The sequence below is a fragment of the Kribbella voronezhensis genome (assembly GCF_004365175.1).
GTDB lineage: Bacteria > Actinomycetota > Actinomycetes > Propionibacteriales > Kribbellaceae > Kribbella > Kribbella voronezhensis.
The window spans coordinates 3,547,045-3,775,013 of sequence record NZ_SOCE01000001.1; the positions used below are offsets into that span (position 1 = coordinate 3,547,045).

211 protein-coding genes, 3 tRNA genes and 2 pseudogenes (2 of these 216 only partly in view) are annotated in these 227,969 nt (G+C 68.3%); 98 read left to right on the top strand and 118 right to left on the bottom strand.

Annotated features, from left to right (window positions below):
- The 8 genes in view from EV138_RS16320 to EV138_RS16355 are tightly spaced (at most 45 nt apart) and all read left to right on the top strand, a layout consistent with a single transcriptional unit that may run on beyond the window.
- A protein-coding gene (locus tag EV138_RS16320) for a TIGR03084 family metal-binding protein (protein ID WP_133979777.1) crosses the window boundary here: on the top strand, positions 1 to 345 show its final stretch. The gene continues 444 nt to the left of window position 1, outside the view; 345 of the gene's 789 nt are visible here — the last part of the coding sequence; the start codon falls outside the window, past its left edge; its stop codon occupies positions 343 to 345.
- The gene (locus EV138_RS16325) at positions 342 to 2,075 is read left to right on the top strand and encodes an acyclic terpene utilization AtuA family protein (RefSeq protein WP_133979778.1); all 1,734 of its coding nucleotides are present in this window, start codon (positions 342 to 344) and stop codon (positions 2,073 to 2,075) included. The genes EV138_RS16320 and EV138_RS16325 overlap by 4 nt, the downstream gene beginning before the upstream one ends.
- On the top strand, positions 2,072 to 3,205 hold the full coding sequence (locus EV138_RS16330; protein WP_255513698.1) for an acyl-CoA dehydrogenase family protein: 1,134 nt from the start codon (positions 2,072 to 2,074) through the stop codon (positions 3,203 to 3,205). The genes EV138_RS16325 and EV138_RS16330 overlap by 4 nt, the downstream gene beginning before the upstream one ends.
- A complete protein-coding gene (locus EV138_RS16335) occupies positions 3,202 to 4,776 on the top strand; it encodes an acyl-CoA carboxylase subunit beta (protein ID WP_133979780.1) in 1,575 nt (524 codons plus the stop codon). The genes EV138_RS16330 and EV138_RS16335 overlap by 4 nt, the downstream gene beginning before the upstream one ends.
- Before the next feature lie 5 nt (positions 4,777 to 4,781).
- Positions 4,782 to 6,983: an ATP-binding protein gene (locus tag EV138_RS16340; protein WP_133979781.1), complete on the top strand. Its 2,202-nt coding sequence runs from the start codon at positions 4,782 to 4,784 to the stop codon at positions 6,981 to 6,983.
- Entirely contained in the window at positions 6,980 to 8,137 is a 1,158-nt protein-coding gene (locus EV138_RS16345) for an acyl-CoA dehydrogenase family protein (protein WP_133979782.1), read from the top strand. Before EV138_RS16340 ends, EV138_RS16345 begins: the two co-directional genes overlap by 4 nt.
- 45 nt (positions 8,138 to 8,182) lie before the next feature.
- The gene (locus tag EV138_RS16350) at positions 8,183 to 9,748 is read left to right on the top strand and encodes an AMP-binding protein (protein ID WP_133979783.1); all 1,566 of its coding nucleotides are present in this window, start codon (positions 8,183 to 8,185) and stop codon (positions 9,746 to 9,748) included.
- A gap of 24 nt (positions 9,749 to 9,772) precedes the next feature.
- Positions 9,773 to 10,384 (top strand): TetR family transcriptional regulator, encoded by a 612-nt coding sequence (locus EV138_RS16355; RefSeq protein WP_202866736.1) that lies wholly within the window; start codon positions 9,773 to 9,775, stop codon positions 10,382 to 10,384.
- Here the strand turns inward: EV138_RS16355 and EV138_RS16360 are convergent.
- Positions 10,364 to 12,649 (bottom strand): NACHT domain-containing protein, encoded by a 2,286-nt coding sequence (locus tag EV138_RS16360; protein ID WP_238158171.1) that lies wholly within the window; start codon positions 12,647 to 12,649, stop codon positions 10,364 to 10,366. The genes EV138_RS16355 and EV138_RS16360 overlap by 21 nt on opposite strands.
- Before the next feature lie 166 nt (positions 12,650 to 12,815).
- Between EV138_RS16360 and EV138_RS16365 the strand changes: the two genes are divergently transcribed.
- Positions 12,816 to 14,267, top strand: coding sequence for an MDR family MFS transporter (locus EV138_RS16365; protein WP_133979784.1), 1,452 nt, complete (start codon positions 12,816 to 12,818; stop codon positions 14,265 to 14,267).
- On the opposite strand, the gene EV138_RS16370 is transcribed toward EV138_RS16365, so the two are convergent.
- Complete coding sequence (locus EV138_RS16370) at positions 14,264 to 15,139, bottom strand: proline dehydrogenase family protein (RefSeq protein ID WP_133979785.1); 876 nt, start codon at positions 15,137 to 15,139, stop codon at positions 14,264 to 14,266. The two genes, EV138_RS16365 and EV138_RS16370, sit on opposite strands and share 4 nt — an antisense overlap.
- A gap of 39 nt (positions 15,140 to 15,178) precedes the next feature.
- Between EV138_RS16370 and EV138_RS16375 the strand changes: the two genes are divergently transcribed.
- Positions 15,179 to 16,195, top strand: coding sequence for a GNAT family N-acetyltransferase (locus tag EV138_RS16375; RefSeq protein WP_133979786.1), 1,017 nt, complete (start codon positions 15,179 to 15,181; stop codon positions 16,193 to 16,195).
- Here EV138_RS16375 and EV138_RS16380 read toward each other — a convergent pair.
- Positions 16,182 to 16,613: a MarR family winged helix-turn-helix transcriptional regulator gene (locus EV138_RS16380; protein WP_133979787.1), complete on the bottom strand. Its 432-nt coding sequence runs from the start codon at positions 16,611 to 16,613 to the stop codon at positions 16,182 to 16,184. The two genes, EV138_RS16375 and EV138_RS16380, sit on opposite strands and share 14 nt — an antisense overlap.
- A 28-nt stretch (positions 16,614 to 16,641) precedes the next feature.
- Here EV138_RS16380 and EV138_RS16385 point away from each other — a divergent pair, with 28 nt between their 5' ends.
- Positions 16,642 to 17,052 (top strand): MarR family winged helix-turn-helix transcriptional regulator, encoded by a 411-nt coding sequence (locus tag EV138_RS16385; RefSeq protein ID WP_202866737.1) that lies wholly within the window; start codon positions 16,642 to 16,644, stop codon positions 17,050 to 17,052.
- 318 nt (positions 17,053 to 17,370) lie between these two features.
- Here the strand turns inward: EV138_RS16385 and EV138_RS16390 are convergent, their stop codons facing one another.
- On the bottom strand, positions 17,371 to 17,562 hold the full coding sequence (locus tag EV138_RS16390) for a hypothetical protein (protein ID WP_112244838.1): 192 nt from the start codon (positions 17,560 to 17,562) through the stop codon (positions 17,371 to 17,373).
- A gap of 214 nt (positions 17,563 to 17,776) precedes the next feature.
- Here EV138_RS16390 and EV138_RS16395 point away from each other — a divergent pair, with 214 nt between their 5' ends.
- The 6 genes from EV138_RS16395 to EV138_RS16420 all read left to right on the top strand — a co-directional run bounded on the left by EV138_RS16395 (position 17,777) and on the right by EV138_RS16420 (position 24,454).
- Positions 17,777 to 19,075: an NsdA family TPR-like regulatory protein gene (locus EV138_RS16395; RefSeq protein WP_112244840.1), complete on the top strand. Its 1,299-nt coding sequence runs from the start codon at positions 17,777 to 17,779 to the stop codon at positions 19,073 to 19,075.
- Between the two features lie 25 nt (positions 19,076 to 19,100).
- A complete protein-coding gene (locus EV138_RS16400; RefSeq protein ID WP_133979788.1) occupies positions 19,101 to 19,646 on the top strand; it encodes a GNAT family N-acetyltransferase in 546 nt (181 codons plus the stop codon).
- A gap of 95 nt (positions 19,647 to 19,741) precedes the next feature.
- Positions 19,742 to 21,406, top strand: coding sequence for a PHP domain-containing protein (locus EV138_RS16405; RefSeq protein ID WP_133979789.1), 1,665 nt, complete (start codon positions 19,742 to 19,744; stop codon positions 21,404 to 21,406).
- A 39-nt stretch (positions 21,407 to 21,445) separates the two neighbouring features.
- Positions 21,446 to 22,348 (top strand): oxygenase MpaB family protein, encoded by a 903-nt coding sequence (locus EV138_RS16410; protein ID WP_133979790.1) that lies wholly within the window; start codon positions 21,446 to 21,448, stop codon positions 22,346 to 22,348.
- 9 nt (positions 22,349 to 22,357) lie between these two features.
- Positions 22,358 to 23,569 carry an ROK family transcriptional regulator gene (locus EV138_RS16415; RefSeq protein WP_133979791.1) on the top strand — a complete coding sequence of 404 codons (1,212 nt, stop codon included), beginning with the start codon at positions 22,358 to 22,360 and terminating at the stop codon, positions 23,567 to 23,569.
- 72 nt (positions 23,570 to 23,641) lie between these two features.
- Entirely contained in the window at positions 23,642 to 24,454 is an 813-nt protein-coding gene (locus EV138_RS16420; RefSeq protein WP_238158172.1) for an SAM-dependent methyltransferase, read from the top strand.
- Between the two features lie 71 nt (positions 24,455 to 24,525).
- On the opposite strand, the gene EV138_RS16425 is transcribed toward EV138_RS16420, so the two are convergent.
- The 6 genes from EV138_RS16425 to EV138_RS16450 form a co-directional block, all read right to left on the bottom strand.
- Positions 24,526 to 25,122, bottom strand: a complete 597-nt coding sequence (locus EV138_RS16425; protein WP_133979792.1) for a ParA family protein — start codon at positions 25,120 to 25,122, stop codon at positions 24,526 to 24,528.
- Between the two features lie 88 nt (positions 25,123 to 25,210).
- Positions 25,211 to 26,173, bottom strand: a complete 963-nt coding sequence (locus EV138_RS16430) for an ABC transporter substrate-binding protein (protein WP_202866738.1) — start codon at positions 26,171 to 26,173, stop codon at positions 25,211 to 25,213.
- A gap of 23 nt (positions 26,174 to 26,196) precedes the next feature.
- On the bottom strand, positions 26,197 to 28,131 hold the full coding sequence (locus EV138_RS16435; RefSeq protein WP_133979794.1) for an ABC transporter permease: 1,935 nt from the start codon (positions 28,129 to 28,131) through the stop codon (positions 26,197 to 26,199).
- Position 28,132: 1 nt separating this feature from the next.
- Positions 28,133 to 29,218 (bottom strand): quaternary amine ABC transporter ATP-binding protein, encoded by a 1,086-nt coding sequence (locus EV138_RS16440; protein ID WP_133979795.1) that lies wholly within the window; start codon positions 29,216 to 29,218, stop codon positions 28,133 to 28,135.
- Positions 29,219 to 29,351: 133 nt separating this feature from the next.
- Positions 29,352 to 29,813 carry a group II truncated hemoglobin gene (locus tag EV138_RS16445; RefSeq protein WP_133979796.1) on the bottom strand — a complete coding sequence of 154 codons (462 nt, stop codon included), beginning with the start codon at positions 29,811 to 29,813 and terminating at the stop codon, positions 29,352 to 29,354.
- 36 nt (positions 29,814 to 29,849) lie between these two features.
- The gene (locus EV138_RS16450; protein ID WP_439649015.1) at positions 29,850 to 30,755 is read right to left on the bottom strand and encodes an aminoglycoside phosphotransferase family protein; all 906 of its coding nucleotides are present in this window, start codon (positions 30,753 to 30,755) and stop codon (positions 29,850 to 29,852) included.
- Between the two features lie 71 nt (positions 30,756 to 30,826).
- Between EV138_RS16450 and EV138_RS38045 the strand changes: the two genes are divergently transcribed.
- Positions 30,827 to 31,600, top strand: coding sequence for a cytochrome d ubiquinol oxidase subunit II (locus EV138_RS38045; protein ID WP_166678453.1), 774 nt, complete (start codon positions 30,827 to 30,829; stop codon positions 31,598 to 31,600).
- A 200-nt stretch (positions 31,601 to 31,800) separates the two neighbouring features.
- Here the strand turns inward: EV138_RS38045 and EV138_RS38595 are convergent.
- The 8 genes and pseudogenes from EV138_RS38595 to EV138_RS16495 all read right to left on the bottom strand — a co-directional run.
- Positions 31,801 to 32,052: pseudogene (locus tag EV138_RS38595) on the bottom strand (methyltransferase domain-containing protein); the annotation flags it as partial.
- 75 nt (positions 32,053 to 32,127) lie between these two features.
- Positions 32,128 to 32,949, bottom strand: coding sequence for a siderophore-interacting protein (locus EV138_RS16465; protein WP_133979799.1), 822 nt, complete (start codon positions 32,947 to 32,949; stop codon positions 32,128 to 32,130).
- A 108-nt stretch (positions 32,950 to 33,057) separates the two neighbouring features.
- Positions 33,058 to 33,774 carry a cation efflux transmembrane domain-containing protein gene (locus EV138_RS16470; RefSeq protein ID WP_166678614.1) on the bottom strand — a complete coding sequence of 239 codons (717 nt, stop codon included), beginning with the start codon at positions 33,772 to 33,774 and terminating at the stop codon, positions 33,058 to 33,060.
- Positions 33,771 to 34,103: an ArsR/SmtB family transcription factor gene (locus tag EV138_RS16475; protein ID WP_133979800.1), complete on the bottom strand. Its 333-nt coding sequence runs from the start codon at positions 34,101 to 34,103 to the stop codon at positions 33,771 to 33,773. Before EV138_RS16475 ends, EV138_RS16470 begins: the two co-directional genes overlap by 4 nt.
- A gap of 42 nt (positions 34,104 to 34,145) precedes the next feature.
- Positions 34,146 to 35,384, bottom strand: a complete 1,239-nt coding sequence (locus tag EV138_RS16480) for an MFS transporter (protein WP_238158174.1) — start codon at positions 35,382 to 35,384, stop codon at positions 34,146 to 34,148.
- Positions 35,385 to 35,531: 147 nt separating this feature from the next.
- Positions 35,532 to 35,963, bottom strand: coding sequence for a VOC family protein (locus EV138_RS16485; protein WP_133979802.1), 432 nt, complete (start codon positions 35,961 to 35,963; stop codon positions 35,532 to 35,534).
- Positions 35,964 to 36,044: 81 nt separating this feature from the next.
- Positions 36,045 to 37,166 carry an endonuclease gene (locus EV138_RS16490; RefSeq protein ID WP_133979803.1) on the bottom strand — a complete coding sequence of 374 codons (1,122 nt, stop codon included), beginning with the start codon at positions 37,164 to 37,166 and terminating at the stop codon, positions 36,045 to 36,047.
- A gap of 404 nt (positions 37,167 to 37,570) precedes the next feature.
- Positions 37,571 to 38,512 carry a glycoside hydrolase family 16 protein gene (locus EV138_RS16495; protein WP_133979804.1) on the bottom strand — a complete coding sequence of 314 codons (942 nt, stop codon included), beginning with the start codon at positions 38,510 to 38,512 and terminating at the stop codon, positions 37,571 to 37,573.
- A 160-nt stretch (positions 38,513 to 38,672) separates the two neighbouring features.
- Between EV138_RS16495 and EV138_RS16500 the strand changes: the two genes are divergently transcribed.
- On the top strand, positions 38,673 to 39,380 hold the full coding sequence (locus tag EV138_RS16500; protein ID WP_133979805.1) for a GntR family transcriptional regulator: 708 nt from the start codon (positions 38,673 to 38,675) through the stop codon (positions 39,378 to 39,380).
- Here the strand turns inward: EV138_RS16500 and EV138_RS16505 are convergent.
- The 4 genes from EV138_RS16505 to EV138_RS16520 form a co-directional block, all read right to left on the bottom strand.
- Entirely contained in the window at positions 39,377 to 40,210 is an 834-nt protein-coding gene (locus EV138_RS16505) for a carbohydrate ABC transporter permease (protein WP_133979806.1), read from the bottom strand. The genes EV138_RS16500 and EV138_RS16505 overlap by 4 nt on opposite strands.
- Positions 40,207 to 41,172, bottom strand: coding sequence for a carbohydrate ABC transporter permease (locus EV138_RS16510; protein ID WP_439648989.1), 966 nt, complete (start codon positions 41,170 to 41,172; stop codon positions 40,207 to 40,209). The genes EV138_RS16505 and EV138_RS16510 overlap by 4 nt, the downstream gene beginning before the upstream one ends.
- 10 nt (positions 41,173 to 41,182) lie before the next feature.
- On the bottom strand, positions 41,183 to 42,451 hold the full coding sequence (locus EV138_RS16515; protein WP_133979807.1) for an extracellular solute-binding protein: 1,269 nt from the start codon (positions 42,449 to 42,451) through the stop codon (positions 41,183 to 41,185).
- A gap of 270 nt (positions 42,452 to 42,721) precedes the next feature.
- Positions 42,722 to 43,504, bottom strand: a complete 783-nt coding sequence (locus EV138_RS16520; RefSeq protein ID WP_133979808.1) for a PrsW family intramembrane metalloprotease — start codon at positions 43,502 to 43,504, stop codon at positions 42,722 to 42,724.
- A 119-nt stretch (positions 43,505 to 43,623) separates the two neighbouring features.
- On the opposite strand from EV138_RS16520, the gene EV138_RS38050 reads away from it, so the two are divergent.
- Together EV138_RS38050 and EV138_RS16530 are read left to right on the top strand one after the other, a co-directional pair.
- Complete coding sequence (locus EV138_RS38050) at positions 43,624 to 44,004, top strand: hypothetical protein (RefSeq protein ID WP_238158176.1); 381 nt, start codon at positions 43,624 to 43,626, stop codon at positions 44,002 to 44,004.
- 122 nt (positions 44,005 to 44,126) lie between these two features.
- A complete protein-coding gene (locus EV138_RS16530) occupies positions 44,127 to 47,804 on the top strand; it encodes a S8 family serine peptidase (RefSeq protein ID WP_133979809.1) in 3,678 nt (1,225 codons plus the stop codon).
- Between the two features lie 43 nt (positions 47,805 to 47,847).
- Here EV138_RS16530 and EV138_RS16535 read toward each other — a convergent pair whose 3' ends face one another.
- Positions 47,848 to 48,900 (bottom strand): helix-turn-helix domain-containing protein, encoded by a 1,053-nt coding sequence (locus EV138_RS16535; RefSeq protein WP_238158177.1) that lies wholly within the window; start codon positions 48,898 to 48,900, stop codon positions 47,848 to 47,850.
- A gap of 139 nt (positions 48,901 to 49,039) precedes the next feature.
- Here EV138_RS16535 and EV138_RS16540 point away from each other — a divergent pair, with 139 nt between their 5' ends.
- Positions 49,040 to 49,240 carry a hypothetical protein gene (locus tag EV138_RS16540; protein WP_133979810.1) on the top strand — a complete coding sequence of 67 codons (201 nt, stop codon included), beginning with the start codon at positions 49,040 to 49,042 and terminating at the stop codon, positions 49,238 to 49,240.
- Here EV138_RS16540 and EV138_RS16545 read toward each other — a convergent pair.
- From EV138_RS16545 to EV138_RS16555, 3 genes are read right to left on the bottom strand one after another with little or no spacing between them, the layout of a single operon-like run.
- On the bottom strand, positions 49,184 to 51,061 hold the full coding sequence (locus tag EV138_RS16545) for a hypothetical protein (RefSeq protein WP_133979811.1): 1,878 nt from the start codon (positions 51,059 to 51,061) through the stop codon (positions 49,184 to 49,186). The two genes, EV138_RS16540 and EV138_RS16545, sit on opposite strands and share 57 nt — an antisense overlap.
- Positions 51,046 to 51,798 (bottom strand): ABC transporter ATP-binding protein, encoded by a 753-nt coding sequence (locus EV138_RS16550; RefSeq protein ID WP_133979812.1) that lies wholly within the window; start codon positions 51,796 to 51,798, stop codon positions 51,046 to 51,048. The genes EV138_RS16545 and EV138_RS16550 overlap by 16 nt, the downstream gene beginning before the upstream one ends.
- Positions 51,798 to 52,388, bottom strand: a complete 591-nt coding sequence (locus EV138_RS16555; RefSeq protein WP_133979813.1) for a TetR/AcrR family transcriptional regulator — start codon at positions 52,386 to 52,388, stop codon at positions 51,798 to 51,800. Before EV138_RS16555 ends, EV138_RS16550 begins: the two co-directional genes overlap by 1 nt.
- Positions 52,389 to 52,470: 82 nt before the next feature.
- On the opposite strand from EV138_RS16555, the gene EV138_RS16560 reads away from it, so the two are divergent.
- Positions 52,471 to 53,073, top strand: coding sequence for a GNAT family N-acetyltransferase (locus tag EV138_RS16560; RefSeq protein ID WP_133979814.1), 603 nt, complete (start codon positions 52,471 to 52,473; stop codon positions 53,071 to 53,073).
- Here EV138_RS16560 and EV138_RS16565 read toward each other — a convergent pair.
- Positions 53,070 to 53,897, bottom strand: a complete 828-nt coding sequence (locus tag EV138_RS16565) for a carbon-nitrogen hydrolase family protein (RefSeq protein ID WP_133979815.1) — start codon at positions 53,895 to 53,897, stop codon at positions 53,070 to 53,072. The genes EV138_RS16560 and EV138_RS16565 overlap by 4 nt on opposite strands.
- Positions 53,898 to 54,007: 110 nt before the next feature.
- Positions 54,008 to 54,091, bottom strand: a tRNA-Leu gene (locus EV138_RS16570).
- Between the two features lie 234 nt (positions 54,092 to 54,325).
- Here EV138_RS16570 and EV138_RS16575 point away from each other — a divergent pair.
- The 6 genes from EV138_RS16575 to pknB all read left to right on the top strand — a co-directional run bounded on the left by EV138_RS16575 (position 54,326) and on the right by pknB (position 61,876).
- Complete coding sequence (locus EV138_RS16575; RefSeq protein WP_133979816.1) at positions 54,326 to 55,144, top strand: FHA domain-containing protein; 819 nt, start codon at positions 54,326 to 54,328, stop codon at positions 55,142 to 55,144.
- A 10-nt stretch (positions 55,145 to 55,154) separates the two neighbouring features.
- Positions 55,155 to 55,637 (top strand): FHA domain-containing protein FhaB/FipA, encoded by a 483-nt coding sequence (locus EV138_RS16580; protein ID WP_133979817.1) that lies wholly within the window; start codon positions 55,155 to 55,157, stop codon positions 55,635 to 55,637.
- A 9-nt stretch (positions 55,638 to 55,646) separates the two neighbouring features.
- Positions 55,647 to 57,038 (top strand): protein phosphatase 2C domain-containing protein, encoded by a 1,392-nt coding sequence (locus EV138_RS16585; RefSeq protein ID WP_133979818.1) that lies wholly within the window; start codon positions 55,647 to 55,649, stop codon positions 57,036 to 57,038.
- Complete coding sequence (locus EV138_RS16590; RefSeq protein WP_133979819.1) at positions 57,035 to 58,432, top strand: FtsW/RodA/SpoVE family cell cycle protein; 1,398 nt, start codon at positions 57,035 to 57,037, stop codon at positions 58,430 to 58,432. Before EV138_RS16585 ends, EV138_RS16590 begins: the two co-directional genes overlap by 4 nt.
- Entirely contained in the window at positions 58,429 to 59,886 is a 1,458-nt protein-coding gene (locus tag EV138_RS16595; protein WP_133979820.1) for a peptidoglycan D,D-transpeptidase FtsI family protein, read from the top strand. Before EV138_RS16590 ends, EV138_RS16595 begins: the two co-directional genes overlap by 4 nt.
- 127 nt (positions 59,887 to 60,013) lie before the next feature.
- Positions 60,014 to 61,876: a Stk1 family PASTA domain-containing Ser/Thr kinase gene (gene pknB / locus EV138_RS16600; RefSeq protein ID WP_133979821.1), complete on the top strand. Its 1,863-nt coding sequence runs from the start codon at positions 60,014 to 60,016 to the stop codon at positions 61,874 to 61,876.
- A 98-nt stretch (positions 61,877 to 61,974) separates the two neighbouring features.
- On the opposite strand, the gene EV138_RS16605 is transcribed toward pknB, so the two are convergent.
- Positions 61,975 to 62,592, bottom strand: a complete 618-nt coding sequence (locus EV138_RS16605) for an aminodeoxychorismate/anthranilate synthase component II (RefSeq protein ID WP_133979822.1) — start codon at positions 62,590 to 62,592, stop codon at positions 61,975 to 61,977.
- 43 nt (positions 62,593 to 62,635) lie between these two features.
- Complete coding sequence (locus EV138_RS16610; protein ID WP_238158178.1) at positions 62,636 to 63,268, bottom strand: DUF881 domain-containing protein; 633 nt, start codon at positions 63,266 to 63,268, stop codon at positions 62,636 to 62,638.
- A gap of 270 nt (positions 63,269 to 63,538) precedes the next feature.
- Here EV138_RS16610 and EV138_RS16615 point away from each other — a divergent pair, with 270 nt between their 5' ends.
- On the top strand, positions 63,539 to 63,805 hold the full coding sequence (locus EV138_RS16615) for a cell division protein CrgA (protein ID WP_112244926.1): 267 nt from the start codon (positions 63,539 to 63,541) through the stop codon (positions 63,803 to 63,805).
- A gap of 257 nt (positions 63,806 to 64,062) precedes the next feature.
- Here the strand turns inward: EV138_RS16615 and EV138_RS16620 are convergent, their stop codons facing one another.
- Entirely contained in the window at positions 64,063 to 64,965 is a 903-nt protein-coding gene (locus EV138_RS16620; protein WP_133979824.1) for an alpha/beta hydrolase, read from the bottom strand.
- A gap of 94 nt (positions 64,966 to 65,059) precedes the next feature.
- Between EV138_RS16620 and EV138_RS16625 the strand changes: the two genes are divergently transcribed.
- The 3 genes from EV138_RS16625 to EV138_RS16635 all read left to right on the top strand — a co-directional run bounded on the left by EV138_RS16625 (position 65,060) and on the right by EV138_RS16635 (position 67,492).
- Positions 65,060 to 65,593, top strand: coding sequence for an EXLDI protein (locus EV138_RS16625; protein WP_133979825.1), 534 nt, complete (start codon positions 65,060 to 65,062; stop codon positions 65,591 to 65,593).
- A gap of 148 nt (positions 65,594 to 65,741) precedes the next feature.
- Complete coding sequence (locus EV138_RS16630) at positions 65,742 to 66,704, top strand: ATP-binding cassette domain-containing protein (protein WP_133979826.1); 963 nt, start codon at positions 65,742 to 65,744, stop codon at positions 66,702 to 66,704.
- The gene (locus EV138_RS16635) at positions 66,701 to 67,492 is read left to right on the top strand and encodes an ABC transporter permease (protein WP_133979827.1); all 792 of its coding nucleotides are present in this window, start codon (positions 66,701 to 66,703) and stop codon (positions 67,490 to 67,492) included. The genes EV138_RS16630 and EV138_RS16635 overlap by 4 nt, the downstream gene beginning before the upstream one ends.
- Here EV138_RS16635 and EV138_RS16640 read toward each other — a convergent pair whose 3' ends face one another.
- Entirely contained in the window at positions 67,493 to 68,176 is a 684-nt protein-coding gene (locus EV138_RS16640) for a pyridoxamine 5'-phosphate oxidase family protein (protein ID WP_166678615.1), read from the bottom strand.
- A gap of 67 nt (positions 68,177 to 68,243) precedes the next feature.
- Between EV138_RS16640 and pdxR the strand changes: the two genes are divergently transcribed.
- Positions 68,244 to 69,608, top strand: a complete 1,365-nt coding sequence (gene pdxR, locus EV138_RS16645) for a MocR-like pyridoxine biosynthesis transcription factor PdxR (protein WP_133979828.1) — start codon at positions 68,244 to 68,246, stop codon at positions 69,606 to 69,608.
- Between the two features lie 87 nt (positions 69,609 to 69,695).
- Positions 69,696 to 70,700 carry a hypothetical protein gene (locus EV138_RS16650; protein WP_133979829.1) on the top strand — a complete coding sequence of 335 codons (1,005 nt, stop codon included), beginning with the start codon at positions 69,696 to 69,698 and terminating at the stop codon, positions 70,698 to 70,700.
- A 9-nt stretch (positions 70,701 to 70,709) separates the two neighbouring features.
- Here the strand turns inward: EV138_RS16650 and EV138_RS16655 are convergent, their stop codons facing one another.
- From EV138_RS16655 to arfA, 3 genes are read right to left on the bottom strand one after another with little or no spacing between them, the layout of a single operon-like run.
- Positions 70,710 to 71,621: a glycoside hydrolase family 43 protein gene (locus tag EV138_RS16655; RefSeq protein WP_238158179.1), complete on the bottom strand. Its 912-nt coding sequence runs from the start codon at positions 71,619 to 71,621 to the stop codon at positions 70,710 to 70,712.
- Positions 71,618 to 73,846 (bottom strand): glycoside hydrolase family 43 protein, encoded by a 2,229-nt coding sequence (locus EV138_RS16660; protein ID WP_133979830.1) that lies wholly within the window; start codon positions 73,844 to 73,846, stop codon positions 71,618 to 71,620. The genes EV138_RS16655 and EV138_RS16660 overlap by 4 nt, the downstream gene beginning before the upstream one ends.
- A gap of 26 nt (positions 73,847 to 73,872) precedes the next feature.
- Positions 73,873 to 75,372 carry an arabinosylfuranosidase ArfA gene (arfA, locus tag EV138_RS16665; RefSeq protein WP_238158180.1) on the bottom strand — a complete coding sequence of 500 codons (1,500 nt, stop codon included), beginning with the start codon at positions 75,370 to 75,372 and terminating at the stop codon, positions 73,873 to 73,875.
- Between the two features lie 116 nt (positions 75,373 to 75,488).
- Here arfA and EV138_RS16670 point away from each other — a divergent pair, with 116 nt between their 5' ends.
- Positions 75,489 to 76,490 (top strand): LacI family DNA-binding transcriptional regulator, encoded by a 1,002-nt coding sequence (locus tag EV138_RS16670; protein ID WP_133979832.1) that lies wholly within the window; start codon positions 75,489 to 75,491, stop codon positions 76,488 to 76,490.
- Here EV138_RS16670 and EV138_RS16675 read toward each other — a convergent pair.
- Positions 76,487 to 78,151 (bottom strand): M14 family zinc carboxypeptidase, encoded by a 1,665-nt coding sequence (locus tag EV138_RS16675; protein ID WP_166678616.1) that lies wholly within the window; start codon positions 78,149 to 78,151, stop codon positions 76,487 to 76,489. The two genes, EV138_RS16670 and EV138_RS16675, sit on opposite strands and share 4 nt — an antisense overlap.
- Positions 78,152 to 78,259: 108 nt before the next feature.
- Entirely contained in the window at positions 78,260 to 79,414 is a 1,155-nt protein-coding gene (locus EV138_RS16680; protein WP_133979834.1) for an FAD-dependent oxidoreductase, read from the bottom strand.
- Positions 79,415 to 79,519: 105 nt separating this feature from the next.
- Here EV138_RS16680 and EV138_RS16685 point away from each other — a divergent pair, with 105 nt between their 5' ends.
- The 3 genes from EV138_RS16685 (at position 79,520) to EV138_RS16695 (ending at position 81,819) form a co-directional block, all read left to right on the top strand.
- Positions 79,520 to 80,119 (top strand): TetR/AcrR family transcriptional regulator, encoded by a 600-nt coding sequence (locus EV138_RS16685; RefSeq protein ID WP_133979835.1) that lies wholly within the window; start codon positions 79,520 to 79,522, stop codon positions 80,117 to 80,119.
- Positions 80,120 to 80,198: 79 nt separating this feature from the next.
- A complete protein-coding gene (locus EV138_RS16690) occupies positions 80,199 to 80,549 on the top strand; it encodes a YciI family protein (RefSeq protein ID WP_133979836.1) in 351 nt (116 codons plus the stop codon).
- Position 80,550: 1 nt separating this feature from the next.
- Entirely contained in the window at positions 80,551 to 81,819 is a 1,269-nt protein-coding gene (locus EV138_RS16695) for an RNA polymerase sigma factor (protein ID WP_133979837.1), read from the top strand.
- Here the strand turns inward: EV138_RS16695 and EV138_RS16700 are convergent.
- Together EV138_RS16700 and EV138_RS16705 are read right to left on the bottom strand one after the other, a co-directional pair.
- Positions 81,816 to 82,556: a rhomboid family intramembrane serine protease gene (locus EV138_RS16700; RefSeq protein ID WP_133979838.1), complete on the bottom strand. Its 741-nt coding sequence runs from the start codon at positions 82,554 to 82,556 to the stop codon at positions 81,816 to 81,818. The genes EV138_RS16695 and EV138_RS16700 overlap by 4 nt on opposite strands.
- A 60-nt stretch (positions 82,557 to 82,616) precedes the next feature.
- On the bottom strand, positions 82,617 to 83,159 hold the full coding sequence (locus EV138_RS16705; RefSeq protein ID WP_133979839.1) for a peptidylprolyl isomerase: 543 nt from the start codon (positions 83,157 to 83,159) through the stop codon (positions 82,617 to 82,619).
- A gap of 253 nt (positions 83,160 to 83,412) precedes the next feature.
- Here EV138_RS16705 and EV138_RS16710 point away from each other — a divergent pair, with 253 nt between their 5' ends.
- Positions 83,413 to 84,216 (top strand): DUF5324 family protein, encoded by an 804-nt coding sequence (locus EV138_RS16710; protein WP_133979840.1) that lies wholly within the window; start codon positions 83,413 to 83,415, stop codon positions 84,214 to 84,216.
- Between the two features lie 147 nt (positions 84,217 to 84,363).
- Here EV138_RS16710 and EV138_RS16715 read toward each other — a convergent pair whose 3' ends face one another.
- Both EV138_RS16715 and EV138_RS16720 read right to left on the bottom strand, forming a co-directional pair.
- Positions 84,364 to 84,693: a hypothetical protein gene (locus EV138_RS16715; protein WP_133979841.1), complete on the bottom strand. Its 330-nt coding sequence runs from the start codon at positions 84,691 to 84,693 to the stop codon at positions 84,364 to 84,366.
- A gap of 108 nt (positions 84,694 to 84,801) precedes the next feature.
- On the bottom strand, positions 84,802 to 85,284 hold the full coding sequence (locus EV138_RS16720; protein WP_133979842.1) for a methylated-DNA--[protein]-cysteine S-methyltransferase: 483 nt from the start codon (positions 85,282 to 85,284) through the stop codon (positions 84,802 to 84,804).
- A gap of 228 nt (positions 85,285 to 85,512) precedes the next feature.
- Between EV138_RS16720 and EV138_RS16725 the strand changes: the two genes are divergently transcribed.
- The 3 genes from EV138_RS16725 (at position 85,513) to EV138_RS16735 (ending at position 89,268) form a co-directional block, all read left to right on the top strand.
- Positions 85,513 to 86,310 (top strand): DUF4328 domain-containing protein, encoded by a 798-nt coding sequence (locus tag EV138_RS16725; RefSeq protein WP_238158181.1) that lies wholly within the window; start codon positions 85,513 to 85,515, stop codon positions 86,308 to 86,310.
- Between the two features lie 232 nt (positions 86,311 to 86,542).
- Positions 86,543 to 88,483 (top strand): DUF4328 domain-containing protein, encoded by a 1,941-nt coding sequence (locus EV138_RS16730; protein ID WP_133979843.1) that lies wholly within the window; start codon positions 86,543 to 86,545, stop codon positions 88,481 to 88,483.
- Positions 88,480 to 89,268 carry a sugar phosphate isomerase/epimerase family protein gene (locus EV138_RS16735; RefSeq protein WP_133979844.1) on the top strand — a complete coding sequence of 263 codons (789 nt, stop codon included), beginning with the start codon at positions 88,480 to 88,482 and terminating at the stop codon, positions 89,266 to 89,268. The genes EV138_RS16730 and EV138_RS16735 overlap by 4 nt, the downstream gene beginning before the upstream one ends.
- A gap of 266 nt (positions 89,269 to 89,534) precedes the next feature.
- Here EV138_RS16735 and EV138_RS16740 read toward each other — a convergent pair whose 3' ends face one another.
- From EV138_RS16740 to EV138_RS16750, 3 genes are all read right to left on the bottom strand, one after another.
- A complete protein-coding gene (locus EV138_RS16740) occupies positions 89,535 to 90,572 on the bottom strand; it encodes an S-adenosylmethionine:tRNA ribosyltransferase-isomerase (RefSeq protein ID WP_133979845.1) in 1,038 nt (345 codons plus the stop codon).
- Entirely contained in the window at positions 90,569 to 91,288 is a 720-nt protein-coding gene (locus tag EV138_RS16745; RefSeq protein WP_133979846.1) for an SDR family NAD(P)-dependent oxidoreductase, read from the bottom strand. Before EV138_RS16745 ends, EV138_RS16740 begins: the two co-directional genes overlap by 4 nt.
- Before the next feature lie 112 nt (positions 91,289 to 91,400).
- Positions 91,401 to 93,596, bottom strand: coding sequence for a galactose-binding domain-containing protein (locus tag EV138_RS16750; protein ID WP_133979847.1), 2,196 nt, complete (start codon positions 93,594 to 93,596; stop codon positions 91,401 to 91,403).
- Positions 93,597 to 93,770: 174 nt separating this feature from the next.
- Here EV138_RS16750 and EV138_RS16755 point away from each other — a divergent pair, with 174 nt between their 5' ends.
- Positions 93,771 to 96,029: an outer membrane protein assembly factor BamB family protein gene (locus EV138_RS16755; RefSeq protein ID WP_133979848.1), complete on the top strand. Its 2,259-nt coding sequence runs from the start codon at positions 93,771 to 93,773 to the stop codon at positions 96,027 to 96,029.
- A 140-nt stretch (positions 96,030 to 96,169) separates the two neighbouring features.
- Here the strand turns inward: EV138_RS16755 and EV138_RS16760 are convergent, their stop codons facing one another.
- Positions 96,170 to 97,762, bottom strand: coding sequence for an FAD-binding oxidoreductase (locus EV138_RS16760; RefSeq protein WP_133979849.1), 1,593 nt, complete (start codon positions 97,760 to 97,762; stop codon positions 96,170 to 96,172).
- 117 nt (positions 97,763 to 97,879) lie between these two features.
- Here EV138_RS16760 and EV138_RS16765 point away from each other — a divergent pair, with 117 nt between their 5' ends.
- Entirely contained in the window at positions 97,880 to 98,515 is a 636-nt protein-coding gene (locus tag EV138_RS16765; RefSeq protein WP_133981952.1) for a TetR/AcrR family transcriptional regulator, read from the top strand.
- Positions 98,512 to 100,065: a glycerol-3-phosphate dehydrogenase/oxidase gene (locus EV138_RS16770; protein ID WP_133979850.1), complete on the top strand. Its 1,554-nt coding sequence runs from the start codon at positions 98,512 to 98,514 to the stop codon at positions 100,063 to 100,065. The genes EV138_RS16765 and EV138_RS16770 overlap by 4 nt, the downstream gene beginning before the upstream one ends.
- On the opposite strand, the gene EV138_RS16775 is transcribed toward EV138_RS16770, so the two are convergent.
- The 4 genes from EV138_RS16775 to EV138_RS16790 form a co-directional block, all read right to left on the bottom strand.
- On the bottom strand, positions 100,046 to 101,356 hold the full coding sequence (locus EV138_RS16775; RefSeq protein ID WP_133979851.1) for a hypothetical protein: 1,311 nt from the start codon (positions 101,354 to 101,356) through the stop codon (positions 100,046 to 100,048). The two genes, EV138_RS16770 and EV138_RS16775, sit on opposite strands and share 20 nt — an antisense overlap.
- Positions 101,357 to 101,469: 113 nt before the next feature.
- Complete coding sequence (locus EV138_RS16780; protein ID WP_133979852.1) at positions 101,470 to 102,678, bottom strand: DUF4328 domain-containing protein; 1,209 nt, start codon at positions 102,676 to 102,678, stop codon at positions 101,470 to 101,472.
- A 107-nt stretch (positions 102,679 to 102,785) separates the two neighbouring features.
- Positions 102,786 to 103,496: a protein phosphatase 2C domain-containing protein gene (locus EV138_RS16785; RefSeq protein ID WP_238158182.1), complete on the bottom strand. Its 711-nt coding sequence runs from the start codon at positions 103,494 to 103,496 to the stop codon at positions 102,786 to 102,788.
- A gap of 59 nt (positions 103,497 to 103,555) precedes the next feature.
- The gene (locus EV138_RS16790; RefSeq protein WP_238158183.1) at positions 103,556 to 104,461 is read right to left on the bottom strand and encodes an NAD-dependent epimerase/dehydratase family protein; all 906 of its coding nucleotides are present in this window, start codon (positions 104,459 to 104,461) and stop codon (positions 103,556 to 103,558) included.
- A 105-nt stretch (positions 104,462 to 104,566) separates the two neighbouring features.
- On the opposite strand from EV138_RS16790, the gene EV138_RS16795 reads away from it, so the two are divergent.
- Positions 104,567 to 105,178, top strand: a complete 612-nt coding sequence (locus EV138_RS16795) for a pentapeptide repeat-containing protein (protein ID WP_133979854.1) — start codon at positions 104,567 to 104,569, stop codon at positions 105,176 to 105,178.
- 13 nt (positions 105,179 to 105,191) lie between these two features.
- On the opposite strand, the gene EV138_RS16800 is transcribed toward EV138_RS16795, so the two are convergent.
- From EV138_RS16800 to EV138_RS16840, 9 genes are all read right to left on the bottom strand, one after another.
- The gene (locus EV138_RS16800; protein ID WP_133979855.1) at positions 105,192 to 105,665 is read right to left on the bottom strand and encodes a nuclear transport factor 2 family protein; all 474 of its coding nucleotides are present in this window, start codon (positions 105,663 to 105,665) and stop codon (positions 105,192 to 105,194) included.
- A gap of 241 nt (positions 105,666 to 105,906) precedes the next feature.
- A complete protein-coding gene (locus tag EV138_RS16805; RefSeq protein WP_133979856.1) occupies positions 105,907 to 106,572 on the bottom strand; it encodes a VanZ family protein in 666 nt (221 codons plus the stop codon).
- A gap of 249 nt (positions 106,573 to 106,821) precedes the next feature.
- On the bottom strand, positions 106,822 to 107,106 hold the full coding sequence (locus EV138_RS16810) for a hypothetical protein (RefSeq protein ID WP_133979857.1): 285 nt from the start codon (positions 107,104 to 107,106) through the stop codon (positions 106,822 to 106,824).
- 9 nt (positions 107,107 to 107,115) lie between these two features.
- The gene (locus tag EV138_RS16815) at positions 107,116 to 107,595 is read right to left on the bottom strand and encodes a hypothetical protein (protein WP_133979858.1); all 480 of its coding nucleotides are present in this window, start codon (positions 107,593 to 107,595) and stop codon (positions 107,116 to 107,118) included.
- A gap of 161 nt (positions 107,596 to 107,756) precedes the next feature.
- The gene (locus EV138_RS16820; RefSeq protein ID WP_133979859.1) at positions 107,757 to 108,230 is read right to left on the bottom strand and encodes a carboxymuconolactone decarboxylase family protein; all 474 of its coding nucleotides are present in this window, start codon (positions 108,228 to 108,230) and stop codon (positions 107,757 to 107,759) included.
- 71 nt (positions 108,231 to 108,301) lie between these two features.
- On the bottom strand, positions 108,302 to 108,931 hold the full coding sequence (locus tag EV138_RS16825) for a class I SAM-dependent methyltransferase (RefSeq protein WP_133979860.1): 630 nt from the start codon (positions 108,929 to 108,931) through the stop codon (positions 108,302 to 108,304).
- A complete protein-coding gene (locus EV138_RS16830; RefSeq protein ID WP_133979861.1) occupies positions 108,921 to 109,688 on the bottom strand; it encodes a DinB family protein in 768 nt (255 codons plus the stop codon). The genes EV138_RS16825 and EV138_RS16830 overlap by 11 nt, the downstream gene beginning before the upstream one ends.
- A gap of 192 nt (positions 109,689 to 109,880) precedes the next feature.
- Positions 109,881 to 110,456, bottom strand: a complete 576-nt coding sequence (locus tag EV138_RS16835) for a dihydrofolate reductase family protein (protein ID WP_133979862.1) — start codon at positions 110,454 to 110,456, stop codon at positions 109,881 to 109,883.
- A 312-nt stretch (positions 110,457 to 110,768) separates the two neighbouring features.
- The gene (locus tag EV138_RS16840; protein ID WP_133979863.1) at positions 110,769 to 111,284 is read right to left on the bottom strand and encodes a GNAT family N-acetyltransferase; all 516 of its coding nucleotides are present in this window, start codon (positions 111,282 to 111,284) and stop codon (positions 110,769 to 110,771) included.
- A gap of 487 nt (positions 111,285 to 111,771) precedes the next feature.
- On the opposite strand from EV138_RS16840, the gene EV138_RS16845 reads away from it, so the two are divergent.
- Positions 111,772 to 112,416 carry a hypothetical protein gene (locus EV138_RS16845; protein ID WP_133979864.1) on the top strand — a complete coding sequence of 215 codons (645 nt, stop codon included), beginning with the start codon at positions 111,772 to 111,774 and terminating at the stop codon, positions 112,414 to 112,416.
- 155 nt (positions 112,417 to 112,571) lie between these two features.
- On the opposite strand, the gene EV138_RS38055 is transcribed toward EV138_RS16845, so the two are convergent.
- The 6 genes and pseudogenes from EV138_RS38055 to EV138_RS16865 all read right to left on the bottom strand — a co-directional run bounded on the left by EV138_RS38055 (position 112,572) and on the right by EV138_RS16865 (position 114,745).
- Positions 112,572 to 112,949, bottom strand: coding sequence for a hypothetical protein (locus EV138_RS38055; protein WP_238158454.1), 378 nt, complete (start codon positions 112,947 to 112,949; stop codon positions 112,572 to 112,574).
- 11 nt (positions 112,950 to 112,960) lie between these two features.
- Positions 112,961 to 113,206: pseudogene (locus tag EV138_RS38060) on the bottom strand (YdcF family protein); the annotation flags it as partial.
- A 479-nt stretch (positions 113,207 to 113,685) separates the two neighbouring features.
- Positions 113,686 to 113,758: transfer RNA gene (locus tag EV138_RS16855), tRNA-Ala, on the bottom strand.
- Between the two features lie 8 nt (positions 113,759 to 113,766).
- Complete coding sequence (locus EV138_RS38065) at positions 113,767 to 113,898, bottom strand: DLW-39 family protein (RefSeq protein WP_238158184.1); 132 nt, start codon at positions 113,896 to 113,898, stop codon at positions 113,767 to 113,769.
- A 33-nt stretch (positions 113,899 to 113,931) separates the two neighbouring features.
- Positions 113,932 to 114,005 (bottom strand) — tRNA-Ile (locus EV138_RS16860).
- A gap of 107 nt (positions 114,006 to 114,112) precedes the next feature.
- Entirely contained in the window at positions 114,113 to 114,745 is a 633-nt protein-coding gene (locus EV138_RS16865) for a DUF3566 domain-containing protein (RefSeq protein WP_133979865.1), read from the bottom strand.
- Between the two features lie 13 nt (positions 114,746 to 114,758).
- Here EV138_RS16865 and EV138_RS38070 point away from each other — a divergent pair, with 13 nt between their 5' ends.
- Complete coding sequence (locus EV138_RS38070; protein WP_166678617.1) at positions 114,759 to 114,974, top strand: hypothetical protein; 216 nt, start codon at positions 114,759 to 114,761, stop codon at positions 114,972 to 114,974.
- A 79-nt stretch (positions 114,975 to 115,053) separates the two neighbouring features.
- On the opposite strand, the gene gyrA is transcribed toward EV138_RS38070, so the two are convergent.
- Positions 115,054 to 117,705, bottom strand: a complete 2,652-nt coding sequence (gene gyrA / locus EV138_RS16875) for a DNA gyrase subunit A (RefSeq protein ID WP_133979866.1) — start codon at positions 117,703 to 117,705, stop codon at positions 115,054 to 115,056.
- Positions 117,706 to 117,798: 93 nt separating this feature from the next.
- Entirely contained in the window at positions 117,799 to 119,838 is a 2,040-nt protein-coding gene (gene gyrB, locus EV138_RS16880; protein ID WP_112245008.1) for a DNA topoisomerase (ATP-hydrolyzing) subunit B, read from the bottom strand.
- 309 nt (positions 119,839 to 120,147) lie between these two features.
- On the opposite strand from gyrB, the gene EV138_RS16885 reads away from it, so the two are divergent.
- The 3 genes from EV138_RS16885 to EV138_RS16895 are packed head-to-tail and all read left to right on the top strand — an operon-like array spanning position 120,148 to position 121,933.
- Positions 120,148 to 120,780: a hypothetical protein gene (locus EV138_RS16885; RefSeq protein WP_133979867.1), complete on the top strand. Its 633-nt coding sequence runs from the start codon at positions 120,148 to 120,150 to the stop codon at positions 120,778 to 120,780.
- Positions 120,777 to 121,373 (top strand): hypothetical protein, encoded by a 597-nt coding sequence (locus EV138_RS16890; RefSeq protein WP_133979868.1) that lies wholly within the window; start codon positions 120,777 to 120,779, stop codon positions 121,371 to 121,373. Before EV138_RS16885 ends, EV138_RS16890 begins: the two co-directional genes overlap by 4 nt.
- The gene (locus EV138_RS16895; protein ID WP_133979869.1) at positions 121,370 to 121,933 is read left to right on the top strand and encodes a hypothetical protein; all 564 of its coding nucleotides are present in this window, start codon (positions 121,370 to 121,372) and stop codon (positions 121,931 to 121,933) included. Before EV138_RS16890 ends, EV138_RS16895 begins: the two co-directional genes overlap by 4 nt.
- Before the next feature lie 4 nt (positions 121,934 to 121,937).
- Here the strand turns inward: EV138_RS16895 and EV138_RS16900 are convergent, their stop codons facing one another.
- The 6 genes from EV138_RS16900 to dnaA form a co-directional block, all read right to left on the bottom strand.
- Positions 121,938 to 123,269: a hypothetical protein gene (locus EV138_RS16900; RefSeq protein ID WP_133979870.1), complete on the bottom strand. Its 1,332-nt coding sequence runs from the start codon at positions 123,267 to 123,269 to the stop codon at positions 121,938 to 121,940.
- 57 nt (positions 123,270 to 123,326) lie between these two features.
- Entirely contained in the window at positions 123,327 to 124,010 is a 684-nt protein-coding gene (locus tag EV138_RS16905; RefSeq protein ID WP_439648990.1) for a DciA family protein, read from the bottom strand.
- Positions 124,003 to 125,142 carry a DNA replication/repair protein RecF gene (recF, locus tag EV138_RS16910; RefSeq protein ID WP_133979871.1) on the bottom strand — a complete coding sequence of 380 codons (1,140 nt, stop codon included), beginning with the start codon at positions 125,140 to 125,142 and terminating at the stop codon, positions 124,003 to 124,005. Before recF ends, EV138_RS16905 begins: the two co-directional genes overlap by 8 nt.
- 31 nt (positions 125,143 to 125,173) lie before the next feature.
- Positions 125,174 to 126,091, bottom strand: a complete 918-nt coding sequence (gene gnd / locus EV138_RS16915) for a phosphogluconate dehydrogenase (NAD(+)-dependent, decarboxylating) (protein ID WP_133979872.1) — start codon at positions 126,089 to 126,091, stop codon at positions 125,174 to 125,176.
- Positions 126,092 to 126,126: 35 nt separating this feature from the next.
- Positions 126,127 to 127,272 carry a DNA polymerase III subunit beta gene (dnaN, locus tag EV138_RS16920; protein ID WP_133979873.1) on the bottom strand — a complete coding sequence of 382 codons (1,146 nt, stop codon included), beginning with the start codon at positions 127,270 to 127,272 and terminating at the stop codon, positions 126,127 to 126,129.
- 508 nt (positions 127,273 to 127,780) lie between these two features.
- A complete protein-coding gene (gene dnaA / locus EV138_RS16925) occupies positions 127,781 to 129,358 on the bottom strand; it encodes a chromosomal replication initiator protein DnaA (protein ID WP_133981955.1) in 1,578 nt (525 codons plus the stop codon).
- A gap of 661 nt (positions 129,359 to 130,019) precedes the next feature.
- On the opposite strand from dnaA, the gene rpmH reads away from it, so the two are divergent.
- From rpmH to EV138_RS16965, 8 genes are all read left to right on the top strand, one after another.
- Complete coding sequence (rpmH, locus tag EV138_RS16930) at positions 130,020 to 130,157, top strand: 50S ribosomal protein L34 (protein WP_133979874.1); 138 nt, start codon at positions 130,020 to 130,022, stop codon at positions 130,155 to 130,157.
- 39 nt (positions 130,158 to 130,196) lie between these two features.
- Positions 130,197 to 130,553 carry a ribonuclease P protein component gene (rnpA, locus tag EV138_RS16935; protein ID WP_133979875.1) on the top strand — a complete coding sequence of 119 codons (357 nt, stop codon included), beginning with the start codon at positions 130,197 to 130,199 and terminating at the stop codon, positions 130,551 to 130,553.
- Positions 130,550 to 130,858, top strand: coding sequence for a membrane protein insertion efficiency factor YidD (gene yidD / locus EV138_RS16940; protein ID WP_133979876.1), 309 nt, complete (start codon positions 130,550 to 130,552; stop codon positions 130,856 to 130,858). The genes rnpA and yidD overlap by 4 nt, the downstream gene beginning before the upstream one ends.
- Positions 130,859 to 132,091, top strand: coding sequence for a membrane protein insertase YidC (gene yidC, locus EV138_RS16945; RefSeq protein ID WP_133979877.1), 1,233 nt, complete (start codon positions 130,859 to 130,861; stop codon positions 132,089 to 132,091).
- Positions 132,092 to 132,178: 87 nt separating this feature from the next.
- Complete coding sequence (locus EV138_RS16950) at positions 132,179 to 132,700, top strand: Jag family protein (protein WP_439648991.1); 522 nt, start codon at positions 132,179 to 132,181, stop codon at positions 132,698 to 132,700.
- A 52-nt stretch (positions 132,701 to 132,752) separates the two neighbouring features.
- Positions 132,753 to 133,388 (top strand): 16S rRNA (guanine(527)-N(7))-methyltransferase RsmG, encoded by a 636-nt coding sequence (gene rsmG, locus EV138_RS16955; RefSeq protein WP_133979878.1) that lies wholly within the window; start codon positions 132,753 to 132,755, stop codon positions 133,386 to 133,388.
- Between the two features lie 716 nt (positions 133,389 to 134,104).
- Positions 134,105 to 135,040 carry a ParA family protein gene (locus EV138_RS16960; RefSeq protein ID WP_166678619.1) on the top strand — a complete coding sequence of 312 codons (936 nt, stop codon included), beginning with the start codon at positions 134,105 to 134,107 and terminating at the stop codon, positions 135,038 to 135,040.
- A gap of 206 nt (positions 135,041 to 135,246) precedes the next feature.
- Entirely contained in the window at positions 135,247 to 136,194 is a 948-nt protein-coding gene (locus EV138_RS16965) for a ParB/RepB/Spo0J family partition protein (protein ID WP_133979879.1), read from the top strand.
- Between the two features lie 1,930 nt (positions 136,195 to 138,124).
- On the opposite strand, the gene EV138_RS16970 is transcribed toward EV138_RS16965, so the two are convergent.
- From EV138_RS16970 to EV138_RS16985, 4 genes are all read right to left on the bottom strand, one after another.
- Entirely contained in the window at positions 138,125 to 138,493 is a 369-nt protein-coding gene (locus tag EV138_RS16970; protein ID WP_133979880.1) for a DUF3817 domain-containing protein, read from the bottom strand.
- A 435-nt stretch (positions 138,494 to 138,928) separates the two neighbouring features.
- On the bottom strand, positions 138,929 to 139,780 hold the full coding sequence (locus tag EV138_RS16975) for an SURF1 family protein (RefSeq protein WP_133979881.1): 852 nt from the start codon (positions 139,778 to 139,780) through the stop codon (positions 138,929 to 138,931).
- Between the two features lie 7 nt (positions 139,781 to 139,787).
- On the bottom strand, positions 139,788 to 140,735 hold the full coding sequence (locus EV138_RS16980) for a D-alanine--D-alanine ligase family protein (RefSeq protein ID WP_112245037.1): 948 nt from the start codon (positions 140,733 to 140,735) through the stop codon (positions 139,788 to 139,790).
- 132 nt (positions 140,736 to 140,867) lie between these two features.
- A complete protein-coding gene (locus EV138_RS16985) occupies positions 140,868 to 142,178 on the bottom strand; it encodes an aminotransferase-like domain-containing protein (RefSeq protein WP_133979882.1) in 1,311 nt (436 codons plus the stop codon).
- Positions 142,179 to 142,370: 192 nt separating this feature from the next.
- On the opposite strand from EV138_RS16985, the gene EV138_RS37315 reads away from it, so the two are divergent.
- From EV138_RS37315 to EV138_RS17000, 4 genes are all read left to right on the top strand, one after another.
- On the top strand, positions 142,371 to 142,547 hold the full coding sequence (locus tag EV138_RS37315; RefSeq protein WP_166678620.1) for a hypothetical protein: 177 nt from the start codon (positions 142,371 to 142,373) through the stop codon (positions 142,545 to 142,547).
- A gap of 16 nt (positions 142,548 to 142,563) precedes the next feature.
- Positions 142,564 to 143,220, top strand: coding sequence for a GNAT family N-acetyltransferase (locus EV138_RS16990; RefSeq protein WP_133979883.1), 657 nt, complete (start codon positions 142,564 to 142,566; stop codon positions 143,218 to 143,220).
- Positions 143,221 to 143,227: 7 nt separating this feature from the next.
- Positions 143,228 to 143,599 (top strand): DUF2784 domain-containing protein, encoded by a 372-nt coding sequence (locus EV138_RS16995; protein ID WP_133979884.1) that lies wholly within the window; start codon positions 143,228 to 143,230, stop codon positions 143,597 to 143,599.
- A 63-nt stretch (positions 143,600 to 143,662) separates the two neighbouring features.
- Entirely contained in the window at positions 143,663 to 144,325 is a 663-nt protein-coding gene (locus tag EV138_RS17000; RefSeq protein ID WP_133979885.1) for a permease prefix domain 1-containing protein, read from the top strand.
- 8 nt (positions 144,326 to 144,333) lie between these two features.
- Here the strand turns inward: EV138_RS17000 and EV138_RS17005 are convergent, their stop codons facing one another.
- Complete coding sequence (locus tag EV138_RS17005) at positions 144,334 to 144,666, bottom strand: PadR family transcriptional regulator (RefSeq protein ID WP_133979886.1); 333 nt, start codon at positions 144,664 to 144,666, stop codon at positions 144,334 to 144,336.
- Between the two features lie 87 nt (positions 144,667 to 144,753).
- Here EV138_RS17005 and EV138_RS17010 point away from each other — a divergent pair, with 87 nt between their 5' ends.
- On the top strand, positions 144,754 to 146,895 hold the full coding sequence (locus EV138_RS17010; RefSeq protein WP_133979887.1) for an MMPL family transporter: 2,142 nt from the start codon (positions 144,754 to 144,756) through the stop codon (positions 146,893 to 146,895).
- On the opposite strand, the gene EV138_RS17015 is transcribed toward EV138_RS17010, so the two are convergent.
- The 8 genes from EV138_RS17015 to EV138_RS17050 form a co-directional block, all read right to left on the bottom strand.
- Positions 146,892 to 148,040, bottom strand: coding sequence for an N-acetylmuramoyl-L-alanine amidase (locus EV138_RS17015; RefSeq protein ID WP_133979888.1), 1,149 nt, complete (start codon positions 148,038 to 148,040; stop codon positions 146,892 to 146,894). The two genes, EV138_RS17010 and EV138_RS17015, sit on opposite strands and share 4 nt — an antisense overlap.
- A 72-nt stretch (positions 148,041 to 148,112) precedes the next feature.
- Positions 148,113 to 148,430: a thioredoxin gene (gene trxA, locus EV138_RS17020; protein ID WP_369410828.1), complete on the bottom strand. Its 318-nt coding sequence runs from the start codon at positions 148,428 to 148,430 to the stop codon at positions 148,113 to 148,115.
- A 60-nt stretch (positions 148,431 to 148,490) separates the two neighbouring features.
- The gene (gene trxB / locus EV138_RS17025) at positions 148,491 to 149,477 is read right to left on the bottom strand and encodes a thioredoxin-disulfide reductase (protein ID WP_133979889.1); all 987 of its coding nucleotides are present in this window, start codon (positions 149,475 to 149,477) and stop codon (positions 148,491 to 148,493) included.
- Between the two features lie 119 nt (positions 149,478 to 149,596).
- Positions 149,597 to 150,358 (bottom strand): anti-sigma factor family protein, encoded by a 762-nt coding sequence (locus EV138_RS17030; protein WP_133979890.1) that lies wholly within the window; start codon positions 150,356 to 150,358, stop codon positions 149,597 to 149,599.
- Between the two features lie 103 nt (positions 150,359 to 150,461).
- Complete coding sequence (gene sigM / locus EV138_RS17035; RefSeq protein WP_238158185.1) at positions 150,462 to 151,205, bottom strand: RNA polymerase sigma factor SigM; 744 nt, start codon at positions 151,203 to 151,205, stop codon at positions 150,462 to 150,464.
- Positions 151,202 to 152,869: a protein kinase family protein gene (locus tag EV138_RS17040; protein ID WP_133979891.1), complete on the bottom strand. Its 1,668-nt coding sequence runs from the start codon at positions 152,867 to 152,869 to the stop codon at positions 151,202 to 151,204. The genes sigM and EV138_RS17040 overlap by 4 nt, the downstream gene beginning before the upstream one ends.
- A 115-nt stretch (positions 152,870 to 152,984) precedes the next feature.
- Positions 152,985 to 154,640: a murein biosynthesis integral membrane protein MurJ gene (gene murJ, locus EV138_RS17045; RefSeq protein ID WP_133979892.1), complete on the bottom strand. Its 1,656-nt coding sequence runs from the start codon at positions 154,638 to 154,640 to the stop codon at positions 152,985 to 152,987.
- On the bottom strand, positions 154,633 to 156,999 hold the full coding sequence (locus EV138_RS17050) for a DUF6049 family protein (RefSeq protein WP_133979893.1): 2,367 nt from the start codon (positions 156,997 to 156,999) through the stop codon (positions 154,633 to 154,635). Before EV138_RS17050 ends, murJ begins: the two co-directional genes overlap by 8 nt.
- 63 nt (positions 157,000 to 157,062) lie before the next feature.
- Between EV138_RS17050 and EV138_RS17055 the strand changes: the two genes are divergently transcribed.
- Positions 157,063 to 158,481, top strand: a complete 1,419-nt coding sequence (locus tag EV138_RS17055; protein WP_133981958.1) for a CCA tRNA nucleotidyltransferase — start codon at positions 157,063 to 157,065, stop codon at positions 158,479 to 158,481.
- A gap of 7 nt (positions 158,482 to 158,488) precedes the next feature.
- Positions 158,489 to 159,166 carry an alpha/beta fold hydrolase gene (locus EV138_RS17060; RefSeq protein WP_133979894.1) on the top strand — a complete coding sequence of 226 codons (678 nt, stop codon included), beginning with the start codon at positions 158,489 to 158,491 and terminating at the stop codon, positions 159,164 to 159,166.
- On the opposite strand, the gene EV138_RS17065 is transcribed toward EV138_RS17060, so the two are convergent.
- Positions 159,163 to 159,966: an aminotransferase class IV gene (locus tag EV138_RS17065; protein ID WP_133979895.1), complete on the bottom strand. Its 804-nt coding sequence runs from the start codon at positions 159,964 to 159,966 to the stop codon at positions 159,163 to 159,165. The genes EV138_RS17060 and EV138_RS17065 overlap by 4 nt on opposite strands.
- 56 nt (positions 159,967 to 160,022) lie before the next feature.
- Here EV138_RS17065 and EV138_RS17070 point away from each other — a divergent pair, with 56 nt between their 5' ends.
- Positions 160,023 to 160,631: a hypothetical protein gene (locus EV138_RS17070; RefSeq protein ID WP_238158432.1), complete on the top strand. Its 609-nt coding sequence runs from the start codon at positions 160,023 to 160,025 to the stop codon at positions 160,629 to 160,631.
- On the opposite strand, the gene EV138_RS17075 is transcribed toward EV138_RS17070, so the two are convergent.
- Positions 160,632 to 161,084: a GNAT family N-acetyltransferase gene (locus tag EV138_RS17075; protein ID WP_166678621.1), complete on the bottom strand. Its 453-nt coding sequence runs from the start codon at positions 161,082 to 161,084 to the stop codon at positions 160,632 to 160,634. It lies immediately after the preceding gene.
- Between the two features lie 127 nt (positions 161,085 to 161,211).
- Between EV138_RS17075 and EV138_RS17080 the strand changes: the two genes are divergently transcribed.
- Positions 161,212 to 162,516, top strand: a complete 1,305-nt coding sequence (locus EV138_RS17080) for an amidase (protein ID WP_133979898.1) — start codon at positions 161,212 to 161,214, stop codon at positions 162,514 to 162,516.
- Here the strand turns inward: EV138_RS17080 and EV138_RS17085 are convergent.
- Positions 162,507 to 164,435: a discoidin domain-containing protein gene (locus EV138_RS17085; RefSeq protein WP_133979899.1), complete on the bottom strand. Its 1,929-nt coding sequence runs from the start codon at positions 164,433 to 164,435 to the stop codon at positions 162,507 to 162,509. The genes EV138_RS17080 and EV138_RS17085 overlap by 10 nt on opposite strands.
- Positions 164,436 to 164,567: 132 nt before the next feature.
- Between EV138_RS17085 and EV138_RS17090 the strand changes: the two genes are divergently transcribed.
- A complete protein-coding gene (locus EV138_RS17090; protein WP_133979900.1) occupies positions 164,568 to 165,617 on the top strand; it encodes a LacI family DNA-binding transcriptional regulator in 1,050 nt (349 codons plus the stop codon).
- Between the two features lie 238 nt (positions 165,618 to 165,855).
- Here EV138_RS17090 and EV138_RS17095 read toward each other — a convergent pair whose 3' ends face one another.
- The gene (locus EV138_RS17095; RefSeq protein WP_238158186.1) at positions 165,856 to 166,443 is read right to left on the bottom strand and encodes a TetR/AcrR family transcriptional regulator; all 588 of its coding nucleotides are present in this window, start codon (positions 166,441 to 166,443) and stop codon (positions 165,856 to 165,858) included.
- A gap of 63 nt (positions 166,444 to 166,506) precedes the next feature.
- Between EV138_RS17095 and EV138_RS17100 the strand changes: the two genes are divergently transcribed.
- The 6 genes from EV138_RS17100 to EV138_RS17125 are packed head-to-tail and all read left to right on the top strand — an operon-like array spanning position 166,507 to position 172,084.
- A complete protein-coding gene (locus EV138_RS17100; protein ID WP_133979902.1) occupies positions 166,507 to 167,739 on the top strand; it encodes an acyl-CoA dehydrogenase family protein in 1,233 nt (410 codons plus the stop codon).
- Entirely contained in the window at positions 167,736 to 168,605 is an 870-nt protein-coding gene (locus EV138_RS17105) for an SDR family NAD(P)-dependent oxidoreductase (protein WP_133979903.1), read from the top strand. Before EV138_RS17100 ends, EV138_RS17105 begins: the two co-directional genes overlap by 4 nt.
- Positions 168,602 to 169,693, top strand: coding sequence for a phosphotransferase family protein (locus EV138_RS17110; protein ID WP_238158187.1), 1,092 nt, complete (start codon positions 168,602 to 168,604; stop codon positions 169,691 to 169,693). The genes EV138_RS17105 and EV138_RS17110 overlap by 4 nt, the downstream gene beginning before the upstream one ends.
- Before the next feature lies 1 nt (position 169,694).
- Positions 169,695 to 170,378, top strand: a complete 684-nt coding sequence (locus EV138_RS17115) for a histidine phosphatase family protein (protein WP_133979904.1) — start codon at positions 169,695 to 169,697, stop codon at positions 170,376 to 170,378.
- Positions 170,379 to 170,387: 9 nt separating this feature from the next.
- Entirely contained in the window at positions 170,388 to 171,134 is a 747-nt protein-coding gene (locus EV138_RS17120; protein ID WP_133979905.1) for an SDR family oxidoreductase, read from the top strand.
- Complete coding sequence (locus EV138_RS17125; protein ID WP_133979906.1) at positions 171,134 to 172,084, top strand: LLM class F420-dependent oxidoreductase; 951 nt, start codon at positions 171,134 to 171,136, stop codon at positions 172,082 to 172,084. The genes EV138_RS17120 and EV138_RS17125 overlap by 1 nt, the downstream gene beginning before the upstream one ends.
- A gap of 6 nt (positions 172,085 to 172,090) precedes the next feature.
- Here the strand turns inward: EV138_RS17125 and EV138_RS17130 are convergent, their stop codons facing one another.
- From EV138_RS17130 to EV138_RS17150, 5 genes are read right to left on the bottom strand one after another with little or no spacing between them, the layout of a single operon-like run.
- The gene (locus EV138_RS17130) at positions 172,091 to 172,888 is read right to left on the bottom strand and encodes a hypothetical protein (protein WP_133979907.1); all 798 of its coding nucleotides are present in this window, start codon (positions 172,886 to 172,888) and stop codon (positions 172,091 to 172,093) included.
- A gap of 20 nt (positions 172,889 to 172,908) precedes the next feature.
- Positions 172,909 to 173,661, bottom strand: coding sequence for a hypothetical protein (locus tag EV138_RS37645; protein ID WP_202866742.1), 753 nt, complete (start codon positions 173,659 to 173,661; stop codon positions 172,909 to 172,911).
- 31 nt (positions 173,662 to 173,692) lie between these two features.
- Positions 173,693 to 174,109, bottom strand: a complete 417-nt coding sequence (locus EV138_RS17140) for an MmcQ/YjbR family DNA-binding protein (RefSeq protein WP_133979908.1) — start codon at positions 174,107 to 174,109, stop codon at positions 173,693 to 173,695.
- A 9-nt stretch (positions 174,110 to 174,118) separates the two neighbouring features.
- Positions 174,119 to 175,981, bottom strand: a complete 1,863-nt coding sequence (locus EV138_RS17145; RefSeq protein WP_133979909.1) for an ATP-binding protein — start codon at positions 175,979 to 175,981, stop codon at positions 174,119 to 174,121.
- Entirely contained in the window at positions 175,971 to 176,684 is a 714-nt protein-coding gene (locus tag EV138_RS17150; protein WP_133979910.1) for a response regulator transcription factor, read from the bottom strand. Before EV138_RS17150 ends, EV138_RS17145 begins: the two co-directional genes overlap by 11 nt.
- Before the next feature lie 111 nt (positions 176,685 to 176,795).
- On the opposite strand from EV138_RS17150, the gene EV138_RS17155 reads away from it, so the two are divergent.
- The 4 genes from EV138_RS17155 (at position 176,796) to EV138_RS17170 (ending at position 181,178) form a co-directional block, all read left to right on the top strand.
- Positions 176,796 to 177,857: a hypothetical protein gene (locus EV138_RS17155; RefSeq protein WP_133979911.1), complete on the top strand. Its 1,062-nt coding sequence runs from the start codon at positions 176,796 to 176,798 to the stop codon at positions 177,855 to 177,857.
- Positions 177,854 to 179,152 carry a peptidoglycan-binding protein gene (locus tag EV138_RS17160; RefSeq protein ID WP_133979912.1) on the top strand — a complete coding sequence of 433 codons (1,299 nt, stop codon included), beginning with the start codon at positions 177,854 to 177,856 and terminating at the stop codon, positions 179,150 to 179,152. The genes EV138_RS17155 and EV138_RS17160 overlap by 4 nt, the downstream gene beginning before the upstream one ends.
- A complete protein-coding gene (locus EV138_RS17165) occupies positions 179,149 to 179,841 on the top strand; it encodes an ABC transporter ATP-binding protein (protein WP_133979913.1) in 693 nt (230 codons plus the stop codon). The genes EV138_RS17160 and EV138_RS17165 overlap by 4 nt, the downstream gene beginning before the upstream one ends.
- Before the next feature lie 146 nt (positions 179,842 to 179,987).
- Positions 179,988 to 181,178, top strand: a complete 1,191-nt coding sequence (locus tag EV138_RS17170; RefSeq protein WP_238158188.1) for an ABC transporter permease — start codon at positions 179,988 to 179,990, stop codon at positions 181,176 to 181,178.
- On the opposite strand, the gene EV138_RS17175 is transcribed toward EV138_RS17170, so the two are convergent.
- On the bottom strand, positions 181,164 to 182,441 hold the full coding sequence (locus EV138_RS17175) for an MFS transporter (protein WP_202866743.1): 1,278 nt from the start codon (positions 182,439 to 182,441) through the stop codon (positions 181,164 to 181,166). The genes EV138_RS17170 and EV138_RS17175 overlap by 15 nt on opposite strands.
- A 128-nt stretch (positions 182,442 to 182,569) precedes the next feature.
- Positions 182,570 to 183,052 (bottom strand): DUF4188 domain-containing protein, encoded by a 483-nt coding sequence (locus tag EV138_RS17180; RefSeq protein ID WP_133979914.1) that lies wholly within the window; start codon positions 183,050 to 183,052, stop codon positions 182,570 to 182,572.
- 73 nt (positions 183,053 to 183,125) lie between these two features.
- Here EV138_RS17180 and EV138_RS17185 point away from each other — a divergent pair, with 73 nt between their 5' ends.
- The gene (locus tag EV138_RS17185) at positions 183,126 to 183,758 is read left to right on the top strand and encodes a MerR family transcriptional regulator (RefSeq protein WP_133979915.1); all 633 of its coding nucleotides are present in this window, start codon (positions 183,126 to 183,128) and stop codon (positions 183,756 to 183,758) included.
- A 51-nt stretch (positions 183,759 to 183,809) separates the two neighbouring features.
- On the opposite strand, the gene EV138_RS17190 is transcribed toward EV138_RS17185, so the two are convergent.
- The 3 genes from EV138_RS17190 to EV138_RS17200 are packed head-to-tail and all read right to left on the bottom strand — an operon-like array spanning position 183,810 to position 185,977.
- Entirely contained in the window at positions 183,810 to 184,742 is a 933-nt protein-coding gene (locus EV138_RS17190; RefSeq protein ID WP_133979916.1) for an acyl-ACP desaturase, read from the bottom strand.
- 39 nt (positions 184,743 to 184,781) lie between these two features.
- Positions 184,782 to 185,279 carry an SRPBCC family protein gene (locus EV138_RS17195; RefSeq protein WP_133979917.1) on the bottom strand — a complete coding sequence of 166 codons (498 nt, stop codon included), beginning with the start codon at positions 185,277 to 185,279 and terminating at the stop codon, positions 184,782 to 184,784.
- Positions 185,280 to 185,320: 41 nt separating this feature from the next.
- Positions 185,321 to 185,977, bottom strand: coding sequence for an alpha/beta fold hydrolase (locus tag EV138_RS17200; protein WP_133979918.1), 657 nt, complete (start codon positions 185,975 to 185,977; stop codon positions 185,321 to 185,323).
- Between the two features lie 22 nt (positions 185,978 to 185,999).
- Here EV138_RS17200 and EV138_RS17205 point away from each other — a divergent pair, with 22 nt between their 5' ends.
- Positions 186,000 to 186,416, top strand: a complete 417-nt coding sequence (locus tag EV138_RS17205) for an acyl-CoA thioesterase (RefSeq protein WP_133979919.1) — start codon at positions 186,000 to 186,002, stop codon at positions 186,414 to 186,416.
- Complete coding sequence (locus EV138_RS17210; protein ID WP_133979920.1) at positions 186,413 to 187,603, top strand: zinc-dependent alcohol dehydrogenase family protein; 1,191 nt, start codon at positions 186,413 to 186,415, stop codon at positions 187,601 to 187,603. Before EV138_RS17205 ends, EV138_RS17210 begins: the two co-directional genes overlap by 4 nt.
- A 54-nt stretch (positions 187,604 to 187,657) precedes the next feature.
- On the opposite strand, the gene EV138_RS38075 is transcribed toward EV138_RS17210, so the two are convergent.
- A complete protein-coding gene (locus EV138_RS38075) occupies positions 187,658 to 188,728 on the bottom strand; it encodes a glycoside hydrolase family 75 protein (protein ID WP_133979921.1) in 1,071 nt (356 codons plus the stop codon).
- Positions 188,729 to 188,989: 261 nt separating this feature from the next.
- On the opposite strand from EV138_RS38075, the gene EV138_RS17220 reads away from it, so the two are divergent.
- Positions 188,990 to 190,450: a pre-peptidase C-terminal domain-containing protein gene (locus EV138_RS17220; RefSeq protein WP_133979922.1), complete on the top strand. Its 1,461-nt coding sequence runs from the start codon at positions 188,990 to 188,992 to the stop codon at positions 190,448 to 190,450.
- A 111-nt stretch (positions 190,451 to 190,561) separates the two neighbouring features.
- A complete protein-coding gene (locus EV138_RS17225) occupies positions 190,562 to 191,995 on the top strand; it encodes a pre-peptidase C-terminal domain-containing protein (protein WP_133979923.1) in 1,434 nt (477 codons plus the stop codon).
- 45 nt (positions 191,996 to 192,040) lie between these two features.
- Here the strand turns inward: EV138_RS17225 and EV138_RS17230 are convergent, their stop codons facing one another.
- Together EV138_RS17230 and EV138_RS17235 are read right to left on the bottom strand one after the other, a co-directional pair.
- Entirely contained in the window at positions 192,041 to 192,673 is a 633-nt protein-coding gene (locus tag EV138_RS17230) for a transcriptional regulator (RefSeq protein ID WP_133979924.1), read from the bottom strand.
- On the bottom strand, positions 192,670 to 193,116 hold the full coding sequence (locus EV138_RS17235; protein WP_133979925.1) for a hypothetical protein: 447 nt from the start codon (positions 193,114 to 193,116) through the stop codon (positions 192,670 to 192,672). Before EV138_RS17235 ends, EV138_RS17230 begins: the two co-directional genes overlap by 4 nt.
- A gap of 104 nt (positions 193,117 to 193,220) precedes the next feature.
- Between EV138_RS17235 and EV138_RS17240 the strand changes: the two genes are divergently transcribed.
- Positions 193,221 to 194,570, top strand: coding sequence for a PEP/pyruvate-binding domain-containing protein (locus tag EV138_RS17240; protein ID WP_133979926.1), 1,350 nt, complete (start codon positions 193,221 to 193,223; stop codon positions 194,568 to 194,570).
- Between the two features lie 50 nt (positions 194,571 to 194,620).
- Here EV138_RS17240 and EV138_RS17245 read toward each other — a convergent pair whose 3' ends face one another.
- Positions 194,621 to 195,379, bottom strand: coding sequence for a phosphotransferase enzyme family protein (locus EV138_RS17245; RefSeq protein ID WP_202866744.1), 759 nt, complete (start codon positions 195,377 to 195,379; stop codon positions 194,621 to 194,623).
- Between the two features lie 282 nt (positions 195,380 to 195,661).
- On the opposite strand from EV138_RS17245, the gene EV138_RS17250 reads away from it, so the two are divergent.
- Positions 195,662 to 196,573, top strand: a complete 912-nt coding sequence (locus tag EV138_RS17250; protein WP_133979927.1) for a phytanoyl-CoA dioxygenase family protein — start codon at positions 195,662 to 195,664, stop codon at positions 196,571 to 196,573.
- Between the two features lie 110 nt (positions 196,574 to 196,683).
- Here EV138_RS17250 and EV138_RS17255 read toward each other — a convergent pair whose 3' ends face one another.
- The 5 genes from EV138_RS17255 to EV138_RS17275 form a co-directional block, all read right to left on the bottom strand.
- Complete coding sequence (locus EV138_RS17255) at positions 196,684 to 197,751, bottom strand: hypothetical protein (protein ID WP_133979928.1); 1,068 nt, start codon at positions 197,749 to 197,751, stop codon at positions 196,684 to 196,686.
- Positions 197,748 to 197,939 carry a hypothetical protein gene (locus EV138_RS17260; protein ID WP_133979929.1) on the bottom strand — a complete coding sequence of 64 codons (192 nt, stop codon included), beginning with the start codon at positions 197,937 to 197,939 and terminating at the stop codon, positions 197,748 to 197,750. The genes EV138_RS17255 and EV138_RS17260 overlap by 4 nt, the downstream gene beginning before the upstream one ends.
- Positions 197,940 to 198,028: 89 nt before the next feature.
- Positions 198,029 to 198,874 (bottom strand): DUF72 domain-containing protein, encoded by an 846-nt coding sequence (locus EV138_RS17265; protein ID WP_133979930.1) that lies wholly within the window; start codon positions 198,872 to 198,874, stop codon positions 198,029 to 198,031.
- A 105-nt stretch (positions 198,875 to 198,979) separates the two neighbouring features.
- A complete protein-coding gene (locus EV138_RS17270; protein ID WP_112245125.1) occupies positions 198,980 to 200,059 on the bottom strand; it encodes an inositol-3-phosphate synthase in 1,080 nt (359 codons plus the stop codon).
- A 10-nt stretch (positions 200,060 to 200,069) separates the two neighbouring features.
- Positions 200,070 to 200,648 (bottom strand): PadR family transcriptional regulator, encoded by a 579-nt coding sequence (locus tag EV138_RS17275; protein WP_112245127.1) that lies wholly within the window; start codon positions 200,646 to 200,648, stop codon positions 200,070 to 200,072.
- A gap of 215 nt (positions 200,649 to 200,863) precedes the next feature.
- Between EV138_RS17275 and EV138_RS17280 the strand changes: the two genes are divergently transcribed.
- Positions 200,864 to 202,354, top strand: coding sequence for a short-chain fatty acid transporter (locus EV138_RS17280; protein ID WP_133979931.1), 1,491 nt, complete (start codon positions 200,864 to 200,866; stop codon positions 202,352 to 202,354).
- Here EV138_RS17280 and EV138_RS17285 read toward each other — a convergent pair.
- Positions 202,344 to 204,488: a glycoside hydrolase family 43 protein gene (locus EV138_RS17285; RefSeq protein WP_133979932.1), complete on the bottom strand. Its 2,145-nt coding sequence runs from the start codon at positions 204,486 to 204,488 to the stop codon at positions 202,344 to 202,346. The two genes, EV138_RS17280 and EV138_RS17285, sit on opposite strands and share 11 nt — an antisense overlap.
- A 228-nt stretch (positions 204,489 to 204,716) precedes the next feature.
- Here EV138_RS17285 and EV138_RS17290 point away from each other — a divergent pair, with 228 nt between their 5' ends.
- Together EV138_RS17290 and EV138_RS17295 are read left to right on the top strand one after the other, a co-directional pair.
- Complete coding sequence (locus EV138_RS17290) at positions 204,717 to 206,954, top strand: transglycosylase domain-containing protein (protein ID WP_133979933.1); 2,238 nt, start codon at positions 204,717 to 204,719, stop codon at positions 206,952 to 206,954.
- A gap of 18 nt (positions 206,955 to 206,972) precedes the next feature.
- On the top strand, positions 206,973 to 208,142 hold the full coding sequence (locus EV138_RS17295) for a mannosyltransferase family protein (protein ID WP_238158189.1): 1,170 nt from the start codon (positions 206,973 to 206,975) through the stop codon (positions 208,140 to 208,142).
- Here EV138_RS17295 and EV138_RS17300 read toward each other — a convergent pair.
- Both EV138_RS17300 and EV138_RS17305 read right to left on the bottom strand, forming a co-directional pair.
- Entirely contained in the window at positions 208,120 to 209,358 is a 1,239-nt protein-coding gene (locus EV138_RS17300; protein WP_133979934.1) for a transglutaminase-like domain-containing protein, read from the bottom strand. The two genes, EV138_RS17295 and EV138_RS17300, sit on opposite strands and share 23 nt — an antisense overlap.
- A 219-nt stretch (positions 209,359 to 209,577) precedes the next feature.
- Positions 209,578 to 213,549, bottom strand: a complete 3,972-nt coding sequence (locus EV138_RS17305) for a GH92 family glycosyl hydrolase (RefSeq protein ID WP_238158190.1) — start codon at positions 213,547 to 213,549, stop codon at positions 209,578 to 209,580.
- Positions 213,550 to 213,847: 298 nt separating this feature from the next.
- Here EV138_RS17305 and EV138_RS17310 point away from each other — a divergent pair, with 298 nt between their 5' ends.
- Together EV138_RS17310 and EV138_RS17315 are read left to right on the top strand one after the other, a co-directional pair.
- Positions 213,848 to 214,756: an NAD-dependent epimerase/dehydratase family protein gene (locus tag EV138_RS17310; RefSeq protein WP_166678622.1), complete on the top strand. Its 909-nt coding sequence runs from the start codon at positions 213,848 to 213,850 to the stop codon at positions 214,754 to 214,756.
- Positions 214,753 to 216,963, top strand: a complete 2,211-nt coding sequence (locus EV138_RS17315; protein ID WP_133979935.1) for a glycosyltransferase family 2 protein — start codon at positions 214,753 to 214,755, stop codon at positions 216,961 to 216,963. Before EV138_RS17310 ends, EV138_RS17315 begins: the two co-directional genes overlap by 4 nt.
- On the opposite strand, the gene EV138_RS17320 is transcribed toward EV138_RS17315, so the two are convergent.
- Positions 216,878 to 217,318, bottom strand: a complete 441-nt coding sequence (locus EV138_RS17320; RefSeq protein ID WP_166678623.1) for a GtrA family protein — start codon at positions 217,316 to 217,318, stop codon at positions 216,878 to 216,880. The two genes, EV138_RS17315 and EV138_RS17320, sit on opposite strands and share 86 nt — an antisense overlap.
- A gap of 137 nt (positions 217,319 to 217,455) precedes the next feature.
- Here EV138_RS17320 and EV138_RS17325 point away from each other — a divergent pair, with 137 nt between their 5' ends.
- Positions 217,456 to 218,613, top strand: a complete 1,158-nt coding sequence (locus EV138_RS17325) for an NAD-dependent epimerase/dehydratase family protein (RefSeq protein WP_133979937.1) — start codon at positions 217,456 to 217,458, stop codon at positions 218,611 to 218,613.
- Position 218,614: 1 nt separating this feature from the next.
- On the opposite strand, the gene EV138_RS17330 is transcribed toward EV138_RS17325, so the two are convergent.
- Genes EV138_RS17330 through EV138_RS17340 form a run of 3 tightly spaced genes read right to left on the bottom strand, consistent with a single transcriptional unit; the run spans position 218,615 to position 221,525 of the window.
- The gene (locus tag EV138_RS17330; protein WP_133979938.1) at positions 218,615 to 219,346 is read right to left on the bottom strand and encodes a methyltransferase domain-containing protein; all 732 of its coding nucleotides are present in this window, start codon (positions 219,344 to 219,346) and stop codon (positions 218,615 to 218,617) included.
- Between the two features lie 41 nt (positions 219,347 to 219,387).
- A complete protein-coding gene (locus tag EV138_RS17335) occupies positions 219,388 to 220,389 on the bottom strand; it encodes an alanine racemase (RefSeq protein ID WP_133979939.1) in 1,002 nt (333 codons plus the stop codon).
- Between the two features lie 5 nt (positions 220,390 to 220,394).
- Positions 220,395 to 221,525: a lipid II:glycine glycyltransferase FemX gene (locus EV138_RS17340; protein ID WP_133979940.1), complete on the bottom strand. Its 1,131-nt coding sequence runs from the start codon at positions 221,523 to 221,525 to the stop codon at positions 220,395 to 220,397.
- Positions 221,526 to 221,684: 159 nt separating this feature from the next.
- Here EV138_RS17340 and EV138_RS17345 point away from each other — a divergent pair, with 159 nt between their 5' ends.
- The 3 genes from EV138_RS17345 to EV138_RS17355 are packed head-to-tail and all read left to right on the top strand — an operon-like array spanning position 221,685 to position 224,254.
- Complete coding sequence (locus tag EV138_RS17345) at positions 221,685 to 222,242, top strand: TetR/AcrR family transcriptional regulator (protein ID WP_133979941.1); 558 nt, start codon at positions 221,685 to 221,687, stop codon at positions 222,240 to 222,242.
- A gap of 46 nt (positions 222,243 to 222,288) precedes the next feature.
- Entirely contained in the window at positions 222,289 to 223,005 is a 717-nt protein-coding gene (locus EV138_RS17350) for an SDR family NAD(P)-dependent oxidoreductase (RefSeq protein WP_133979942.1), read from the top strand.
- A gap of 34 nt (positions 223,006 to 223,039) precedes the next feature.
- Positions 223,040 to 224,254, top strand: a complete 1,215-nt coding sequence (locus tag EV138_RS17355) for an MFS transporter (protein WP_133979943.1) — start codon at positions 223,040 to 223,042, stop codon at positions 224,252 to 224,254.
- 10 nt (positions 224,255 to 224,264) lie between these two features.
- Here EV138_RS17355 and EV138_RS17360 read toward each other — a convergent pair whose 3' ends face one another.
- On the bottom strand, positions 224,265 to 224,804 hold the full coding sequence (locus tag EV138_RS17360) for an NUDIX hydrolase (RefSeq protein WP_133979944.1): 540 nt from the start codon (positions 224,802 to 224,804) through the stop codon (positions 224,265 to 224,267).
- A gap of 36 nt (positions 224,805 to 224,840) precedes the next feature.
- Here EV138_RS17360 and EV138_RS17365 point away from each other — a divergent pair, with 36 nt between their 5' ends.
- Positions 224,841 to 225,215, top strand: a complete 375-nt coding sequence (locus tag EV138_RS17365; RefSeq protein ID WP_133979945.1) for a hypothetical protein — start codon at positions 224,841 to 224,843, stop codon at positions 225,213 to 225,215.
- Between the two features lie 238 nt (positions 225,216 to 225,453).
- Here the strand turns inward: EV138_RS17365 and EV138_RS17370 are convergent, their stop codons facing one another.
- Both EV138_RS17370 and EV138_RS17375 read right to left on the bottom strand, forming a co-directional pair.
- The gene (locus EV138_RS17370; protein WP_133979946.1) at positions 225,454 to 226,257 is read right to left on the bottom strand and encodes a deoxyribonuclease IV; all 804 of its coding nucleotides are present in this window, start codon (positions 226,255 to 226,257) and stop codon (positions 225,454 to 225,456) included.
- A 43-nt stretch (positions 226,258 to 226,300) separates the two neighbouring features.
- Positions 226,301 to 226,807, bottom strand: a complete 507-nt coding sequence (locus EV138_RS17375; protein ID WP_133979947.1) for an Lrp/AsnC family transcriptional regulator — start codon at positions 226,805 to 226,807, stop codon at positions 226,301 to 226,303.
- Positions 226,808 to 226,901: 94 nt separating this feature from the next.
- Between EV138_RS17375 and EV138_RS17380 the strand changes: the two genes are divergently transcribed.
- Positions 226,902 to 227,969, top strand: the 5' portion of a protein-coding gene (locus tag EV138_RS17380; RefSeq protein ID WP_133979948.1) for an MFS transporter. It continues 294 nt past the right edge of the window; the window shows 1,068 of its 1,362 coding nt (coding positions 1-1,068); it begins with the start codon at positions 226,902 to 226,904; its stop codon lies off the right edge, out of view.

Below are 227,969 nucleotides of genomic sequence, written 5' to 3' on the forward strand. Positions count from 1 at the left end.
CTCGGCGTACAGCGTCGTCCGACCGGCAGGCTGAAGCACGTCGCTCATCTGGCCGTGCGGACCAGGAACTTCGCCTATCTGCTGAACGACAGAACTCCGCCGGCCGACGAGTTTCGCGTGGAATTGCGCGGTCCCGACGGGGAGACCTGGACGTGGGGGCCGGACGACGCGGAACAGCGGGTGACCGGGTCGGCAGGGGACTTCTGTCTGCTCGCGACGCAACGTAGGCACCGCGACGACCTCGACATCCAGGCGGTCGGTGCCGAGGCGGACGCTTGGCTCGGCATCATCCAGGCCTTCGCCGGTCTGCCGGGCAAAGGCCGCCGGCCGGGGCAGTTCGGATGACCGTCGACGAACGGGTCAGGGTCCGGATCGGCAACGCGTCCGGGTTCTACGGCGACCGGTTCAGCGCGTTCCACGAGATGCTGACCGGCGGTGAGCTGGACTATCTGACCGGCGACTACCTGGCCGAGCTGACCATGCTCATCCTCGGCCGGGACCGGCTGAAGGATCCCTCGCTCGGCTACGCCAAGACCTTCCTCAAGCAGCTCGAGACCGGCCTCGGCGAGGCGCTCGACCGTGGGGTGCGGATCGTCACCAACGCGGGCGGCCTCAACCCGGCCGGGCTCGCCACCGCCATTCACGAACTCGCGGACAAACTCGGCCTGCGGCCCAAGGTCGCGTACGTCGAAGGTGACGACCTGCTGCCCCGCGCCAAAGAACTCGGGCTGGGCCGGCCGCTCACCGCCAACGCCTACCTCGGCGCCTGGGGCATCGTCGAGGCGCTCGACGACGGCGCCGACGTCGTCGTCACCGGCCGGGTCACCGATGCCTCGCTGACCGTCGGCCCGGCCGCCGCCGATCACGGCTGGCGGCGCGACCAGTTCGACGAACTCGCCGGCGCGATGGTCGCCGGCCACGTGATCGAGTGCGGCTGCCAGGCGACCGGCGGCAACTACGCCTTCTTCCACGAGATCCGCGACCTCGGCCGGCCGGGGTTCCCGATCGCGGAGATCTACACCGACGGCAGTTGTGTGATCACCAAGCACGGCGGCACCGGCGGCGCGGTCACGATCGACACGGTCAAGGCACAACTGCTCTACGAGATCACCGGCGCCCGGTACGCCGGACCGGACGCGACCGCGCGGATGGACTCGATCGAGCTGAGCGAGGACGGGCCCGACCGGGTCCGGATCCGCGGCGTCGAGGGCGAGCCACCGCCGCCGACGTCCAAGGTGTCGCTGAACACGGTCGGCGGGTTCCGCAACGAGGTCGACTTCGTGCTGACCGGGCTCGAGCTGGACACCAAGGCCGACCTCGTGCAGCGGCAACTCGAGCGAGGACTGCGGCACCGCCCGGCCGAGCTCAAGTGGTCGGTCGCCTGGACGGAGCAGGCGAACGCCGAGACCGAGGAGCTGGCGAGCGTGCTGCTCCGCTGCACGGTGAAGGACCCGGATCCGAAGGTGGTCGGCCGCGCGTTCTCCAGTGCCGCTGTCGAGCTGGCGCTGGCGAGTTACCCGGGCTTCCATGTGACGGCGCCGCCGGACGACGCATCGCCGTACGGGGTTTTCACCGCCGGGTACGTCGATGCCGCCGAGGTCGAACACGTTGCGGTGATGTGGGACGGCACGCGCAAGGTGATCACCCGGGCGACCGAGACGCTGGAGCTGGTGCCGGCCGAAGGAGCGCCGCTGCCGATGCCGTTGCCGCAGCTCGTCGCGGCCGGGCGACCCGCACGGTCGCTGACGCGCGAGGTGCCGCTGGGCCGGATCGCGGGTGCGCGAAGTGGGGACAAGGGCGGCGACGCGAACGTCGGGGTGTGGGTGCGGAGCGAGACGGCGTGGCGGTGGTTCGCGCACACGCTCACGGTCGAGAAGTTCCAGGAGTTGCTGCCCGAGACCGCCACCCTCCGCGTCACCAGGTATGTGCTGCCCAATCTCTGGGCGCTGAACTTCGTCGTCGAGGGACTGCTCGGCGAAGGCGTCGCGTCACAGGCGCGCTTCGATCCGCAGGCGAAGGCCGTCGGCGAATGGCTGCGCTCGCGCTACATCGACGTACCGGAGGTACTGCTGTGAGCGCCGAGCAGAAGGCGCTCCGGGAGACCGTACGGCGGTTCATGGCGCGCGAGGTCTTGCCGGAGCTGGACCAGTGGGAGCGAGCGGGTGAACTGCCACGCGAGCTGCACAAGAAGGCCGGCGAACTCGGGCTGCTGGGCGTCGCCTTTCCCGAAGCGGTCGGTGGCGGCGGCGGTTCGCTGCTGGACGCGATCGCGGTCGTCGAGGAGATGCACTACGCGGGTGGGTCCGGTGGGCTGGTCGCGTCGTTGCTGACCTGCGGGATCGCGCTGCCGCATATCGTTGCTGCAGGCAATGATGCGCAGCTCGAGCGTTGGGTGCGGCCGACGCTGGACGGTTCGCTGATCGGCTCGCTGGCGATCACCGAGCCCGACGGCGGATCCGACGTCGCCTCCCTCCGTACTACGACCCGTCGCGACGGTGACCACTTCGTCGTCAACGGGGCGAAGACCTTCATCACCTCGGGCGCGCGGGCCGATTTCGTCACCACCGCGGTGCGCACGGACGGCCCCGGCGCGCACGGGATCTCGCTGCTGGTGATCGAGCGCGGCACGCCCGGCTTCGAGGTGTCGCGCAAGCTGGAGAAAATGGGCTGGCTCTGCTCGGACACGGCCGAGTTGTCGTTCACCGATGTCCGCGTCCCGGTGGCGAACCTGGTCGGCGAGCGGGGCACCGGGTTCGTCCAACTCGCGCAGAACTTCGTCGCCGAGCGACTGACCCTCGCAGTACAGGCGTACGCCGGTGCGCAGCGGGCTCTCGATCTCACCGTGGAGTGGTGCCGGCTGCGAGAGACGTTCGGGCGGTCGCTGATCTCGCGGCAGACCGTGCAGCACACGCTGACCGAGATGGCGCGACGGATCGATGTCGCCCGGGTCTATGTGCACGACGTCGCCCGCCGTTCGTTCGCTGGTGAAGAGGTCACGGCGGAGGTCTGCTTCGCCAAGAACACGGCGGTCGAGGCGGGCGCCTGGGTGTGCGATCAGGCCTTGCAGTTGCACGGCGGGCTCGGGTACCTGCGCGAGGCCGAGGTGGAACGCCAGTACCGCGACCAGAAGATCCTAGCCATCGGCGGCGGCACCACCGAGATCCTGACGAGCCTGGCGGCCAAACGACTGGGGTTCACCGCATGACTGTGACCGACAACCGCTCCTCGATGCTGGAGAAGCTGGCCGCGCTCGAGGCCGAGCATGCCAAGGCGCTGGCCGGCGGCGGGGAGAAGTACGTCGAGAGACACCACAAGCGCGGGAAGTTGCTCGCGCGCGAGCGGATCGAGTTGCTGCTCGATCCCGACACCGCGTTCCTGGAGTTGTCGCCGCTGGCAGGCTGGGGCAGCGACTTCGCGGTCGGGGCGAGCCTGGTGACCGGGATCGGCGTGGTGGAAGGCGTCGAGTGCTTGATCACAGCGAACGACCCGACCGTCAAGGGCGGCGCGAGCAATCCCTGGACGTTGCGGAAGGCGTTGCGGGCGGACGAGATCGCGCGGGCCAACCGGCTGCCGGTGATCAGCCTGGTCGAGTCGGGTGGCGCGGATCTGCCCACCCAGAAGGAGATCTTCATTCCGGGCGGGGCGATGTTCCGCAATCTCACCCGGTTGTCGGCGGAGGGGATCCCGACGATCGCGCTGGTGTTCGGCAACTCGACGGCCGGCGGCGCGTACATCCCGGGCATGAGCGACTACGTGGTGATGGTCGACGGCGGCGCGAAGGTGTTCCTGGCCGGGCCGCCGCTGGTGAAGATGGCCACCGGCGAGGACGCCGACGACGAGTCCCTCGGCGGGGCTTCGATGCACGCCCGGACTTCGGGGCTCGCGGACTACTTCGCTGTGGACGAGCGGGACGCGATCCGGCTCGGCCGGCAGATCGTGTCGCGGCTGAACTGGAAGAAGCTCGGCCCGCCACCGGCAACGCAGTACGACGAACCTTTGTCCGACGCCGACGAGTTGCTCGGGATCGTGCCGGGTGATCTGAAGATTCCGTTCGATCCGCGGGACGTGATCGCTCGGGTGGTGGACGGGTCGGTGTTCGACGAGTTCAAGCCGTTGTACGGGTCGTCGCTCGCGACCGGATGGGCGTCGGTGCACGGGTATCCGGTCGGGATCCTGGCGAACGCGCGCGGGGTGCTGTTCAGCGAAGAGGCGCAGAAGGCGGCGCAGTTCATCCAGTTGGCGAACCGGGCGTCGGTGCCGTTGATCTTCCTGCACAACACGACCGGCTACATGGTCGGACAGGAGTACGAGCAGGGCGGGATCATCAAGCACGGTGCGCAGATGATCAACGCGGTCTCCAACTCCCGCGTGCCGCACGTGTCGATCCTGATGGGCGCGTCGTACGGGGCGGGGCACTACGGGATGTGCGGGCGGGCGTTCGATCCACGGTTCTTGTTCGCGTGGCCGTCGGCGAAGTCCGCGGTGATGGGGCCGCAGCAACTGGCCGGTGTGCTGTCGATCGTGGCGCGCGCCGCGGCGGCCGCCAAGAACCAGCCGTACGACGAGGACAGTGATGCCGCGATGCGGGCTTATGTAGAAGGCCAGATCGAAGCCGAGTCACTGCCGATGTTCTTGTCCGGAAGGCTTTATGACGACGGTGTGATCGATCCGCGGGACACCCGGACGGTGCTCGGCCTGTGTCTGTCGGCGATCCACTCCGCTCCCGTCCAGGGAACCGACTTCGACGGCGCCAACTTCGGCGTCTTCCGGATGTGATGGCGATGACGGCGTACACCTCCGGTCTGAAGCTCACCTCCACGCCGCCGATCACGTCGGTGCTGGTGGCGAATCGTGGCGAGATCGCGCGGCGGGTGTTCCGGACCGCGCGCGACCTCGGTCTTCAGTGCGTTGCGGTGCACTCGACTGTCGACGCGTCCGCGCCGTACGTGGATGAAGCTGATGCTGCAGTTCATCTGCCGGGTACTGCGCCTGGTGACACCTATCTGCGCGGCGAACTGGTGATCGAGGCTGCCTTGAAAGCCGGTGCCGACGCGGTGCATCCGGGCTACGGCTTTCTGTCGGAGAATGCTGCTTTTGCGCGAGTGGTCGAAGCGGCAGGGCTGGCGTGGATCGGGCCGCCGGCTGACGCGATCGAGTCGATGGGCTCGAAGATCGAGTCGAAGAAGCTGATGGCGGCGGCCGGCGTACCGGTGTTGTCGCAGTTGGTGCCCGATGAGGTGACCGAGGGCGATCTTCCTGTGCTGGTGAAGGCTTCCGCGGGTGGTGGTGGGCGGGGGATGCGGGTCGTTCACTACCTGGAGGACCTGCCGTCGGAGATCGAGGCGGCGTCGGCTGAGGCGTTGTCGGCCTTCGGGGACGGGACGGTGTTCTGCGAGCCGTATCTGGCGACCGGGCGGCATATCGAAGTACAAGTGCTGGCCGATCAGCACGGGACGACCTGGGCGGTCGGTGAGCGGGAGTGCTCCATCCAGCGGCGGCATCAGAAGGTCGTCGAGGAGGCGCCGTCGCCGTTGGTCGAGCGGTTGCCTTCGATGCGTGCGGAGCTGTTCGAGGCGGCGCGGAAGGCTGCGGCGGCGATCGGGTACGTCGGCGCGGGGACGGTCGAGTTCCTTGCCGACGACAACGGCCGCTTCTACTTCCTGGAGATGAACACCCGTCTCCAGGTGGAGCATCCGGTCACGGAGTCGGTCACTGGGCTGGACCTGGTCGCGCTGCAGTTCGCGATCGCCTCTGGTGCCGAGCTGCCGGCTGAACCGCCTGCTCCTGTTGGACATTCGATCGAGGTCCGGCTGTACGCCGAGGATCCTGCCGAAGATTGGCGACCCCAAACCGGCACCCTCCACCGCTTCGCGGTGGAGGGTGCCGGGAATGAGGGGTGGGGTGTGGGATCGGGAGCGTCCGCTGGAGGCGGGAGCGCCAGGTCTGCCGCCGGGCACGGAGGTGGCGGCTCTGTCGCCGGAGAGCGGGGTGGCGGCTTCGCCGCCGGAGAGCGGGGTGGCGGCTCTGCTGCTGAGTTCCGGGCCGGGGGGTCTCGGGACGGGACTTCGTGGGTGCGCGTGGACTCCGGGGTGGTGAGTGGGTCTGAGGTTTCGCCGTATTACGACGCGATGTTGGCGAAGGTGATCGTGTGGGGCGCTACTCGCGAGGTGGCGGCGGCGCGGTTGGCGGCGGCGTTGGAGCGGGCGGAGTTGCACGGGGTGCGGACCAATCGGGATCTGTTGGTGCGGATCCTGCGGCATCGGGCGTTTCTGGACGGGGAGACCGATACCGCGTTCTTCGAGCGGCATGGGCTCGAGGTGCTTGCGGAGCCGTTGGCGGACAAGTCGACCGAGGAACTGTCCGCGCTCGCGGCCGCGCTTGCCGACGCGGCGCGGCGCCGGAGTACTGCGAAGGTGCAGAGCCGGTTGCCCAGCGGGTGGCGGAATCTGGCTTCCCAGCCGCAGCGGAAGACGTTCGTCGCGGGCGACACGACGTACGAGGTGTCCTACCGGCTCACGCGCGACGGGCTGGTCGCCGACGGCGATGTGGCGCTGGTCGATGCCTCGGCGGTTCAGGTGGTGCTGGAGGTCGGCGGCGTACGGCGGCGGTTCGCCGTGGCGGCGTACGACGGGTTGGTCTGCGTGGATTCGGCTTCGGGGTCGGTGGCGCTGACGCCGGTCGACCGGTTCCCGGATCCGTCGCACCAGGTCGCTGCCGGCTCGTTGCTCGCGCCGATGCCGGGCACGGTGATCCGGGTCGGCGTATCCGTCGGCGACGAGGTGAAGCAAGGGCAGCCGCTGCTCTGGCTGGAGGCGATGAAGATGGAACACACCATCTCCGCACCGGCCGACGGCGTGGTCGCGGAGCTCGATGTCGAGCCTGGTCAGCAGGTCGAGGTCGGCGCGGTGCTGGCCGTCGTGGCAGACGCCGAAGGTTCCGCAGTACGTGTCGAGCCCGCAGGACAAGGTGAGGAGAAAGCATGAGCTTCGTCGAAAGTGAGGAACGCCGCGCGCTGCGGGCGGCGGTGCGCGAGCTCGGCCGGAAGTACGGCTACGCCTGGTTCACCGAGCGGGCTCGTTCGGGTGGCCAGACCACCGAGCTGTGGCAGGAGGCGGGCAAGCTGGGCTACCTCGGCGTCAACCTGCCCGAGGAGTACGGCGGCGGTGGCGGCGGGATGGGCGACCTGTCGATCGTGCTGGAGGAGCTCGGCGCGGCCGGCTGTCCGTTGCTGATGATGGTCGTGTCGCCGTCGATCTGCGGCACGGTGATCAGCCGCTTCGGCACCGACGAGCAGAAGCAACGCTGGCTGCCCGGGATCGCGGACGGCTCGACCACGATGGCCTTCGCGATCACCGAGCCCGACGCGGGGTCGAACTCGCACAACATCACGACGACAGCACGCCGTACGGCGGACGGCTGGTCACTCTCGGGCCGGAAGGTGTACATCTCCGGGCTCGACGTCGCCCAGGCGGTGCTTGTGGTCGGTCGCACCGAGGACGCCAGGACCGGCAAGCTGAAGCCCGCGCTGTTCATCGTTCCGACGGATGCCGCCGGGGTCGAGTTCACCAAGATCGAGATGGACCTGATCAGCCCGGACAAGCAGTTCTCGCTGTTCCTCGACGACGTCCAACTGCCGGCCGAGGCGCTCGTCGGCTCCGAGGACGCGGCGCTGATGCAACTGTTCGCGGGGCTCAACCCGGAACGGATCATGGCGTCGGCGTTCGCACTCGGGATCGCCCGGCACGCGCTCGACAAGGCCGTTGCCTACGTCAAGGAACGCCAGGTCTGGAAGACCCCGATCGGCGCGCACCAAGGCATCGCCCATCCGCTGGCGCAGCTCAAGATCGAACTCGAGCTCGCCCGGCTGATGATGCAGAAGGCGGCCGCCCTGTACGACGCCGGCGACGACCTCGGCGCCGGCGAGGCGGCGAACATGGCCAAGTACGCCGCCGGCGAGGTGGCCGTGCGGGCGACCGACCAGGCGGTGCAGTCGCTCGGCGGCAACGGGATGACGGTCGAGTACGGCGTCGCGTCGCTGGTCGCCGCGGCCAGAGCGACCCGGATCGCACCGGTCAGCCGGGAGATGATCCTCAACTTCGTCGCCCAGCACTCATTGGGTCTACCCAAGTCGTACTGAGTTCGGTCAGAGTCGTGTTCCCCGTCAGCTGAAAGGACCGCCGCCATGGTCATCCTCAGTGAGTTCGCACCGGTCGAGGTACTCAGCCGGCCGCTGCACGAGGCCGTTCTCGGTCGCGCCCAGGAGTACGGCGACCGGCCGGCGCTGGTCGACGGCGTCTCCGGCCAGGAGATCAGCTACACCCAGCTCGACCAGATGACCCGGCGACTGGCGGCCGGCTTCGCCGAGCTAGGGATCAAGCACGGCGACGTGATCGCGTTGCACAGCCCGAACACGATCCTCTATCCGGCCGTGTTCTACGGCGCGACCCGGGCCGGCGCCACGGTGACCACGGTGAACGCGCTCTACACCGCGGACGAGTTGCACAAACAACTCGTCGACTCGCACGCGAAACTGCTGGTGACGATCTCGCTGTTCCTGCCCACCGCCACGGCAGCGGTGGAGGGGACCGACGTCGAGCAGATCTTCGTCTGCGACCAGGCCGAGGGGTACCGCTCGGTCACCGAACTGCTCGCTTCGACGGAACCGGAGCCGGTGGTCGAGATCGATCCGGCCGAGGACGTCGCGGTCCTGCCGTACTCCAGCGGGACGACCGGCATCGCCAAAGGCGTGATGCTCACCCACCAGAACATCGCGACGAACCTGGTGCAGGCCGAGGCGACCTTCAGCATGGACGAGAACGAGCGGATCATCGCGATCCTGCCGTTCTTCCACATCTATGGGCAGGCGGTCTTGATGAACCTGCCGTTCCGGCTGGGCGCGACCGTGGTGGTGCTGCCGAAATTCGACCTGCAGCAGTTCCTGTCGACGCTGGAGACGCAGAAGATCACCCGGGCGTTCGTCGCGCCGCCGGTGGTGCTGGCGCTGGCCAAACACCCAGCCGTCGACGGTGTCGATCTGTCGGCCCTGAAGTATGTGACGTCCGCAGCCGCGCCGCTCGACGGTGACCTTGCCGACGCCTGCGCCAAGCGACTCGGGCTGCACGCGGTACTGCAGTGTTACGGGATGACCGAGTTGTCGCCGGGGACGCACGCCGTACCGCAGGACGAGATCGATCCGCCTGCCGGTGCCGTGGGCAAGCTCTTCCCGTCCACCGAGATGCGCCTGGTCGGTGCCGACGGCAACGATGTCGGCGAGGGCGAGACCGGCGAGATCTGGATCCGCGGGCCGCAGGTGATGAAGGGGTACCTCGGCCGGCCGGCGGAGACCGACGCGACCATCGACCCGGAGGGCTGGCTGCACACCGGCGACATCGGCCGGGTCGACGACCGCGGCTTCCTGTACGTCGTGGACCGGGTGAAGGAGCTGATCAAGTACCACGGGTACCAGGTGCCGCCGGCCGAACTCGAGGCCGTCCTGCTGACCGACGACCGGATCGCGGATGCCGCGGTGATCGGGGTGCAGGACGAGGGCAACGAAGTACCGAAGGCGTTCGTGGTGCCGATGCCGGGCGTCGAACTGACCGCCGAGGACGTGATGGAGTACGTCGCGGAACGGGTCGCGCCGTACAAGAAGATCCGGCAGGTCGAGTTCATCGACGCTGTGCCGAAGGCCGCGTCGGGCAAGATCCTGCGGCGCGAACTGCGAGCGCGGGAGGCGACACGTGAGTAGAGGCCACCTGATCTTGGACACGTTGTGAGCGAGGCTCTGCGCGAGCCGCAGCAGGACCGGAGCCGGGCGACCCGGCAGAAGCTCCTGGAGGCGTCGCTCGAGTCGCTGGCCGAGGTGGGCTACTCCGCGACCACGGTCGCTGTGGTGGCGGCTCGGGCGGGTGTCTCCCGTGGGGCGGCGCAGCACCATTTCCCGACGCGAGCGGATCTGTTCGCGGCGGCGGTCGAGTACATGACCGAGGTGCGGCTGGACGAGATCCGGCAGCAGGCAACCGGGCTGCCCAGCGGCGAGGGCCGGACCGAGGCGATCGTAGGGATGCTCGCCGACGTCTACACGGGGCCGCTGTTCCGAGCTGCGTTGCATCTGTGGGTCGCGGCGTCGACCGAGGATGCGTTGCGCCAGCAGATCGTCCGGCTGGAAGCGCACGTCGGACGACAGGCACACCGGGCTCTGCTGGAGGTACTGGAGGTCGAGGAGCGCACGCCGGGCGTGCGGGAGACCGTGCAGGGTGTGCTCGACATGGCTCGTGGACTGGGGCTGGCTGACCTACTGACCGACGACGCGGCTCGCCGGCGCGGCATCGTGCGGCAGTGGTCTCTGATCCTCGACCAGGTACTAGCGGCTGCGCGCCGGTAGTCCGCTACGGCCTCCCCTGGCTGCGATTCGCTCGTCCACCTTTGCTGCGAGTGCGTCCGGGTCGCACTCGGCCAGGTGGTCGCGGACGAGCAGGTGGATGAAGGCGTACTCACCGGGTCCGGTCCGAGCCAGCACGTAGCGGTCGGCGGCGTACCGGAGGAAGGCGCCGCGCCACCAGGGCAGGTAGCCGCTCCAGCGCAACAGGAAGCCGTGCAGCAGGCGGGACAGGGCACCGGCGAAGACAGGAGCACGCCGTCGCCAGGCCTTCGCGGCGACCGTGCCTGCCGCGATGCCGAGGACTGCTTCCAATGCGTGCGTTCCCAACGACGCTCCCAGAGCCACAGCCACGAGCAGCCCCGCCAGCGCACCGCCGACCGTCCAAGGATCCATCCGCGCTCCGCCGGCCTGGTACTCGTCGGCATCGTGCGGATAGACCAGGTGATCCATCGGCAGCGCTTTCACGAAACGGATGCCCTGGGCAACTATCAGTCCGATCGCGGCACCGGCCACGAACGCGTGCGGATCGGCGACGTGGGCGAACACCAGCCAACTGGCCACCGTGACCGAGACCAGCCTGATCCCGAGCAGCAGCAAGCGGCGGTTGCTCGGCGACAGGAGATATTCCAGCCCGTACGACGACCACACGATCGCGCCCTGGAAGGCAAGGCCGACCCAGGCCGGTACCAGCTCGGCCAGCGCCACGACGGCCAGCACCGAGAGCAGACCGGTGACCGCACCCATGGTGAGCATCACCGCCTGCAGAAGAGCCCGTGGTTGCTCGCGTCCTTCGCGGAGCTTCCACCACGTGTGCGGTGTGACGTGAACGAGAACGAGAGCAGCCACACCGACAGCGAGACCCGAAAGTACGCCGTACAGGGCCGTGGCGGCCAGTGCTGCTCCACCGACCAGGCCGGCGAACAGGGCCGGGAGGCAGACCATGTGGGCCAGGTAGCCGACGGCTGGGAGCACCAGGCCGTACCAGCCGTTCGGAGTCAGTCGGCGGGGGACTTCGATGCGATCGCCGGCTCGGGTTCTGGTCCACCAGGCCAAGCACCACAGCGACCGGACTGCCGCCTTGGAGTCGTAGGACACAGTGTTCGAGCGCTGCCGGGACAAGACCTCGGAGATGAAGGTGTCGAAGAGTTCGCGGCGGTGGTCGGCTACTGCGCCGGCTGCGACTTCCCTGGCGTCCCGGCCGCGGTAGGCGAGCGCCATCACGTTCAGCATCAGCGGTGAGTTGACCAGGTCCCACAGGTCGTCGTCGCGCTCCATGGCGGCTCGGGCACCGGCCAGCTCCTGGCCGCCGGAAGCGAAGTAGTCCAGCACCTGGCGGCGATTCAGTGGGCGGATCTGGACCGCGCCGTACAGCTTGAGCCGGTGCTGCAGCCGCTCGTAGTCGAGGATGCGGCAGGTGACTGCCAACTGGCCGATCAGGTAGTGCTGGACGAGCTCGTCCAGCACTGGCGCGAGCTTGTCCTGGTGTGCTGCGGACACCTCGTCCAGGCCGTCCAGGAGCAGAGCGAGGCGTCCCCGCTGCAGCCAGACCCGGCCGACTGCGACCGGGATCTGGTAGCGACTGCTGAGCTCGGTCAGCAGCCAGCGGACGAAGCCGGCGAGCAGAGGACTGTCACCGGGGTCGTCGCCTTCCTCTCCGGCGGTCGACGCGGTCCAGCCGGCCAGGTCGACCACTACCGGGATCGGCGTACTCGGATCGAGGTGCGCCTTCGCGGCGAGCGCGCGGGCCAACTCCAGCAACAGCGTTGTCTTGCCGGCGCCGGGCGCGCCGAGGATCAGCATCGAGTCCTGGAGGTCGTCGAAGGCGGCGGTGATGTCGGCGTCCTCGCGGATCTCTGAGACGTGGCTGTCGAGCGGCTGGACCAGCAGGTCGTACGGCCGGATCACCGCCTCCGGGCTCACCTCGAGCGCGAGCGCCAGCTGGGTCCGCGAGGCCAGCGAGCCGGCGAACCGGTCCGCAAGGTAGCGGTCGACCCGGGCCAGGGCGTTCGGGCGGTTCCGGGGCTGGTCGGCCGAACGAGCGCTCAGGCCCACGGTCCGGCGGCTGCGGAACTCCCAGAGCCCGGTCAGGATCGCGACCAGCCAGAGCACGCCGATCAACGGCCAGGTCCAGCCGACGTACGGCGCGAGGAAGGCGGGCGCCGTACCGCCGGTGCCGACGTTGATCGCGATCGGCAGCAGGACCAGCGTGAGCGACACGGTGAGGATCACCACGACGACCCGGAGCAGCGCGTTGCCTCGAATCCTCACTCCGGGAGGTTACCGACTCGGCGGTCTCCGGGTGCCGGTCGTCAGCGTTTCACGCACCGTCCGTGGTCGGCGTTTCACTCCCGTCAGTCCCGCTCGTGATCAGCGTTCCACCTGCTGGGCACTGGTGGCGGGAATCGTTGTCCAGTCGCGTAAGTTGGTTTGGGTCATGACTTCTACCGAGCGGGTCGACACCAGCGGCGTGGGGCTGCGGTCGGAGCGGGGGCCGATCCTGCTCGCCGTGATGCTGAGCATCGGGCTGGTGGCGATCGATGCGACCATCCTGGCGACCGCGGTGCCGTCGGTGGTCGAGGACCTCGGCGGCTTCAGCCAGTTCCCGTGGCTGTTCTCGATCTACCTGCTCGCCCAGGCGGTCTCGGTCCCGATCTACGGCAAGCTCGCGGACCAGCGCGGCCGCAAGCCGATCATGCTGCTCGGCGTCGCGCTGTTCGTGCTCGGCTCGGTGCTGTGCGGCTTCGCCTGGAGCATGCCGGCGCTGATCGCCTTCCGGCTGATCCAGGGCCTCGGCGCCGGTGCGATCCAGCCGATCGGGATGACGATCGTCGGCGACATCTACAGCGTCGCCGAGCGGGCCAGGGTGCAGGGCTACATCGCCAGCGTCTGGGGGATCGCCTCGTTCGTCGGCCCGACGCTGGGCGGGGTGTTCTCCGACTACATCTCCTGGCGCTGGATCTTCTTCGTGAACATCCCGCTCGGCCTGGCCGCCGCCTGGGTGCTGCTGCGCAAGTTCCAGGAGAACGTCGCCGCGGCCACCAAGCACCAGATCGACTATGCGGGCACGATCCTGCTCGCGACCGGCGGTTCGCTGCTGCTGCTCGGGCTGCTCGAGGGCGGCGTGATGTGGTCCTGGGATTCCGTCACCAGCATCGCGATCCTTGCGGTCGCCGCTGTGCTGCTGACCGCGTTCGTCTTCATCGAGCGACGAGCGCCCGAGCCGGTGCTGCCGCTGTGGGTGCTGGGTAAGCGCGTACTGAACTCGGCGAACGCGTCCGCGTTGCTGGTCGGCGTACTGATGATCGGGCTGTCGACGTACGTGCCGCTGTTCGCCCAGGGAGTGCTCGGGACGTCCGCGCTCGTTGCTGGGTTCGCGCTGGCGGCGATGACGCTCGGGTGGCCGATCGCTGCGTCGCTGGCTGGGCGGATCTACCTGCGGCTCGGGTACCGGACCACGATGATGTTCGGCGCGGGAATCGTGGTGATCGGCGCCGCTCTGCTGCTCACTGTGAACTCCAGCAGCTCCGTGCTCTACCTGGCCCTGACCTGCTTCGTGATCGGAGTCGGGCTCGGCTTCACCGCCTCACCGGCTGTCGTCGCGGCGCAGTCGTCGGTCGATTGGCGCAGCCGCGGTGTGGTGACAGGCGCCAACATGTTCGCCCGGTCCGTCGGCAGCGCGGTCGGTGTGGCCGTCTTCGGTGCAGTGGCCAACGGCGTGGTCGCCCGGCGGCTTGGCTCCGGCCACGGCGAGCTGGAGAAGCTACCGAGCAACGTGCTGGCCCCGGCGATCCACGACGTGTACTACGGCGCCGCCGCGGCCGCTGTGCTTCTCGTACTCGCCGTCGTCTTCATGCCGAACCGCGTCGCCGAACAACCCCGCAACTAGGCTCCGCGGGACTCCGCGACGCGGCGGAGCCAGTAGCGGAACCAGGCAGGGCCGTAGGGGATGTAGACCCGGGTGGGGATGTCTCTGTCGCGCAACTGGTCGAGTACGTCGGGACGGACACCGAGTAGTTGCTCCACGGGGACTGTGCCGACGCTGAGCAGCACTGCTTCCCGCAGGCGGCCGTCGTGCGTTGCCAAGGACCAGGTGGCCTTGCTCGATGCCAACTGGTGGGCCAGCCGGAGATAGGCGATGTCCGTGGGTTCGCCGTACGGATGTGCGCCAGTCGGCTCGACGTACGCGCCCTTGACGAGGCGTATGTGTACTCCGGCCGCCGTCAACGCGTCGATGTCGTCGGGAGAGCGCAGGAGGTTCGCCTGCACGGTTGCGCCGAGGCGGTCGGCCAGGCCGCGGGCAGCGACGTTCAGGACGCACTGCTGGATCCTGTCGGTCCGGGCGATGTCCTCGGCGCCGATCTGAAGCCGCCTGCCGGGCGGGAGCGCTTCGGCGATCCGGGCGACCAGGTCTGCTGCGCCTTCAGCGTCCGCGTCCAGGGCGAGGTGTGAAAGGTCCAGCGACAACCAGGCGTCGGCAGGCGGTGCTGGAAGGAGCGTGGCCAGCTCCAGGTATTCGTCGACCACCCGCGCCGCGTCGTCCGGATCTTCGGACAGCTCACCGAAAAGATCGACGCTGATGCCATGGCCCTTCGCGAGCTGCGCCGCTGCCACCTCGAGCGCCTCTTCGCGGGTGCGGCCTGCGACATATCGCGAGGCGGCGCGCCAGGCATTGTCCTCGCCGCCGGGCACTCCCTTGACCAGTTGTTCGAGTCGTTCGTTCGTTGCCAGCTTGAAGAGCACTGCCCGGTCGAGACGCATGGAAGCAGTCTGCCAGCGACCCCGTACTACGGTGCTCGCATGCGTGCTGTGGATTGTGTGGGGGCGCTGGTTCGCGACGAGCGACAGCGGGTGTACGTGCAACGGCGTACGGCGCAGCGGCGGTTGCTGCCGGGGATCTGGGACATCGTCGGCGGTCACCTCGAAGCCGGTGAGAGTCCGGAGCAGGCACTGGCGCGCGAGGTCGAGGAGGAGACCGGCTGGCGGGTGCGCTCGATCGACGCGACAGTCGCCGACTGGGAGTGGGAGTACGAAGGCCGGGTACGCCGGGAGGTGGACTACCTCGTCACTGTCGACGGGGACCTCTCGCGGCCTTTGCTGGAAGAGGGCAAGCACGACGCCGGTGCATGGGTCGGACCGGACGACCTCGAGCTCCTGATGGTGAACCGGACCGACGGGGACCGGCGACTGCGGGACATCGTGGCGCACGCCGTACGGACGCGATTCACCGAGCGACTTCGGCTCGTGCCGATCACCGGTCCGGGTGAGGTCCTCCCCGGACATGGAGCGGACCTGGAGCGCCTGCACGCGGATCCGTGGGTCGCGGAGTGGTACGCCGGAAGCTGGTCGCCCGAGGAGGCCATCCACCAGGCCACGGGCTTCCAGGCGCGCTGGGAGGCGAACGGGACCAGCAAGTGGATCGCCTACCGGCGGTCGGACGGTTCGCTGGTCGGGCGCGGCGGGATGGAGCGAATGGCCGCCGACGCCGAGGTCACCGGCAAGATCGCCAGGCTGCTCGACGATCGCGGCACCTGGTCGGCTGATCGGCTGGAGCTGGGCTGGGCGCTGATGAGCTCCGCCCGCGGCGAGGGACTGGCGACCGAGATCGGGCAGGCAGGGTTGACGTACGCCTTCGAGACGCTGGCCGCACGCTCTGTCGTCGCCTTCACCGAGCGGCACAACCTGGCGTCGCGAGCGGTGATGGAACGGCTCGGGATGAAATACGCCGGGGAGATTCGGACCGACGGCCTGGTCGAAGGCCGGCCAGGGATGCACCCCGACGCCCCGTTCGCCGTCTATCTGGCTAGTGCCGGCTGAGGCCCGCGACGAAGCGGGTGAGGAGGACGGCGAACCTCTCCTGGTCGGTTTCCGGCCAATCGCGCATGGCTGTGGCGAAGCGGCGCCGCCGGTAGCTGTGGACGGTCTCGAGGCGTTCGCGCCCGGCCTCGGTGAGCACGAGATTGGTACGGCGGCCGTCCTGCTGGTCGGCTTCGCGGCGGACCAGACCCGCGCCGACGGCGGCCGCGACCAGTTTGCTGGCCCGCGGCTGGTCGACGCCGAGCGCCTCCGCGACGCCGTTCACCCCGATCGGCTCCTCGCCCGCGGCCTCGACGGCGTCGATCACCTGCTGGGCCGAGACGTCCTGGACGCCGGCCTCGCGCGCGAAGACCCGCCGGGTCTGGCGCTGGCGGATCTCGACCATCGCGGCCTCGACCGCCGCGACAGGGTCGACCATGAACCCTCCCAGGTATATGCTCAATGACATGCATATGTCAGATGACATCAAGCCTATCGGATGGTGGCTGAAGGAAGTGGACCGGCTGCTCGAGGCGTCCTTCGAGCAGGTCCTCGCGGCCGACGGGGTGAACCGGCGCCAGTGGCAGGTCCTCAACGCCGCCCGGGGCGACGAGCCGATCGCGGTCGCGCTCGCCCCGTTCCTGGCCGGCGACCCGGCCGGCCTGGCGGCGTACACCGAGCCGCTGGTCGCCCGCGGCTGGCTCGACGGCGAGGAACTCACACCGGCAGGCCGGGTGGCGCTCGCGGCGCTGGCCGAGAAGGTGCAGGTCCAGCGCCGGCGGCTCACGAACGGCATCGTCGACACCGAGTACCTGCAGACGGTCGACGTACTGCGCCGGATGGCGGCGAACCTCGACCCGGATAACTCCGCTGTGTGACCGCCCAGGCGCGGCGGTCACACAGCAGAGTCGGCCACCTCGGAGTGCGGCTCGTGGTGAGGTGTCACGAGCCACTGGCCCCGCCCGGCCCGAGGTGTCGGCCAGGAGGTGGTTGGAACGGCTGGGCAGCGGCGATACAGGGACTCAGCCGCTTGCCCAGCCGGGCTGTGGGCGGTGCGGTCCGGAGCTGAGGAGAGCTCCGGACCGCACCTCGGGTTTCGTCCGGGGGCTGAGGAGTGCCCCCGGACCTTCGGTACCACTCCTGGACGTGAGGAGACCCCAGGAGCGTCTGCCGGGTCTGAGGAGGACCCGGCGGGCTCAGTTGTCCGCGTGTTCCTGCGGCCCGAGGATGTCGTTGGTGACGCGGAGACCGGCGAAACGGCGCCGCATCGCCTGCTCGTAGCGGGCCGCCAGCGGTGCTTCGGCGACGTATTGCGCGATCACGTGCTCGCCGAACCAGACCCGCACCCGGCGGCGGTGTTGCCTCGACGTCATCTCCGCGATTGCCACTACTTCTCACCCCGTAACTCTCAGGCCTTGCAACCAGTTGGACTTACTGGTTGTCATGGCAGTAATGGTGCACAGACCGACCGTGACCGCTCTAGGACCTGGACCGGACCTTTGCCGGACCTCTCCCGGACCTCTGGCGGACAAAGCCGGTCTGCACCTTGTCGTGGGGCATTCAGTCGAGACAACGTCTGATCTGACGTGAACGGGAGGAACGATGGCGGGTAGGTATACGCCAAAGACGGTCCTGGCGCACCTGATCCAGCGCCGGAACCAGACCTACTCCGAGATCGTCGCCGAGTTCGTCGAGCTGGGTGGAACCATCACCGAGCGGCACCTGCGGCGCCTCGCATCGGGCGAGCGCGCAGGGACCACTCCACAGACCCGGCGCACCCTGCAACGCATGTTCGGCAAGCCGGTCGAGGAGCTCCTCGCCCCGTACGTCCCCGAGCAGGCCGGCCAGGTGGTGCCGGTGACTGCGGCAGGTGGACGGATCACGACAGGTAATGAGATGGAGGTACTCGACATGGCTGCCAGCCGTGCGCGGGCTTTCGCCCTCGCGGCCCAGACCGGTCTCGGAAGCGAGGCCATGGAGCAGGTGTACGACGACGTGCGACACGTCGCGAAGGCCTATCCACAGCGCCCGCTGCCCGAGATCCTCGGCCAGCTGGTCGAGACCCAGGACCTGGTCTTCGCGTTGCTGGAGAGCCGGCAGCGTCCCGAGCACCTGCGGCAGCTGTACTTCCTCGGCGGCGTCACCGGCGGTCTGCTCGCCAAGGCGTCGCACGACCTCGGCAACCCGCACGCGGCCCTGACCCAGGCCCGTACGGCGTTCCTCTGCGCCGACAACGCCGACCACCACGGCCTCCGTGCCTGGGTGCGCGGGCTGCAGTCGCTGGTGTCCTACTGGGCCGGCAACCCGCACGACTCGGTCCGGTACGCCCAGCTGGGCGCCGGCTACGCCGAGCAGGCCAACAGCACCACCAGCGTCTGGCTCCCGGTCAGCGAGGCCCGGGCCTGGGCCGCCCTCGGCAACGCCGACGCCACCCGCGCCGCGCTGGAGCGCGCGGAGAACGCCTGGTCCACAGTCGTCGAAGGCGACGACCTGGACGAGATGGGCGGCCTGTGCACCTTCGGCCGCAACCGTCAGCTGTACTACGCGGCCGACGCGCTCGCATGGCTGCCGGGCGAGCGGGAGACCGCCGAGCGGTACTCCCACCAGGCCGTCGACGCCTACACCGACCAGTCGCACCCCGAGTGGGCCTTCGGCGACGCCGCCGGCAGCCACGCCGCCATGGCCATCACCCGGATCGCGAACGGTGAACTCGACGGTGCCGCCGACGCGATCGCCCCGGTCCTCGGTCTCCCGACCGAGCGCCGGATCAACGGTGTCGTGCACTCCGCCCGCCGGGTGCACCAGGCGCTGCGTCAGTCCGGCCGGGCCGACGACGCCCGGGACCTGCAGGAAGAGATCGAGCTGTTCACCCGGACCCCGATGCAGACCTACCCGCGGTAAACCGGTCGAGGACTAGCATCCCGCCATGGATCCGCTCACCGGCGATGCTGTCCGCCTGCGTGATTTCAGGCCGGATGACCTCGAGGACCTGCTCGCCATCACCGGTGACGACCGGGTGACGAACTGGATGTCGTTCGACAGCCACACCCGCGCGGACGCCCAGCGGCTGCTCGACGGCTGCATCGCCAACGCCACCGTGGAGCCGCGCACCATCTACGGACTGGCGGTCGCCCGGCCGGACGACGACCGGGTGATCGGCTTCGCCCGATTGGCGTTCAGTGGGGTCCAAGCGGCCAAGCTCGGCTACATGATCGCGGCCGACCACTGGGGGCACGGCTACGCCACCGACGCGGCCCGCACCACGCTCCGGTTCGCCTTCGGCCCGCTGGCCCTGCACCGCGTCACCGCCGCGATCGGCCCGGAGAACTCCGCCTCGATCGCGGTCGTGAAGCACCTCGGCTTTACCTACGAGGGCCACCTCCGCGACCACGTCTTCACGAACGGCGGCTGGCGCGACTCGCTGCTGTTCTCCCTGCTCAGTACCGAGACCGCAGCGTTGACTCCGCGCTGAGCCGCCGGCCGTTCATCCGGCGAACACCTTCGTGTCATGCGCCTGCTCGACAGTGCCTTGACACGTGCTTGTCAGCACAAGGAAGGTGTTCCGCCATGACGTCTGAGCAGCAGGTGCCCGAGTGGGCCGATCCGGCCGTTCCCGAGGAAGCGCTGGATCCGCAGGGCTTGTCGCGACGTGGGTTGATCCGCCGGGCCGGGTTGCTGGGAGCCGGGTTCGCGGCGGCCGGCGTACTGGGTGCCGAGGAGCCGGCCGCGGCGGCGAGCGGTTCGCCATACGGGGATGGGCCTGAACTGGTTTATCTGGTCGGGGATCACCATGTGCACAGCCGGTACAGCCACGACGCGAAGTACGACTTCAGCCAGTTGGCGTTGCGGGGGTCGCAGTTCGGGCTGGACTGGATGGCGTTCACCGAGCACAGCAACTTCGGGCACGCCGACAAAGGCGCGCAGGCGGAGAACGCCGAGGTGCTCAAGGCGCGGGCGGAGAACCCGCGGATGCTCGTGTTCCAGGGGCTGGAGTGGTACATCCCGGCGGCCGAGCACGGGACGGTTCTGGTCGCGCCCGGTGCGAACAACGTGGCCCTGCTGCAGCAGTTCGAGCGCGAGTACGACGGCAAGCTCACCGGGCGCTCCGCGAGTACACCGGAGAACGAGCAGCACGCGGTGAAGGCGCTGGCCTGGCTGGCGGAGCAGAAGCGGACCGGGTTCGTCGACGACCTGCTGGTGTTCGCCAACCACCCGATGCGGCTGGGGATCGACTCACCGCACGAACTGCGGGCCTGGCGCGACAGCGGGGTCTGCATCGGCATGGAGGGCGCTCCTGGTTCCCAGGGCGACGCGGATCCGGCGTGGTGCGCGTTCCGCGGTACTACGACCAACCAGCGCGGCGAGTACACCAACAGTCCCAGCGACGCGAGCTGGCCCGGGTACCCGGTCGACGCTTACCGCACGTACGGCGGCTTCGACTGGGCCACTGCGACTGTGGGCGGGCTGTGGGACTCCTTGCTCGCCGAGGGGCGGTTGTTCTCGATCACCTCGAACAGCGACAACCATCGGACCATCTGGGACACCTGGAAGGACGGGGAGTTCCCACCCGGCCAAAACTTCGACTCGCTCGGCTGGAAGCCGTCGCCGACCGACGCCGGGACGCCGCAGGCCGGGAGCGACTTCTGGCCGGGGCAGTTCAGCCGGACCCACGTCGGGGTCACCCGGTACGGCTACCTGGACGTCATGGCCGGACTGCGAGCCGGACGGGTCTGGGTGGACCACGGCCAACTGGTCGACGGCATCGACGTACGGGTGTCTCCTGCCGGCTCCAGGCAGCGTGGTGTCACCCTGGGCGGCCGCCTGAAGGTTCACCGCCACGAGCGGCTCGAACTGCGAGTCACGGTGACGAGCGCGACCCGGCCGAACTTCCACGGCGTACTGCCGCGGTTGGCCCACCTTGACGTCATCCGCGGCATCGTGACCGGTACTGCGAAGGACCGCGACAGCTGGAAGGCTCCGGACACCCGGGTGGTCGAGCAACTCGACGTACACGGCAAGACCGGTAGCTACACGCTGCGGATCCCACTGGGCCGGGCAGAGCAGTCGCACTACCTGCGGCTCAGAGGCAGTGACGGCAAGCGGAACGGGCCTGGGTACCTAGGGAGTCACGTCGACCCGGCCGGACCGATCCAGCACCCGCCGGCCGACGGCGATCCCTGGTCGGACACCTGGCTCTACACGAATCCCGTCTTCGTGGACGTCGTCCGTTGACCATGATCGAGGGTTTGGAGTGGTGGGGAGACTGGTCGTATGGCCATCACTACACCGCTGAACATGCTGGACCCTGTGCGGGACGGCCTGGCCCGGATGATCCTGACGAAGGTGGCCGGGCCGGATCCGTGGGCCGAGCGAAACCGGGTGCACAGCACTCCGGGTCCTAGGTGGTTCGCTCCGGACCGGCCGATCCGGCGCGTGCACGGCGACGCCTCGATGTTCGCCGGTGGCCTGCGCGCGCTACTGCTGCAGTCGCTGCACCCGATGGCGATGGCGGCGGTCTCGGCGCACTCCGGCTATCGCGGTGATCCCTGGGGCAGACTGCAGCGCACCAGCTACTTCCTGGCCATCACCACGTACGGCGCTGCGCAGGACGCCGAGGAGGCCGTCGCTCGAGTCAAGGCGGTGCACGAGCGAGTGCGTGGGACCAGTCCGGACGGGACTCGCTACCGCGCGTCGGACCCACACCTGCTCAAGTGGGTGCACGTGGCAGAGGTGGACAGCTTCCTCGCGGCACACCAGCGGTACGGCGCTTCGCCGCTGGACGCTGCCGAGCGAGACGCGTACGTCGAAGACACTGCGATCGTGGCCGAGGCTCTGGGCGTCGTGGATCCGCCTAGGACCGAGGCGGAGCTGCAGGAGACGCTGAAGTCGTATCGGCCCGAGTTGCGGGGTACTACGGAGGCACGAGCGGCAGCACGGTTCATCCTGGTTCACCCGCCAGTGCCCTTGGCCGCCCGTCCGGCGTACGGGGTGTTGACCGCGGCGGCGGTCGGATTGCTGCCGTGGTGGAGCCGTCGGCCGCTGCGGTTGCCGTACCTGCCGCTGGCGGAGAGCACGATGGTCCGGGTGGCCGGTGACGGCCTGACGCGCACGATCCGGTGGGCACTCGCCTCGCCGACGCTCACGCCGGAGTCTGTGGCCGCCGATACCCGGTAGTTTTCTCCCATGCCGAAGCGCCCGCACCGCCCGCTGCCCTTGGGTACGCCGGCGGGCGTCGAGGTGCTGACCAAGATTCTGACCCAGGGACCGATTCCGCGGGTCCAGATCGCCCGGCGGACCGGACTGTCCCAGGCCGCGGTGACCAAGGCCGTCGCACCGTTGGTCGAGGCCGGCTTCGTGACGGACCACCCGGCCGAAACCGAGGACGGCACCGAGGTCCGGGCCGAGCTCGGCATCGGCCGGCCGGTGAGTCCGCTGACGGTGGTCCCGGACAGCATCTCGGTGATCGGGTTGAAGGTGACGCCGACCGACCTGATCGGCGTGACGACGGACTTCAAGGCCGGGATCCGCGCGGTCCGGCACCAGCAACTGGCGGACAAGTCGCCGGATTCCGTGCTCGAGCGGCTTGCGGAGCTCGCGACCGAGTTGATGGCGACGCTGCACGACAAGACCGATCCGGCCGGTCCGCTGATCGGCGTGGGCGTCGCGGTGTCCGGTGACGTGGACGCAGTGCACGGCGTGGTCCGGGATTCGCCGTTCATGGGCTGGCGGGATGTGCCCGTGGCGGCCCTGCTCGGCGAGAAGCTGAAGGTGCCGGTGATCGTGTCGAACGACGTCCGGGCCCTGACCGTGGCCGAGCACTGGTTCGGGGTCGGCGTCGACGCGGACTCGTTCGCGGTGGTGACGATCGGCTCCGGTGTCGGCTGTGGGCTCTACATCAACGGCGAAGTCGTGTCGGGCGCGCACGGCGTCTCCGGCGAACTCGGGCACCTGCCGCTCGCGCCGGGCGACCTGGTCTGCACCTGCGGCCGGCGTGGCTGCGTGGAGACGGTCGCTTCGTCGGACGCGATCCTGGCCCGCATCCGGGAGACGACCGGTCGGCCGGAGCTGGACCTGGCCGGTGCGATCGAGCTCGCGCACGAAGGCGATGCCCACGCGCGGGAAGCCTTCGACCGGGCCGGCGAGGTGATCGGCTCGGCGCTGGCCGCCATGGTGAACCTGGTCGGCCCGCAGCTCGTCGTGATCGCCGGCGAAGGCGTCGCGGACTACGACCTGTACGACCAGCGGATGCGGCAGGCCTTCGCCGAGCACGCTTTCGGCGCCGCAGGAGATTGCACGCTGATGCTTCGTTCGCACACCTTCGACGACTGGGCCCGCGGCGCGGCCGCCACGGTGATCCGCTCGTACGTCCGCGGCGAACCCCCTTTACACCGTTGACCGGCAGCCCGGTCGCGGATCGATCGCATAGAGTGAGCCCAGACCTCAGTTGAGTTGGAAGGTTTGTTCGCGATGACAGACATGGGTGTGCCGGAGCAAGAGATTCCGGGGGTCGATCCGACCAAGCCGAGTATCGCGCGGACGTATGACTATCTGCTGGGTGGCAAGGACAACTTCGCCGTCGACCGGGCGCTCGGGGACAAGTTCATCAACGATCTGCCCGGGTCGCGGGTGATCGCCTTCGACAACCGCGGTGCGCTGATCCGTGCGGTGCGCGAGATCGTCACCAGTGGGGTCAAGCAGTTCATCGACCTCGGCAGTGGGTTGCCCACGGCGGACAACGTCCACCAGATCGCGCAGGGGCACCGGCCCGAGGCCAAGGTCGTGTACGTCGACATCGATCCCGTCGTGCTGAGCCACGGCCGCGCGCTGCTGGCCGAGAACGACTTCACCACCGTGATCGAGGGCGACCTGCGGGACTCGGAGAAGATCTACCAGAACCCCGACCTGCAGGCGCTGATCGACTTCGACCAGCCGGTCGCGATCATCCTCAGCGCGATCCTGCACCACGTGAACGACGACGAGGACCCGGCCGGGCTGGTCCAGTTCTGGGTCGACCGGATCCCCTCGGGCAGTTATGTGTTCATCAGCCACTTCCGCAGCGAGGACGATCCGCGGAGCGCGGAGATGCAGCAACTGCTGCAAGGGTCGCTGGGGCGTGGGCGGTGGCGAACCGACGACGAGTTGCGGGCGCTGTTCGGCAAGGAGCTGCAGATCCTGCCGCCCGGGCTGGTGCCGACGGCCGAATGGCGGCCCGTCACCGAGCCCGACGAGCTGACGGACTGGCAACGCCTGATCGCCGCCGCCCTCGCCATCAAGCCCTAGCCACCGCGGTCGTAGTACAGGCCTGAGCGCCCTTCCGACCCTGTGGGCTGGAAGGGCGGCTCGTGGCCGGGTCAGCTGCGAGCGGCCGCCAGGATCTTGCGCCAGACCTTGCGGTAGGACTCCAGGCCGTCCTCGGCGAGTGGTCCGGTCGGGCCGGCGGTGATCGAGACCCGCTCCGGGATGGTGCCCCAGACCGGGATCTCCTCCGCGGCGTACTGCTGCATAGTCTCCTGGTAGGCCCGCGTGTAGGTCCGTGCCGAGCAAATCACCAGCCCGACCGGGACCTCCTTCGGGACCAGGTCCAGCACGGCACGGACTCGGGGCGTCTCGACACCGCCGACGCGGGTCGGGATGATGACGATCCGGGCCCGTTCGAGCGCCTTGTTCAGCAGCCGTTCGTGCGACGGGGGCATGTCGACGACGCCGATGCCCTCGGGCGGCACCTTGTCCAGTGCCTTGGTCAGGAGGCGCTCGGTCGGCGCCTCGGCGATCTCGATCCTGGCCAGGTGGTCGTCGTCGGAATCCGCGATCCAGTCGGCAGCGCTGCCTTGTGGATCGGCGTCGACCAGGGTGGCGGTGCGACGGTTGGAAGATGCCAGCGCGGCCAAGTACACCGACGTGGTTGTCTTGCCGACCCCGCCCTTCAGTGCAGCTGTCACGATGATCATGGAACTGACGCTACCCGGTCTTGTCCGATTTCCGGCGTGTCGTCGGCGTTGCCCGGACGCGTCGTGATAGTTGCCGCTGGCCCCCGCGCTACTTTCCGAGCCAGGCGTCGACCTTCGAGCGGTTCGCCTCGACCCACTTCTGGGCGGCCGCGTCCGGGCTCAGCTTGTCCTCGGCGATGTACTTGGCGACCTGGTTCTGGTCGTCGTTGGTCCAGCTGAAGTTCTTCACCAGGTCGTACGCCGGGCTGCCGGAGTCGGCGAACTTCTTCGAGACGATCTTGTCCAGCGCGTACGCCGGGTAGTCGCAGGCGACCTTCTCCGGTACGGCGTCGCAGCCGGCCTTGTACGGCGGCAGGTTCACCTTGACCAGCTTGAGCTCGTTGAAGAACCACTGCGGCTCGTAGAAGTACCCGATCACCGGCTTCTTGTTCTTCTCCGCGTCGCGGAAGGCCTGGATCAGCGCGGTCTCGCTGCCGGCGTACACGACCTTGTAGTCCAGCTTGAGGTTCTTCACCAGCGCCTCGTCGTTGGTGACGAACGACGGGTCGCCGTCCAGCAACTGGCCCTTGCCGCCGGACTCCGACGTCTTGAACATCGCGGCGTTCTTGTTCAGCGTCTTCCAGTCGGTCAGCTCCGGGTGCGCGGCCGCGAGCCACGGCGGCAGGTACCAGCCGATGACGCCCTTGTTGCCGGTCAGGCCCGCCTCGACGGCGACCTTCTGGTCGGTGATGTACTTCTTCTTCAGGTCCTCGTGACCCCAGTTCTCCAGGTTCACGTCGATCTCGCCGGTGCTGAAGCCCTGCCAGGCGATCTCTTCCTTGAGGTTCTTCTTCACCACCTTGCAGCCGAGGTCCTTGGTCGCCACGTAGGCGACGACGGCCGCGTTCGCCTCGTACCCGACCCACGGGCTCACCGTCAGGTTGACGGTGCCGCAGGCCTTGCCGCTCGCGGCCGGCTTCTGCGCGTCGCCGACCTTCGCACCCCCACACGCGGTCAGCGCGAGCGCGAGCGCGGTCAGCACACCGGCCGAGCGCAGCAGCTTGTTCGTCACCACAGGTTGTCTCCTCATAATTTTCAGCTGAACTTCCTGGTACGGCGGGCCGCGGCCTGCGTGATCCGGTCGAGCATGACACCGAGCAGCACGATCGCCAGCCCGGCCGCCAGACCCTTGCCGTAGAGCTCACTCTGCGCGAAGCCGGCGGCCACGTCGTACCCGAGTGCGCCCGCGCCGACCAGGCCGCCGACGACGACCATGGACAGCACGTAGATCAGGCCCTGGTTGACCGCCAGGGTGATCGCCCGCCGGGCGACCGGCAGTTGCACCTTACTGATCACCTGCCAGCTGCTGGAGCCGACCGAGTTGGCCGCCTCGACCGTCGCGACCGGGACGGCCCGGATGCCATCGGCAACGATCTTGGTGGTGACCGGTACGGCGAACACCACCGCGGCCGCGATCGCGGTGAACCGGCTGGTGCCGAACAGCGCGAGGAACGGAACGAGGTACACGAACGGCGGCATCGTCTGCCCCGCGTCGAGCACGGGTCGCAACCAACTGTCGGCCCGCTGGTTCCGCCCGGTCCACACGCCGAGGACGATGCCCACAGCAACCACTACGACGGTCGCCAGCAGCGTGGAGGCGAGCGTGACCATGCCGTCGTGCCAGACGCCGGTCGCGACCAGCAGGCCAAGACAGACAGCAGCCGGTACCGCGCTGCGCCAACTCCCGAGCACCGCGGCCAGCGCCACGATGACCACGGTGACAAGCCACCACGGCGACTCTGTGAGCAAGGCTTCCAGCGGATTGAGGAGCCCCTCGGTGACAGCGTCGCGTACGCCGTACGTGAACCCACCGAACACGTCCTGGCCCCAGGTCGTCACGTCTGTCGCAGTCACCGCGATCCGCGAGCCGACACCGACGTCAGTGGGGAACTCGGCGGCCCATACGTAAGTCCGGGAGAACCACACCGCCACCAGCACGGCAAGACCGCCAGCGGCGAGCAGCACGCGGCGGCGCACGCTCGCAGTACGCCATGGTCGGTCACCGGCCGCGGTGGTCACGCGGTCGAGCACGATCGCGATCACGACGATCGCGAGACCGGCGTTGAACGCTACGCCGACGTCGAGGGTCTGCAGCGCCTTCAGGACGGTCTGCCCGAGACCGGGCGCATCGATCAGCGCGGCCACCGTGACCATCGACAGGGCGGCCATGATCGTCTGGTTGATCCCGACGACGACCGTGCTGCGCGACATCGGCAGCAGCACTTTGAACAGGGTCTGCCCACCGGTGGAGCCGAGCGAGCGAGCGGCCTCGACGCTCTCGGCGGGTACCGAACGGATCGCGTGCGCGGTCAGCCGGACGACCGGCGGCGCCGCGTAGATCAGGGTCGCGATGGTCGCCGCCGCCGGGCCGATCGCGAAGAACAGGGTCAGCGGTGCGAGGTACACGAACGTCGGGAGCGTCTGCATCAGGTCGAGGATCAGCGTGGCGACCTTGAACGCACGGTTCGACAGGCCGGCCCAGATCCCGAGCGGGATACCGACCAGCAGCGAGAGCGCGACGGCCGCGATCGTGAGCGAGAGCGTGTCCATGCTCTCCTGCCACAACCCCTGCAGCCCGACGAAGGTGAGCCCGGCGGCTGCGAGCACAGCGACCTTCCAGTTACCGAAGGCCCACGCCAGGTACGCCGCGATGGCCACCACGCCGAGCCAGCCGACCACCGGCACGGGGCGTCCGTACGCCGGTTGGGACAGCACGTTCTGCAAGAGGACGACCAGGTGGTCGACCGCGATCCGGATCGCGTCGAAGAAGGCATTGCCGCGGCCCAGGAAGTCCCGGTGCTCGGTCAGCCAGCGGTGCAGTGCGGTGGTCTCCTGGCCGCCGATCGTGAGCGTGTCGACCCCGCTCAGCACGAACCAGGCCGCCACCCAGCCGACCACCAGGACGCCGGCGATGACCGTACGGCGTGGTTTGCGGACCCGGATCTCGACCGAGCCGGTGATGGAGGCCATCTCAGCCGTCTTGGGGGCGCGACGCGGACGGGTCCGGATCCGCCACGACGGCCAGGATCGCCTCGTCGTCGATGACGCCGAGGAGCTGGCCTTCGGCAACGACCTTGACCGGGCGGTCGGACTCCAGCACCAGCCGGGTCGCCTCACGGACCAGTACGTCGGGACCGAGCTCGGGGCCGTCCAACTGCTCGTCCGGCCGCGGCTGCCGGACGATCCAGCGCAGCGTGAGGATGTCGGCCCGCGGCACGTCGCGGACGAACTCGCGGACGTAGTCGTCGGCCGGCGCCCCGACCAGCTCGTCGCCGGTGCCGAGCTGGACCGCGGCGCCGTCACGCATCAACAGGATGCGGTCGCCGAGCTTGAGCGCCTCGGACAGGTCGTGGGTGATGAACACCATCGTCTTGCCGACCTCGCGGTGCAGCCGGGCGACCTCGGTCTGCATCTCGCGCCGGATCAGCGGGTCGAGCGCGGAGAACGGCTCGTCGAACAGCAGGACGTCGGGGTCGTTGGCGAGCGCGCGGGCCAGGCCGACCCGCTGCTGCATGCCGCCCGACAACTGCTCGGGGTACAGCTGCTCGTTGCCGGCCAGACCGACGAGGTCGATCACCTCCTGCGCCCGGCGGCGGCGGTCGGGCTTGCTCTCGCCGCGCACCTCCAGCCCGTAGGAGACGTTGTCGATCACCTTGCGGTGCGGCAGTAGGCCGAAGTGCTGGAACACCATCGAGAACTTGCTCCGCCGCAGCGTCCGGAGCCGCTTCTCGTCGGCGGCCCGGAGATCCTCGCCCTCGAAGTAGATGCTGCCCGCGGTCGGCTCGATCAGCCGGGTCAGGCAGCGGACCAGCGTCGACTTGCCGGACCCCGACAGGCCCATGACGACGAAGACCTCACCGGGGGCGACGTCGAAGCTGAGGTCGCGGACGGCCGCCGTACAGCCGGTCTGCTGGTAGAGGTCCTTGCGGTCCAGGCGCGCGAGGTCGGGACGTCGCGGTACGCGGTCCGCCTTCGGCCCGAACACCTTCCACAGGTCCTGGATCGAGAGCAGCGCGTCCGACGCCAATGGATCGGGGTACTCGAGCTGAGCGGTCACAATGGTTCACCCTCGCATCCCGGCCACCGGGTTCGTCGTGAACCGCGACTTTATCGAAGCCCCGGCTCCCCAGCGCCGCCGCGGGTGTCTGACCCTTCAACCTTTACCCGCACCAAACACCAGCACACGCCGGTCACGAGGGCTGGTACGGCGGAGCCTCGCCCCAGCCCCACCTCGGGACCGGAGCCTGTGGTGGTGGGGTCGCGCCCGGCTGGGAGTTGGCCAGGGCGATGCGGGTGCCCCACTCGATGTAGGCGACAAACGCCGACCGGAACTCGGGATCGTCCGGCAGGCCGGCTGGGTCGGCGCTGGCGGCGATCAGCGCTGCCCAGCGAGCGCGTTGCTCCTCGGTCAGGCCGAGATTCAGGTGGTGGGACAGCATCGCGGGATAGCCGCCGAGCTCGTCGGTGTACGTCTTGGGACCGCCGAACACCTCGCCCAGCCAGATCGCCACGTGCTCGCGGTGCTTGTCGCTCATGTGCGCGAACACCGACGCGAGCAGCGGATCCTCCAGCACCCTGTCGTAGAACACCTCGGTCAGCCGCCTGAGCGCTTCCACCCCACCGGCCCACTCGTACACCGTCGGTGTCGTCATCTCACCCTCCCGTCTGATTGCAGTGTAAGCATGTAATCAGACCCTGAGGTTCATCAAGGCTCTGGCGATCGCGACCTGAGCCGGCTCGACCCCGCGTTCGCCGTCCTCGAGGTCCCAGAGCACGTTCTGCAGGATCCGCCCGAGCGTCCAGCCGATCGCCCGGTCGCGGTCCAGGCCGGCCACGTCGACCATCAGGTCGAACCGTCGCCGGATCGCCTTCGCCAGGTCGCCGGTCGCGACGAGGTCGTCCCAGCGGTTGTTCAGCGCCGGGAACAGCTCGAAGCACGGGTTGCCCGCGAGCGGCTTCGGGTCGATCACCAGCCACGGTTCCCGCTGGGCGGCCATCACGTTGTCGTAGTGGAGATCCCAGTGGAGCAGCCGATCACCGGACTCGCCTACCAATTCGGCCAGCCGGGCAGCGCACCGGCGTACGAGGTTCTGCTCGTCTCGGTCAGCCAGTCGCGGGATCTGCCCGGGCGCCTCGTCCAGCATCGCGGCGGTGAGGTCTTCGAGCTTCCGGAGCGCAGGAGGAGCCTGTACTGCGCTGAGCCGGGTCAGCAGCTCTGCCAGGAGCTGGGTGGCCTCCTGGTCGTCTGGGACGTCGCTGAGCATCCTCGGCTGCAGGCGCTCGAGCAGGATGGTGCCGGTGGCCGGGTCATCTTCCAGGACCAGTACTACGCCGTCGCCGTCCCAGGTGCGCAGAGCGAGTGCCTCGCCGGCGTTCTCGTCGTTGAGCGGTTGGAGCTTGAGCATCGCGGCAGTGGCGTCTCGGCGGCGCACGGGGAGCACCAGCGAGCCGGCGCCGTACAGGGGTTCGCCGTCGAGTTGCAGTGACCACTGGTCGAGGTAGCCGGTGGTCAGCTCCGGCAACGCGTCCAACCAGTGCTTGGCGTCTTCCTCATGGAGCTCTCGGAGACCCGCCGGTACTACGAACTCGCGCAACTGGTCTCCTTTGCTCACGGCCGGGCACTCCGACAGTAGGTGGTCGGGCAACCGTGTGCTTGGGTTTTCCCGTGAGTTCCCCCGAGGCGGCCGACGCGGCCCATGCAGTAGCCCGGCAACACCGTCGCGCGCAAGCATTGGTGAGCGTGGTCTATCTCGGTTTGCCGCTGGCGTTCCTGGTGGTGACCGTGGTGATCGCGGTGACTCGGTCGCCCTTCGACTGGCCTGCCGTGGTGTTCCCGACGCTGCTGCTGGCGCTGGGCTGGTTCCTGCGAAGGCGGCAGCGGTACCAGGTCGGGCGGTGGACCACGGTCGGCGCCTGGTTCGGTGGGCTGGCCGTGCTGTACGTCGGGTTCTTCTCGCTGGTGTTCGACGTTCGGTGGCTGGCTGCGGCCATCCTGCCCGCTGCGCTGGTCTGCGCGTTCTTGGGTGCGCTTCTCGGACGTGCTGGTCAGCGCGCGCTCATGGTGCCGCTGCGGCCTGAGCTCGCCGGCACGCAGTACGAGCTGGTTCTGCCGTTGCGCGGAGTGCTGCTGACCACGCTGGAGATCGGTACCTCGAGCGTGACTGTGCGGGCACGGTTTTTCGGTAATCCGCCGGGCGGGCGCGAGGCTGCGCGGCGTACCTATGAGCTGTCGGAGGTAACCGGAGTCTTCGCCGCCTCTCTCAGCGGCTCCGAGCGGCTGAAGTTCCCGATTGCGCTGCCGGTCAAGGTCGTTGGCTCGGCGGGACCGGCGCTGATCCTGCAGGCCCGTGGCGAGGACTGGGTCCTGCCCCTCGGCGCCGCCGACGCCGTCGCCGACTTCCTCAACGGCCGAGTCAGCGCAGCAAAGCCGACGCCCTGACCGAGGCTCAACCTGTGCGCTGGTCCGTCCAGCGCATGGCAAGGGCGAAGCCGAGATCGTCGTACTCGGCACCCGGAAAGACGAGTCGCAGCTCGAACCACGCGTCCCGGAGTCCGATCCGGGTAGAGATCGCACACGTTGTCGACCAGGGCGACCGTGCCGCCGGGGCGGACCAGCGATTTCAGTTGCTCGAGACCGGCCCGGTAGTTCGGCACGTGGTGCATCATCGTGTGGCTGTAGACCAGGTCGAACCCGTCGTCGTCGACCTCGAACAGATCGGCCACCCGGTACTCCGTGTTCGCCCGCGCCCGCCTCGCCCGGGCGATGTCGATCGCCCGCTCGCCGCGGACCCCCAGCCCTGCCACCCACCCGAAGTTCTGCTCGGGCTTCAACCCGACGAACCGGTCGTAGCCGGCGGCGAACCGATCGAACGACTGTGCATCAACCATCATGCGAGTACGACGTCCTCCGGCGCCCGACGGTTGGACCGGGATCGGCCTCCAGTCCGTCGGGGTGGCGTTCTGGAGTCAGGCGCCGGCGGCTTCGCGTTCCTTGCGGGAGATCTCGGCCTTCTCGGCCTGCCAGCCGTCCTCGTTCTTGCCGAGGCGCCAGTAGCCGGAGATCGAGACGCGGTCGCGGGGCAGACCGCGATCGGTGTGCAGGTGGCGGCGGAGCTGGGTGACGAAACCGGCTTCGCCGTGGACGAAGACGTGGACGTCGTCGGAGCGGAACTCGAGCTCCTCGACCGCACGAACCAGGTTCTCGCCGCGGGTGCCGGTGCGATGGAACCAGGTCAGGTCGACCTCGCCGGGGCCGTCGAGCTTCTGCTCCTCGGTCTCGTCCTCGACCTCGACGAAGACCTTCGCCTTCGCACCGGGCGCGAGTTGCTCGATCGCGGCACCGATCGCCGGCAGCGCGCTCTCGTCGCCGACCAGCAGGTGCCACTCGGCGTCGGGGTTCGGCGCGTACCCGCCGCCCGGACCGTTGAACCAGAGCTTGTCACCGGGCTGAGCGCCGGCAGCCCACGGCCCCGCGATCCCCTCGTCGCCGTGATAGACGAAGTCGATCGTCAGCTCACGCGCGGCCTCGTCCCAGTTCCGGACGGTGTAGGTGCGCATCGTCGGCCATTGCTCGGCCGGGAACTGCTCGCGGACCACGCCCATGTCGAGCGGTTCCGGATAGGTCACGCCGGGCTTGGGGAAGAGCAGTTTGACGTAGTGGTCGGTGGTCCCGTTGTCGACGAACTCGTCGCAGCTCAGCACCAGCCGGATCATGTGCGGAGTGATCCGCTCGCTCCGGCGGACGACCGCCAGCTTCGCGCGGCGGTTACGGGGTGCGGGGTTGCTCACGCGACCACGGTCCTCTCAAGACTTCAGGCGGAATGTTAGGCATACCTAACTAGGCTAACCGACAAGCTGAAATCACTCGCTACCCCGGCGGGATGCGATCGCCTGCTTTCAGCAGCAGCCGTCGTCGCAGGTGGTCGCCGTGCCGTCCGTGGTGGGCGCGCAGCACCCTTCGCCGCGCCAGGCCTGGACACCCTCGCGGAGGGCGACGGCCGAGATCACCAGGCCGGCGATCGGATCGGCCCAGTACCAGCCGAGGGTCGCATTGAGCAGCAGGCCGAGGAGAAGCACTGCGGACAGGTAGGTACACAGGAGAGTTTGGGTGCTGTCGGCAACTACCGCGTTGGAGCTCAGCGCCTTGCCGGTACGGCGTTGTGCGTAGGAGAGCAACGGCATCACCACGAGCGAGGCGATCGCCAGGCCGATACCTACCCCCGACGTGTCGGCCTCGCCTCGGCCGAGCAGGGCGCGCACGGATTCCACCGTCACATAGGCGGCGAGACCGAAGAACGACAGCGCGATCAGCCGCAGCGCCCGGCGCTCGCGCGTCTCCGGCAGTGGATGCCGGAACTGCCAGAGGATGATCAGCCCGCTCGCCACCTCCACCACCGAGTCGAGCCCGAACCCGACCAGCGCAACGGATCCCGCGACCGTCCCTGCCGAGATCGCAACGATCGCCTCGATGACGTTGTAGGTAACGCTCGCACCGGCCAGCAGCTGCGCTCGTCGCCCCAGCTTCTTGCGCCGCTCCTCCGCTTCGACCGGCTCTCCAGCGACCGGGAGCATTCGCAGCTCGATGGGACGCGCCGCGCGGTCCGGCTCGCTCATCGACAGTCGCCTTCCGCGTCAGGCCGGCAGCAGGCGGGGTCGACGGCCAGTACGACGTGCAGCAGCTCGGCGAGCGCCGTACCGAGGCTTGCGTCTGCCAGCTCGTAGCGGGTACGCCGGCCTTCTGGCTCCGCGACGACGAGACCGCAGCCTCGCAGGCAGGCGAGGTGGTTCGACAGGGACTGCCGGCTGACACCGATGCGCTCGGCCAACTCCGCCGGGTAGCTCGGCCCCTCGTGCAGCACGAGCATCACCTGCGTGCGGGTGGGATCCGACAGCGCATGCCCGAACCGGGCCAGCACCTCACTCCTGCTCACGATCGTGTCCACGCCGTGACAGTACACGAATCGCTGTATTCAGCAGAACCTGTACTACGCGTCGCTCGGCGCCACCGCCTTCGCCGAGCGCTGCCACAGCATCGCGAGCGGGATCGCCGCCGCTACCCCGGCGAGCCCGAACCATCCGACCGCCTGCACCGCATCGGTCTTGTCGGCGAGCACACCGGCGAGCAACGGGCTGACGCCGGTCGCCGTCGTCAGACCCGAGTTCGACATGCCGATCGCCTGGCCGCGCCGCGCGTCGGGAAGCATGAACGTCATCGAGGTCGTCGCCTGCATCACCACGATCGTGCCGAACGCTCCCGCGAACACGAACAGCAGCACGGACACGACCAATCCCGGTCGCAGCAGGCAGAGCGCCACCGGCACCGCGGACGCGATCGCAAGCGGCCCGAGCAGCCCCGGCCGTTTGTCCTCCGGCACCAACTTGCTGAACAGGAACGCACCCACCACGCTACCCAGCGGATCCGCCGCCAGGATCAACCCGACCATCACCGAACTGCCACCGAACACAGCGGCGTACGGGGCGGCCATCCCTTCGTACACGGCGACGAGCGCCATCAACCAGAGCATCAGCACCAACGCGCGCATGCCCCGGTCCGCGAACAGCAGTCCCCACGACTCACCCGCCGACGCCCGCCACGACCGCCGTACGCCGGTATCGCCGGCCTTGTTCGCATCGGCCGCCGGGCGCGGTCGGAGCCGGCTTCGGATCAGGAGGGCGGATCCGAAAAAGGTGACCGCGTCGAGCGCGAGGACGACGTACGGGTTGAACAGGGCGATCAGCAGACCGCCGCCGGCGAACCCCGCCAGCTGCGCGGACTGGATCGTGATGCTGCGGATCGCCATGCCGGTCGCGTAGCGCTCGGTGCCGAGCACTTCGGGGAGCAGCGCGAGCTGGGCCGATTTGAAGACGGGTTGGAGCAGCGAGACGACGCTCACCAGGACGCACCGCAACCAGAACGGCATCGGCGGAATCGCGACCAGGACGATCAGGCAGCCACGCAGTCCGTCGACCGCCATGATCAGCTCACGCCGCGGAAACCGATCCGCGAGCCCGGTCAGGAAGATCCCACCGAGCAACGACGGGACGAATGTGAGCGCATAGGTGAGGCCGGTCAGCGCCGCCGAACCGGTGTCGGCGAACACGAGCACCGACAACGCGACCCTGGCGAGCTGATCCCCGGCAACCGACTGCAACTCCGCCAGCCACATCGCCCGAAACTCCGGGACCCGGAAGCACTCCCGATAACTACTCCTCGAACCTGTCACCACGGGGCCTCACTCACACTCGCGCCTCCCGGCCGCGCCCCCCAGACGACCCTGCCAGCCGCAGCGTAGGTCCCAGATCACCCCCACTTCCTCCCTTTCGAACATCCTGAAAACGTCCGCGGGCAGGGCTCTTGGCCGTTGGACGGGTCAGGTGGCGAAGACGGCGGAGTCGTGGGCGAAGGCTTTGAACTCGAGGGCGTTGGTGGCGGGGTCGTGGAGGAACATCGTCCATTGCTCACCGGGTTGGCCTTCGAAGCGGAGGTAGGGCTCGATGACGAAGGGGGTGCCGGCGGCGCGGAAGCGGTCGGCGAGCGCGTGGAAGTCGGGGATCTGCAGGATCAGGCCGAAGTGCGGGACGGGGACGTCGTGGCCGTCGACCGGGTTGTGGATCGGGGCGGGACGCGCGGGGGCGAGATGAGTCACGAACTGGTGGCCGCGCAGGTTCCAGTCGATCCAGGTGTCGGAGCTCCGGCCGCGCTCGCAACCGATCACGGTGCCGTAGAACTCCGCGGCGGCGGCGAGATCGTCGACGGGCATGGCGAGGTGGAAGCGGGGCAGCGGTGAGGTCGAATCGGTCATACCTAGAACATACGAGCCGATCCGGCCTCACCGAGCGTTGTCCACAGGCCGCTTCCGCCGGCCACGAGCGATCGCCTGCGCTCAGGGCCAGATCGAGGTGACCCATTCGGGGTGGTCGATGAACGGGTTCCGGTTGTGCTGCCAGGTGTCGAAGATGACCTGGTTGCGGCGCTTCTCGAAGGCGTCCGGCGGGTCGGCCGCGCTCCACGCCTTCAGCACCGACAACCTGCCGATGTACGGCGCGGTGCCGTTGTTGACCGAGTCGTTCGGCTCCAGGTTGGCGAAGCCGTCGTCACCCTCGTACCGCACGGCCATGTAGAAGATCATCCGGGCGACGTCACCGCGCACCGCCGGGCGCGGATCGAACGAGTCCGCGTCGGCCGTGCAACCGGGGCACTGGGCAACCGTCGTACCGCCGTTGTCGAAGTCCAGGTTGCCGCGGGCAGCGTTCACCGAGACGTCCTCGGGCCGAAGGTGGTGCACGTCGGTACCGGGTCCGGTGGTCGTGCCGAAGTCGCCGTGCGACTTGGCCCAGACGTGCTCGCGGTTCCAGTCGTCCGCGCCGCTGCCGTTGGAGGACTTGCTCTGCGACCGTCCGGAGTACAGCAGGATCACGTTGTTGGAGTTGGCCGGGTCCTGGTCGGTGTCCTTCAGCGCGGTCCAGACCTGGTCGTAGGTGAGCTTGGTCTGGTTCGAGATGATCGTGTGCAGCGCGGCCTTCAGCGCCGCGCCGGACTTCCCGGTCGCTGCCGCGTAGTAGTCGCCGGGGTCGCCAGGATCGGATCCGCCGGCACCTGTGAAGGCAGTCGGGTTCTTCAGCCCGGCGTGTGGAGTGAAGTACGGCGTGAGCGTTCCGGTGACGGCGATCTTCGTCCCGACCAGCCCGGGGTTCGACTGCAGTCCGTACTGCGTCCTGAAGGTGCTCGGGATCTGCACGTAGAGCATCGAGCCCGTGCTCGTCTGGCTCGCCGAGTCGGCCAGCGCCAGCGCGGTGTCGGCAGTGAAGTTGCTCCTGATCACCGTGCTCGCGGCGGTCGGTTGGCCGACCACGTACCCCTCGACGGTCGCGACGGATCCGTCCTGCCGGCCGATCGCGGTACTGACGGAGATGGTCGCGGTGGTAGCCGCTGTCGACGGCGTTATGCCGTACCCGAGCAGACCTAGAAGGATTGTTCCGATCAAGAAGGCACGGCGAACAAGCACAGCGGACTCCCACGGGGCGGTAGGAACGGGGCGGTCGCTGTGCAGTCTGCCCGGCCAGAGGGCCGGGGAAGCGTCATCGGAGGAAAATGTTGTCCGACGATCCGGCAAACTCTGCCCGCCCCGCCGGGAGCGTTGAGTCGGTGGGGCGGCAGCGCGTTGGCGCTGGGCCGCCCCACCTAGGTGTCAGGGCCCCCATCAGTTCACGGCTTTCACCGCGTTCTGCTCGCCCGTCCACCAGCGAGGCGCTACTGGCGGGCAGCACCTCACCGACCGGTCGGAGTGTCCTACTCCAGGTCTGGCGTGGTGCGGACGCCGTTACGGACCGTACTCAGTCCGGAACAGAATGTCCATGGCGAACAGAAGCTGTCTCAAGGTACTGACGGGTCCCTGAATCAGCAGCTGAATCAGCAGCTGATCGTGTCCGCGTGCGTGGTGCCGGCGGAGCGGTAGGCGTTCACCCGGGCAGTGGCCGTCGCCGGCGACAGCGCCTCGTTCTTCGCGTAGTACACCCAGTCGGCGGACTGCACGTAGGCACTGGTGCCGCCGCTGTGGCCGGTCAGGTCGATGAACCACTCGTTGTAGTTGAGCGTCATCGGCCGTCGCGGGTAGACCGTGTGACCGGCACCGTCATCGGTGTGGTCGGCGGCGAGCGCACCGTCGATGTAGTACTTCACATGGCCGCCGGCGACCACGGCCACCAAGGTGTGCCACCCGGCGTGGCTGAAGCGCCGCGCGGTACTGATCCGCCAGCCGTCGAACGGGTCCTCCTGGTAGGTGTTCCAGCTGGTGATGAAGTCGACCGGCCCGGTCTCACCCCAGCCACCGTTCGGCAGGTACTCCGAGACGTCCAGCTCCGAGTACGTCGGCTCCCAGTCGTAGTCGAGCGGCGAGATCGTGTAGAAGGTCTGGTTCACCAGGTCGCCGTCGTTGCCGCTCACCGGCCTGTCGCTGAACTTGAACCGGGTCGCGTAGGTGCCCTCGAAGAACCGCTCCTGGTTCTGCTGCACCTGGGCCTGCGTCGTGCCGCTGGCAGTTCCGTTGGTCGCGGCACGCAACTGCAGCGACTTCTGGCCGTCGACGACCGGGAAAGTCACGTTTCCCGCGGTCCAGGTGCCGTCGATACCAGGCCCACCGGCGCCGGTCCGGACGCTCCAGTCGTGACCGGTGAAGTTCGGATCGGTACGGGAGGTGTAGTTGAAGTCGTCGAAGAAGGCACCGCACGCGGCCGGCTTGCGAGGGTTGTCCGGCGCCGTACGGGCGCTGGCCGTGGTACTGAGGCCTCCTGCGGTCAGGGCGGCCAGTACTACGGCTGCTGCGGTGACGCGGAGCTTGCGGGATCGAGCCATGGGAGGGTCACACACCTTTGGTCGTCTCGGGGGCGGAAGAGCTCATTGCAAAGGGTCTCTCTGTAAAATGGTCTATCCAATTGGTCAAGTCAACCCCTGGCCGAGCGGCAATCGTTGTCCGTTTGGTCTGACCACTGGTAAAGATTGCTAGAATTGTCCGATGCGACGGACCGAGGCACGCGACCGGCTGCTGCGGCTGATCGAGATCCGCCGACCGGGCGAGGCCCTGCCGTCCGAGCGCAGCCTGAGCGAAGAGCTCGGCGTCTCCCGGCCGACCCTGCGGGCGGCGCTCGACGATCTCGCCCGCGACGGCCTGGTCGTTCGCGAGCACGGCCGGGGGACGTTCACCAGTGCACGCAAGATCCACCAGGAGCTCGAGCCCGCTCCCGACGGCAACTTCCAGGTGCCGCCGGCCGACGGTACGCCGTGGCAGAGTCGGCTGATCAGCTTCGAACTGGAGCTCGCCGGCGCACGGTTGGGCCAGCGGATGGAGATCTCGCCGGGCGACCAGCTCGTCTCGGTGGTCCGGCTGCGCCTCGTCGACGGCGCGCCGATGTGCATCGAGCGGATCAAACTCCCGGCCGCGTCCGTGCCCGGGATCACCGGTCACGACTTCGAGCTCGGCTCGCTCTACGGGCTGCTGCGATCGCGGTACCAGGTGGCCGCGCGAACCGCGGTACAGACGACCGAGCCGACGGTGACGGATGAGCAGGAGGCCGCGCTGCTCGGCGTACCGCTGCATTCGCCTGCTCTGTTGTTCGAGCGCACTACCCGCAACGTGGACCACGCCGTGATCGAGTACACCCGCTCCATCTACCGAGGAGACCGGTACCGGATCACGACGCGGTTGACGTTCCCTGAGGACTAGCCCTTCACGGCACCCGCGGCCACGCCTGTCGTCACTCGTCCCTGCAGGACGAGGAAGATCAGGAGCACGGGCAGCATGAACAAGGTCGCCGCGGCCATCGTGGCGCCCCAGTCCGTGCCGAAGGTGTTGCTGAACGACGAGAGCCAGACCGGCAGTGTGCGCTGGTCCTGGTTCTTGATGATCAGCAAGTTCGCGAAGGCGAACTCGTTCCACGCGGTGATGAAACCGAACAGCGACGTGGACAGCAGCCCGGGCGCGAGCAGCGGGAAGACGATCCGCCGGAACGCCGTGAACTGGTTGCAGCCGTCGACCTGAGCCGCTTCCTCGAGCTCGACCGGGATGCCCTTCAGGAAGCCGCGCAACGTCACGATCGTGAACGGCAGCGTCATCATGAAGTAGATCAGCGTCAGCATCGGCAGCTTGTCGAGCATGTCCGTGTCGCGGGCGATCACGTACATCGGAATCAGCAGCGCCTCCCACGGCGTCATCTGCGCGATGAACACCATCAGGATGAACGCCTGCCGCCCCTTCCACTTCATCCGCCCGACCGCGTACGCCGCCAGGCAGGCCACCACGAGCGACAGCAGTACCGCGCTGATCGCGACCATCCCGCTGTTACGCCAGAAGGTCCAGAAGCCGTCCGCGTGCACCGCCGTACCGAAGTGGTCCAGCGTGACGTGCGTCGGGAGGAACGACGGCGTCTCGGCCTGGATCTCCTTGGTCGGCTTGAACGCGGTCAGCACCATCCAGTAGACCGGGAAGATCGAGAAGAACAGGACGCCGAGGGCCACGGCGTTCAGCGTGATCCGACGGCTGAGCCGGGTCCTCACAGTTCACCCTCCTCTTTGAACATCTGCCGGAAGTAGGCGAGCAGGACGACGGCCAGGATCAGCACGGTGACCATCGAGATCGCCGCGCCCAGGTCGTAGCGGTTCAGCGACTGGGCGATCTGGTAGGCGTAGACCGGCAGGGTCAGCGTCGCGTTGCCCGGGCCGCCCTGGCTGATCGCCCAGATCTGGACGAAGCTCTTGAACACCCAGATCACCTCCAGGCAAAGGATCAGCCCGAACATCGGCCGCAGGATCGGGAACGTGATCAGCCAGAAGGTCTGCACCGATCCGGCCCCGTCGATCTGCGCCGACTCGTGCAGCTCGCGGGGCACCGTCGTCATCGCGGCGTACAGGGTGAGCGCCGCGAACGGTACCGACTGCCAGACGATCAGCAACACGATGATCGCGAAGGTCGAGTTGCCGTCCGCGAACCACGCCTTGCCGTCGAACTGCTCGAAACCGAGCGCGACCAGCACCCAGTTCACGACGCCCAGCTGGGACTGGAACAGCCACTGGAACACGGTCGTCGCGGCGATCACCGGGATCGCCCAGGCGACCACCAGGCCGCCCATCACGGCGAACCGCATCCACTTGCCCAGGGCACCGATCAGCAACGCGACCAAGGTGGCCAGCCCCATGATCAGTCCGACGTTGATCGCGGTGAAGACGAACGTCCGGCCGACCACACCCCAGAACTTGTCGTCGGACAGGATCTGCTGGTAGTTGTCGATCCCGACGAACTCGGCCCCGCCACGGATCAACTGGGCGATCCCGAATTTCTGGAACGAGATCAGCAGGTTGCGGACGAGCGGGTAGGCCAGCAAGTACGCCGTACCGACGACTGTCGGCGCCACCAGCAAGTAGGGCAGCACGCGCGCCCACAGGGGTTGCCCCCGCCGGACCGGGACCGGCGAACCGGGCTCGGGGGCGGGGGCTGCTGTGGTCGCTTCAACTTCAGCCACAGCCATAGCGCTACTTGGTGTTCAGGGCCTGGGTGATGATCTCGTCGGCGGCCTTGGCCGCGGCGGCCGGGTCACCGCCGGTCAGCACCTTGGTCTGGTACTCCTTGATCGGGTTCTTCGCCTCGACGGCGGCCCAGTTCGGCGAGTTCGGGGTGGCCTTGCCGTTGGCCGCGCCGGCTGCCATCGCCGCCACTCCCTCGTCAGCGCCGACCGACGAGGCCAGGCTGGTCCGGTTCGGCACGTACTTCATCGACTTGGCCAGATCGACCTGCCACTTCTCGCCGGCCAGTTCCTTGATGAAGGTGTACGCCGCGTCCTGGTTGGCCGAGGCCTCCGGGATGATCAGGTCGGAGCCGCCGGTGAAGACGGCACCCGGCTTGTCGGCGGTCTTGCCGGGGATCGGGAAGAAGCCGATCTTGTCCTTGAGCGCCGGGTTCGCCTGCGCGATCAGCTCGGCGGCCCCCGGTACGGCGATCATCTGCGCGACCTTGCCCTGCGCGAACACGTCGGTCTGGGTCGGCTTCGCCTCGTCGGAGTCCTTCGGGCCCTTGCCGAGCGCCTGGATCTGCCGGTAGAAGTCCATGCCCTTCAGTGCCTCGGGGGTCTCCAGCGCGCCCTTCCAGGTGTCGCCGTCCTTGACCGCGAGGTCGCCGCCCTCGTCCCAGATGAAGCCGGACAGCACGTAGAAGTTCTGGCCGGGCAGGTAGATGCCCTGGTTGCCGCCGGTGTTCACCTTCGCGGTGTCGGCCAGCCACTCCTCGCGCGTCTTCGGCGGCGTGGTGATGCCGGCCTTGGTGAAGAGGTCCTTGCGGTAGAGCACGACCCGGTTCGCGGCGTAGTACGGGATGCCGAACTGCTTGCCCTCGTAGTTGCCGGGACCGGCGAGACCCTCGATCCAGTCGTCGCCCTTGAGGTCGGCCTTCTTGTCGGTCAGGTCCTTGACGCCGCCGCTGGCCGAGTACTGCGCGACCTGGGTGTTGCCGACCTCGATCACGTCCGGCGCGTCCTTGCTGGCCAGCGCGCCGATGATCTTCGGGCCGATGCCGTTCCACTCCTGGATCTGGACGTTGGCCTTGATGTCCGGGTGGGTGGCGGCGAAATCGTCGGTGAACCGCTTGAGGAAGTCGTCGGAGACGCTTCCCTTCATCAGCCACACGTCGATGCTGGTCGGACCGGACGCTGCGGTGTCGTTCTTGTCCGAGCTGCCGCACGCGGCGAGCGCGGTCAGCGACAGAGCCGCGACGGCGACTGTGGATATGGCAAGGGGACGGAACTTCATCGGATCACCTCTGGCGGAGTAGCCGGAGAACCCCCGGCTGACTGGTATGAACCTGTCGTTCAGTGGCGCAGAGCCTTGCGGCAAATGCCGGACCAGTCAATACTTCAGCAGTGTCCGTTATTAAGTCGTGAGAGCGCACACGCGCGTCAAAGGTGGCAAATCACGTGTTCTGGGAGCATTTCTCGCAGCATGCGTTGCAAGTGACGCAACAGACCAGTTTGAGCTTCTGGTAAGTCGTTGACCGGACCAGTTGCGTCGACAGGAAAGGAGCTACACCAGCGCGCGGCCGTCGTGCTGCTGCGCCTTCTTGAGCCCGACGAGCAGCAGACCGATGCTGATCGCGCCGACGACGGCGTACGTGATCCGCCCGCCGATGCCGTCCCAGGTGGTGTGCAGAGCGACCGCCACGGCGTACATGCCGAGGAAGCCGAGGAACCGCTTGCCGGTCGGCTCCACTGCGAACCGCCAGAGGCCCCAGCAGGTGAGACCGGTCCACGCTGCATGTCCGGCCGGCGACAGCAGGCCGCGGATGAACAGCGTCTGCTCGGCCGCACCGACGTTCCCGCCCGACTGGAGCAGGGCGACGAACGCGTAGCCCATCGTCTCCAGTACTGCGAACCCCGTGCCGACCGCGACGCCGATGACGATGCCGCCACCGATCGAGCGGTACCGATGGCCGAAGAACAGCACCAGCACCACGGGAACGATCAGCTTCGCGGCCTCCTCGATCAGGCCGACACCGAGCATCGGCAAGGCGCCGAGCCTGCGCATCGCGTCGTACTCGAGCAGGCCGGCGACGACCACGCCCACCACGCCACCGAACAGCAGGGAGCCGCCCAGCGTCGGCCCGTCGATCAGCCAGCGCCCGGAGCGACCCGCGGCGAACGTGACGAAGGTCAGCGGTACTACGAGGGCGCCCAGCAGGATCAAGGTCGGGAAGAGATTCGGATTGTCCGTATCGGCGAGCACAGCCAGCACCGCGAGGTACAGAGCGCCTCCGATCACCAGCGTGCCGAGCCAGGCCCACCTGCGAACCATCTGCTGTGCCGTCATGTACAGATCCTGCACCGGCCGCGTGACCGAAGCAGCCGTCCGCCGCGTGTGTCCCCAGTCGCAAGTCGGGTTGCGCGGATCGCCACCGTCAGCGACTGTCGAGACAGGAGGTGCTCACAGTGCGCGTACTACGTATCGCTCAGGTACTCGGATGCGGTGTGCTCCTGCTGGCCGGCAGCACGTCCTGCGGCACCGGCGAACCGGCCGGCCCAGTGACGGTCACCGTGACCAGCACCCCACCTCCACCGACCACCCCGACCCCGACCCCGACCGGAGCGAGCGGCGTGGTGCCGAACGTGGTCGGCGTGAACCACCAGTTGGCCCAGGACACCCTGCAGGCCGCGGGCTTCTTCTACCTCACCGAAGAAGATGCCACCGGCAAGGGCCGCCTGCTGATCAACGACCGCAACTGGGTCGTCGTCTCCCAGATCCCGACCGGCGGAACCAGGACCCTCCTCACCACCAAGATCCTGCTCCGCTCGAAGAAGATCGGCGAGTAGCAGTTGGCGTTGTTGGGACATGGCGCAGGGACGGCAGGGATGGACAGGGTGCTGAGGTGAGGTGCGGCTGCAGACTCACTCGGAAGAGGTGCCTGCCCTAGCCTCTCGAAGGAGACCGACCCATGTCCTCCCCGAAGAAACGTGCCGCCATCCTTGCGGCTGTCCTGGCGATCAGTACGACGGCAATCAGTACTGCGGCGGTCCCGGCGACCGCTGCGCCGCCGGACCCCGGCATCGTCACACCACGCACCACCACGAGCACGGCGAACGGCGTACAGACAGTGACGCTGGTGACTGGTGACGTCGTGCAGGTCACCGATGCCGGTGGTGGCAAGAAGGCCGCGTCGGTGCAACCCGCGCCGGGCCGTGAGCGGGTTGCGTTCCACACGATCGAGGTGGACGGCGGCCTGCGAGTACTCCCCAGCGACGCGGTGCCGTACATCTCCAGCGGCGTCCTGGACGCCAATCTGTTCGACGTGAACGAGCTGATCGCCGACGGCTTCGGTGACTCCGCCGCCACGTCCCTGCCGCTCATCGTGCGGTACGCCGACCAGAACACCGCCCGCTCGCAGTCACTCGCCGGTACGACGACCGTCCGGCAACTCCCGTCGATCGGCGCCACCGCGATCCGGGCCGGCAAGGGCGAACTCACCTCGCTCTGGCAGTCGCTGAAGCCTTCGCAGACGGCCAGGACGCTCAACAGCGGCATCACCAAGGTCTGGCTGGACGGCAAGGTCCGGGCGGTGCTGGACCGGAGCGTGCCGCAGATCGGCGCGCCTGCTGCCTGGCAGGCCGGGTACGAGGGCACTGGCGTCTCCGTCGCAGTACTGGACACCGGTGTCGACGCCAACCACCCTGACCTCGTCGGCAAGGTCAAGGAGGCCGTGGACTTCTCCGGAAGCCCCACCGGCCCTGTCGATCACTTCGGTCACGGCACGCACGTCGCTGCGACCATCGCGGGCACCGGAGCCGGCGCAGGCGGCACCCGGAAGGGCGTAGCCCCCAAGGCCGACCTGCTCATCGGCAAGGTGCTCGGCGACGACGGGTTCGGCTACGACTCGTCGATCATCGCCGGGATGGAATGGGCCGCCACCGAAGGCGCCCGGGTGGTCAACATGAGCCTCGGTGGCGAACCCACCGACGGCACCGACCCACTCAGCCAGGCGGTCAACGACATCACCGCTCGCACCGGCATGTTGTTCGTTGTTGCCGCAGGCAACGAAGGCGCGGACCAGACGGTCGGTACGCCGGGCGCGGCCACCTCAGCTCTCACCGTCGGCGCGGTCGACCGGGACGACAAGCTGGCCGGCTTCTCCAGCCGCGGGCCACGCCTTGGCGACGGCGGCCTCAAACCCGAGATCACCGCACCGGGCGTGGACATCGTCGCGGCCCGCGCGGCCGGTACTGCGATGGGCGACCCGCTGGATGACCTCTACACGGCAGCCTCCGGTACTTCGATGGCGACGCCGCACGTAGCCGGCGCTGCCGCCCTGATGGCCCAGGCCCACCCTGACTGGAAGGCGGACCGCCTCAAGAACGCGCTGATCAGTACTGCGAAGACCGCTGCGGACGTCAGCGTGTACTCGCAGGGCGCCGGCCGGGTGGACGTCGCCAGAGCCGTTGCGCAGAAGGTGTACGCGACCGGTGTCGCCGACTTCGGCCTGCAGACCACCACTGGCGGATCTACGCAGACGATCACCTACCGCAACGACACCACGGCACCGGTGACGCTCGACCTGACGGCCGACGTGGACAATCTGGACACGAACAAACCCGAGACGGACGCGTTCACCCTGCCCAGTACCGTCACCGTGCCGGCAGGAGCGAGTGCCGACGTACCGGTGGTGCTGGATGCCGCCAAGCTCGACCGTGGTCAGCACAGCGGCTGGATCGTTGCCACTGGCCCCAATGGCGTCGTCACGCACACCGCGGTCGGCGCGTGGCGCCAGGCCCCGAGCCACACGGTCACGCTGCGGGCTGTCGGCCTCGACGGCAAGCCGACCGGCGTACCGGTGGTCTCGCTGTACGGCGACAACTCGCGGTCCGACACGCTGGCGTGGATCCCGGACGGCGGGACGTACAAGGCCGTCGTCGAGGAGGGCACCTACCTGCTGCACTCGATCGTCGAGAACAACGACCCGCAGGACGAGAAGGTCAGCCTGTTCACCGATCCGAACGTCGTGGTGAGCAAGGACCTCGAAGTCGTGATCGACGCGCGCAAGGCCGCGCCGATCACGATCCAGACGCCGAAGCCGTCGGAGCAGCAGGCAGTGCTCAGCTACTACGTGCACCGCGAGTACGGCAACGGCCGGAAGATCGCTCACGGCGTGATGCACTTCAGCGCGGTCAAGCAGGTGCTGGTCACGCCGACCAAGCCGGTGGCCGACGGAAGCTTCGAGTTCTCGTCCCGCTGGCAACTGGTCGCACCGATCGTGCAGGCATCCATTCCTGGCGTCAGCGGACCGCTGGACCTCAACTTGCTGCACCAGTCGCCTGCGCTGGCGGGCAAGAAGCGCTTCCCGTTGACGACCACCGTCGTGAAGGGCGCCGTCGCGGTCCTGAACGACAGAGAGGACATCAGTGAGGAGGAGCAGATCGCCGCAGCAGCCGCGGCCGGTGCTGCCGGGGTCATCCTGGTCCGGCCGCCGGACTGGTCGACCTGGACGGTCTGGACCCCGAACGGCGATCGCGAACCCATCCCGGCACTGGTCACAAGCACCAAGGACGGCCAGAAGCTGATCGACCGGGCCCGCAAGGGGCACGCGACGATCGATCTGACCCTGACCACCTCCAGCCCCTACCTGTACGACGTACAGCAGGTCTCGGCCGGGCAGATCCCCGCCAAGATCACGTACAAGGTCACTGCCGCCAACAGCGCGCGGGTGAACACCGCGTACGCCGACAACGGGGGCTTCAACTGGGCCAAGGAGCAGCGGTTCGGGTGGCGCCCGTGGCAGGAGTACTCGTGGAACGACTCGCAGCGCTTCGTCGAGACACCCAAGGTCCGCGAGGAGTGGGTGACGTCCGGCGACTCGCTCTGGCAGCACCGGGTCCACCACCTCTACACCTGGGACTCGATGAACCCACTGGCCGGTGGGATGACGTCGGTACCGCGGTCGTACCGCCCCGGTTCGTCCACGGAGACCTGGTTCGGGCCGGTGGTCCGTCCGGCGGCCGCTCCTGGCCTGGTGTCCACCAGGACGGGTGACAGGTTGTCGCTGCGGATTCCGTCGTTCGTCGACGCGGCCGGGCACTACACGATCGGTGAGACCACGTCCGCTTCGGCTGTGTTGAGCCGGGCCGGACAGGTGGTGGCCGAACTCCCCGACGCCTGGCAGGACGTGATCACCAGCAGCGGCGACTCGGCGTACAAGCTCGACCTGTCCACGGCTCGCGTGGACGAGGACGGCGAATGGAACTGGGCGACCAGCACTCGTACGGTGTGGGACTTCCGGTCCAAGAAGACCTCGGAGACCACGGCGACCGCCCTGCCGCTGCTGCAGGTCGACTACGAGGTGCCGACGGATCTGACCGGGCGGGTGGCGGCCCGTCCGCATCTGATCGGTTTCAAGGTCCACCAGCAGGCCGGAGTCGCGGCGCCTCGCTCTACCTCTCTGCGGGCCGAGGTGTCGTTCGACGAGGGCAAGACGTGGCGCCGGATCATTGCGGTCGGGGGTCGCGGCCACTACCTCGCCGTGGTACCGGCAGGCAAGGGCACTGTGTCGCTGCGGGTCGTTGCCGGTGACAACGCGGGCAACAAGATCAGTCAGACGGTCATCCGCGCCTACGGCTTGAAGTAGCCGAGCCAGAGGGCGCGGGCAGGTAGCAGACTGCCCGCGCCCTCTACAGCCAGCCCCGCTTCGCAGCTTGGAACGCCAGGCCGGTACGGGTGTCCACACCGGCAAGCGACATCAGTCGATCGAGCCGGCGTTGCACTGTACGGCGACTGATCCCCAGCTGCGACGCGATCGACTTGTCCGGTACGCCGGCAACCATCAGCGACAGCAGGAACCGCTCGGAGTCGTCCAGCCCGTCCGGCCCTTGCTGATCACCGCCTTGCAGCTTCACCGGCGTCGCCTGCTCCCAGTGGCTCTCGAACAGTGCGAGCAGTGCATCAAGTAGTTGCCCACGGCCGATCACTGCGGCAGTGGGCTCGCCGATGCCCAACTCGTCGTCCCGGACCAGCGGACAGATGGCAGTGGCCCGGTCCACGATCGCCAGCCGCACAGGCAGCGCCAGGAGCGTCCGGGCCTCCTCGCCCCAACTGACACCTTCTGCGATGCTGTCCAGCTCACCCGGCGTCTCCAGTAGGGCCCGCTCGTAAATAGCGCGATACCGTACGCCGCGGCTGAGCGCGCCGTACTCCTCGGTGTTGTCCGCGCCCTGCATCGCCAGCGGGTTCGCCCGGCAGAACCACAGGATCTCCTCCCGGGCCGAGTTCTGCAGGTCGCGCAGCCGGTCCCGCAGCGTGGTGGCGCCGACGATCACCTCGACCAGGTGGTGCGCGTCCCGGCGACTCGCGCTGGCGCGGAACTCCTCGCTCAGCGAGGCGACTGTCTTGCGTGCCGACTCCAAGGACTCCTGTCGCCGCAGCAGCGTCGTACCGAGGGCCACGTCGGGTGGCAGCGGACGGAACACCGCCTCGTCGCCAGGCTGGATCGCGACCAGCCCCTTGGCCTGCAACCGCTGCAGCACCTCGTCGGCCTCGTGCTGTGGCAGCTTCGCGACCTCGGCCAGCTCCGCCGACCTGGCTGACGACAAGCCCACCAACAGCCGGTAGGCCTGCTCCTCGCGGGCGTCCAGCAACCCGTCTTGCATTCCGGCCTCACCCTCCCCGTGCTCGAAGCTCCACCTAATCAGGCGATCCAGCGCACTGGCGAGCATTTTGTCCACCATCCGGCACAGCTGGGCCAACTGATGTCGCCGGCACTCCTGGCACCGCAGTGCCATCACGAAGCCGCCGCGACACCGTCACTACCGGTGAAGGACGCAATCGCGAGACTCCCGCCCGAGCCGCCATCGAGAGAGAACCACCATGAACTGGACTGACTACGCCGGCCTCGCCGGCCTGGCCGCCGCCGCCGTTCTCGCCGCTTGGATGCTGCTCGGTGCGGGCAACACCACGCCGCACCGGGGTGACCACCGGCATGCCGCCGGCCACCCCGCGCTCACCACCCGGTCAGGCCGCCACCGAGCGCCCGCCGTCCGCATCCTCCAGCGGATCCGCTTGCGGTGAGGCGACGCTGAGCTTGCTCGCCCGGTAGTAGGTGAGGCCTCCGAACGCGTACATGCCGAGGCCCAGCAGAGCCATGCCCGCAATGACCGGCCACTGCCACGCGGGAGCGGTGTAGAGGGCGAGGAACCAAGCCTTGGCGTCGACGTGGTTGAGCTTGAAGACGGCCGGCACCACGGCTTGCGGGATCAGCGGGATGGCGCCGAAGCCCAGGCAGAGGCCGGCCAGCGTGCGTCTCCACTGGGGCAACTGGGCGAGCTTGGCCGACAGCGACGACGCCGGTGCCTGCTGTCCCGGCTGCCGGCCGTGCCGTAGCAGTGTGAGCAACTCCGGACCACGCCGCTCCAACCGACGCGCGGCCAACCGACCGAAGTACCACCAGGTCAGTACGCCGGAAGCGAGGCCGACCGGGATACCCCACCAGGTCCACGCGAGCGCCGCGAGCAGGGCAGGCGCAGCTGTGAGGGAGATCAGGACGAGCATCACGTAGACGAGTCCCAGGGTCTCGCCCTCGTTCTCGCCTGAGTTCAAGGGATTGCCGGAGCGCTTGTGCGCGTCTGTCGTAGGCACGGCTGAGTAGACCGAGGAGAGCAGGATCAGGCCGGCCGCACCGCCGAGGAGAGCCGGCAGTGCGCTGAGTACCAACGGCCAGGCGCTGTCGATACTGGACCACCAGGTCAGCAGCAAGGTGATCAGTAGCGCAGGTGGACCGAACACGAGCAGGAAGGCCCGCTGACGAGCCCGTACGTCGAGCCGGGCCGACCCAGGTGTCATCAGAGTCATCCAGAACGCGGTGCCGTCTGCGCCGTACAGGTTGGAGAACATCGCGCCACCCATCACCACGGCAGCGGCGCCGGCCCACGGCAGCATGGCCTTCCAACCGACGGCGAGTGGCATCAGACAGAAGAACAACCCGTAGCTGATCGCGAAGACCGCGCGGTGACCGTAGAGCAGGTCCCGCGTCCACGACCGAACCTCCTTGGCTCCAGCGGCTCCGGCAGCATCCGTCGCGGTCAACACCCGACGCACTCGTACGCCGGTGCGCGTGGCCGTAGTACGGCGTACCAGCAGAGCTGACCAGGCAACGAGCATCAGTCCGTTGAGCAGTGCGAGCCCAACCAATGCCAGAACGGTCTGCAACCAGTCGCCACGTCCAGCAGCCTCTACTGCTGCGAAACCCCAACCAGACGGTGCGATGCGGGCAGCGTCCGCCACCGTGCCCTGCACATCGGTACTGATGAACGCAGCGATCAATGCCCAGCCCTGCGCGGTGAACGCGAGAATGAACGCATTGACCAGCGCAGCCAGTACTGCGCCCGCTCGCACCTGCAGCAACACGCCATAGATCGCGACAGCGAGCCGTGACGCCAGCACGAACGAGACCAACTGCAGCAGCACCGCAGGTACCGCGATCAACAGTGCGCCCAAAGAGAGCTGGGCACCGAGCACGACCAGGGACAGCAGCGCCACCAGGCTCACGGCGGGCGCGAAGCCGACCAGCGCGGCCGCGAGCAACCCACCCGACAACGCGCGCGGCGGCAGCGGCAGCATCGTGAAGTACTCCGGGTTGAGCGTCTCGTCGCCACCGCCCGCGAACAGCGGACCGACGATCCAGCCCAGCGCCCACACGGTCACGGCCACGGCGACCAGGTCGGCGTCACCTCGGGCGGCGGCCCAGATGGTCGCACCGGCCAACACCAGGCCGAGGAAGGCTCCGCCGGCGACCCAGGCGACCCGGTTCTTGTCCCGCAACGAGTGCCGCAACGCGGCCAGCCGCATCCGGACCAGCGTGTGCGCCGTCGCGGAGGTCAGACCGACAGCCATGTCAGCCCTTCCGCTCCGCGCGTCGACGCGCCGACCAGCGACACGAACGCGTCCTCGAGCGACCCACCCGCCTGTACTTCGGAAACGGTGCCCGAGGCAACCACTTTGCCGTCGGCGACCACCGCGACCCGATCGCAGAGCTGCTCGACCAGGGCCATCACGTGACTCGACATCACCACCGAACCGCCACCGGCGATGAACCTGTTCAGGATGGTCCGGATCGTTGCCGCCGACACCGGATCGACCGCCTCGAAGGGCTCGTCGAGCACCAGCAGCCGCGGCGCGTGCAGCAACGCGACCGCCAGGCCGAGCTTCTTCCGCATCCCGGTCGAGTACCCGATCACCTGCTTGCCGTCCTCGTCGTCCAGTTCCAGTACTTCGAGGAGCTCGGTCGTCCGGGCCGCGACCTCGCCGGCCGGCAGGCCGCGCAGCAGGCCGAGGTAGGTGAGGACCTCGCGGCCCGTCAACCGCTCGGGCATGCCGAGGCCGTCCGGCAGCACGCCGACCAGCGCCTTCGCCCGCACCGGCTCGGCCCACACGTCGACGCCGAAGATCTTCGCCGTACCGGTGTCGGGCCGGAGCAGGCCGACCGCCATCGACAGCGAGGTCGTCTTACCGGCGCCGTTCGGGCCGAGCAGCCCGAAGAACGAGCCCTGCGGTACGACGAGGCTGAGGTCGTCCACTGCCTTCTGCGTACCGAAGGTCTTGCCGAGTCCGAGCAGCTCCAGGGCTTCCATCAGTGGCTTTCCTTCCGGGTCGCGCGATCGAAGAGGCAGGCCAACTCCTCGCCGTACGCGGTCAGGTCGAGGTCCTCGTCGCGGCTGAGCAGCAACGGCACCGCGTCGATCGCGGCGCGGATCGTGGTGGCCATCACCCGGGTGTCGAAGCTGCCGAACTCGCCGGTGTGCTGCCCCCAGTGCAGGACCTTCTCGACGTCCGAGATCGCCTGTGAACCCTGCGCGGCGTACACGCCGTCGTCGGCCCGGATGATCTCCAGCAGCGCCCGCAACGCATTCGGGTGCTGCTTCATGAAGTCGAGGTTGCTGGTGATCAGCGTGCGCAGGCCTTGGGCTGCTGTCGGCTGCGCGACGATCTGCGGCTCCATCAGCGCGACCGCGGTCTTCGCGACCTGGTCGACGACGGCCGCGATCAGGCCGGCCTTGTTCCCGAAGTGGTACGAGATCACGCCGACACTGACTCCGGCCCGCTCGGCGATCCGGGCCATCGACGCCTTGCCGATCCCGGCCTCGGCGATCACGTCGACCGCACACTCGGCCAGCTGCGCCCGCCGGGCAGCCTCGATGAAGGTCTCGTTTTCTGAACGCACGTTCAGAAAATAACACGCTCCTTCAAATCCGTCGATGGCCTAGGCTGTGGGAGCGCTCTCACTTCGCCTCTGGAGGGATTCAATGCCTGAGATCCGGCCGTACCGGGTGGACGACCGGCCCGCTGTGGGCGACATCTGCGTCCGCACCGCCGACAACGGCGGCGACTCCCGGTCCCGCTTCCCCGACCTCGAGCTGATGCCGAGCATCTTCGCGTTCCCGTACGTCGAACTGGAGCCGGAGCTGGCCTTCGTGCTCGACGACGGCGAGCGGGCCGTCGGCTACATCCTCGGTTGCGCGGACACACCCGCCTTCGCCCGCCGGTTCCGCGCGGAGTGGCTGCCCCGCGTCCCGCAGTACGGGCCGTTGACCGGACCGGCCCGGACGCCGGCGGAGGAGATGATCGGCCTGCTGCACGACCCTGAGCGGCTCGTCATCCCCGAGGTCGCGGACTATCCGGCGCACCTGCACATCGACCTACTGCCGGCCTATCAAGGAGCCGGCTACGGCCGCGCCCTGATGAATCGCTTCCTCACCACTCTGGCCGACCGCGGGGTCCCGGCCGTCCACCTCACGATGCTCACGAGCAACACTCCGGCCCGGGCCTTCTACGACCGCCTCGGCTTCCACCACATCCCGGTCCCCGGCGTGGACGTGGTCACCTACCTCGGCCGTAGTACGAGCTAGACCGTGGTGCGGTTGGTCGAGCGGGGGTCGGTCACTCGACGGGTGCGGTAGATGTCGCCCTTGAGGGCGGCGGCGCGCCATGGGCGGGCCAGGTCGAGGGGGATGTGCAGGTCGGGGTCGTCGCGGTTCAGGTCGGCGATGACCAGGTCGGTGCCGGAGACGAGCGCGGCGTAGGTGCCGTTGGGGTTGATCAGTCCGGACGGCATCAGGTGGTTGGTCTGCGCGGGCAGCGACATGGCGACCCAGTAGGCGTTGATCGCGGCGTACGCGCGGGCCTTGACCTCGAAGATCGAGTCGACCGGGTAGGCGGACAGCAGCAGGCACTCGACGCCGAGCCGCTCGTACTCCGAGAACAGGTGCGGGAAGTTGATCTCGACACAGATCGCCAGCCCGAACCGGTAGCCGTCGACGTCGAACACCACCGGCTCGAAGCCCGGGCTGTAGTACTGCGTGATCTCGGTGTGCGAGCAGAAGCGCTTGTCGTACCGGTCGACGATGCGGCCGGTGTCGGAGATCACGTAGAGGCTGTTGTGCGGCCGGTTCGGCGGGGTGAGCGGGTGCGCGGAGCCGAGCACCACCCACAGCTTCAGCTTCGCGGCGAGCGCCATGATCTGCTCGAGCTCGGCCCGGACCACATCGAAGTCGACGTCGGCCCAGTCGGCGATCTGCTCCTTGGCATACCCCGACAGCAGGCCCTCCGGGAACTGCACCAGCCGCGCCTTCCCCGCCGCGGCCTGCGCCATCAACCGCCGGACCTCAGCCCCGTTCTTCCGCGCGTCAGCCGTGATCTCCGGCTGGGCGATCGCAATCCGTATCCCCGTCATCACCCAACGGTCTCAGGCCGCACCGACAGAAACTCGCGAGGGTCGGGGAAAGAGGGTCGGGGAAAGCAAAAACTCCCGGCCAGTTTCCTGGCCGGGAGTTCGAGACGCTGTGCGCGAGGGGGGAGTTGAACCCCCACGCCCTTTCGGGCACACGGACCTGAACCGTGCGCGTCTGCCTATTCCGCCACCCGCGCGCATGGTCACCGGTAGCCTCCAAAACTGCTACCTGCAACCGAGGAAGAACGTTAGCACGACCTGAGGCAGACTCTGACATTGCGGGTTCGGTCGAACCTCCCGATACGATCGATCGTCGTACCCGGTGTGCCCACCACACCGGTGGGCGCGGCGTACGGCGAGCCTGTCGGAGCCGCCGGACGGCAAGCACGATCGTTGGCTCCAGCCGACGATCGAAGAGTGGAGGAGGACGCGTGCGACCGCTGCAGCGCTTCGAGCGACGCCTGGAGGGCATCGTGAGTGGTGTCTTCGCGCGCGCGTTCAAGGGTGACGTGGAGCCGATCGAGCTGGCCGCCGCCCTCAAGCGTGAGATCGACAACACCGCCCGGATCCTGTCCAGGGACCGGCGGCTGGTGCCGAACCACTTCACCATCGAGCTCGGCCCGGAAGATTTCGAGCGGCTGAACGCGTACGGCCGGACGCTCAACCACGAGCTGGCCAACGAGCTGCGCGACCATGCCGACATCCAGCGCTACACCTTCTCCGGGCCGGTCGAGATCGAGCTGACGCAACAGGACGATCTGCCGACCGGCAAGTTCCGGGTGGTCAGTGCGACCATCGGCAAGCCCGCCCGTCCCCGGCCGCAACCCCCGCAGCCGTACATCCCCGATCCGAACGAGGGCCAGACCGTGATGCAGAGCGCCCCGGTCCCGCCGCCACCCGCGCAGCCGATCCGGCAGGGTCACCCGCAGGTGATGCTCGAGGTGAACGGCCGGCGCCGTCCGATCAACCCACCCGGCGTCGTGCTGGGCCGCGGTACCGACGCGGACATCCAGATCAACGATCCGGGCGTGTCCCGGCGGCACGCGGAGATCCGGTTGATGCCCGAGGGTCCCGGAGGTGTCAGGGTGGTCCTCGTCGACCTGGGCTCCACCAACGGAACGCTGGTGAACGGGCGCCGGGCCGCCGAGGCCGAACTGACCGACGGATCTACCGTGAGGATCGGGAACACCACCATGACGCTGCGCCTAGCGGACGAGCCGATCGCCCAGCCGCCCAGCAGCGGGTGGTGACCACGCTTCCATGTCGGAACTGACGCTGACCCTGATCAAACTGGGGTTCCTGGCCCTGTTGTGGATGTTCGTCCTCGCCGTCTTGTCGGTGATCCGGTCGGACCTGTTCGGCGCCAAGGTGGACAGCCGCGCGCTCGCCGCGCCGGTGGCGACCAACGGCCGGTCCCCGAAACCGGCCAAACCGGTGAAGAAGCGCAAGGGCGTGCCGGGCTCGGTCACCATCGCCGACGGGCCGCAGGCCGGTGTCGGCGCCACCTTGAACTCGGAGCCGGTGGTGATCGGCCGCGGTTCGGACTGCCAGATCCGGCTCGACGACGACTACTCCTCCACCCGGCACGCCCGGGTGTTCCAGTCCGAGGGCGAATGGTGGGTCGAGGACCTCGGCTCCACCAACGGCACCTATCTGGACGGTCAGCGGGTGACCCGGCCGGTGCCGGCCGAGATCGGCGGTTCGATCCGGATCGGCCGTACGACGCTGAACATCGCGAAGTAGGCCCCGTCCATGACCCTGTCGCTCGACTACGCCGCACTGTCCGATGTCGGACGGGTGCGCCGCAACAACGAGGATTCCGCGTACGCCGGTCCGCACCTGCTGCTGCTCGCCGACGGGATGGGTGGCGCCGCCGCCGGTGAGGTGGCCAGTGCCGCCGCCGTCCAGGTGATCCGCCGGCTCGACACGTCGAACATCACCGGCCCGGACATGATGGAGGCGCTCGCGGGCGCCGTCCACCGGGCCAACGAGCGGCTGTCGGAGCTGGTCGAGGAGGACCCGGAGCGCGAGGGCATGGGCTCTACCGTGACCGCCCTGCTCTTCGACGGCGAGCACCTCGGCCTGGCCCACCTCGGCGACTCCCGCGCGTACCGGTTGCGCGACGGCCTGCTCTACCAGTTGAGCCACGACCACACGTTCGTGCAGTCGCTGGTGGACGAGGGCCGGATCTCCAAGGAAGAAGCGTTCACCCACCCGCACCGCAACCTGATCCTGCGCGTCCTCGACGGCCGGCCGGACTCCGATCCGGACCTGGAGATGCTCGACGTCCGGGCGGGCGACCGGCTGCTGCTCTGCAGCGACGGCCTGCCCGACTACGTCAGCGACCAGGTGATCGCCGCCTCGATGGCCGACGGTACGCCGGACTCGGTCGTGGTCGAGCTGATCACGCACGCCCTCGAGGCCGGCTCGAACGACAACATCACCTGTGTCGTCGCCGATGTGGTCGAGACCGCCCCCGCCAGTGGGGACCGGCCGCAACTGGTCGGCGCGGCAGCCGAGCTCGCCCAGGGCGGCACGGGTCGCAGCGAACCGACCATCGCAGTACGGGGTCATGGTGAGGGCGACGGCGGTGCCGGTGGCGCGGGGATGGATCCCGAGGAGCTGCGATATGCGCCTCGGCCGCCGAAGCGGTTCCTCTGGCTGCGCCGGCTGGCCGTGCTCGCCGTAGTACTGGCTCTGATCGCCGGCGGCGGGTGGTTCGGCTACAGCTGGACCCAGAAGCAGTACTACGTGGGCACCGACGGCGACTACGTGGCGATCTTCAAGGGGGTGGACCAGGACTTCCCCGGTCTGTCCTTGTCGAGCGTCTACGAGCGGCAGCCGCTGCAGGTGGACAAGCTGCCGACGTACAGCCGTGAGCAGGTGGAGGGCACCATCCAGGCGGACGACCTGGCCGGCGCCCGGACGATCGTGACCGAACTCCAGCGGGTCGCCGACGAGTGCGCGGCCAAGACGAAGCCGCCGGTGAAGCCGACCACCAGCCCGACGCCGGGCAAGCCGGTCACGACGCCGACGAAGCCCGCGGTCTCCACCCCGGTCTCGAAGCCGCCGGCGACCGCTCCGTCCACGCCTGCCTCGACGCCGGCCGGCGGCAATCCGGACGACTGCGACGGGGTCCGATGAGCATCGCCTCGACGTCGGTCATCCAGATCATGCCCCGTACCCGGCGCGGCGTGGAGCTGATGCTGCTGATCATCGCGATCGGCGTCTCGGTCGGCGCCTACGTCAACATCGGCCTCACCGTGCAGGACAAGGTCCCGGCCAGCACCGGGTACTACGCGGCCGGTATCGGCCTGCTCGCGCTGATCGCCCACCTCGCCCTGCGCTACCGCGCCCCGTACGCCGACCCGGTGCTGCTGCCCTGCGCGGTGCTCCTGAACGGCCTCGGCGTCGCGATGATCCACCGGATCGACCTCGGCCTCGAGGCGATCGCGATCGCCAACAACCGGACCCCGAAGTCGCCGGCGGCTCCGCAGCAGATCACCTGGACCGCGGTCGGCATCGTCTTGTTCCTCGTGGTGGTGCTGGTGATCAGGGACCACCGCCGGTTGCAGGCACTCACCTACACGGCCGGCCTGGCCGGTCTGGTGCTGCTCGTGCTGCCGCTGATCCCGGGCCTCGGCGTCAACCTGAACGGCGCCCGGATCTGGATCCGGCTGGCCGGGATGTCCTTCCAGCCCGGTGAGTTCGCCAAGTTGTGCCTGGTCATCTTCTTCGCCGGCTACCTGGTGGTGAAGCGGGACGTGCTGACGCTGGCCGGGCACCGGTTCCTCGGGCTCGACCTGCCGCGGGCTCGCGACCTCGGCCCGATCGGGGTCGCCTGGCTGGTCAGCTTGGGCGTGCTGGTGTTCGAGAGCGATCTCGGTTCGTCGTTGTTGTTCTTCGGCCTGTTCCTGTTCCTGCTGTACGTGTCGACCGAGCGGGCCGGCTGGCTGATCATCGGTGGGCTGCTGTTCGTCGGCGGCGCCTTCTTCGCGTACTCCGCGATCGGGCACGTGCATAAGCGGATCACCGACTGGCTGGACCCGTTCTCGATCGACGGTGGCCAGATCGCGGTCGGCCTGATGGGCCAGGCCTGGGGCGGCGTCCTCGGCCGCGGCCTCGGCCAGGGCCGGCCGGAACTCACCCTGTACGCGAACAGCGACATGATCATCTCCTCGTTCGCCGAGGAGCTGGGTCTGACCGGCCTGATCGCGATCATCTTGATCTACACGCTCATCATCGAACGTGGCCTGCGGACGGCACTCGGCTGCCGGGACATCTTCGGCAAGCTGGTCGCGACCGGTCTGGCGATGTCGTTCGCGCTGCAGGTGTTCGTGATCGTCGGCGGTGTCACCGGCCTGATCCCGCTGACCGGTCTGGCCACACCGTTCATGGCGCTGGGCGGTACGTCGCTGGTGGCGAACTGGGCGATCATCGCGCTGCTGCTGCGGATCAGTGACCAGGCCCGCCGGCCGCAGACCCCGGCGGCTCCCGTGTCCGACGAGACGATCGCCATGGCGGTGCAGAAGCAGTGAACTCAGCAATCCGACGACTGGCCGTGGCCGCGATCATCCTGATGCTCGCGCTGATGGCGAACTCCACCTATCTGCAGGCCTTCCGGGCCGGTGACCTGAACGGACGCAACGACAACCGGCGGGTCCGCGACTCGCAGTTCTCGGTGAACCGCGGGCCGATCCTGGTCGGCAGTGTGCCGATCGCGCAGAGCAAGCCGTCCAACGACCGGTTCGTGTTCCAGCGGACCTATCCGCAGAACATCGCCGAGGCCTACGCCCCGGTGACCGGCTACTACTCGTACCTGTTCGGCCGGGCCGGGATCGAGCTGAGCCAGAACTCCGAGCTGAACGGCTCCGACCCGTCGATGGCGTTCCGCCGGGTGGTCGACGTGATCACCGATCGCCGCCAGCAGGGCGCGAGCGTCACGCTGACGCTGAACGCGGCGGCCCAGATCGCGGCGTACAACGGGCTTGCGGGCAAGACCGGTGCGGTGGTCGCGCTCGAGCCGAAGACCGGCAAGGTGCTCGCGATGGTGAGCCGGCCGTCCTACGACCCGAACCAACTGGCGGGGCACGACCTGAACAAGGTCGCCGCCAACTGGAAGAAGCTGACCGAGGACAAGTCCCGGCCGATGTCGAACCGGGCGATCAAGGAGCTCTACCCGCCGGGTTCGACGTTCAAGCTGGTCACCGCCGCCGCCGCGCTGTCCAGCGGCAAGTACAACCCACAGACGCAGGTGCGCTCGCCGGCCGAGCTGGACCTGCCGCAGACCACCGTCAAGCTGCCCAACGAGAACGGGAAGAACTGCGGCGGCAGCGACAACGCGACCCTGACGGTCGCACTGCGGAACTCGTGCAACACCGCGTTCGGCTCGATCGGCCTGGACCTCGGCCCGGACGCGCTTCGCGACCAGGCGGAGAAGTTCGGCTTCGGTGAGCGGCAACTGCCCGAACTGGGCGCCGCGGCCAGCCAGTTCCCGACCGACCCGAACGCGCCGCAGACCGCTCAGTCGGCGATCGGCCAGTTCGACGTCCGGGCCACGCCGCTGCAGATGGCGATGGTGTCGGCCGGGATCGCCAACGGCGGCAACGTGATGAAGCCGTACCTGGTCCAGAACATCAAGACCGTCGACCTGAAGACGGTGTCCGAGACCAAGCCGGAGTCACTGCACCAGGCGGTCAGCCCCGAGGTCGCGAACCAGCTGACCCAGATGATGATCGACGTGGTGCAGAACGGCACCGGCAAGCCCGGCCAGATCAAGGACGTCCAGGTCGCCGGCAAGACCGGTACGGCGCAGACGACGCCGGACAAGCCCCCGTTCGCCTGGTTCACCGCCTTCGCGCCCGCCAATGACCCGAAGATCGCGGTCGCGGTGATGATCGAGGACGCGAACGTCCCGCGCAACGACATCGCCGGCGGCGCGCTGGCGGCGCCGATCGCCAAAGCGGTGATGGAAGCGGTGCTGGGGCAGTGACGACGATGAGGTACAACCGGGTGACAGAACGTCCGCCGTACCAGGGCCGGCTGGTGATCACAGCTACCGTGGGCGGATTGAGTGTGTTTTGGCCGAGTTCGATCCGCGCAGGTTGGAAGGCAGAGGAATGACATCGCAGGCACGTCTCGTCGGCGGCCGCTACGAAGAGGGCGAACCGCTGGGTCGAGGGGGCATGGCCGATGTCCGCAAGGGCATCGACAACCGGCTCGGGCGAACGGTCGCGATCAAGCGGCTCCGGGTCGATCTGGCCAGCGACTCCACCTTCCAGGCCAGATTCCGGCGCGAGGCCCAGTCGGCCGCCTCGCTGAACCACCCGACCATCGTGTCGGTCTACGACACCGGTGAGGAACCGGACCCGAACGGTTCCGGCGTCACCATCCCGTACATCGTGATGGAGTACGTGGCCGGCAAGACGCTGCGAGACCTGATCCGCGAGGGCCGCAAGATCATGCCCGAGCGCGCCCTGGAGATCACCTCCGGCGTGCTCGAGGCGCTCGACTACAGCCACCGGGCCGGCATCGTGCACCGCGACATCAAGCCCGGCAACGTGATGCTGACCCCGCAGGGTCAGGTCAAGGTGATGGACTTCGGGATCGCCCGGGCCGTCGCGGACACCTCGTCGACGATGACCCAGACCGCCGCGGTGATCGGTACGGCGCAGTACCTGTCGCCCGAGCAGGCCCGTGGTGAGACCGTCGACGCGCGCTCCGACCTCTACTCGACCGGCTGCCTGCTGTACGAACTGCTCGTCGGGCGGCCGCCGTTCGTGGGGGAGTCGCCGGTGTCGGTGGCCTACCAGCACGTCCGGGAAGAGCCGCTGCCGCCGTCCTCGTTCGACCCGGACATCCCGCCGGAGGTCGACGCGGTCGTCCTGAAGGCACTGACCAAGAACCGCGAGCACCGCTACCAGAGCGCGTCGGAGATGCGGGCCGACATCCACCGGGTGCTAGCCGGCCAGCAGGTGACCGCGCCGATGGCCGCGATCGCCGAGACCCGCGCGATCCAGCCGACCGCGGTAGCTCCGGCGGCGGCCGCCACCCAGGCGTACCGTCCGGCGAGCGACCTGCTGCCGCCGGACGACGGCGACGACGACGTCGAGGCGGCCCGGGCCCGGCGGAACCGTGGCCTGGCGTACTTCCTGCTCGGCCTGGCGATCGTGGCCGTCGCGGTCGGCGCCTACGCGATCATCACGAACCTGGGCAAGAAGGACAACCCGCCCCCGGTCACCCAGGTCGCCGTACCGAGCGTCGTCGGCAAGCCGGTGGCCGAGGCGACCGCGATCGTGGAGGCGAAGGGCCTGCAGGTGGCCACGACCTCGGCGGCCAGCACCGACGTACCGAAGGGCTCGGTGGCCAGGCAGCAGCCGGGTGCGAATGCAATGGTCGACAAGAACTCGACCGTCACCCTGGTGGTGTCCGCGGGCCCGAACACGTTCCCGGTGCCGGATGTGCTCGGCAAGTCCGAGCAGGACGCCCGGGACGCGTTGGAGAACGCTCCGGGCAAGTTCGAGGTGGCGTCCAAGGTGAACAGGGCGGACAGCGACCAGCCCAAGGACACCGTGATCAAGGTCAGCCCCGATCCCAGCGGCCAGTACGCGCCGGGCACCAAGTTCACCCTGACGCTGTCCAACGGCAGCTCGAAGGTGGACGTGCCGGACGTCACCACGCAGAACCAGGACGACGCCACCAACACCCTCAAGGGTCTCGGCCTGGCCGTCGGTTACCTGCAGGACAAGTCGGACCCGAACGCGGTCGAGGGCACGGTCGTCAAGCAGAGCGTGAAGGCCGGCTCGAAGGTGCCCAAGGGCACGAAGGTGATCCTGTCGATCGCGGTCGCGGCGGACCAGCCGTCGAACACCCCGAGCAACACGCCGACCAACACGCCGACGGAGTCCAACACGCCGATCATCGGCGGCGGCGGACCGGGTCTGCCGCAGCAGCCGAGTGGCGGCAGCAGCGGCGAGCGCTGAGGCAGAACGGCAAAGGACCGCGGGATTCGTCCCGCGGTCCTTTTGCTTGTCCCGGTTGTTCGGGTCCCGGTTGTGCGGGTCCCAGCTGCTGGGCTGGTTCAGCTGACGACGGGAGCCATCCCGGCCGAGCGGGCGACCGCGCCGGAGTCGCCGCAGATCGCGAGCCAGTTGGCCAGCATCCGGTGGCCGCCTTCGGTGAGCACCGACTCCGGGTGGAACTGGACGCCTTCGACCGGCAGGTCCCGGTGCCGCGCGGCCATGATCACGCCGGCCTCGGTCCGCGCCGTCACCTGCAGTTCGTCGGGCACGCTGTCCTGCGCGATCGCGAGGGAGTGGTACCTGGTGGCGGTGAACGGCGACGGCAGCCCGGCGAGCACGCCGGCGCCCTCGTGGAACACCTGGCTGGTCTTGCCGTGCAGCAACTCGTCGGCGCGGCCGACGACACCGCCGTACGCGACGCCGATCGCCTGCAGGCCGAGGCAGACCCCGAAGATCGGGACCTCGCCACCCGCCTCCCGGACGATGTCGACGCACGCGCCGGCTTCCTCCGGCGTCCCTGGTCCGGGCGACAGCAGGACGCCGTCGTACGCCGTGACCTGGTCAGGGGTGACCTCGTCGTTGCGCAGCACTGTGGTGTCGGCCTGCAACTGCTGCAGGTACTGCACCAAGTTGTAGACGAAGGAGTCGTAGTTGTCGACGACAAGGATGCGCGGCATGCGCACCATTCTGACAGGCCCGCGGAAACCGCGTGGACCTGTTTCAGCGACCGCTGCCGGTGACCGACGGGCTGGCCGTCGGCACCTTGGGGAAGCCCGGCACTGTCGCGCTCTGCAGGTCCAGGGTGCCCTCGTACGCCGGCATGGCGATCGACGACTCCGTCTTCACCTCGTAGCCGAGCTGGAACTTCACCACGTAGTCCTGCAGATTGTCGATGTACTGCGAATCGTCGAGCGCCTTCTGCAGCTTCCGCCGGTCACCGATCGCGGTGATCTTGTACGGCGGCAGGTAGGGCACGCCGTGCAGGACCACCGAGTTGCCCACGCACTTGATGCCGGTGGTCGAGATGACCCGGTGGTTCTGGATCGAGATCGCGTCGGCGCCACCGGCCCAGAGCGCGTTCACGACGGCCTGGATGTCCTGCTGGTGGATCACCAGCCAGTCGGCGTCGACGTCCGGGTTGTCCTTCACCACTTGTGACGGGGCGTCCTTGAGCGTGACGGTCAGTCCCGGGCCGGTGACCGGCACCGTCCCGACCTGCTCGGACAGGTCCTTCAGTTGCTTGGCCAGCTTGGGCGCGATCGAGCCCTGCTGCGTCTGCAGTTTCTCGATGTCCTGGCTCAGCTCCGCGTGCTGGCGGGTCAGGGTCGCGCTGCGGCGGCTCTGTTCCTCCACGAGGCCTGCGAGCGTAGTGTTGCGACTAGGGCGCAGGTCGGTACCACGGGCATTGGTGGCACTGGTCGCGAACAGCAGACCGGCGCACATCAGCGCCACTGGCGCACTCGCGCGCCAGAGCGAAAAACGCCGCAGCCTGCTCACCCGTGAACCCCTTGCTCCCGTCTGCACTACGCTAACCGAGGCCAGACCCAGTGGTGTGGCTGGTGCCGGCCTCGCGAACCGAGGCGACACCACTCACCTTAGTGTCCGCTACAAGGAGTCGAATCCGTGCCCGAGTCGAGCAGTCGCAAAACGAAGAAGTCCTCCGCCGAGAAGGTGAAGGTGGAGAAGACTCCGAAGAAGCCACGCACCACCAGTCGCGTCTGGGTGGCGCCGCTGATGCTCGGCTGCTGGCTGCTCGGACTCGCCTGGCTGGTCGTCTTCTACGTGGCCGGCCAGGACATCCCGGTGATGAAGGACCTGAACAACTGGAACCTGCTGATCGGCATGGGCCTGATCGCCGTCGGTTTCGTCGTCTCCACGCAGTGGATCTGACCCTGTTCAGCTAGTACTTCTTCGCGCGCACCGGCGTCGCGGAACACCTCGGACCTGAGCCGGCGACCGGGCGCAACCGGCTCAGGTCCGGGGTTTCTCGTGTTTTTCGGCCGAATGACACCACTGCAGTTATCCACATGGGTATCCCCAGGTGTGCACAGCTTTCGCGACCGTTGTCCCCAGGTTGTCCCCGGATTTCGGCCGATTCGGGGACAAAATCGCCGAAATCTGTGGATCAACAAGGTTTGATCACCGTCTTATCCACAACTGGGGAAGACCTCGCTGAGCCAGCGTCCGAAGTTCTGTGGAAACTCGTGCCCCACCCCTGGCACTCGGTGGATCGAGAGCCCGAAGCCGGTCAGCCGGTCGGCCGCGTCGTCCACAACCTCCAGCAGATCATCGTCTTCGCCGATCAACACGTCGGCCGGTGACAACGGACCGGCCGCATCGGCCGGCAACTCCCGCAGAGCCGGAGCGATCACGAGTACGCCGGTCGCCCGGGTCGGTGTCGCGGTCAACGCCCAGTCGAGCGCGGCCCGGCCACCTGCCGAGAATCCCACCGCGATGAGCGGCAGTCCGCGCAATTCGTCGGGCAGCTCGCCAAGAGCGCGGGCGATGTCCTCCACCGCACGATCCCGCTCCGGCCAGGTGCGGTACATCGGGGACATCCGCTGCGACGAGTCCACACACACCAGCGCGTAGCCGAGCTCCAGCACCTCGGCCCAGTCCGCCGCAGCCCGACCCGCGGTCTGCCCAGCCCCATGCAGCGCTACTACGACACCGCGCGCGTCATCAACGCTCGCGGGCAGCTGGATGAGTGCGGGGCGCGGGTCCGGGCTCCTGCGAGTCGCAGAGAGTGCGACCAGTTCCTGGAACTCCGGTAGTGGCTGCAGAGCGGCGAGGTCGTCGTCATCGGTGAGGATCGACGGATCCCACCAAGCGCCCGCGTCGCTGGCGGACCGTAGTACGTGGATAGCCGCCTCTGGTTCGCCGAGGGAGCCGTGCAGGCAGGCCGCGGTATGGGCGAGCTCTGCCGACCAGGGCTCGAGCTCAGGATCGGGGCGGCTCAGCAGCTCCAGGGCGGCGCGCTGCTCACCCTCGGAGTACAGCGTGAAGACGCGGTCGGACAGATCGTCGTAGCGCTGCTCTGGAGAATCCACGGGTCGATGGTGGCAGACCTTCGGCGTATACGCAGGGATATATGTAGACATCTACGTAGCGGTGTGCGTATAGTTCTACGTAGGAGGAGAGCTGATGCCGAACAAGACGATCTACGTTTCCGACGACGACCTGGCGCTCTACAAGCGGGCCCAGGAGCTTGCCGGAAATCTGTCCCAAGCGATCTCCATCGCGCTGCGGCGGTATGTCGAACTGGAGGAGGGCCGGCTCGACGGCTTCGACGAGATCACCGTGCGGGTCGGGCGCGGGGCCGGCCGCAAGCAGCGGTTCTCCGGTGTCCTGCTCGCCGAGGGCGGCCGGTCGAACAAGAACGGCTACGAGGCGTTCAAGGTGTACCGCAGCAGGACCGGCAAGTTCGTCCTGTACGCCGACCGGACCAACCAGTTCACCACCGGCCAGACCGTCGACGGTGAGGAACAGAACTACACCGGCTGGCGGAGCTGGATCGGCAGCTTCAGCAGCAACCAGACCTGGAGCATGGCGCAAGGCGAGGCCACGCTGCACGTCGTCGACACCCTCGAGGAACTGCACGCCCTGATCCCGGACGACCTCTACGCCCTGGTCGAGGAAGCCGCCGACCAGCCGGTCGTCGAGGACCTCGACATCTGATCCACCACCCCACAACTGCACACCTGATCCACCGAGCGGCGACCTGACCACGGTCGGCCGGCTGGATCAGCACGCCCTGAATCTCCCCTCCGCAACCCCCTTTGGCCATCAGGTCAGGTTCGCCCTGCCCGAAAACAAGCGAGGAAGTATGAACAGTTCATCCCTGGCGATCGACGTCACCGGCCTGCGCAAGGCGTACGGCGACAAGCTCGTCCTCGACGGCATCGACCTGAAAGTTGCCGAAGGCACCATCTTTTCGCTGCTCGGCCCGAACGGCGCGGGCAAGACCACCGCGGTCCAGATCCTGTCCACGCTGATCACCGCCGACGCCGGTGAGATCCGGGTCGCCGGGCACGACCTGCACCGCGACCCCGAGGCCGTCCGGGCCGCGATCGGTGTGACCGGCCAGTTCTCCGCGGTCGACGGTCTGCTGACCGGCGAGGAGAACCTGATCATGATGGCCGACCTCCATCACCTCGGCCGCCGCGAGGCGCGCCGCCGGGCCGCCGAACTGCTGGAGCGCTTCGACCTGGTCGAACCCGGTCGGAAGCTCGCGATGACGTACTCCGGCGGTATGAAGCGACGGCTCGATCTGGCCATGACGCTGGTCGGGAACCCGCGGATCATCTTCCTGGACGAGCCGACGACCGGGCTCGACCCGCGCAGCCGGCACAGCATGTGGCAACTCGTCCGCGAGTTGGTCGCCGGCGGCGTCACGGTCCTGCTGACCACGCAGTACCTGGAGGAGGCCGACGAACTCGCCGACCGGATCGCGGTACTGGATCACGGCACCTTGGTTGCCCAGGGCACCCCGGCGGAGCTGAAGCGACTGGCGCCGGGTGGTCATATCCGGCTGCGGTTCACGGCGCCCGAAGAGTTCGCCGCGGCCGCACAGGCACTGCCGTCCGCGTCGCGGGACGACGAGTCCCTGGTTCTCCAGGTGCCGAACGACGGCAGCGTGCAGTCGCTGCGCGCCGTCCTGGCCCGGATCGACGACGCCCGCATCGAAGTGGACGAACTGACCGTCCACACCCCTGACCTGGACGACGTGTTCTTCGCCGTCACCGGTCAGCCCGCAACCACCGACGACGAGAAAGTGACAAGCAGATGAGCACCTTGAGCTATCCGGTGGCCGACACCGCCACGATGTTGCGCCGCAACCTGCGCCACGCCCTGCGATACCCCGGGCTGTCGCTCGGCGCGCTGGGCATGCCGGTCATCATGATGTTGCTGTTCGGCCTGATCTTCGGCGACACCTTCTCGGCCGGCCTCGGCGGCGGCAAAGGCTTCGACTACATCGACTTCCTCACCCCGGGCATCCTGCTGATGTCGATCGCGTCCGGGACGATGTCGCCGGCGGTCGGGGCCGCCATGGACATGAGCGAGGGCATCGTCGCCCGGTTCCGGACGATGGCGATCTTCCGCCCGGCTGTGCTGACCGGGCACGTGCTGGGCAACGTGATCCTCACGATCGTCAGTCTGGCCCTCGTGATCGGGTTCGCCGTGCTGATCGGGTTCCGTCCGAACGCGTCGGCCGGCGAATGGGTGCTGGCGGCGGGACTGATGATCGCGGTGACCGTCGCGCTGACCTGGTTCGCGATCGCGCTCGGCCTGACCAGCAAGACCGCGGAGGGGGCGAGCAACATCGTCCTGCCGATCAGCCTGCTGCTGCCCTTCCTGAGCAACACCTTCATCCCGCTGGAGTCGATGCCGGGCGGCATCCGCTGGTTCGCGGAGTACCAGCCCTTCACGGCGATCATCGACACCCTGCGGCACCTGCTGCTGGGAGCGCCGATGGACAACGGCACCGGCTGGCTCGCCCTCGCCTGGTGCCTGGCGATCGCCCTCGTCGGCTACTTCTGGGCCCAGCGAAGCTACAACAAGGGCACCGCGGCCTGATCAGCTTGGAGCGCCGAGGAGATTGGCCCGGGTGCGGATGTGGGCGGGGGTCAGCAGGTCGCAGTCGGAGTTGGTGACCGGTTCGCCGGCGACGGTGCGGAGCGGGATGACACCGGTCCAGTACGGCAGGGCCAGGTCCTCGGGGTCGTCGTTCGCCTCGCCGGCGCGGGTCTTCACCGAGGCTTCCGTGAGGGAGAGGGCCAGGACGGAGGTCTTGGCCAGCTCCTTGCGGTTCGGGGGTCGGGTGGCGTGGGAGCGGCCGGGGACGAGATGGTCGACGATGACGTTGAGGCCGTGCAGCTTCTCGTCCGGGTCGGTGACGAGGCGCGGTACGCCGAAGATCACCGCCGAGCGGTAATTCACCGAGTGATGGAACGCCGACCGGGCCAGCACCAGGCCGTCCGCGTGGGTGACCGTCACGCAGATCGTCTGCTCGGGCGCGGCGACCACACTCCGCGCGGCGACCGAGCCGTGCAGGTAGAGAGTCCCGTCGACGCCGCGGTCCAGATCGATCCCGTACGCCGTGGGCAGCACCAGCGGGGCGTCGCCGAGGATCACCCCGAGGTGGCAGAACATGCCTTCGCGGAGGACCTCGTGCAGCACCTCGCGCTCGGTGGCGGCGCGCTCCTTCGAACGGCGCAAGGAGGTCCGGTCGGTCGGCTGGAGCGGCGTGGTGATGGTCATGGAACCAGCGTCGCCGGACAGTGGCATGCTGGCACGGTCCATTCCGGTTCGAATCAGGTAGTCCACTTTGGATAGCTCGCTGCCACTCGTCCTCGACCGCTCCGGCGCCGGCCCGCTCCACCTGCAGTTGGCCGAGCAGTTCCGCGCGGCGATCCGGGACGGCCGGCTCCAGGCGGGGCACCGGTTGCCTTCCACCCGCGAACTGGCCCGCGACCTGGTGGTGTCACGATCGGTGGCCCAGGCGGCGTACGACCAACTGCATGCCGAGGGATGGATCGAAGGCCGGACGGGAGCGGGCACCTACGTGGCGGACGTCGTACCGCTGCAGCCTGTTGAGCGACGCCGAACGAAGTCCGCGCCGGCCGCGCGGGAGAAGCTGTTGTCGTTGCGGGCCGGCATCCCGTTCATCGGTGGGTCGGCTGATGCCGGCTGGCGGCGGGCGTGGCGGGAGGTGTCGGCGCAGCTCCCGCCACCGGGGTACGAGGATCCGACCGGGTTGCCCGCCTTGCGGGAGGCGGTGGCCGCGCACGTCGGCCGGGTCCGGGGGATCGCGTGCGGTGCGGAGAACGTGCTGATCACGAACGGGACCATCCACGGGCTGCGTCTGGTGCTGTCGGTCCGCCATCGTCCGGGCGAGCGGATCGCGATCGAGGACCCGGGGTACGTGAACGCCGTCGTCGCCGCTCGCGATCAGCGATTGGAGGTCGTCGACATCGGCGTCGACGAGGACGGCCTGCTGGTTCGCGAACTCGGTGACGACCTCGCCGCGGCGTACGTGACACCGTCCCACCAGTACCCGCTCGGCGGGCGGCTACCCGTTGCCCGACGCAACGAACTGATCCGGTGGGCCCGACGCACCGGCGCGACGCTGATCGAGGACGACTACGACAGCGAGTTCCGGTACGACGTGGCGCCGCTGCCCGCGCTGGCCCAGCTCGACCTCGATCGGGTCGTGCACCTGGGCACCCTGTCGAAGATCCTCAGCCCGGCGCTCCGGCTCGGCTGGCTGGTCGCGTCCACCGAGGTGGTCGACGCGTTGGCGGCGTACCGGGAGAACTCGGGCGACTGGCCCGCCTGGCCCATGCAGGCAGCGTTCCTCGCGATGCTCCGCGACGGCTACCTCGACCAGGTGATCCGCCGGAACCGCCGCCTGTACGCCGATCGCCGCAACCTCACCTGCTCAGTCCTCGCCCCCTACGGTCGCGTGGTCGGTCAGGACGCCGGACTCCACATCACCCTGCTCCTCCCCGATTCGCTCGACGACCTCGAGGTCGCCGCCCGAGCCCGGGCTGCCGGTGTAGTCGTGGCCCCTCTCTCGGAGTACCGCCGCTCCCGCCCCGGCCCACCCGGCCTCGTCATCGGCTACGCCCGCCCCACCGACGAAGCCTTGCAGCGCGCTCTTGCTCTGCTCGCCGGAATCCTCGGCGGGTAAGGGCTTCGACGCCGGTCGAAAGGGTGCCGCGGTGCCAGGGTGCCCTGGCACTGTGATGTCGGCACTCGGCCGGACGAAGGAGAACTGGTGTACGGAAGAGCTGGAATCGCGCTGCTGGCGCTGGGACTGCCATTGGTGTTGTCGGGTCCGAATGCATCGGCCGCACCGACTGCTGCCTGTGCCGAGCACGCAGTAGCGGAGGTGAGAGGACGGACGGCGACGGACATCCGGGGAGTCGCACCGGGCGGTCACTATCTGTCCGGGGCGGCGCAGGACGGCGAGGGGAACTACCACGCGGTCCGTTGGGACGACGGTGTGCCCACTGAACTTCCCATCCCCGCCGCGCAGTCATGGGCGGCTGACGTGAACGACGACGGCCAGTTGGTGATCGGTACCAGCGATGAGGACGGCACGAAGCCCTGGCGCTACCGCGATGGGCAGTTGGTTGCGCTGCCGATCCCAGCCGGTTACGCCAGCGCCACGGCTACCGCGATCGACAACTACCGTGGCAACATCCTCGGCACGGTCAGTGACGCGGACGGCTGGAACGTGCGCGGTGTGGTCTGGGATGCGGCCGATCAGCCGCACGTGCTGTCGATCCCGGCCGGGTTCAACGAGGTGGCCGTGTCCGACATCGACGACGACGGCGTGGCTGTCGGGACCGTGCTCGACGTCGACATTCCGCATGCGCGGACCCGCTACCAGCTGGCGGCGTACTGGCTACCGGACGGCACTGTTCGGCTCTTCCCGCCTTCCTCCGCCACCGCGTGGACGACAGCCGCAGCGATTCGGCACGGAGTCGCCGCCGGGCAGGATGGCGACAGTGCCGCCACCTGGAAGGTTGGCACGAACGGTTCCAGTACTGCGATCGCCGGCGGGGACAAGGCTCAGGCGATCAACTCACGAGGGACGGTCGTGCTGGCGGGGAGCGGTCGGCCTCGCGTTTACCAGCCAGGCAAGGGCGAACGAGCACTCACTCTGCAGGACCCAGGCGGCGCCTCCGGTGCGAGCGTCGCCGGTCTCGCCGACACCGACCAGGTCTACGGCACCGACGACCTGCACCACGAACCCGTCCGCTGGGACTGCAGTTAGGCAGAACGCTCACCAAGGGGTGACCGGGTTGTTCTTCAGCGGTGGTTGGACGTGGGGGGTTTGGCCGGACCAGGTGAGTTCGGAGAGCCACATCGTGCGGCCATGGGGATCTGTGCCGACCGAGGCCGGGTCCCACGCGTGGTACACGAACCACCAGCGGTCGGCGGTTCGGAGGACCATGTTGTGGCCGGGGCCGGCGGCGTCGGGGGAACTGGTGAGGATGGGATCGCCCGACTTGGTGCACGGGCCGGCGGGGGTGTCGCAGCGGGCGTGGCCGACGGCGTACGAGGCCTTGTCGAAGGCGTTCGCGGAGTAGAAGAGGTGGAAGGCGCTGTCGCGTTCGACCATGTACGGCGCCTCGACCAGGGTGCCCTCCCAGGGCAGGGTCTGCTTGATCAGCCGGGTGGGTTCGCCGATCAGGCGCAGCCCGTCGGCGGACAGCCGCGAGACGGAGATCCAGGTGTCGACACCGATCGCGTTGCCGTCGTTCTTCCAGTAGAGCCAGCGCTGACCGGACGAGTCCTGGAACGGGCTCGCGTCGATCGAACCGCCCTCCTCGGCCTCGCAGATGAGTGGCCGACTCGATTTGTCGACATATGGACCTTTTGCCTCCGACGCGACACCGACACCGATCGCCTGCCGCCCCGATGCGGTGTCAGAACTCGTGTAATACATGACGAATCGGTCAGGACCGTGGACGGCGACCTCGGGTGCCCACACCCTTCCCGGTGACGTCCACGCCGGCAGTTCGGGGAGGGCGTCGCCGACCTGGTCCCAGGAGACCAGGTCGGCCGACTTCAGCGTCTGGACATTGCCGAGCGGCCCGTTGGTCGCGAACGCGTAGTACGAACCGTCGACGGCGACCACCTGCGGATCGGCGAAGTTGTCGCCGTAGACGGGATTCGTGAAGGCCACGGTCACTTGCTCTCGTAGAAGCGGAGGTAGTCGAACGTGGCGACCGGTGGGGTGCCGCCGGTTTGGTCGCCGTGGGCGTAGATGCCGAGCTTGGGAGTTGCGCCGGCGGGAAGCACCCACGACGCGCCCCAGGTCCAGGTCTTGCCGTCAATACTGGAGCCGGCGCGGTAGACGTGTTCGCCGGCAGCGTTGCGGTGGTAGGCCAGTCGCATCCACAGCGTCGGTGCCGGGCGGCCGATCGCGGCGCCGCCGTAGCTGGTCGCACCGTCCGAGGCGCGCGCCACCAACTCGCGGCCGAACTCCGTCTGCCGCGTCTTCCAGATCGCCACGTCGCCGAACCGGGCGAAGTCGTCGTCGTTCAGATACGCGATCATCCCGGCCTGCTGGTAGTTGCGGACATCGCCCTCACCCAGGTCCAGGTGCAGCTTCGTCTCCGCGATCCAACTGTCCCCGGCCGGCGTGTCGTGGAACAGCAATCCGGCGTTGTTGCCGGACCCGACCAGGTCGGTGTTCTGCACCGGCCAAGACAACTTGCCATCGGCAACTACCGCCTTGCTGTCCGGCCGCACCCAACTCCAGCCGGCACCCAGCCCGGGCCCGTCGAACTCGTCCCCGGCAAGCAACATTCCAGCCTCCGGTACTGCGGCCGGCCGGCGCAGCGGATCGGCCACGGCCCGCACCGTCAGGTTGTCCACCTCCGCCGAGCCCAGCCAACTCACCGGAGCGGACCGCACCTTCAACCCCGGTACGACGAGTTGCGCCTCGGCGTACAAGTCGCCCAGGCCGGCGTCGTTCACCCGGACGGTCACCGTGTTGCCCAGCACCTGCACGCTGAGCTTGTTCCACTGATTGCGGTCGAAGTCCGCAGGAAGGGTCGCACTCGTAGTACGACTACCAGCGAGCACCCGGATCGTGCTACCGCTCACAGTGGCGACCACAGAACCACCAAGCACGGTGGTGAAGCTGCTGCCCAGCTTGACGTCGGCCTCGACTCGCACCGATCCACCCGGCGCGGCCTGGCGAGTGGCGGCGATGCCGCGGACAGCAGCGGCAGGTCCACCAAGCGAGTCATCAGCTTGCCTGGTCGCACCCCACAGTCCGGTCGCGGGATCCGCAGAGTCGATCCCTGCGGCAGACCCGGTCACCGGAGCGGGCTGCCGTGTGTCCGACGGACCCAGGCCCGCGCGAGTCCGCGGCCAGCCGTCGATCCAGTCGATCCGGTCGATCAGCATCGGCCGCCGGTTGATCCCGAACGGGTCGGTCAGCCACGGCGTACCGCGGTCGATCGCGTGGTAGACGATGTGGTCCTGCCCGGCCGCGTCGGTGATGAAGGCGTGGTGGCCGGGACCGATCCACTTGTTGCCGTTCTGGGTGATCACCGTGGTGCCACCGACCCGGGACTCGTTCAGCGAGGCGCCGGTCGCGTCGACGAACGGCCCGCGCGGAGATCGCGACCGGCCCGCGAAGACGGAGTACCCGGTCGTCGGGCCCGCGCAGCAGTTCATCGACGAGCCCATCAGGTAGTACCAGCCGTCGCGGTAGACGGCGTACGAGCCCTCGTAGCGGTCGCCGACGGTCACCTGCGTCGGCGTGCCGACCGAGTGCAGGCCGTCGGGGGACAGTTCGGTGACGGAGATGCCGCCGTAGAAGCCGCCGGTGTAGAGGTATCGCTTGCCGTCGGCCGCGGTGAGCATCGCCGGGTCGATCGTGCCGAAGAAGCCACCGTTGCCGTCGGGCTTCGGTGCGACCACCGGCGCGTCGGTCGCGGTCCAGGGACCGGCCGGCGTCGGGGCGGTGGCCACGCCGATCGCTGGATCGCCGCCCGGGTTGGCGAGGGTGTCGGTGACGGTGAAGTACATGACGTACCTACCACCGAAGTACCGGATGTCCGGCGCCCAGAAGAACGAGCCGGGGGCGGCCCAGGCGGGTTTGGTCGCGTCGGTGAAGACCGTGCCGAGGTACTCCCAGGAGCCGAAGTCCTTGGTCCTGGCCATGTGCATCAGTCCGAAGGGGCCTCCTGCGACCAGTGGGTCGGAGGTGGCGTAGGCGTACCAGTAGCCGTCGCGGCCCTGGATGATGGACGGATCGGCGAAGGTGTCGGCGAAGGACGACGAGATCGGGTTGAGGGTGGTCGTCGGCGTCGCCGGGTTCGGTGCGGCGACGGCCGCCGTGGTACCGGCTGTGACCGCGACGACGGCGAGTGCCGCGGCTAGGAATCGTCTGGGAGGCACGGGCGGGTCCTCTCTGCTGGTGGGCGTCAGTCAGTCGGTGCGAGCCTGATCAGGTGCCACGACGCGGGCGGCAGCGTGGCCGTGCAGATGCCGTTGGCAACATTCGTCCCGGTGACCTGACGTGGGACCACGCGATCGGGATCATCGGCGGTGTTCACGGCAGTCCGGTCGTCGTCGTTCAGCGCGAGGTGCTCGACGAGCTGGTGCCCGGCGAACACCGGTACTTCGAAGTCGATCGCGTCCGTCTCGCTCCGATTCACCACGAAGACGGCCACCTCGCCGGTGCTCTCGTCGTACGTCGCGGTGCTCCACAACGCGCACACCCGCCCGTACTGCGCGGTCTCCACCTCGGGGCCACCGGCGACCTCGGTCCGCAGCACCGTGCCCCCGGCGTACTTCGCGGTCAGCGCGAACGGGTGGAAGATCGTCTGCCGCCAGGCGCGGCCGTCAGGCTCGGTCCGGATCGGGGCGATCACGTTGACCAACTGGGCGAGACACGCGATCTTCACGCGATCGGCGTGCCGGAGGAGGGTGATCAGCAGGCTGCCGATCACGACCGCGTCGTCGACGGTGTAGACGTCCTCGATCAGCGGGCTCACCTCGCGGATGTCGAGGCCGAGTTCGCCGGGGAAGTCCTGCTGGCGCCAGACGTTCCACTCGTCGAACGACAAGGTGATCGCCTTGTCGCTGCGCTTGAGCGCCTTCACGTGGTCGGCGGTGGCGACGACGGAGTCGATGAACCGGTCCATCCCCTCGGCGCTGGCCAGGAAGCTGGTCCGGTCGCCGTCCTTCGGTTCGTAGTACGCGTGCAGGGAGATGTGGTCGACCAGGTCGTAGGTGCGCTCGAGGACGGTGCGCTCCCAGTCGCCGAAGGTCGGCATCCCGGCGTTGCTGGAGCCGCAGGCGACGAGTTCGAGCCCGGGGTCGACCCGCCGCATCGCGTTGGCGGTCTCCTCGGCGAGCCGGGCGTACTCCTCGGCGGTCTTGTGGCCGATCTGCCACGGTCCGTCCATCTCGTTGCCCAGGCACCAGACCTTGATGCCGTGCGGCTCCTTGCTGCCGTTGCGGACCCGCCGGTCCGGCAACTCGGTGCCGGCCGGCAGGTTGCAGTACTCCAGCAACTGAACCGCTTCGGTGATCCCGCGGGTGCCGAGGTTGACCGCCCAGATCGGCTCGACACCCGCCTTGCGGGACCAGGCGACGAACTCGTCGGTGCCGAACTGGTTCGGCTCGATCGCCCGCCAGGCCAGGTCCAGCCGCCGCGGGCGCTCGTCCTTCGGGCCGACGCCGTCCTCCCACTGGTAGTTGGAGACGAAGTTGCCGCCCGGGTAGCGGACCGCCGTGACGCCGAGTTCGCGGATCAGCGCGAGCACGTCCTCGCGGAACCCGTCGGCATCGGCGGCGGCGTGACCCGGTTCGTAGATGCCGGTGTAGACACAGCGGCCCATGTGTTCGACGAACGAGCCGAACAGGCGCCGGTCGAGGGCTCCGACCACGAACGAGGGGTCGACCGCGAGACGAGCCACAAATCCTCCTGGATAGCCTTTACAACGATTAACCCGGAGTTTTTCAACGTTTGACATCACCTGTAAAGAGCTCACGTGACAGACTCAGGCGACAACCGGGTGTGAGGGGAGAACCGATGGCGACCAGGCTGAGCGATGTGGCCGCGCGGGCCGGCGTCTCGGTGAAGACGGTGTCCAACGTCATCAACGACTACCCGCACATCACCGCGCGCACCCGGGCCAAGGTCGAGGCCGCGATCGCCGAGCTCGACTACACCCCGAACGTCAGCGCTCGCTCGCTGCGCAAGGGCCGGTCCGACTTCATCGCGCTGGCCGTCCCGGAGATGGCCTCGCCGTACTTCGCGGAGCTCGGCGCCGCGATCAGCCGGGCCGCCAAGAAGCGGGGCATCACGGTGCTGATCGACCAGACCGAGGGCGAGGCGGCCGCCGAGAAGCTCGTCCTGGACGGGATGCGCGGGCAGTTGATCGACGGCATCATCTTCTCGCCGATCACCACCGCGCCGGCCCGGATCACCTCGGCCGACACCGCCAAACCGCTGGTGCTGCTGGGTGAGCGGCACCCCGGCGGCACCTTCGACCACGTCGCGGTCGACTCGGTGCAGGCCTCGTTCGACGCGACCATGCACCTGGTCTCGATCGGCCGGCGCCGGATCGCGGCGATCGGGGTCGGCGGGGGCGCGGGCACCGGCTCGGTCCGGCGGAAGGGCTACCGCAAGGCGCTGAAGGCAGCCGGCCTCGCCCTGGATCCGGCGCTGGAGGTGGGCGGCCCCGGCTACCACCGCGAGGACGGCGCCGCCTCGATGCGCGAACTGCTGGCCCTCCCCGAACCACCTGATGCCGTCTTCTGCTTCAACGACCTGATGGCCATCGGTGCACTCCGGGCGCTGACCGATGCCGGCCTGTCCGCACCGAAGGACGTCGCCGTGATCGGTTTCGACGACATCGAGGACGGCCGGTACCACTCGCCGTCGCTGACCACGATCTCCGCCGACAAGGAATGGCTGGCCGAGAACGCGGTCGCGCTGCTGCTCGACCGGATCGCCGGCACCGGTGAGGCCGACCGCCGCGACCTCACCGTCCCGTACACGTTGACGATCCGGGAATCGACCGGCGGCTAGAAGGCGGCTGCGCAGGTCGTCAGGTTGGCCGTGACACTGGCGCCACGGGCCACCGTCACCTGCCGGGTCTCCAGCACCTGACCGGTCGGCCGCTCACAGGTCAGGGTCCACGCCTCGGTCCCGCCTTGCTGTACGACGCTCGGCCGGGTCGACGGGTTCGTGTGCCAGGTGTAGGTGCCGCCCGCCGGCACCACCATCGTGGTGTCCAGCACGTCGGGCAGGCTGGTGCCGTTCCACGTCTTGGTGCTGAACGACTTCTTCAACCGCAGTACGGCTCCGGCCGGACCGGTTCCGGTGATGATCGAGTGCCTCGCGGGGTTGATGGTGCTCTCGGCCGCGAGCAGGAAGGCGGCCCGGTTGCCCTTGCCTGCCGTACTGCCCGAGCCGTAGTAGTAGTTGACCACGTTCGAGAACGCCGGGTGGAAGCTGTTCGCGCCGTGCTCGAAGGTGAACCCGAGCCCGCCGGTCGCGTAGTACGACCAGTCCTCCGTCGTTCCGGTGGTGTCGTACAACTCGTAGCTGAACTGGCTGGTGTACCCGTTCTGGGCGGCCATCTGATCGCCGAGCGACTTGTAGATCGCCTCGTCCGGGGTGTTGCCGGCGCCCGCGTAGCCCGGCTCGCGCAGTACGAGGTTCGAGTAGGTGTGGTTGGTGATCAGGGTGGTCACCTGGTTCGCAGAGACGAGTGCCTGGATGTTGCGCGACTCCGGCTCGCTGAAGGCGCTCGCGCCGCGGTACGTCTCGGAGGTCAGGCTGCTGGACGCACCCGGACCGCCCCAGAAACCGGAGTAGTTGCGGTTCAGGTCGGTGCCCTTGGACTGGTTCGCCGACTGCGCGCACTGGCCGCTGGTGGGGATCTGCCCGTCGGTGACGCGGCAGTTCTTCCGCTTCATCTCGTAGCCGAGGGTGCGGCTCAGGTTGAAGCCGTCCGGGTTCACCACCGGCACGAAGATCACCCGCGCCTTCTCCAGGATGTTGGTGATCCGCGGGTCCACACCGTCGTTCTTCAGCAGGTCGTAGGCGAACTCCATCGTCAGCTCACCCGACGGCCATTCGCGCGCGTGATGCAGTCCGACCATCAGGAACACCGGCTTGCCGTTGCTGGTGGTGACGTCGTGGCTGACCTCGATCCCGCGGATCGTCCGGCCTTCGAGCGAGGTGTTCTTCACCGTGAACTGCTTGACCTTCGTCGGGTACTGCGTGGCCAGCGCCGCGAGCTCATTGTTGTAGTCGGCAAGCTGCCGGTACGCCGTACGCCCGCTCGGCAAGGTCGCCTTGATCGCCTTGTTCTCAACGGCTTTCGCGTACGCCGCGTCGGCGGCCTCGCGTTCCTTGTCGGCGCCGACCAGGTCGTCCTCGATCACTGTCCAGCGGAATCCGGCCAGTTGCAGCAGGCGTCGGTCATGGTTGCCATAGGCAACCAGGTCGACGAAGCCCTTCCCCGCCGACTCGGCCAGATCGAGATCCAGGGTGTTCAGCCGCTGCTTGTCCGCCGCGGTCGGGGTGCTGACCCGCAGCAACTGGATCAGCTCGGCGTTCGCGGAGGCCTGGGCCTTGTGATCGGGTGGTGGCGCAGCCTGGACCTGGCTGCCTGCACCGACGGCGAGCACCGCCGCTATCGCCAAGGGGATGAGTCGGTGCCATCGGGCGGGATGGGACACGGTGACCTCCAGTAGTGAGGCTATCGCAATGGGTAACTGGAGCGTAGGGCCCTTGCGATCCCCGTGGAAGCTGTTCGGCGATCTGTGCGGGGAAACAGTCGCGCTCAGTCAGCGGTGACCGAGTGCGGAGAGTTGCTCGGCGAGGGCCCTGCGGAAGCCGGGCAGGTAGGAGAGCAGGTGAAGACCCGCGTTGCGGGCGGGCCGCAGTACGGGAGGAACGGTGGCCAGGCGGGTCAGGCGGTGGGCCAGCGAGACGACGCGAACGGCCTCGGCGCGGTTCTCGGTCGCGTAGGCGTCCAGTCCGTCCTCGTTGCCGGTGGTGAGCGCTTCTGCGAGCGCGTCGCCTAGCGTGACGGCGTCGCGCAGGCCGAGGTTCATCCCCTGACCGCCGGCCGGGCTGTGGGTGTGGGCGGCGTCGCCGGCCAGCACGATCCGCCGGTCGCGGTACCGGTCGGCCACCCGCTCGTGGATCCGGAAGCGGGATCCCCAGATCACCTCGGTCACCCGGGCCGTCGACCGCTGCGGGCCACGGGCGTTGAGCAGCCGCTGCGCATACGCCACATCCGGGTGCTCCGGCGCGTCGTCGACCTCGGCGACCAGACGGAAGGAGCCGTCGGGCAGGGGAGCGGCGACGAGCATGCCGGGGCGGGAGAAGTACAGCAGTACTTCGTCCGGCGGCAGGCCGCTCTCGACCCGGACGTCGGCGAGGGTGAAGTTCAGCGGCAACACGTCGTCGCCCGCGAAACCGAGCCCGGCGAGATCACGGATCCGGCTGTTCATCCCGTCCGCGGCCACGACGTACTGCGCGTGGATCACCTCGCCGCTCTCCAGCGTCACCTCGGCGCCGTCCTCGGTCTGGCGGACACCGGAGGCGACGTACGGTCGGTGGACCTTGCCTCCCAGTTCCTCGAGGCGCTCCAGCAGGACCTGCTCGGTGGTGCTCTGCGGAATCATCAGGACGTACGGGTAGTCGGTCGGCAGATGGTCGAACCGGATCGGGACCAGCGTGCGGTCGGCGTCGGCGATGTTGAACTGCTCGACGTGGCGGCCGAGCTCGGTCAGGCGCTTCGCGACGCCGAGCTGCTCCAGCATCTCCAGCGTCCGCGGGTGGATGACCGAGGCGCGCGAGGTGTTCGCACCCGCCGCCTGCCGGTCGACGACCGCGACCTCACGACCGTGGCCGGCGAGCGAGACCGCCACTGCCAGGCCGACGGGCCCGGCGCCTACGACCAGCACCTCGGTGTGCTCGGGGATTCCGTTCATTTCCTCTGCTCCTTCCAGGTCAACATCTGTTGGCCAACGCTTGTTGACTTGACTGTAGAACGCACCGGCTTCCCAAGTCAACACTTGTTGACCTACGGTGGCTCCATGACGGAGAAGACGCAGGCTGAGGCCGCGGCGGACGCGGGGGGTGGGCGGCGGTCGGATCGGAGTCGGGCGGCGATTCTGGGGGCGGCGCGGGAGCGGTTCGCGGCCGACGGGTACGAGCGGGCGACGATCCGGGCGATCGCGGCCGACGCGGCGATCGACCCGGCGATGGTGATGCGCTACTTCGGCAACAAGGAGAAGCTGTTCGCCGCGGCGGCCGAGTTCGACCTGCGGCTGCCCGACCTCAGCGCCCTGCCGCCCGACGAGGCCGGAGCGGCGCTGATCGACCACTTCCTGAACCGCTGGGAGGACGACGAGTCCCTCAAGGCCCTGCTTCGTGCCAGCGTCACCAACCCGGTGGCCGCCGACCGGATGCGCGACCTGTTCGCCGGCCAACTCGGCCCGATGATCGCTCGCCTGACCGACCCCGCGGACGTCGGCACCATCGCGACGCGAGCCGGCCTGGTCGCCACCCAGGCACTCGGCTTCGCCCTCTGCCGCTACGTCCTCGAACTCGAACCGGTAGCAGCACTCACCCGAGCCGAAGCCGTCGCCTGGCTGAGTCCCACGATCACCCGCTACCTCACCGGTACGCCCTGAACTGACGGGTCACCCTGTCGATTACGGGCTCGCACCGTTCGTCGTCCAGGTGAACAGACCCCACGAAAGGACAGCGACCATGGCTCGATATCTGCTGCTCATCCACGACAACGAGGCCGACTACGACGCCGCCTCCGCCGAGGTCCACCGGGCCCACGACGAGGGGCACGAGGCGTTCGCCCGCGAGCACAAGGACGTCATCGTCGGCAGTGGCCACCTGCAACGGTCGTCGGCGGCGACCGTCGTACGGGAGGACGGCCAGGGTGGCTTCCTGCTGACGGACGGGCCGTACGCCGAGACGAAGGAAGCCCTCGGCGGCTACTACATCATCGATGTGGCGACACTCGACGAAGCGCTGGCCGCGGCGAAGAAGCTGCCGTACTTCGGCAAGGTGGGCGACGCGGCCGTCGAAGTACGGCCGATGCACTGACATGGCGGACGACCCGGCCGTCGCCGAAGCGGTTGCGCTCGCCCACCGCAAGGAGTGGGCCTTCGTCCTCGCGGCGACGGCCCGGGTCACCCGCGATCTGGACCTGGCCGAGGAATGCGTCCAGGACGCCTACGCCAAGGCGCTCACCGCCTGGTCGGAGACCGGAATTCCGGCGCGACCAGGCGCCTGGCTCACCACGACGGCGCGGAACCGGGCCATCGACCTGATCCGGCGGGAGGCGTCCTTCCGCGCGGCGCTGCCGCTGCTGGCCGACGACGAGGTCGCGAGCGGACCGGCGGACGGCGAGGACATCGCCGACGAGCGGTTGCGGCTGATCTTCACCTGCTGCCACCCCGCGCTGGCCCCCGAGGCACAGGTGGCGCTCACGCTCGGGCTGGTCTGCGGACTCACCACCGCGGAGATCGCCCGGGCGTTCCTGGTCACCGAATCCACGATGGCGGCCAGGATCACCCGGGCGAAGAAGAAGATCGCGGTGGCGCGGATCCCTTACCGGATCCCGGACGCCGAGAATCTGTCCGAGCGCATCGGCACGGTACTGACAGTGGTCGACCTGCTGTTCACCACCGGGCACGTCGCCCCCAACGGCCCCGACCTGATGAACACCGAACTGATCTCCCGCGCCCTCGACCTGGCCCGGATGCTCACCGAACTACTGCCCAGCGACCCAGAGGTCACCGCTCTTCTCGCGCTGATGCTGCTCACCGACGCCCGTCGCGCGGCCCGGCTCGACTCGACCGGCACGCCCGTTCTGTTGGCCGATCAAGACCGCGGTCGGTGGGATCAAGCGGCCATCCGGGAGGGGCAGGCCCTCGTACGCCGAGCCTTGCGACGCGGGCCGGCCGGGCAATTCGCCGTACGGGCAGCCATCGCGGCCGTCCACTCCGAGTCGCCGACGTGGGAAGCCACCGACTGGACAGAGATCGTCGGCCTGTACGACGTACTGCTCGCTCGCCGGCCTTCACCCGTGGCGGCGCTGAACCGCGCGGTCGCCAAGGGATTCGCTGCCGGACCCGAGGCGGGACTGGCCGCGCTCGAGGAACTGGCCACCGAGCCCCAGCTCGCCACCTACCCGTACGCCGCTGTCGCCCGCGGCGAGTTCCTGCGACGACTCGGGCGTGAGCGGGAGGCGCGATCCGCCTACGAGGAAGCGCTCACCTTCACCGAGAACGCGGCCGAACGCGAGACGCTCCGGCAACGCCTGGCGGAGCTCGGCGATGAACCCGGCCAGTCAGCGGGGACAGACCGCTAGACGCGCGCCTTGTTCTGGCGGCGCTTGGTGTCCTGGAGGAAGAGCCAGGCGACCGCGGCGCCGACGACGAAGCCGCCGAGGTGTCCTTCCCAGGAGATGTTCGGGATCGCGAAGGAGAGCACCGCGGTGACCGCGACGTACATGAGGATCCAGGTGATGTCGAGGCCGCGGGCCTTGCTGATCACCAGTAGTGCGCCGACCAGGCCGAGCACCGCGCCGGAGGCTCCGAGGGTCGCGCTGCCCGGAGCGCCGAGGATCCAGACGGCGACCCCGCCGCCCAGCGCGGAGAGCAGGTAGAGCACGGCGAACCGGAGCCGGCCGAGCATCTGCTCCAGTGGCGGGCCGAGCTGCCACAGCATGAAGAGGTTCGAGAAGATGTGGAAGATCTGCACGTGCGTGAACGCCGAGGTGAGCAGTCGCCACGGCTCGGTGTCGACCAGCACCGGGACCAGCACCAGGTCGTTGACCACCCGCTGACTGCCGGTCCGGACGGCGATGAACACCAGCACATTGAGCGCCAGCATGCTGATCGTGACGATCTGCGGGTTGCCGCGCTGGACGCCGCCCAGCGACGTCCGGGTGCGAGGCACCGAGCGGACGCCTTCGGTGAAACAGGACGGGCACTGGAACCCGACGGCCGCGCTGTTCATACAGGCCGGGCAGATCGGCCGGTCACAACGCTGGCATCGGACCCCGGCGGGCCGATCCGGGTGCCGGTAGCAGACGGTGTCGGTCACGCCGTGGTCCTTCGCACTAGTTCACCGGCTGGTCGCGGTAGCGGCCGGCCGGTGGCTGGATCAGACGGTCTTGCGCTCGATCTTGACGCTGTTGATCACGATCGGCTCGATCGGCCGGTCGCCCGGCGCGGTCTTCGCGGTCGCGATCGCGTCCACGACCTTCTTCGACTCGTCGTCGACGACCTCGCCGAAGATGGTGTGCTTGCGGTTCAGGTGCGGGGTCGGGACCACGGTCACGAAGAACTGCGAGCCGTTGGTGCCCTTGCCGAACTGGATGCCCGCGTTCGCCATCGCCAGCAGGTACGGGCGGTCGAACTGCAGCTCCGGGTGGATCTCGTCGTCGAAGGCGTAGCCCGGCGAGCCGGTGCCGGTGCCGAGCGGGCAACCGCCCTGGATCATGAACCCGTCGATCACCCGGTGGAAACCGAGGCCGTCGTAGAACCGCTCGTGGCTCGGCTGACCCGTCTGCGGGTCGGTCCACTCCTTGGTGCCCTCGGCCAGGCCGACGAAGTTCTGCACCGTCTTCGGGGCGTGATCGGGGAACAGCTTGATGACGACATCGCCCTTCGTCGTCTGCAGCGTCGCGAACAGTTCTTCGGCCACGAGATACTCCTCATCGGTTACGGCTTACGGCATCGATCCTGTCATGCGACGCCAACCGGACCCGCATCGAGGCGCCGGTCAGCGGTTTCCGCAAGACCAGGGGTGGGTCCGGGTCGGCCTGGAGCGTTTATCGCCTGGGTACGACGTACGATGCAGACGAAGCCGGAAATGTCCAGAGCCGTACCAGGTCGTCCATGTCGCCGATGGGCCAGTAAGTCAGGCGTCAGCGACGGGGCGCCGCCGAGGAGGAACCGTGGGTTTGTTGAAGTCCAAGGGCCGGGTCGAGTCCGCGAAGGACCGGGTCCGGCCGTTCGCCGAATCGGCATCGCAACGGGTCGCGCCGGCCGTGGGCACCGCACGGGAGAAGGTGTCGCCGTACGCCGAGAAGGCCGTCGAGCGCGGCGCCACGCTCGCGCACGCGGCGGTCGAGAAGGCGGGCCCGGTGATCGACGACGCGTTGAGCAAGGTCGGTCCGGCCACCGAGCACGCGGCCGAGAAGGCCCGCGAGCGGTTCAATGACGACGTGCTGCCGAAGGTGACCGCCGCACTGGCCACCCTGGCGGCCGCCGCCGAGCCGGTGATGGAGGAGACCTCGCGCCGGGGCAAGGCCACCAAGGCCGCGCTCAAGGGTGAGATCGACGCGCCGAAGAAGAGCCACAAGCTGCGCAAGGTGGTGCTGTTCCTCGGGTTCGGGGCGCTGGCCGCCGCCGCGGTGAAGAAGCTCCTCACGCCGCCGGAGCCGGCCTGGCAGTCGACCCCGACCAGCGGCCGCGACTACAGCTCGGCCCCCGCCGGTACGACGACGCGCCCCGCCGCCGACAAGCCGGCCGGCACCGCGCCGACCGCCGCGGAAGGCGCGGCCAACGTCGCCGCCGCCAACGGCAAGACCGACGCTCAGACCGATGCCAAGACCGAGGACAGCACCGAGGACAAGGCCGAGGTGAAGGCCGACGAGACCAAGACCGACGTCTCCGCCTCGAACGGTGCCGCCAAGAAGGCCACCGGCACTCCGCGCCGGTCCACCGGCTCGAACAGCACCAAGCCGTCCGAGTCCTGACCCGCACCAACCGCAACGGCGAAGGCCGCGACCCCCTCGGGGGCTCGCGGCCTTCGTCATGTCAGAAACCTTCGACCGGCTCCGCCACCGGCTACTCACAGCCTCGGTTGACCGCAAAACCTCGCCTGGACCAGAGGCTGGCACGGCTCATGTGGTGATCGGGCCGGGGGTGTCTTCTTCTTCGGTGGGTGGGCGGGTGGTGGTGATTCGGCCCGCGGAGAGTAGCTGGGTCGCGTAGCGGTGGGTGATGCAGGGATAGGTGCCGCCGCACTCGCGGCAGACGGCGTCGTTGCGGTGCAGCCAGGGCACGACGCCGAAGCGCTTGATCCAGGTCAGCGGCTCACGATCGGGGGCGTGCAGTTGCATCGCCGACCGCGCGGCGTCCTGGATCTCGGGGGCCGACCACTCTTCGGCGCTCTTGTCCATCAGATCGCTCAGGTCGGGGTTGGGCGATGAGTCGGACGGGGTCTGGGTCATCTCGTTCGTCTCCGGGGCAGGGGGTCGGAGCGGTGGGGGCAGTGTGTAGCACGGGCGTTACCCGTGGTGATGGTAGACCGCGACGGGCTCACCGCGAACGAGAGCTTTTCACTGACCCCACAGCGTTTCGAAACTGACCCGCGCCTCGAGCTCGAGCAGGTGGCGTTTGCGCGGGATCCCGCCGCCGAACCCGACCATCTTGCCGCCGGCGCCGACCACCCGGTGGCACGGCACGACGACGGCGATCGGGTTGCGGTTGCAGGCCACTCCGACCGCGCGGGCCGCACCGGCGTCGCCGACGATCCTGGCGACCTCGCCGTACGTCTGCATCTCGCCGTACGGGATCCGGCGGAGTTGCTGCCAGACGGCGCGCTCGAACTCCGACCCGCCCGGCACCGACAGCGGGACCGAGAACTCGGTCAGCTCGCCGGCGAAGTACGCCTTCAGCTCCTCCTGCGCGAGCAGCAGCACCTTGTCGCGGACGATCCCCGGCTCGACCTCGGCCGTCCCCATCCGCAACCGGCACAGCCCGACGTCGTCCGCGGCCAACGACAGGTCACCGATGGGCGAATCGATCACGGACCAGCGCATGGGTCGTCCTTTCTGCCTCAACAAGTTTGATTCTCCGCCCCGGCACCGACAGTTTTCGCCGTCCGCGCGGCGGGGAACCGGGATGGCGCACCACCCGGCGCGCCATCGACACGCATGGTTCTCGCCCGGCTACGCCGGGTTGTGCTATTTCTGATTCCCCGCTGCACAAGGGCGGACATCGCCCGGCCGCTCATCCCTGGCGCCGGGCCCGGCGACGAGGGGTGCAGGGTGACCGGTCCGTCGGCGTACGAGCCGAACCCGTACGACGTACCGGCGTACGGCGAGCGGACGCCGGCCGGGGCGCAGCGGGTGCCCCAGCCGCCGCCGATGGACCGCTGGTTCACCTCGGAGCAGGCGATGGGGCTCAGCGCCTCGATCCTGATCGGTGTGGACACGGTGGCGAGCTGGGCCTCCGCCTGGGCCGACTGGAACTCGTACGGCGCGCTCAAGAGCTACCCGGGCGACGACGCGAAGCTGGCCGAGGCCGACCTGATCTCCGGCTCGACGGGCATCGTCTCCGCACTGGCCTTGTTCGCGGCCGCCGTGGTCTTCATCGTCTGGCTCTGGCGGGTGCGCTGGAACGCGGAGATGTTCTGCCGCGGCGAGCACCGGCTGACCAGGGGCTGGGTGCTCGGCAGCTGGATCTGTCCGGTGGTGAACCTCTGGTATCCGAAGTGGGTGGTCGACGACATCGTCGCGGCCAGCGATCCGCGGACCTCGCCGCACACCGTCAGCCTGCGCAGCATTCCGGGCACCCGGCTGGTCTGGGCGTGGTGGATCACCTGGGTGGTCGGGCTGGTGCTCGGCAACGTGGCGCAGCGGAGCACGCTGGACGGCGTACCGCAGCTCGGTGAGCTCCGGACGAACGCCGTACTGTCCAGCATCTCGGCGGTCGCAACGACGGCCGCTGCGGTGCTCGCCATGATGTTGATCAAGCGCATCAACGACCTGCAGATCAGCCGCCCATGGACGCCGTGGTGGGCCGCCGACCAGGCTCCGCCGCCGTTCCGCTCGCCGGGGTCGTGACGCCGATCCGGAAAGCTGCCCGGTAAAGGAAACCCGTCACGGACGGTTCAATCGCTCGTTACAAGTGGTGATGGGCGTACGAAAAGAACTCGTTAAGTCGATACCCTCTGTGCTGGCACCGACTCCACAGTCGTACTTACTTCGTGGTATCAATGTGGCTCGGTCACGCGGGGGCAGGATTCGATCGAAACGCCGAACAGACGGAGTTCCAGCAACGCGAGGGACGCAAGACGTGAGCCACCCGCAACCAGCAGCGCTGTCCGCTGCCGAAGAGCCCGAAGTGTGGCAACCGCACGCCGCGGAGGAGTTCCAGCCGGTCGACAGGATCGGCCGGATCGCGGTCGCGCTGCTCGGCGCGTCCACGGTGACGCACCTGATCGCGACCTGGTCCGACTGGAACACCTACGGCGTCGTCCACACCTACCTGGGCGGCGGCCCGAACGTCGACGACGCGGATCTCAACCGCGCCGACGCCATCGCCAGGATCACCGCGTACCCGAACGTGCTCGTCTCGGTCGCCGCCGCCGTCGTCTTCGTGATCTGGCTGTGGCGCGCGCGGGTCAACTCCGAGGTGCTCTGCCAGGCCGACCACCGGCGCAGTCACGGCTGGGTGCTGGCGAGCTGGTTCTGCCCCGGACCGAACCTCTTCTATCCCAAGCAGATCGTCGACGACGTCTGGCTCGCCAGTGATCCGAAGACGCCTGTGTACGCCGACGACTTGCGCCGGCTCAGGAAGCCTCTCCTCACCAAGGTGTGGTGGTGCACCTGGGTCGGCGCTCTCGCGTTCGACGTGGTGATCCGCCGGTTCCTGATGTGGATGGACGCCACCGTCGGCTCGCTGCGCGGGATCGCCCTGGCCGGTACGGCGTCGCTGATCCTGACCGCGGTCTCGGCGGTCGCGGCCACCTTCGTGATCCGCAAGATCAACTCGATGCAGACCAGCCGCGAGTGGGTGCCGTGGTGGGACCAGCGCGAGCCGAAGCTCACCGCCGTCCCGACGTACGCCGACGACGACACCTCCGAGCAGCAGGCGATCAGCGAGCCGATCGCGGTCCCGCCGGCCCTGCGCCTCGAGCGTCAGCCGGAGCCGGCCCTGCAACTGGCCGGCGGCGGCGCCGAGGAGGCCCCGAAGTGGAGCCCGTTCGCACCGGTCGCCGAAAGCTGGCAGGAGCAGGCCTCCGCGAACCCGCACTACCGCCCGGTCGACTCGTGGGGTGACGACACCGGCACGTTGACCAGCCCGGTCGAAGAGGCCACCCCGTCGTACCAGCCGACCCCGGCCGGCCTGGACAGCCCGACCTGGGCCACATCGAACTCCTACTCGACCCCTTCGAACGACGACCTGCTGTCCGCGCCGGTGCCGAGCTGGCAGGCCGAGACGGTCGCACCGCCCTCGCTGTCCCTGGTCGACACCTCGTACACCTCGACGTCGTACGAGACCAGCGAGCCGTCCTGGGCCAGCTCGTACTCCGAGCCGTACTCCTACGAGACCTCGTCCTCCGACTACTACAAGCCGTCGGAGCCGACCGCCGCTCCCGAGCCGGAGCCCGCGCCCGAACCTGTTGCGCGCGCCGGACGCCGGGCCGCTCGGGTCGCGGTGGACAGCCCCTCGACCATCGGGTACGGGCAGGACGACGACTACCTGACCCCGTCGAAGCCGCTGCCGACCGTCCCGTCGTACGGGCCGGAGCCGTCCTACTCGCCGGAGCCGGCGTACACGCCGGAGACCAGCTACACCCCGGAGCCCGCGTACGCGCCGGAGACGACGTACTCGGCGTACGAGGCCCCCGCGGCCTCCTCGAGCTACGAGTCCTACAACACGGACTACTCGTCCTCCTACGACTACTCGACGCCGGAGACCAGCTACAGCGCTCCGGAGACGAGCTACTCGGCGGCAGCAGCGGAGCCGTCGTACGACAGCTACACCTCGTCCTACGACGCGTCCTACTCGCAGAGCTCCTACACGGACTACGGCACCGAGAGCTACGAGTCGTACAGCCCGAACTACACCCCCGAGACGTACGGCGCTACGGACTACAGCACCCACACCCCGGAGCAGTCGGCAACCGAGCAGCAGCAGACGCCGTACTCGTACGAGCCGGCCCAGCCGCCGGCCGCCGACGACTCCGAGACCACCGCTCCCCGGACCGTTCCCCGCCGCCGTTGGGTATGACCGACCTCGCCTTCTCCACTCTCGGGTGTGCGGGCGCGTCGCTCGACCACGTCCTCGACCTCGCGCGCCGCAACAAAATCGGCGGGCTGGAACTGCGGGCTTCCGAGGACGAGTTCACCCACATCGGGCTGAGTCCGGCCGAGCGCCGTACGCTCCGCAACCGGATCGAGGACGCCGGACTGGAGATTCTCGCGGTCAGCAGCTACGTGCGGCTCTGCGCGGTCGAGGACCAACCCCTCGAAGCGCATCTCGAACTCGCCGCCGACCTCGGCGCCCGCGGCGTCCGCGTCTTCCCCGGTGACGATCCGGCCGGGGACGATCCGGCCGGTACGACGGACGGCCCGACCCCCGGCGAGCTGCGCGCCCTCGATCGCGTCACGACGGCTCCGAAGGACGTCCACATCTTCCTGGAGACCCACGACTCGCACTCGGCCGGCCGCCGGATGGCCGCCTTGTGCGCTCTGCTCGACGCCGAGTCGCCGGGACACAACGCCAAGGTGATCTGGGACAGCGCGCATACCTGGAGCCACGGCGAGACCCCGGCCGAGGCGCTCGACCTCCTCCGGCCGTGGATCGACTTCGTCCAGATCAAGGACAGCGACTCGACCCAGGGCTTCAAGCCGGTGGCGATCGGCGCCGGCGACTTCCCGATCGGCCAACTCCTGGCGGCCCTGCACGGTACGCCGTACTGGCTTTCGCTCGAGTGGGAGCTGAAGTGGCATCCCCACCTGCCCCCACTCGACGAGGCGCTTCCGGCCACCTGGAATTGGATCACCACCGGCTGAAACGGCTCGGCCGGGTCGGTCATTCAGGGTTGAACTATTTGGCCTAGGCCACAATTCGGAGTCGGTCCTGCCTCCATGCATGACAACGGGTACACCTGAGTCGTCACAAGTGATGACGTCCCGACGGGGGACCGAACAGGTGAAGGACTCGCCATGAGGTATGCCCAGACTTGTCACGGAGCCGCGGACCACTCGGTCAGGTGGTGGCTCCGGTGAGCCCGCGCGCGGTGGACAAACGAGCCCGCCCCGGCAACGAGCCCCCGGCGCTACCGGTCCCGGAGCAGCAGGGAGACGTCGCCGAACTCGTGCCAGAGGTAACTGCGCTCGAGGGCGGCGTCGTAGGCACGCTGGACAACCCCGGGTCCGACGACGGACTCCAGTAGCAGCAGGTGCGACGCCTCCGGGGCGTGCATGCCGGTGACCAGTCCGTCGACCACGCGAGCCGGGTGCTCCGGCCCGAGGACGAGATCGGTCCACCCGCCCGCGGCGGCCACTGAACCATCCGCGCGGACGGCCGACTCGATCGCCCGGACGGCCGTGGTTCCGACGGCGATCACGCGGCCTCCGTTCGCCTGCACCCAGTTCACCAGGCGAGCGGTGTGCTCCGGTACGTCGTACCGCTCGGGCAGCGGCGGTTCGTGGCTCTCCTGCGAGGAAACGCCGCAGTGCAAGAGGATCGGCGCGATCAGGACGCCGGCTGCCGCCAGGTGGCTCACCAGTTCGAAGCTGAACGGCCTTGCTGCACTGGGCATTTCCGCGCTGCCTGGTTCGCGGGCGAACACGGTCTGGTAGAGCGGAAGCGGCCAACGCTTACCGACGTACTTGTACGTGATCGGTCGTCCATGTCGGCCGAGGTAGCCAATCACGTCCTGCACCGGCGGTTTCGCCCGCCACAAACGATTCTGCTCCGCCTGGTACGGAGCCAGTAGGGTGAGCACTCCTTCGGGCAGCTCCACCCGATCGCCGACAGCCCCGTCGAACAAGGGGGAATCGCCGTTGCGCAGCTCCACCACCCAGGTGCCGTCGTCGAGCGCTGTGGAGAAGTGCACGACCACCGGCGCAAGTCCCGAGCCGCTGATCCACGTGCCGTCCACCGCAGCGGGCAACGTGCCGGAAGTGTTGACCAGCAGGAGATCTCCGGCCCGCAGGTGATCACCGAGCCGGTCGAACCGCGTATGTGTGATGGCCGACCCCTCCGCGACCAGCAGCTTCACCTGATCCCTTGCCAACCCCCGCGCTTCCGGCGGCTCGGCCGCGTTCAGCGCGTCGGGCAAGGTGAACCGGGTCTGTGGATGAACCTTCACGAGGTCACCGCCGGCGCGAATTCCGCCGCCCGGTAGCGCCCGCTGGCCGGCCGGGCGTCCAGCAACTGGAGGAACGCCGGTACGACGGACGCCGGCTCGGGCCGGTCCGAGATGTCTTCACCGGGGAACGCGGCCTGGTGCATCGCAGTACGGAGGTCGCCGGGGTCCACGGCGTACACGACGATGTCGAGGTGTTCGGCGGCCAGCACCCGGCTCGCGTGATCCAGTGCTGCCTTCGCGGAACCGTAGCCGCCCCAGCCTTCATACGCCTCCACCGCGGCGTCGGAGCTGATGTTGACGACCGTGCCGGCTGCGGCGGTGAGTTCGGGGATGAGCGCCTGGGTCAACGCGATCGGCGCGATCACGTCGACCTCGTAGACACGGCGGAGTTCGTCGAGGTCGGCAGCCGCCAACGGCTGGAGCGGACTGGGGCCGAGGTAGCTCGCGTTGTTCACCAGCAGATCGAGGCGGCCGAGTTCGCCGACGGCCTCGACCAGGTCGGCACGATGTTCCGGATCGGTCACGTCACCGGCGAGCGGTACTACGTCCGTCCGGTCGGCCAGTGCGTCGGCCGCATCCTTCAGTGCGTCCGCGCTGCGTGCGTCGATGATCAACGCCCAGCCGCGGTCGGCGAGCCCATGGGCCAGCGCCAGTCCCAGCCCGGCAGAGGCGCCGGTGATCAGAGCAACAGGACGAGTCAGAGAGTGGGGAGTCATGCCCATCACTCTCATACCTCAAGCAAACTTGAGGTCAAGACCTGTGGCCGGTGACCCGGCCGGAGGTCCGCACCCGCCCGTGCGAACCCCCGGTTATTCAGTACAGCAGAGATCAGTTGGCGTAGACCTCGTACTCCGAGAGTTGCCCCGCCGGCCAGCCGGTGTTGGCCGTGAAGGTGAGCCGGACGTACCGCGTGTTCACGGCGCTCGGCAGTGTGATCGTCGCCGTGTTGCCGGAGCCCGGATCGAAGGTGCGCCCGGCGGCCCCGGCCAACTGGCTGTACGACGATCCGTCGACGCTCCCCAGTACTGCGATCGTCTGCGTGCGCGTGCCCCACGCCGTACTCGGGGGAAGCTTCAGCACCAGCCGCTTCACACTCTGGCTGCTTCCGAGGTCGACAGTGAGCGATTGCGGCCAACTGTTGTTGGCGCTCTCCCAGTAACTGTTGGCATTGCCGTCCACCGTGTTGCTCGCAACGTAGGACTGCACTGAACTGGTCGCCGTCACCGGCCGCCCGGCCGCGAGGTTGCCCGTCGGCGGCGTGGTGCTGCCGCCGCCCGGCTCCACCCAGTTGCAGCCACTCCAGGTGGAATCCCAGCCGCTGTTGCCACTCCCGCGATTCAGCGCGAACGAACCGCTCGGATAGGCACAGTTGTAGACGCCCGCTCGCCCGATGCCACTCGCGCTGACATTGCTCACCGACGCAGAGCCAGTCGTCTCCGCCTGGAAGGCGACAGTCCCGGCGCCCTCGATCGAGCCACCGTCCACCGTCACGTTCTGCACCGCGCGGCCGGCGCCGCCACCGTCGACGAACTGGTACGCCGACCACGGGCTCGCCACCACCCGGTTGTTGGTGAACCGGACCGCCGCGTTGATCGCTGTGTCATAGGCGTCCACCCGGATCGCGCCGTGCGGATGGTTCTGACCCCAGTTCGGGTTCATCGCGCCGGTGCGGACCAGCGTGTTGCCGGAGACCGTGATCGTGCCCGCCAGCGGGTAGAACGGCGAACCGAACGACTGGTTGGAGATCGCGATCCCGCCGCCGAGCGCGTTCGTGTCGGACACCAGGTTGTCCCGCACGGTCAGGTCGGTGCCGCCGTAGATCGCGATGCCGTTCGCCAGGGTCGGCTGCACGATCGTGTTGTTGGCAAAGGTGCTGCTCCGGTCGGCCGCGTGCAGCGACCACATCGCCAGCGCGTCGTCGCCGGTGTTGCGCAGGAAGTTGTTCCGCACCTGCACGTTGTACGCCGTACCGTTCAGGTTCAGCCCGTCGGCGGTCAGGTCGTAGAACCGGTTGTTCTCGACCACCAGGTTGTCGTTGTTGCCGGTGAGCCAGAGGCCGACCTTGAGATGCTGCAGCCACAGGCCGGAGACGACCGAGTTCGGGCCGAGGCTGCCGTTGACGAAGTTGTCCGGCGACTCGTCGTGCCGCTCGGTCACCTCGCCGATCACGGCGAAGTCGTAGAGCTTCACGTTGCCGCCGCCGTTCGGGCGGTCGATCAGGTGGCTGCTCAGCAGCGTCGAGTACCAGCGTCCGGCGCCGCGAAGCGTCACGCCGTCGGGATTGATCGTGCCGCCGACGCGGAACCGGCCGGCCGGGATCCACACGGTGCCACCGCTCCCGCGAGCGCTGTCGATCGCGCTCTGGATCGCGCCGGTGGAGTCGTTGCTGCCGGTCGGGTCCGCGCCGCGATCGGTGATCGAGATCGAGCCGCCAGGCTGGCCGGCCGCACCGGCGACGTTCTCGAACTCGCCGTCGTCGATCGTGTACGGGCCGGCGGTGTTCTCGCCGTCGACCTGGAGCCTGATCTTCGCGCCCGCGCCGACGGTCTGGCCGAGTTGCAGCCGGGCGTGGTCGTAGAGCTTGTGCGTTCGTGACCCGGCGATCCAGGCCGTGTCGACAAAGCTGTATTTCGAGGTCACCGCCAGGGACTGCGAGAGCTTCTGGCCGTTGACGTAGACCGAGAGGGTGCCGCTGCGTCCATCCGGAACGGAGTACGCGACGTTGATCGCGTTGGTCGTGCCGGGCGCGTTGAACTCGACGTACTGGCCGCTGGTGAGCGTGACGGCCTGCCGGTTCGAGGCCTCGGCTGGGAGGGTGCCCTGGGCGTAGCTCGGGCCGAGCTTGCTGCCGTTCGTCGCGGCGTTCTCCGCTTCGAGGATCGTGAAGGGCAACGAAGCGCCGACAGCCTGGAGCGTTGTCGATCGGAGTGCTGGGGAGTGGACCGCTGCGGCGGACAGACCGGTGCCGGCGAGCGCCGTACCGGAGACGAGCGCCAGGATTGCGGCTGAACGAGGGATCGTCATCGAACTGCACCTTCCTCGGGGCGGAGGATATTCGCCACACCTTAAGGAAGTCGACAACCTTCCGCAATAGTTCGATCTCTTCACGCAAGTTATCAACAGCTGTTGATACCACTGTGGATAGAGGTCTACTCGGGTCGGCTTTGCTCGACCCGACTGCCGAATAGATTTGTCCACATGCCGCTTCGCGATCGCTGGAACGAGCTGATCCCCGACGCCGCGACGCTGGCGGACGATCTTGCCGGTCGCTACACGGCGTCCGACCGGCGGGCCTACCGCGATCAGTACCTCGAAGCGGTCCTGGCCGCCCTGGACTCGCTGGAGCAACTCAGCACGGATCCCGTTGCCGTGCGGCTCGCAGTGTGGTTCCACCGGGCCGTCCACGAGCCGAGCGGCCGGCCCGCCGAGGACGCCGAGGCGTCGGCCGAGCTCGCCGAGGAGAACCTTCCGGCGTACGGCGTGAGCTCGACCCGGGTCGCCGAGGTCGCCCGGCTGGTCCGGCTGACCGGCGCGTCGAGTCCTGAAGCCGAAGACGCGAATGCCCAGGTCCTGCTCGACGCGGTCAACGCCACCTATGCCGGAGCGAACTACGCCACGCACGCCTCCGAGCTCCGCCGCGACGCCGGGGATGCCGGGGATGCCGGCGACGCCGGGGATCGCAGTACGGCGATCAGGCAGCGGCTCGCCACTGTGCAGGGTCTTCTCGAGGGACCGATCTACCGGACCCAACTCGGCCGGGAGCGGTTCGACGAGGCGGCGCGCGCGAACCTGACCAGAGAGTTGGCCGTTCTGGACGGCACGCTTCCGGCGCCCTGGCGAGGTTGGCAGCGAGCGGCCTTGATCGCCGCGGCCGTGTTCAGCCCGGTCCTAGCTGCGATGGCTGCCTACGGAGCCGCCCACTACTCCTGGCGGTCTCCGAGCAGTTCGGACTCGGTGTGGTTTCCCAGCGTGCTTTGTGTGCTGGAGTCGTGCGCGGTGCCGCTGTTCATCCGCTTCGCACCTCGAGTCGGCCGCATGGCCAGAGTCGTCAGCGGCGCCGTGGTGGTTGCCGGTCTGGCCGGAGTGATCATCACCTGGGTGCTGGCGCCGGCCAAGACGCCGTCGACCGGTGTCGGCGACCGGGTCCCGCTGCTGATGATCTCGGCCGTCCTGCTCCTCGTGGCAGGCATCGCCGGGCTGGCCTCGTGCTGGCCGGTCGCCCGCCATCCCCGGCCGGAATTCAATCGGGGACAGCTGCTGTCCGTGGCGACGACGGTGGCCGTCATCGTCGGCGCGGTGGTGTTCGTCGGCGAGCCGATCCACCGTGCCTATCTGCTGGGCGCCAACGAACACCTGACCGGATCGGACGCCCCGGTCGGCATCCCCGCACGGTCCGAACTGACCGGCGGTATGGCCTGGGTCAGCCGGCCGATCTCGTACAGCGCCGACGCCGTTCGCAGAGCCGTCAGTACCGAACACGGCATCGCCATCGCGAGCGAGACGGGCACTGTCGTGATGCTCGACCCGGCGACCGGCGAGCCGCGCTGGCGCTACTCACGATCCGACTCCGACGGCACCCCCGAACTGGCTGCCACAGCCGACGGACAACTGCTGATCGCCAACTTCGACGATGTCGGCTACCTGGTGCTGGACGCCGCCACGGGAAAGCGGAAGGAGACTTGGCCACTCGGCACCCGCGACCATGACCTCCTGTCCGCCGACCCGTTGCTGACCGGCGAGCAGGTCGGCAAGGGCTCGGACAAACTTCGCGGGGTGGACCTCGACGGCAACGACCGCTGGACCTTCGAGCCGGGTCGGTGCACGACCATCGGCGCCGTCGCAACAGCCGATACCGCGCTCGCCTTGCTCGACCGGCAGTGCGGTGAGCGGCGCAACGAGACGACGGCCCTGGACCTGAAGAGCGGCAAGAAGCTGTGGAGCGGCCCGAGCCCCTGGTTCGGTGAGCAACCGATGGCGGTCGGCGGTCTGATCGTCTGGACCGAGCGGGACGGGCGCGCCGAGAGCGAGATGCGCGGAACCCTGGTCGGGGTGGAACCGCGCACCGGCACGGTGAAGTGGCGATGGCAAGTGCCGTCGAACTGGGCTTGCGGCACCAGCGTGACCGTGGCCGGCGACAAACTGGTGCTGCTGGACTGTCCGGTCGCGGCCAAAGACACCCAGACAGTGGTCACGGTGCTCAAGGCCGAGACCGGAGGTGTCGTCTGGCAGCGGACCGCCCCGGTCAAGGCGGGCCAGCGGGTCGCGGTCACGACCGACGCCCGAGTGGCGATGGTCCCGGACCTGGAGGCGAAGGACCACTGCCTGCTGGACGTGATCGACGAGGCGGGCTACCGCCAGGTCGCGCTACCGGCCGAGGTCATCTGCCGAGGCGGCGTCCAAGCAGTCGGAAACCAACTCCTAGCCGCAACCCACAAGGCAGTCCTAGCCCTCCGCTGACCCGGGCCGACCTCGGGCGGGAGCAGCGATGCCGGGCGAACTTGTGAATGGGTCAGCAATGCCGGGCGAGCTCCGACGGCCCAGCGACACCGAGCTGACCACGGGCGCAGGTCGGCGACGGCGGGCTGACCTCGGGTGGGTCAGGGTGTTTGGTGGGTTGGGGGTGGGATGAGGATGCCGGGGTTGAGGATGTTGTGCGGATCGAGCACGCGCTTGACCGCTTGGAGGGCCTCGATGGCGAGTGGGCCGACCTCCTCGGCGTACGCGCTCCTGTGGTCGGTGCCGACGCCGTGGTGATGGCTGATGGTCCCGCCTGCGGCCGCGATCGCCGCGTTCGCCGCCGTTTTCGCCTGCTGCCATTGGGAGATCGGCTCGTCGGTCTGCGCGCAGATGACGGTGAAGTACAGCGAGGCACCGGTCTCGTAGACATGTGACACATGGCAGAGCACGATCGGCGGCGTCCCCTGCTCGCTCAACGCGGCAACCAGCGCCTCGGTGACCTTGGCCTTGAGCGCCGGCAGCGTCGACCAGAAGCCGGCGGTCTCCAGCGTCTCCACCAACGCCCCCTCGTCCAACAAGGGATCGCGCAGGTACGGCGCGCGGTACCGCCCCTCTCGCCAGGTCTCACCCGGCCCTTCGCCCAGCGCCTCTCCACCGGCACCGCGCAAAACAACGCCCACCTCAGTACGGCGTACTTCGGTGTGCTCACCCTCGAACCCGACGATCGCCAGTACGCCGCCCGAGCCGCCGCCGAGCACATCCGGGTCGGCGAGGTTGATCGCGGTCTCCACCTCGTCGGACAACCGCAGGACGGTCGGCAGCGGCCCGTCTTGCGCGAGCCGACGAATCGCGGCCAGCCCTTCCTCGAAGGCGCCGAATCGCCAGCCTTCGAAGACTCGCTCGACCGGGCGCGGCCGGATCCGGAGTACGACGCTGGTGATGATGCCGAGCGTGCCTTCGGATCCGAGCACCAACTGCCGAAGGTCCGGTCCGGCCGCGGACATCGGCGCACGGCCGAGCCGGATCGTGCCGCGCGGCGTCGCCATGGTCAGGCCGACCACCATCTGGTCGAAGCGTCCGTACCCGGCCGACGACTGGCCGCTCGACCGGGTGGCCGCATAGCCGCCGATGCTCGCGCCTTCGTAGGACTGTGGGAAGTGGCCGAGGGTGTAGCCACGTTCGGCGAGCAACGCCTCCGCCGCCGTACCCCGAACGCCCGCCTCGATCGTCGCCGTACGGGACACCTCGTCGACCTCCACCAGCCGATCGAGCCTGCGCAGATCGACGGCGATGAACGCCGTCCCCTTCGGCGCCAACCCGCCGACCACAGACGTGCCACCGGCGTACGGAACCACAGCAAGGTGATGCTCAGAACAGGACGTGAGAAGCGCCTGTACTTCGTCGTGTGATCCAGGGAAGACCACGGCGGCCGGCATGTCGCTGGTGTCACCGGCCCGATGCCGCAGCAGATCAGTCGTCGAGTACCCGCGCGTGTGCCCCCAGCGCATCTCCAGATCCGTCTTCACATACTCACCACCAAGCAACTCGACCAAAAGCCCACTCACTTCTTCTGTGAGCCCGGACCGGTCAGCAGGTGCGGTGGTGGCGCCTGGGCGGCGGACGCCCAGGTGCTTGAGGGCTTGCAGGGCGGCGGGTGGGAGGGTTAGCGGGTGTGCGGGATCGCCCCAGCGGCCGGGGGTGAGTTGCACCACCGGCAGGTCGGATTCGGTCATCGCGGACTCCCCATTGCTCGGCTCGGGCGGTAGCGTCTCGCGGGAGCAAGACCCCTGACTCCGGCTCCCGCGAGACCGTTCCCGGACGTCAAAGTCGCTGATACACTTTGGCGTGTGATGTCTCAGCGTATCAGCGACACCGACAACGAATCCACCGGCTCGACCGGTTCGAGCAGGCCGGCGCCCGCGAACGCCATCGGCGAGGAGCGGATCCTCGACGCGGCGTACGAGCTGCTGCTGGCGATCGGGATGCGGCGGATGACGATGGCCGACATCGCCCGGCACGCGGAGGTCTCCCGCGCCACGCTGTACCGGCGCTGGCCGAACGTGCAGGCCGTCGTGGCCGCCCTGATGACGCGGGAGTGGACGACCGCGCTGGTCTCGGCGTTCCAGCCCGATGCGGTGGATGGGCGATCGCGTTTGGTCGAGGGCGTCGTCGAGGTGGTCGCGAAGACCCGGACGCACCCGTTGATGCGCAAGATCATCGAACTGGATCCCGAATTCCTCACGCCGTACCTGCTGGAGCGGCGCGGCAGCAGCACGGTCGCCCACCTGGCCCTGGTCGAGGCGGGCATCCGGGCCGGCCAGGAGGACGGTTCGATCCGGTCCGGCGACCCCGACTGGCTCTCGCGGCAGATCATCCTGGTCTCGCTGGCGTCTGCGGTGTCCGGCCCGGTGCTCGCCGAAGCGGGCGAGTATCCGAAGCTCGACGAGGAGCTGCGAGTGATGCTGACCAGGTATCTGGTGCCATGATCGCGGTCGGCAACGCCAGCCTGAACGCGACCCGGCGTACCCGGGAACTCGACTGGCTGGACACCACCCGCCAGGTCGACGTGCTGGTCATCGGCGGCGGCGTGACCGGCGCCGGCGTTGCCCTCGACGCCGCCGCGCGCGGCTTGTCAGTTGCCTTGGTGGAGAAGCACGACCTGGCTTTCGGGACCAGCCGGTGGAGTTCGAAGCTCGTGCACGGCGGCTTGCGGTACCTGATCTCCGGGCACGTCGGGATCGCGTACGAGAGCGCGGTCGAGCGCGGCATCCTGATGAAGACGACCGCTCCCCATCTCGTCCACCCGGTCCCGCAGGTGGCACCTTGGTTGCCGCAGGCAAGGTTCATGCAGGCGGCGATGCTACGCGGAGCCTTCCTCGGCGGCGATGTGCTGCGCACCTTCGCCCACACCAGCGACGACTACCTGCCGCATTCGCGCCGCGTCAGCTCAGCCGAACTCCTCCGCTACGCCCCGACCCTGCGCCCGGACGGCCTGCGTGGCGGCTTCCTCACCTGGGACGGGCAGCTGTACGACGACGCGCGGCTGGTCGTCGCGATCGCACGCACCGCCGCGCAGTACGGCGCCCGCGTGCTGACCCGCTGTGCGGCCGAGCAGGTCACCGGGCGCGGCGCGGTGGTGGTCGACCAGTTGTCCGGGCGACGAATCGACGTCGACGCCTCGCTGGTGATCAACGCGACCGGGATCTGGGCCGATCAAGTTGCCTCAGGCATCAAACTGCGGCCGAGCCGGGGCGCGCACCTGGTGTTGCCGCAGTCCGCCTTCGGTGGACTGTCCGCGGTGCTGACCGTGCCGGTGCCGGGGGAGTTGCGCCGGGTGGTGATGGCGATCCCCGCGCCGGACGGTCGGGTCTACGTCGGGTTGACCGACGAGGAGGCGCCGGGCCCGGTGAGCGACGTACCGGTGGCGACGGACGCGGAGATCGACTATCTGCTGGGCACCATCAGTTCGGCCGTCCAGGTCCCGCTGACCAGAGCTGACCTGCTCGGCACGTACGCCGGCCTGCGGCCGCTGCTCGATACCGGGCATCACCGGGGTGAGGACAAGACTGCGGACATCTCCCGGCGGCATGCGGTCATCACCGGCACGGACGGGCTCGTCACGATCGTGGGTGGCAAGCTCACGACGTACCGGCGGATGGCGCAGGACGCACTCGACGCCGGGCTGGCTGATGGCCGGCTCACGGCTCGGCGGCCGTGCCTGACGCATCGGATCCCACTGGTCGGCGCGGCCGATCGGGTCCACCTTGCGGCGGTGCGTGCGCCTGCGCGTTTCGTCCAGCGGTACGGCGTGGAGGCTGCCGAGGTGATCGCTTGCGAGCCTTCGCTGCTGGAGCCCATCGCGCCCGGGTTGGCCACGACACACGCGGAGCTCCGCTTCGCAGTACGGCACGAGGGCGCGCTCACTGCGGACGACCTCCTCGACCGGCGTACCCGGCTCGGCCTGTCGGCGGCAGATCGGGCGCTGGGCCTGCCTGCCGCCGAGGCCGCTCTCCAGCTCAGCGCACCGTCAGGCTGAACGCGTTCGTCGCGATCCAGTTGATCTTGAGCCCGCCGTACGTCGAACTCGGCACCAGGAACCGGAAGGTCTGCTTGCCGCGAACGGTCGGCTTGTAGGAGTAGGTGCCGTCACCCGACCGGATCGCCAGGCTGCTGTGGGTCACCCACGCTGTGCCGTTCCACCGCTGGATGATGCCGGTGACGTTGCTGTACGGCCGGACCCCGATCACCGCGGTCGTCTTCTGTCCCAGCGTCACCGTCGCCGGACTGAACATCGCCCGCATCAACTTGTACGGCGTAACCGCGGCCACCGGCGGCGTCACCGCGCTGTACCCAACCACCCAGTTGACCTCGGGGTCGGATCCCGCGATCACCACAGCCTCGTAGTCGTTGTAGGCGACCGTGCGGTACTCCCGGGCGCCGATCGAGGTCTCGCGGAACACCTTCGGAGTGAGGGCAGGCCAGATGACAGCGCCGCCCGAAGTCGATCGCCACCCCGCTGTGGAACTGTTCCGCGTCTGCAGATCAACGGCGTTCTGGACCGAGACCTTGTACGGCGCGCTTGCCACCCCGTTCGAGCAGTGTCCCGGACGGATCGCGTCGCTGGTGAACGGGACCCGGATGTCGTCGCCGTAGGGCGTCGAGGCAGGCACCTTCTGGCTGACCGCGAAATTGACCACTGCCAGCCCCTGGTCCTGGCTGGCGCCCCACTCTGTGTCGGCGTAGGTCCCGACCCGGAACGGCGGCTTCTGGTACGGCAGCGTGGTGCTGCCGTGTTGCCCGTTCACGGCCGGCAGCTTCGTCCAGGTGCAGCCGTTGGTGCCGGTCATCCGAATGCGGGCCGACGTCGGCGTCACGTCCAGCGGGTCGTTCGGAGTGCTGTCGGGCGCGCCGGTGGACGACTCGAAGGTCCAGCTGACGGTGATCGCACCGCCGGCAGCCGCTTTCGCCGGCCAGTCGAGGCTCGGGTAGGGCGCGATGGTGTCGAAGTGAGTCGTCTGCGCGACCAACTCCTTGGAGGTGGCGTCGCGAACCTCGACCATCACATCGGTCGATCCGACCTGGAGTTGGCCCTTCGCGATGACGACCTGATCGGCCGACGTCTGGTCGGCCAGCACGCGGTCGGCGCTGAGCGGACTCTTGCTGACCACCCGGAGCGGACCGGTGTGAGCCGGCCAGCTGATCCGGATGTTGGTGTGGGTCGCGTCGGTCCAGCCGATCTGCGCGACGCCGACGGCTTGGGCGGACGGCCCGGAGAGAGTTGCCGCGACCAAGGCGACAGGCAGGACGGCAAGAGCTGACTTACGCATGAGAACCCCGTACGGCGGAAGGCCGGCGATCGCTGACCGTCGCCGGAATCGGCCGCAAACCTATCGCATCACCAGCCTTTGCGGCCGCGAATTGCAGCTTGCTGCAATTCGCATCACTGGGAAGGCGGTTCGGAGTTTCCGGACTGCCGTTGCTTGCTGCCGTAGGACGGGAACCTCGGCCCCGGCTGGGTGGTGAACCCGGGCAGCGGGCGAGGAGCGTACTGGGGTGGTCCCGGCGGAAGGTAGCCCGGCTGCTGCTGCGGCACCGATTGCTCCGGTTGGCCTGACGGCATCGGCAGGCCTGGGGGAGTTGCTGGGATGCGCGCGTCGGCTTGGGACTGTTGCCAGCCTGGGATGCGTGCGTCGGCCTGGGACTGTTGCCAGCTGGTGACGCGGAACAGCAGCAAGGAGCTCGTGACGGCGGCGGCGATCAGGAGAAGCGTGGCGACGGTGAAGCCGATGTTGACGCCGAGCGCCACCCGGACCATGAACGTCTGCATGTCGTAGATGTCGACGTAGCCGTCGGTCGCCTCGGCGGCCTGCGCCTGGTCGACCAGCCGGACCAGCCAGACGATGAAGCTGATGCCCGCGAACCCGCCTCCGCCCACGAGGATCACCCAGAACGCGGTCCAGCAGGCCCACCAGCCGTACAGCAACGACCGGACCTGACCGGACCTTGCGGCGCCCGGTTCGCTCGGTGGCTCGCTGGCGGTGACGACGTCCTGGACGATCTGCAGCGGATACCAGAACTGGACGATCGGGCAGATCCAGCCGCCGACGGTCCACCCCTGCGCATGCCGGTGCGCGCCACTTCGTGAGTTGTAGCCGCCTTGGTAGCTGGAAGCGAAGTCGGGCTTGAGGATCTCCGTGTTCTCCCGGGCCTGCCAGAGCCAGATCAGGAAGGCGATCCCGGTCCCGAGGAAGAGGTAGTTGACCAGGTCCAGCAGCGGCCCGGTGTGCGCGATCCGCTCGACGCCGCGCTGGTATTCGTCCTCGGACACCAAGAGATAGATGAACCGCTTGACGCCCCCATACGACCGCCACAGCACGACCGACTGGATCACCGCCGCCACCGAGGTGAGCCCCATCAACAGCACACTGACCTGCGCCGTCCGCCGCAACGCCCGGTACTTCGGCCCCGACTGCACGATCGGATACGCCCCCGGATAGGGCCCACCGAACTGCGGCCCCGCATGCCCGGGCGGACCCCCGTAGTGCTGCGCCGGTCCGCCCTCCGAGCTCGGGTACTGCGGTGGGCCGGCTGGGGTGCCTGGATACGGCGATGCCGGCGGCCCGTCGTACGGCCCTTGATAGTGACTCATCGTTCCCCCACCTCCCCGGTCCCCTTGCCCAACAAGCTATCGCAGCGCAGGGAGCGTTCAGAGGTTGTCCACAGGCCAAAGCTGCAGATTCGGCCGAGCTCGAAAGGTCAGCCCAACCGGCAGAACACCGCGGTCGCATCATCATGCCGCTTGCCCCGAAAGCTCCCCACCGAAGCCAGCCTGTCGTACTCGCGAACCCGCTCGATCAACCCCGACGGCCCGCTCGTCTCCAGCACGTCGACCAACTCGTCCCAGCTGTGCCCGTACCGCTCGGAGTACCGCGACGCGCCGTCGGTCAGCACCGCGGCCACCTCAACCACCGCGCGGTCCGTAGTACCGGCGATTGCTTCGTACGCCGCCTTGGGTGCCGTACTCGCCACCCAGAACCCGCCCGGCTGGTTCCGCATCCGCCGTACCGCCTCGAACGTGTACTCCGGCAGCAGGTCGACCCGGTTGTCCGCCACTACCGTGAGCTGGCGATCCGGGGACCGCAGCACGATCGGCGAGTCCGCCAGCACCAGGTGCTCGACCTGATCCGCACCGACCCGGAGCATCGACACCGTCGTCGACGGGCTGTCCGGGTTCGTGAGATCACACGTGTCGGCATGCTCAGCGCAGACGGCTGCGATCGCATCGGCCAGCAGATCCGCCAGCGGCGCCGTCGACCTGGCCAGCAACGGCAGGACCAACTGCCCGCCCAGTCGCTCGACCAGCCACGCGACGTCGTGGCGGCAGCCCGAATCGAGCTCAGGCGGCGCCGTCGCCCCGTCGAGCACGACCACGAAGTCCGGCCCGGCCAGGACCAGGTCCTCGTTCACCGAAGGTGGCCACCGATCCGGCGCCGGCTGACAGGCTGAGCGGATCTCCACCCAGCCATTCAACCCCGAGCGGCCCAGGTGTCCTTCAGCGACTGGTCCAGGCTGATCGCGGGCGACCAGCCGAGGTGCTTCTGGATCAGCGTGGTGTCGGCTTGCTGCCAAGGCACGTCTTCCGCCGCCGAACCTGCGTGGTCCGGGTGCACGACCCCTTCGGTGACCTGAGTGGAGGTCCCGCTGAGCTCGACCAGCCGCTGGACCACGTCCCTGGCCAGCACAGCCCGCCCGGAGCCGACGTTGAACACCGGCGGCAGCCTGTCCTCCGCTGTCGCCACTGCCACCGCTGCCTCGGCGACGTCCCGTACGTCGACGTAGTCCCGCCAGGCGTCGAGCGACCCCAGTTGCAGGGTGTCGGTGGTCCCCAGTTGGCGTACGACACGGCCGAGCAACGTGCTGGCCGGCGACCCGGGTCCACTGATGTTGAACGAGCGCAGCACGACCGCGTCCGCCCCGTGGCTCTGCGCACGCAGTACGAGCTCCGAGCCGGCCAACTTGGTGATCCCGTACGGTCCTCCCGGCCGGAGCTCTGCGTCCTCGTCCTGACTGGTGCCGCGCGGCGCACCGCCGTACTCCGCCGCTGAGCCGATCTGGACGAAGCGGGCGTTGGTCGCGTGGTGCCGGGCCGACTCGAGCAGCGCCTGGACCGCGACCACGTTTCCCCTGGTCAGGGCAGGGACGTCACCCTGGGTCGCGGCCGCGGCGTTGATGATCACAGTCGGCTTGTACATCGCGAGCTGGGTGTCGAGGGCGTAGTGGTGATCGACGGCCAGGTCGAACCGCCGATGCGGCTCACCACTGCTCCTGGTGAACCCCCGGTGCTCGATCCCGCGCTCGGCCAGCAGTGCGCAGATCCGGCCGCCGAGGAAGCCGCCGGCGCCGAAAACCATCACCCGTTCTGATCCGGTCACCCCTCCATCGTGCCTGCCGTGTTCGGCGATCAGCTGAAAGTTGTCCGTCGGGGTCGTCACAATGCAGTGGACGGGTTGACTTGCCGAATCGAAGGATGGTGGCCGATGGCCGACCGCACGCACGGACGTCAGACGCCCGCGACCGAGTCCACGATCAGGGACTGGGACGACGCCGATCCGTCCGGGCAGACCTACACGCGGGTGCTGTTCATCGACTCGGATCTGACCGAGATCAGCAACGCCGGCGGCGTGTTCGAGGAGTGCGTCTTCCGCGGCGTGCGGTTCAACGCGTCCAGTCACACGGACGCGGCGTTCGTGAACTGCACCTTCGTCCGCTGTTCGTTCTTCGACACCACGTTCACCCGGTGCAAGCTGATGGGCAGCAGGTTCGACGACTGCGCCTACAGCCTGATGAAGGTGACCGGCGGCGACTGGTCGTTCGCGAGTCTCCCCGGTGCCGATCTGCGCGGAGCCGAGTTGTCGGGCGTGAAGCTCCGCGAGGCAGACCTGACCGGCCTCCGCGCCGGCAAGTCCGTACTACGGAATCTCGACCTCTCCGGTGCCTCGATGCAGCGCGCCGACTTCTCCGGCTGCGACCTGCGCGGCTCGGATCTGTCCACCCTCGACCCCCTCACGGTCGAACTCAAAGGCGCGATCGTCGACCTCCCCCAAGCGATGGTCATCACCACCTCCCTAGGCCTCGAAGTCCGCCCCTGACCTCTCGATCCCGCTACGAGGCGGCGCAGACCTCGACAATCGCGGCTGGATCCCAGTAGTACGGACGGAACTCAGCGATCCGGCCGTTGGCGATCTCGTTGACCTGAACTATGCGGGTTTCGATCGTCCCGCCCGTCGCCCGGGCGCGAAAGCGCACCTGGAGCAGCATGACCACTGTGCTTGTGTCCGCGACGACTCGCGCCTGTACGACGTCCATCGACTGCCACGTCTCGGCGAAGAGGTCCTGGAACGTTTGTATGCCTCGGTGCCCCCGCCATTCCCCAGTACCAGTGAATGGCAGGCCGGGCGCCTGGTAGAGCACGACGTCGGGATCGAGGCAAGCCGCCACTGCGGTGAAATCGGCACCCGCTGCGGAACCGCCCGCGGCCACGTACGCAGCCTCGGCGGCGTAGAACCGGTTCATCGCAGCCATCACGTCGGTATCGGAAGACTGCGCTGCACCGCTCGAACCCGGCGTTGTCGTCATACGTCTGGTCTCCTCGTCGTCTGTCGGCACGCAGGTACGTGTCGCACAGGTTGAACGCGCGAGGCGACCACGATGTGATCTAGCGACCGACGGATGAGTCAGAAGAGTCGGATATCTGCAGCCGGGTGTTCCGTCATCCCCCGTTTCATCCACACCCTGTGGAAAACTATGCGGACATTTCCCAGTTCGCCGCTCACTGTTAACCCGTCCGCCCTGGACCCAACTGTGGGACGGGTGTTTGTCAGCGCAGCCGGGCGAGAGGGCGTAGGCGGGTGGCTTTTGAGGTGAGCGGGCGGCCGACGGGCGCAGTACGGAGTAGTGAGGAGACCAGTTCGCCTCGGCGATGGCGGGCTGGGCCTCGGCCGCGGGAGATGAGGACGGCGCCGTGCTCCACGACGTACGCCGGGCTGATCAGCGTCCTCGTCCGGGTCGCCACCTGCACCGCTGCCGCCAGGCCGACTCCGGCGAAGGCGCCGAGGGTGTTGGCGATCAGGTCGTGCAACTGGCAGGACCGACCCAGCGGTGGGACCAACGCCTGCACCGCCTCGACCGTCGCGGACAGCCCGATACCGGCCGCGATGCCGTCAGTGGGTCGCCCGCTGGTCAACGTGAGCATTCCGGCGGCGGGGATGAACAGCAGGACGTTCAGCACTCCCTGCATGGAGGTGAGGCCTCCTGTGGTCGTCAGGTGCGTCCCGCAGACGCCGACGCCGGCCAGCCGATGCGCCGTAGGACTCAGCGTCGCCGCCAGAACCAGCGCCAACGACGTCGGCATCAACAGCGATGCCAGTCGCGGCACCACTCCAGTCGGCCGCCGTGCCGCCGAGAGCGCGACCGGCAGCGTCATCGCGGTGAGGAAGAGCCAGGTGTCCAGCAGGTACGGGATTCCGCGATAGGTCTCGAGCACGTGTCCGGAGCCTCCGTAGTCGACCGGCCGACGCGTGGCCCGCTAGGTCCCCGCGTCGACTCGCCGTCGGTGATCGCCCGATGTCGCTTCCTCAACAGACGATCAGGCGTCCACTCCACCGCCCGCTAGGCCAGTCCGGACATCTGCACGCACCCGCAAACAAACAGCGCGTACCCCGTGACAATCCGTACCCGAACCGTCACCCCGCATAGATGCTCACAGCAACAACTTCGTGGCCTCTGGCAACGATCAGTCCTCGGCGTCGTCTTCCGTGGCGTCGCCGGAGTCCCGCTCGCCGCCCTCGACATCCTCGGCCATGCCGGGGTCCTCGGCCACGTCGGTCGCGTCGGGCTCGTCGGTCGCGTCGGTCGCGTCGGTCGCGTCGGGCTCCTCGGGCTCGTCCGGCTCCTCGCTCGCGTCGGGATCTTCGGGAAGGTCGGCTTCGTCCGGCCAGTCCTCCAAGGACGGATCGGCCGGAATGCCGACCGCGTGGTCCTCGCCCGGCAGGTGGTAGTTGCCCCATTGCTCGGTCATGTCGTCCCCTCAGGTCGTCACGATGGCGATCAAGATGATCAGGATCTCGATCCAGAGCAGCCCGACGATCATCCGGAGCGCCGACTGGAGCCGTTTGATCCCACGCCGGTTCTCGATACCGCCGGCGATCATCGCCTGGGTCACGGCCAGCCGGATCGCGTCCTCGTCCTTGCTTTCCTCGTGCAGCCTGAGGATCACCGTCGCGCTCGGCCCGTAATGGAAGCTTTTCACCGGCCAGTGGACGACCATCACCGCCGAAGCCATCAGGCTCAGTACGGCGAGGAGCGCGAAAGCGGCCCACTCCGGATAGTGCCGCGCGCTCTTCTCCGCACTGCTGATCAGGCCGACGCCGGCCGTGAAGGTGACGGCCAACGAGGCCGCGGTGAACAGCGTCGTCGCCCGGTTGCGGACATTGCTGATCGTGCCGTCCTGCTGGGAAAGCGTGAGTTTTGCCGCGTCATAGGCAATCTCGAAGGCCTTCTCCGGCATGTTCCCCCCTGGGATCTTGCCCGGTGTACCCAAAGAATGGCCCGGCCGACCACGATCTGCAAGAGCGTCGCGGCTTGCCTGTTCGCGACGCTCCCGAGGTCGTGCCGACCGGGCCGGTCCCTTCCGTACGGCTATCAGGAGAAGGCGACGAACTGATCGAGTCAGCCGAACATGCCCGGCTGGTAGTCGCCCGCGGGCTGCTGAATGATGACGTTCAGCCGGTTGAAGGCGTTGATGATCGCGATCGTCGACACCAACGCGGCGAGTTCCTCCTCGTTGTAGTGCTTGGCGGCGTTGGCCCAGGCCTCGTCCGTGACCCCGCCGGCCGCGTCGGCGATCCGCGTGCCCTGTTCGGCCAGCTCCAGCGCCGCACGCTCCGCCTCGGTGAAGACGGTCGCCTCGCGCCAGGCCGCGACCAGGTTCAGGCGCTGCTGGGTCTCACCCGCCGCCGTGGCGTCTTTGGTGTGCATATCGGTGCAATAGCCGCAGCCGTTGATCTGGCTCGCTCGAAGTCTCACCAACTCCTGCGTGGCCTCCGGCAGCGTCGACTCCGCGGCGACGCGGCCCGCGGACGCGAGGTACTTCAGTGCCTTGCCCATGGCCGGGTCTGCGAAGAGGTTCAAACGGGCATCCATGATGGACTCCTCGATCGTCGTCGATGTGTGTACACAATTCCGACGAAGCCGCCCATCAGGATGTGAGGCGGCTAGCGCGCGACGAGGACTCCGCCCAGCTTGCTCTCGGCCGAGCTGAGCGTCAGTTGCGCCTCCACCGCGAACCCCGCATCGCCAAGCCAGGCAGCCATCTGAGCCGGCTCGCGCAGGTGGACGTGAAGGTTCATCGGGTGCCCGCCGTACCCCGACGTCTTCAGCCGCGTCTCGTCGCCCACGTGAAACCCGACCAGCAACGGGCACCCAGGTCGCAGTACGCGCCGGAACTGCTCAAGGACGAAGCCCAGCTGGTGATCGGGGATGTGGATGAGCGAGTACCAGGCGACCAGTCCCGTCAGCGAATCATCGGCAAGTGCGGGCTCGGTCATCGACCCGACCTCGAACCGTACGCCGGGATGCTCGCGCCGGGCGACCTCGATCATCGCGGGCGACAGGTCGATCCCGAGAACGTCGGCTCCCGCCCCCTGCAGATACCCGGCGATCCGCCCCGAACCACAGCCGACATCGGCGATCAGCCCACGGCCCCCGACCTCGCGGGCGAACACGTCCAGCATCGCCCGTTCGTACGGCGTCTGCTCGAGCAGATCCCGCACGATTTCGGCATAGCTCTCGGCGACGGTGTCGTACGACGCTCGGGTGTCCACCAACCAGTCTTCAGAGCTCATGGACCGGCATGCTAGAGCCACTCTCGATCGCGTCGAGGTCGCGTACGGCGTACCGGTGGTGCTCCCACTCCTCCTCGAGGATCACGTGCACGCAGGTGAGAGTGCTCTCGGGATACTCCGGGGACCACGGATTGCGGTGCACTTCGACCAACTCGTCCGCAGTGACCTTGGCGAGGAAGTCGCGGACCATCGCGACGCGACCGGCCCGAGCTTCCAGCACTTCGCCGTACGACGGTTTGCTCGTCACGAAGATCGACATGTCCAACCCGTCCTCGTCGCCACTCCCGAGCCCGAGCGGATGGAAGGGCTGGTCGAGTTCCAGGACCGAGCGCCCCAGCCACGCGTCGGTCGCGAGGACCAGATGCCGCAGGGTCTGCGCGAACGACCACTCGCCGTCCACCGACACGTCCACCGTGCCCTCCGGCATCGCCGCGACCCGCTCCAGCGTCGCCGCCCAGGTCCGCTCGAGCACAGCCCAAGCCTTCTGCAACCCCTCGGGATCACCGGCCCGCCGCTCACTTCGCCCCGGGAACCGCCGATCCAGCTCCGCCTCCACGAACGGCACCACATTGATCCCGTTGACCTTGAGAATGCCGGTGCCCTCGGTCAGCCACGGCGCGTCGATCTCCGCGTTGTCAGCCTGCACACCGCGCATCACGACCCCAGACAGATCAGCTTCCACAAACCGAGCCGCTCGCAGATCCACCCCAACGAACTCCGCCCCTTGAAGCTCATCACCCGCACCAAATTTCGCCATCCCCCCTCTTTCCACGCCACCCAGCCCCCTGTCAAGCACTTGCAACGAGCTGCGCCCTTGCCGATTCGCCGTCACCGCGACGCTTGCATCTTCGGCGTGCAAGCAGAACGCCGGTTCCTCCGTGCAAAGGAACCGGCTTGTCTGTGGGCTTGGTTGTTCACCGCTGTGGGGAACTCTGTGGACAAGGTTTGGTCAGTGGACTACGCGGTAGGTGCTCAGAACGTAGCCGCTGGAGGAGACGGCGCTGTTGACCGTTTCGAGCTTGATGGGCGGCAGGTTGTCGAGCAGCTTCTTCTGGCCGGCGGGTGGGGCGATGGTCGGGACGACGACGAGCTGGAGTTCGTCGACGAGGCCGGCAGCGAGCAGGGTCTGGGTGACCGAGATGCTGCCGTGGATACCGATGTCGCCGCCTGGCTGAGACTTCAGGTCCTTCACGAACTCGACCAGGTCACCCTCGATCACGCTCGAGTTGGCCCACTCGCTCTCGAGCGGTGTCGATGTCGCGACGAACTTGGGCGCCGCGTTGATGAAGGACGCGAACGGCTCGACGTCGCTGGTCGGCCAGAACCCGACCCACTCGTCGTACGTCCGGCGCCCGAGGATGATCGTGTCCTGGTCGGCGATGAGTTCGCTGCCTCTGGCATCCACCTCGTCGTCCCACCCGGTGAGAAACCGATCCGCGGCCTCAGCCACCCCATCCAGAGACACGAAGTAGGCCGCCACCACCTTGCGCTGCCCCTGCCCGGTACCGCCGTCGTCCTGCGCCATGACGCACTCCTCAAGAGTCGATTGACTACTGCTCACCCCTGCGTCGGACACACCCCCCGCACTTCGACACCCCGACGCAACTTCCCCCGATCCCCACAACCAGCCCACCAACCACGAGCCAACAACCCGATTCTCACCGCCAACCGGCCCCCGCCCCGACCACTTCAAGAAATCTCGAACCGACCACCTCACCTGCGGACGTTGTACGACCGGCTGCCGTCGGCAGGAGACTGCCGAACCCACCGACGGGGGAGCGGGCATTCGGGTGGGTGGGGGCGCCGAGAGGTGGGAGGTAGCGAAGGACGCGACCGGTCAGGGCAGGTGTACGAAGCCGACGTACTCCGCCCCAGCCGGCCCCTGACGCGAACTTCCGTCTCGGGTCCACCCGTGTCGCTCGTAGAAGCGGATCGCACGAGAGTTCCGCTCCCAGACATCCACCTCGCCCACAGCATCAGCCTGGCGTGCGATGGAGACGAAGCGCTCCATCAGGGCGCTACCCACGCCACTCGACCACCGATCTGGCTCGACGAAGATCCCGACGAGCCGGACGCGCCTCTCGTGAGGCGCATTCGTCGGAAACGCTCCGCTGCCATCCACCGTGATCACACCGACGATGTCATCGCCCAAGACAGCGACCAGGACGGCGAGTCCGGAGTCCACCACCATTCTGCGCCACGTCTCCCGGTACTCCTCGTCAGGAACCGCTGCCACGTCATGGCCGCCCGCACCGTAGTACACAGCCCTCGACCGAGCGTGCAGCTCCGCAAGCGCATCACCCTCGCCCGGCGCCGCCTCTCGAACGCGAACCACCTGAGTCGGCTCTGTCATGAGGCACGAGGCTACGACTCCACCGAACAAGCCGCTCCTCGAACCTCCCGGGGGCAGGTCCCCAGTGGTGGCCTATAGCTCCTGGCAACCGCAATCGCTCGGCAGGAGACGGGCCGGTCCGCGCCCGGGCACCCACCGCGACGGAGGAGCGGCAGTTCGGGTGCGTGGGATACACGCAGTACAAACAAAAGCCGGTTCCTGAAGAAATCGGCTTTTGTTGGGGTGGAGACCAGGGGATTCGAACCCCTACCCCCTCTGTTGCAAGGCGGTTGCGCCGTCCCCGCTGGTCCAAGCGGCAGGTCGTCAGGCGTGGGATCGACCGGTTGCCCCCACGAGTGACCGCTTGAGCCCGATCGCACGTTCTCGTTAGGGCACGCCGGGGGGCACGCGTCCACTAGTTCAAGATTGCTGTTGCACGGCGACAGGCGACAACGGCGCACTTACCTCCGTGTGACAACGGACGAGTTATACGGCACGCTTCGGCGTCATGAAGGACTTTCCGTGGGGGTATGTGGTCGGAGCGGCCGTCACAGTAATCGGACTTCTGCTCAACCAGTGGCGCTCGGATAGGCGCGAAGTGGATCGGTGGCAGAAGGAACTGGATCGCGACGTAGAGAAGTGGCAGCGGGAGCAGGCTGAACGCCAACAACAATGGGAACGCGAAGACCGGTCCCGGATCGAACAATGGAAGCGTGAGGATCGTCGACGCTGGATCGACGAGCAGCGCACTCTGTACGCCGCATCCCTGAGGACCGCACGGGGCCTCCTAGATGAGATCTATTCTGCTGAGGCACAGCTCGCGTGGGTGTCCGATAAGGAGCAGATCAAAGCCGTCATTAGCACGTTCAACAGCCAACTTCGCCACGCAGAGGAAACGTTCAACGATGCCTTGAGCGAGGTGCTGATCATCGCAAGCGACGAGGTCCTGACCAAAGCGACTGCCCTACGCGATAGTCTCCGTGCCGCGTCGATCCAAGCCAGGTACTACGGCACGGAATCAGGCGATAGGTTGTCAACTGCGCGACTGCAGTCGAAGGAAGACTATGACGCCTACTTCCGCACAGTTCGTGCTGACCTGGGTCTCTCGGAGCTACCTCTATCACGCGAAGACCCAGAGCCCGATGCGGCTTGACCACTCGCCATATTTGCTCCGTCCCCGTGATAGCTGCCAACCAAGGTCAGCGCGGCGCGTGTCAAGAGTCGGCTTGCCGATCCCGTAGGGACGCCTTTGGCACTCTTGATGCGGGTAGTGGTGACCGTACGATCGAGCGGCCCAGGGGGACGGAGCTAACCGGCGGTCAGACGCCAGACACGTCGGTCGTTGGCGGTTGGGATCGCGTGGACGTGGAAGCGTCCTGCTGCTGCGCTTCGGCTAGGACGGAGCGCCAGCGCCGCCCGCAGTCCGGGGCCGCGCGCCGAAGGCGCGCCCTTGATCCATAAGAGCGAAACTCCGCAAAATGCTAGATGAGCCGCGCTGTGTAGCCCCTGCTGGACCAGGTGCTCGTAGGCCTGCTTCACGTTGGCCGGCATCGGCTGCGGCACAGCGAATCCGCGCTCTGCGAACAGTTCGATTCGCTGACTGTCGGCGACGAGCAGGTTGAGGACGCGGTCGACGTCGCCGATGGTCTCGATGTACTGGCTAGGGGCAGCGGCAAAGACGCACAAGTCGGGTCGTCCTCGGGCCAGAACTTGCGGCACGTGGCGTAGGCCGTGCGCTGTTGGTACGGCCTGGAGATGAGGGTTACCGACTTGGGGAAGGCGCCACGTTCCGCGAGCGCGGCTCGGGTGAGCACGATGTTCTCGCCGGTATTGGTGGCTTGGGATTCGAGGATGATGGCATCGGCCGGGACACCCAGCTCCTGGGCATGCTCGGCGTAGTGGACCGCTTCGACTCGGGAACCGCTCGACGGTCGTTGGCGCATTCGCGCCGGTGAACACGATGAGCGGGAACATGCCTTGGTGGTACAGCTCGGCTGTGAAGGTGGCGACGCCGAGGTCGTGGCTACCGAGTCCCACGCCGACGTCGGTAGGACGCAGCTCGTGGTGCATGTTGTGGTAATCCCAGAGAACCTGAGTGGCTTTCAAGTACGTCCGTGGGTACCGCAGTGCTTGACTCATTTCGGGGATCGTAAAAGGTGTAGGTCCAGGCCATGCGGTGCGCCAGAACCAGCTGGGAGCCTCGTCGGCGACATAGTCGGCTGCTGCCGGCGTTGTACGCCTGGCCGCAGCCGGCAGGAAGCGACCCGCGCCCGGGCACCCACCGCGACGGAGGAGCGGCATTCGGGTGGGTGGGAGCGCCCAGAGCTGGGAGCGACGAAGGAGCGACCGGTGGCGGGGGCGTGGGGGGACTTACGGCGTACAAACAAAAGCCGGTTCCCGAAAGGACCGGCTTTTGTTGGGGTGGAGACGAGGGGACTCGAACCCCTAACCCCTGCCTTGCAAAGGCAGTGCTCTGCCAGTTGAGCTACGCCCCCGTGGGGGATCAGTGCCCGGGTGTGACCGGGTCGACGGCCTCGGCCCAGAGGTCCTGCTCGGCGCGGGCCTGCTGGGACTTCTTGTAGAAGAAGTATCCACCGATGCTGGCCAGCAGAACCAGCAGAACCTTCTTCAGCACCGGGGACTCCTTGGATCGATGTCGATCTGGGGGTGGGCCTAACAGGATTTGAACCTGTGACCTCTGCCTTATCAGGGCAGCGCTCTAACCAACTGAGCTATAGGCCCGCAACTGCGGGGGAAGAACCTCGGAGAGATTACCGCACTGATCGCCTCTCTCCCAAACCGGTTCCGCCCGGGCGCTCAAGAAGCCCGGACGGAACAACGGGAAGGACTCAGTCCTCGGAGGCCAGCGTCACCTCGAGACCGCCCAGCAGGGTGGCCGCGATGTTGTAGAGGAACGATCCGAGGGTGGCCAGCGCGGTGATGATGAGCACATCGGCACAGGCGAGCAGGGTGGTGAATCCCATCACCTTGCCGGTGTTGATGTAGTCCTCGATCCGGAACGGCTCGGCGGACGGGGTGCCGAGCACTTCCGACACCGTGTTGTTGATGTTGTCGAAGACGCCGGCCGCGCCGATCGCCGACCAGACGATGAAGACCGCGACCCAGGTGACGATGCCGAACGCGATCGAGAGCAGGAACGCCGTCTTCATCACCGACCACGGGTCCACCCGGGACAGCCGGAGCCGCGCCTTCCGGGTCTGCGGCCGGCTCGACACCTTCGCGGCCGTTTCCGGCTTGTTGCGGTCGGTGGTGGCCGCGTCCTTGACCGCGGCCGCCTTGTCGAGCACGGCCTGCTTCGCCGCGTTCACCTTGTCACCGAACGTTTCAGCCGGCGCCGACGGCGTCGAGACCTTGCCGGTCTGCCCGTACTGCGAGGTCGCGGGCGGGCCGCTGCGCAGAGGGCTCTCGCCCACTCGCGGCTCGGGACGACCCGGCGTGCTCGGGTTCAGTGGCGGTCGCACCGGTGAAGCCTGCGTGGCCGCGCCGGCGGAACCGACCGCCGAAGGCGGCCGGACCGGCGGTTGCTGCGGGGGACGCGCGGGCTTGCCGGCCGGCTGGCTCGAGGGCTGGGCCTGGCGCGGTGGCTGCTGGGTCGGCGTACCGGACCGCTGGCCGTTGCCTGACGGCGTACGGCCGTTGGAGGCCGGGGTGGCCGGTGGGGTCGCCTGGCTCTTCCCGTTGCCGCCCTGACCGGTTCGACCCGGTGGCGTCGCGGGTTTGGAGCTGTCAGCCGCCCCATCAGGCCATGTCGGCCTCGCGCGGTTGGTCATCAGGTGCCCTCCTGGCCGGCTTCGTCGCCTTCGACGGTAGCCGCGCCCTCGATGTCCGTCGAATGCTGCTCATCATTCTGGACGCTCTCGGGGGCCGTTTCGGTTGGCGCACCATCCACATCCTGGACAGCAGCCTCGCCGCCTTCGACGGTTTCGGCCTCTTCCTCACTCACGGTGAGGTCGGTGTTACGAGCGATCGCGACCACAGCATCAGATTCCCCGACTCCGGCGAACTTCACACCCATCGTGTCGCGGCCCTTCACCGGAACGCTGTCCACCCGGCTGCGGACGACCTGGCCGCTGTTCTTGATCGCGAGCACCTGGTCGGTGTCGCCGACGATCAGCGCGCCGACCAGCGAACCACGCTCGTCGTTCAGCTTGACCGCCTTGATACCGAGGCCGCCACGACCCTGCTGCCGGTACTCCGAGACGCGCGAACGCTTCGCGTAGCCGGCGTCGGTGACGGTGAAGACGTACTGCGCGTCCTCTTCGGAGCCGGCCCGGATGACGGCCATCGAGAGCAGCTCGTCGCCGTCGCGGAACTTCATCCCGGTGACGCCGGAGGTCGCCCGGCCCATCGGCCGCAGCTGCTCGTCGTTCGCGGTGAAGCGGATCGACTGACCCTTCCTGGAGACCAGCATCAGGTCGTCGTCGGCCGAACCGACCTCGGCGCCGATCAGCTCGTCGTCCTCGTCGCGGAAGTTCACCGCGATGATGCCGCTCTGCCGGGCCGAGTCGTAGTCGGTCAGCGCCGTCTTCTTCACCAGGCCGCGCTTGGTGGCGAGCAACAGGTACGGCTCCTGCTGGTAGTCGCGCAGCGTCAGGACCTGGGCGATCTCCTCGTCCGGCTGGAACGAGAGCAGGCCGGCGACGTGCGAGCCCTTGGCATCGCGCGCCGACTCGGGCAGCTGCCACACCTTGGCCCGGTAGACCCGGCCCTTCGTGGTGAAGAACAGCATCCAGTGGTGGTTCGTGGTGGCGAAGAAGTGCCCGATCTCGTCCTCGGCCCGCATCGTCGCGCCGCGAACACCCTTGCCGCCCCGGTTCTGGGTGCGGTACAGGTCGGTCTTGGTGCGCTTGGCGTACCCGCCGCGGGTGATCGTGACGACCACTTCCTCGTCCGGCACCAGGTCCTGCACGGACAGGTCGCCGTCGGCCGCGATGATCTCCGTACGCCGGTCGTCGCCGTACCGCTCGACAATCTCGGCCAGCTCGTCGCGGACGATGGTCCGCTGCCGGACCGGGTCGGCCAGGATGTCCTCGAGGTCGGCGATGACGGCCTCGAGCTCGAGCAGCCGGTCGACGATCTTCTGCCGCTCCAGGGCGGCCAGCCGGCGCAGCTGCATGTCCAGGATCGCCTGCGCCTGGATCTCGTCGATCTCCAGCAGCGCCATCAACCCGTTCCGGGCGTCCTCGACGTCGGGGCTGCGCCGGATCAGCGCGATCACCTCGTCGAGGGCGTCCAGCGCCTTGACCAGACCGCGGTAGATGTGGGCCTGCTTCTCGGCCTCACGCAGGCGGTACTTGGTCCGCCGCTGGATGACCTCGATCTGGTGGTCGATCCAGTGCGTGATGAACAGGTCGAGGCTGAGCGTGCGCGGTACGCCGTCGACCAGCGCGAGCATGTTGCAGCCGAAGGTGTCCTGCAACTGCGTGTGCTTGTAGAGGTTGTTCAGTACGACGCGGGGCTGGGCATCGCGCTTCAGCACGATCACCAGCCGCTGGCCGGTCCGCGACGAGGTGTCGTCGCGGATGTCGGCGATCCCGGTCATCTTGCCGGTGTTGACCAGCTCGGCGATCTTCTGCGCGAGGTTGTCCGGGTTGACCATGTACGGCAGCTGGGTGACGACGAGGCTGGTGCGGCCCTTCGCGTCCTCCTCGATGTCCACCACCGCGCGCATCGTGACCGAGCCACGACCGGTCCGGTAGGCGTCGTCGATGCCCTTGTAGCCGACGATCAGCGCGCCGTTCGGGAAGTCCGGGCCCTTGATGTTCTCCATGCACGCCGCCAGGACCTCTTCCTGGGTGGCGTCCGGGTGCTCGAGCGCCCACTGGGCCGCGGCCGCGACCTCGCGCAGGTTGTGCGGCGGGATCTGGGTCGCCATGCCGACCGCGATTCCGGCCGAGCCGTTCACCAGCAGGTTCGGGAAGCGGCTGGGCAGGATCACCGGCTCCTGCGAGCGGCCGTCGTAGTTGGGGCGGAAGTCGACCGTGTCCTGGTCGATGTCTCGCACCATCTCCATCGCCAGCGGGGCCAGCCGGCACTCGGTGTACCGCATCGCGGCGGCCGGGTCGTTACCCGGCGAACCGAAGTTGCCCTGGCCCTGGATCATCGGCGCCCGCATCACCCATGGCTGCGCCAGCCGGACCAGGGTGTCGTAGATCGCCGAGTCACCGTGCGGGTGGTACTGACCCATCACGTCACCGACGACGCGCGAGCACTTGGAGAAGCCCCGGTCCGGCCGGTAGCCGCCGTCGTACATCGCGTAGAGGATGCGGCGGTGCACCGGCTTGAGGCCGTCGCGTACCTCGGGCAGCGCGCGGCCGACGATGACGGCCATCGCGTAGTCGAGGTACGACTGCTGCATCTCCGTCTGCAGATCGAGGGGCTCGATCCGGTCGTGTCCTGGCGAAATGGGGGTCTCGGTCATCTGATGCTCGTCCCGTTCATGTCAGACGTCGTACGTCGGTGAGTCGGCGCTGGAGTGGCTGCGGCCCCACCACCGGAGGCGGGGCCGCGGCACTCAGATGTCAAGGAACCGGACGTCCTTGGCGTTGCGCTGGATGAAGTTCCGGCGGGCCTCGATGTCGTCGCCCATCAGGGTCGCGAAGGTCTCGTCGGCGCGGGCGGCGTCGTCCAAAGTGATCTGCAGCAGCACCCGGTTGGCCGGGTCCATCGTGGTCTCCCACAGCTCCTGCGCGTTCATCTCACCCAGACCCTTGTAGCGCTGGGTGCCGTTCTCCTTGGGCAGCTTCTTGCCCGCCTCGGCGCCGGCCGCCATCAGGCCGTCCTTCTCGCGCTCGGTGTAGGCGAGCTCGTGCGCGCTGTTGCTCCAGCGGATCTTGTACAGCGGCGGCTGCGCGGCGTACACGTGACCGCGCTCGATCAGCGGGCGCATGAAGCGGAACAGCAGCGTGAGCAGCAGGGTCCGGATGTGCTGGCCGTCGACGTCGGCGTCGGCCATGATCACGATCTTGTGGTACCGGAGCTTCTCTTCGTCGAAGTCCTCGTGGATACCGGTGCCCAGGGCGGAGATGATCGCCTGGACCTCGTTGTTCTGCAGGACCTTGTCGATCCGGGCCTTCTCCACGTTCAGGATCTTGCCCCGGATCGGCAGGATGGCCTGGAACTTCGGGTCGCGGCCACCCTTCGCGGAGCCACCGGCCGAGTCACCCTCGACGATGTAGACCTCGCACTCCTCGGGGTTCGTCGACTGGCAGTCGGACAGCTTGCCCGGCAGACCGCCGCCACCGAGCAACCCCTTGCGGTTGCGGGCCAGGTCGCGCGCCTTGCGGGCGGCGATCCGGGCGCTCGCGGCCGCGGTGGCCTTGCGGATGATCTCGCGGCCCTCGGCCGGGTTCTGCTCGAACCAGGCGCCGAGCCGGTCGTTGACGACCCGCTGGACGAAGCCCTTCACCTCGGTGTTGCCGAGCTTGGTCTTCGTCTGGCCCTCGAACTGCGGCTCGGCCAGCTTGACCGAGATGATCGCGGTCAGGCCTTCCCGGATGTCGTCACCGGTGAGCCTGTCCTCTTTCTTCTTGATCATCCCCTGGTCCTCGCCGAACGAGTTGACCAGCGAGGTGAGCGCGGACCGGAAGCCCTCTTCGTGCGTCCCGCCCTCGTGCGTGTTGATCGCGTTCGCGAAGGTGTGCACGGACTCCTGGAACGAGCCGCTCCACTGCATCGCGACCTCGAGGCTGAGCGAGTCCTCACCGGTGGCCGCCTCGAAGGCGATCACGTCGCGGTGCACGGTCTCGCGGATGCCGGTCAGGTACTTCACGTAGTCGATCAGGCCGTCGTCGTACTTGAACGACTGCTCGACCGGGTTGCCGTCCTCGGTGTGGTCCGGGCGCTCGTCGCGGATGACGAGCTCCAGGCCTTTGTTCAGGAAGGCGTACTCGCGGAAGCGGGTGGACAACGTCTCGTACGAGTAGACCGTCGTTTCGAAGACGTCCGGGCTCGGCCAGAAAGTGATCGTGGTGCCGGTGCTGTCCGACGTACCGACCTCGGCCAGGTCGGCGTCCGGGACGCCGATCGTGAACGACTGGGTATAGGCCTTGCCGCCGGTGCTGACGTCGACCTGCAGGCGGCTGGACAGCGCGTTCACGACGGAGACGCCGACGCCGTGCAGTCCACCGGACACCTTGTATCCGCCGCCGCCGAACTTGCCGCCGGCGTGCAGAACAGTCAGTACCACGGTGACGGCCGGCTTGCCCTCGGACTCGACGATGCCGACCGGGATGCCACGGCCGTTGTCGACGACGCGGACACCGCCGTCGGCCAGCAGGGTGACGACGATCTTGTCGCAGAACCCGGCCAGCGCCTCGTCCACCGCGTTGTCGACGACCTCGTAGACAAGGTGGTGCAGACCGCGCTCACCGGTGGACCCGATGTACATCCCGGGGCGCTTGCGGACCGCGTCGAGGCCCTCGAGGACCTGGATCGCGCTGGCGTCGTATTCGCGGTCGACGGCCGATCTGGTGATCTCGGTGAGGGGTGCTTCTTCGATGCCGGTGCTGTCTGCGGACGTTGTTTCGTCGATCTCGGTCGGCTCGTCGATCACCGGCTGTTGTCCTCCTCGGACCCCACCTGCGCGGGGCATCGAATCACAGTACGAGCCGCCGTACTGTGAGACCAGCACCGGCGGCTACTTCAACAGACCCATCCTACCCGTCGACCGAAGCAGAACCTGCCACCAGGCGGACGAAACTCGGGTCAGGGCGTATTTTCGGACTCCCGCCCATGTCCCCCCACGCAGGGTGGGGGCTCCGAAAGCGCTCACGGCATTCAGTGGCTTCTGATCGGATCGCCCCTGACCGTCTCGGTGCCGAGACCCGGCACCCCGCACCCACCGGCGCTTAGGATCATGGCCGTGGAAAGTCTGGACGACGTCATCGACGCCATGATCGCCGATCGGGTGATCCACCGTCACCGCCGCAAATGGCTGATCGCGATCGCCGCGGTCCTCGTCCTGGCGCTGGTCATCTTCGTTACCGGCGGCTGGAAGGAGAAGAAGGGCCGCAAGGTCGACACCCTCAAGGCACCGGTCACGCTGACCGCCGGCCGGTACGAGTTCGGCTTCACCTCGGCGGTCATCGTCCGGACCCCGAAGACGACGTACGAGCCGGCGGCCTCCAAGCTCGTGGTGAGCTTCGACCTGAAGAACATGGACACCGAGAGCCAGGAGACCGAGTCGCTGTCCGGCGGCCTGCTGCGACTGGTGCCTGCCGACCACTCCGACTTCATCGAGTCGAACGGCGCGACCTGCCGCAGCCAGCTGAACTACAAGCTCGTCTACGGGCTGCCCGCAGTTCCCTGTACGACGGAGTTCAAGGTGCCGAACGACTTCGCGGACAAGATCGCCGAGATCGGCGTGTTCGGCGAGAAGTGGGAGTCGGACAACGCCTTGCTGGGGTTGTCCGACAAGCCCTACTGGCACAACGAGGAGCCGACCGCCGTCGTCCAGCTCGAGACGACGATCAAGACGGAGAAGAAGGACAAGTGAAGCTCTACCGTCCCGCCACCGTCCTCGTCGGCGTCCTGTTCGTGCTGCTCGGCGGACTGGCCCGGCTGGGGGACACCGACCAGGTCTACGAGGACTCCACCCGGGTGACCGCCCACGGCACCATCGGCCAGAAGATCCAGTACGGCGACTCGGCCGTCACGGTGACCAGGATGCGGTTCGCCAAGACCTTCCTCGCCGACGAGAACGACGACAAACCGATCGAGACCGACGGGATCTTCGTCGCCGTCGAATACGAGGCGTACCGCGGCACGAAGGACCCCGGCAGCAACGAGGTCACGTTGACCGCGGACGACGGCAACGTCTACGAGTCGGTCGCCGAGAACACCTCGAGTGGCATCATGTTTCCGCAGCCCGGTTTCACCGAGTCCGGTGCCTTCCTCTTCGAGGTCAATACGAACGATCTCAAGGGACTGACCTTCAAACTGCGCACTACACAGTTCTTCACCGGCGTACCGGCTCGCGACATCGCCGTCGACCTGGCCATCCCGAACGACGAGGTCGCCAAGCAGTTGGTGGACAAGGCAGCCGACCAGTACGTCCTGCCCGAACGCTCGACCAGGGTGGACTCATGAATCTCTCGACCCGCGCCTACCGTTGGATCGGCCAGATCTCGTTGCTGCTCACGCTTCTGGGCATCGCCGCCTACCTGACGGTGAGCAACTACCTCGGCGACGCCGAGCGGGTTTACCGGGAGGGCGCGGTCACCGAGGTGGTCGGCCACGGACCGGTCGAGGTCGCCAAGGTCCGCTGGCAACTCGACTCGATGCAGGCCTACACGAGGCTCGTCGACGAGGACAAGAAAGAGGTCACGATGGATCACCCGGCCGGTTCGGTGATCATCTTGGTGAAGGTGTCGGTGACACCGCTCGACGGGCTGAAGATGGACGACGGTAGCTTCAGTTGCGAGGCGAAACTGCGGGACGACCGCGGCAACGTCTGGGCGGACACCAGCGTCTTCGGCCTGGACCTGGCCACCTACTGCGGTGACGACGACCGGCCGATCAAGCGGAACCAGACCGGCCGGATCGCCCAGGTGTACGTCGTACCGGCGTCTGCCGTGCCGCATCTGGTCGGTATCCAGGTGGAGGACGCCAACTACGAAGTACTGCGGCGGGTCCTGCTGACCTGGTGAGCGATCAGGCCTCGACCAGCTGAGCTTCTCGCTCGGCCGTCTCGGCCTTCTTCGCGTCTGCCTCCGCCCGGCGCTCCGCCCCGACGGAGATGCACAGGTCGAAGGCGGCCGCCAGCAAGGCGATCTGCAAGGTGTCGAAGACCAGGTCCCGGATCCCCGTGGCGATATCCGTCGTCATCATGCCCCAGTGCAGGCCGTGGACGCCGATCAGGCGTTCCATCCCGACCAGCACCCAGTCGCGGGCGAGCTTCCACAGCGTGTAGACGAAACACACGACGCCGAGGAAGACCGGGCCGACGCGGACGAGCAGGCGGAAGGCGTTCAGCGTCGGGTAGAACTTCTCCCGGAGTCCGCCCAGCACGAGGTTCGGTGCCTGATTGGTCCAGGCGACCAAGCGGCCCTGCGGCTTGACCTCTTCGGCGTGGCCGCCGAGCCGGCGCTCCAGCCGGGTACCGCGGAAGACCCCGCCGCCGGACAGCACCCGGTGACCGAAGACGACGGTGGTGATCGCCAGCCAGGTCAGCGGTTCGCCGACGCCCTCCTTGAACAGCGGCCAGAGGGTGTCCCAGAAGATGCCCCAGAGGAACTCGATGCCGGCCGGAATCGGGACGTGGATGCCGGCGAACCAGTCCTTCATCCCACTCCACCAATCCACCGAGAAGTACCAGAAGTTGCGGTCGCCGAACCAGTCCTTGAAATCCTCGACCGCGAACGGCGTGACGACGACCGTCAGCAGCAGGAAGAACGCTTCGGCCCAGACCTGGGCGAACTTGACCGGCCGGCTGGGCCAGCGGTCGTCGACTGCCTCGACGACCCGGCGGATCACCAGCAAGGTCACGATGGCCGGCAGGTAGCTCTTCCAGTGCCCGCTGCCGAGCTGGAAGAACTGCGAGCCGGGCTGGGTACCGCGGATGATCTGGTTGTACGTGCCGAGCGTGCCGATCCGCTCGTCCAGGAACCCCCAGGCCGACCAGACCGCGACCAGCGGAAGCAAGGTCAGGGCCAGCAGTTCCATCAGGTTCTGCTGCGTCGGGTCCGAGGTCTCTTCGGCCTTGTTGCTGGCGGCGTCGCGCCAGCGGTAGAGCGAAGTGGCGCAGGTGCGGATCATCCCCACGGTCGCCGCGATCTGGACCAGTACGCCGGCCGAGAAGACGCCGACGCCCAGGCTCGAGTGCTGGTGTTCGGCCAGCCAGACCGCCGCGTCGATGGAGGCCATGAAGCCGATGTAGCCGGCCAGGAACCAGGTCACCATGGGCAGCAGGTTGCGCCACCAGAGCCGGAAGGCATCGGTGATCAACTGGACCATTTCGCGAAGGCCGTCCACGATCGTGCGCATCGCGCCCGATCCTAGGGGAGCCGTGGGTCCTCACCACAAGCGGAGCGGTTACCGAGCTCAGCCGTAGGTGTCGCGGGGGCCCCGGCCGCCACGGACGGTGCGCGGGCCCTTACGCCAACTGGGGGCGTTGGGGCCTTCGACCTTGACCCTGGTGACCGTGCCGTCGCCGAGTTCGGCGTTCAGGCGGCGGACGAGATCGGGGGCGAGCAGCCGGACCTGGGTCGCCCAGGCGGTCGAGTCGGTACGGACGGTGAGCTCGGTATCGGTGTAGCTCTCCGGCTTGCAGTGCGAGGCCATCTCGGGGCCGACGATCGACGGCCAGCGGGCCATCACGCCGTGTACGGCGACGTCGACCTCCCAGCCCTGGTCGCGCATCAGCCGGCCGAGCGTGTTCGTGAGGAGCTGGGGGTCGCGGTCGTCCGGTCGCGATCCACTGACCTGCGAGCCGTACCCCGGCCGTCGCCGGCGCGCCTTCTTGACCGGCTTCACCGGGCTCATCCCTTTGAGCCGGCCCGCCAGTGCCTTCGCCAGGTCGAGACCCTGCTTGTCGTGCTCCGGTTTCGCCGGTTCCGCGTCCTGCCCGGCCTCGCTCTCGAAGCCGCTCTCAGAGGAATTCCGGGGTTCTGAGCCACTTCTGGCGGGTTCGGCGCGGGCTTGTGGCTCCGGTCGCTCGGGCAGCGGCTGCATCCCGAACCCGCCAACCGGGTCCGCATCAGGACGAAGGTCGCCGCCGTCAGGCACGGAGTACGGTCCCGTCGCCCACGTCGAAGCGGGCGCCACTCAGCTCGAGCGGCACATCGGCCCCGACGGCAGCGGTCACCAGTACCTGTTCGGCGGGCGCGACCAGTTCGGCGAGGCGGTCGCGGCGCGAGGTGTCGAGCTCGGCGAACACGTCGTCCAGGATCAGCACCGGCTCACCCCCGTCCGCCTTGAGCAGTTCGTACGACGCCAGTCGCAGCGCGAGCGCGAACGACCAGGACTCACCGTGACTCGCATACCCCTTGGCAGGCAAGTCACCGAGCCCGAGCACGACATCGTCGCGGTGCGGCCCGACCAGCGAGACACCACGATCGAGCTCGTCCTGGCGACGCTGGTGCACTTCGTCGAGAAGTACTGCGGCCAACTGCTCGCGACTCGTGACTCCGGGCTCGAGCGGGACCGACGACTTGTACTCCAGCCGTGCGTCTCCCTTGCCTCGGGCAACGGCATCGTAGGCGCTGGACACCAACGGACGAAGGGATTCCAGCAACTCCAGCCTGGTCGCGAGCAATTCCGAGCCGGCCCGGGCGAGGTTGGAATCCCACACTTCCAGAGTCCGCAACTGCGCCTCGGCGGCACTCGACCGGTTCTGCCGACGGGCCTGCTGGGCACTGCGCAGCAGCGAGTTGCGTTGCTTGAGAACGCGGTCGTAATCCTGCCGGACGCCGGCCATCCGGGGTGTCCGAAGCGTGAGCAACTCGTCCAGGAAGCGGCGGCGCTCGGACGGATCCCCCTTCACCAGGGCGAGATCCTCGGGTGCGAACAACACGGTCCGGAGCAGACCCAGCACTTCCCGCGGTCGCGGTACCGGCGAACGGTTCACCCGGGCCCGATTTGCCCTCCCAGGATTGATTTCCAGCTCGACGACCAGGTCGCGATCGTGATCGCTGTGGATCTCGGTCCGCACGATCGCCCGGGCGGCGCCGGCTCGCACGAGTGGCGCGTCGTTCGCCACCCGGTGCGAACCGAGCGTCGCGGTGTAGTGGATCGCCTCGACCAGGTTGGTCTTGCCCTGGCCGTTCGGCCCGACGAAAGCGGTCACCCCAGGGGTGAGCTGGACCTCCACCTGGGGGTAGGACCGGAAGTCGAGCAACCCAAGAGCCGTCACAAACACGGGAATTCCTCTGCTGGACGGATCCTCAGGCTCAGTGCTTGATCGGCGGCGTCGCGTACGACGGGTCCTCGGCACCCTTCACCGCGTGGCCACCGAACTGGTTGCGCATCGCCGCGATCGCCTTCATCGCGGGGGAGTCCTCCTGCCGCGACGCGAACCGGGCGAACAACGACGCGGCGATGGCCGGCACCGGTACGGCGTGGTCGATCGCGGCCTCCACGGTCCAGCGACCCTCGCCCGAGTCGTCGGCGTACCCGCGGATCTTGTCCAGGTGGGTGTCTTCCTTCAGCGCGTTCACCATCAGGTCGAGCAGCCAGGACCGGATCACGGTGCCCTCGCGCCAGGAGTCGAACGTGTCCGGCACGTTCTGCACGATCTCGGCGGCCTCGAGCAGCTCGAAACCTTCGGCGTACGCCTGCATGATCGCGTACTCGATGCCGTTGTGGACCATTTTGGCGAAGTGGCCGGCGCCGACCTTGCCGGCGTGCACGAAACCGAACTCGCCCTCGGGCTTGAGCGCGGTGAAGATCGGCATCAGGGTTTCGATGATGTCGTCGTCACCGCCGCACATCAGCGCGTAGCCGTTCTCCAGACCCCAGACTCCGCCGGACACACCGCAGTCGACGAACTTGATGCCCTTGTGCGACAGCAGTTCGGACCGGCGGATGTCATCGGTCCAGCGGCTGTTGCCGCCGTCGATCACGATGTCGCCCTCGGACAGCAACTCCGCCAGCTCGGTCAGCACCGGGTCGATGGCCTGCACCGGCACCATCACCCAGACGACCTTCGGCTGGTCCGTCGCCGTCAGCTTGCCGACCATGTCGGCGAGGTCGGTGGCATCGGAGATGTCCTGATTGTGGTCGAAACCGACAACGGTCAGGCCTGCGCCGCGAATCCGCTCGCGCATGTTGCCGCCCATCCGGCCGAGACCGACAAGGCCGAGCTCCATCGTGAATCCCCTTGTTCTGTTGGCGTCGCGAGGTGTCAGCTGTTCAGGCGGACCGGCATCAGCACGTACCGGAACTCACTGATCGGTTCGCCGTCGAAGTCCTTCACGCCGGTCAGTTCGGCCGGCTTCGTCGCCTGCGTGAAGGCCAGGTGCGCGACCGAGGTGCCGATCGCGTTCAGACCGTCCAGCAGGTACGTCGGGTTGAAACCCACGGTAACCGGCTCACCGACCACGCGCGCCTCGATCGATTCCGACGCCTGCGCCTCGTCGCCACTGCCGGCGTCGAGCGTGACGGTGTCCTCGGAGAACGTCAGCCGGACCGGCGCGTTCCGCTCGGCCACCAGCGCGACCCGCTTCACCGCCTCGACCAGGGTCGCGGTGTCGATCCGGACCCGGGTCGCGATCGCCGCGTCGGTCGGGATGATGCCGCGAACCTTGGGGAACTCGCCGTCGAGCAACCGGGTGGTCGCGCGCCGGTTGCCGCCGGAGACCTGGCCTTCGAAGCCGACGATGCCGTCACCGGTTCCCGGAGCGGCCAGGGAGACGATGATGTCGGTCCCGGTCATCGCTTTCGCGGTTTCCGACAGCACTCTGGCCGGGATAAGGGCTGCTGCAGAGGCATCCGGGGACTGCGGGCTCCATTCGAGCTCGCGAATCGCCAACCGGTAGCGGTCGGTCGCGAGCAGCGAGATCGTGGAGCCCTCGATCTCGACCCGTACGCCGGTGAGCACGGGCAGCGTGTCCTCACGGCCGGCCGCGGTGACCACCTGGGCGACTGCCTGAGCGAAAACGTCGCTACGAACGGTGCCGCTGGCCGCGGGAAGGTCCGGCAAAGCCGGATATTCCTCTGTGGGAAGCGTTTGGAGCGTGAACCGCGAGGTGCCGCAGGTGACTTGCGCCTTCGCGCCGTCCACAGCGATGTCCACGGGCTGGTTCGGCAGGCTCTTGGAGATGTCCGCGACCAGCCGGCCGGAGATCAGGCACTTGCCCGTGTCCGCCACCTGGGCCGGAACGGTCACCCGCACGGAGGTCTCGTAGTCGAATCCGGACAGGGTGATCTGCCCTTCCTCGGCCTCGACGAGGAGTCCGGCGAGGATCGGAACGCTGGGACGACTGGGCAAACTGCGCGCGGCCCAGGCCACCGACTCGGCCAGTACGTCGCGCTCGACGCGAAACTTCACCGCTGGGTGCCTCCTGATTCGGCTGTGTGCCAGGCAGATCCTGCCACGGACGGGTGTGATGTGCGCCAACAGGGCTTGACGTGGCGGTTCGGGCGGGTCGCGAGTCCTCGCCACCGAAGCCCGCGAGGCCACCCTGACAGGTCCTTCCGACAGTCCTCCGGAAGGGGCCGAAAGTCGAGTTTTCCCCAGGTTTGGCCGCACCACCCTTTTGTGGACTGGGACTTCCTTAGGGATTCCATAGGGTTCTTCGCACCGGTGGATAGTGTGGAAAAGCCGCGAGTTCGCAGGTCAGAGGCCGAAAGTGGCTGGGGACGAGGTGTGGACGAACTCGGGCGGTTCTCTGGACGGCTGGTGACGACGGATTTGTTCCACACAGCGAATCCACAGGCGAGACGAGAGTGTCCACCGGGATACCCACAGTTATCCACAGGACTGTCCCCAGCCTGTGTGGTTGCTGTGACCGCGTCGTAGCGCTCGGCGTACACGCTGTCCGACGGAGTCCACGAGGTCATTGCTGCTTGGCCTGGTGCTTGATCCGGTTGGTCAGTTCGGTCACCTGGTTGAACACGCTGCGGCGCTCCGACATCAGCTGCCGGATCTTCCGCTCGGCGTGCATCACGGTGGTGTGGTCGCGGCCGCCGAACTGCTGACCGATCTTCGGCAGGGACAGATCGGTGAGTTCGCGGCACAGGTACATCGCGATCTGGCGGGCCGTCACCAGCACCCGGCTCCGGCTGGATCCGCAGAGGTCGTCGATCGACAAGCCGAAGTACGAGGCGGTCTGGCCCATGATCATGCTGGCCGTCACCTCGGGCTTGCTGCCCTCGGGGATCAGGTCCTTGAGCACGATCTCGGCCAGCGACAGATCGACCGGCTGACGGTTCAGGCTGGCGAACGCCGTCACCCGGATCAGCGCGCCCTCGAGTTCACGGATGTTCGTCTGCACCTTCGAGGCGATGAACTCCAGCACCTCGGGCGGCGCCGTCAGCCGTTCCGTCGCGGCCTTCTTGCGGAGGATCGCGATCCGGGTCTCGAGGTCGGGCGGCTGGATGTCGGTGATCAGACCCCACTCGAACCGGTTCCGCAGCCGGTCCTCCAGCGCTTCCAGGCGTTTCGGCGCCCGGTCCGAGCTGATGACGATCTGCTTGTTCGCGTTGTGCAGCGTGTTGAAGGTGTGGAAGAACTCTTCCTGGGTCTGGATCTTGCCTTCCAGGAACTGGATGTCGTCGATCAGCAGTACGTCGACGTCGCGGTACCGGCGCTGGAACTGGGCGGCCTTGTCGTCGCGGATCGCGTTGATGAAGTCGTTGGTGAACTCTTCGCTGGAGACGTACCGGACCCGCGCACCCGTGTAGAGACTGCGGACGTAGTGCCCGATCGCGTGCAGCAGGTGGGTCTTGCCCAGTCCCGAGTCGCCGTAGATCAACTGCGGGTTGTACGCCTTGCCCGGGGCCTCGGCGACCGCGACGGCCGCGGCGTGCGCGAACCGGTTCGAGCTACCGATGACGAAGGTCTCGAACGTGTATTTCGGGTTGAGCCGCGCCTCGCCCTGTGAATCGGACGCCGACTGGATCGGCGAACCGTTCGGCGGCGGCGCGACCGACGTCGGCTGGCCGATCCGGTCCACCGGTGCGTGCTGGATCCCGTGCTGCTGGTTGGGCTGCATGGCCGGCTGCATCGACTGACTCGGCTGCATCGGCTGGCCGGGCTGCATGGACTGGCCGGGCTGGAACACCGCCGGCTGCTGCAGCGACTGCCCCGGCGCCAGCGCACCCGACTGGATCGGAGCCGACTGAACGGCGGGCGCCTGGACGACGGGTTGCGTCGGCGCGGGCTCGCGGAGCTCGGGATCCAGCGACGGGTCGACCGTGACGGCGATCCGGATGTCGCGGCCGAAGCTCTCGGTGAGGATGCGCTCCAGGTCGGGACGCAGCCGGGTCTCCAGCTGACCACGGGTGAAATCGTCCGGTACGGCGACGATCGCGGTGCTCTCGTGCAGCGTGACCGGCCGGGAATTCGTCAGCCAGGCCCGCTGGTTGGGTGGCAGGCCGGCCAGTACGCGGGTCCAGGCCTCGGTCAGATCCATCACTTCCGCCTTGCTTTCCGCATTGGCGGATTGGTCCTCGACCACGCGTTGCTCCCCGAATCCTTCGCTGCGGTGGCAGCGCCCGACCGCTGCGCGACCTTTCGACCCGACCCCCTGCCGGTGCGGCCCGGGGGCCACCTCCTGCAGTTGCTGTTCTCCTCGGCCGGTTTCCTCATTGTCCACACCCTTGTCCACAGTTGTGAACGAAGCGCGGAGCTACTTGGTTACCGACCTCTGGCGAGGGGACCTCTGCTGTGAGGGGCCGACGCTAACAAGTCCGGCCATGGCCATTCAAGCCGTCATCCACAGGCTATGGATGGCAAATTGGGGGCAACCTCCGGCGTGTCGGGTAGACGTCGGAGCGTGATCATGGTGGGACTGTCGCCGTGGGTAGCGGTTTCCGTCACTGCGTGACGGACCGTCGCCGGGGAGTGGACGACGGGATTGTTCCACAGGCCTGTGGAAAACTATGGGGACGGCTGGTTTGACCTGTCCACAGGCGGCCACGTACCGTGGATCGGTCGGTGTTGAACCGGCCGTTTCGTGCTGCGCTCCATGAGGAACCCTGGGTTTCTCGAGCGGTGAGCAGGATCTGCACCAAGGACAGCTCTACCAGTGGATCTGTCTTTCATCTTGATCTCGAGTAACCGGAGTCATTCCAGTGAGCAAGCGGACGTTCCAGCCGAACAACCGTCGCCGGCACAAGAAGCACGGCTTCCGTCTTCGGATGCGTACCCGTGCGGGTCGCGCGATCCTCGCCTCCCGCCGCACCAAGGGTCGTCAGCGCCTGGCGGCGTGAGCCGCCCGGCCGACACCCGCTGGTGACGGTGACCACCCCGTGTTGCCCTCGTCGCATCGGCTCCGCCGGTCCGACGACTTCCGTCGCGCCGTCCGATCCGGTCGGCGCGCTGGTCGGCGCGCGGTGGTGGTCCATCTGTTCTGCCCCTCCGGTCCACGACCGGCCGATGCCGAGCCTGCTCGCGTCGGATTCGTGGTGAACAAGGCGGTGGGGAACGCGGTTCTGCGGAACCGGGTTCAGCGCCGTCTGCGTGCTGTGATGGCGGCCCGGTTGAGCGACCTGCCGGCCGGCAGCCTGACCGTAGTACGGGCCCTTCCGGCGACGGCCACTTCGTCGTACGACGAACTCGTGGCTGATGTCGACGGCGCCCTGCAGCGTGTCCTGGGCGCGCGATGAAGCACTCGCCCGTCGCGTACGGGTTGATCGGCTTTCTGAAGGTGTACCGGAAGGTCGTCAGCCCGATGTACGGGCAGGTGTGCCGGTTCTACCCCAGTTGTTCTGCTTACGCGTTGGAAGCGGTCGAGCGTCACGGTGCGGTGCGCGGTAGCTGGCTGGCGGCGAGGAGACTCGCCCGCTGCCACCCGTGGAACCCCGGCGGCTACGACCCCGTTCCACCTAAAGATGTCGACCGCGGAGACCCGGTCTCCGCCAATCAGCCCGGACCGTCCGTGGACGCCGGGCCAGCGCAGCGAGGTGCTTGAGTGACTCTTCTGGCCATCCCCGAACTCGCCTTGTGGGACGGGATCGTAAGCATTTTCAACGCCGTCATGACGCCGCTGTACTGGGCGGTGTCGGCGCTGCTGGTGGGATGGCACTGGCTGCTGTCACAGGTCTTCGACCCGAACAGCGGCTGGGCCTGGGCGCTCTCGATCGCCGGCCTGACCATCGTCATCCGGACCCTGCTGATCCCGCTCTTCGTACGGCAGATCCGCTCCAGCCGGAACATGCAGCTGCTGCAGCCGAAGATGAAGGAACTGCAGAAGAAGTACGGCCACGACCGGGAGAAGCTCGGTCAGGAAATGATGAAGCTGTACAAGGAGACGGGCACGAACCCGTTCTCCTCGTGCCTGCCGCTGCTGCTCCAGTCGCCGATCTTCCTGGCGCTGTTCCGCGTGCTCGACTACGCGTCGAAGGGCAAGGCCCACAGCGGCATCATGGAGTCGCATGTCCAGTCGCTGCAGCACGCGAAGATCTTCGGCGCGGAGATCTCGCAGACGTTCCTGAAGGCCAGCGGCCCGGGCGAGTCGAACGTCAAGATCGTCGCCATCGTGCTCATCCTGCTGATGACCGCGACGATGTTCACCACGCAGCTGCAGCTGATGCGCAAGAACATGCCGAAGGAGGCCCTCGAGGGCCAGGCGGCGCAGATGCAGAAGATCATGCTCTACGTCTTCCCGGTGTTCTTCCTGATCGGTGGTTTCAACTTCCCGATCGGTGTGCTGATCTACTGGTTCGTCTCGAACCTGTGGACGATGGGCCAGCAGTTCTACGTGATCCGCCGCAACCCGGCTCCGGGCACCCCGGCGTACGACGCCATGCAGGCCCGCAAGCGGGAGCACAACCTGAAGGCCGGCCGCCCCGCGGATGCCGGCGAGGGTTCGACCGACACGATCACCGACACCCGTCCGGTCGTCCGCCAGCAGCCGAAGCGTCAGTCCCGCAGCGACCGGCGTACCGGTGGAGCGAGCGCGACGGCCGCGTCGACCGACAGGCCGACGGACACCCCGGTGGCCGACCCGGCCAGCAACGGTCAGACCAAGCAGACGAACAACGGCCAGCAGCCCGCCAAGAAGGCGGCGGCGAAGCAGACCGCGTCCGGCGCCAAGCGTCAGCCGGCCGCGAAGTCCCGCGCCGCACGGCAGGCAGCCCAGAAGAAGGCCGCGCAGAAGAAGCCCGGTGGTGGATCACCGGCCGCCCGCAAGACCGACAGCTGATCGGTCGGGGGCGGTTCCCCCGAGTTTTCTCTGCTTTGTACGACCTGGGTCCCCGTGGGGCGGATCTCGAACTGTGAAGGAGTGGCCGTGAGCGACGGCATGCAGGACAACGAGGCGACCGAGAAGTCTGCCCCGACGGCTAACGATCACCTGAAGGCACTGGAAGCCGAGAGCGACATCGCGGCCGACTACCTGGAAGAGTTGCTGGACATCGCCGACCTGGACGGCGACATCGACATGGACATCGACGGCGACCGTGCCGCGGTCTCGATCGTCGGCGCCGACCTGAGCAACCTGGTCGGCGAGAACGGCAAGGTGCTGGAGGCGCTGCAGGAGCTGACCCGGCTGGCGGTGTACCGGGAGACCGGTGAGCGCTCCCGGCTGATGCTCGACGTCTCGAACTACCGGGCGAACCGGAAGGCCGAGCTGGAAGAGGTCGGCCGCAAGGCGGTCGAAGAGGTCAAGGCCACCGGTACGTCGGTGCGGCTCGACCCGATGACCCCGTTCGAGCGCAAGGTCGTGCACGACGTTGTCGCCGCGGCCGGACTGACCAGCGAGTCCGAGGGCGAGGAGCCGCGCCGTCGGGTCGTCGTACAGCCCGCGCAATGATCGCCGCGTACTGCTCGTGACGGATCGCGTTTCACGTGAAACCCCGCCGCTCGTGGACAAGCTGTTTCCACGAGCGGCGGATCGGCTTGCGGCCTATGCCGAGTTGCTGGCAACCGAGGGCACGCTGCGCGGCCTGATCGGCCCGCGCGAAGTACCGCGGCTCTGGGAGCGGCATCTGCTGAACTGTGCCCTGCTCGAGCGGTTGATCCCGGAGCACTCCACGGTCGCCGACATCGGTACGGGAGCGGGGCTGCCTGGGATCGTGCTGGCGATAGTCCGGCCGGATCTCGAGGTGGCGCTGGTCGAGCCGTTGCTCCGGCGCACCACCTTCCTGGAGGAGGCGGTCGAACAACTCGGCTGCGACAACGCCGAGGTCGTCCGCGCCCGAGCAGAAGAGTTGCCCACGGCGTCGTACGACGTGGTCGCCTCGCGGGCCGTCGCTCCGCTCGGGAAGCTGGCCGGCTGGTGTCTGCCGTTGTGTGTCGAGGGCGGCCTGATGCTGGCGATGAAGGGCGCGTCCGCGGAGGAGGAACTGGCCGCCTCGGAGCGGGAGCTGGAAGCTCTCGGAGCCGAGGTTTGGCATGTTCACCAACTCGGTGTGGACGAACTGGCCCAGCCGACGACAGTCGTGAGTATTGTGGCCGGACGTGCTGCGCGGGGATCCCAGCACAGAAGACGCGGGAGGTGAGCGGGTTCGTGAGTCGCGCCCTCGGATGGCCTGACAAGAGCACCGGGGAACCCCGGACCACACAGGGGATCGGCTGGCCCTCTCCGGGTCCGGCGACAGTCCGCCTGGTGACGCCGGAGCCGGACGTACTCCCCGACAGCGAGCCGGATCCGTCCGACTCGACTGAACCCCGGCCGGCTAGTCCTGCAGAGGTTTCGTCGGGGTCGACGGCCGAGCATCAAGAGCGCGCGGCCGGCCAACCGGCACCCCCATCGATCAGCGCCTTCACCGGCGGTGCCGTGGGCTCGAGCGCGACTGCGGTGATCGACGCTGAGGCCGCGCCCGATGCTGCGGCAGTCACGCCGAGCTCGCCCGCTTCGGCTGTGCCGGACAGCAACTCAATCTCGTCCGCTGATGCTCCGTCGAACCTGTCCGCTCCTCCCTCACCGCTTCGGGCAGCGGCCTCGCTCGGTCTCGGCAGCGAGCCGATCGAGACGCCGTCGCCGGCAGTTTCACGTGAAACCGAGACCGACGTTTCACGTGGAACAGAGTCGCCGGCGGTCGCGGAGGAGGAGTTCCCGGAATCCCCACGACCTGTGGATGACTACCCCCTGGACACCCCTTCTCACGCGGGAATTCGTCCACAGAGGCCTGTGGATGAACCTGGGGGCAAACGCGCCCCGACCCCAACGGACATCCTCTTCGGGCCGAGTCCCGCACCTATTGGAATGGGCGCCATGACTGCCGCACAGATCGCCGCGCGGGCCACCTCGGACGAGCTTCAGCGACGCCTTCTCGAAACTCCGATCGCCGCCGCCACCGAACGGACCCTGCTCGTGAACGAAGGACGCACCATGGGCCGCGAGTTCCCGCTGCCCGCCGAAACCCGGGTCTTTGTCGTTGCCAACCAGAAGGGCGGCGTCGGCAAGACCACGACCACGGTGAACGTCGCAGCGGGCCTGGCGCTGTACGGTGCGCGGATCCTGGTGATCGATCTCGACCCCCAGGGCAACGCGTCGACGGCTCTCGGCATCGACCACTCGGAAGGAACGCCGGGTGTCTACGAAGCCGTCATCGAAGGCGAGCCGCTGAGCAAGCTCCTGGTCCCGTGTGCCGAGCACCCCGGCATCATGGTCGTGCCGGCGACGATCGACCTGGCCGGCGCGGAGATCGAACTCGTCAGCATCGTCGCTCGGGAGAGCCGGCTGAAGAGGGCGCTGGACGCGCACCTCGCCGAGACCGAGGCCGCGGGCGAGAAGTACGACTACGTCTTCATCGACTGCCCGCCGTCACTCGGCCTCCTCACCGTGAACGCGCTGACGGCCGCCCGCGAGGTCCTGGTCCCGATCCAGAGCGAGTACTACGCGCTCGAAGGTCTGTCCCAGCTCCTCCGCCACATCGACATGGTCAAGTCGCATCTCAACCCGACCCTGGATGTCTCCACCATCCTGCTGACCATGTACGACGCCCGCACCAAGCTCGCCGGCGAGGTGGCAGCCGAAGTCCGCGGCCACTTCCAGGACGCAGTACTGCGTACCGCGGTACCGCGCTCGGTCCGGATCTCCGAGGCACCCAGCCACGGGCAGACCGTGCTGGCGTACGACCCGGCCTCCGCAGGCGCGCTTTCGTACCTCGAAGCGAGCCGCGAGATCGCTATGCGCAACAACGCCTGAGTACGTCGGTACGGACCCGATCGCAGCGGCGCGAAGATCTTCGTGCCGACCGTGGTGGGGTGAGCAGTGAGCGGCTGGGTCGACCGGTTACCGTGGCGCAGACGGCGCTGCGCGAGCAGATCCCGGCTGGTGGTGAAAAGTTGTCTAGGGGGCGGCATGACTAAGTTGTGGTCAGTTCAGGGCAGTCGAATTTCAAGGGAGCGTCGATGAACACCCGACTCGGACGTGGGCTCGGTGCGCTGATCCCCAGCACGGCCACTCCCGGCACCACGGCCTTGGGTAGCAAGTCCAGCTCGATCCCGGGCGCGCCGCCGGCCAAGCCGGAGCCCGAGCTGACGGCGGTACCGGGCGCGGAGTTCGCCGAGATCGAGGTCGACAAGATCTCGCCGAACCCGAAGCAGCCGCGCAGCGTCTTCGACGAGGACGCGATGGCGGAGCTGGTCCACTCGGTGAAGGAGATCGGGCTGCTGCAGCCGATCGTGGTTCGCCGGCTCGAGGACGACAAGTACGAGCTGGTGATGGGGGAGCGCCGCTGGCGTGCGACCCAACTGGCCGGCCTGACGTCGATCCCGGCCATCGTGCGGGACACCTCCGACGACGTGATGCTCCGCGACGCGTTGCTGGAGAACCTCCACCGCAGCCAGCTGAACCCGCTGGAAGAAGCGGCGGCGTACCAGCAGATGCTCGACGACTTCGGCTGCACCCAGGAAGTCCTCGCGACCCGCATCGGCCGCTCGCGCCCCCAGATCTCCAACACCTTGCGTCTCCTGAAGCTCCCCTCCGGCGTCCAACGCCGCGTCGCCGCCGGCGTCCTCTCGGCCGGCCACGCCCGCGCGCTCCTAGGCCTTCCGAGCGGAGACGCAATCGAGCGCTTGGCCCAACGCATCGTCGCCGAAGGCCTCTCCGTCCGCACGGTCGAGGAGATCGTCGCCCTGGGAGACATGTCAGCCGATGACCCGATCCCGCCGCGCCGCCGCAACAAGCCGGTCGCCCCGCGCCTGGTCGACCTGGCCGACCGCCTCTCGGACCGCTTCGAAACCCGCGTCAAGGTAGACCTCGGCAAGACCAAGGGCCGCATCACCGTCGAGTTCGCCTCCATCGACGACCTGGAACGAATCGTCACCCTGATGGACCCCAACAAGCCAACCGACTAGCGACCCCCACCCCCACGCGCCCTCCCGCCCCTCGGCCGGAGGGCGCACCCATTTCCCCCAGCCGGCGCCGCCCCGACACTCGCCCGGACTACCCGGCGAACGCCCGAGATGTCGAAATAGTTCTGTGAGCGTCGTTCTAAGCCATCTCCACGATTCAACGCCGGACCGCCCATCGCCGAAATCACATCAGAACAGCCCCAGTAGGTGGCGCCCCACCTCCAGCGAGTCGCCAACTTCGCCCGATCTCAAGCCGCGCCCCGCCCACGGCACCGGCTGAAGAAGGGCACCTCGCTAGAGGAGCGAGACCGGAGCAGACGGTTCTGACGATCACTCATCACTCAATGGCAACCGAGCGCCGGCCAGCGAGACGTCTGATAGGTCGTGACCACACGTCAGATCTGCGCCGGCTCTACCGCGCGGCCCACCAGCCGCGTAGAACGGCGTGCCGGATAGTCCCTGGATGACTCCGCTTGAATCCCCGACCAGGTAGTCCGGCCTGCGCTTCCGGTCGCCGCCGCATTCCGTCGATCGCGATGCTCGAACGGTATGCCGGCCCAGCCAGCTTCGAACCGCATTCCGGTCAGTGCCTCGTCGGAAACTCCGGCACACCGAATCGCCTCGGCCGACTGAATCAAGCAGTCACTCGGACTTCGCTCGCCATTCGGTTGTACAGAGTGCGGAAGTGCCGGTTTCACGTGAAACCGACGAGGCGTCGACTGTCGACGCAGTCTTAGAGGCTGGGGGAGCCACGCGAACTGCGCACGTGGACCGCCGTCGACCCTCACCCGAGGCGGTGCAGGTCGCCATCACGTCGCCCTTCGAGGTCAGCCTTGGTGAAGGACGCGGTCGCAGACTGAAGATGCAGAGCCCCGATATGGGCGGCACCAAGCAAGAACGATCTCGAACATCTAGGTCATGATCGGTCACCCGGTCACCCGGTCACCCGGTCACCCGGTCACTCGTTCGCTGGGTGCTGCGGGTCTGCCGTTGGCCCTGGCGCCGGCTCGGGCGTCCTCGAGAACGTCAGTCCGACGCTGATCCTGGAGCCGCGCATCTCTCTCCGGGAGCCGTCAGGCGCGCGCTTCAAGGCTTCGCCGGCCACCGCGCGGTCGAGGTCCCGGGAATGGACCGGAGCAACGGCAGCGTCGGGCCAGCGTGAGTACCAGTACGCGCTTCGGCTGTCTTGGTCAGTGGTGTCGGTGCGACTTGGCGCGCCCGTGGGTGCGCTGAAGTGCACTGCAAAGAGGCAGGCGATTCCGGATGTGAACTCCGCGTACCGGGCTGCGGGCGGGTGTGGACCGTAGCTGCGCTCGTTGTCCGTCTCTGCCGCGCCAGCACGCCGGTTCTCAATCCACTAGTTCCCACGTCAGGTCGTGTCGACGCGGCTGGCTGTCAGGGGATGCAAGCGGAGAACCGGCCACTCAGCTTGGAGGCTTGTTGAGGTGGGCTTCGTCAGCTTGGGGCGGTTCAGCGGCGGCCGCACCTACTGGTGCCCCATCCCTGCGGTCAGCTCCCCAGCAACGTCGCCTTGTGCTCCGAAGGTCGCGGCACCTCTGCACGGCTCGGCCGACGCGGGATGGGTTTCGTACTCGTGCTCATTGCACGTTGGAACTCCGATGCCCGGCCTGGCGCTCGTGGTTGCATTCGCTTCTGCCGCGGTGGGCACGCCTTGCTCACTCGCTGGAGGGGTGGCGCTTGCGGGCTCGTGGCTTGCTGTCGGTGCGCGGCTGCGGCTCGGGGTGCCTCAGTCGGCAGCGTGCTGCGGCGCCGGCGGCGGCTTTGCCTCGCGTGCGGAGCGTTCCGCGTTCTGTGGCGGGCGCTTGGCGGCTACTGAAGGGGATCTGCGAGATTTGTCGACAAAAAGACTTGGAGATGAATCGGCCGATGTTTCATGTGAAACATCGGCCAGGGGTGGCGAGCGGAGGGAGGGTCAGGAGGGGGTGAGTTCGTGGGTGGTTTTGCGTTCGGCGTAGAAGGAGAGGAAGGGGATGGTGCCGGCGAGGGCTACCAGGACGAGGCGGGGGAGGCTCCAGCGGACTCGGCGGGCGAGGTCGAAGGATGCCAGGAGGTAGATCACGTAGAGGAAGCCGTGGAGAGGGCCGACTACGTTCATGGCGGACGGGTTGTCGCCTAGGTACTTGAGGGGCATGGCTACGAAGAGCAGGACCAGGAGCATGACGCCGACGATGTAGGCGATCACCCGGTAGCGGGTCAGGGCGCTGCGAGTCGCCGGTGAGATGGCGGGCGCGGTGGTGCTCGGGGTACCGGCTGGGCTGGCGGGGTCTGCGGGGGAGGTCACCTTGAAAAGGTACCGCTTGGAGATCCTTGGTCCTCGGCCCGGGGACTTCCGAGGTGGGGCTAGGGCGCCGGAGGTCGCAGGGCGAATGGGTGGAGGGGATCAACCGGGTGTCGCATCGCTGTGGGTGTCCACGGGGAGGGCGCGGGGAGGTCTCGGGCCTGCGGGGAAGCTCGGACGTGCGGGGAGGCTCGGACGCGCGGAGGGGACTAGGCCCGGGGTGGGGACTAGGTCCGGGGTTGGGGTGCGGCTGGGCCGGCGTGGGAGAGGACTAGGCCCGCGGGGGGAGTGCGGCTGGGCCGGGGTGGGAGGTGACTCGGCCGGGTGGGAGGGGACTCGGGCCGGTCGGGTGACTCGGGCGGGGTTGGAGGGGACTCGGGCCCGTCGGGGAGGGGACTCGGGCCGGTCGGGGAGGGGACTCGGGCCGGTCGGGGGGGGCTAGGCCGGGGTGGGAGGTGACTCTGGCCGGGTGGGGGTGCGGTGGGCGTCTTGGAGCATTCGGGTCCACATCCAGAGGGTGAAGGCGGCGAAGATCCACCATTGGAAGGCGTAGGCGACGTTGCGGAGGCCGGCGTGGTCGGTGGGTGGGGCGGGGGGTGGGACGACCGTGGGGGCCAACGTCGCCGGGGCGGGGGTGGATGAGGACATGACTACGAAGGCGTCGTAGATGCGGTAGTCGACCAAGTGGACGATGGTCGGGATCCGGAGGGACTGGAGGATGCGGCCCTCGGTGTCGTCGCCGGAGGCGTCTTGGGCTTCGGAGGCGACGATCGCGCCCACGAGTTGGACCTGGCCGGTTGGTGGCTTGGCGGCTGGGTCGGTAGCAGAGGGCACCCAGCCCCGGACGACCATGACGGCGCCCGATGGATTCGTGGTGCCGCCGTCGCCCGCACCACTGCCGGAGGTGTCCAGGAGTACGGGCGTGACAACCCAGAAACCGTTGCGGTCGCCCAGGCGGCGGTCCGAGATGTAGAGCTGGTCGGTGGCAGGGCCCCAGGTGCCGGTAACCGTGACCCGGCGGCCGACTGCCTTGGAAGGAAGGCCGGCGTCGATGGGGAAGAGGGACTGCAAGGCAACCGGAGCAGCCGCGGTGCGCTCGGCGGTCTTGGCTGCTGTCTTCGAGCGGTAGACGTCAAGCTGCCAGACACCGAGGACCGACATCACCGCCGCGATCGCGAGGGCGAGAGCGAGCAAGCCCAACCATCGCGGCGTGAGAAGTGTCTTCCACAGCGACCGGTTGGGCTCAGCCGGAACAGCAGCCTCGGGCTCGGTGGTCGGTGCGACAGGCATCAATACCTCAACGTGCTGCGGCGGCGGCCAACAGATCGCGGCACAGTACGCCGAGCTCGATGCCGGCCGCCTCGGCGGCCAGCGGAACCAGCGAGGTCTCGGTCATCCCCGGAGCCACGTTGACCTCCAGGAACCACGGCACGCCCTCGGCGTCCACGACGAGGTCCGACCGCGACAGATCCCGCAGGCCGAGTGCCCGGTGAGCCGTGATGGCCGCATCCGCACAAGCCGCAGCGACAGCGGGACCGAGCCGAGCCGGGACGATGAACTGCGTCGCGCCGGCCGTGTAGCGAGCCTCGTAGTCGTAGAAGCCCGAGTCCGGCTGGATCTCGACAGCAGGCAGCGGCCGCGGGCCGTCGCCGGTGTCGACCACCGTCACGGCGACCTCCGTGCCCACGATGTACCGCTCGATCAGAGCAACCGGTCCGTAGGCGTAGCTGTTCACCATCGCCGACGGCAGATCCTCGACCGCTCGCACGATCGACGCACCGAGGGCGGAACCACCACGGGCCGGCTTCACCACCAGCGGAAGACCGATCTGCTGGACGACGGCCTCCATCAACGCAGCCGCACCGAGTTCCCGGAACGTGTCGTGACCCAGCACGATCGACGGCGGCGTGTGCAACCCGGCCGAACCGACCATGGTGCTCGCGACCGGCTTGTCGAAGGCGGTCCGGCAAGCAGCGGCATCGGCGCCGACGTACGGAACGCCGTACAGGTCGAGGACCTGGCGGAGGGCGCCGTCCTCGCCGGTGACGCCGTGCAGGACAGGGAAAACCGCATTGGGGGGATCGTTGCGCAGCCGGTCGACGAGGCTCGCGTCGACATCGCGTTGCTCGACCTCCACACCGACGCTGCGTAGTGCTTCCGCAACGCGCCGGCCGGAGCGCAGCGAAACGTCGCGTTCGTGCGACAGCCCACCGGCAAGAACCAGCACTCGACCCAGATCACTCATAGAACTTTCCCGATCACTCGTGGGCGACTCCGGCGGGGCGCCGGTCCCGAGGCCCATTCGAACGGTACCGCTACCTGTCGGTGGACCGCGGAGCCGCCCGAAGATCCATGCGCAACCTTTGCGCGCACGGCATCAGCTCAACTCCGGTCCCGGAGCGTCGTAGTCGTGCCCGTGGCCGGCCGGCAACGGACCGAAGGTCTGCCGGAGCTCGAGCTCCTCGTTGATCACCGCGGACAGGCGGGCGACCCCTTCGGTGATCCGTTCGGGCGTCGGGTGACAGTAGGAAAGCCGCATGCACTGCGAGCCGAAACCGTCCGCAAAGAAGGCGGTTCCGGGCACATAGGCAACTCGCGCGGTGACCGCCCGCGGCAGCATCGCCTTGGCGTCGAGCCCGTCCGGCAGCGTCAGCCACACGTAGAACCCACCACCAGGCTTGGTCCACGTCGTTGCCGCAGGCATCTTGTCGGTCAGGGCCGCGAGCATCGCGTCGCGGCGCTCGCGGTACATCTCCCGGAACTGCTTCACCTGTCCCATCCAGTCGTGCCGGGACAAGTAGGACGAAATCGCCAGCTGGCTGAAGACGGGCGGGCACAGCGTCGCCGACTCCTGCGCCAGCACGAGTTTCTCCCGTACGGCGTGCGGCGCCGCCACCCAGCCGACCCGGAAGCCGGGCGCGAACGTCTTCGAGAACGAACCCAGGTAGATGACGCCTTCCCGGTCGTCGGCCCGGAGCGCCCGCATCGGGTCGCCGTCGAACCCGAGCAGCCCGTACGGGTTGTCCTCCAGCACCAGCAGGTCCGCCTTCTGGCAGATCTCCAGCACCTTCTTGCGCCGCTCGGCCGACAGCGAGATGCCGGCCGGGTTGTGGAAGTTCGGGATCGTGTAGAAGAACTTGATCTTCTTGCCGGCTGCCCGGACCGCTGAGATCGCCTGCTCCAGCGCCTCCGGCTGGACCCCGTCGTCGTCCATCGCGACGTGCACGACCTCGCACTGATACGCGCGGAACACACCGAGCGCCCCGACGTACGACGGGGCTTCGCAGATCACCACGTCGCCCGGGTCGCAGAACACCCGGGTGACCAGGTCCACCGCCTGCTGGCTGCCGACCGTGATGACCACGTCGTCGGGATGGGCGTCGATGCCCTCGATCCGCATCACGTCGCAGATCTGCTCGCGCAGGGTCGGGTCGCCCTGGCCCGAGCCGTACTGCATCGCGGTCGCGCCGTGGTCGACCACCAGGTCGCGGACCGCGCTGCCGACCACGTCGAGCGGCAGACCGGCGATGTTCGGCATCCCGCCCGCCAGTGAGACGACCTCGGGACGGCTGGCGACCGAGAACAGCGCCCGGATCTCCGATGCGGTCATGCCCTTGGTCCGTGCTGCGTACCGGTCGACGTAATTGTCGAGACGGGTCTGCCGGACGTCGGGCAGGTCAGCACTCACGGTGGCGCTCCAAGGCGGACTCGAGGGGAAGGTCCAGGTTACGCCGAAGTAGCCACCCGCTGGCGCGGGCCCGGGCTGCCGATCGGCGCGACCTCTCACTACCATGCCTTATAGGGGAAAGTTCGGCCATGTCACCGACTGGTGGCTGAGACAGCCGTCCAGACCCCTGCACACCTGGAAGGCAGGATCAGGATGAGCGTGGGCAAGACGTTCGGCTGGACCCTCGGCGGGCTGCTTCTCGGCGTCGCGGCCGGGTTCGCCGGTGAGCTGTTCCGGCGTCAGCCGGCCGACAAGGTGCAGCAGCGCTATGTCGCCCCCGAGGCGGCCGAGACACCCGACGCCAGGACACCGGCCCCGGCTGCGCGATGACGGCCTGGATGTCCTGATGGCCCGACGGCTGGAACCGCTGACGCTCGCCAACCTGGGCGACCTCCCGGCGCCCTGCCGTGCCTGCGTCTTCTGGGAGCTGGACCCGGTCGCCGCCCGCCAGGCCGGCCGCGCGGGTGACACCGAACTGGAGAAGGAAGCCTGGCTGTCGCAGTTGTTGCTCGACTGGGGTCAGGCGGGCGTCGTCCTGTACGTCGACGAAGAGCCCGCCGGGTACGCCGTCTACGCGCCGGCCGCCTATCTACCGAGGATTCAGGCCTTCCCGACCGCCCCGGTCAGCCCCGACGCCATCGTGCTGGCGACCGGGCGCATCCAGCCGCGGTACCTCGGGATGGGCCTCGGCAAGGTGCTGGTCCAAGCGGTCGCCAAGGATGTGCTCAAGCGCGGCTTCCGCGCGCTCGAGGCGTTCGGCGACTCCCGCTGGGACGGCCCGAGTTGTGTCTGGCCGACCGATTTCCTCCGCGCGGTGGGCTTCGGCGTCGTCCGTGATCATCCACGCAATCCCCGGCTCCGGCTCGATCTGCGGTCCACGGTGACCTGGCGCAGCGAGACGGCCGCGGTGGTCGAGCGACTGATCGGTGCCATCAGGCCCGAGCACTCGCCGCCCGCGCCGGTGACCGTGCGCGACGGTCTCAGCCGCGAGCCGTTGAAGTAGGCGCCTCATGGTGTACCGCTTCCTCGCTGACCTGGTGATGGTGGTGCACGGCGCGCTACTGGTGTTCTTCCTGGTCGGCGGTTTCCTCGCCTGGCGCTGGCGGCGACTGATCTGGCTCCACCTGGGGATCGGCCTGTGGAACCTCAGCATCGTGATCCTCGACTTCGGCTGCCCGGTGACCGCGCTGGAGAAGGAGCTCCGCCGGCGCGGCGGTGAGCAGCCGTACGTCGGCGGCTTCATCCAGCACTACGTGGAGGGCACGATCTACCCGGTCGGCTACACCTGGGTCGCGGAGAAGGTCGGTTTCGCCCTACTGGTGATCTCGTACGCCGGATTCTTCGTACTCCGGCGTCGCCGGCGAGCCCGCGTGAGCGCCTGAGTCAGGGACACTTCAGTGGAGACCCCGACGTGCTCCACCCGGCCCGGCCGCATACTGGTAGGCGTGCCCGCCACAGAGACCAGCCGAGCTCCGGTCGAGACGTACTTGGCCGAACTGAGCCGGGCCCTGAGCGGACCCCGGCGTCGTCGCGCCGACCTGATGGCCGAGGCGCGGGACAGTCTGGAGGACGCCACCGAGGCGTTCGAGGCCGGCGGCCTGAGCCGCTGGGACGCCGAGCAGCACGCGGTCGCCGACTTCGGCGAGCTCGACGAGGTGGTGCCTGGCTATCGCGCCGAACTCGGGATCGCGCAGGGACGGCGTACGGCGCTGGCGCTGTGCCTGGTGATGCTGGCGCAGCCGATCATCTGGAAAGAAGGGCTCTGGGCCTGGAACCGCGACTCCGGCTCACCGACCGCCTACACCGCGTTCCTCAACGATCTGGTGATGGTGATCGGCATGCTGACGATCGTGGGGAGCGTGCTGGCCCTGCTCGCCTCGGGGATCGGGCTGCGCTACCCGGCTGTCCGCGATCGCGCGACCCGGGCGATCGCGGTCTTCGCTCTGCTCAGCGGAGGCGCGGTCAGCGTGGTCGCTATCGCTTTGTCGACATCCAGTGCGTTGGCCGAGCGCTCCGGCCCGGACGGCATAGCGGTCGTCCTCGGTTTCGTGCTGTTCCCACTTCTGCTCGTGGGCCGATCTGCTCGCCGCTGCCTGCGCCTGGCCTAGCCGCCAGGTCAGCTGGGAGCGCCGCGAGGCCGTAGTACGCCTTCTACTACCGCGCGGAAGGCGTCCCACTCGGACTTGCCGTTGGCGAGCATCTTCTGTCCGGCCAACGTGAGCTGATACGTACGCCGTTTGCGGCCGCCGACCGTGCTCCACTCGCTCGCCAGGTAGCCGGCTCGCTCCAGGCGACGAAGCGCCGGATAGAGCGTGCCCGTCGGGAGGTCGAGCGCGCCGCCGCTGCGCTCCAGCAGGGCCTCCATGATCGCGTAGCCGTGTAGAGGCTCGTGCTCGACCACGGCCAGGATCATCGGGTCGAGGTGCCCTCGGAGCGCGTCCGCCTTCATGTAGCCAGTCTACTCATATGCCTGCTACGGTCGAGGCCTGACATGTAGACGGCCTACATGTAGCTGCGCAAGCCTCAGGGGGCTCCGATGAGCGTGCAAACCACCAGTCAACGACCGGCCTCGAGCCAGCAGCCACCAGGCGGCCTGCTGCACCGGGTGTCCGGCTGGGCAATGCGCCGGGCCGGCCTGGCGGTCTTCCTCTGGGTGCTCGCGCTCGTGGCCGTCACGGTCGCCTCGACGCTGGTCGGCAGCGAGTACCGCAACGACAACTCACTCCCCGGCACGGACTCCCAAAAGGTGATCGACACCTTCCGTGAACACCAGCCCCACGGCTCGACCGACTCGATCCAGATCGTCCTGTACGACGCCGACGGCCTCGCTCCCGAGCGTGCCCGGATCGAGCCGATGCTGGCCGAGGTCGGCAGACTCCAGCAGGTCGCAGCCGTCGCAAACCCGTTCACCAGCGCGCGATCGGTCTCCCAGGACGGCCGTACGGCGTACGCGACTGTCTCGTTGGACGTGGCGGCCACCGACCTGCCGACCGAGGACGCCCGCGCGATCATCCACAAGGCACAGGAGATCTCCAAGGACGGCCTGCAGGTCGAACTCGGCGGCGACGTGATCCGCGGCGCTCAGGAGAGCAGCGGCGGCGCCTCCGAAGGCGCCGGAATCCTTGCTGCGTTGGTGATTCTCGTTCTTCTGTTCGGCTCTCTGCTCGCCGCAAGCCTGCCACTGTTGACCGCTGTCTTCGCCGTCGGGAGCACACTCGGCCTGCTGGTGCTGGCGTCGCACCTGTTCACCGTGCCCTCCTACACAGCACCGGTGATGATGCTCGTCGGCCTGGGCGTCGGCATCGACTACGCCCTGCTGATCTTCTCCCGCTACCGCAGCGAGCTGCTCGACGGCGCGGATCGCCTTCAAGCCGGCGGGAAGGCTCTCGACACAGCGGGCCGCTCGGTGATGTTCGCCGGTTGCACTGTCGTCATCGCGCTGCTCGGCCTGCTGGCCCTCGGACTTGGTTCCCTGCAAGGGGTTGCGATCGGCGTCACCCTCACCGTCCTGATGACGATGTTGGCGGCAGTGAGTCTGCTGCCTGCGCTGCTGACGTTGTTCGGCAAGCGGATCGAGCGCAGTGTTCGCAAGCACGCGGCCAAGTTACGACGCAATCCGGGTGATGGCTGGCGGAGGCTGGCGACGCTCGTGCAGCGCCGTCCGTGGGTTCCGCTCATCCTCGGAACCGTCGCGTTGGTGGCACTCTGTCTGCCGGCTCTCGACCTGCGGCTCGGCTTCGCCGACTCGGGAACCGACGCTCCGGCGAAGACCAGCCGGAAGGCGTACGACCTGCTGGCCAAGGGATTCGGGCCCGGCTTCAACGGACCACTGATCGTCGTGTCCCAGGGCGACGAGGCTGCCGCCAACGCGCTCGGCCGGACACTGGCCGCCGATCCGGGCATCGCCGCGATCGCCCCGCCGCAACTGATGGCCGACGGCAAGGTCGCCACGGTGATGGCGTTCCCCAAGTCCGCGCCGCAGGACAAGGCGACCAGCGACCTCGTCGAGCGACTCCGGGACAAGACCTTGCCCGCGCTGGAGACGCAGACCAAGGCCACCTACCTGGTTGGCGGAGCCACAGCCGCCGCGGACGACTTCGCCGGCGCGGTGAGCAAGCGGCTGCCGATCTTCGTCCTGGTGGTGGTCGGGCTCTCGGCCCTCCTGCTGATGGCCGTGTTCCGGTCCGTGCTGATTCCGTTGAAGGCGGCTCTGCTCAACCTGCTGAGCATCGGCGCCTCGCTCGGCGTGATCACGCTGGTCTTCCAGCAGGGCTGGTTCGGCGCGCAGCCGGGTCCGATCGAGGCGTTCGTGCCGGTGATGATCTTCGCGATCGTCTTCGGACTCTCGATGGACTACGAGGTCTTCCTGGTCTCCCGCATCCACGAGGAATGGCGGCGTACGGGAGACGCGCAGAACGCAGTACGGGAAGGGCTCGCGCATACCGGCAGCGTGATCACCGCGGCGGCCGCGATCATGATCGTCGTCTTCGGGGCGTTCCTGCTCAGCCCGGACCGGATGCTGAAGCAGTTCGGTCTGGGCCTCGCGGTCGCCGTACTGCTCGACGCTCTGCTGATCCGCTGCGTGATAGTTCCGGCCGTACTACGGCTGCTCGGCGACCGCGCGTGGTGGCTACCCCGCCGCCTGCAGCGCGTCGTACCGAAGGTCGCGCTCGACTAGACGGTGAGTTGGCCGAGGCGGAGCATGCCGGTCGCGGCGTCCTGCTCCGGCGGAAGGTACACCCGCTGGATCGCGACCACGATCGCTTCGGCCACCACGTCCCGGAAGTCCGGATCCGCCAGCCGCGAGGCGTCGTGCGGGTTGGTCACGTAGCCGATCTCGAGCCGGACGGCGGGCATCTTCGTCCGGCGGAGCAGGTCCCAGGTCTTCGCGTGGGTGCGGCAGTTCAGCAGGTCGGTGCGGGCGACGACCTCGCGCTGGACCAGGCCGGCGAACTGCTCGCCCACGCTGGACGAGGCGCCGTGCAGATCCGCGCCGTAGTAGTACGTCGCGACGCCCTGGGCCGCCGGGTTCATCGAACCGTCGGTGTGCAGGGAGACGCAGAGATTCGCGTCCGTCTCATTGGCGAACGCGGCGCGGGCGAGCTCGTCCGGCCCCTGATCCCGGCCCCGGGACAGATAAGCCCGTACGCCGGTCGCGCCGAGGCGACCCTCGATCCGCGCGGCCAGGTCGTAGGCCACGTCGGACTCGCGCAGCCCATTTCCTTCCCAGCCGTAGTCGAAGCCACCGTGCCCGGGATCGATCACCACGGTCTTGCCGGACAGCCGCGGTCCGGCGGCGCGCACCGCTTCGGACGCGCGCAGCGCGTCAGGCCGGCCGCCGGTGGCCATCGGCCGGATCCGCTGCAGGGCCTTGAAGGTCGACGGGCCGCAGGTGCCGTCGGACGGCAGGCCCATGTTGCGCTGGAACTCCGTCACCGCGCGCTGGGTGTCCGGTCCGAAGATGCCGTCCACCCGGGCGACGGCGAAGCCGAGCTCCTGGAGTTTCGCCTGCAGGCTGGCCACGTCGTCCCCGGTGAGCGGATGGGACGGGACGTACGTCAGCAGCCGGTCGCCCAGCCGCCACCGGGCGTCGTCGATCGCGCGGTACGTCTGCGGACCGACGATCCCGTCGATCATCAGGCCGCGAGCCTGCTGGAACCCGCGGACGGCCTGCGCGGTTGCCTCGTCGTACACGTGGTGATCGCCGGACTCCAGCAGGCCGAGCCGCTGCAGTTTGCCGATGATCTCGGCGACAGCGTCGCCGCTGTCGCCGATCCGGTAGATCCTGGCGCCGTGCGGGCCATCCAACGAGTTCCCGGCCATCAATGCTCCTTGCTGCTACTACCGTGCGGCGGAAAGTGGCCGTTGTCGCCGGGCCACTCGAGCTGTCCTGCGTCAGCCGGTGAAGGCGGCCAGTTCCTTCAGCAGCGCGGCCTTCGGCTTCGCTCCGACGATGGACTTGGCCAGCTCACCGTTGACGTAGACATTGATGGTAGGGATACCGGTGACGCGGTAGTTGCTCGGGGTGACCGGGTTCTCGTCGACGTTCATCTTGAGGAAGGTGAGCTTGTCGCTGTGCTCACCGGCCAGCTCCTCCAGGATCGGGGAGACCTGACGGCACGGGCCACACCACTCGGCCCAGAAGTCCACCAGTACGGGCTTGTCGCTCTTCAGCACCGTGCTGTCGAACTCGGCGTCGGTCACGGCGTTCATCTTCTCGCCCACGGCGATCTCCTTCGGTTTGCTGCTCGAAATGGTGTCGGTGGTTCGGACTCAGACGCTGACGGGCACGGTGGCCGCGGCGGCCGCCGAGCTCTCGGCGTGTTCCAGCGTCGCCAGGAAGCGCTCGGCGTCCAGTGCGGCCGAACAGCCCGTGCCGGCAGCCGTGATGGCCTGGCGGTAGGTGTGGTCGACCAGGTCGCCGGCGGCGAAGACGCCGGGCAGGTTGGTGTTCGTGGAACCGCTCTGGACCAGGACGTAGCCCTCGTCGTCCAGGTGCACCTGGCCCTTGACCAGCTCCGAGCGCGGGTCGTGACCGATCGCGATGAACAGGCCGGTGACCGGCAATTCGCGGGTCTCGCCCGTCACGGTGTCGCGCAGGGTGATCCCGGTCAGCTTGTCCTCGCCCTGGATCGAGGCGACCTCGGAGTTCCAGGCGAACTCGATCTTGTCGTTCGCGAAGGCGCGCTCGGCCATGATCTTGGAGGCGCGCAGCTCGTCGCGACGGTGCACGATGGTCACCTTGTCCGCGAACCGGGTCAGGAAGGTCGCCTCCTCGATCGCGGTGTCGCCACCGCCGACGACGGCGATCTCGTGCTGGCGGAAGAAGAAGCCGTCACAGGTCGCACACCAGGACACGCCGTGGCCGGACAGCCGCTCCTCGTCGGGCAGGCCCAGCTTGCGGTAGCCCGAGCCCATCGCCAGGATCACGGTCTTGGCCCGGTGCACGCCACCGGCCGAGTCGGTCACGGACTTGATCTCGCCGGTCAGGTCGACCTCGACGATGTCGTCGGCGACCAGTTCGGCGCCGAAGCGCTCGGCCTGGGTGCGCATCTCGTCCATCAGCGCCGGGCCCATGATGCCCTCGGAGAAACCGGGGTAGTTCTCCACCTCGGTCGTGGTCATCAGGGCGCCACCAGCGGTGACCGAGCCTTCGAAGACCAGCGGGGCCAGTTGCGCGCGGGCCGCGTACACCGCGGCTGTGTATCCGGCCGGGCCGGAGCCGATGATGATGACGTTGCGGACGCCTGCGTCGCTCATGAAGTGGGTTCCTCGGTTGTCGTCGAGTGGTACGTCGTACTCAACGGATCCTAGAGGCCGACCATTCCCACCGTACCCATCCCTGGCCGCCCGCATGCCGCAGGCTCACGGCACCCGGCTCAGCGGTTGCGCAGCGTCACCGTGGTGTCGTAGAACGGGCTGGCGACGCCACCCGAGCCACTACAACCGGTGACCACGAAGATCTCGATGTCGCGCGCCGTGGCACCCTGCAGACCGATCATCGTGGCCCGCTTGCCGTCCACCGTCGCCGGCTGCACCAGCCGGAGCTGCGTGTTCGGCCGGCTGGAGGCGAAGCTCTTGGCGCAGCCGATCTCGTCGGCGCTCCCGTGCAGCACCGGACTGTTGGCCTTCTCCAGCCAGCGCTGGGTCTGCGGGCCCACCTGATCGGTGGTCAGCGTCGGCACGGCGTCCGGGAGCGGGCTGGTGTTGATCCCGGCCGCACCCTCGTTGCTCCGGTCCATCGTGCTGATCATCACGCCGGCTCCGGCGGCCGCGATCGCGAGCACCGCCGCGGCGGCCAGCAGCAGCTTGGGCAGATGACGACGCGGCTCCTCGCGGAGCTGAGCCAGCGAGTGGACGCCGACCGTCGACGCACGCAGTACGGACTCGGACACGATGACGGCGTCCAGGTGCTCGGCGACGTCGAGCGGGATCGGGATGTCGGCACGACCCTCTTCGGCGAGGTCCTCGGTCAGCTGCAGCAACGCGTCGTACGTCTGCTGGCAGTCGGGACAGGCCTTCACATGCTCACGAGCGCGATGGGCCTCGGACGCGGGCAGCAGGTTCTCGATCAGATCGGCGATCGTGTCCGTGGACAGATGCTCGAGGTGCTCACTGGTCGGCAGACCGGATTCGGTCATCGGGAACTCGCCCCCTCGTGGGAGGTGCGCAAAGTGGTCATCGCTGAACTGCTCCGGGATCGCGGGTCATGGGTGGGCGACCCCCCTTCGACGGCGGACCCGTTCATTCGGTTCCCACCGAATCCGCGCTGGTCCGCGCCGGGTCCTTCGCCACCTCGGCCACCGGTACTTCGGGGCTGCCGCCGCGGGTCGTCTGCCAGTGCCGCAGCAACGGCAGCAGTTTGGCCCGGCCACGGGCACACCGGCTCTTCACCGTGCCCGGCGCGCAACCGAGGATGGCGGCCGCCTCCTCGATCGAGTAGCCCTCCATGTCCACCAGAACCAGGGCGCTGCGCTGGTCGGAGTTGATCTGCTTGAGCGCGTGCAGGACGTCGAGCCGGCGCTCGCGAACCTCAGCCGGATCGTCCTCGGCAGGGCCGGCCAGCTCGGCCGCGCGATCCTCGTCCTCCGGCAACGGGTCGGCCTGGCGCACCTGGCGGCGGCGGATCCGGTCCAGACAGGCGTTCACCACGATCCGGTGCAGCCAGGTGGTCACCTTGGCGTCGCCGCGGAACGAGTCGGCCCGCCGGAACGCCGAGATGAACGCCTCCTGGAGCGCGTCCGCCGCCTCCTCGGGCTCGCCGAGGGTACGGATCGCGACCGCCCACATCCGGTCCCGGTGCCGCTTGACCAGGTAACCGAAGGAGTCCGGGTTGCCGGCCACGTGCAGCCGGAGCAGCTCGTGATCGTCCATCGTCTCGTACGTCGGGCGCGGGGCGACCGGGTGCTCCGGGGAGCCGCTCACCGGACCGATCCGCGGGATCTCCGACCGCGGGGGCGGGGTGGGGTCCGAATCAAGGGAGGTCATTTCTGGACGACGACCTCCGCGATCTCGCCCTGGTAGTCGCCGCCGACCTTGGGCAGGCTGGTCAGCCAGACCAGCACGAACCGGGTCTGGGTCGGTGCGGCCGGCTTGAGTACGGCGGATTCTCCGGCGTCCTTGAGCTTGGCGACCGACTTCCAGCCGTCGACCGTGTCCGGCGCGCTGGTGGCGCCCGCGTCGGTCGGCACCATCAGCTGGAGGCTGGTCGGGTCGCCGACCAGGGTGACCGTCACCTGCGCCACGTTGGTCGGCTGGCCGAGGTCGTACCAGATCCCGACGCCCTTCTTCTGGCCGCCCAGATCCGGCCGCTTGAAGTAGGACTGGGTGGTCCAGGTGGTGTCGGTCTTGCCGTCGTAGGTCTTCTTGACGTCTTCGGAGTGCTCGACGCCGTTGCCGTCCGGCGGCGGGTCGAAGTCCTTGGCCGCGACGATGGTGACCTTGGTGTTCGTCACCGGCGGCGGTCCGCTGGTGGCGGGCGTGTTCTTGCCGCCGTTGCCGCCGTTGCCCTGGTCGTTGTTGATCGCGCCCTTGACCAGGAACTGCGCGATCCCGACCACCGACAACAGGGCGAGGATCGCGAGCAGGATCAGGATCCGGCCGCCCCAGCTGCCGCGGGCCTTCGGCTCGTCGTTCGGCGGCTTGCGCCGGCCGTGACCGTTCTGGCTCGGCGGCGGTGGCTGCCGGCGGACCGGGCGGGTTTCCGCCGCGGTCGCGTACGCCGGTTGGGCGGGTGCCCGGCCGTTGCCGAGCTGGTAGTCGGGCGTTGGGGTCGGGTCCAGCGCGGGCGGTGCGTACGTCGGCGGGACGATCTGGGTCGCGTCGTCGACACTGCCGTTCTGCCGCGCGACCGCGACGGTCTCGTCCATCTGGCTCGGCGGCTCGTGCGAGCTGCCGACCACGCCCGACAGAGCGGCGGACAGTCCCGCGGCGCTCGTGATCGGTGCCGAGTGGTGCCGGGGCGGATCACCGAGCAGCCGGTCGGCGATGTCGTCCAGGGACCGCGGGACGCCCGCGCGAACCTGGCGCGGGCTGAGCAGGCGGCCGTGTTCGATCGGTGCGGGCTGGAGTCCCCAGGCCGGGGCCGGGCCGGGCCACCTACCGGTGAGGGAGGCGTAGAGGATTTCGCCGAGCGCGCGGACGTCCCGTTCCGGCGTACCGGGGCCGGCTGAGCGCAGAGCGGCTTCGGTGGCGAGGCCGACGACCTTGATCGCGCCCGCGTCGGTCACGACGACCGTGGCCGGGCTGATCGAGCCGTGGGCGTGTCCGGTGCGATGCAGGTTCTCCAATGCCTCGGAGACCTCGCGGGCGAGCCAGCCGGCCTGCTGGCCGGTCAGTGGTCCCGCGCTGAGCATCCGCTCCAGCGGGCGGCCACCGGCCCACTCGCGGACGCAGTACGTGACGCCCTCGTGCATGTCGCAGTCCAGCACCCGGAGGAATCTCGGGTCGGCCGCGGCCGCTGCCCGGCGGGCAGCCTCGAAGAGCAGGTTCGTCCGGGGATCGCCGACCGGGAGGACGTCGACCACGACAGCGCGGCTGAGCACCTCGTCCACCGCTCGCCAGACCCGGGCGCCGTCGATCTCCGCGAGTAGCTCGGCGATCCGGTAGCGCCCGGCGAGCAGAGCACCCGGACTGACTGTCTGGTTCGACACAGGGTCTCTCGCCCTCCTCGATGGCACTGGTCAGATCGCAGCCCCATGCTAGTACCCCGCGGCGCCGGTGCTCCCGGCCACGCCAAGCGGGGTGCACTAGCGCACAAGCGGCGGATCAGGCGCGCCGGGACCGGCCTGGCAACTTCGATGTGACCATGGACACCACATCGGTGACCTCGTGAATACGTAGTACCCGGGCCACCGCCACGTACACCGGCAACATCACCGCGGCCGCGATCGCCAGCAGCACCGCCGACGTGACCGGGCCGTTCCAGTCGGTGACGGACTCGATCACGCTCACCACCGCGCGGCCGATCCCCGCACCGACGACGGCCGCGATGACCATAGCCAGCAGGGGCAGCCCGATCCCCGCTCCGGCCACCTTGGGGATCCGGCGGGCGAGGACGCGGCGCGACAGCAGTACGGCGACCAGGTAGGCAAGCGCGTACGCCGCGCCCAGCATCACACCGCTGTACCGCAGGTGCTCCTTGTCCAGCAGCACCCGCACACCGATCAGCGCGGCAGCGATGTTGGTCGCCGCGATCGCGCACTGCATGAAGAACGGCGTCCTGGTGTCCTCGAACGCGTAGAACGTGCGCAGTTGGAAGTACTGCACGGTGAAGGGCACCAACCCGAGCGCCAGCGTCATCAGCGTGTAGGCCATCAACTGGGTGTTGTTCTTACCGGCGCCGTACCCGGCGATCACCGTGACGATCGGATGGGCGAACGCGATCATCGCGGCAGCCGCCGGTACGACGATCGCCAGCGTCTGGCGGATCGAGTTCGCCGACAGCCGGGCCACCTCGGTCACGTCGTTCTCGGAAGCCAAGGCGGACATCTGCGGCAGCGCGGCCGTCGCCAGCGAGACGGTGACGATCCCGTGCGGGACCAGGATGATCAGCATGGCCGTGCTGTAGGCGAACAGGCCGGCCTTGGCGCCGGGGTCGGTCGAGGCACTACCCGCGATGGCGAGCTTGGTGACAACCACGAGGGTCACCTGGTTCACCGCGACGAACAGCACGGTCCAGGTGCCGAGCTTGGCCGTCTGGCCGAGGCCGGTGCCACGCAGCCCGAACTTGGGCACGTACGTGTGGCCGCTGGCCTTCAGATACGGCAGCAGCACCAGCAGTTGCACCGCGATGCCGACGGTGTGGCCCAGGCCGAGCAGCAGCTCCTCGCCATGGGTGAAGGTCGGCGGGTTGTCACCGGCCCGGTAGATCAGCAGGAAGGTGATGATCGAGGCACAGGCGACGATGTTGTTCGCGATCGGCGCCCACATCATCGGGCCGAACCGGCGGCGCGCGTTCAGCACCTGGCCGACCAGCACGTACGCGCCGTAGAAGAAGATCTGCGGCAGGCAGAGCCGGGCGAACATGATCATCGAGGCCTTCTCGGCGGCCCGCGACGGGTCGTGCAACTCCTTCGGCAGATAGAGCTCCGAGATCTGCGGCGCCAGCAGCACACAGCCCACGGTGACGACCGCGAGAACCATGAAGCCGAAGGTGAGCAGCCGGTTGGTGAAGTCCTGGCCGCCGTCGTCGTGATTCTTGATCGCGCGGACCAGTTGCGGCACCAGGACGGTGTTGAAGATGCCGCCGGCCAGCAGGATGTAGAGGCTGTTCGGAATGGTGTTCGCGGCGGTGAAGATGTCGCCCCGCAACGCCGTACCGATGGCTGCGGCGAGCAGGGCGATCCGGACGAATCCGAGCAGGCGGGACAGCACCGTTCCGGCTGCCATCACCGCCGCGGATCGCAGGGTGCGGTCAGCCATCCTTCGTCCCGACTCCTTCTTTCAAGCTCTGCTGGGCGTGGCCATTGGGTTCGGGGGTGGCCGCGAGGTGCGGTTGCAGCTCGTCGGCGAGCGGCTCGACCGGCTCGGCTGCGGCGTCGTCACGGGTGCCGGTGGAGTCGGTGGTGTCGAGCGGGGCCGGGTGCAGCGGGTCCGGGCCGGGCTCGGTGGCGCTCGGGTTCCGCTTCTCCGAACGGATCCGCCGGTAGATCCGGACCGCCGACGTACCGAACAGCAGCGCGCAGGCGGAGCCGACCAGGATCCAGCCGACACTGCCGTACTGCCGGGCCTGGATCACCAGCTCCTGCGACTTGCCCACCTGCGCCTGGGACTGCGAGATCACCTTGGCCTCGGCCCGGATCAGACCGTTCTGCTCGGCACTCGCCTTGATCTGGAAGGTCGCCTTCTGGTGCGGCGGAACGATCTTCTGCTGGATCGGCTGGATCCGCAGGTCGTCGCGGTTCGGCGAGGAGACCGCGACGCCGATCCGGATCGTGACGTCCAGCCCGTTCTCGACCGTCAGCGGGAACTGTCCCTTGCTCCCGGACAGGTTCACCTTGATCGCCCGGTGCTGGCCGCGCTCACCACCCGCGTTCGTCACCAGGTGCACCTTGTTGAGCTGCGAGGTGACTCCGCCCTGCTCGTAGCCGACGAACCGCTGGGCCTCGTCGGCGAACCCGCGCCAGCTGTACGAGGCGGCCCGGAGCAGGGCCCGGCGCAGGTTCTCGTCGGCCTGCTCGATGTCGTTCAGCAGCGAGATGAAGGTGTTCGTCGAGGTGCCGAGCTTCCGCAGCTGGTCGAGCTGACCCGGGCTGAGGCCGGGCGCCGGCCGTCCCGCCGGCGGTGCCTTGGTGACGACCGGCTTCGGCGTCGCCGCGATGATCTCGTTCAGCGTGGCCGGCTTGACCCACGGCAGGATGCTGAGGCTCTGCACCAACTGGACCGCGGCCTGGCCGTCCGGATCCCAGCCCCGCGGCGGCAGCGCGACCACGGAGATCGGGCCCTTGCCGCTCGAGGCGAGCAGTTCGGTCTCCGCGGCGAACCGCTGCCGGACCTGCAGCGGCGACGAGGCGTCGGCCGGATCGGGGCCGCCCGCGGTCAGCGACGAGTCGGCGATCACTGTCTTGACGCTCTTGACCGGGCCCTCGGGCGTCAGCACGTTGTAGACCGGTGACGGCGACAGAGCCGGCCGGTCGTCGGCAGTCCAGGAGGAGCTGCTGACCAGCGTGGTGTCGTCCGGCCTGGCCCCGGCGTACCCGGTGGAGGCAGCGGCGAGGTTGCGGCTGGTGACCGATCCGTTCTCCAGCCAGAGCCCGGACTTGAATCCCTGGGCGCCGCCGAGGTTGTACTGCTCGGTGGCGGCCCGGGCCTGACCGACCAGATCCCTCAGCCCGCCGGCGGCCTCGATCAAACTGCCCACGTCCGGGTCGCCGTACGGGAGCAGGACGACGGGGTTCTTCGCGCGCGTGGCGTCGAACGCCCGGAGCCAGTTCGCGACCGCCTTCGCGCCGGTGCCGGGCCGGCTCACGTTGTTGTCGCCGACCACCCGGTAGCCGTCGCGCATCTGCCGGGCCTCGTCGAGCATGCCGGGATCGACCAGCCAGGTGACCTTCTGCTTCTGGCCGAGCGCGAGCAGCCGGCCGAGCGCACCGGTCGGCGCCATCGACTGGGCCAGCGACTCGTTCGCGAACCGGTCGGCGGCGAGCAACGTCGGCCGGTGCCGCAGCGGCAGCACCACCGCGGTGGTCACCTTGCGGGCGGTCGGCTTGCCGTCGGTCACCGGCATCAGCATCCGGCTCCGGCCGGCGGTGATCCGGTTCGTCGACTTCTGCCCGTCGACGGTCGTCGCGACGGTGCCGCGGAACATCACGCCGACCACGTAGACGCCGGGCTTCTTGCTGATGTGCCACTCGGCCCACGGCACCACCAGCTCGAACTTGACCCTGGCCTTCGGGACGAGCGGTTCGGTGAAGGGCTGGAAGGTGGCGGCTTCGGCACTGTCGAGGCCGTGGCAGTTGTTCCGGTTCCCGACCGGCTTGTTCTCCTCGGTCGGGATCGCGGCGAGCTCGGCCCGGGTGGTCAGCCGCTCGGTGTCGATACAGGCGATCGCCTGCGGCACCTCGAGCGTGACGTTGCTGGTGTTCGTGACCGTGCCGGTGATCGTCACGGCCTGGCCGACCTTGGGGATCGCCGGACTGAACGAATCGATCGCGACGTCGACCACCGGATCGTCCGCCTGCGGGCTCGCAACGGCGGTCGTCGCGGCGGAAACTGTTGCCGACGCAACGATCATCAGGCTCGCCGCCGTCGCCGCGGAGAGCCTCAGTCGCCGTCTGAACACGCCGTCACCGTAACCTAGTTCCCCGTGTCCTCTACTGCCGACCGTTCTGCCACCCCTGGATCGCTGACCGCCGTCCAGCGGAAAGGTGTCCAGGCCTTGCTGGAGATCGCGCCGGTGGTCGACGAACTGGGCAACCGGTTCGCCGCGGCCGGGCACGAACTCGCCCTGGTCGGCGGTCCTGTCCGGGACATTCTGCTGGGTCGCGGGAGCAAGGACCTCGACTTCGCCACCTCGGCGCGGCCGGAGGCGGTGGAGAAGCTGCTGGCCGGCTGGGCGGACCACGTCTGGGACATCGGCAAGGCTTTCGGCACCATCGGTTGTCGGAAGGGCGAGTGGATCCTCGAGATCACCACGTACCGCTCGGAGTCCTACGATCCCACCTCGCGCAACCCCGAGGTCTCCTACGGCGACAATCTCCCCGACGACCTGTCCCGGCGCGACTTCGCGATGAACGCGATGGCGGTCCGGCTCCCGTCGCACGAGTTCGTCGACCCGTACGGCGGGCTGGCGGACGTCGCCGCCAAGGTGATCCGGACGCCGGGATCACCGGAGGACTCCTTCTCCGACGACCCGCTGCGGATGATGCGGGCGGCCCGGTTCGCCGCCCAGTTGGGGTTCACCCCCGACCCGGCCGTGGTGGCCGCGATGACGGCGATGGCCGAGCGGATCACGATCATCTCCGCCGAGCGGGTCCGGGACGAACTGGTGAAGCTGGTCTGCGCGAAGTATCCGCGGATCGGCCTGGACCTGCTGGTGTCGACCGGCCTGGCCGACCACGTCCTGCCCGAGCTTCCCGCGTTGCGGCTGGAACGCGACGAGCACCACCGGCACAAGGATGTCTACGAGCACTCGCTGACCGTGCTGGAGCAGGCGATCGAGCTGGAGCCGCGACTCGGCGGGACCGAGCCCGACTTCATCAGCCGGTTCGCCGCGCTGATCCACGACATCGGCAAGCCGAAGACGCGCAAGTTCGAGGCCGGCGGCAAGGTGACGTTCCACCACCACGACGTGGTCGGCGCGAAGCTGGCGAAGAAGCGGATGAAGGCGCTCCGGTTCAGCAACGAGCAGATCGAGCAGGTCGGCAAGCTGGTCGAGCTGCACCTGCGCTTCCACGGCTACGGCACCGGCGAGTGGACCGATTCCGCCGTACGCCGGTACGTCCGCGACGCCGGCGACCTGCTCAGCCGGTTGCACATCCTCACCCGGGCCGACTGCACGACCCGGAACAAGCGCAAGGCGGAGGCGCTGCGGTCGGCGTACGACGATCTCGAGGAGCGCATCGCCCGGCTCCGGGAGCAGGAGGAGCTGGACTCGATCCGCCCCGACCTCGACGGCAACCAGATCATGGAGATCCTCGGCATCGGCCCCGGCCGCGAGGTCGGCGAGGCCTACAAGTTCCTGATGAACCTCCGGATGGACGAGGGTCCCCTCGGCGAGGACCGTGCTCGCGACGAACTCCTCACCTGGTGGAACAACCGCTAGCCGACTGATGACCGAGTTCACCCTCGTCCGGGGAGACGTAGAGCTGCGGGGCACGGCGACCGGCAGTGGTCCGACCGTCCTGCTCCTGCATGCCGGGGGCGAGGAGCGCGGGGTGTGGGCGCCGGTCGCGGCCGCGCTCAGCCAGCGCGGCTTGCGGAGTGTGGCTTACGACTTGCGCGGGCACGGCGCGAGTTCGGGAGAGGCGACGACGCTCGCAGTACTTGTGGCGGACGTCGCCGCGATGATTCACCGGGAGCCCGCACCGGTCGTCGTAGTGGGCGCGTCCCTCGGTGGGCTGGCCGCGATCGGTTCGCTCGCCGATCCGTCCACGGCCCTGGCCGTCGCCGGGTTGATCCTCGTCGACGTCGTCCCCGAATCCGATGCGCCGCGGGTCCGCGCCTGGCTCGACAGCCTCGGTCTCCGCGACCGGCGTGCGCACCTCGTCGAGGACATCTTCGAACACAGTCACGAACTGCTGGCCACAGCGACCGACCTCGAACTGCCGATCCTGCTCGTCCGGGGTGGGCCGACCTCCCCGCTCGCGGATGCCGAGATCGACCGCTTCTGCGCTGCCAAGCCCACCGTCGAGGTCACCCGGATCCCTGACGCAGGACACCTGATCGCCCGCGACGCTCCCGAAGAACTCGGCCGGCTGATCGCCGACCGGGCCACGACCTGGCTCTAGATCACGTCGAGCGGAATCGCGGCATAGCCACGGGCGATGAGGTCGGCGGACGCCGGGTCAGGCTTGTACTGCGTGGTGCCGGCCGGGGTGGTGATCGAGGCGACCGGAAGCGCGGGGTCGATGGAGTTGGTGAGGTACGCCGCGCCGTAGTCGGCGACGGTGCCCAGGGGGACGGGCACCGTTTCACGTGCAACGCCGAGAGTTTCCAGGCCGGCTTGGAGCGTCAGCATGGTGATGCCGGGGAGGACGGCTGCCTCGGGCCAGATGATGCGGTCGGCCATGGCGAAGCAGATATTCCAGATCGAGGCTTCGGAGACGTTGCCCGAGCGGTCGTAGAACAGCGCATCGTCGTACGACGCGAGCCGCGCTTGGCGTGCGTAGTACGTCAGGGAGAACGTGCCGGTGTGTTTCAGGTGGGGGACGGGTCGCTCGTGTTCGAAGGCGAGCAGCCTCGGTGGCGTGGTGGTGGGGGCGACGGGGTCGGACACGGTGACGAGGAGATCGGGCTCGACCGGTTTGCCCGTGCCGGCCTGCGAGAACGCGTTGATGCGGACGGAGACGTCGGCCGACCACGCGCGATCGAGGGCGGCTCGTAGGGTCTCGAGCACGCGGTCCGCGGAGAGGCCGTGGCCGAAGAGTTCGCGGGAGCTGCGGTCGAGCCGCTCCAGGTGTTGGGCGAGTCCACGGACCCGGCCATCGCGGACCTGCAGCGAGGTGAAGTGGCCGTAACTGGTTGCCCTCAGCAACGTGGCCGGCAGTGATTCGAGCGGTACGCCGTTCAGCTCCAGGTTCTCGGTCACCCCCTTAGTCTGCGCGTGGCGGGTCCACCGGGCACTAGTCTCACGGCGTGGACCTCATGAGCATCATCGGGTGGGGCGGCTCGGCACTCGTGGTCGTGTCGTTGCTGCAGACCCGGATCCTGCGACTGCGTGTGCTGAACCTGATCGGCTGCGTGATCCTGGTCGGCTTCAACCTCGCCATCCCGGTCTGGCCGATGGTCGGGATGAACGCCGTACTGGCCGTGATCAACGTGATCCAGCTCTGGCGCCTACTGCGGCACCGACACGACGACGCGGAGTACGCCGTGCTCGAGGTGAACTCCACCGACGCGTACCTCGGCCACGTACTGACCGCGCACGGCAAGGACATCAGCAGGTTCAACCCGGGCTTCACGTCCGCCACGAGCCCGTACGCGTTCTTGGTCCAGCGCGGCGAACGCACCGTAGGCGTCGTCCTCGCCCACGACGCGGGCAACGGCCGCGCCCAGATCGACCTCGACTACGTCCTGCCCGAGTACCGAGACTTCACCCCCGGCGAGTTCGTCTACCGTCGCAGCGACGTCTTCACCGACCACGGCTTCCACCAGGTCATAGCCCCCCGCCGCATGCGCAACTCGGCCTCCTACCTCAACAAAGTCGGCTTCCACCAAGAAGACCAGGACCTCGTCCTCGACCTCCCGCGCTGATCAGAGTTCTTTGGCGAAGCAGAGGGAGGCAGGCTCGTTCTCGAAGGGGGGATAGGGCGAGGTGGGGGTGTAGCCGTGGTGGGTGTAGAGGGCTCGGGCTTCGTGTTGGGCGGTGCCGGTTTCGAGGCGGAGGTGGGTGAGGCCGAGGCGTCGGGCCTCGGACTCGACCTCGGTGAGCAGGAGGCGGGACAGGCCCCAGCCGCGGGAGGCGGGTTCGACGTACATGCGTTTGATCTCGCCGAGGCCGGGTGAGACCGGTTGCAGGCCGACGCAGCCGACCGGGGTGCCGCCGACGAGGAGCAGGATGAATCGGATGTCGGGGTGCAGGTCGACCAAGGGCTGGTCGTCGCCGTAGATGGCGGCGAGTTCGGCCTGCTGGGCGGTGGTGAGCGCGACGATGTCCGGGTCGGTCGTCGTCGCCGATCGCAGTTCCGCCTCGTCGATCAGGGTCATGATCGCGACGGTAGCAACGAGCCGTGACGCTGCTGTTTCGCTTTCCTCACCGACGCTGCGCCCGGTTGTGAGGCCGACAACCCGCAACTGATGCCGATCGAGGTGCAGCCGTGCTCTGATGTTCGGTGTGGAGTCCATCGAAGCGATTGCCGCGTCCGTCCGAAGTGGTGCAGTCGATCCGGTCGACCTGGTTGAGCAGGCGTTGCGGCGGGCCGAGGAGACGGCCGCGCTGAACGCAGTCGTTCACCTGGATGCAGAAGGAGCACGCAAGGCTGCCGCCGCGCACGACCGTCGTGGTGCGCTGGCAGGCATACCCGTGCTGGTGAAGGAGATCATCGAGGTCGAAGGCCTGCCGTACCGCTGCGGCTCGCTCACGATGGACGAAGTCGGCAGCACCGACGCAGACGTCGTACGGCGGTTGCGGGCGGCCGGGGCGATCGTCCTCGGGCTCAGCCACAGTCACGAGTTCGCCTATGGCTGCACTGGAACCTCCAACCGAGCGGGACCCTGCCACAATCCGCACGACCCGTCACGGATCACCGGTGGCTCCAGTGCGGGTGCTGCTGCGGCAGTAGCGGCCGGTGTCGTCCCACTGGCGATCGGCACGGACACTGCCGGCTCAGTGCGCATCCCTGCCGCCCTGTGCGGAGTGGTCGGCTTCAAACCCGCGCGGAACACACTGTCCACCGACAGGGTCTTCCCGCTCTCCCAGAGCCTGGACCACGTCGGCGTACTCACTGCCACGGTCGCAGACGCGCAGTACGCCGTCGACGCACTGACTGCACAACACACAGCCCGTACTGCGAGCCCGCCGCGCCTCGGGCTGGTGTCGAACCCGGAACACCTCGACTGCTCACCAGAGGTGACCATTGCCTGGTCTGCAGCAATAGCAACGCTCCGGGCCGCCGGTGCCGTCATGAGCGAGGCGAAGGTCCCCGACTGGGCGGAGACCAACCAGACCGCGATCGACCTGCAGGGACCCGAGGCGGTCGCCAACCATGTCGGCCGGGACGTCGACAACTACCAGCCCGACGTCCAGCAGAGGTTGCGGGAGGCGGCCGAGATCCCGGCTTGGCGCTACGTCAGAGCTCGCGAGCAGGTCCTCGCGGTGACCGTCGAACTCGGGACCACCATCAGCCGTGTCGACGCCCTGCTGCTGCCGACCGTCCAACTGACGGCTCCGACGCTGAGCGAGGTCGAAAACGACTCGCTGAGCATCCGGGCCAAACTCCTGCGCAACACCCGCCTGGCCAACCTGACCGGCTACCCGGCGTACAGCGTCCCGCTGCCGACCGACGGCCTGCCGGTCGGTCTGCAGGTGATTGCCTTAGACAACCAATCCGCCAGTGCCGTCGCGCACTGGGTCGAGCAGGCCCTGACCTCCCGTCCACAGGCTGTGGACGGGAGATCAAGCGGGGCGGATCAGCTGTAGAAGCGCACGTCAGCGAGTGTCCACCAGTGGTCGCTGCTGCTGGTCGAGGTGATCCGGACGTAGCGCGCCCGGGTCGGTGCCACGTCGACATTGGTCAGCGGGCCGTCCGACGTACCGGTCGCCAGTGGTCGCCAAGTCGTGCCGTCGTTGCTGTAGGTCAGCTTCCACGAGGCAACGAAGTCGCCCAGATTGCCGCCGCTGTCGAGCGCCACCCGGCGGATCGTCTTCGCCGTACCGAGGTCGACCTGCAGGTACTGATCCGGCGCCTGCGCGGCCTTCGACTGCCACAGCGTCGATCCGTCGGCATCGATCGCCGCCGACGCGTCACCAGCCGGTACTGCGGAAGCGGTCGCGCCGGCCAGCGAGATCGGCGTCAACCGGGAAATACCCGAGCGCGGCCAGGTGAACGTCGCCAGTGCTCCACCCGGCAGCGTGTACTCGAACGACTCGTCCCCAACCGCCACCGCGAAGGACCGCGGGTCGTCGTTCTCGTTGTGCACCACCAGCGCCGTCGACCCGTCCGGGTTGCGGAAGGCGGCATCCATCAACTGCCCGTTCCACCCGGTGGTCCCGTACGACGTGGAGCCGATCCGCACCGCGCCGGGCTTCACGAACTTCGACAGGTGACCGATCGTGTAGTACTCCGCATCGGTACTCACCGTGCCGTCGGGCTGCAGCGTGACGAGCCCGGTGCAGGTACCGCAGCCACCGAGATGCGGACCACCGGTGGAGTCGAGCGCGATGTTCCAGTTCACCACCGACCTGCCCCAGTTCCGGGTGACGCCGAGTGCCAGGTTCCTGGCGTGCCACGTGAGCGTGCCGCGGAAGATCTGTTCCGGTGTGTCGGTCGCGCCGTGCGAGCCCGAGCACTCGGTGAACCAGATCCCCTTCTCCGGAAAGGCTTTCTGCAAGGCGCTCTGCGCTGCGGCGCTGCCGGAGTAGCAGTGGTACGCCGTACCGGCGATCCACTTGGCGGCAGGAGTGCTCAGCAGTTGGTACGGGTAGTCGGTCTCCGGGTCCTCGCCGGGCGGCGTACTGGCGACGTCACCGGGGTGCGTGGTCCAGTTGTGGTCGTAGCCGAGGATCTTGGTGCGCGGGCTCGCTGCGTGCAGCAGTCGGCCGAGCGCCTCGATCACGGCGGCTTCCTGTCGTACCGGCATGTCCGTGCCCGGGTAGCCGCCGGGCTTGCGGTTCTGCGGCTCGTTCTGGACGGACAGGAAGTCGACCGGTACGCCGGCCGCGGCGTACGCCTTCACGAACTTCACCAGGTAGCGCGCGTAGGCGTTGTAGACAGCGGGGTCGTCCTTGAGCCGGCCGCCGATCAGGGAGTCGCCGGTCTTCATCCAGGCCGGCGGGCTCCACGGCGACGCCATCACCTTGAGTGCAGGGTTGAGCTGCTTGGCACGGCGCAGCAACGGGAGCACCTGCGCCTGGTCGTGCGCGACGGTGAAGTGCCGCAGCGCGAAGTCGGTCTGCCCGGCCGGCACGTCGTCGTACGTGTAATGCGCCGCGGCGGCGGTGAAGTCGGACGAGCCGACCGGCTGGCGCAGGAAGCTCACGCCGATGCCCTGCTTCGGATCGAAGAGTGACCGCAGGGTCTTCTCCCGGTCGGCCGCGCTCAGCCGGTAGAACACCGCAGCGGACGAGTCGGTGATGGCGGCGCCGAAGCCGTCCATGGTCTGGTACTTCGTGGCCGGGTCGACCGTGATCGTCGTGAGCTTGCTGCCCGTCCGGCTGAACGCGACGGGAGTCCGTTCGTGCAGCAGTTCGGTGCGGTCCGGAGTGGTGACCCAGACCCGGGCCGCCGATCCGGTCGAGTGGCTCTGGGCGGGAAGCCGGGCGGCGTCGGCGCCGACGGTCACCCCGCTGAGCACCAGGGCGGAGACCGCGACGGTCCCGCCGATCGCTTGCCAGTTCATTGTTCTCCTTCACAGCGGGCGGGCTGTAACAAATGAAACACAGTGAGTTGTTTCAGGCTCAGAAAACAACTGCTCTAGCACCCTGTCAAGACTGGGATTAGGGTGCAGGTGTGAAACAAAACGATGTAACAAATGCCTAAGGGTCGCGCCACCGTGCGGGACATCGCGGCCGAGACCGGGGTCTCGATCGCGACCGTCTCGCGGGTGCTCAACCAGGCGGGCAACGTGGCGCCGCAGACCAGGGAGCTGGTCGAGCAGGCGGTCGAGCGTCTCGGACTCCGCGCACCCGGGCCGCGGGGAGGCCGGCCGAAGCCGGTGGCGGGCGCGGTCTACGTCCGCTGCCCGTACGTGCTGACCGACTACTTCGGTCTCATCGTGTCGTCCATCGCGGAGACCCTCGAGCGGCACGGCCGCCCGCTCGTCCTCAATGCCGGCGAGGGCGCGCAGCACACCCAGGCGCTCGCCCGGCTGACCGGCGGCCACGGCCTCGCCGGCGGCCACGGGTTGGCCGGCGCGCACGGGTTGGCCGGCGCGATCCTGATCCTCCCGCCGGAGCCGGGCGAGGAGCTGGTCCGGCTCCAGGCCCGCCGGTTCCCGTTCGTCGTGGTCGACCCCCGGACACCCTTGCCGCGAGACATCCCGTCCGTCTCGGCCGCGCACTTCTCCGGCGCGCGCCAAGTCACGGCCCACCTGGTCGAGCTCGGCCACCGCCGCCTCGGGGTGATCGCGGGTCCCCGCGAGTGGCTCGCCAGCGACGCCCGGATGGGCGGCCATGCGGCTGCTTGCGCCGACGGCGGGATCCTCCCGGACGCCGAGTTGGTCCGCTACGTCGAGCCGACGATCGAGCAGGGGTACCGCGCGGCCGGGCAACTGCTGGATCTTCCCGAGCGGCCGACTGCCTTGGTCGCCTTCAACGACAAGGCGGCGGTCGGTGCGATGCAAGCGGCGGCCGAGCGCGGTCTGCGGATCCCGGACGACCTGTCGATCGCCGGGTTCGACGACATCGATCTCAGCCGGGCCACCTCGCCCCAGCTCACCACGGTCCGGCAGCCGCTGCAGGAGATGGGCCGGATGGCGGTGAGCCTGCTGACCCGCCTCCTCGACCGCCACGAGGTCGAGGCACTCCACGTCGAACTGGCTACTGAACTGATCATCCGAGCCTCCACAGCCCCACCAAACTGACCACCGCCCCGAGCAGAGCCCGGCGGGGCGAGCGCGAGCGAGGTAAGGGCGGGCGGGGTGAGGGCGAGTGGGGTGAGTGCGGGCGGGGTGAGTGGGAGCGGGGTGAGTGCGGGCGGGGTGAGTGCGGGCGGGGTGAGTGCGGGCGGGGTGAGTGGGAGCGGGGTGAGTGCGGGCGGGGTGAGTGGGAGCGGGGTGAGTGGGGCGAAGGCGAGCGGGGCGAGGGCGAGCGGGGTGGGGGTTAGAGCGTGCGGAGTGCGTGAAGGGCGGCGATGGACTGGTCGACCAGGGTTTCGGCAGTGACTGGGCGGTCGGGTTCGGGGAGGCCGGACCATTCGACGGCGAGGTCTTCGACGTACGCGAGCCAGGCGTGGACCAGCAGTCGCACTGGTGAGGCCGGGTCGGTCGCGGCCGCGGAGTCGCCGAGGAGGTCGAGCACCCGGGTGGTCAGCCCGGCCCGGGTCTCGGCGTAGATCTCCACGACGTACAGGTCGCCACCGGCCGCTCCGCGGACGAACGAGATGTACGAGTCGCGCCGCCGGGTCACGAAGGCGAGGAAGGCCAGCAGCATCTCCCGCAGCTGCTCGGCCGGTGGCAGCGACGGATCCGGCTTGGTGACCCGCAGGAGCCGTCGCCCGGCCGCGCTCACCACGGCGATGTAGAAGTCGCGCTTGGTCGGGAAGTAGTGGAACAACAGCCCGCGCGAGATGCCCGCCTCGGCCGCGACCGCGTCCACGGACAGTTGGTGGATCGGCTGGGTCCGCAGCATCCGCAGCCCGATGCCGACCAGTTGCTTGCGGCGATCCTCCGCTGTCAGTCGCTGGCGCACGCTATTGAGCATTGCTCAGTAAGTGCGCTACCGTCAAGGAACATCAAGCTGAGGAGGCGTGGGATGGGTTTCGAGCCGTCCAGCAGAGCTCAGGAACTGATCGGCCGGGTCGACGAGTTCATCCGGACCGAGATCGAGCCGATCGAGGCCGAGGTGCACGCGGCGACGAAAGCCGCCGAGGACCCATGGCAGCCGCTCCCCGTCTACAAGGAGTTGCAGGCCAAGGCCAGGAAGCAAGGTCTCTGGAACCTCTTCCTCCCGCCGGCCGAGCCCGGCAACGAGCAGTACGGCGAAGGCCTCAGCAATTTGGATTACGCCCCGATCGCCGAGCTCACCGGCCGCTCCTTCCTCGCGCCGTACGTGTTCAACTGCAACGCCCCCGACACCGGCAACATGGAGGTGCTGCTCCGCTATGGCTCGCCCGAGCACAAGCAGCAGTGGTTGGAGCCGTTGCTGGACGGCAGGATCCGGTCCGCGTTCTGCATGACCGAGCCGGATGTCGCCTCGTCCGACGCCACCAACATGGCCGCGACGGCGGTCGTCGACGGCGACGAGGTGGTCCTCAACGGCCGCAAGTGGTGGAGCACCGGCGTCGGCCATCCGGACTGCGAGTTGCTCATCTTCATGGGCCTCACCGATCCCGACGCGCACCGCTACGCTCGCCACACGATGGTGCTGGTCCCGCGCAGCACTCCCGGCGTGAAGGTCGAGCGCCTGCTCCCGGCGATGAGCCGGTACGACGAACCGCACGGGCACGGCGAGGTCTCCTTCACCGACGTCCGTGTGCCGGCCTCAAACATCCTGGTCGGCCCAGGTCGCGCCTTCGAGATCGCCCAGGGACGACTCGGTCCAGGCCGCGTCCACCACTGCATGCGCCTGATCGGTCTCGCGGAGAAGTCGCTCGAGCTGGCACTCCAACGCGGCACCTCCCGTACTGCGTTCGGCAAGCCGCTGGTCAACCTCGGCGGCAACCGCGAGCGCATCGCCGACGCCCGGATCGCGATCAACCAGGCGCGACTGCTGGTGCTGCAAACGGCGTACCTGTTGGACACCAAGGGGCTGGCGGGTGCCTTGAGCGAGGTCAGTCAGATCAAGGTCGCCGTACCGCGGATGGCGCAGGACGTGATCGACATGGCCATCCAGTTGCACGGTGGCGGCGGGCTCTCCGACGACTTCCCGCTCGCGGCCGCGTGGACGAGTGCCCGTGCGCTCCGGCTGGCCGACGGGCCCGACGAGGTGCACCGTGGAGTCGTCGCGAAGATCGAGCTCGCCAAGTACAGCAAGGAGTCGAAGTGAGCAGAGTTCTCGTCACCGGTGGCGCGAGCGGACTCGGCGCGGCGCTGGTCCAGCGATTCGTTGCCGACGGCCACAAGGTGCTGTGTACGGACGTCGCCGCCGAGGTCCCCGGGCACGGCGCCACGGAGTACCGGCAGTTGAACGTGCGCGACGCCGCTGACTGGGACGCCGCCGTCGCCTGGTGCGAGGAGAACTGGGGCGGTCTCGACATCCTGGTGAACAACGCCGGGATCGCGACCGGCGGACGGATCGACGTCGAGTCGCTGGACGAGTGGGACCGGGTCGTCGACATCAACCTGATGGGTGTGGTCCGCGGTTGCCGCGCGTTCACGCCGATGTTCAAGCGGCAGCGCTCGGGTCACTTCGTCAACACCGCCTCCGCGGCCGGCCTGGTGCATCCGCCGATGATGAGTTCGTACAACACGGTGAAGGCCGGCGTGGTCGCGCTGTCCGAGACGCTCTCGCACGAGCTGAGCCCGTACGGCGTGAGCGTGTCGGTCGTCTGCCCGTCGTTCTTCCGGACCAATCTGGCCGACTCGATCCAGGGCGACGACACCGAGATGGGCGCGACCGCCCGGAAGCTGATCGAGAAGTCACCGCGGACCGCGGACGACATCGCGGCCAAGGTGATCGCCGGGGTGAAGAAGCGGCAGTTCCTGATCATCCCGGACCGGCCGGCCCTGATCGCCTGGCGGACCAAGCGTTTCGCCCGCCCGCTCTACGACCGCCAGATGCGCAAGATCGCCGCCCGAGCCCGGGAGCGCGGGGAAGCGACCGGCCCGGCGGCAGATGGGACGGGAGCAGATGGGACGGGGGCAGGCGGGTCGACGGGCGCGAGTTCGGTGCCGACAGCCGGGGAGCGGTGACGGCTCCGTTGGCAGCGAACGAGGGCGGTGCGGACGCTCCCCACGGGGCGCGGGAGGTGCGGGACGAGGATGCCTTCGACGTCGCTGCCGTTGACAGTTGGCTTCGGCGACAAACCGAGTTGCCCGCCGGACTGCCGGAGGTCAAGCAGTTCTCCGGCGGCGCCTCCAACCTCACCTATCTCCTCCGGTACGCCGGCCGCGACCTGATCCTGCGTCGCCCGCCCGCCGGGACCAAGGCGAAAAGCGCCCACGACATGGGCCGGGAGTACCGGATCCAGGCCGCGCTGGCGCCCGTCTTCCCCTACGTCCCCAAGATGGTTGCCCACTGCAACGAAGACCCGGTGATCGGCTCCGAGTTCTATGTGATGGAGCGGATCGCCGGTACGATCCCGCGGCGCTCAGACCTCGGCGTCGAGCTGACTCCGGAGCAGACCCGGCAACTCGGCCACACCCTGATCGACACCCTGATCGACCTGCACCAGGTCGACCCCGACACCGCCGGGCTGACGGATCTCGGCCGCGGCGCCGGGTACGTCGAGCGCCAGGTCGCCGGCTGGACCGGTCGCTATCGCAAGGCGAAGACCTGGAACGTTCCCAGCTTCGAGAAGGTGATGAGCTGGCTGGCCGCGCACCAGCCGGCCGACGTACGGACCTGCGTGATCCACAACGACTTCCGGCTCGACAACGTTGTCCTCGATCCGGGCGATCCCCTCAAGGTCGTCGGCGTGCTCGACTGGGAGCTGGCAACGATCGGGGATCCGCTGATGGATCTCGGCAGCGCGCTCGCGTACTGGGTGCAGGCCGACGACGACTGGGCCTTCAAGCGCTTCAAGATGCAGCCGTCCGACGTGCCCGGAATGCTCACCCGCGACGAGATCGTCAGCTACTACACGGAGAAGACCGGCATCGAACCCGCGAACTGGGCCTTCTACGAGGTCTTCGGGCTGTTCCGGCTGGCCGTGATCTGCCAGCAGATCTACTACCGCTACCACCACAAGCAGACCAGGAATCCACGGTTCAAGAACCTCTGGCTGCCGGTCAACCTGCTCGAGCGCCGCTGCCGCCGGATCATCCGCAAGGCGGCCTGAGATGGGCGCGATCTACCTGGTACGGCACGCCCAGGCGTCGTTCGGCCGCAGCGACTACGACCGGCTCTCGCCGCTGGGTGAGCGACAGGCCGAGCGCCTCGGTGAAGCACTGGCCGAGCGTGGCGTGAAGCCCGAGCTCGTCGTCGCGGGCGCCATGCAACGCCATGCCCGTACTGCGGAGCTCGCGCTCGCCGCCGCCGGGCTCGAGACAACGGTGGACGTCGACGAGGGGTTCAACGAGTTCGACCACGACCAGGTGATCGTGGCGCACAAACCGGCGTACAAGCGTCGCGCCGTGCTGCTTGCCGATCTGGCTCGTACCGGGCATCCCGCTCGGGCCTTCCAGGAGATGTTCACTGCCGCGACCGAGCGTTGGGCGGCGAGTGACGGCGAGGGGTATGCGGAGAGCTTCACCGACTTCTGCGAGCGCTCGGAGCAGGCAGTACGCCGTACCGCGAACCGTCTCGGCAAAGGGGAGACCGCGGTCGTGTTCACCTCGGGCGGGCCGATCGCCGCGATCGCCGGGCGGTTGCTGGGTGGCGACGACGGGCTCTGGCTGCGGCTGAACCCGGTCACGATCAACACCGCGATCACCAAACTGGTGTCCGGTCGCAGCGGTCTGACCGTGATCAGCTACAACGAACACGCGCATCTCGACGGCACCGACATGCTCTCCTACAGATAGGGCTGGTTCATGCGACGCAACATCCTGATCACCGGAGCCAGCGCCGGCCTGGGCGCGGAGATGGCCCGGCAGTTCGCCGCCAAGGGCCGGAACCTGGTGCTGACCGCTCGCCGCGAGGACCGCCTGAAGACCTTGCAGGACGAGCTGACCAGCGCCCACCCCGGGATCGAGGTGGTCGTCCGCCGGCTCGACGTGACCGATCACGACCAGGTGTTCGAGGTGTTCCGCTCCGCCGACGCGGAGGTCGGCGGCCTGGACCGGGTGATCGTCAACGCCGGGATCGGCAAGGGGACTCCGATCGGCACAGGACGCTTCGATGCGAACCTGGCGACGACGATGACGAACTACGTCGCCGCGCTGGCCCAGGCCGAAGCGGCGATGGAGCTGTTCCGGGCCCGGAACGCGGGCCACCTGGTGATGATCTCGTCCGTCGCCGGGTTGCGCGGGATGCCGAAGGCGATGACCGCGTACTCCGCGAGCAAGTCGGCGATCGCCGCGGTCGGTGAAGGTCTGCAGCTGGAAATGCTCGGCAAGCCGATCAAGGTGAGCGTGATCCAGCCCGGCTACATCAGGTCCGACCTGAACGAAGGGGTCCGCAAGCTGCCGTTCGTGGTGGATACCGAGCCGGGCGTCCGCGCGATGGTCGCGGCGATCGAGGCCGAACGCGCCAAAGCCGTCGTACCGTCGTGGCCGTGGCGTCCCTTGAGTTCGGTGCTCAAGGTCGTGCCGGTCTCGCTGTTGAAAAGGGTGATCTGATGCGTTGGGGTCTGACCGTTCCGTTGACCGGGGTGCCGCTGCGCGACCACCGGCCGTTGATCAGCGAGCTGGCCTCGCTCGGCTACACGGACCTGTGGTCTGCCGAGGTGGCCGGCGCCGATGCGTTCACCCCGCTGGTGCTCGCGTCCGAGTGGGACGAACGATTGCGGTTGGGGACTGCCGTCGTACCGGTGCACACGCGCGGGCCGGCCGCGCTGGCGATGAGTGCCGCGGCCTTGGCCGAGCTCGCGCCGGGGCGGTTCGTGCTCGGGATCGGGGCGTCGTCGGAGACCATCGTGACCGGGTGGAACGGGATCGCGTACGACCCGCCGCTGGCGCGGACCCGTGACGTACTGCGGTTCCTGCGGCGGGCGCTGGCGGGGGAGAAGGTGGACGGGGAGTTCGACAGCTTCACGATCAACCGGTTCCGGCTGGAGAAGGCGCCGGAGATCCCGCCCGCGATCATGCTCGCCGCGCTTCGGCCGCAGATGCTGAAACTGGCCGCGCGCGAAGCCGACGGGGCGATCACCAACTGGCTTTCGGCCGCCGACGTGCGGCAGGTGCGCGCCGAGCTGGGTGACGACAAGGAACTCGCCGCGCGGATCTTCGTCTGTGTCACCGAGGACACCGAGATGGCGCGCAACATCGGGCGCTATCTGATCGCCACCTACCTGACCGTGCCGGGATATGCGGCGTTCCACGACTGGCTCGGTCGGGGCGAGCAGCTGAAAGAGATGCGCGATGCCTGGGCCGCCGGTGACCGGAACGCCGCGATGGCAGCGGTTCCGGTCTCGGTGATCGACGATCTGGTCGTGCACGGTTCGGCCGACGACTGTCGCGCGCAGATCGACGCCTATGTGGCGAACGGTCTCGACACCCCGATCATCGCCGCACTGCCGACCGGCACCGATCTGCTGGAGACGGCCCGCGCGCTCGCACCGACTCGCTGAGACGAATCAGTTCGGTGCTACCTGGAGGGCTCTGACACAGGGGTGCCCGCTCTGGTCGGCCTGGACGAGGACGATGCCGGTGACACTGCGGCCGTTGGTCGTGCCGTTGACCCGGACGATGATGACGGTTTGACCGATGGTCTCGCCGACGGTCAGCTTGGTCGGCGGCTTGATCAGCACCTTGATCAGCGTCGGCAACAGTTCCTTGGACTCCTGGCAGGCGAGGGCGGCCGCGGCGGTCGGCTGGTTCGCGTTGAGGTGACCGACGAACTGCGTGACCAGCGCCTTCGCTTCCGCCGGGTTGCCGCTCGGGGGCTTGGTCGGCGCGGTGGTCGCCGGCACGGAAGGTTCCTCGGTGGGGTCCTCGGTCGGTGGCTCCGTCGGGAAGTACGTCGGTAGCTCGGTCGGGATGTCCGAAGGATCCAGGCCGCCGGGCTCGGTGGTCTCCGACGACGGCGACTTGTCGCTGACCAGGTTGTAGGCGACCACGCCACCGATGCCGAGGACGGCGATCAGCAGCACCACCAGCAGCACGATGAACAGCCCGGCCCGGTTCCGCTGCGGCGGCCGCTGATATCCGGGCGGGCCGCCGAAACCGCCGGGCCCGTTCGGGTCGAACACCCGCGTCTCGTCCTGGGGCCTGTTCGGCTGGTACCGATTCTGGTCGTACCCGGTCCACTGCGTCGGCTGGTTCTGCGTCGGCTGGTGCTGGGGCGGCTGGTTCTGCGGCTGCCATCCGGGCGGCGGACCGCTGGGACCCGGCTGACCTTGGCCGGGCGGACCCGGTGGCGTCGGAGTGCTCACGGCTCAGTGTCGCAGGGCCGCTAGGGAGTCTGGAACATCCGGACGCAGAGCGGCTCACCCGGCACGTCCTGGATCCGCACCCAGCCGTTCGTCGGCCGGTACTTCACCGTGCCGCTGATCGTGACGAGATCCATCCGCATCGGGTACGCCGAGGTGCCGGGCTCCTCGACCGTCGCCGTACCGGCCGTCAGGTTGGTCGACTCGTCCACGACCAGCGAGATCGCCGTCGGCAGCAGTTGCTTCGAGCCCTCGCAGCCCATCGCGGACGCGGCCTTCTGGTTGTTGGTGTTCAGATAGCCGAGGAACTTCTTGGTCATGACGACCGCGTTCGCGAGCCGCGGCGCGTCGGCGGCCGGGCTGGAGTTGTCAGTGGGTCCGGAAATCGGGTTTTCCACGGGCGTGGAGGCGGTGGCCGTGCTCGTGGGCTCGTCGTCGCCGAAGAAGTCGTCGCGCAGGAGGTAGCCGAGGACGTTCCCGCCGAGCAGCAGAACGCCGACCACGATCGCCAGGATGATCACACCCCGCTTCCGCTTCGGCGGTTGTCCACCGCCGCCGGGTGGCGGCCCATAGCCCGACGGAGACCCGTACCCCGGCGCCGGCCCATAACCCTGCGGTGGCCCATAACCCTGGGGCGGCTGCCCGTAGGTCTGGGGTGGCCCGTAGTCCTGAGGCGCCTGCGGGTAGCCGGGTGGCGGTCCGCCGTTCTGGGGCGGCTGGCCGTAGCCCTGGTGTGGCGGGCTCTGCCAACCGCCATGGTTGTTCGGTGAGCTCACGTCACGCAGTGTCGCATCCGGGAGGGGCGCGTCAGCTGAGCCGCTGCTCCTTCAGCCAGGTGTCCGCCCGGCGCTTGGAGGCCCGCGACAACCAGGCGTCCTGGATCACCTCGGTCAGTTCCTGAACGCTCAGCTCACCCAGCCGGCTCGCTCGCACCAGCACCGACAGGTGCCCGTCGAAGTGCGGAGTCGTGAAGAAGGGGTTGCTGTCGTCGGAGACCAGCGCGAGCTTGTCGTCCTCCGACGGCACCCAGATCACGATCACGTCGTCGTACCGCTCGCCGGTCTCCGGATCGAACGCGTCCGGCCGCTTGGTCCGGAAGAACACGAACGACTTCCCGCCGACCTGGTAGACCGGGTTCTCGCCGCCACCCTGCACGACGGTCACGTGCGGCATCCCGCCCGCGACCGCATGTACGTCCGCCACGCGGGCTTTCCGTCCGGCCATGCCGACAGTCTAGGGACGAGCAGGGACCCGGATCGTGAACGTGGAGCCCTGCCCCGGCGTACTGGTGACGGTGATCGTGCCGCCGTGGGCCTCGACCAGGTGCTTGGTGATCGCCAGCCCGAGTCCGCTGCCGCCCGTCGTCCGGCTGCGGGAATGCTCGGCGCGGTAGAAGCGGTCGAAGAGATACGGCAGGTGCTCCGGCGCGATCCCGGCACCGTTGTCGGTCACCGTCAGGTGGTAGCCGTCACCGACACCCCGTACGCCGACCAGGACGTGACCGCCTGCCCCGGTGAAGCGGATCGCGTTCGAGACCAGATTCCCCAATGCCTGGCGGATCCGTGCGCCGTCGACGATCGCGGGAGCTGCTCCGGCCACTTCGGCGCGGAGCGTGACGCCCGCCGACTCGGCCGCCGGGCGATGCGCCGACACCACCTGCTGCGCGAGCTCACCCAGATCGCGCGGATCCTGGTGCAGGCGCAGCATCCCCGCGTCGGCGAGAGCCAGATCCTGCAGGTCGATCACCAGGCGCTCGAGCAGCCCGGCCTCCTCCAGCAACGAGGTGACCAGCTCCTTGTCGAGCGGCACCACGCCGTCCTCGGAGGCAACCAGGTAGCCCTTGATGTTGGCGAGCGGGGTCCGCAGCTCGTGCGCCACGTCGCTCACCATCGCCTTCCGCTGGACGTCGTGATGCTGGATCGACTCGGCCATCGCGTTGAAGGCGTGCCCGAGCCGGGCGACCTCGTCGCGCCCGGTCACCGGGACCCTGGCCGCGTGGTCGCCGTTGGTCATCCGCTGGGCTGCGCCGGTCAGCGCCAGGATCGGCCGAACCAGGCGGCGGCCCGCGAACACCATCACCAGCGCGGCGATCAGGAGCACGCCGAGCGCTGTCGCCGCAGTACGGAGGAGTCCTTCGCCGGAGAAGACGTTGAAGGTGCTCTTGGCCCCGAGGTAGAGCTTCGCCTGCGGAGCGACGTACGGCGCGAGGGCGTCGGAGCGAGCCTGAACGGTGCAGTCGACGAACTGCTTGGAGACGTTGGACTTGTCCTTGGGAGTGACGACCTGGAGTCCGTCGGTCTTGGTGGTGGCCTGGAGCGTGTACTGCTCGCCGGCCGCATCGAGGCAGGCGATCGACCGGCGGATCTCGTCGCTGTTGATCTTGATCGCCTTCGCGCTCGGCGCGTAAAGGCCGGCCGGAAGGCACGAGTCGTTCTCGGCGGCGGTCGGTTTCGGGATCTCGGTCATGGAATAGCCGGAGAGTTGGGTGGCCTCGTAGGCCAGGGTCGGGACACCGTCGGCGCTGGTCGAGACGGTCACGTTGCGGCCGTGCGCCCGGTAGCAGTCCACCGCCTGCGCCGCCAGCTTCTCGCGCTGCCGTAGCTCGGCATCGGTCAACCCCCATTGGCCTGCGCCGATCGTGATCGCGGCGAGCGACGCCTTCCCGAAAGCCACTGACCGCGGTGCCGTCGCGGCGACCGCGCTGACGAACATGCCGCCGGCACCGGCCGCGCCACTGTTCCGCGCGTCGATCGTTGCCGCAGGCACCGAAGGTAGGTCCGGCCCGGCGCCGAGGACCCGGGCGGAGTCGACGATCATCGTCCCGTCGGCATCGGTCAGCGCGATCCGGCGGCCGGTCTGGTCGGCCAGTTGCCGGACGACCTTGTCGACGCCCGACCAGGTGGCGTGATCGCCCGCGAAGGTACTGAGCCGGGCATAGATGTCCCCGTCGACCTGCAGTTGCGAGGCGTTGTCCTCCAACTCGCCCTGCAGCTTCTCCGACGTGCTGTAGGTGGCGATCACCGCTGTCGCGATCACCGCGCCGAGGGCCACCGCCAGCGACAGCCCGAGGAATCTGAGCAGGACGCTACGACGCATCCGAGGTCACCACCTTGTCGGCCAGCTTGTAGCCCACGCCGTACACGGTCTTGAGGTACGCCGGGTTGCCGGGTTCCGGCTCGATCTTCTTGCGCAGGTTCATCACGTGCACGTCGATGGTCCGGTCGAACACGTAGTGGTCGAAGCCGAACGCGTGCTCCAGCAACTGCTGCCGGGAGAAGGCACGACCCGGCGAAGCGGCCAGGCAGGCCAAGATCTTGAACTCGGCCGGCGTCACGTCGACCAGGTCACCGGCCAGCCGGACCTCGTGCCGCACCGGGTCGATCTCGAGCGCGCCGACCCGGTACACCTCGCCTTCGGCCCGCCCGCGCGTACGCCGTAGTACGGTCCGCACCCGGGCTACCAGTTCACGGGGGTTGTAGGGCTTGGTGAGGTAGTCGTCCGCGCCCAGGTCGAGACCGAGCAACAAATCGTCCTCGGTCGCCCGAGCGGTCAGCATGATGATCGGGACGTCCCGATCGCCGGCACCGTCGGCGCGGAGTACGCGACAGACGTCCAGGCCGTCCACCTTGGGCATCATCACGTCGAGGACCAGCAGGTCGGGGCTGCGCCGGCGGGCCTCGTCGATGGCGGCCCGGCCGTCGTGGACGACGACCGTCAGGTGACCCTCGCGCTCGAGGTATCGCCGGATCAGCTCCGCCTGCTTGCGGTCGTCTTCGGCAACGAGGATCCGGGCTGGCATCTGTTCACTGTCGCCGAACTTGATGAGATTTCGATGAAGATCAGCTGAGAGCATCGGGTGCTGATCGGTCCTTCACAGGTTCTTCACAGCACCCGGGCCACGCTCGGCCCCATGAAGAACTCACGCAAAGCGCTCTCACTGGTTGCCGTGCTGGCACTGGCTGGTTGCGGGATCGTCAACGGTCCGGCGGCGGACAAGAAACCGGTGCAGAGCGACGAGAAGAGCCCGCTCGCGGAGTACATGGGGGACGGCTTCGCCAGCAGTTCCGGTGGCGGCATGCGGATGGCGGTGCGGGCCGGCGGTCCGCAGGAGTCCGACGAGGAGCAACTGGCCAAGCAACGCAAGATCGAGGACGCGACCGCCGCCTGTATGAAGACGGCCGGCTTCGACTACGTCGCCGTACCGCCGGAGTCGAACCCGAAGTCCAAGTTCAACGACGCCTTCAACCTGCCGCCGGACAAGTTCGCCGAGCAGTACGGCTACGGCATCAGCACCATCGACTGGTCGAAACTGGGCAAGGACGACACCAGCAACCCGAACACGGCCATCCGCAACAAGTTGTCGCCGACCGCGAAGAAGGCCTACGACAAGGCGCTGAACGGCCAGCTCGCCACCAACGGAGGCAACGTCGTCGCGATCCCGGCCGACGGGAAGAACGGCGCCAAGCTGGACACCGGCTGTCGCGGGAAGGCGGCGGAGCAGGTGTACGGCAAGGCCGACGACAAGATGGCCGACTTCAGCAAGTACGAATCGCTCTTCAAGGACATCGACGCCCTGCGGAAGCGGATCGAGGCCGACCAGCGGGTGGTCGATGCCACCGCCGCTTGGTCGGACTGTCTGGCCGATGCCGGGCACGCCGGATTCAAGAAGGTCGACGAGCCGCGGGAGAAGGTCAGCAAGAAGCTGGACGAGCTGACCGGCACCGGCGGCGCGCAGACACCCCGGCCGGGCAAGAACGTCGTGGTCGGGCCGCCCTCGTTCGACAAGGTCGACGCGCAGAAGCTGGCCGACCTGCGGAAGTTCGAGATCGAGCTGGCCAAGGCCGACCAGGGCTGCAAGGCGAAGGTGTACGACGCGTCGTACAAGAAGGCGCAGTTCGAACTGGAGAAGGAGTTCGTCAGCAGCCACAAGGCCGAGCTGGAGGCCTACCGCGACGGAATGGCGAACCGGTGACCGCTTCACCCAAGTCCCGCCGGCGCGTTCTGGTCGGGGTGTCCGCGGTCGCCGCGCTCTCCTTGGGCGTCGGTGTCGCCGCGGGCAGCCGGATCACCTCGCCGGAGGACGCCGCCGCGAAGACCGCACCGCCGAAGGCCTCCCAGATCACCGTGCCGGTGGAGTTGAAAGCGCTGGCCAGCAAGGTGGTCGGCCGCGGCGACACGTCGTTCGACGGCGCGGTGAACATCCGGGTCGAGACGAGTGGGCTGACCACGCCGGCCGTGGTGACCGGGAAGGTGCCGACCGTCGGGTCGACCCTGAAGGAGGGCAAGGCGCTGCTGGAGATCACCGGACGCCCGGTGATCGGGCTGGCCGGCGTACTGCCGATGTACCGGACGCTCTCGCCGGGGAGCAAGGGGCCGGATGTGCTGCAGTTGGAGCAGACGCTCGACCGGCTCGGGTTCGACCCGGGGACGGTGGACAGCAAGTACGACCTCGACACCGCGAACGCTGTCGAGCAGCTCTACGAGGCTGCGGGATACGACGCGCCCGAGCCGGACGAGCGGCTGACCCAGACGGTCGACGCCGCCAAGAAGAACGTCGACCAGGCGAAGAACGCGCTCCGGCAGGCCCGACGCGCGCTCAACCAGGCCAAGGCGATGCCGGGAAAGAAGGACCTCTCCGTCGAGCAGGGTGCGGTGAGCGACGCGCAGGACAACCTCGACGACGCGGAGACGGCGCTCGCGGACGCCAGGTTCAAAGCCGGTACGCCGCTGCCCGTGTCCGAGGTCGTGTTCGTGAAGTCGCTGCCGCGCCGGGTCGACGACGTGAAGGTCGAGCGCGGCGGCACCGTCAACGGCGTGGTGATGTCGGCCAGCGGTGCCTCCCTGGTCGTCACCCTCAAGGTGGACGCGCAGACACACGAGCGGCTCAAGGCCGGGATGACCGCCAGCCTCGACCTCGGCGACGGCACCATCGTGCCCGCCACCGTCCGCCGCATCACCCGCAACGCCGACCAGTACTACGTGGTGGTGGCGCCCAAGTCGCTCACCGCGCACCAGTTGGAGCTGCTCCGCGACGCCAACGTCCGGGTCACCATCCCGGTCAAGAGCACCAACGGCAAGGTGCTCGCCGTACCGGTGGCCGCGCTGTCGGCCGGGCCCGACGGGAGTTCGCGCGTCGAAGTACTGCGGGACGGCAAGGTCGAGCTCATCCCGGTGACGGTCGGGCTGTCGGCTGACGGTTATGCGCAGGTGACGCCGGCCGGCGACGCCAAGCTGGTCCAGGGCGACCAAGTGGTGGTCGGGCGATGACCGCCACCGCGGTCGCCCTGCCGGCACCGGTGGTCGAGATGATCGGCGTACGGCGGTTCTTTCCCGGGCCGCCCGAGGTGCAGGCGATCCGCGAGGTGGATCTGACGATCCGCGAGGGGGAGTACCTGTCGATCGTCGGGCCGTCCGGGTCGGGGAAGTCGACGCTGCTGCATCTGCTCGGGCTGCTCGACAACCCGACCGGTGGTGTCTACCGGCTCGACGGGGTCGACACGATGAGCCTGCGGGAGCGGCGTCGCGCCGTCCTGCGGGGGGAGCGGATCGGGTTCGTGTTCCAGTCGTTCCATCTGCTCGACCACCGCACGGTGCTGGAGAACGTCGCGCTCTCGATGGTGTACGTCGGGGTGCCGCGCAAGCAACGGATGGCTCGCGCGCGGGTCGCGCTGGAGCGGGTCGGACTGGCACACCGGATGGACTTCGGTCCGGGCACGTTGTCCGGCGGTGAACGCCAACGGGTCGCGATCGCCAGAGCACTGGTGGCAGAGCCGAGCCTCCTGCTGGCCGACGAGCCCACCGGCAACCTCGACAGCGCCAACGCGGAAGCAATCCTCGAAGTCTTCGACGAACTCCACCACGAAGGCATGACGCTGGCCGTCATCACCCACGACGCCCACGTCAGCCAACGAGCCCAACGCCAGGTCCGCATAGTCGACGGAACCCTCCAGTGGTAACCCCAAGAACAGGCTCCCCGGATCCCGCCGGCGAGCCGTCCACTTCGCGAGCCAACCGCTTCCGGCTTGGTCTCGCGGGATTGATTCGACGAGCTGCGGGCTCGCGCAATAGGCGCGCTGGGAAGCGGGTCAGGAGTGGGCCCGCGGTGCGGGATTTGTTGGATGAAGCGTTGGCGGGCGTGGCCGCGCGGCCGACTCGGTTGGTCCTGACGACGCTCGGGACCGTGCTCGGAGTTGCCGCGCTGGTTGCGACCGTCGGGCTCGGCCAGACGGCGAACGGTCAGATCACCCAGCGCTTCGACCTCGCCGCCGCCACCCGCGTCGTGGTCTCACCCGACGACAAGGGCGGTCAGGAAGGCGAAGCGGCGACCCAACTGCCCTGGGACGCACCCGACCGGATCCGACGACTGAACGGAGTCGACGCGGCCGGCACGGTGAGCACGCTCGACGTCGGCGACGACCTGGTCCGCAGCGTCGCCGGTCTCGACACCCAGAAGGACGGCCACGCACTCACCGTGCTGGCGGGATCACCCGGCCTGTTCGAGGCCGTCCGGGCGACCCTGCGCACCGGCCGGTACTTCGATGCCGGCCACGACTCCCGCGCCGACCGGGTCGTTGTCCTCGGCAAGAATGCGGCCGACCGCCTCGGCATCAACCGGGTCGATTCCCAGCCGGCCGTGTTCATCGGCGACCAGCCGTACACCGTGATCGGCATCCTCGACTCGGTCAGCGGCCGCGCCGAACTCCTCGACTCGGTGATCATGCCGAACGGGACCGCCAAAGCGGCGTACGACCTCGAGGCCCCGGACTCCGTCGAGATCCGTACCCAGGTGGGCGCGGCGCAGTTGATCGCGAAGCAGGCACCGGTCGCGATCGACCCGAACAACCCGAGCACGCTGAAGGTCGACGCGCCGCCGGCACAGGGCGGCGTACGGAAAGGCGTGCAGAGCGACCTCAACGCACTCTTCCTGCTGCTCGGAGCGGTCGCGCTCCTCGTCGGCGGTCTCGGCATCGCGAACGTGACGCTGCTGTCGGTTCTGGAACGAGTCTCCGAGATCGGCCTGCGACGAGCCCTGGGCGCCGCGCGACGACACGTGGCCGCGCAGTTCCTCGTGGAAAGCGTGCTGGTCGGCTTCCTCGGCGGATTGCTCGGTACGGCGGTCGGCGTACTCCTGACCGTCGGCGTCTCCTGGGGCCGGGACTGGACCCCGATCCTGTCCACCTCGCTGTCGTTCGGTTCGCCGTTCCTGGGCGCGTTCATCGGCCTCGTCGCCGGCACTTACCCCGCCTGGAAAGCCTCGGCAATCCAGCCGATCACGGCGCTACGCGGTGCTTAGCGGCTGCCTTGCCGAGAGCCTGGAGTAGGCCAGTGCGGTAAGCCCGAAGCCAAGTACTACGAAGGTGAGCACTGGGTAGGACTTCCCGTCGTCGGGCAGGATCACGGCACCGAGTGCGGCCGCCGAGACCTGCCCGACGTTGAAGATCATGTCGTAGAGGGAGAAGACCCGGCCGCGGTACACGTCGTCGACACCTGTCTGGACGAGGGTGTCGACGCTGATCTTGATGCCTTGCGCGCAGAAGCCGGTGAAGAACCCCGAAATCAGGATCGCGGGTTGGGTGTACAGCCCGCCGGGGAACGCCGTCACGATCGCGGCCGCCACGAAGAGCACGGTGATCCAGCGGCGAAGGGTCAGGACGCGAGTCGCCCAGGGCGTCACGAGAGCGGCGATGAACAAACCCGCTCCGATCGCACCGGTCGCCAGCGCGAGGGCGCCGAAAGCCTTGTCCAGCTGGTCGGGACCGTAGAACCTGTTCCGGTACAACAGGATCATCGCGACCGTGACGAGACCGAAGAAGAACCTGAGCGACCCGATCGCGGCCAGCCCGAGTGCGGCCTGCCGTCGCTCCTTCAGATGCCGACCGCCGTCGATCAGGCCGGCGACGATGCCGCGGATCGCCTCGACGACGCCGGGCTCGTCACCGGTCAGGTCCGGGCCGAGCTGGCGTCGCCCGAGCCGCAACGCGAGGAGGGCAGCGGCGAGGTAGACAGCGGCCGTAGTACCGAGAACTGCGAGGTCCGAGTCGGAGACGAGTTTCACGCCGGCTCCGACGCCGCCGCCGATCAGGAAGGACGCGGTGCCCGACGTCGGGGTGACCGCGTTCGCCATCACCAGTTCGTCGGAGTCGACGACGTGGGGGAGACCGGCGGACAGGCCGGAGAGCAGGAAGCGGTTGACGCCGAGGGTGAGCAGGACGGCGAGATAGAACGGCACCCCGGCGTTGCCTAGGGCAACAATCGCGCCGACGACGAGGACCAGCCCGGCCCGGGTGAGGTTCGCACCGAACAGAATCTGCCGGCGCGACCAGCGATCGAGCAGCACGCCGGTGAAGGGACCGAGGATCGAGAACGGCAGCAGCGCGACCGCGAACAGTCCGGCGATCGCGGCCGCGTCCGGCGCGCGCTCCGGCGAGAACAGCACGTACGCCGCCAGCGCGACCTGGAACACGCCGTCGCCGAACTGCGACGTCAGCCGGACCGCGAACAGTCGCCGGAAATCCGCACGCCGCAACAGCCTGCCGAGATCCCGGATGAACTGCACGGCTGCACTGTAACCGCCTCCGCATCCTCCACCCGGCCCCGGACTCTGAGGCCCAAGCGGGGCGGTGGAGAGGAGGCCAGGGAGGGCGCGGGAGGGAGTCGCCGGAGAGGCTGGCCCGGAGGGGCCGCTCAGGACACCGGCTTCTTGGCCAGCCGCTCGGCAGCGGTGCGGCCGCGCTTGTTCGCGGCAACGACACCGGACGCCTTGCCGAGGCCGAGCAACGGCATGTTCCCGTAGATGGTCTCGAAGTTCCCGGCCGGTACGACGTACGTCTCGTGCCAGATCCCCACGTTGTTGCCCTTGTAGGCGAGCTTGTAGAACTCGGTCCAGGCCGGCCGATGCGTGCGATCGGGGTCGTTCGCGAAGGCCTGCAGCTTCTCGGTCGACTCCCAGTACTGCAGCATCGTCGTGTTCCGCAGCCCGAAGAAGCTGCGGAATCCGAGCAGCCCGCTGTCCGGGTCCTCGGACAGTTCGCGCAGCATCGGACCCATCGCCTTCGCGACCGGCAGCCACTGCCGCCAGGCCCGCAGCTTGTTCACCCGCATCCCGATCAGGAACACCACGATCTCCCCGTCGTGCGCCGCGGTCTGCCGCCCCTCGATGACATCCATGACTGCCCCCTTAGATAGTTCGACTCTCCAATATTGGAAAGTGATACTCTCCAAAAGTCAAGAGGGAGTGAGCATGTGGATCGCTGAACTGTCCCGGCAGACCGAGGTGCCGGTGGCGACGATCAAGTACTACCTGCGCGAAGGACTCCTGCCCGCGGGCGAATCGGTCGGCGCGACCAGAGCCCGGTACGACGAGTCGCACGTCCGCCGCCTGCGCCTGATCCGGGCGCTGGTCGAGTCGGGCGGCCTCAGCCTCGCCCGGGTTCGCGGTGTCCTCGCCGCCGTCGACGAGGAGTCCCAGCAGATGCACGCCGTACTGGGCGCTGCCCACGGCGCTCTGCTGCCGGAGTCCATCGAAGCGTCACCCGAATCCCTCGAGCGGGTCGGCGAACTACTTGACGACCACGGCTGGCTGGTCGACGACCAGTCACCCGACCGCGCCCTGCTCGCCAACGCCCTCGACGCCCTCGACCGAGTCGGACACCCACTCGACTCGACCCTGCTCGACAGCTACCTGATGGCAGCCGAACAAGTAGGCGACGCCGACGTCGCCCATCTCCCGGCCGGCGACCGCGCCGAAACCGTCGAAGCCACCGTCGTCATCACCGCCCTGGGCGGCCCGGTCCTGCTGGCCCTCCGCCGCCTGGCCCAGCAAAACGCCTCAGCCCGCCGCTACGGCGCAGTACCGACCCACCCCTGCCCGTAGCTCGGACCTGGTCTGCCGCCGCCCGTCGCTCGGCTGCTGCCCCTCTCGCCGTCAGGCTTGGGCGCGGGCGGCCTGGCGGTCGAGGAGGCGGGTGCGTTGCTCGACGAAGCGGGTGGCCTGGGCGTCCAGGGCGGCCATGAACTCGGCCAGTTCGTCGCGAGCCTTCGCGCCGTCGCCGGACAGGTCCTCGCGCTCGAAGACCTTCCAGTTCCGCAGGATCGGGGCGACCACCTCGTCGTGGTGCAGCCGCAGGTCGTAGATGCCGGCCTTCGCGATCGTGACGGAGTTCCGGGCGAACCCCTCCATCGTGGCGCCCGGCATGGAGAAGTCGCGGACCTCGTTGGTGACGGCCCGCATCGTCTCGTTCGGCGCCGCCTCGAACGCGGCCGCGACCAGGTTGCGGTAGAAGATCATGTGCAGGTTCTCGTCGGTCGCGATCCGGAGCAGCAACTGGTCCGCGATCTTGCAGCCGGTCGCCTTGCCGGTGTTGCGGTGCGAGACCCGGGTGGCCAGCTCCTGGAAGCTGACGTACGCGATCGCCTCGAGCATGTTCTTGTCGACCTGGTGCCCGGCGGTCATGTGCGCCATCCGGGCCACTTCCAGCTCGACCGGGTCGACGCCGCGGGTGACCACGAGGTAGTCGCGCAGCGCGATCCCGTGCCGGCCCTCCTCGGCGGTCCAGCGGCCGACCCACGTGCCCCACGCGCCGTCGAGACCGAACTGGGTCGCGATCTCGCGGTGGTACGACGGCAGGTTGTCCTCGGTCAGCAGGTTGGTGATCATCGCGACCTTGGCGACCGGATCCAGCCGGGACTGCTCCGGCGCCCAGTCCTCGCCGCCGAGGAACGCGAAGTCGCGGCCCTCGCTCCACGGCACGTAGTCGTGCGGATTCCAGTTCTTGGTGATCTTCAGGTGCCGCTCGAGATTCTCCTCGACCACAGGCTCGAGCTCGTGCAGCAGATTCGTCACCAACTTGGCATCCATCCCCCCACCTTACGGCACCGTAAGTTACGCAACCGTAAGTTAAGCCCGGGCGTTCACCATCGCCGCGATGGTCAGCCGCATGTTCCGGCCCAGCTGATCCAGCCGACGTTGCTTCGCCGCTTCCGCCCCAGCAGGATCGGCGAGTACGCCGCGCCGCATCCCGCTGTCGCCCGGCCCGTGCGTGAACGACTGGCGGATCAGCGTCCGGTCGGCCCGCGCCGCCAGCTCGTACTCCCAGTGTGCGAACGGCTCGTCCTCGCCACCGAACACGTCCCACCCGAACCGCACCGGTTCCTCCGCCAGCGTCACCCGGCACCGCACCTCGGTCTTGAACCCGTCGGCGAACTCGTTCCGCGCCTCGAACCAAGCCCCTACCGCCGGCCCGTCAGCGCCGTCCACCCAGGCGCCGTACACGCACTCCGGACTCCACAGGCCGTACCCCGCCACATCCGTGATCCAGCCCCACACCTCCTCGATCCGCGCCCCGACCAGCACCTGAATCTCAACCGTTGCCCCAGTAACTCCGAAGTCATCCATGCCGGCAACGTCGCCGCCCCAGCCCCGCCCTCGACATTTCGCTACTTTTCGCGCCCCTGTACTTCGCGGCGGTATGTCTCCAGCAACTCAGCCAGCTCACCGGCGTGGCCGAGCATCGGGAAGTGCCCACCAGGCAGCTCGGCCGGTGCGAACCCGAGCCGGTCGACAGTCAGCGCCCGAAGATAGTCGGCCGGGAACAGCAGGTCGTCGGTCGCGATCACCGCCCGCGTCGGCACCTCAGGCCACCGCTCGAACAAGGCGGGATCGTCCATCGGCCGCCCGGCTTGAGCCCGCAACCGCCGCCTCGCCTCGACAGCGAGCTCGGCCGGAAGGTCCTGGAAGAAGTAGTCCGACTCCGGATCGCCGTCCCACTTGTAGTCCGTATGCCCCCAGTAGTCGCTCACCGCTTCACCCGGCAGCGGGATCATGCCCGCGACAAACACCATCAGCTCCACCGGCAACCGTTCGCACACAGCAGGCGCAGTGAACCCGCCGAGCGAGTGCGCCACCACGACAAGCTCCGTACGCCGGCCGACAGCGGTCACCACCGCCTCGCAGTACGAAGCAAGTCCTGCGGACTCGTCGTCGCAGGGGAGGTCGACAGCGATGACCTCGTGTCCGCGCGCCTCGAGTTCGGCGGTGAGCGGGTGCCAGTGCCAGGGCGTGCAGCCGGCGCCGGGGATCAGCACGTAAGTCACGGCATCACCTTATGGTGGGCCGATGGAACGGAGCGCCTTCCCGCACTTCCTCGCGATCGGTACGCGGTGGAAGGACAACGACGTCTACGGGCACGTGAACAACGTCGAGTACTACAGCTTCTTCGACACCGTGATCAACGACTTCCTGATCCGCGCCGGTGAACTCGATATCCACCGTGGCGACGTGATCGGGCTGTGCGTCGAGTCGCAGTGCACGTTCAAGCAGTCGCTCGCGTTCCCCGACTCCGTCGACGCCGGGCTGCGGGTGTCGAAACTCGGCAACTCCAGCGTCCACTACGAGATCGGCCTGTTCCGGTCGGGCGCCGACGACCCGGCGGCGATCGGCCGGTTCGTGCACGTGTTCGTCGACCGGACCGACCGCCGTCCCGTCCCGATCCCGGACCCGATCCGGACCGCCCTGGAAGGAATCACCGGATGATCGTCCGCGGCGCCGTCCTCCGCGAGATGGGCCTGCCCAGCCCGTACGCCGTATCGCGTCCGCTCCGGATCGAAGAGGTCGAGCTCGCTCCACCCGGCCCGGGTGAGCTGCTGGTCCGGATCCGCGCGGCCGGCCTGTGTCACTCCGATCTCTCCGTCATCGACAGCTCGCGGCCGCGGGTGATGCCGATGCTGCTCGGCCACGAGGCGACCGGCGAGGTGATCCGTTCCGAGGCGGCGGGATTCTCGCCGGGCGACACGGTCGGCTTCGCCTTCGTCCCCGCCTGCGGCACCTGCGGCCCCTGCGCCGAAGGCCGCGCCGCCCTCTGCGAACCAGGCGCCGCCGCCAACACCGCCGGCACCTTGCTCTCCGGCCAACGCCGCCTCACCACCATCACGCCCTCCGGCGAACGCCGGCCCGCCACTGCCCCCTCCGGGGATCGCGGGCCTACCACCGCGCCCGTCGGCTCGTTGGACCTGCACCATCACCTGGGTGTTTCCGGCTTCGCGGACCATGCGGTGGTCTCGGCCAGGTCGGCAGTGAAGATCGATCCGGAGCTACCACCGGAGATCGCAGCCCTCTTCGGCTGCGCAGTGATGACCGGTGTCGGTGCAGTGGTCAACACCGCTCGCCTACAAGCCGGCCAGAGCGCAGTCGTCTTCGGCCTGGGCGGCGTCGGCTTGTCCGCGCTACTAGGCGCCGCCCTCGTCGGAGCTCATCCGCTGGTAGCGGTCGACGTAGTACCCGAGAAACTTCAGCTGGCTCTGGCCCTCGGCGCCACCCACGCGATCGATGCCCGGAGCAACGATGTCGTCGAGGAGGTGCGAGCGGCATCAGCCGGCGGCGCGCACTACGCTTTCGAGACCGTCGGCAACGCCGCAGTACTGGCTCAGGCGTACGCCGCAACCCGTCGCGGCGGCACCACCGTGACGGTCGGCCTGCCACATCCTTCGCAAACCTTGAGCATTCCGGCCGTCAGCCTGGTCGCCGAGGAACGAACCCTCAAAGGCTCCTATCTCGGCTCGGCCGTCCCCAGCCGGGACATCCCTCGCTACATCGCCCTGTACCGCGCCGGCCGCCTCCCGGTCGACCGGCTGCTCTCGGCCACGGTCGGTCTCGACGATCTCAACGAAGCCTTCGACACCCTCGCAGCCGGTACCGCGATCAGGCAGGTGCTGGTCCTCTGACCGGCCGTGGTGACGGTCAGCCGTACGCCGACCGCCACCACCGCTCACGCAGTACTAGTTGTTGTCGATGAAGGTCCGGGCGAGTTCCTGACCGCGGGAGACGGCCAGGTTGTGGTCCTCGATCGGGTTGATGGTCGAGTTCTTGAAGACGATGTAGGTGACGCCGGAGTCCGTGCCGCCGTTGCTCGGGTCGGGGTTGATGCCGAGCTGGTTCGCCGCGGCGTACGACGCCTCGCCGATGATGTCCTCGGGTCCGGTGTCACCGACGACCGCATAGGTGACCTGGTTGTTGTAGATCACCGCGACCACACCGCCGCCGTCGATCTGGAAGTTGCGGTAGTCCCAGGTGCTGCTGGGGCTCGGCACCACGACGTACGGGAGTTGGGCCGCGTTCAGCGGCTGGTCGCTCGAGGTGTGGAAGGCCGTGTCGGGCAGGAAGCAGCAGTCGGTGTTCTCGTTGCACTGCGACGTACGGATGCCGTCGCAGTCGATGTCCATGTCGGCTTTCCAGAAGACCGCGCCGTTCTTGCCGCAGACCGGGATGGTCCGGCCGAGTTCCTCATCGGTCTTGTAGGTGCCGTTGGAGATCTGGCTGCAGGTGCTCACCTTGGCGAGCAGTTCGGCCGCGGTGGGGGCGCCACCACTCCCGCCGCCGGAGTCCGTGACGGTCAGCGAGTCGAGGTTCGGGCCGCCGTTGGCGGTCGTCGCGGTGGCCTTGATCGTGTGCGAACCGGCCGACAGGTTCGTGTTCACCGTGGTCGTCTTCCAGGTGGTCCACACGCTGGTGCCGGCGAACTGCGGTGTCGCGACCGTGCTGCCGTCGACGGCGATCGTCATCGGGCGGCTCACGGTCGTGCCGTTGGAGTACCGGAAGGCCAGTGCGGCGCTGCCGGCGGTTCCGACGTTCACCGTGAACGTGACCGACGAGCCGGTCACGTTGTCGTAGTTGACGAACCCGGTGCCGGTGTAGCCGGCGTGGTTCGACTCGACCACTCCCTGGCTGCGGGCGGCGTTCTCTGCCTGGTACGTCGTGGTCGCGGCGGACGCCGGGGACGTGATGGCCGGCACCAGCAACAGGCTGCCGACGACTGCGAGGACGAGTGCGAGGGGGCGGAACTTACGCATCGTTCACCTCTCCATATAGTTAGGAAACTTTCCTAACTGTCAGACCCCGGCTGTGCTCCGTCAAGAGTTCGCGACGATCTGTGGTTCCGGAACTGGAAAGGGTTTGCCGAGCAAGCAAACGTTAAATTGAGATGAAACCGTATACACGACGGCAACGGTCGGGCAGGCTACGGAAAGTGCGCGGGAGCGCACGACAAGTGAGGCTAGCCCGCCGTGCCGCCCCCGCCACGGCGCGCTAGGAGTCCCTGAGGAGGACCCCTGATGCAGAGCAGGTTCCGCCGAACCGGTGCGCTCGTAGGCGCCGGTGCCGTGGTTTTCGGTGCGCTGGCGATCGTCGCCGGAAACCAGGCAGACGCACAGCTCGGGCCGGCACCGGTCCCGCTGGACCAGATGCTCGGCCAGCAGCTCGCCGGCCGGCCGCTCCAGGGCAAGGCCGCGCTGGCCAAGCTGCAGCCACGACTCGCCGAGCTGGCCGAACGCAACGGTCTGGCCGAGGTGCAGCTGCAGCGGATCCTGGCCGGAGACCGGACCAGCTGGCTCGACAAGGACGGCAAGTTGTTCTTCAAGGAGCCGGTCGCCACCGCCAAGGAGAAGACCGCCGCCTCCAAGTCGAAGGTCTCGAAGCGGACGCTCGCGGCAGCCGCGGCCGGGCCGGCGTTCGAGCTGCACAGCAAGGCCGGTTCGAACCGGGTGATCTACCTGGACTTCGACGGTCACACGGTCACCAACACCGCCTGGAACACCAATGGCAAACCGGCCACCGTGAACATCACGCCGTACGACACCGACGGCAATCCGAACAACTGGAGCACCACCGAGCAGAACGTCGTCCGCGAGGTCTGGGCCCGGGTGGCCGAGGACTACGCGCCGTTCGACGTCGACGTGACCACACAAGCGCCGGCCGAGTCCGCGATCGACCGCTCGGGCTCGTCCGATCAGCAGTACGGGACGCGCGTCGTCATCGACCCGACCAGTTGGTACCAGTCCGGGTGCGGCTGTGGCGGTGTCGCGTACGTCGGCGTCTACGACTCGACGAGCCAGCACGCGTACTACCAGCCGGCCCTGGTCTTCACGAAGGGTGTCGGCACCGGCGCGAAGAACATCGCGGAGGCCGCCTCGCACGAAGCCGGCCACAACGTCGGACTCAGTCACGACGGTACTGCGTCGGTCGGCTACTACGCGGGTCACAACGCGTGGGCCCCGATCATGGGGGTCGGCTACTCCAAGGCGATCAGCCAGTGGAGCAAAGGCGAGTACGCCGGCGCCAACAACAAGGAAGACGACTTCGCGGTGATCGGCCAGAACGGCCTGGCGCTGCGGGCCGACGATCACGGAAACGGCACCACCGATGCTACCGCCCTGAGCCTCGGCGCCACCGTCAACGGGATCTACGCCAGCGACGCCGATGTCGACACCTTCCGGATCGACCTGTCGGCCGGCACGTTCACCTTCGCCGCGAACTCGGCGGCCGTCGGCGGCGACCTGGACATCAAGCTCCAGTTGCTGAACTCGGCCGGCACGGTGGTCGCCACCGCCGACCCGGCGTCCGGCCAGTCCAACGCCGGTACGCCGACCGGCCTGAGCGCGAGCGTCCGCCAGCAGGTGGCCGCGGGTCGCTACTACCTGCGCGTCGACAACACCGGGTACGGAGACCCGCTGAACACCGGCTACTCCACCTACGGCAGCCGGGGTGCCTACTCGGTCCGCGTCACCGCCGGCTAGCCGGTACGACGTCTTGCGCGGGTTGCTGCTTTTCCCTGGGGGAAGCAGCAACCCGCAGTTGACCCACGGGGGAGTGGAAGCGCTGGGGGGAATCCTTGAGGAGGATTCCGGATGAGTTCGAAATACCGCCGTACCGGTGCGCTCGTTGGCGCCGGCGCCCTTGTCTTCGCCGCCTTGGCAGTTGCTACTGGCAACCAGGCTGACGCGCAACAGACGCCGCTCGATCAATTGCTCGGTCGGCCCACGCCGGGCCAGGCGGCGCTTACCAAGGTTCAGGGCCGATTGGCAGACGTTGCCCGGCGCAACGGCTTGAGCGAACAGAAGTTGCGCGACACGCTGGCCGCCGACAAGACCAGTTGGCTGGACGCGCAGGGACGCTTGTTCTTTCGTGAACCAGGCTTGACCAACGCCCAGAAGGCACCGGAGGCTTCGCCCCGCTGGGCGTCCGAGTCGGTCGATGCCGCGACTGGGCCGGCCTTCGAGTTGCACAGCAAGCCGGGTTCGAACCGCGTGCTGTACCTGGACTTCGACGGCCACACGATCACCGGGACCGCGTGGAACTCGTCCCAGAGTGTCGATCCGGTGAACGTCACGGCGTACGACACGGACGGGGACCCGGCGAGCTTCAGCACCGCCGAGCAGGACGTCGTACACGAGGTGTGGGCGCGGGTCGCGGAGGACTACGCCCCCTTCGATGTCGACGTGACGACGCAGGACCCCGGGCAGGACGCGATCAACCGGACCGACGCTGCCGATCAGCGGTTCGGGACGCGGGTGGTGATCGATCCGACCGGTTGGTACCAGTCCGGGTGTGGCTGTGGTGGGGTCGCGTACATCGGTGTCTACGACACGACCGGCAACCACGACTACTACCAACCGGCGCTCGTCTTCACCAAGGGCGTCGGCACCGGCGCCAAGAACCTCGCCGAAGCAGCCTCCCACGAGGCCGGCCACAACGTCGGGCTCAACCACGACGGCACCGCGTCGGTCGGCTACTACGAGGGCCACGGCTCCTGGGCGCCGATCATGGGGGTCGGCTACTACCGTGGTATCAGCCAGTGGAGCAAGGGCGAGTACTCCGGCGCGAACAACACCGAGGACGACTACGCCGTCATCGGCACCCATGGTCTGGCGCTCCGCACGGACGAGGTCGGCGACAGCACTGGGGCTGCTGCCGCTCTCGCCGTCGGAGCGACCGCAACCGGTGTGATCGCCGCCGAGTCCGACGTCGACGTCTACAAGGTCGACATCGGTGCCGCCGGCAACTACACGGCCACTGCCAGTGCCGCAGCACTCGGTGGCGACCTGGACATCAAGCTCGACCTGCTCGACAGCTCTGGTGCTGTCATCACCTCCGCCGACCCCGCCTCAGGCCAGAGCGACGCCGGCACACCGACCGGCTTGGGCGCGACCCTCAGCAGCAATCTCCAACCCGGCACCTACTACCTCCGGGTCGACAACACCGGCTACGGCAACCCGTTGAGCGACGGCTACTCCACCTACGGAAGCCGCGGCGCGTACTCCCTCGCCGTCAACCTCACCTGAGCCCCTGCGGTTGGTCATCCTCTGGCGGGGTGACCAACCGCGGGTCTACTCCCCGCGCTGAAGTCCGAGCGTGGCGAGCAGATCCTCATGCAGCTCGAACCAGACCGTGTGACAGGAATCGACTCCCGTCCCGTCGACCCACGCCACCTCACCAGCGACCGCCCGCCCCAACGCTCTGCTGAACCTGCTGTCATAGCCCTGCAACCGATCCAGTACGCCGGAGAGCCGCGCCACCACCGACTCGAGCTCCCGATCGAGCGCTTGCAACTCACCGATCACCGCCTTGTCCCAGGCCGGATCACTGTGATCGTTGAAGGTCAGCGCATCTCCCGGCGTCGGTCTGAGCTGCCAGTCCGTACAGGCCTGCTGCAACCGCCCGTTCAACGGCAGAAACACCTCGTACGCCGCGCGCACAGCCGCCCGGCCATCCACAACATCTTGCAGCTCGGCCGCCAGTTGGCGCTCGTTCTCCGCTCTCCCCGCAGCCGTCATCGACCACCCACCGGTCCCGGCGAACTCCGACCAACTGACCCACCCGAACGCCTGGAAGTCCAGCAACAACTCACCCGCTCGGTCCCGCCCAACCCTGAACCGCTCGGCCACGGCCGCCTCATCAGCCACTCCCTTGAGCCGAACGGCATGCAACACCAACAACTCCACCGCCGACCGCTTGCTCATCGCGCCACCCCGCCAACGCCGGACTGCTCTCCGGCGGGGCGGTCTCCGCGCGAGAGCAGCCGATCGAGGCGCTGCTGACAAGCCTGCGGCGAATTCAACCCCAGCGCGCCCGCCATCTGCGCCCAGGTGAGCCCCTGCCCCCTCGCGGCGAACAGCAGCCCGGTCTCCAACTGATCGATCTCAGCCCGCGCCGCCCGCAACAGCCGCAAGGCCGCCAGAGCCCGCTCCACCTTTTCGCCGTCCTCTACATCTTCCGCGGAGGCCGACTGCCAGAGAAAGAACTGGACCAGATCCACCGCCGACGGCGGCACCGGCTCCGGCCGCCACGGCCTCCGCTCCAGCCGATCAGCTCCCGCCGCGAGCAACAACTCTCTGGCGTCCCGCTCCCGCTGAGCCGCTAGCTGATCCTCGGCCGCCCCACCATCCCGCTGCACTCCACTCATTCGCGAACCATCTCGTTTCAACAGATCGTTGTCAACATTCTGTTGAAAACATGCGATGCTTGCCGCGGCACTACCCATTGACTGCCTGCCGAGGAGTTGCCCGCATGCTCATCCACCTCTCGGCCGCGACTCCTCGAAATGCAGGCGCCAAGGCCGCAACGCTTGCCCGACTCGCCAACGCCGGCTTCCCGGTGCCACCCGCCTTCGTCGTGCCGACCGACATCTACAGCTCGTTCGTCGCCCACCTGGACATTCCCAGCGCCTTAGCCCAAGGCGGTTCCACCGAACTCCGCCGCCTGATCGAGTCCCAGCTCCTGCCACCCCGACTCCTCACCGAACTCACCCATGCACTTCACGCCTTGGGCGACCTCCCCGTAGCCGTCCGCTCATCGGCCACCACCGAAGACACCCTTCACGCCTCGGCCGCCGGCCAACACGACACCCACCTCGCAGTCCACGGACCCCACGCCGTAGCCACGAAACTCCTCGCCACCTGGTCCTCCCTCTGGACACCCCGAGCCACCAGCTACCGCCGCACCGCGCTCCCACCCGCAGTTTCCCCAGCCGACGCCTCGGCTTCGGATGGCGGGATCAACGCGTTGGATGTGGCTCTTTTGCCGGGGGCGGGCGCGGTTGATCCGGCGTTGGCTGTGTTGATTCAGCGGCATGTGGACGCGGACGTTGCCGGAGTGCTCTTCACTGGCAGCGCGAGCCACCCGTCTGGTCACGGGGCTGGAGACGTAACGGTGATCGAGGCGTCGTGGGGCTTGGGGGAAAGCGTGGTTCAGGGACTGGTGACACCGGATGAATTCGTGGTGGGGGCGGACGGCGTACTCGAGGTGCGACTGGGTGACAAGCGGACCCGGATCGATCGCGGCTCGGACGGAACGGTGAGCCGCGACGTACCGGGTGAAGCTCGTCACCGGGCGTGCCTCACCGACGATCAGGTGGAACGGTTGAGGAAGCTCGGCCAGGAGGTCGCCGAATGCCTGGGTGCCCCGCAGGACATCGAGTTCGCCATCGAGGACGACCACCTCTGGCTCCTCCAGGCCCGACCGATCACTGCGGACCTGGTACTGCGTTCGTCCGAAGCCGATGCGGGCGAGCGCGAGCTGGTACTGCGGGGAACTGCGGGGAGTGCGGGTGTCGTGAGAGGGCCCGCCCGGGTGGTGAAGGGGCCTGGGGATTTCGAGAAGGTTGCTGTGGGCGACATTTTGGTGTGCCCGTTCACGGATCCGGCGTGGACCGTGTTGTTCGGCGTGGTGGCCGGCGTTGTGACTGAGGCAGGCGGGCGGCTGTCTCATGCCGCGATCGTTGCTCGGGAACGCCGGATTCCTGCAGTGCTTGGGATTTCTTCCCTGCACAGTAGTGTGCAAGACGGGCAACTGCTCACGATCGATGGGAGCATCGGCACCGTGCGGGTCCATCCCTCGCCCCACCCCCGAGTCAGCTGACCTCGCAGTCGGCCGACACGGCAAGGCAATCAACCAAAGCTGGTCGGGGACTACTGCAAGGCGGCGATCCAGGAGTCGTGGTGGGTCTTGAGGTAGTCCGCGGTGGGACCCCAGTGATCACCGTGGCCCTCCGCGTACAGGCGCGCCCAGGGCTGCTGGCCGGTCTCCGATCCACGGCGGAGCAGGTCGTACATTCCCCGTGTGTGGGCTTCGATCAGAGCCGGAAACGCCCGGCGCTCCTCGTCGTCGAGACCGTAACCGTCCACCAGCAGGCGCAATCTGCGGGCGTCCGTCGCCACGTCGCCGTCCTGGTGGAACGGCACGAAGCCGTGAGCCACGTACCCGAGATCCCACAGCCGAGAACCAGGCCCTGCGCCGTCCCAGTCGATGAAGACCCAGCGGTCGCCGTCGATCACCAGATTCCAGGGCGCGAGGTCGTTGTGACAGATGAGCTGACCGTCGGAGGGGTCAGGGATGGCCACATCCCAGGCGACGTCGGCCGGCGGACGAAAGTCTGACATCGCGTCGTGCAGATCGTGGACCAGCCGCCCGAGCCGGCTCAGCTCCTTTGGACTGAAGGGCGGAAGCGTGTCGGCGAGTACGCCAGGAACGTACTCCACGACATGCCGTCCCTCATCGTCTCTGCCCAGTGTCCGAGGTGCACCCTCGAAGCCCACCGAAGCCAGATGTTCCAGCACCGCCTCGACTCCCGGCGTCGCGGCCGTCGCCGGCTTCCGCACCGTCGACCCCACCCGCACGACCGCACCGCTGACATTCCCGCCGGTCAGAACCTCTTCAACCTCTTTCACCCGCCAATGATCCCTTTCCTCAGGGGCATCCAAGCCCTCGACAGTCGGCGCTGCTGCGAAGACGCGCTTGCAAGTTGCACGAACCCGCGCTGCCGCGGCGTCGGCCGTGGAGCGATGTCGTTGGCAGACGGCCAGTCCGGCCAGGTGTGGCGTTGATGGACCCGCTTGGGATGAAGCCGGTCCAGCTCGGACTCCACGAAGGGCTGCGCCGGGTCGGCTGCGGTGGGGGGCGTTGGTTTAAAGCGGTTGTGGAGGTTGGGTGGCGAGCGGGAGGGTGCTGGTATGTGGGATGAGGGTGTTGTGGAGGAGTGGCGGGCACGCGGGTTTGTGGTGTTGCCGGGGTTCTTGTCGGGGGAGGAGTTGGCGCCGGCGATTGGGGAGTTGGGGCGGATGTTCCCGACGGCCGAGGGGTTCCACGACGGGACGGACGAGCGGCGTGGGCGGTATGTCGAGGACGAGTTCGACGGGATCGATGTGTTCCCGTTCGGGAGCACGGAGTTCAGCTTGCTGGCCGTGCATCCGAGGATCGTGGAGCTTGCGGAGAAGTTGCTCGGTCGGACGGAGCTGCGGTTGTCGTCGGCTGAGGCATGGGCGAAGTACACCGGGGCGACGTCGTACGAGCAGGAGCTGCATCGCGACTACCTGAATCAGACCATCTTGGTGCCGTCCACCGAGGATCGGTACCAGCAGCTCGAGCTGTTCGTCTTTCTCGGCGATGTGCCCGAGGAACTCGGGCCGCCGCACCTGGTGGCGTACGAGCACACGGCCGAGCTGCCGATGAAGCCGAACTTCTATCCACGAAGCGGCGGTAGCGGCGACTTCGTTTCGACCGAGGACAACGCCCGGCTGTACGACGCCGAGGAGTCCGGCTCGGCGCCTGCGGGCACGGTGATCGCTTTCAACACCCGCACGTTCCATCGCGGTACAGGGCTGCGGAAGCCGCGAGGTGCGCGGTACTCGATGCAGCTCATCTATCGGCCGGCCGAGGCGGACTGGGGTCAGCGGGTCGGCTGGGCCGCTCGGAGCCACGAACCGGCTTGGTACGAGTTCGTTCATCGCGCAACACCCCGTCAACTCGAACTCTTCGGATTCCCACCGCCCGGCCATCCCTTCTGGAACGACGAAACGCTGACAGGCATCAGCCAGCGCTACCCGGAGCTCGACACCACTCCCTGGCAAACCGCGGCCGAGTAGGCGCAGTAGGCCTACCGCTTGGGTGGCACACGCGGGAGCTGTCCACCGGCGAACTTGCGACAACTCACCGCGACGGCCGCCGGCGGGATCGCTCAGTCGAGGTTGCGAGGTCATCGTCGGAGATGTTCTGCGTTGGCCGAGTGGGGGTGGCGGGCTGGGCGGCCGACGGCTGCTCTGGTGAGTGAGTGTGATGGGGACGGGGGCGGTGAGGTGGTCGGTGCGGGCAGGCCGGAGAAGGCCTTCCGGAGCGGAAAGGATTCCGACATCGGGCCAGGGATGGACGGCGGGTGTGGTCGGTCGAAGATGGCTTCGGCGGTCGCGATTTCTTCGGTGAGGCGTTGGATGGCGTGGTGGCCCGTGGCGAGGGACTTGGTGGCAGCAAGGTCTCGGGGGTCGGCTTCGTAGCGAGCGAGCGAGTTGAAGGAATCCCGCAGAGTGGTCTCGAGGCGGAGGCGGACGGCTGGTTCGCGGTCGGGTGGGACGAGGTCGGGGAGACGACTCGAGCGGTAGGCGGAGTCGACGATCAAGGGCCATTGGCCCTCGGCCGTCTGGCGGTTGAGCGCCGAGAGGGTCGTGCCTCGGGGGAGACCCGCCCGCCTGTCCAGGTCGGTGGCGAGCAGCCGGACGGCCGGGACGAACGCCTGGTACGACGGGGTGCTGCGGACCTCGGCAATCCCCGGCGCCACCTTGTCGATGCCGAGGCGCTGCAGGTAGTCGTCCAGTTGATCGTGTGCCCACGCCTCGGCGACTCCTTCCTCCAGAGCGCGAGCGCCCGGCAAGCGGAACGCGACCCTCGCCGCCTCCTGGGTAGCGCCGGCCGGACCGAGGAAGTGGGATTGCTCGTGCAGCACTGTCACCAGGGCCTCGCGGCAGCGGACCAGGTCCTCCTCCGACCGGCTGAGAGCTGGCTCCGCATACAGCGAGCGCAATGGATCGAGGATGCACTCACGATCCAGATGAAGCGTCCCGTCCCAATGAGCGAGGCCGAGGATCCCTTCGCCCGCCTCGACGACATGACCGTTCCACGCGGTCTGGTCCGCACCGCTGAGGTCGACGGCCGCCTGGGCATGGACGGCGAGCAACGAAGGGAGCGAGTCGGGCGGCCCGGCCGATCGACCGACGTACCGCGGTGAGTTGAGGAGATGTAGTGCGGCGGTGACTTCGTCGGTGGCGGTCATCCGCGCAGCGCCGTGGCGAGGCGGACCAGCGAGTCGGCGGAGCGACGCAGGTCATGTCGCTCCGCGGGCTCGTCGGTGCCGGCGGCACGGCGGCGCAACTCGGCGATCAGCCAGTCTGCCCGCGCTCGCCGCTCAGCAGTCCTCGAAGTCTCAGCGGCCTGAGCGGTTTCAAAGCTCTCGTGCTCCATCGTTGTCCTCCCGGGATTGGCTACTCGCCGGAGAACATATGGAGACCGACCACCGATTCAGCTGCGGATTTCGCGGCTGTGGACAACGTTCAGAAGAGCGTCGGCGGCGCAACCGGCAACGGCTCCGGCAGCGGCGAGAGCTCAGGCACGACAGCAGCGACGTCGGAGTAGAAGCGACGAGCCAGCGTCAGCGCGTCGACATTGTCCGGCGTGTGCAGAAAGACGGTGGGCGACCGGCCTTCGGCCAGCCAGTCCACGACCGCCTTCACGAGATAGTCCCAACCGGCCACAGTCAGCTGAGGATCGTCCCGCCCGATGTAGCGCACGATGGGCGTCGCGGTGAGCGCCCGCGTGCGACGCAGTACGCGAGGCTTCTTCATCCAGGCGTCGCGTTCCGCATAGCTGCTCGCCGGCGTGCGGAACAGGGTGACCGTGTCGAAGGGGATCCACTCGGCGCCGACCCGGCCCAGAACATGTTCGAGTTGCCGAGCAGAGCGCTCGTCGTCGAAGAACGAAGGATGGCGGACTTCGACCGCGTAGCGATACCCACGAGGCAACCGGTAGAGGAAGGTCGCGATAACGCCGAGGTCGGCCGGCGCGAAGGAGGCCGGCAGCTGGATCCAGAAAGCGTGGTTGCGCGGCCCGAGCGGTTCCATCGCGGTGAAGAACGGCCGCAGGTCCACCCCACGCAGCCGCTGCTCGTGCGTGGCGGTCTTCGGCAGCTTCACCACGAAGCGGAAGTCCTCGGCGGTCTGCGCTGCCCAGCTCTCGACTGTGGCGACGGCCGGTGTCGCATAGAAGGTCGTGTTGCCCTCCACCGCGTTACACCAACTGGCATAGGCGCGGAGGCGCTCGGAAGGCGGCAGCGGATGCGGAATCAGCCGGCCCTGCCAGGGCGCGTACGTCCACATCGCGCACCCCACATGCAACCGCATGAGGACGACGCTACCGAAAAGCCCCGACAAGTCAGGGCCCCGCGACAGTCGATGCCGCGGGGCCCCGGAGCTACTCCGCGCTCGAAGAACGGAGTAACCGGCGTACTAGCGCTCGACCTCGCCCTTGATGAACTTCTCGACCAGGTCGCGGCAGACGTCGTCGGCGTACTGCTCCGGCGGCGACTTCATGAAGTACGAGGAGGCGGACAGGATCGGGCCACCGATGCCGCGGTCCTTGGCGATCTTCACCGCGCGGATGGCGTCGATGATGATGCCGGCCGAGTTCGGCGAGTCCCAGACCTCGAGCTTGTACTCCAGCGACAGCGGGACGTCACCGAAGTTGCGGCCCTCGAGCCGGATGAAGGCCCACTTGCGGTCGTCCAGCCAGGCCACGTAGTCCGACGGGCCGATGTGCACGTTGCGCGGGTCGATCTTGTCGACCAGTTGCGAGGTGACGGACTGGGTCTTGCTGATCTTCTTGGACTCCAGCCGGTCGCGCTCCAGCATGTTCTTGAAGTCCATGTTGCCGCCGACGTTCAGCTGGTAGGTCCGGTCGACGGTGACGCCGCGGTCCTCGAACAGCTTGGCCAGCACCCGGTGGGTGATGGTGGCGCCGATCTGCGACTTGATGTCGTCGCCGACGATCGGCACGCCCGCCTCGGTGAACTTGTCGGCCCACTCCTTGGTGCCGGCGATGAACACCGGCAGCGCGTTGACGAAGGCAACCTTCGCGTCGATCGCGCACTGGGCGTAGAACTTGGCAGCCTGCTCCGACCCGACCGGCAGGTAGCAGACCAGCACGTCGACCTTGGCGTCGCGAAGAGCCTGGACGACATCGACCGGCGCCGCGTCGGACTCGGTGATCGTCTCGCGGTAGTACTTGCCGAGGCCGTCCAGCGTGTGGCCGCGCTGCACGGTGACACCGCTCGGCGGCACGTCGCAGATCTTGATCGTGTTGTTCTCGCTGGCGCCGATCGCGTCGGCGAGGTCGAGGCCGACCTTCTTGCCGTCCACGTCGAACGCGGCGACGAACTCGACGTCGCGGACGTGGTAGTCGCCGAACTGGACGTGCATCAGACCGGGAACACGCTCTTCGGGCTTCGCGTCACGGTAGTAGTGCACGCCCTGGACGAGCGAGCTGGCGCAGTTGCCGACACCGACGATCGCTACGCGGATCGAAGTCATCTGGAACTCCTTAATTGGGGGGTGAAACAGGCGGGGAATGCTCTTCGGGGGGCCGCTGCTGGCGCCGCTCGCCGTCGATCAGCTCGTTCAGCCAGCGGACCTCGCGCTCGGCGGACTCCAGGCCGTGCCGTTGCAGCTCGAGGGTGTAGGCGTCGACCCGCTCCGCGGTCCGGCTCATCGCGGCCCGGAAATTGGCCAGCCGTTCCTCCATCCGGGTCCGGCGGCCCTCCAGGATGCGCAACCTGGTGGCCGGATCGGTCCGGCCGAAGAACGAGAACCGGACGCCGAACGTGTCGTCCTCCCACGCCGACGGACCGGCATCGTGCATCGCGTGCGCGAAGTGGTCCTTGCCGTCGGCCGTGATCGTGTAGACGATCTTCTGCCTCCGCCCGTCCGGCGTCCCGGCGTCGGCGGAGATCAGTCCGTTGCGGAGCATCGCCTTCAGACACGGGTAGAGCGATCCGAAAGACAGCACGCGTCCCCAGCCGAACTGGGCGTTGACGCGCTTGCGGAGCTCGTAGCCGTGCATCGGCGCTTCGTGCAGCAGACCGAGTACGGCGAGCTCCAGGACACCACTGCGGTTTCCCATGACCCACCTCCCTCGATCCAGTTTGTCATGACCTGATGTATCGACTCGATACATCGTGGCGCCACTGTAAGCAGGGATCGCTCGCCCATCAACTCCTGACAAAGTCGGCCTTTGTCACCCGGGCCGCGCCGTCGAGGCAGAAAACCTGTTACGTCAGGCTCCGATCTGCGTTAATTCGACTGACACACAGAGTCGTGGTCCAGGAGCGGAGGGTCATGGCCGACAGCCATGGGAAGCACGCGAAGCACGGCGTGGCCGACGAGGGCCCGCTGGCCCGTACGGCGTTGCGCTTCACCTCGTTCACCGAGAAGTGGCTGCCGGACGCCTTCGGGTTCGTCCTGGTCGGCACGTTCGTCGTCCTGCTGTTCGGCCTCGTCACCGGCGAACCGCTGCTGAAACGCCCCGACGACCCGGCCGCGACCAAGGGCTACGGCCTGATCGACGGGTGGGGCCTGGGGTTCTGGAGCCTGATCACCTTCACCCTCCAGATGGCGATGATCATCATCGGCGGGTACGCCGTGGCGACCAGCGGTCCGGTCGCCCGGCTGATCACCCGCCTCGCGCGCATCCCCCAGTCGCCCCGGACGGCCGTGGCGTTCGTGGCCGGCGTCGCGATGCTGGCGTCGTACCTGAACTGGGCCTTCAGTCTGATCTTCGCGGCGATCCTGGCGCGAGAGGTCGCCCGGAACGTGCCGAAGGCGGACTACCGCGCTCTCGGCGCGATGGCGTTTCTCGGCCTGGGCACCGTCTGGGCGCAGGGACTGTCGGGGTCGGCCGCGCTCCAGGTCGCCAGTGCGAGCAGCAGCCCGGCCCCGGTCCAGGAAGTCATCAAGGCGAGTGGACACGCCAGCGGCCTGATCCCGCTCAGCGACACGATCTTCACCTGGCAGGCGATCGTCGCGACGCTGATCGTGTACGCCGTCGGGGTGGCGATGGCGTGGTTCATCGCACCCGGCGAGGGCAACGCCAGGACGGCCCAGGAGATCGGCATCGAACTCAAGCCGCTGATCGGGCGAGGTTCGCAGTACAACGGGAAGCAGGGGGTCGACGGCGAGGCCAGGAGGCCGGGCGACTGGCTGGAGCACTCGCCGCTGTTCAGCCTGCTGGTGGTCGCACTCGGCGCGGTCTATCTGGTCCGGTACTTCGACGGCAAGAGCTTCTTCAACGCACTCGACCTGAACACGGTGAACCTGATCCTGTTCCTGCTCGCGATGCTGTTGCACTGGCGCCCGTGGCGGATGGCCCGGGCAGTTCGCGACGGCGCTCCCGCGGCGGCCGGCGTACTGCTGCAGTTCCCCTTGTACGGCGGGATCTTCGGCATGATCGCCTATACGGGAGTGTCCGCGCGGCTGGCCGGATGGTTGGTGCAGGCAAGCAACCAGTTCCTCTTCCCGCCGCTGGTCGCGATCTACTCGTGCATCCTCGGCGTGTTCGTGCCCAGTGGCGGCAGCAAGTGGGTGATCGAGGCGCCGTACGTGCTGCAGGCGGCCAACGAGCTCAACGTGGACGCGGGCTGGATGGTGGTGGTGTACGACCTCGGTGAGGCCAGCGCCAACCTGCTGCAACCGTTCTGGATGCTGCCGACGCTGGCCATCCTCGGGCTCAAGGCCCGCGACATCATGGGCTACACCTTCACCATGTTCCTGGCCTGCTTCCCCGCTGCCTTGATCGCCGTGACCCTACTGGCGCCACACGTCACCGGGTGACGCGGAAGTAGTCGAAGGTCGCGGTGGCCTTGCCGTACGCCGCTTCCGCCTCCGGTGTCGAGCCCTGGGAGACCAGGCCGATCCGTGGCGTCGTACCGGCCGGCAGGGTCCACGCTGCACCCCAGACCCAGTGCTTGCCGTCAGTGCTCGATGCTGCGCGGTATCGGTGTTCCCCGGTGCCAGGGACCAGGTCGTGAGCCAGCCGGAGCCAGGTGGTCGCGGCAGGCGGCCCGATCATCGCGCCGCCGAAGCTGACGATCGGTGGCGCCGCCGGAGGGGTGAACCGCATCCGCTTGGCGAACTCCACGAACCGTCCGGTGCCACCGGCAACATGATCGAGCCGCATCCAGTCCTGGTCGTCAACGTAGACGAGCAGCCCGGCCTGCTGGTAGTTGCGGACCGTGTCGCTGCCGACGTCCAGGCTCAGCTTCGTCTCCACCACGAACTCGCCCTGAGGCTGGTCGCGCAGCAGCAGGGAAGCCTTGGCCGCAGTGGCGTCGCTGGACAGGTCAGCGGTCTCTGTAGGCCAGGTCAGAGCACCACGGGCGACGCGAGCGTCCGGACTCACGTTCCGCCAGGTCCACCCGCTGCCCAGCCCATGACTGAAGTCGTCGCTGTAGCGAAGGTCGACCTTCCCCACGTACGGCGTGGGCGTCGCGTGGCGCACGGGCTGGTAGAGCGCCGCGGCGGAGAAGTTGTCCACGGCCCCGATAGGACCAGCCGAGCCTCGGCTCATCCCAGCGGGCAGCTCGAGACTCACCACAGCCAGCGGATCACCGAGCCGGTCCTCGCTCGCCTCGGCGATCACGTGGTTGCCCCGTGCCTCCACAGCCACATTGCCCGGCTCGTACGCCAGTGCAGCCTCCCGACGGCTGATCACTCGCCCGTGACGAACCGTCTCCACCACGAGCCGCCGCGCACTGACCGTTGCCCTCACCAACGAGCCGTCGGCACTGCGTCGGGCATAGACGCCACCACCGCCACGGAGGTCAGCCTCAACCCGTACGTCGGCCGGCAGCGGCCCGGCGAGCACAGTGGTGACCGGTGCTGAGCTACTGGTCTCGCTAGGCCCGGTACCGGCGTTGACGGTCGGCCAGCCGTCGATCCAGTCGAGTCGGTCGAGCAGCATCGGGCGCAGCAGCCAGCCGTTGGAGCCGGTGACGAACGGATCGGTCCGGTCGACCGCGTGGTACGCGAACCACTGCTGCCCGGCGAGGTCGGTGACGATCGACGAGTGGCCGGTGCCGACCCACTTGTTGCCGTTCGACGCGACCACCGGCGTACCGCCTGTCCGGGACGCCAGCAGGCTCGCGCCCTCGCGGTCGACGAACGGGCCGAGGGGACTCTTGGAGCGCCCGGCGAACACCGCGTAGCCAGTAGCGGGACCTGCGCAGCAGTTCGAGGAGGAGCCGAACAAGTAGTAGTAGCCGCCGTGCTTCACGACGTACGGGCCCTCGAAGCGGTCTCTCGCGACGTCAGTCACCGGACCAACCGTCTTGAGCCCATCGGGAGTGAGCCGGACGGCGTGAATGCCGCCGTTGTAGCTACCCCAGTACAAGTAGCGCGTGCCGTCGGTGTCGGTGAACTCGGCCGGGTCGATCGTCCATTGGAAGCCGCCGTCGGCAGCGGGGCGTGGCGCGACCACCGGAGCACCCGAGTCCGTCCACGGCCCGGCCGGCGTCGGAGCGGTCGCGGCGCCGATCGCGTAGTCCCAGTTGTCCGGCGTGGTGGTCGTGTTGTGGACCGTGAAGTACAGCACATACCGGCCGCCGAGGTAACGGATGTCAGGCGCCCAGAAGCCGCTGGTCGGATCCGCCCAGGTCGGCCGGTTGCCGGCGTCGAAGACTGACCCGACCTTCTCCCAGTGGGTCAGGTCCCGCGAGCGGGCGATCTTGTACGAGTCGCCGTCGGAACCGTCCTTCGCATACGGGCCGCCGGTCGAGTACGCGTACCACCAGCCGTCCCGGCCCTTGATCATCGAAGGATCGGGGAAGTCCGCCGAAAACCCTGCTGTCACCGGGTTCGAGTAGCCCGCGCCCGTACTCCGAGCGCCCGCGGCCGGCGGGCTCAGCAGGGTCAGGGTCGAGACCAGGGCCAACCCGACGGCGGGCAACCGGCGTACGAGAGATCGCATCAGAGGTCCTCCTCGGTGCGGCACGGGCGGAACGGCATCAGGGAAACCGATTTCTCGCACCGTGGGAAGAGCTGACCGGAAGAGCTGCAGACCACTTGCCGCTCCTCCGAAGGGATGACGCCGAGTGGTCGCCAGGGACGCTACGATGCCTGGCGGAATAGGGAGCGCTACCACATCGCCCGTACTCTGGGTGGCAATGACTTCAGCGAGATCGTCGAGGATTGCACTGTGAGTGAAGGTCGTAGGAAAGCCGCCCCGGTCCGACGGCGAGGGAAGCGGCACTGGGCGCTGCGGGTTCTCGGCTGGCTGGCGGCGCTGTTCTTCCTCGGCGTGATCGCGGTGACTGCGGTGTTCTTCATCGGCTACCAGACCACCGACATCCCGGACCCGAACAAGGCGTTCGCGACCAACACCACGACGGTCTACTTCTCCGACAACAAGACGCCGATCGGCAGCTTCTTCGACCAGAACCGCCGCTCGGTGCCGCTCAGCCAGATCCCGAAGACCGTCCAGGACGCCGTGATCGCGGCCGAGGACCGGACCTTCTGGACCAACCCCGGCATCTCGCCGTCCGGCATGGCCCGCGCGGCCTTCAACATCGCCCGCGGCCAGCAGTTGCAGGGTGGCTCGACGATCACCCAGCAGTACGTGAAGATCATGTACCTGACCCAGGACCGGACCTTCTCCCGGAAATTCTCCGAGCTCTTCATCGCCACCAAGCTGAGCCGGCAGAAGGACAAGAAGGAGATCCTCGAGGGCTACCTGAACACGATCTACTTCGGCGAGGGCGCGTACGGCGTCGCGGCGGCGGGCGACGCCTACTTCAGCAAGGCGAACCCGGCACAGCTGAGCATCGGCGAGGCGGCGCTGCTGGCGACCGTGCTGAACAACCCCACCCGGTTCGACACCGATTCGACCGAGCCGGTGGTGAAGCAGCGCGTCCTGGACCGCTATCGCTATGTGCTCGACGGCATGAAGCAGACCGGCACGATCACGGAAGCCGACTACGCCAAGTGGAGCAAGGCCGTCCCGCCGATCCACAAGAAGAAGAAGGCCAACCGCTTCAAGGGTGTCCAGGGCTTCCTGCTCGACATGGCCCGCAAGGAGCTGTCCAGGCTCGGCGTCCCCGACGACCAGATCAGCGGCGGTGGGTTGCGGATCACCACCACGTTCGACAAGAACCTGCAGCAGAAGATGAACGCCTCCATCGCGGAACGGCCCAAGAACAAGGGCGACCTGCACATCGGGATGGCCTCGGTCCGCCCCGGTACCGGCGAGCTGGTCGCGATGTACGGCGGCAGTGACTACCTGGCCAGCCAGTTGAACTGGGCAACATTGCGAGCCCGTCCAGGCTCGTCCTTCAAACCGTTCGCGGTCGCGGCGGCGCTGGACAGCGGCGACTTCAACATCTACTCCACCTTCCAAGGTGACAGCCCGATCGAGGTCCAAGGGCTGAAGCTCAAGAACGAGTTCAACGACGACTACGGCGACGTCACGCTGAAACAGGCCACCGAGCAGTCGATCAACACGGCCTTCTACGACCTGATCGACAAACAGCTGGACAACGGACCCAGCAAGCTGGTCGACATGGCCGAGAAGGTGGGCATCCCGAAGACCACCGCCCTGGAGCGGGGGCGGAACAACCCGTCGACCGTCCTCGGGCCGGACCCGTATGCCAGCCCGGTCGAGATGGCGAACGCGTACGCGACCTTCGCGGCCGAGGGCATGTACGTGCCGGTGCACACCATCAAGAAGGTGGACTACCCGGGCAACGCCAAGGACTGGACCGACGCCCAGTTGCCCCACAAGCAGGTGATCAGCAAGGAGCTCGCCGACCAGGTCAACTACGTCCTCCAGGATGTGGTCGAAGGCCCGAAGGGCACCGGCAAGCTGGCCAAGGATCTGGACCGTCCCGTCGCCGGCAAGACCGGTACGGCGGGTGGCGTCGCTGTCGAGCACCGCGCCGCCAACGCGAAGTGCGACGGCTGTAAGGACGGCTCGGACACGTTGACATCCTGGTGGACCGGTTACACCGCGGGCTACAACTCGCCGACCGATTCCAAGGGACTGGCGACCTCGGTGCTGTACCGCGCCGGCAAGACCGGTGAGAGCGACCTCGACCCGTTCAGCGACGACGCCGCCTTCTTCGGTGGCAACTGGCCGCTGCGGACGTGGCTGGCCTACATGGAGCCGGCGCTGGGCGACACGGACAAGGCGGAGTTCCCCGAGCCGTCGGACGACGCGCTCAAGGACTCGCCGACACCGACGTACACGCCGTCGAACACGCCGAGTAACACTCCGTCGAACACGCCCTCGAACACACCGACCAACACGCCGACGAACACGCCCACGAACACACCGACCAACACGCCGACGAACAAGCCGACCAAGACGCACACTCCGAAGTGGCCGACCATCCCCACGGGTGGTCCGCCGACTCCCGGCAACGGAGACGGCAACCAGTAGTGGCCGGTGTTTGAGCGGGTGGCAGAGGAACGGCCTCGCCGGGCCAGGAGGGCTCGCGAGGCCGTCGGACTCGTGCGGCTGCTGGACCTGAGCGCTCGCGAGACCCTCGGCTGGTGGCTGGTCACCCGGATCGGGATCTTCGTCCTCTCGATCTCGGCGCCGCTGCTGTTCAACCGGGGCACCGACTACCCGAATGTCTGGCACGCCTTCCTGCAGTGGGACGTCTGGCACTTCAAGGCGGTCGCGGAGTTCGGCTACAACCACGGCGAACCGTCCGGCGCACCGCTGGCCGCGTTCTTCCCCGGCTTCCCGGCGCTGATGCGGGCCGCGAGCTGGCTGGGAATCGGGTACGTCGGTGGCGGCATCCTCGTCTCGGCGATCGCCAGCGCGGTCGCCGGTGTGTACCTGGCCCGCCTGGCGCAGTACGAGTACCCGCAGCTGGCCAACCTCGGGCCGAAGGCGGCACTGATCTGGTTCACCGCGCCGGTCGGGATCTTCCTCGCCGCGCCCTACACCGAGGCGCTGTTCTGCGCCTTCGCCTTTCCCGGCTGGCTGGCCGCGCGGCAGGGTCGCTGGGCGCGGGCGGCGATCTTCGTCGCCCTCGCGTCGACCGTGCGGGTCTCCGGGATCTTCCTGATCTTCGCGCTCGGTGTCGAGTTCCTCACCTCCAAGAAGCGCGACTGGTCGTCGCTGCCGTGGCTGCTGCTGCCAGTGGTTCCGGTGGTCGCGTTCATGGCGTACCTGAAGAAGATCCACGGGTCCTGGTTCGCCTGGCAGCAGGCGCAGGAGAAGGGCTGGGCGCGCGAGTTCACCTGGCCGTGGACCTCGCTGGTGCACACGGTCGAGGCGGCGACCAAGGGGCACTTTCCGGCCGATCGCAGCGACTGGACCTGGATGTTCCGCGCCGAGCTGGTCGCGTTGTTCGTTGGACTGGTTCTGCTGGCCTGGTTGTTGTGGCGGCGGTCCTGGGGCGAGGCGGCCTGGGTCGCTGCGACGATCGGCGCGTTCACCACGTCGTTCTGGGTCTACTCGCTGACCCGCGCGACGCTGCTGTGGTGGCCGCTGTGGATCGGCCTTGCCGTCCTGGTCGAGAAACGCCCCTGGCTCGGCCGCCTCTACCTGGCGATAGCGATTCCCCTGGCCGCGGTCTGGGCCGCCGCCTTCTTCACCGGTCGCTGGACCGGCTGAGATAGCGAAGGTGCTGCGGCGCGGTTTCGCCGTACGGCGTGGCGATGGTGACCGTGAGTTCGTGGCTGCCGGGGGTCAGGTCGAGCGGGTACTCCTCGACGGGTTTGCCGTTGATCCGGATCGCAGTGCCGTACGGGTGGGCATGGCTGAACAGGACCGTGGGTGCAGTGACAGTGCCCCCGAGGCCGGTCGTGACGGCGGAGAGCCGGGGATACGCGAGGTCGCCGTCGTGCACGAGCCGCGGCGTACGGATGCTGCGCATGCCCTGGAAGATCGGTGCGAACGGACCCTCCGCCCACGTGTAGCCCGTCGTCGTCACCGACGCGAAATAGCTGAACCACACCGCAGCCTGCTCGGCGCTCAGCGACTCCACCCCGCGCGCTCCAACGAACGCAGGCGGCTCGGTCAGCCGCTGCAGTTCCCGTACGCCGAGCGGCCGGCCGGCCTCGTCGATCCAGTACGACCCGTTCTGGCCGTCGAGCAGCACCCAGCGATCCAGATCGTCGATCCACGCCTCACTGACGACGTGGCCCCGGCCGACCCCGACGTGGTGGTTGGCCTGCCGCAGATCGACTCGCCTGGCCGGGATGCGTACGGCGTTCAGCGCCTGACTCAGCACGATCGAGTACTCGACGCAGGCGAACCGGGCACCGCCATCCACCCGCTCGAGAACGTTCAGCGCGTCCGGGTCCTCGACATGGTCGTTCGCGTGCGGCCACTGGTCGTGGACCCACTCCAGCAGCCCGGTCGCGGTGTCCCAGGCGGAGTCCGCGGAATCGGGTAGCCGGTCGAGCAAGGCGCTCTCCCGCTCCGGGGCGATCGCGTAGAGATCCAGCGCACCGACCGGGCCGGCGTCCGGCCACTCGGTCAGCTCGAGCGTCGGCAGCGGGACGTTCACCCGCATCCGCCGCTGCAGCAGCGGCCAGCCGGTGTCCGTACCGAAGTACTTCTCCAGTTCGCCCTCGAACATCTCGGGCTGGCTGAAGCCGAGCGTGACGGCCTCCTCCAGCAGCGCCGACGCCTGCGGTGACCCGAGCCGGCGCGCGGCGATCGCCGCCCCGGGCGCCCAGAGATGAGCCCACCACTGCTCATCGGCGCGCAAGTCGCCGACCAGGTCCAGCAGCGGCTGGTCGTTCTCGTCCCGCAGGTACCGCTCGGCCTGCAGGCGCAGCTCGGCCAGTTCGCGGGGCGGCAGGTCGTCGACTCGTTCGCTCACCGGGCCATCATCGCCTGCCCGCGGGCTGCTCACGAGGCCTCGCTGCGTCCACGATGTGGACAGATTTGGGCCGAGGCAACCTATCCGGGGGCCCGGTCGTCAGTACGGTGTGAAGGGGTGGCAGGCCGGGCGGGGTCGCCACCCCTCCATTTCTTTCTGAACGGGACAGACGTCCGGCGGAACCTCTCAGGGGCAGGCTCCGCCGGACGTGGTTTTCTGTCAGCCGTAGTTGCGGTCGATCGACTGCGACGGGGTCGGGCTCGGCTTGGCCTCGGCCACCCGTTGGTCGCTCGGATGCGTACCGGCCTCGACGCCCTTCAGCGTGCCGAGCAGTTCGAGCTCGGACAACGTCACCCCGTCAGCCCCGGCCGCCGGAGTCAGCACCAGCCGGTACTGCGTGAACGCCTTCGGTGAAGCGACGCTGAACGACCTCGTGTACGCCGGCCATGCCCACGTCTCGCCGCTCCGCTTGTCCACCGGAGTCCAGCTGGTCCCGTCGTTCGAGCCCTCCAGCACCCAGCCCGACGGCGCGGCACCGGTGTTCCCGCTGGTCAGGGTGTACATCGTCACCGGCCGGCCGGTCTGCAGGTTGACCGTCACGGTCGGAGTCGCCCCGGTCAGCGTGACCTGGGTCTTCGAGTCGTTGTCGGTCAGCGCGGAGACGTCGGCACCAGCGGCCGCGGTGACCGCGCCCTCGTCCTCGGTCGAGTCCCGCCAGGTCTTCGGGTCCTCGCCCGGCTTGGTGATCGACGGGGGAGCGTCGTTCCGGCCGCTGCCCCAGTTCGACGGACGGTCGGTCATGTCGAACTCGATCTTGCCGCCGTCCGCGATCAGCGAGTGCGGCAGCGCGGTCGAGGTCCAGTTCTTGCCGTTGACCTTGACGCCCTTGACGTACAGGTTCTTCGCGCTGTTCTTCGGCGCGCTGACCACCAGCTTCTTGCCGTCGGCCAACCGGATCGTCGCCTTGGTGAACAGCGGTGCCCCGATCGCGTACGTCGGGGAGCCGACCTGCAGCGGGTAGAACCCGAGCATGCTGAACAGGTACCACGAGGACATCTCGCCGTTGTCCTCGTCGCCAGGGTAACCCTGGCCGATCTCCGACCCGAGGTAGAGCCGGTTCAGGATCTCCCGCACCTTCTCCTGGGTCTTCGACGGCTGACCGGCGAAGTCGTACATGTACGCGATGTGGTGCGACGGCTGGTTCGAGTGCCCGTACTGGCCCATCCGGACGTCACGGGCTTCGAGCATCTCGTGGATCGTGCCGCCGTAGCCGCCGGTGTGCAGGGCGTCCTCCGGCGTACTGAAGAACTCGTCGAGCTTCTTCGCCAGGCCATCGCGACCGCCGTACAGCGCGGCAATACCTGCACCGTCCTGCGGGGCGGAGAACGCCATGTTCCACGCGTTCGTCTCGGTGTAGTCGTGGCCCCAGTCCTGCGGGTCGAACGTGGCCGGCGAGTTGCCCCAGACACCCTGCGGGTCCTTGCCCTGGAAGAAGTTGAGCGCCGGGTCGAACAGGGTGACGTAGTTGCGCGCCCGGTTCAGGTAGTAGTGGTAGTTGTCCAGGTACTCCTGCTTGCGCGGGTCGCTCTTCTTCGCCTTGTCGTACAGGGCTTTCGACAGGTTGGCGATGCCGAAGTCGTTGATGTAGCCGTCCATCGACCAGCTGAAGCCCTCGCCGGTGGTGTTGGCCGTGTAGCCGTTGAACACGGACCGGTCCAGACCCTTGCGACCGACGTTGTCTGTCGGCGGCCGGGCAGCGGCGTTCTTGAGCGCAGCGTCGTACGCCGCCTGGATGTCGATCCCCTTGATCCCCTTGAGGTAGGCGTCCGCGAAGGCCACGTCGGAGCTGGTGCCGACCATCAGGTTGGCATAGCCCGGCGAGGACCAGCGCGAGATCCAGCCGCCGTCCTTGTACTGCTGGACGAAGCCGTTCACCAGGGCCGCGGCGTCGTCCTGCGAGAACAGCGAGTACGCCGGCCAGACGGTCCGGTAGGTGTCCCAGAACCCGTTGTTCACATAGGTCTGGCCGGCCACGATCTTGGAGCCGGTCTCGGTCGGGGTGTCCGCGCCGATCTTCGGTGAGGTCGGCGAGGCGTAGGTGATCACCGGCTTCTTCGCCGTACCGGTGTTCTCCGAGCCGTTGTTCGGGTAGAGGAACAGCCGGTAGAGGTTCGAGTAGAGCGTGTGCAGCTGGTCCGCGGTGGCGCCCTCGACCTCGATGGTGCTGAGCTTGGCGTCCCAGGCGACCTGGGCTGCCTTCTTCACCTTGTCGAACTTGCTGTCGGCCGCGAGCTCGAGTTCGAGGTTCTTCTTCGCCTGCGCGGTGCCGATCAGCGAGGTCGCCATCCGTAGCTGGACCTGCTTGACCGACTTGTCGAAGGAGAAGTAGCCGCCGACGTTTGCGCCGCCACCGTCGGCGAGCTTGCCGGAGGCAACCACCTTCTGGTCGACCACGCCGTACACGAACAGCCGGCCGGCGCCGGTCGACAGGCCGGACTTGATGTCGCTGAAGCCGGTGACCACGCCGGTCGCCGGGTCGAGCGTCAATCCGCCGTTGTTGTTGGCGTTGTCGAACACCAGTGACGCGTTGCCGGCCGGGAACGAGAACCGCAGCATCGCCGCGTGGTCCGTCGGGGCCATCTCGACCGCGTTGCCGTTGTCGAAGGTCACGCCGTAGTAGTACGGCCGGGCGATCTCGTTGTCGTGGCTGAACGCCCAGGCCCGCGCCTCGCGATCCGCGGTCGGGGTGTCGGCGGTGGACGGCATCACCTGGAAGGTCTGCCGGTCACCCATCCACGGGCTCGGCTCGTGACTGATCGAGAAGGCCTGGATCTCCGGCTTGTTCTGGTCGTTGTTGCCCTTGGCGTAGTCGTACAGCCAGGAGATCGAGCCGGCGTTGGTGACCGGCGTCCAGAAGTTGAAGCCGTGCGGTACGGCGGTCGCCGGGAAGTTGTTGCCCCGGGAGAATCCACCGGTCGAGTTCGTCCCGCGGGTCGTGATGGCGAGGTCTGACGGGTGCCTTTTGGCCGTCTTCTGGGCAGCTGTGTCACTGGAGGCGGGATCGACTGTACCGTTGGCGATCCGGATGTCGTCGATCCAGCCGCGGAAGTCGGCCGGCCCGGACGGCTTGTCGTACCCGATGAGGATCCGCGTGATCGTCTTGCCCGCGGCGACCTTGCCGAGGTCGGCCTCGATGTTGTTCCACTGGTTCGTCGACAGGCCCTTCGCCTCGCCCTGACCACGCGGGCTGAGGCCGAAGCCGTGGTGGTCCTTGGCGCCGAGGTCGCTCAGGTAGGTGCCGTCGGTGAACGCCAGGTCGATCGCCGCGTAGGTGCTCGGGTAGCTCAGGTCGCCTTCGACGTGCTCGGGGAAGATCTTGTAGCCCAGCCGGGTGTCCTTGCCGACCTTCAGGTCCACGTCCGCGATCTTGTTCCAGGTGAAGCCGCGGCCCTCGGCCGTCTGGTGGCCGGCGTACCGGAAGGACTTCACGCCGGTGAAGCCGGTGCGGGCACGGGCGTTGTAGGCGCTGGTCGGGCCGGAGTCGAGGCGGGACTCGGCCGTCGGGCCGGGTGGCGGCAGCGGAGCGCCGTTCGACAGGTACCAGTCGGCGAGCTGGACGATGTTCTCGCCGTGGTTCTGGGTGATGTCGAGCTTGTAGAACGTGTACGCCGTGGCGTTGTCGAACGTGTACTCCTTGGTCTGGAACCGCGACTCGAAGTCCTCGTTCGTCCTCGTGTCCAGCGTGGTCCAGGTCGTGCCGTCGTTCGAGCCGGACACGGTCCAGTTCTTCGGGTCGCGGCCGTCGGCGTCGTTCGCCGAGGTCAGCGCGTACTTCTTGATCGTCACCGGGACCGAGGTCTGGTACGTCAGCCACCCGGTCGGCTCGAACACCAGCCACTTGGTGAACTTGTCACCGTCGGCGGCGTTCGTCGCGATCTCACCGCCTCCGGTGTTCTCGCCGTTCGCCTCGACCTTGACGACCTTGTCCATCTCGCTGCCGCCGATCCCGGTCGGCGTCGGACCTTCGACACCGCCGGTCCGGGGCTTCCCGTCCGGACCGGTCTCGACCGCATCGGTGTAGCCGGGTTGCGGCTGGCCCGGCTCGAAGGAAGTGAAGAAGGAGGACCCGGTCGCGGCCGGCTGGCCGGTGGCCTGGGCCCCGATGGGTACGGCGGCGCTCGCTGACGTCATGGCAGTCATTGTCACCACAAGGCCGAGAGACGTGACGAGCCCCAGAGGGCGGCGGAGATTCATCTACGCTCCTTGGACGGGAAGAGCGGCGCCCGGCAGTGCCGATCGCCAGTGGTACGCGGCCCCGATGACAAGGTTGTCAGCCCGCGTCCGGGGTGATCCTGCCCATCATGATCACCCGCGGTCAAGAGTTCGTCGCGCACCGTTCGGAACTGGGTCGCGAGCCGCCGGGTTCCGGCCTCGCGACCGGCCGCGGCCGGGGCCGTCGGTTTGGGCGTCCGGCGGTAGGTTGACCGGCATGGACGACAGGGTGCTGGTCACGGGAGCCGCCGGCTTCATCGGACGCGCGGTGGTGGCCGCGCTGCGGGAGCGGGACGTCCCGGTGACGGCTGTCGACCGGGAGCCGCCGGATCCCTCCTGGGACTCGGGCGTCGAGGCGATCACCGGCGATCTCGCCGAGCAGGAGGTCTGCATCTCGGCCTTCGAGACCCGGCCGCGCGCAGTGGTCCACCTCGCCGCCCTGACCTCCGTACTCCGGTCTGTCGACGCCCCGATGCGCACCTTCGCCGAGAACGTCACCATCACCCAGGTACTGCTGGAACTCTCCCGCGGAAGTGGTGTGGGCTCCTTCGTGCTCGCCTCCACCAACGCCGTCGTCGGTGATGTCGGCACGTCGACCATCACCGCTGACCTCCCGCTGCACCCGCTCACGCCGTACGGCGCGACGAAGGCGGCCGGAGAGATGCTGCTGTCGGCGTACTCGGGAAGCTACGGCCTCAGTACTGCGGCGCTGCGCTTCACCAACGTCTACGGGCCAGGCATGTCTCACAAGGACAGCTTCGTGCCGCGACTCATGCGGGCTGCGCTCAGCGACACCGGCGTACGGGTCTACGGGGATGGGCAGCAGCGGCGGGACCTCGTGTACGTCGACGACGTGGTCGGGGCGATCCTGCTGGCGCTGGAGACCGGCTACAGCGGCCGCGCGATCATCGGCTCGGGCAAGTCGGTCTCGGTGCTCGAGTTGGTCGACGCCGTACGAGCAGTGACCGGTGCTGCGATCCCTGCTGAGCACGTGGACGCGCCTGCTGGGGAGATGCCTGCCGTAGTGGTCGATGTGTCGGCCAGTGCCGAGTCGCTGGGCTACCGGCCGAGTGTGTCGCTGGCGGACGGCCTGGCGCGGACCTGGAAGTACTTCCGCGACCAGTGAACGGAGTACTGCGCAGGCACTGGCTGCTCGTCATCTTCCTGGTGGCGGGCACGCTGCTCCGCGTCCTGGCGACGATCGCCTATCGACCCGCGATCATCTACGCGGACTCGGTGCACTATCTGGCGAACATGACGGAGCTGAAGCCCGACCAGCTCAACCCCATCGGCTACGACCTCGTACTGCGTCCGCTGGTCGACCTGGGCGGTCTGACGTTCGTCGTGATCGTGCAGCACCTGGTCGGGCTCGGCCTGGGCATCGCCGTCTACGCACTGGCCCGTCGACTCGGGGTCTACCGCTGGCTGGCCGCAGTGGCGGCCGCTCCGCTCCTGCTCGACGCCTACCAGGTCCAGATCGAGCAGAACATCATGGCCGAGACCACCTTCGACGTACTGCTCGTCGGCGTGCTCTGGTTGCTTCTGGGTGGCGGCCTGCCGGGTTGGAAGCGCACCGGCCTGGTCGGCCTGCTCCTCGGCGCCGCCTTCGCCGTACGCGCTATCGGCATGACCCTGCTCCTCGGCGTCGTGCTGTACCTCGTTGTCGCTGCCTGGCACCACAAGAAGCAGCTCGTACTGCGTACTGGTGCTGCCGTCTCCGGATTCCTCCTGGTCGTCGCTGCCTATGTCGGCTACTTCCACTCGGAGACCGGGCGCTGGGGCTTCACCGGCGCCGAGAACCAGGTGCTGTACGGCCGGACCGCTGTCGTTGCCGACTGCTCCAAGTTGCCGCTCGACGCGGGCACCAGGTTGTTCTGCCCGGTCGAGCCGCTCGGGCAGCGACTGGGCGTCGACAAGTACGCCCACAACCACTACGGCGATCCGAACTGGCCGTCGCAGCCACTGCCGCCCGGGACGACCAAGCAGGAGCTCGCGACGAAGTTCGCCCGGCTGGTGATCCAGCATCAGCCGCTGGACGTCACCAAGGCCGCGCTGAAGGACTTCCTCAAGGGCTTCGCGCCCACCCGGACCACCTCGCCGGACGACGTACCGCTCGACCGGTGGCAGTTCCAGCTGACTTACCCGAACGGAGGCGACCAGAAGACGGCGGACGCGGCCCGGCAGTACGGCGGCTCCGACCCGCACGTGCATCGCTGGGCGGCGGAGATCTTGCGCGGCTACCAGCTGAACGGCGGCTACACCTCCGGTCTCCTGCTGGGCATCTTCGGGCTGATCGGTCTCGCTGCCGCCGCGGGACTCGGCAAGGCTCGGCAGTCCGGACTTCGCGCTGCGGCGCTGCTGCCGGCTGCTTGTGGGATCGTGTTGCTGCTCGGGTCGGCCGCCTTCGAGTTCTCCTGGCGGTACCAGCTACCGGGACTGGTGTTCTTCCCGCTCGCCGGGGCGATCGGGTTGACCGCGATCCTCGGACGCGACCAGGCGAGGCCCGCGCTCGCGCCGTACCCCGACAAGGTCGACTCCGAGGCTGTGGAGAACTTCCGCAAGGTGCACGGCGCACCGAGCTTCGCGCCGCTGGTCGTGGTGATTGCCGCTTACAACGAAGCCGGCGGGATCGGCCCGGTGTTGCAGAACATGCCGAAGACGGGCGGTGGACTGCCGCTCGACGTACTGGTCGTGGTGGACGGTGCCTCTGACAACACGGCAGAGGTCGCTGCAGCGCACGGTGCTTACGTCTGCGAGGCGCCTGCCAATCGTGGCCAGGGCGCTGCGCTGCGGTTGGGATACCAGTTGGCTGCGCAGGGCGGAGCGCAGTACGTGGTGACGACGGACGCGGACGGGCAGTACGACAACAGCGAGTTGGACGTGTTGCTGCAGCCGATCCTGGATGGCCAGGCCGACTTCGTCACCGGGTCGCGGCGGCTGGGTGAGGAAGATGCCGACAGCAAGCTGCGCTGGCTCGGCGTACGGGTGTTCGCTGTGCTGGCGTCGGTGCTGACCCGGCGGAAGCTGACCGACACGTCGTTCGGGTTCCGGGCGATGCGGGCCGAGTTGGCGTGCTCGGTGACGCTGCGCGAGCCGCAGTACCAGTCGTCGGAGCTGCTGCTCGGAGTACTGGCCAGCGGAGCGCGGGTGGTGGAGCTGCCGATGACCATGCGGCGCCGCGGCGACGGGACCAGCAAGAAGGGTCCCGGCCTGGTGTACGGCGCGAACTACGCGCGGGTGATGACGACTACCTGGTGGCGGGAGTTCGTACTTCGACGTCGGCGGCCGGCGTGGCGAACACGTACCGGTCGAACAGCACGAACTTCAGGATGAACGTGAAGCCGTTGGCGGCCAGGTAGGCGCCGCCGGCCAGTACGGTCCGCAGCGAATGGGCGTCGATCATCGTCCGGATCCAGTCGTCGGCGACCGTGGTCAGGAAGGTGATGACGAAGGCGGAGCCGATCGTGATCAGGACGTACGGCAACAGTTCGCGGGTCGGGTGGGCCGGGCCGGTGCGGCCCCAGGCCCAGCGCCGGTTCAGCAGGTAGTTCGGGACCGCGCCGGCGGCAAAGGCGATCACGCTCGCGGCCGTCGCCGAAGTACCGATCCAGTAGCAGGCCAAGAAGGCCAGCTGACTGATCGCGGTGGCAACAACCGATGACGCTGAGTAGCGAAGCAAGACCCGCACGGGCCCCATTGTGCACGGTGTGCAGAAACAGGTGCGCTGATTCACAGCAGATTGCCAGCTGTCTCCCAGCTGATGACGGCCAGAAGTGGGTAGACAGGGTAAGGAAGGCACGACTTTTCCGGAGCAAAGGGGTTGCTGTGCGAGTTCTCGTCCTGGGTGGTGACGGTTACCTAGGGTGGCCGACCGCTTTGCATCTGTCCGACTGCGGTCATCAGATCGCGGTGCTCGACAACTTCGCCCGCCGCGGCTACGACGAGGAACTCGGGGTGCGGAGCCTGGTTCCGATCGAGGACCTGGACACCCGGATCGCCGCCTGGCACGAGGTCTCGGGGCAGCGCATCACGGCGTACACCGGCGATCTGCTCGACGCGGAGTTCGTCTACCGGGTGCTGGCCGAGTTCAAACCCGAGGCGATCGTGCACTTCGCCGAGCAGCGGGCCGCGCCGTACTCGATGATCGACCGGCAGCACGCCGTCTACACCCAGCACAACAACGTGATCGGCACGCTGAACCTGATGTACGCGGTGGCCGAGCTCGACCCGTCGATTCACCTGGTGAAGCTGGGCACGATGGGCGAGTACGGCACGCCGAACATCGACATCGAGGAAGGCTGGCTGGAGGTCGAGCACAACGGCCGCAAGGACCGGATGCTCTATCCGAAGAAGCCGGGCTCGTTCTACCACCTGAGCAAGGTGCACGACTCGCACAACCTGGAGTTCGGCTGCCGGATCTGGGGACTGCGGGTCACCGATCTCAACCAGGGCATCGTCTACGGTCAGCAGACCCCGCAGACCGCGCAGGACGCCAGGCTCGCCACCCGGCTGGACTACGACGCCGTCTTCGGCACAGTGCTGAACCGCTTCGTCATCCAGGCCGTGCTCGGCGAGCCGCTCACCGTCTACGGCACCGGCGGCCAGACTCGCGGGTTGCTGGACATCCGCGACACCGTCGAGTGCATCCGGCTCGCCGTCGAGCATCCGGCCGAGGCGGGCGAGTTCCGCGTCTTCAACCAGATGACCGAGAGCTACTCGGTCGGCCAGATCGCGCAACTGGTCAGCGAATGCTTCCCGGGTCCGGTGCAGGTCGAGCACCTGGAGAACCCGCGAGTGGAGCAGCCCGAGCACTACTACAACGTGAAGCACACCGGCCTGGTCGGTCTCGGCCTCCAGCCGCACCTGCTGTCGGACACGCTGATCGAGTCGCTCTTCGACATCGTTGCCGCCAACAAGGACCGCGTCGACCTGAACGCCCTGCTCCCGACCGTCCGCTGGAAGGGCGGCGTCAAGACGGCCTGACTCAGCGGGTCGCCGCGACCAGCAGGACAGGCAGTACGGCGAGGAAGCGGTCGCGGCGGCCCCGGTCGGCCTGGTCTGCCAGCCAGTCGGCCGCATCCTGCTGGGTGATCAGGGCCTTCTCGACCGCGGCTGCCGCCGCAGACTCCAGTTGCGTTGCCAGTTGGGCGTAGTCGGTGACGATCTCGTTGTGCACAGCAACCTCGGGTTCGCGGAAGCCCTGGTCGAGGAGCAGGTCGCGGTAGCTCCTGGCCGCGCGCGGGGCCGGCGTACGGGACTCGAGGCCGAGCAGGACGACGTCGGTCAGGTCCTGGTCGGTGCCGTCGAGGAGCAGGAACCCGTAGTCCTGGCCGACGAGGACGATCCGGCCACCGGGTCGTAGTACGCGCCAGGCCTCGGCGAGCGTCGGACGGGGATCGTCGAGCAGATGGAACAGCCGGGCCGCGCGGTAGCCGTCGACCGAAGCGTCCTCCAGCGGCAGGTCGTCCGACCGTGCCACGTGAAACATTGCGTCGGCCGTGCGGGACCGGGCCACGGCGATGGCGTCGGGATCCGGATCGACGCCGATCGTCTTCAGGTGCGCGGCCGCCAGATCGGCCACCGCGTGCCCCGCCCCGCACCCGACATCGACGACCGTGTCGCCCGGCGAGAGGCCGAGCAGGTCGTACGACGCCGCCCGTAACGCCACTGCGCCGGGCAGTTGCTCGATCCGGTCCAGAAAGCTCGGTTCAGCCATACCCTCACGGTGCAACTTCAGGTTCACCTGAAGTCAAGGGATCAGTCCATCGAGACCTTGTCGAACGTGGTGGTCGTGTAGCGGACGTCGACGCCGACCTCGTCGCCGACGGCGGGCGGGGCTACCGAGGCCGGCAGGAAGAGCATGCTGGCCTGCATGTGCGGGGGCTCGGCGAACCAGCGTTGTTTGCCCTCGATCGTGAAGGGGGAGAGGGCGAGGCCGGCCGCGTCAAGGCTGCCCTTGGCCATGGCGATCGCGCGCTGGCGGACCGTGGCCGCCGCCGTGGGTGCTTCGAGGCCGACTCCGTGCGCGGTGCCGCCCGAGACGACCAGGATGTGCCCGTCACCGGTGACCCGGCGCTGGCGGTAGCCGACCCGCTCGCCACGGCGTACGGAGTGGACGTCGAGCACGGTCGCCCGGACGTCGAACGCACCCCGGTCGCCGAGCCAGAGCGCCGTACCCATCCGGAGCTTCACGTTCTCGCCGATGTCGGCCAGCTTCTGGGCCGGGACGTGCGACACCCAGAGCGTGCCGGGCCGGACCGCCTGGGCCGCCTTGCCGAGCTCCTGCGCCTCCCGGACGTTCGCGGACGTGCCGCCCGCGCCCATCGGGAAGTGCAGGGACCAGCCCTCGAACCGGATCCGGTCCAGCGCGTTCAGCAGCATCGTGTGCCGCAGCTCGCGGGCGCCGATACCGTGCCGGCGCATCGAGGTCTGGACCTCGATCAGCACCCGGCTGCCGGCCGGGATCGAGACCAGGTCGGCCAGCCGGCTGACGGTGTGGATGATGTTCTTGCCCTGCGGGACCTCGAGGAACGGCCGCCACGGCGTGAGCACCACGACGTCGTCCTTGGAGTCCGGCGGCACCTCGTTGTAGGTGCCGACCGCGATCGTCCGGGCACCGAGCGCCCGGGACTCCGCGATCAGCCGCGGGTTGCCGACGCCGTACCCGTTCCCCTTGGCGACCGGGATGATGTCGGGGTTCCACGTGGAACGGAGGTGGTCGCGCCATCGATCGGAATCGATGTGCAGGATCAGGGGCATGGTCGTTATCGCCGTCTCATGTAGAGGTCGAATGCGGTGTAGAGCGCCTTGTTCAACGGCAGATCCCACTCACCGACGTACTCGACGGCCTCGCCGCCGGTGCCGGTCTTGAACTGGATCAACCCGACATGCGAGTCGTTCGGGTCCAAGGTGTCGGTGATGCCCCGTAGGTCGTACACGAACGCGCCCGCTGCGAGCGCGTCCGACATCATGCGCCACTGGATCGCGTTCGATCCACGGACGTCTCGTTTGGCGGTCGAGCTGGCCCCGTAGGAGTACCAGGAGTGGCCGCCGACCCGGATCCAGATCGTCGAGGCGACCAGATCCCCCTCGTGATAGGCGTTGTAGAGCCGGAAGTCGCAGCAGTCACCCGGCTGGTTCGCCATCGCGTCGTACATCTTGACGAAGTACGGCAGCGGCCGCGGCGTGAAGTGGTCCCGCTCGGCCGTCTCGACGTACAGCGCGTGGAACGCCTTCAGGTCCTCGGGCGTCCCGACGGTGACCTCGACGCCGAGCTTCTCGGCCTTCTTGATGTTGCGCCGCCAGAGCTGGTTCATGCCCTTGAGCAGGTCGTCCGGAGTCTTGCCCGCCAGCGGGACCTGGAACACGTACTGCGGTTGGCCGGCCGCGAATCCCTCGACGGCCCGCGGCGCCTTCCAGCCGAGTGCGCGCAGCTGCGCCGAGACGGTCGCGCCGGACGGCTCGATCACGTCCGGCCGGACGTCACCCAGCTTCGGCTGCTGGCCGCCGGCGATGGCGTCCTTGATCGTCTTGGCGCTCCACCGCCGGGCCGGCACGGGCGGACCCATCCGGAGCCCGAACGCACCCTGTTCCTGAGCGTGCGCGGCGAGCGGACGCAGGTACCGGCCGAGGTCGATCGCGTCCCAGTCGATCACCGGGCCCTCGGGCAGGTAGGCCAGGTAGCGCTTGACCTTCGGCATCTGCCGGTAGAGCACCAGCGCGACGCCCACCAACTGCTCCGGAGCGGCCGGGTCGAACCAGCCGAGCGACTCGGCCTTCCACTCGCTCTTCACCGCCGCCCAGCCCGGCGTCTGCAGGAAGCTCGCCGACGGCTGTGCGGTCAGATAGGCCGCGTGCTCGTCGGCGGAGATGGTCCGGATCCTCAAGTCGCTCACGGTCGGTCAGGTTACCGGGCGGGAGCGCCAGACCCCAGTCGAGCCGGAAACCTGACCGGATGCTGCCGATCCCGGTCGGGCTGTCCCCTCGCGCGATCGTGGGTCGGGACGGGTTCGGCTAGGTTTGAGGATCGGGCGGACCAGCAAAGGGGGACTGCGATGAGCGGGCGTCCGCTGCGCGCCGATGCGCAGCGCAACCGGGACCTGCTGCTGTCCGCGGCCGTCGAGGCGTTCTCCGTGTGCGGGCTGGAGGCGACGCTGGACGCCATCGCCAAGAAGGCCGGCGTCGGGATCGGCACGCTCTACCGGCACTTCCCGACCCGCGAGGCGCTGATCGAAGCGGCGTACCGCAACGAGCTCGCGGTGGTGTGCGACGCCGCGCCCGAGCTGCTCGCCACGCTGCCGCCCGCCGAGGCGACCCGGGCCTGGATGGATCGCTTCATCGACTACATGACCCGCAAGCTCGGCATGGCCGACGCGCTGCGGGCGGTGATCGCGGCCGGCGCCGATCCGTACGCGCACAGCTTCGAACTGCTGGTCGGCGCGATCCAGCCGTTGCTTGAGGCGAGCTCTGCCGCCGGCGAGATCCGCTCCGACGTCGCGGCCGCTGACGTCCTGGTCAGTCTCAGTGGTGTCGCCCTGGCCGCCGGCGCGAACCGCGAGCAGGCTGGCCGGCTCCTCGACCTGTTGATGGACGGCCTTCGGTACCGCGCCTGAGTCGTTTGCCGTAGGCAACTATTCGGACCAGCTCTAAGGTGGCGGGATGGCGAAGGTGGCGTTGGTGACGGGATCGGCCGCCGGCATCGGCGAGGCGACGGCCCGACGGCTGGCGGCCGAGGGGATGACCGTGGTCGTGCACTCGCGGACCAGCCGGGCAGCCGGCGAGGCGCTCGCGGCGGAACTCGGCGGCACCTACCTGCAGGCAGACCTGGAGAACGACTCCGAGGCCGCCGACCTGGTCCCACGAGCGTTGGCGGAGCACGGGCGACTCGACGTACTGGTCAACAACGCGGGCATCAGTTGGCCCGTCCCGCACGCAGACCTTGACGGCCTGACCGCTGGCGACTGGCGGCGCCTGCTCGACGTGAACTTGATAGCACCATGGCTGCTCTGTACTGCGGCATTGCCGGCGCTCCGCGAATCACACGGCTCGATCGTCAACGTGACGAGCCACGCGGGCGTGCGGCCGAAGGGGAGTTCGATCGCGTACGCCGCCAGCAAGGCCGCGCTGAACCACGTCACCAAGCTGCTCGCGGCCGCGCTCGGACCCGACGTCCGGGTGAATGCGGTCGCGCCCGGTCTGGTGGATACCGCGATGACTGCTTCTTGGACCGACGCGCAGGAGCTGTGGAAAACCGCGAGTCCGATGCGGCGCGCGGCGCAGCCTTCGGACGTGGCCGAGCTGATCGCCGCGATCGTCGCCCATCGCTATCTGACCGGCGAGGTGATCCTGCTCGACGGCGGGCTGAACCTGCGCTGAGAGTTTTGTCGGCGGCGGCTTCTACGCTCGGGCGATGCCGTCATCGCTGGGTCCCGACTTCAGGCGGTTGTGGACCGCCAACGCCGTCAGCGCTCTGGGGAGCGGGATCGGGTCCGGCGCGTTGCCGCTGGTCGCCGTGCTGGCGCTCGACGCGAGTACGTTCCAGGTCGCGTTGCTCGCCGCGCTGTCGGCGCTGGCCGGTGCGGCGATCGCGCTGCCGACGGGCTCGTTCATCGAGCAGCGGCACAAGCGGCCCGTGATGATCGCGGCCGACCTGACCCGTTTCGTCGCGCTGGCGAGCGTCCCGGTCGCGGCCGCCTTCGACCTCCTCACCTACGTGCAGTTGTGTGTCGTCGGCGTGCTGCAGGCCGGGGCCTTGATCGTGTTCAACTCTGCCAGCGGCGCGCACCTCAAGGCTCTGGTCCCGGCCGACGGCCGGTCCGAGGCGAACAGCCGGTTCGAAGCGACGTACTGGACCTCGCTGAGCGTCGGTCCGCCGATCGGCGGCGCGCTCGTCGGCCTGGTGGGGGCGACCGTGACACTGGGCGTGGACGCGGTGTCGTTCCTGCTGTCCGCGATCGGGATCGGCCGGATCCGCCGGCCCGAGCCGGTGCCGGAGCGATTGCCCACCCGGCCGAATCTCGGGTCGGGCTGGAAGTACATCCTCGAGCACCGCGGGCTGCGCGCGTTGTTCTGGAACTCGCAACTGTTCGGCGGCCCCGTGATGATGACCTCGCCACTGCTCGCCGTACTGATGCTGCGCGACCTGGGCATGAAGCCGTGGCAGTACGGCGTGGCGCTCGGCGTGCCCTGCCTCGGCGGCGTGATCGGCGCCCGGCTCGCGCCGCCGCTGACCCGCCGCTTCGGGCTGCACCGGATGCTGATCGTCTTCGGTGTACTCCGCACGCCGTGGTTGCTGTTGTTGCCCTTGGCAACGCCCGGTACCGGCGGGCTGGTGCTGATCGTGCTGGTCGAGACCGGGCTGCTGATCGCGGCCGGCGCCTTCAACCCGTCGTTCACGACCTACCGGATGGAGGCGACCGAGGACGGCTTCATGGCGCGCGTGCAGACGTCCTGGGCGATCACCTCCCGCACGGTCCAGCCCGCCTTCATGGCCGCGGGCGGCGTACTGGCCGGCCTCACCAGCCTGCGCGCGACGCTCGTCGTCGCAGGCGCTCTGTGCCTGGTGAGCGCCTTCGTCCTCCCCTGGAAGTCAGCCGAACCGGCACCGCTACCCCTGCCCGCCTGATCGGCAGTTGCTAGACCAGGTCCATCGCCATGGCGAGTCTGACCAGGTCGGCCATCAAGCCGTCGTTGTCGTTCTCCTCGTCGAGGAACGCGATCGCTTTCTCCGGCGGGAGCACCAGTACTTCGACCACCTGCTCGCCGTCGGGCGGATTGGTCGGCTCCCGGTCGACCACGACATCGGCGACCACATTGATCCAGTACGACACGGGGTGCGGCAGATGGTCGCGGTACGGCGCCGGTCGGCGATGGTCGGCCCGGTGCCCACCGAGCCAGGTCAGCGAGCCGGTGATCCGTGCGCCGGCCTCCTCGAGCAGTTCGCGGCGCGCGGTCTCCTCGATCGGCTCATCGGGTTCGCGGGTGCCGCCGGGCAGGAAGCGCCAGCCGAGATCGTTGCGGCAGACGACGATCCCGCCTTCGGCGCGGGCGACCACGTGCACATTGCTGATCAACTCGTCCGGCGGTTCCTCCAGTGTGAACTGGGTGTCGAGCTCTCCCCAGTGCCAGAACGCCGGCGCGAACAACTCAGGAAACCGCTCCGCCCAGGTCTGCATACTCCATCTTCCCTTACCTGCGGTACCGTCCGCCCCATGGCGGCCCCCCAGTCACGCACCCACCTCTACTGGGCCTGCGCCGTACTCAGCGCGCTGACTCTGCTGTTCCTGCTGGCCAAAGTCACCGGCCCAGCCACCTTCAACACCCTCGCCTGGACAGGCGCCGCCCTCGCAGCTCTCTCGACCCTGGCGCTCGTCACCCTGTACACCGCCTGCGCCCTAGGCCGCGCCCACCTGTCGACCCCAGTCGGGAGATTCACCCTCTTCCAACTCTCGGTAGCCCCCTTGGTGATCGCCCTGGCCTCAGCCGCCACCCTCCCGGACCACTACACCGGCACCCTGGCCCTCCTACTTCCCTGGGGCATCACCTACTGGCTCCACAACCTCCCCGAAAAACCCGCAGACCAGTAGCCGCCGCCCCACGCCTACACCAAGCCTGCTGCTCTCGAACGGCGACCGCAGTTCAACGCGGGCGAACGCCGCCCAGGAGCCGGAGCCGCCACCCAGGAGCCGCGCGCTCCCCACGCCGCCCCCGCAGTAACCGGCCCCCGCGCACGTCACCGGCGACGGCGGCGTCAGCCAGCTACTTCGCCTTCCCTGACCCGCACCTCCACGCGACCTGCAGCCGCGGTAGCGCTCGTAGTACCGGTTAGTTCAGGTGGGCGCGGAGGTAGTCGATGTCGGCCTTCTGGCCGTGGTCGGCGTTCGGGGTTTCGACGACGACCGGTGCGCCGGCGGCTTTGACGACCGCGACGATCTGAGCCGGGTCGATCTCGCCCTCTTCGAAGTTGCTGTGCCGGTCCGCGCCCGAGCCGAAGGCGTCTCGCGATCCGTTGGCGTGGACGAGGTCGATCCGCCCGGTGATCGCCAGCACCTTCTCGACGACGGAGTCGAGTTCCTCGCCGCCGGCGTGGAAGTGGCAGGTGTCCAGGCAGAAGCCGACGTTGGCGAGGTTGTCGTTGCCCGAGTCCTGCACGGCCTCCCACAGCCGCGCGATCCGGTCCAGTTGCCGCGCCATCGCGTTGTCGCCGCCGGCCGTGTTCTCGATCAGCAGCGGCACCGGCAGTTCGGCCCGCTCGATGCACTTGCGCCAGTTGTCGAAGCCGGTCTCCGGGTCGTCACCCTTGCCGACGTGACCGCCGTGCACGATGACACCCTTGACGCCGACCTCGGCCGCCTTGTCCAGCGTCTGCTGCAGCAGCTTGCGACTGGGAATCCGGATCCGGTTGTTCAGCGTCGCGACGTTCAGCACGTACGGCGCGTGGACGTAGAGGTCGATCCCGTCCGCGGCCGCCCGCTCCCGCAGCGCGTCGGCCCCGTCGGCGTACGACACCTTCGGGCCCTTCCAGCCCTGCGGGTCGCCCAGGAAGAACTGGACCAGGTCCGCACCCCGGTCCGCGGCCTCCGCCAGCGGGTCCTCCTGATCGACGTGCGCACCAAGTTTGAAGCTCATGCCGTCACCCTATGACCGCCCGCCGACAGTTTCCCAACCCGCCTCAGCCACCCTGACCCCAGCCTTTCGACCGCGTCACCGGCCGGGCGTCCGTGACCGGTTGCTGCACCGGCCGCCCCTCGAACTCGGTCGACAGCACCACATGCGTGTTGATCTCGCCGTGCTCACCCAGCCGCTCGAACAGCCCCTCCAGATGCCGCATCGAAGCGACCCGGACGCGCAGCATCGTGCAGGAGTTGCCACTGAGCTTGTGGATCTCCAGTACTTCGGGGAAGTCCTCGGCGCGGGTCGTCTTGAGCAGGCACCGCCCGGTGGTACACCGCATCTGCACGAACGCCGCCAACGGCTGCCCCGCCCGAGCCGGGTCGACCTGAGCCCGGTAGCCCACGATCACCCCGGACTCCTCCAGCCGCCGCACCCGGTCGGCGACGGCCGGCGGCGACAGGTTCACCCGCTTGCCGAGCTGGTTGTACGAGAGCCGCCCGTCGGCCTGCAGTTCGGACAAGATCTGCCAATCGGTCTGATCCAGCTCGCGCTCCTGAAAGGTCATACCGCCAGAACACCTTTCAGTCCGAAGCTCCGCAAGGCCTGACGCCTTACTTCCCGCCTTCAAGACCGACTCGGACCTTCCTAGCGTTGAAGGCATGCTGATTCCCGTCGTTCTCGCCGCCGCCCTGATGAATGCCGCGATGGTCGCCGCCAGTGCGGTCAGCACCATCCTGATCGCCGACCAACTTGCTCCCGCGCTGGCCGGACTGCCGAACACAGCAGGAGTCCTCGGTACTGCGGCAGGTGCTGTCGTCGTCGGTCGCTGGAGCGCGCGACTCGGCCGAGCACAGGCCCTCCGCACCGGCTACGGAATCGCCGTAGCCGGGGGAGCTCTCACAGTCCTGGCCGCTGTCGGAGCGCCGGTCGCCCTGCTCTTCCTCGGCATGTTCCTGCTCGGCACCGGCAACGCAGCAAGCCTCCTGTCCCGGTACGCCGCTGCTGAAGCCGTCAGCCCTGCTCGTCGAGCAGCCGCCATGAGCACAGTCGTCTGGGCCGGTACTGCGGGTGCAGCAGGTGGCCCGTTCCTCCTGGAGCCGGCCAAGTCGTTCGCCGAGTCCGCTGGCCTACCGGCACTCTGCGGCCCGTTCCTCCTCGCCGTAACCACCGCCTTCGCCGCCCTCCTCGCCGCCGGCAAGATCCGGCCCACCCCCGCACACGGCGCCGGCACCGAGCCCGCGCCGCGCAGTACAGGGGTGGAGCCCTCGCCACGCGGTACGGACACGGAGCCGGTGTCACCCAGTGCGGCGGTGGAGACGGCGCCACGTAGTACGGCGGTTGAACCGGCGCCACGCAGTACGGGGATTGGGGCGGCGTCGCGTAGTACGGCGTTGGTGGCGGCTGGGGTGATGTTGGTGGGGCAGTTGGTGATGGTGGCGTTGATGACCTCGGTGCCGGTGCACGCGCATCACCACGGGCAAGGGCTCGGCGTACTCGGGCTGATGCTGTCGGCGCACACGCTCGGCATGTTCGCGCTGGCTCCGGTCACCGGCTGGTGGATCGACAGAGCCGGGCCGAAGCCGACGATCCTCGCAGGACTCGCGACCGTCACCGTCTCCGCCTTGGTCATAGCCGGCCCAGCCGGGATGGCGTTCACCCCCGGCCTCTTCCTTCTCGGCTACGGCTGGAACCTCTGCTACCTCGGCGGCAGCGCACTGTTGAGCAGC

What these genes read in the sequence shown, in the direction of transcription:
- EV138_RS17375 (WP_133979947.1), bottom strand. Translation starts at nt 226,807, where the DNA reads ATGACCTTTCAGGAGCGCGAGCTGGATCAGACCGATTGGCAGATCTTG.
- EV138_RS17010 (WP_133979887.1), top strand. Translation starts at nt 144,754, where the DNA reads ATGAGCGTGCAAACCACCAGTCAACGACCGGCCTCGAGCCAGCAGCCA.
- EV138_RS16900 (WP_133979870.1), bottom strand. Translation starts at nt 123,269, where the DNA reads ATGCGCACGATCGTGGACGGCCTTCGCGAAATGGTCCAGTTGATCACC.
- EV138_RS17005 (WP_133979886.1), bottom strand. Translation starts at nt 144,666, where the DNA reads ATGAAGGCGGACGCGCTCCGAGGGCACCTCGACCCGATGATCCTGGCC.
- EV138_RS16635 (WP_133979827.1), top strand. Translation starts at nt 66,701, where the DNA reads ATGAGCACCTTGAGCTATCCGGTGGCCGACACCGCCACGATGTTGCGC.
- EV138_RS17260 (WP_133979929.1), bottom strand. Translation starts at nt 197,939, where the DNA reads ATGGAGCACGAGAGCTTTGAAACCGCTCAGGCCGCTGAGACTTCGAGG.
- EV138_RS17090 (WP_133979900.1), top strand. Translation starts at nt 164,568, where the DNA reads ATGCCTAAGGGTCGCGCCACCGTGCGGGACATCGCGGCCGAGACCGGG.
- EV138_RS17140 (WP_133979908.1), bottom strand. Translation starts at nt 174,109, where the DNA reads ATGGCCGGACGGAAAGCCCGCGTGGCGGACGTACATGCGGTCGCGGGC.
- EV138_RS16640 (WP_166678615.1), bottom strand. Translation starts at nt 68,176, where the DNA reads ATGACCATCACCACGCCGCTCCAGCCGACCGACCGGACCTCCTTGCGC.
- EV138_RS16810 (WP_133979857.1), bottom strand. Translation starts at nt 107,106, where the DNA reads ATGACCGAGCAATGGGGCAACTACCACCTGCCGGGCGAGGACCACGCG.
- EV138_RS16500 (WP_133979805.1), top strand. Translation starts at nt 38,673, where the DNA reads ATGCGACGGACCGAGGCACGCGACCGGCTGCTGCGGCTGATCGAGATC.
- EV138_RS16335 (WP_133979780.1), top strand. Translation starts at nt 3,202, where the DNA reads ATGACTGTGACCGACAACCGCTCCTCGATGCTGGAGAAGCTGGCCGCG.
- EV138_RS17265 (WP_133979930.1), bottom strand. Translation starts at nt 198,874, where the DNA reads ATGCGGTTGCATGTGGGGTGCGCGATGTGGACGTACGCGCCCTGGCAG.
- EV138_RS17225 (WP_133979923.1), top strand. Translation starts at nt 190,562, where the DNA reads ATGAGTTCGAAATACCGCCGTACCGGTGCGCTCGTTGGCGCCGGCGCC.
- gyrA (WP_133979866.1), bottom strand. Translation starts at nt 117,705, where the DNA reads ATGACCGAGACCCCCATTTCGCCAGGACACGACCGGATCGAGCCCCTC.
- EV138_RS16830 (WP_133979861.1), bottom strand. Translation starts at nt 109,688, where the DNA reads ATGGCGAAATTTGGTGCGGGTGATGAGCTTCAAGGGGCGGAGTTCGTT.
- pknB (WP_133979821.1), top strand. Translation starts at nt 60,014, where the DNA reads ATGACATCGCAGGCACGTCTCGTCGGCGGCCGCTACGAAGAGGGCGAA.
- EV138_RS17145 (WP_133979909.1), bottom strand. Translation starts at nt 175,981, where the DNA reads ATGCGTCGTAGCGTCCTGCTCAGATTCCTCGGGCTGTCGCTGGCGGTG.
- EV138_RS16350 (WP_133979783.1), top strand. Translation starts at nt 8,183, where the DNA reads ATGGTCATCCTCAGTGAGTTCGCACCGGTCGAGGTACTCAGCCGGCCG.
- EV138_RS16370 (WP_133979785.1), bottom strand. Translation starts at nt 15,139, where the DNA reads ATGCGTCTCGACCGGGCAGTGCTCTTCAAGCTGGCAACGAACGAACGA.
- EV138_RS17205 (WP_133979919.1), top strand. Translation starts at nt 186,000, where the DNA reads ATGGAACGGAGCGCCTTCCCGCACTTCCTCGCGATCGGTACGCGGTGG.
- EV138_RS17275 (WP_112245127.1), bottom strand. Translation starts at nt 200,648, where the DNA reads ATGGGAAACCGCAGTGGTGTCCTGGAGCTCGCCGTACTCGGTCTGCTG.
- EV138_RS16550 (WP_133979812.1), bottom strand. Translation starts at nt 51,798, where the DNA reads ATGGAAGCCCTGGAGCTGCTCGGACTCGGCAAGACCTTCGGTACGCAG.
- sigM (WP_238158185.1), bottom strand. Translation starts at nt 151,205, where the DNA reads ATGACCTCCCTTGATTCGGACCCCACCCCGCCCCCGCGGTCGGAGATC.
- EV138_RS16780 (WP_133979852.1), bottom strand. Translation starts at nt 102,678, where the DNA reads ATGAGTCACTATCAAGGGCCGTACGACGGGCCGCCGGCATCGCCGTAT.
- EV138_RS16845 (WP_133979864.1), top strand. Translation starts at nt 111,772, where the DNA reads ATGAAGGACTTTCCGTGGGGGTATGTGGTCGGAGCGGCCGTCACAGTA.
- EV138_RS16795 (WP_133979854.1), top strand. Translation starts at nt 104,567, where the DNA reads ATGGCCGACCGCACGCACGGACGTCAGACGCCCGCGACCGAGTCCACG.
- EV138_RS17345 (WP_133979941.1), top strand. Translation starts at nt 221,685, where the DNA reads ATGAGCGGGCGTCCGCTGCGCGCCGATGCGCAGCGCAACCGGGACCTG.
- EV138_RS38075 (WP_133979921.1), bottom strand. Translation starts at nt 188,728, where the DNA reads ATGCGTAAGTTCCGCCCCCTCGCACTCGTCCTCGCAGTCGTCGGCAGC.
- EV138_RS16690 (WP_133979836.1), top strand. Translation starts at nt 80,199, where the DNA reads ATGGCTCGATATCTGCTGCTCATCCACGACAACGAGGCCGACTACGAC.
- EV138_RS17370 (WP_133979946.1), bottom strand. Translation starts at nt 226,257, where the DNA reads ATGAGCTTCAAACTTGGTGCGCACGTCGATCAGGAGGACCCGCTGGCG.
- EV138_RS17190 (WP_133979916.1), bottom strand. Translation starts at nt 184,742, where the DNA reads ATGGATGCCAAGTTGGTGACGAATCTGCTGCACGAGCTCGAGCCTGTG.
- EV138_RS16470 (WP_166678614.1), bottom strand. Translation starts at nt 33,774, where the DNA reads ATGAGCGAGCCGGACCGCGCGGCGCGTCCCATCGAGCTGCGAATGCTC.
- EV138_RS17360 (WP_133979944.1), bottom strand. Translation starts at nt 224,804, where the DNA reads ATGCAGACCTGGGCGGAGCGGTTTCCTGAGTTGTTCGCGCCGGCGTTC.
- EV138_RS17210 (WP_133979920.1), top strand. Translation starts at nt 186,413, where the DNA reads ATGATCGTCCGCGGCGCCGTCCTCCGCGAGATGGGCCTGCCCAGCCCG.
- yidD (WP_133979876.1), top strand. Translation starts at nt 130,550, where the DNA reads ATGAAGCACTCGCCCGTCGCGTACGGGTTGATCGGCTTTCTGAAGGTG.
- EV138_RS16420 (WP_238158172.1), top strand. Translation starts at nt 23,642, where the DNA reads ATGACAGACATGGGTGTGCCGGAGCAAGAGATTCCGGGGGTCGATCCG.
- EV138_RS17235 (WP_133979925.1), bottom strand. Translation starts at nt 193,116, where the DNA reads ATGAGTGGAGTGCAGCGGGATGGTGGGGCGGCCGAGGATCAGCTAGCG.
- EV138_RS17070 (WP_238158432.1), top strand. Translation starts at nt 160,023, where the DNA reads ATGAGCATCATCGGGTGGGGCGGCTCGGCACTCGTGGTCGTGTCGTTG.
- EV138_RS17305 (WP_238158190.1), bottom strand. Translation starts at nt 213,549, where the DNA reads ATGACGTCAGCGAGCGCCGCCGTACCCATCGGGGCCCAGGCCACCGGC.
- EV138_RS17030 (WP_133979890.1), bottom strand. Translation starts at nt 150,358, where the DNA reads ATGACCGAATCCGGTCTGCCGACCAGTGAGCACCTCGAGCATCTGTCC.
- EV138_RS16530 (WP_133979809.1), top strand. Translation starts at nt 44,127, where the DNA reads ATGTCCTCCCCGAAGAAACGTGCCGCCATCCTTGCGGCTGTCCTGGCG.
- EV138_RS17280 (WP_133979931.1), top strand. Translation starts at nt 200,864, where the DNA reads ATGGCCGACAGCCATGGGAAGCACGCGAAGCACGGCGTGGCCGACGAG.
- EV138_RS16545 (WP_133979811.1), bottom strand. Translation starts at nt 51,061, where the DNA reads ATGGCTGTCGGTCTGACCTCCGCGACGGCGCACACGCTGGTCCGGATG.
- EV138_RS16445 (WP_133979796.1), bottom strand. Translation starts at nt 29,813, where the DNA reads ATGACGACACCGACGGTGTACGAGTGGGCCGGTGGGGTGGAAGCGCTC.
- EV138_RS17155 (WP_133979911.1), top strand. Translation starts at nt 176,796, where the DNA reads ATGAAGAACTCACGCAAAGCGCTCTCACTGGTTGCCGTGCTGGCACTG.
- EV138_RS16520 (WP_133979808.1), bottom strand. Translation starts at nt 43,504, where the DNA reads ATGACGGCACAGCAGATGGTTCGCAGGTGGGCCTGGCTCGGCACGCTG.
- EV138_RS16325 (WP_133979778.1), top strand. Translation starts at nt 342, where the DNA reads ATGACCGTCGACGAACGGGTCAGGGTCCGGATCGGCAACGCGTCCGGG.
- EV138_RS16625 (WP_133979825.1), top strand. Translation starts at nt 65,060, where the DNA reads ATGCCGAACAAGACGATCTACGTTTCCGACGACGACCTGGCGCTCTAC.
- EV138_RS17240 (WP_133979926.1), top strand. Translation starts at nt 193,221, where the DNA reads ATGCTCATCCACCTCTCGGCCGCGACTCCTCGAAATGCAGGCGCCAAG.
- EV138_RS37315 (WP_166678620.1), top strand. Translation starts at nt 142,371, where the DNA reads ATGAGCGTGGGCAAGACGTTCGGCTGGACCCTCGGCGGGCTGCTTCTC.
- EV138_RS17335 (WP_133979939.1), bottom strand. Translation starts at nt 220,389, where the DNA reads ATGCCCCTGATCCTGCACATCGATTCCGATCGATGGCGCGACCACCTC.
- EV138_RS17270 (WP_112245125.1), bottom strand. Translation starts at nt 200,059, where the DNA reads ATGACTTCGATCCGCGTAGCGATCGTCGGTGTCGGCAACTGCGCCAGC.
- EV138_RS17165 (WP_133979913.1), top strand. Translation starts at nt 179,149, where the DNA reads ATGACCGCCACCGCGGTCGCCCTGCCGGCACCGGTGGTCGAGATGATC.
- EV138_RS16395 (WP_112244840.1), top strand. Translation starts at nt 17,777, where the DNA reads ATGGCGGGTAGGTATACGCCAAAGACGGTCCTGGCGCACCTGATCCAG.
- EV138_RS16760 (WP_133979849.1), bottom strand. Translation starts at nt 97,762, where the DNA reads ATGACCGAATCCGACCTGCCGGTGGTGCAACTCACCCCCGGCCGCTGG.
- EV138_RS17125 (WP_133979906.1), top strand. Translation starts at nt 171,134, where the DNA reads ATGCGTTGGGGTCTGACCGTTCCGTTGACCGGGGTGCCGCTGCGCGAC.
- EV138_RS16540 (WP_133979810.1), top strand. Translation starts at nt 49,040, where the DNA reads ATGAACTGGACTGACTACGCCGGCCTCGCCGGCCTGGCCGCCGCCGCC.
- EV138_RS16680 (WP_133979834.1), bottom strand. Translation starts at nt 79,414, where the DNA reads ATGAACGGAATCCCCGAGCACACCGAGGTGCTGGTCGTAGGCGCCGGG.
- EV138_RS16580 (WP_133979817.1), top strand. Translation starts at nt 55,155, where the DNA reads ATGTCGGAACTGACGCTGACCCTGATCAAACTGGGGTTCCTGGCCCTG.
- EV138_RS16745 (WP_133979846.1), bottom strand. Translation starts at nt 91,288, where the DNA reads ATGACTCCCCACTCTCTGACTCGTCCTGTTGCTCTGATCACCGGCGCC.
- EV138_RS17255 (WP_133979928.1), bottom strand. Translation starts at nt 197,751, where the DNA reads ATGACCGCCACCGACGAAGTCACCGCCGCACTACATCTCCTCAACTCA.
- EV138_RS16435 (WP_133979794.1), bottom strand. Translation starts at nt 28,131, where the DNA reads ATGGCCTCCATCACCGGCTCGGTCGAGATCCGGGTCCGCAAACCACGC.
- EV138_RS16895 (WP_133979869.1), top strand. Translation starts at nt 121,370, where the DNA reads ATGAATCTCTCGACCCGCGCCTACCGTTGGATCGGCCAGATCTCGTTG.
- EV138_RS16975 (WP_133979881.1), bottom strand. Translation starts at nt 139,780, where the DNA reads ATGCCTGTCGCACCGACCACCGAGCCCGAGGCTGCTGTTCCGGCTGAG.
- EV138_RS16695 (WP_133979837.1), top strand. Translation starts at nt 80,551, where the DNA reads ATGGCGGACGACCCGGCCGTCGCCGAAGCGGTTGCGCTCGCCCACCGC.
- EV138_RS17100 (WP_133979902.1), top strand. Translation starts at nt 166,507, where the DNA reads ATGGGTTTCGAGCCGTCCAGCAGAGCTCAGGAACTGATCGGCCGGGTC.
- gnd (WP_133979872.1), bottom strand. Translation starts at nt 126,091, where the DNA reads ATGGAGCTCGGCCTTGTCGGTCTCGGCCGGATGGGCGGCAACATGCGC.
- EV138_RS16345 (WP_133979782.1), top strand. Translation starts at nt 6,980, where the DNA reads ATGAGCTTCGTCGAAAGTGAGGAACGCCGCGCGCTGCGGGCGGCGGTG.
- EV138_RS16605 (WP_133979822.1), bottom strand. Translation starts at nt 62,592, where the DNA reads ATGCCGCGCATCCTTGTCGTCGACAACTACGACTCCTTCGTCTACAAC.
- EV138_RS17310 (WP_166678622.1), top strand. Translation starts at nt 213,848, where the DNA reads ATGGACGACAGGGTGCTGGTCACGGGAGCCGCCGGCTTCATCGGACGC.
- EV138_RS17330 (WP_133979938.1), bottom strand. Translation starts at nt 219,346, where the DNA reads ATGGCTGAACCGAGCTTTCTGGACCGGATCGAGCAACTGCCCGGCGCA.
- EV138_RS16375 (WP_133979786.1), top strand. Translation starts at nt 15,179, where the DNA reads ATGCGTGCTGTGGATTGTGTGGGGGCGCTGGTTCGCGACGAGCGACAG.
- EV138_RS17120 (WP_133979905.1), top strand. Translation starts at nt 170,388, where the DNA reads ATGCGACGCAACATCCTGATCACCGGAGCCAGCGCCGGCCTGGGCGCG.
- EV138_RS16385 (WP_202866737.1), top strand. Translation starts at nt 16,642, where the DNA reads ATGCATATGTCAGATGACATCAAGCCTATCGGATGGTGGCTGAAGGAA.
- EV138_RS16715 (WP_133979841.1), bottom strand. Translation starts at nt 84,693, where the DNA reads ATGACCCAGACCCCGTCCGACTCATCGCCCAACCCCGACCTGAGCGAT.
- EV138_RS16670 (WP_133979832.1), top strand. Translation starts at nt 75,489, where the DNA reads ATGGCGACCAGGCTGAGCGATGTGGCCGCGCGGGCCGGCGTCTCGGTG.
- EV138_RS16735 (WP_133979844.1), top strand. Translation starts at nt 88,480, where the DNA reads ATGACCGACCTCGCCTTCTCCACTCTCGGGTGTGCGGGCGCGTCGCTC.
- EV138_RS16835 (WP_133979862.1), bottom strand. Translation starts at nt 110,456, where the DNA reads ATGGCGCAGGACGACGGCGGTACCGGGCAGGGGCAGCGCAAGGTGGTG.
- EV138_RS16980 (WP_112245037.1), bottom strand. Translation starts at nt 140,735, where the DNA reads ATGAGTGATCTGGGTCGAGTGCTGGTTCTTGCCGGTGGGCTGTCGCAC.
- EV138_RS16400 (WP_133979788.1), top strand. Translation starts at nt 19,101, where the DNA reads ATGGATCCGCTCACCGGCGATGCTGTCCGCCTGCGTGATTTCAGGCCG.
- EV138_RS16775 (WP_133979851.1), bottom strand. Translation starts at nt 101,356, where the DNA reads ATGCGTAAGTCAGCTCTTGCCGTCCTGCCTGTCGCCTTGGTCGCGGCA.
- EV138_RS17115 (WP_133979904.1), top strand. Translation starts at nt 169,695, where the DNA reads ATGGGCGCGATCTACCTGGTACGGCACGCCCAGGCGTCGTTCGGCCGC.
- EV138_RS16820 (WP_133979859.1), bottom strand. Translation starts at nt 108,230, where the DNA reads ATGGATGCCCGTTTGAACCTCTTCGCAGACCCGGCCATGGGCAAGGCA.
- EV138_RS17220 (WP_133979922.1), top strand. Translation starts at nt 188,990, where the DNA reads ATGCAGAGCAGGTTCCGCCGAACCGGTGCGCTCGTAGGCGCCGGTGCC.
- EV138_RS17230 (WP_133979924.1), bottom strand. Translation starts at nt 192,673, where the DNA reads ATGAGCAAGCGGTCGGCGGTGGAGTTGTTGGTGTTGCATGCCGTTCGG.
- EV138_RS16800 (WP_133979855.1), bottom strand. Translation starts at nt 105,665, where the DNA reads ATGACGACAACGCCGGGTTCGAGCGGTGCAGCGCAGTCTTCCGATACC.
- EV138_RS17015 (WP_133979888.1), bottom strand. Translation starts at nt 148,040, where the DNA reads ATGGCCGGGAACTCGTTGGATGGCCCGCACGGCGCCAGGATCTACCGG.
- EV138_RS16685 (WP_133979835.1), top strand. Translation starts at nt 79,520, where the DNA reads ATGACGGAGAAGACGCAGGCTGAGGCCGCGGCGGACGCGGGGGGTGGG.
- EV138_RS16750 (WP_133979847.1), bottom strand. Translation starts at nt 93,596, where the DNA reads ATGACGATCCCTCGTTCAGCCGCAATCCTGGCGCTCGTCTCCGGTACG.
- dnaA (WP_133981955.1), bottom strand. Translation starts at nt 129,358, where the DNA reads ATGGATCTGACCGAGGCCTGGACCCGCGTACTGGCCGGCCTGCCACCC.
- EV138_RS16585 (WP_133979818.1), top strand. Translation starts at nt 55,647, where the DNA reads ATGACCCTGTCGCTCGACTACGCCGCACTGTCCGATGTCGGACGGGTG.
- EV138_RS16840 (WP_133979863.1), bottom strand. Translation starts at nt 111,284, where the DNA reads ATGACAGAGCCGACTCAGGTGGTTCGCGTTCGAGAGGCGGCGCCGGGC.
- EV138_RS16560 (WP_133979814.1), top strand. Translation starts at nt 52,471, where the DNA reads ATGCCTGAGATCCGGCCGTACCGGGTGGACGACCGGCCCGCTGTGGGC.
- EV138_RS16630 (WP_133979826.1), top strand. Translation starts at nt 65,742, where the DNA reads ATGAACAGTTCATCCCTGGCGATCGACGTCACCGGCCTGCGCAAGGCG.
- EV138_RS16765 (WP_133981952.1), top strand. Translation starts at nt 97,880, where the DNA reads ATGTCTCAGCGTATCAGCGACACCGACAACGAATCCACCGGCTCGACC.
- EV138_RS17250 (WP_133979927.1), top strand. Translation starts at nt 195,662, where the DNA reads ATGTGGGATGAGGGTGTTGTGGAGGAGTGGCGGGCACGCGGGTTTGTG.
- EV138_RS16380 (WP_133979787.1), bottom strand. Translation starts at nt 16,613, where the DNA reads ATGGTCGACCCTGTCGCGGCGGTCGAGGCCGCGATGGTCGAGATCCGC.
- trxA (WP_369410828.1), bottom strand. Translation starts at nt 148,430, where the DNA reads ATGAACGCCGTGACCGACGCCGAGTTCGACAGCACGGTGCTGAAGAGC.
- EV138_RS16960 (WP_166678619.1), top strand. Translation starts at nt 134,105, where the DNA reads ATGACTGCCGCACAGATCGCCGCGCGGGCCACCTCGGACGAGCTTCAG.
- EV138_RS17350 (WP_133979942.1), top strand. Translation starts at nt 222,289, where the DNA reads ATGGCGAAGGTGGCGTTGGTGACGGGATCGGCCGCCGGCATCGGCGAG.
- EV138_RS16340 (WP_133979781.1), top strand. Translation starts at nt 4,782, where the DNA reads ATGACGGCGTACACCTCCGGTCTGAAGCTCACCTCCACGCCGCCGATC.
- EV138_RS16825 (WP_133979860.1), bottom strand. Translation starts at nt 108,931, where the DNA reads ATGAGCTCTGAAGACTGGTTGGTGGACACCCGAGCGTCGTACGACACC.
- EV138_RS17085 (WP_133979899.1), bottom strand. Translation starts at nt 164,435, where the DNA reads ATGAACTGGCAAGCGATCGGCGGGACCGTCGCGGTCTCCGCCCTGGTG.
- EV138_RS16815 (WP_133979858.1), bottom strand. Translation starts at nt 107,595, where the DNA reads ATGCCGGAGAAGGCCTTCGAGATTGCCTATGACGCGGCAAAACTCACG.
- EV138_RS16535 (WP_238158177.1), bottom strand. Translation starts at nt 48,900, where the DNA reads ATGGTGGACAAAATGCTCGCCAGTGCGCTGGATCGCCTGATTAGGTGG.
- EV138_RS16410 (WP_133979790.1), top strand. Translation starts at nt 21,446, where the DNA reads ATGGCCATCACTACACCGCTGAACATGCTGGACCCTGTGCGGGACGGC.
- EV138_RS16405 (WP_133979789.1), top strand. Translation starts at nt 19,742, where the DNA reads ATGACGTCTGAGCAGCAGGTGCCCGAGTGGGCCGATCCGGCCGTTCCC.
- EV138_RS17195 (WP_133979917.1), bottom strand. Translation starts at nt 185,279, where the DNA reads ATGGATGACTTCGGAGTTACTGGGGCAACGGTTGAGATTCAGGTGCTG.
- trxB (WP_133979889.1), bottom strand. Translation starts at nt 149,477, where the DNA reads ATGAGCGACGCAGGCGTCCGCAACGTCATCATCATCGGCTCCGGCCCG.
- EV138_RS16995 (WP_133979884.1), top strand. Translation starts at nt 143,228, where the DNA reads ATGGTGTACCGCTTCCTCGCTGACCTGGTGATGGTGGTGCACGGCGCG.
- EV138_RS17285 (WP_133979932.1), bottom strand. Translation starts at nt 204,488, where the DNA reads ATGCGATCTCTCGTACGCCGGTTGCCCGCCGTCGGGTTGGCCCTGGTC.
- EV138_RS16495 (WP_133979804.1), bottom strand. Translation starts at nt 38,512, where the DNA reads ATGGCTCGATCCCGCAAGCTCCGCGTCACCGCAGCAGCCGTAGTACTG.
- EV138_RS16770 (WP_133979850.1), top strand. Translation starts at nt 98,512, where the DNA reads ATGATCGCGGTCGGCAACGCCAGCCTGAACGCGACCCGGCGTACCCGG.
- EV138_RS16415 (WP_133979791.1), top strand. Translation starts at nt 22,358, where the DNA reads ATGCCGAAGCGCCCGCACCGCCCGCTGCCCTTGGGTACGCCGGCGGGC.
- EV138_RS16485 (WP_133979802.1), bottom strand. Translation starts at nt 35,963, where the DNA reads ATGACCGATTCGACCTCACCGCTGCCCCGCTTCCACCTCGCCATGCCC.
- EV138_RS16965 (WP_133979879.1), top strand. Translation starts at nt 135,247, where the DNA reads ATGAACACCCGACTCGGACGTGGGCTCGGTGCGCTGATCCCCAGCACG.
- EV138_RS16590 (WP_133979819.1), top strand. Translation starts at nt 57,035, where the DNA reads ATGAGCATCGCCTCGACGTCGGTCATCCAGATCATGCCCCGTACCCGG.
- EV138_RS16365 (WP_133979784.1), top strand. Translation starts at nt 12,816, where the DNA reads ATGACTTCTACCGAGCGGGTCGACACCAGCGGCGTGGGGCTGCGGTCG.
- EV138_RS17185 (WP_133979915.1), top strand. Translation starts at nt 183,126, where the DNA reads ATGTGGATCGCTGAACTGTCCCGGCAGACCGAGGTGCCGGTGGCGACG.
- EV138_RS16515 (WP_133979807.1), bottom strand. Translation starts at nt 42,451, where the DNA reads ATGAAGTTCCGTCCCCTTGCCATATCCACAGTCGCCGTCGCGGCTCTG.
- EV138_RS16425 (WP_133979792.1), bottom strand. Translation starts at nt 25,122, where the DNA reads ATGATCATCGTGACAGCTGCACTGAAGGGCGGGGTCGGCAAGACAACC.
- EV138_RS17060 (WP_133979894.1), top strand. Translation starts at nt 158,489, where the DNA reads ATGACCGAGTTCACCCTCGTCCGGGGAGACGTAGAGCTGCGGGGCACG.
- EV138_RS17365 (WP_133979945.1), top strand. Translation starts at nt 224,841, where the DNA reads ATGGCGGCCCCCCAGTCACGCACCCACCTCTACTGGGCCTGCGCCGTA.
- EV138_RS16990 (WP_133979883.1), top strand. Translation starts at nt 142,564, where the DNA reads ATGGCCCGACGGCTGGAACCGCTGACGCTCGCCAACCTGGGCGACCTC.
- EV138_RS17180 (WP_133979914.1), bottom strand. Translation starts at nt 183,052, where the DNA reads ATGGATGTCATCGAGGGGCGGCAGACCGCGGCGCACGACGGGGAGATC.
- murJ (WP_133979892.1), bottom strand. Translation starts at nt 154,640, where the DNA reads ATGGCTGACCGCACCCTGCGATCCGCGGCGGTGATGGCAGCCGGAACG.
- EV138_RS16720 (WP_133979842.1), bottom strand. Translation starts at nt 85,284, where the DNA reads ATGCGCTGGTCCGTGATCGATTCGCCCATCGGTGACCTGTCGTTGGCC.
- EV138_RS17150 (WP_133979910.1), bottom strand. Translation starts at nt 176,684, where the DNA reads ATGCCAGCCCGGATCCTCGTTGCCGAAGACGACCGCAAGCAGGCGGAG.
- EV138_RS16755 (WP_133979848.1), top strand. Translation starts at nt 93,771, where the DNA reads ATGCCGCTTCGCGATCGCTGGAACGAGCTGATCCCCGACGCCGCGACG.
- EV138_RS16565 (WP_133979815.1), bottom strand. Translation starts at nt 53,897, where the DNA reads ATGACGGGGATACGGATTGCGATCGCCCAGCCGGAGATCACGGCTGAC.
- EV138_RS17075 (WP_166678621.1), bottom strand. Translation starts at nt 161,084, where the DNA reads ATGACCCTGATCGACGAGGCGGAACTGCGATCGGCGACGACGACCGAC.
- EV138_RS17355 (WP_133979943.1), top strand. Translation starts at nt 223,040, where the DNA reads ATGCCGTCATCGCTGGGTCCCGACTTCAGGCGGTTGTGGACCGCCAAC.